Annotated in this window: 193 protein-coding genes, 6 tRNA genes, 1 other RNA gene, 1 pseudogene and 1 riboswitch (2 of these 202 running past the window's edge); of the genes and pseudogenes, 115 read left to right on the forward strand and 86 right to left on the reverse strand. The window is 73.0% G+C overall.

Features of this window, described 5'->3' with window-relative positions:
* Window positions 1-25, reverse strand: partial view of an FHA domain-containing protein gene (locus tag K7396_RS22690; protein WP_152105183.1) — the beginning only. It extends 3,536 nt beyond the left edge of the window; only the first 25 of its 3,561 coding nucleotides appear in the window; its start codon is at window positions 23-25; its stop codon lies beyond the left edge, outside the window.
* Window positions 26-514: 489 nt separating this feature from the next.
* Here K7396_RS22690 and K7396_RS22695 point away from each other — a divergent pair, with 489 nt between their 5' ends.
* From K7396_RS22695 to K7396_RS22710, 4 genes are all read left to right on the forward strand, one after another.
* On the forward strand, window positions 515-2,164 hold the full coding sequence (locus tag K7396_RS22695; RefSeq protein ID WP_152105173.1) for a serine/threonine-protein kinase: 1,650 nt from the start codon (window positions 515-517) through the stop codon (window positions 2,162-2,164).
* 337 nt (window positions 2,165-2,501) lie between these two features.
* Complete coding sequence (locus K7396_RS22700) at window positions 2,502-3,809, forward strand: serine/threonine-protein kinase (protein WP_086717348.1); 1,308 nt, start codon at window positions 2,502-2,504, stop codon at window positions 3,807-3,809.
* Window positions 3,810-3,921: 112 nt separating this feature from the next.
* Window positions 3,922-5,028 (forward strand): peptide chain release factor 2, encoded by a 1,107-nt coding sequence (prfB, locus tag K7396_RS22705; RefSeq protein WP_086717349.1) that lies wholly within the window; start codon window positions 3,922-3,924, stop codon window positions 5,026-5,028.
* A gap of 323 nt (window positions 5,029-5,351) precedes the next feature.
* On the forward strand, window positions 5,352-6,194 hold the full coding sequence (locus K7396_RS22710) for a hypothetical protein (RefSeq protein WP_086717350.1): 843 nt from the start codon (window positions 5,352-5,354) through the stop codon (window positions 6,192-6,194).
* Between the two features lie 102 nt (window positions 6,195-6,296).
* Here the strand turns inward: K7396_RS22710 and K7396_RS22715 are convergent, their stop codons facing one another.
* A complete protein-coding gene (locus K7396_RS22715; RefSeq protein WP_086717351.1) occupies window positions 6,297-6,491 on the reverse strand; it encodes a hypothetical protein in 195 nt (64 codons plus the stop codon).
* Window positions 6,492-6,742: 251 nt separating this feature from the next.
* Here K7396_RS22715 and ftsE point away from each other — a divergent pair, with 251 nt between their 5' ends.
* From ftsE to ssrA, 5 genes are all read left to right on the forward strand, one after another.
* Window positions 6,743-7,432: a cell division ATP-binding protein FtsE gene (gene ftsE / locus K7396_RS22720; protein WP_018091242.1), complete on the forward strand. Its 690-nt coding sequence runs from the start codon at window positions 6,743-6,745 to the stop codon at window positions 7,430-7,432.
* Window positions 7,433-7,464: 32 nt separating this feature from the next.
* On the forward strand, window positions 7,465-8,379 hold the full coding sequence (ftsX, locus tag K7396_RS22725; protein WP_086717352.1) for a permease-like cell division protein FtsX: 915 nt from the start codon (window positions 7,465-7,467) through the stop codon (window positions 8,377-8,379).
* A 68-nt stretch (window positions 8,380-8,447) separates the two neighbouring features.
* On the forward strand, window positions 8,448-9,665 hold the full coding sequence (locus K7396_RS22730) for a S41 family peptidase (RefSeq protein WP_086717353.1): 1,218 nt from the start codon (window positions 8,448-8,450) through the stop codon (window positions 9,663-9,665).
* Window positions 9,666-9,683: 18 nt separating this feature from the next.
* Entirely contained in the window at window positions 9,684-10,181 is a 498-nt protein-coding gene (smpB, locus tag K7396_RS22735; RefSeq protein WP_086717354.1) for an SsrA-binding protein SmpB, read from the forward strand.
* Between the two features lie 124 nt (window positions 10,182-10,305).
* Window positions 10,306-10,675, forward strand: a transfer-messenger RNA (tmRNA) gene (gene ssrA, locus K7396_RS22740).
* A 138-nt stretch (window positions 10,676-10,813) separates the two neighbouring features.
* Here ssrA and K7396_RS22745 read toward each other — a convergent pair.
* Window positions 10,814-12,100 (reverse strand): MFS transporter, encoded by a 1,287-nt coding sequence (locus K7396_RS22745; RefSeq protein WP_086717355.1) that lies wholly within the window; start codon window positions 12,098-12,100, stop codon window positions 10,814-10,816.
* A gap of 129 nt (window positions 12,101-12,229) precedes the next feature.
* On the opposite strand from K7396_RS22745, the gene K7396_RS22750 reads away from it, so the two are divergent.
* On the forward strand, window positions 12,230-13,204 hold the full coding sequence (locus K7396_RS22750; RefSeq protein WP_086717356.1) for a LysR family transcriptional regulator: 975 nt from the start codon (window positions 12,230-12,232) through the stop codon (window positions 13,202-13,204).
* 114 nt (window positions 13,205-13,318) lie between these two features.
* Complete coding sequence (locus K7396_RS22755) at window positions 13,319-13,858, forward strand: DUF4232 domain-containing protein (RefSeq protein WP_223660170.1); 540 nt, start codon at window positions 13,319-13,321, stop codon at window positions 13,856-13,858.
* Window positions 13,859-13,879: 21 nt separating this feature from the next.
* On the opposite strand, the gene K7396_RS22760 is transcribed toward K7396_RS22755, so the two are convergent.
* Window positions 13,880-14,200 (reverse strand): DUF397 domain-containing protein, encoded by a 321-nt coding sequence (locus K7396_RS22760; RefSeq protein WP_086717358.1) that lies wholly within the window; start codon window positions 14,198-14,200, stop codon window positions 13,880-13,882.
* On the reverse strand, window positions 14,197-14,982 hold the full coding sequence (locus tag K7396_RS22765; protein WP_086717359.1) for a helix-turn-helix domain-containing protein: 786 nt from the start codon (window positions 14,980-14,982) through the stop codon (window positions 14,197-14,199). The genes K7396_RS22760 and K7396_RS22765 overlap by 4 nt, the downstream gene beginning before the upstream one ends.
* 153 nt (window positions 14,983-15,135) lie before the next feature.
* Here K7396_RS22765 and K7396_RS22770 point away from each other — a divergent pair, with 153 nt between their 5' ends.
* The 3 genes from K7396_RS22770 to K7396_RS22780 all read left to right on the forward strand — a co-directional run bounded on the left by K7396_RS22770 (window position 15,136) and on the right by K7396_RS22780 (window position 18,494).
* On the forward strand, window positions 15,136-15,351 hold the full coding sequence (locus tag K7396_RS22770; RefSeq protein WP_086717360.1) for a hypothetical protein: 216 nt from the start codon (window positions 15,136-15,138) through the stop codon (window positions 15,349-15,351).
* A 173-nt stretch (window positions 15,352-15,524) separates the two neighbouring features.
* Window positions 15,525-16,994 (forward strand): nitrate/nitrite transporter, encoded by a 1,470-nt coding sequence (locus K7396_RS22775; RefSeq protein ID WP_152105172.1) that lies wholly within the window; start codon window positions 15,525-15,527, stop codon window positions 16,992-16,994.
* Between the two features lie 309 nt (window positions 16,995-17,303).
* Window positions 17,304-18,494: a uroporphyrinogen-III synthase gene (locus K7396_RS22780; protein WP_152105171.1), complete on the forward strand. Its 1,191-nt coding sequence runs from the start codon at window positions 17,304-17,306 to the stop codon at window positions 18,492-18,494.
* Between the two features lie 64 nt (window positions 18,495-18,558).
* Here the strand turns inward: K7396_RS22780 and K7396_RS22785 are convergent, their stop codons facing one another.
* Window positions 18,559-19,335: a class I SAM-dependent methyltransferase gene (locus tag K7396_RS22785; protein WP_086720647.1), complete on the reverse strand. Its 777-nt coding sequence runs from the start codon at window positions 19,333-19,335 to the stop codon at window positions 18,559-18,561.
* A 255-nt stretch (window positions 19,336-19,590) separates the two neighbouring features.
* Here K7396_RS22785 and K7396_RS22790 point away from each other — a divergent pair, with 255 nt between their 5' ends.
* The 6 genes from K7396_RS22790 to K7396_RS22815 all read left to right on the forward strand — a co-directional run bounded on the left by K7396_RS22790 (window position 19,591) and on the right by K7396_RS22815 (window position 26,809).
* Window positions 19,591-20,259 (forward strand): CGNR zinc finger domain-containing protein, encoded by a 669-nt coding sequence (locus K7396_RS22790; RefSeq protein WP_086720646.1) that lies wholly within the window; start codon window positions 19,591-19,593, stop codon window positions 20,257-20,259.
* A 101-nt stretch (window positions 20,260-20,360) separates the two neighbouring features.
* Entirely contained in the window at window positions 20,361-20,900 is a 540-nt protein-coding gene (locus tag K7396_RS22795; RefSeq protein WP_088797889.1) for a sigma-70 family RNA polymerase sigma factor, read from the forward strand.
* Window positions 20,897-21,640, forward strand: a complete 744-nt coding sequence (locus K7396_RS22800; protein ID WP_086720645.1) for an anti-sigma factor family protein — start codon at window positions 20,897-20,899, stop codon at window positions 21,638-21,640. The genes K7396_RS22795 and K7396_RS22800 overlap by 4 nt, the downstream gene beginning before the upstream one ends.
* A 221-nt stretch (window positions 21,641-21,861) precedes the next feature.
* Complete coding sequence (locus K7396_RS22805; protein WP_086720644.1) at window positions 21,862-24,354, forward strand: HelD family protein; 2,493 nt, start codon at window positions 21,862-21,864, stop codon at window positions 24,352-24,354.
* Between the two features lie 437 nt (window positions 24,355-24,791).
* Complete coding sequence (locus tag K7396_RS22810) at window positions 24,792-26,225, forward strand: NAD-dependent malic enzyme (protein ID WP_086720643.1); 1,434 nt, start codon at window positions 24,792-24,794, stop codon at window positions 26,223-26,225.
* A 302-nt stretch (window positions 26,226-26,527) separates the two neighbouring features.
* Complete coding sequence (locus K7396_RS22815; protein ID WP_006605312.1) at window positions 26,528-26,809, forward strand: HU family DNA-binding protein; 282 nt, start codon at window positions 26,528-26,530, stop codon at window positions 26,807-26,809.
* A gap of 606 nt (window positions 26,810-27,415) precedes the next feature.
* Here the strand turns inward: K7396_RS22815 and murA are convergent.
* On the reverse strand, window positions 27,416-28,762 hold the full coding sequence (gene murA / locus K7396_RS22820) for a UDP-N-acetylglucosamine 1-carboxyvinyltransferase (RefSeq protein ID WP_018091261.1): 1,347 nt from the start codon (window positions 28,760-28,762) through the stop codon (window positions 27,416-27,418).
* Window positions 28,763-29,057: 295 nt separating this feature from the next.
* Between murA and K7396_RS22825 the strand changes: the two genes are divergently transcribed.
* The 9 genes from K7396_RS22825 to K7396_RS22865 all read left to right on the forward strand — a co-directional run bounded on the left by K7396_RS22825 (window position 29,058) and on the right by K7396_RS22865 (window position 43,134).
* On the forward strand, window positions 29,058-29,729 hold the full coding sequence (locus K7396_RS22825) for a YqgE/AlgH family protein (protein ID WP_086721963.1): 672 nt from the start codon (window positions 29,058-29,060) through the stop codon (window positions 29,727-29,729).
* Window positions 29,730-29,904: 175 nt separating this feature from the next.
* On the forward strand, window positions 29,905-30,585 hold the full coding sequence (locus K7396_RS22830) for a hypothetical protein (protein WP_086721964.1): 681 nt from the start codon (window positions 29,905-29,907) through the stop codon (window positions 30,583-30,585).
* Window positions 30,586-30,708: 123 nt separating this feature from the next.
* Window positions 30,709-31,002, forward strand: a complete 294-nt coding sequence (locus K7396_RS22835; protein WP_078568732.1) for a DUF3039 domain-containing protein — start codon at window positions 30,709-30,711, stop codon at window positions 31,000-31,002.
* 263 nt (window positions 31,003-31,265) lie between these two features.
* Window positions 31,266-32,921, forward strand: coding sequence for a beta-N-acetylhexosaminidase (locus K7396_RS22840; RefSeq protein ID WP_152105170.1), 1,656 nt, complete (start codon window positions 31,266-31,268; stop codon window positions 32,919-32,921).
* 334 nt (window positions 32,922-33,255) lie between these two features.
* Window positions 33,256-34,152 carry an FAD binding domain-containing protein gene (locus K7396_RS22845; RefSeq protein WP_086721921.1) on the forward strand — a complete coding sequence of 299 codons (897 nt, stop codon included), beginning with the start codon at window positions 33,256-33,258 and terminating at the stop codon, window positions 34,150-34,152.
* Between the two features lie 100 nt (window positions 34,153-34,252).
* On the forward strand, window positions 34,253-36,574 hold the full coding sequence (locus K7396_RS22850; RefSeq protein ID WP_086721922.1) for a 2Fe-2S iron-sulfur cluster-binding protein: 2,322 nt from the start codon (window positions 34,253-34,255) through the stop codon (window positions 36,572-36,574).
* A 73-nt stretch (window positions 36,575-36,647) separates the two neighbouring features.
* Window positions 36,648-38,978: a xanthine dehydrogenase family protein molybdopterin-binding subunit gene (locus K7396_RS22855; RefSeq protein WP_086721923.1), complete on the forward strand. Its 2,331-nt coding sequence runs from the start codon at window positions 36,648-36,650 to the stop codon at window positions 38,976-38,978.
* A 545-nt stretch (window positions 38,979-39,523) separates the two neighbouring features.
* Entirely contained in the window at window positions 39,524-41,608 is a 2,085-nt protein-coding gene (locus K7396_RS22860) for a P-loop NTPase family protein (RefSeq protein WP_152105169.1), read from the forward strand.
* Window positions 41,599-43,134: an ABC transporter substrate-binding protein gene (locus K7396_RS22865; protein WP_223660171.1), complete on the forward strand. Its 1,536-nt coding sequence runs from the start codon at window positions 41,599-41,601 to the stop codon at window positions 43,132-43,134. Before K7396_RS22860 ends, K7396_RS22865 begins: the two co-directional genes overlap by 10 nt.
* A gap of 44 nt (window positions 43,135-43,178) precedes the next feature.
* Here the strand turns inward: K7396_RS22865 and K7396_RS22870 are convergent.
* Window positions 43,179-43,250, reverse strand: a tRNA-Cys gene (locus K7396_RS22870).
* A gap of 157 nt (window positions 43,251-43,407) precedes the next feature.
* A complete protein-coding gene (locus K7396_RS22875; protein WP_086720579.1) occupies window positions 43,408-44,271 on the reverse strand; it encodes an alpha/beta fold hydrolase in 864 nt (287 codons plus the stop codon).
* 171 nt (window positions 44,272-44,442) lie between these two features.
* On the opposite strand from K7396_RS22875, the gene K7396_RS22880 reads away from it, so the two are divergent.
* From K7396_RS22880 to K7396_RS22895, 4 genes are all read left to right on the forward strand, one after another.
* A complete protein-coding gene (locus K7396_RS22880) occupies window positions 44,443-45,993 on the forward strand; it encodes an MFS transporter (protein WP_152105168.1) in 1,551 nt (516 codons plus the stop codon).
* Between the two features lie 635 nt (window positions 45,994-46,628).
* Window positions 46,629-48,425, forward strand: coding sequence for a DEAD/DEAH box helicase (locus K7396_RS22885; protein ID WP_086715649.1), 1,797 nt, complete (start codon window positions 46,629-46,631; stop codon window positions 48,423-48,425).
* 385 nt (window positions 48,426-48,810) lie between these two features.
* The gene (locus tag K7396_RS22890; protein WP_086715648.1) at window positions 48,811-49,452 is read left to right on the forward strand and encodes an IclR family transcriptional regulator; all 642 of its coding nucleotides are present in this window, start codon (window positions 48,811-48,813) and stop codon (window positions 49,450-49,452) included.
* A 98-nt stretch (window positions 49,453-49,550) separates the two neighbouring features.
* Window positions 49,551-50,330, forward strand: a complete 780-nt coding sequence (locus K7396_RS22895; protein ID WP_086715645.1) for a S16 family serine protease — start codon at window positions 49,551-49,553, stop codon at window positions 50,328-50,330.
* Window positions 50,331-50,427: 97 nt separating this feature from the next.
* On the opposite strand, the gene K7396_RS22900 is transcribed toward K7396_RS22895, so the two are convergent.
* The 5 genes from K7396_RS22900 to K7396_RS22920 are packed head-to-tail and all read right to left on the reverse strand — an operon-like array spanning window position 50,428 to window position 54,681.
* Window positions 50,428-51,441 (reverse strand): glycine betaine ABC transporter substrate-binding protein, encoded by a 1,014-nt coding sequence (locus K7396_RS22900; RefSeq protein WP_373866900.1) that lies wholly within the window; start codon window positions 51,439-51,441, stop codon window positions 50,428-50,430.
* Window positions 51,441-52,325, reverse strand: coding sequence for an ABC transporter permease (locus K7396_RS22905; protein WP_086715643.1), 885 nt, complete (start codon window positions 52,323-52,325; stop codon window positions 51,441-51,443). Before K7396_RS22905 ends, K7396_RS22900 begins: the two co-directional genes overlap by 1 nt.
* Window positions 52,322-53,560 (reverse strand): ABC transporter ATP-binding protein, encoded by a 1,239-nt coding sequence (locus K7396_RS22910; RefSeq protein WP_086715641.1) that lies wholly within the window; start codon window positions 53,558-53,560, stop codon window positions 52,322-52,324. The genes K7396_RS22905 and K7396_RS22910 overlap by 4 nt, the downstream gene beginning before the upstream one ends.
* Window positions 53,553-54,200, reverse strand: a complete 648-nt coding sequence (locus K7396_RS22915; protein ID WP_086715637.1) for an ABC transporter permease — start codon at window positions 54,198-54,200, stop codon at window positions 53,553-53,555. Before K7396_RS22915 ends, K7396_RS22910 begins: the two co-directional genes overlap by 8 nt.
* A 13-nt stretch (window positions 54,201-54,213) precedes the next feature.
* Window positions 54,214-54,681, reverse strand: a complete 468-nt coding sequence (locus tag K7396_RS22920) for an Lrp/AsnC family transcriptional regulator (RefSeq protein ID WP_086715635.1) — start codon at window positions 54,679-54,681, stop codon at window positions 54,214-54,216.
* A gap of 129 nt (window positions 54,682-54,810) precedes the next feature.
* Here K7396_RS22920 and hppD point away from each other — a divergent pair, with 129 nt between their 5' ends.
* The 7 genes from hppD to K7396_RS22955 all read left to right on the forward strand — a co-directional run bounded on the left by hppD (window position 54,811) and on the right by K7396_RS22955 (window position 64,153).
* Window positions 54,811-55,965 (forward strand): 4-hydroxyphenylpyruvate dioxygenase, encoded by a 1,155-nt coding sequence (gene hppD, locus K7396_RS22925; protein WP_373866897.1) that lies wholly within the window; start codon window positions 54,811-54,813, stop codon window positions 55,963-55,965.
* Window positions 55,966-56,088: 123 nt separating this feature from the next.
* Window positions 56,089-57,453, forward strand: a complete 1,365-nt coding sequence (locus K7396_RS22930; protein ID WP_086715632.1) for an FAD-binding oxidoreductase — start codon at window positions 56,089-56,091, stop codon at window positions 57,451-57,453.
* A gap of 260 nt (window positions 57,454-57,713) precedes the next feature.
* Window positions 57,714-58,541 (forward strand): FAD binding domain-containing protein, encoded by an 828-nt coding sequence (locus K7396_RS22935; RefSeq protein ID WP_086715630.1) that lies wholly within the window; start codon window positions 57,714-57,716, stop codon window positions 58,539-58,541.
* Entirely contained in the window at window positions 58,538-61,267 is a 2,730-nt protein-coding gene (locus K7396_RS22940; protein ID WP_086715628.1) for a molybdopterin-dependent oxidoreductase, read from the forward strand. Before K7396_RS22935 ends, K7396_RS22940 begins: the two co-directional genes overlap by 4 nt.
* On the forward strand, window positions 61,264-62,253 hold the full coding sequence (locus K7396_RS22945) for an antibiotic biosynthesis monooxygenase (protein ID WP_086715652.1): 990 nt from the start codon (window positions 61,264-61,266) through the stop codon (window positions 62,251-62,253). Before K7396_RS22940 ends, K7396_RS22945 begins: the two co-directional genes overlap by 4 nt.
* A gap of 88 nt (window positions 62,254-62,341) precedes the next feature.
* Window positions 62,342-62,635, forward strand: coding sequence for a ribosomal protein L7/L12 (locus K7396_RS22950; protein ID WP_086715625.1), 294 nt, complete (start codon window positions 62,342-62,344; stop codon window positions 62,633-62,635).
* Between the two features lie 72 nt (window positions 62,636-62,707).
* Complete coding sequence (locus K7396_RS22955; RefSeq protein WP_086715623.1) at window positions 62,708-64,153, forward strand: dihydrolipoyl dehydrogenase family protein; 1,446 nt, start codon at window positions 62,708-62,710, stop codon at window positions 64,151-64,153.
* A 64-nt stretch (window positions 64,154-64,217) separates the two neighbouring features.
* On the opposite strand, the gene K7396_RS22960 is transcribed toward K7396_RS22955, so the two are convergent.
* Both K7396_RS22960 and K7396_RS22965 read right to left on the reverse strand, forming a co-directional pair.
* Window positions 64,218-64,643, reverse strand: coding sequence for a tetratricopeptide repeat protein (locus tag K7396_RS22960; protein WP_086715620.1), 426 nt, complete (start codon window positions 64,641-64,643; stop codon window positions 64,218-64,220).
* Between the two features lie 117 nt (window positions 64,644-64,760).
* Window positions 64,761-65,237 (reverse strand): SsgA family sporulation/cell division regulator, encoded by a 477-nt coding sequence (locus tag K7396_RS22965; protein ID WP_086715618.1) that lies wholly within the window; start codon window positions 65,235-65,237, stop codon window positions 64,761-64,763.
* 236 nt (window positions 65,238-65,473) lie between these two features.
* Between K7396_RS22965 and K7396_RS22970 the strand changes: the two genes are divergently transcribed.
* Together K7396_RS22970 and K7396_RS22975 are read left to right on the forward strand one after the other, a co-directional pair.
* Window positions 65,474-67,051, forward strand: a complete 1,578-nt coding sequence (locus K7396_RS22970; protein ID WP_152104461.1) for an RDD family protein — start codon at window positions 65,474-65,476, stop codon at window positions 67,049-67,051.
* A gap of 88 nt (window positions 67,052-67,139) precedes the next feature.
* Window positions 67,140-67,985, forward strand: a complete 846-nt coding sequence (locus tag K7396_RS22975) for an RDD family protein (RefSeq protein ID WP_174886877.1) — start codon at window positions 67,140-67,142, stop codon at window positions 67,983-67,985.
* Between the two features lie 15 nt (window positions 67,986-68,000).
* Here the strand turns inward: K7396_RS22975 and K7396_RS22980 are convergent, their stop codons facing one another.
* Window positions 68,001-68,357, reverse strand: coding sequence for a hypothetical protein (locus tag K7396_RS22980; RefSeq protein ID WP_086720641.1), 357 nt, complete (start codon window positions 68,355-68,357; stop codon window positions 68,001-68,003).
* Window positions 68,358-68,756: 399 nt separating this feature from the next.
* Between K7396_RS22980 and K7396_RS22985 the strand changes: the two genes are divergently transcribed.
* Both K7396_RS22985 and K7396_RS22990 read left to right on the forward strand, forming a co-directional pair.
* Entirely contained in the window at window positions 68,757-71,147 is a 2,391-nt protein-coding gene (locus K7396_RS22985) for an immune inhibitor A domain-containing protein (protein WP_086720640.1), read from the forward strand.
* Between the two features lie 123 nt (window positions 71,148-71,270).
* Window positions 71,271-71,660 (forward strand): hypothetical protein, encoded by a 390-nt coding sequence (locus K7396_RS22990; RefSeq protein WP_167392822.1) that lies wholly within the window; start codon window positions 71,271-71,273, stop codon window positions 71,658-71,660.
* Between the two features lie 17 nt (window positions 71,661-71,677).
* On the opposite strand, the gene K7396_RS22995 is transcribed toward K7396_RS22990, so the two are convergent.
* Both K7396_RS22995 and K7396_RS23000 read right to left on the reverse strand, forming a co-directional pair.
* Window positions 71,678-72,274 carry an isochorismatase family protein gene (locus tag K7396_RS22995; RefSeq protein WP_086720638.1) on the reverse strand — a complete coding sequence of 199 codons (597 nt, stop codon included), beginning with the start codon at window positions 72,272-72,274 and terminating at the stop codon, window positions 71,678-71,680.
* Window positions 72,275-72,489: 215 nt separating this feature from the next.
* Entirely contained in the window at window positions 72,490-73,818 is a 1,329-nt protein-coding gene (locus tag K7396_RS23000) for a nicotinate phosphoribosyltransferase (protein WP_086720637.1), read from the reverse strand.
* Window positions 73,819-73,970: 152 nt separating this feature from the next.
* Between K7396_RS23000 and clpS the strand changes: the two genes are divergently transcribed.
* The 8 genes from clpS to K7396_RS23040 all read left to right on the forward strand — a co-directional run bounded on the left by clpS (window position 73,971) and on the right by K7396_RS23040 (window position 80,089).
* Window positions 73,971-74,324, forward strand: a complete 354-nt coding sequence (gene clpS, locus K7396_RS23005) for an ATP-dependent Clp protease adapter ClpS (RefSeq protein ID WP_086720636.1) — start codon at window positions 73,971-73,973, stop codon at window positions 74,322-74,324.
* Window positions 74,321-74,914, forward strand: coding sequence for a DUF2017 domain-containing protein (locus tag K7396_RS23010; protein ID WP_086720635.1), 594 nt, complete (start codon window positions 74,321-74,323; stop codon window positions 74,912-74,914). Before clpS ends, K7396_RS23010 begins: the two co-directional genes overlap by 4 nt.
* Before the next feature lie 321 nt (window positions 74,915-75,235).
* Window positions 75,236-76,699, forward strand: coding sequence for an amino acid permease (locus K7396_RS23015; protein WP_086720634.1), 1,464 nt, complete (start codon window positions 75,236-75,238; stop codon window positions 76,697-76,699).
* Between the two features lie 107 nt (window positions 76,700-76,806).
* Window positions 76,807-77,232 carry a Mov34/MPN/PAD-1 family protein gene (locus K7396_RS23020; protein WP_086720633.1) on the forward strand — a complete coding sequence of 142 codons (426 nt, stop codon included), beginning with the start codon at window positions 76,807-76,809 and terminating at the stop codon, window positions 77,230-77,232.
* An 84-nt stretch (window positions 77,233-77,316) separates the two neighbouring features.
* Window positions 77,317-77,496 (forward strand): putative leader peptide, encoded by a 180-nt coding sequence (locus K7396_RS23025; RefSeq protein ID WP_086720632.1) that lies wholly within the window; start codon window positions 77,317-77,319, stop codon window positions 77,494-77,496.
* 139 nt (window positions 77,497-77,635) lie between these two features.
* The gene (locus tag K7396_RS23030; RefSeq protein WP_086720631.1) at window positions 77,636-77,968 is read left to right on the forward strand and encodes a MoaD/ThiS family protein; all 333 of its coding nucleotides are present in this window, start codon (window positions 77,636-77,638) and stop codon (window positions 77,966-77,968) included.
* Window position 77,969: 1 nt separating this feature from the next.
* Window positions 77,970-78,920: a PLP-dependent cysteine synthase family protein gene (locus tag K7396_RS23035; protein WP_086720630.1), complete on the forward strand. Its 951-nt coding sequence runs from the start codon at window positions 77,970-77,972 to the stop codon at window positions 78,918-78,920.
* Window positions 78,921-79,336: 416 nt separating this feature from the next.
* The gene (locus tag K7396_RS23040) at window positions 79,337-80,089 is read left to right on the forward strand and encodes an MBL fold metallo-hydrolase (RefSeq protein WP_086720629.1); all 753 of its coding nucleotides are present in this window, start codon (window positions 79,337-79,339) and stop codon (window positions 80,087-80,089) included.
* A gap of 103 nt (window positions 80,090-80,192) precedes the next feature.
* On the opposite strand, the gene K7396_RS23045 is transcribed toward K7396_RS23040, so the two are convergent.
* Both K7396_RS23045 and K7396_RS23050 read right to left on the reverse strand, forming a co-directional pair.
* Window positions 80,193-81,446: a PTS transporter subunit EIIC gene (locus K7396_RS23045; protein ID WP_152104460.1), complete on the reverse strand. Its 1,254-nt coding sequence runs from the start codon at window positions 81,444-81,446 to the stop codon at window positions 80,193-80,195.
* Between the two features lie 227 nt (window positions 81,447-81,673).
* Window positions 81,674-82,987: a PTS transporter subunit EIIC gene (locus K7396_RS23050; RefSeq protein ID WP_152104459.1), complete on the reverse strand. Its 1,314-nt coding sequence runs from the start codon at window positions 82,985-82,987 to the stop codon at window positions 81,674-81,676.
* Window positions 82,988-83,202: 215 nt separating this feature from the next.
* On the opposite strand from K7396_RS23050, the gene K7396_RS23055 reads away from it, so the two are divergent.
* The 5 genes from K7396_RS23055 (at window position 83,203) to rdgB (ending at window position 85,859) form a co-directional block, all read left to right on the forward strand.
* Entirely contained in the window at window positions 83,203-83,442 is a 240-nt protein-coding gene (locus K7396_RS23055) for a glucose PTS transporter subunit EIIB (protein ID WP_208683897.1), read from the forward strand.
* A gap of 100 nt (window positions 83,443-83,542) precedes the next feature.
* Complete coding sequence (gene rph / locus K7396_RS23060; RefSeq protein ID WP_086721023.1) at window positions 83,543-84,274, forward strand: ribonuclease PH; 732 nt, start codon at window positions 83,543-83,545, stop codon at window positions 84,272-84,274.
* A 131-nt stretch (window positions 84,275-84,405) separates the two neighbouring features.
* Window positions 84,406-84,549: an SCO1431 family membrane protein gene (locus K7396_RS23065; RefSeq protein ID WP_107421253.1), complete on the forward strand. Its 144-nt coding sequence runs from the start codon at window positions 84,406-84,408 to the stop codon at window positions 84,547-84,549.
* A gap of 263 nt (window positions 84,550-84,812) precedes the next feature.
* Window positions 84,813-85,214, forward strand: a complete 402-nt coding sequence (locus K7396_RS23070; protein ID WP_086721022.1) for a hypothetical protein — start codon at window positions 84,813-84,815, stop codon at window positions 85,212-85,214.
* 9 nt (window positions 85,215-85,223) lie between these two features.
* Window positions 85,224-85,859, forward strand: a complete 636-nt coding sequence (rdgB, locus tag K7396_RS23075; protein WP_086721021.1) for an RdgB/HAM1 family non-canonical purine NTP pyrophosphatase — start codon at window positions 85,224-85,226, stop codon at window positions 85,857-85,859.
* Between the two features lie 71 nt (window positions 85,860-85,930).
* Here rdgB and K7396_RS23080 read toward each other — a convergent pair.
* The 4 genes from K7396_RS23080 to K7396_RS23095 form a co-directional block, all read right to left on the reverse strand.
* Window positions 85,931-86,014, reverse strand: a tRNA-Leu gene (locus tag K7396_RS23080).
* Window positions 86,015-86,056: 42 nt separating this feature from the next.
* Complete coding sequence (locus tag K7396_RS23085) at window positions 86,057-86,716, reverse strand: HNH endonuclease signature motif containing protein (protein ID WP_086721020.1); 660 nt, start codon at window positions 86,714-86,716, stop codon at window positions 86,057-86,059.
* Window positions 86,713-87,375, reverse strand: a complete 663-nt coding sequence (locus tag K7396_RS23090; protein WP_086721019.1) for an HNH endonuclease signature motif containing protein — start codon at window positions 87,373-87,375, stop codon at window positions 86,713-86,715. Before K7396_RS23090 ends, K7396_RS23085 begins: the two co-directional genes overlap by 4 nt.
* 167 nt (window positions 87,376-87,542) lie before the next feature.
* Complete coding sequence (locus tag K7396_RS23095) at window positions 87,543-89,081, reverse strand: MFS transporter (RefSeq protein ID WP_152104458.1); 1,539 nt, start codon at window positions 89,079-89,081, stop codon at window positions 87,543-87,545.
* A 345-nt stretch (window positions 89,082-89,426) separates the two neighbouring features.
* On the opposite strand from K7396_RS23095, the gene K7396_RS23100 reads away from it, so the two are divergent.
* Together K7396_RS23100 and K7396_RS23105 are read left to right on the forward strand one after the other, a co-directional pair.
* Window positions 89,427-89,933, forward strand: coding sequence for a hypothetical protein (locus K7396_RS23100; RefSeq protein WP_086719492.1), 507 nt, complete (start codon window positions 89,427-89,429; stop codon window positions 89,931-89,933).
* Window positions 89,933-91,213 carry a sensor histidine kinase gene (locus K7396_RS23105; RefSeq protein WP_086719491.1) on the forward strand — a complete coding sequence of 427 codons (1,281 nt, stop codon included), beginning with the start codon at window positions 89,933-89,935 and terminating at the stop codon, window positions 91,211-91,213. Before K7396_RS23100 ends, K7396_RS23105 begins: the two co-directional genes overlap by 1 nt.
* Here the strand turns inward: K7396_RS23105 and bcp are convergent.
* Complete coding sequence (bcp, locus tag K7396_RS23110) at window positions 91,194-91,661, reverse strand: thioredoxin-dependent thiol peroxidase (RefSeq protein ID WP_086719490.1); 468 nt, start codon at window positions 91,659-91,661, stop codon at window positions 91,194-91,196. The genes K7396_RS23105 and bcp overlap by 20 nt on opposite strands.
* 226 nt (window positions 91,662-91,887) lie before the next feature.
* On the opposite strand from bcp, the gene K7396_RS23115 reads away from it, so the two are divergent.
* The 3 genes from K7396_RS23115 (at window position 91,888) to K7396_RS23125 (ending at window position 93,227) form a co-directional block, all read left to right on the forward strand.
* Window positions 91,888-92,205 carry a DUF3618 domain-containing protein gene (locus K7396_RS23115; protein WP_086719489.1) on the forward strand — a complete coding sequence of 106 codons (318 nt, stop codon included), beginning with the start codon at window positions 91,888-91,890 and terminating at the stop codon, window positions 92,203-92,205.
* 153 nt (window positions 92,206-92,358) lie between these two features.
* Window positions 92,359-92,661 (forward strand): GroES family chaperonin, encoded by a 303-nt coding sequence (locus K7396_RS23120; protein ID WP_048828920.1) that lies wholly within the window; start codon window positions 92,359-92,361, stop codon window positions 92,659-92,661.
* Between the two features lie 154 nt (window positions 92,662-92,815).
* Window positions 92,816-92,876, forward strand: a riboswitch (guanidine-III (ykkC-III) riboswitch).
* A gap of 30 nt (window positions 92,877-92,906) precedes the next feature.
* Window positions 92,907-93,227, forward strand: a complete 321-nt coding sequence (locus tag K7396_RS23125) for a DMT family transporter (protein WP_152104457.1) — start codon at window positions 92,907-92,909, stop codon at window positions 93,225-93,227.
* Window positions 93,228-93,320: 93 nt separating this feature from the next.
* Here K7396_RS23125 and K7396_RS23130 read toward each other — a convergent pair whose 3' ends face one another.
* A complete protein-coding gene (locus tag K7396_RS23130; RefSeq protein WP_152104456.1) occupies window positions 93,321-95,525 on the reverse strand; it encodes a transglycosylase domain-containing protein in 2,205 nt (734 codons plus the stop codon).
* A gap of 299 nt (window positions 95,526-95,824) precedes the next feature.
* Between K7396_RS23130 and K7396_RS23135 the strand changes: the two genes are divergently transcribed.
* From K7396_RS23135 to K7396_RS23150, 4 genes are all read left to right on the forward strand, one after another.
* Window positions 95,825-96,619 (forward strand): ABC transporter permease, encoded by a 795-nt coding sequence (locus tag K7396_RS23135; RefSeq protein ID WP_086716647.1) that lies wholly within the window; start codon window positions 95,825-95,827, stop codon window positions 96,617-96,619.
* A gap of 64 nt (window positions 96,620-96,683) precedes the next feature.
* On the forward strand, window positions 96,684-97,448 hold the full coding sequence (locus K7396_RS23140) for an ABC transporter permease (RefSeq protein ID WP_086716646.1): 765 nt from the start codon (window positions 96,684-96,686) through the stop codon (window positions 97,446-97,448).
* A 67-nt stretch (window positions 97,449-97,515) separates the two neighbouring features.
* Window positions 97,516-98,616 carry an ABC transporter ATP-binding protein gene (locus K7396_RS23145; RefSeq protein ID WP_086716630.1) on the forward strand — a complete coding sequence of 367 codons (1,101 nt, stop codon included), beginning with the start codon at window positions 97,516-97,518 and terminating at the stop codon, window positions 98,614-98,616.
* Window positions 98,617-98,625: 9 nt separating this feature from the next.
* Complete coding sequence (locus K7396_RS23150; RefSeq protein ID WP_086716631.1) at window positions 98,626-99,330, forward strand: DUF1707 SHOCT-like domain-containing protein; 705 nt, start codon at window positions 98,626-98,628, stop codon at window positions 99,328-99,330.
* Between the two features lie 24 nt (window positions 99,331-99,354).
* Here the strand turns inward: K7396_RS23150 and K7396_RS23155 are convergent, their stop codons facing one another.
* On the reverse strand, window positions 99,355-100,665 hold the full coding sequence (locus K7396_RS23155) for an SGNH/GDSL hydrolase family protein (RefSeq protein WP_086716632.1): 1,311 nt from the start codon (window positions 100,663-100,665) through the stop codon (window positions 99,355-99,357).
* 283 nt (window positions 100,666-100,948) lie between these two features.
* On the opposite strand from K7396_RS23155, the gene K7396_RS23160 reads away from it, so the two are divergent.
* The 4 genes from K7396_RS23160 to K7396_RS23175 all read left to right on the forward strand — a co-directional run bounded on the left by K7396_RS23160 (window position 100,949) and on the right by K7396_RS23175 (window position 104,994).
* Window positions 100,949-102,301, forward strand: coding sequence for a DUF445 domain-containing protein (locus K7396_RS23160; RefSeq protein WP_086716633.1), 1,353 nt, complete (start codon window positions 100,949-100,951; stop codon window positions 102,299-102,301).
* A 67-nt stretch (window positions 102,302-102,368) separates the two neighbouring features.
* Window positions 102,369-103,154, forward strand: coding sequence for a class E sortase (locus K7396_RS23165; protein WP_143589054.1), 786 nt, complete (start codon window positions 102,369-102,371; stop codon window positions 103,152-103,154).
* A 32-nt stretch (window positions 103,155-103,186) separates the two neighbouring features.
* A complete protein-coding gene (locus K7396_RS23170; RefSeq protein WP_086716635.1) occupies window positions 103,187-103,420 on the forward strand; it encodes a DUF3311 domain-containing protein in 234 nt (77 codons plus the stop codon).
* A complete protein-coding gene (locus tag K7396_RS23175) occupies window positions 103,417-104,994 on the forward strand; it encodes a sodium:solute symporter family protein (RefSeq protein WP_152104455.1) in 1,578 nt (525 codons plus the stop codon). The genes K7396_RS23170 and K7396_RS23175 overlap by 4 nt, the downstream gene beginning before the upstream one ends.
* Here K7396_RS23175 and K7396_RS23180 read toward each other — a convergent pair.
* The 3 genes from K7396_RS23180 to K7396_RS23190 all read right to left on the reverse strand — a co-directional run bounded on the left by K7396_RS23180 (window position 104,978) and on the right by K7396_RS23190 (window position 108,279).
* The gene (locus K7396_RS23180; RefSeq protein ID WP_086716637.1) at window positions 104,978-105,937 is read right to left on the reverse strand and encodes an SCO0930 family lipoprotein; all 960 of its coding nucleotides are present in this window, start codon (window positions 105,935-105,937) and stop codon (window positions 104,978-104,980) included. The two genes, K7396_RS23175 and K7396_RS23180, sit on opposite strands and share 17 nt — an antisense overlap.
* A gap of 183 nt (window positions 105,938-106,120) precedes the next feature.
* The gene (locus K7396_RS23185; RefSeq protein WP_086716638.1) at window positions 106,121-107,671 is read right to left on the reverse strand and encodes an NADH-quinone oxidoreductase subunit NuoF family protein; all 1,551 of its coding nucleotides are present in this window, start codon (window positions 107,669-107,671) and stop codon (window positions 106,121-106,123) included.
* Window positions 107,668-108,279 (reverse strand): hypothetical protein, encoded by a 612-nt coding sequence (locus tag K7396_RS23190; protein ID WP_167392721.1) that lies wholly within the window; start codon window positions 108,277-108,279, stop codon window positions 107,668-107,670. The genes K7396_RS23185 and K7396_RS23190 overlap by 4 nt, the downstream gene beginning before the upstream one ends.
* Before the next feature lie 703 nt (window positions 108,280-108,982).
* Here K7396_RS23190 and K7396_RS23195 point away from each other — a divergent pair.
* Entirely contained in the window at window positions 108,983-109,795 is an 813-nt protein-coding gene (locus tag K7396_RS23195) for a PucR family transcriptional regulator (protein WP_223660172.1), read from the forward strand.
* Between the two features lie 200 nt (window positions 109,796-109,995).
* Here K7396_RS23195 and K7396_RS23200 read toward each other — a convergent pair whose 3' ends face one another.
* The 3 genes from K7396_RS23200 to K7396_RS23210 all read right to left on the reverse strand — a co-directional run bounded on the left by K7396_RS23200 (window position 109,996) and on the right by K7396_RS23210 (window position 114,379).
* Window positions 109,996-111,474 (reverse strand): DUF1996 domain-containing protein, encoded by a 1,479-nt coding sequence (locus K7396_RS23200; RefSeq protein WP_086716640.1) that lies wholly within the window; start codon window positions 111,472-111,474, stop codon window positions 109,996-109,998.
* A gap of 150 nt (window positions 111,475-111,624) precedes the next feature.
* Window positions 111,625-112,272, reverse strand: a complete 648-nt coding sequence (locus K7396_RS23205) for a DUF4142 domain-containing protein (RefSeq protein ID WP_086716641.1) — start codon at window positions 112,270-112,272, stop codon at window positions 111,625-111,627.
* A gap of 211 nt (window positions 112,273-112,483) precedes the next feature.
* Complete coding sequence (locus K7396_RS23210) at window positions 112,484-114,379, reverse strand: AMP-dependent synthetase/ligase (RefSeq protein ID WP_086716642.1); 1,896 nt, start codon at window positions 114,377-114,379, stop codon at window positions 112,484-112,486.
* Between the two features lie 161 nt (window positions 114,380-114,540).
* On the opposite strand from K7396_RS23210, the gene K7396_RS23215 reads away from it, so the two are divergent.
* The 3 genes from K7396_RS23215 to K7396_RS23225 all read left to right on the forward strand — a co-directional run bounded on the left by K7396_RS23215 (window position 114,541) and on the right by K7396_RS23225 (window position 117,000).
* Window positions 114,541-114,846, forward strand: coding sequence for a DUF6412 domain-containing protein (locus K7396_RS23215; RefSeq protein ID WP_086716643.1), 306 nt, complete (start codon window positions 114,541-114,543; stop codon window positions 114,844-114,846).
* A gap of 98 nt (window positions 114,847-114,944) precedes the next feature.
* A complete protein-coding gene (locus K7396_RS23220) occupies window positions 114,945-116,003 on the forward strand; it encodes a YidC/Oxa1 family membrane protein insertase (protein ID WP_086716644.1) in 1,059 nt (352 codons plus the stop codon).
* Between the two features lie 139 nt (window positions 116,004-116,142).
* On the forward strand, window positions 116,143-117,000 hold the full coding sequence (locus K7396_RS23225; protein WP_086716645.1) for a fumarylacetoacetate hydrolase family protein: 858 nt from the start codon (window positions 116,143-116,145) through the stop codon (window positions 116,998-117,000).
* 437 nt (window positions 117,001-117,437) lie between these two features.
* Here K7396_RS23225 and K7396_RS23230 read toward each other — a convergent pair whose 3' ends face one another.
* Entirely contained in the window at window positions 117,438-118,553 is a 1,116-nt protein-coding gene (locus K7396_RS23230) for a Gfo/Idh/MocA family oxidoreductase (RefSeq protein ID WP_086720803.1), read from the reverse strand.
* Window positions 118,554-118,609: 56 nt separating this feature from the next.
* Between K7396_RS23230 and K7396_RS23235 the strand changes: the two genes are divergently transcribed.
* Window positions 118,610-119,746, forward strand: coding sequence for an ROK family transcriptional regulator (locus K7396_RS23235; protein WP_086720804.1), 1,137 nt, complete (start codon window positions 118,610-118,612; stop codon window positions 119,744-119,746).
* Here K7396_RS23235 and K7396_RS23240 read toward each other — a convergent pair.
* Window positions 119,733-119,899 (reverse strand): annotated as a pseudogene (locus K7396_RS23240) (GntR family transcriptional regulator); the annotation flags it as partial. The gene K7396_RS23235 and the pseudogene K7396_RS23240 sit on opposite strands and share 14 nt — an antisense overlap.
* Between K7396_RS23240 and K7396_RS23245 the strand changes: the two are divergent.
* The 5 genes from K7396_RS23245 to K7396_RS23265 all read left to right on the forward strand — a co-directional run bounded on the left by K7396_RS23245 (window position 119,892) and on the right by K7396_RS23265 (window position 124,010).
* Window positions 119,892-120,137 (forward strand): hypothetical protein, encoded by a 246-nt coding sequence (locus K7396_RS23245; RefSeq protein WP_167392826.1) that lies wholly within the window; start codon window positions 119,892-119,894, stop codon window positions 120,135-120,137. The pseudogene K7396_RS23240 and the gene K7396_RS23245 sit on opposite strands and share 8 nt — an antisense overlap.
* A 141-nt stretch (window positions 120,138-120,278) precedes the next feature.
* Window positions 120,279-121,058: an HAD-IIA family hydrolase gene (locus K7396_RS23250; RefSeq protein ID WP_086720805.1), complete on the forward strand. Its 780-nt coding sequence runs from the start codon at window positions 120,279-120,281 to the stop codon at window positions 121,056-121,058.
* A gap of 499 nt (window positions 121,059-121,557) precedes the next feature.
* Window positions 121,558-121,860, forward strand: coding sequence for a hypothetical protein (locus K7396_RS23255; protein ID WP_170314264.1), 303 nt, complete (start codon window positions 121,558-121,560; stop codon window positions 121,858-121,860).
* The gene (locus K7396_RS23260; protein WP_174886875.1) at window positions 121,850-122,788 is read left to right on the forward strand and encodes a sortase domain-containing protein; all 939 of its coding nucleotides are present in this window, start codon (window positions 121,850-121,852) and stop codon (window positions 122,786-122,788) included. The genes K7396_RS23255 and K7396_RS23260 overlap by 11 nt, the downstream gene beginning before the upstream one ends.
* 142 nt (window positions 122,789-122,930) lie before the next feature.
* A complete protein-coding gene (locus tag K7396_RS23265; RefSeq protein ID WP_086720437.1) occupies window positions 122,931-124,010 on the forward strand; it encodes a glycoside hydrolase family 6 protein in 1,080 nt (359 codons plus the stop codon).
* 168 nt (window positions 124,011-124,178) lie between these two features.
* Here the strand turns inward: K7396_RS23265 and glxA are convergent, their stop codons facing one another.
* From glxA to K7396_RS23280, 3 genes are all read right to left on the reverse strand, one after another.
* Window positions 124,179-126,131, reverse strand: a complete 1,953-nt coding sequence (gene glxA / locus K7396_RS23270; protein WP_086720436.1) for a radical copper oxidase GlxA — start codon at window positions 126,129-126,131, stop codon at window positions 124,179-124,181.
* Window positions 126,128-128,128: a glycosyltransferase family 2 protein gene (locus K7396_RS23275; protein WP_086720435.1), complete on the reverse strand. Its 2,001-nt coding sequence runs from the start codon at window positions 128,126-128,128 to the stop codon at window positions 126,128-126,130. Before K7396_RS23275 ends, glxA begins: the two co-directional genes overlap by 4 nt.
* Window positions 128,129-129,417: 1,289 nt before the next feature.
* A tRNA-Lys gene (locus K7396_RS23280) sits at window positions 129,418-129,491 on the reverse strand.
* Between the two features lie 458 nt (window positions 129,492-129,949).
* Here K7396_RS23280 and K7396_RS23285 point away from each other — a divergent pair.
* The 4 genes from K7396_RS23285 to K7396_RS23300 all read left to right on the forward strand — a co-directional run bounded on the left by K7396_RS23285 (window position 129,950) and on the right by K7396_RS23300 (window position 134,651).
* Complete coding sequence (locus tag K7396_RS23285; RefSeq protein ID WP_223660173.1) at window positions 129,950-130,369, forward strand: SsgA family sporulation/cell division regulator; 420 nt, start codon at window positions 129,950-129,952, stop codon at window positions 130,367-130,369.
* 17 nt (window positions 130,370-130,386) lie between these two features.
* Entirely contained in the window at window positions 130,387-131,790 is a 1,404-nt protein-coding gene (locus K7396_RS23290; protein WP_223660174.1) for a hypothetical protein, read from the forward strand.
* Between the two features lie 297 nt (window positions 131,791-132,087).
* Window positions 132,088-132,681 (forward strand): lytic polysaccharide monooxygenase auxiliary activity family 9 protein, encoded by a 594-nt coding sequence (locus tag K7396_RS23295; protein ID WP_086720921.1) that lies wholly within the window; start codon window positions 132,088-132,090, stop codon window positions 132,679-132,681.
* A gap of 185 nt (window positions 132,682-132,866) precedes the next feature.
* Window positions 132,867-134,651, forward strand: a complete 1,785-nt coding sequence (locus K7396_RS23300) for an AMP-binding protein (protein ID WP_152104453.1) — start codon at window positions 132,867-132,869, stop codon at window positions 134,649-134,651.
* A gap of 128 nt (window positions 134,652-134,779) precedes the next feature.
* Here K7396_RS23300 and K7396_RS23305 read toward each other — a convergent pair.
* The 6 genes from K7396_RS23305 to ehuB all read right to left on the reverse strand — a co-directional run bounded on the left by K7396_RS23305 (window position 134,780) and on the right by ehuB (window position 139,298).
* Window positions 134,780-134,853: transfer RNA gene (locus tag K7396_RS23305), tRNA-Lys, on the reverse strand.
* A 177-nt stretch (window positions 134,854-135,030) separates the two neighbouring features.
* Window positions 135,031-135,789: an IclR family transcriptional regulator gene (locus K7396_RS23310; RefSeq protein ID WP_086721293.1), complete on the reverse strand. Its 759-nt coding sequence runs from the start codon at window positions 135,787-135,789 to the stop codon at window positions 135,031-135,033.
* A 393-nt stretch (window positions 135,790-136,182) separates the two neighbouring features.
* On the reverse strand, window positions 136,183-137,019 hold the full coding sequence (ehuA, locus tag K7396_RS23315) for an ectoine/hydroxyectoine ABC transporter ATP-binding protein EhuA (protein WP_373866896.1): 837 nt from the start codon (window positions 137,017-137,019) through the stop codon (window positions 136,183-136,185).
* A complete protein-coding gene (ehuD, locus tag K7396_RS23320) occupies window positions 137,009-137,626 on the reverse strand; it encodes an ectoine/hydroxyectoine ABC transporter permease subunit EhuD (RefSeq protein ID WP_233476786.1) in 618 nt (205 codons plus the stop codon). Before ehuD ends, ehuA begins: the two co-directional genes overlap by 11 nt.
* A 32-nt stretch (window positions 137,627-137,658) precedes the next feature.
* On the reverse strand, window positions 137,659-138,390 hold the full coding sequence (ehuC, locus tag K7396_RS23325; protein WP_086721291.1) for an ectoine/hydroxyectoine ABC transporter permease subunit EhuC: 732 nt from the start codon (window positions 138,388-138,390) through the stop codon (window positions 137,659-137,661).
* Window positions 138,387-139,298, reverse strand: coding sequence for an ectoine/hydroxyectoine ABC transporter substrate-binding protein EhuB (gene ehuB / locus K7396_RS23330; protein ID WP_174886874.1), 912 nt, complete (start codon window positions 139,296-139,298; stop codon window positions 138,387-138,389). The genes ehuC and ehuB overlap by 4 nt, the downstream gene beginning before the upstream one ends.
* A 138-nt stretch (window positions 139,299-139,436) precedes the next feature.
* On the opposite strand from ehuB, the gene K7396_RS23335 reads away from it, so the two are divergent.
* Window positions 139,437-139,937: a DUF3830 family protein gene (locus tag K7396_RS23335; protein WP_152104450.1), complete on the forward strand. Its 501-nt coding sequence runs from the start codon at window positions 139,437-139,439 to the stop codon at window positions 139,935-139,937.
* A 73-nt stretch (window positions 139,938-140,010) separates the two neighbouring features.
* Here K7396_RS23335 and K7396_RS23340 read toward each other — a convergent pair whose 3' ends face one another.
* Together K7396_RS23340 and K7396_RS23345 are read right to left on the reverse strand one after the other, a co-directional pair.
* Window positions 140,011-141,432: an amidase gene (locus K7396_RS23340; protein WP_086721862.1), complete on the reverse strand. Its 1,422-nt coding sequence runs from the start codon at window positions 141,430-141,432 to the stop codon at window positions 140,011-140,013.
* Window positions 141,433-141,515: 83 nt separating this feature from the next.
* Window positions 141,516-142,481: a D-2-hydroxyacid dehydrogenase gene (locus tag K7396_RS23345; RefSeq protein ID WP_086721863.1), complete on the reverse strand. Its 966-nt coding sequence runs from the start codon at window positions 142,479-142,481 to the stop codon at window positions 141,516-141,518.
* A gap of 207 nt (window positions 142,482-142,688) precedes the next feature.
* Between K7396_RS23345 and K7396_RS23350 the strand changes: the two genes are divergently transcribed.
* The 3 genes from K7396_RS23350 (at window position 142,689) to K7396_RS23360 (ending at window position 145,768) form a co-directional block, all read left to right on the forward strand.
* The gene (locus K7396_RS23350) at window positions 142,689-143,600 is read left to right on the forward strand and encodes a maleate cis-trans isomerase family protein (RefSeq protein WP_152104449.1); all 912 of its coding nucleotides are present in this window, start codon (window positions 142,689-142,691) and stop codon (window positions 143,598-143,600) included.
* A gap of 145 nt (window positions 143,601-143,745) precedes the next feature.
* Complete coding sequence (locus K7396_RS23355) at window positions 143,746-144,471, forward strand: maleate cis-trans isomerase family protein (protein ID WP_086719267.1); 726 nt, start codon at window positions 143,746-143,748, stop codon at window positions 144,469-144,471.
* A 169-nt stretch (window positions 144,472-144,640) separates the two neighbouring features.
* Window positions 144,641-145,768, forward strand: coding sequence for an LLM class flavin-dependent oxidoreductase (locus K7396_RS23360; RefSeq protein WP_086719268.1), 1,128 nt, complete (start codon window positions 144,641-144,643; stop codon window positions 145,766-145,768).
* Window positions 145,769-145,854: 86 nt separating this feature from the next.
* Here K7396_RS23360 and K7396_RS23365 read toward each other — a convergent pair whose 3' ends face one another.
* A complete protein-coding gene (locus K7396_RS23365; protein ID WP_086719269.1) occupies window positions 145,855-147,669 on the reverse strand; it encodes a putative bifunctional diguanylate cyclase/phosphodiesterase in 1,815 nt (604 codons plus the stop codon).
* Between the two features lie 361 nt (window positions 147,670-148,030).
* Between K7396_RS23365 and K7396_RS23370 the strand changes: the two genes are divergently transcribed.
* Window positions 148,031-149,272: a M6 family metalloprotease domain-containing protein gene (locus tag K7396_RS23370; RefSeq protein ID WP_223660414.1), complete on the forward strand. Its 1,242-nt coding sequence runs from the start codon at window positions 148,031-148,033 to the stop codon at window positions 149,270-149,272.
* A gap of 93 nt (window positions 149,273-149,365) precedes the next feature.
* Here the strand turns inward: K7396_RS23370 and K7396_RS23375 are convergent.
* The 6 genes from K7396_RS23375 to K7396_RS23400 form a co-directional block, all read right to left on the reverse strand.
* Window positions 149,366-149,439, reverse strand: a tRNA-Lys gene (locus tag K7396_RS23375).
* A 56-nt stretch (window positions 149,440-149,495) separates the two neighbouring features.
* Window positions 149,496-150,134, reverse strand: a complete 639-nt coding sequence (locus K7396_RS23380; protein WP_086719271.1) for a bifunctional DNA primase/polymerase — start codon at window positions 150,132-150,134, stop codon at window positions 149,496-149,498.
* Between the two features lie 186 nt (window positions 150,135-150,320).
* Window positions 150,321-150,704, reverse strand: coding sequence for a hypothetical protein (locus K7396_RS23385; RefSeq protein ID WP_174886873.1), 384 nt, complete (start codon window positions 150,702-150,704; stop codon window positions 150,321-150,323).
* 132 nt (window positions 150,705-150,836) lie between these two features.
* On the reverse strand, window positions 150,837-152,222 hold the full coding sequence (locus K7396_RS23390; RefSeq protein ID WP_086719273.1) for an AAA domain-containing protein: 1,386 nt from the start codon (window positions 152,220-152,222) through the stop codon (window positions 150,837-150,839).
* A 40-nt stretch (window positions 152,223-152,262) separates the two neighbouring features.
* Window positions 152,263-153,813, reverse strand: coding sequence for a hypothetical protein (locus K7396_RS23395; protein ID WP_086719274.1), 1,551 nt, complete (start codon window positions 153,811-153,813; stop codon window positions 152,263-152,265).
* Window positions 153,804-155,111, reverse strand: coding sequence for a hypothetical protein (locus K7396_RS23400; RefSeq protein WP_373866895.1), 1,308 nt, complete (start codon window positions 155,109-155,111; stop codon window positions 153,804-153,806). Before K7396_RS23400 ends, K7396_RS23395 begins: the two co-directional genes overlap by 10 nt.
* A gap of 232 nt (window positions 155,112-155,343) precedes the next feature.
* Here K7396_RS23400 and K7396_RS23405 point away from each other — a divergent pair, with 232 nt between their 5' ends.
* Window positions 155,344-155,937, forward strand: coding sequence for a histidine phosphatase family protein (locus K7396_RS23405; RefSeq protein WP_086719276.1), 594 nt, complete (start codon window positions 155,344-155,346; stop codon window positions 155,935-155,937).
* Window positions 155,938-156,022: 85 nt separating this feature from the next.
* Here K7396_RS23405 and K7396_RS23410 read toward each other — a convergent pair whose 3' ends face one another.
* Window positions 156,023-157,492, reverse strand: a complete 1,470-nt coding sequence (locus K7396_RS23410) for a transcriptional regulator (protein WP_086719277.1) — start codon at window positions 157,490-157,492, stop codon at window positions 156,023-156,025.
* A gap of 224 nt (window positions 157,493-157,716) precedes the next feature.
* Between K7396_RS23410 and K7396_RS23415 the strand changes: the two genes are divergently transcribed.
* Window positions 157,717-158,184 carry a hypothetical protein gene (locus K7396_RS23415; RefSeq protein ID WP_223660175.1) on the forward strand — a complete coding sequence of 156 codons (468 nt, stop codon included), beginning with the start codon at window positions 157,717-157,719 and terminating at the stop codon, window positions 158,182-158,184.
* A gap of 64 nt (window positions 158,185-158,248) precedes the next feature.
* Here the strand turns inward: K7396_RS23415 and K7396_RS23420 are convergent, their stop codons facing one another.
* From K7396_RS23420 to K7396_RS23440, 5 genes are all read right to left on the reverse strand, one after another.
* Entirely contained in the window at window positions 158,249-159,490 is a 1,242-nt protein-coding gene (locus tag K7396_RS23420) for an NAD(P)-binding domain-containing protein (RefSeq protein ID WP_086719279.1), read from the reverse strand.
* A 119-nt stretch (window positions 159,491-159,609) separates the two neighbouring features.
* Entirely contained in the window at window positions 159,610-160,914 is a 1,305-nt protein-coding gene (locus tag K7396_RS23425) for a glycosyltransferase (protein WP_086719280.1), read from the reverse strand.
* Window positions 160,915-161,005: 91 nt separating this feature from the next.
* Entirely contained in the window at window positions 161,006-162,493 is a 1,488-nt protein-coding gene (locus K7396_RS23430; RefSeq protein WP_152104448.1) for a sugar transferase, read from the reverse strand.
* Window positions 162,490-163,722 (reverse strand): glycosyltransferase family 4 protein, encoded by a 1,233-nt coding sequence (locus tag K7396_RS23435; protein WP_223660176.1) that lies wholly within the window; start codon window positions 163,720-163,722, stop codon window positions 162,490-162,492. Before K7396_RS23435 ends, K7396_RS23430 begins: the two co-directional genes overlap by 4 nt.
* A 60-nt stretch (window positions 163,723-163,782) precedes the next feature.
* Window positions 163,783-164,733: a hypothetical protein gene (locus K7396_RS23440; RefSeq protein ID WP_223660177.1), complete on the reverse strand. Its 951-nt coding sequence runs from the start codon at window positions 164,731-164,733 to the stop codon at window positions 163,783-163,785.
* Between the two features lie 385 nt (window positions 164,734-165,118).
* Between K7396_RS23440 and K7396_RS23445 the strand changes: the two genes are divergently transcribed.
* Window positions 165,119-165,430: a chaplin gene (locus K7396_RS23445; protein ID WP_086717871.1), complete on the forward strand. Its 312-nt coding sequence runs from the start codon at window positions 165,119-165,121 to the stop codon at window positions 165,428-165,430.
* Between the two features lie 187 nt (window positions 165,431-165,617).
* On the forward strand, window positions 165,618-166,478 hold the full coding sequence (locus K7396_RS23450; RefSeq protein WP_152104447.1) for a spermidine synthase: 861 nt from the start codon (window positions 165,618-165,620) through the stop codon (window positions 166,476-166,478).
* Window positions 166,479-166,564: 86 nt separating this feature from the next.
* Here K7396_RS23450 and K7396_RS23455 read toward each other — a convergent pair whose 3' ends face one another.
* Window positions 166,565-167,146 (reverse strand): RAD23 family protein, encoded by a 582-nt coding sequence (locus K7396_RS23455; protein ID WP_174886872.1) that lies wholly within the window; start codon window positions 167,144-167,146, stop codon window positions 166,565-166,567.
* Window positions 167,147-167,255: 109 nt separating this feature from the next.
* On the opposite strand from K7396_RS23455, the gene K7396_RS23460 reads away from it, so the two are divergent.
* From K7396_RS23460 to K7396_RS23470, 3 genes are all read left to right on the forward strand, one after another.
* Window positions 167,256-167,948 (forward strand): response regulator transcription factor, encoded by a 693-nt coding sequence (locus tag K7396_RS23460; RefSeq protein ID WP_086717062.1) that lies wholly within the window; start codon window positions 167,256-167,258, stop codon window positions 167,946-167,948.
* Window positions 167,945-169,345 carry a sensor histidine kinase gene (locus K7396_RS23465; protein ID WP_086717061.1) on the forward strand — a complete coding sequence of 467 codons (1,401 nt, stop codon included), beginning with the start codon at window positions 167,945-167,947 and terminating at the stop codon, window positions 169,343-169,345. Before K7396_RS23460 ends, K7396_RS23465 begins: the two co-directional genes overlap by 4 nt.
* 228 nt (window positions 169,346-169,573) lie before the next feature.
* Complete coding sequence (locus tag K7396_RS23470; RefSeq protein WP_086717060.1) at window positions 169,574-170,629, forward strand: chitinase; 1,056 nt, start codon at window positions 169,574-169,576, stop codon at window positions 170,627-170,629.
* A 427-nt stretch (window positions 170,630-171,056) separates the two neighbouring features.
* On the opposite strand, the gene K7396_RS23475 is transcribed toward K7396_RS23470, so the two are convergent.
* From K7396_RS23475 to K7396_RS23485, 3 genes are all read right to left on the reverse strand, one after another.
* Window positions 171,057-171,132, reverse strand: a tRNA-His gene (locus tag K7396_RS23475).
* A 162-nt stretch (window positions 171,133-171,294) separates the two neighbouring features.
* Complete coding sequence (gene orn, locus K7396_RS23480; RefSeq protein WP_086716511.1) at window positions 171,295-171,912, reverse strand: oligoribonuclease; 618 nt, start codon at window positions 171,910-171,912, stop codon at window positions 171,295-171,297.
* Window positions 171,913-171,917: 5 nt separating this feature from the next.
* Window positions 171,918-173,204 (reverse strand): helix-turn-helix domain-containing protein, encoded by a 1,287-nt coding sequence (locus K7396_RS23485; protein WP_086716510.1) that lies wholly within the window; start codon window positions 173,202-173,204, stop codon window positions 171,918-171,920.
* Window positions 173,205-174,224: 1,020 nt separating this feature from the next.
* Here K7396_RS23485 and K7396_RS23490 point away from each other — a divergent pair.
* Window positions 174,225-174,746: a universal stress protein gene (locus K7396_RS23490; protein ID WP_018093093.1), complete on the forward strand. Its 522-nt coding sequence runs from the start codon at window positions 174,225-174,227 to the stop codon at window positions 174,744-174,746.
* A 392-nt stretch (window positions 174,747-175,138) separates the two neighbouring features.
* Here the strand turns inward: K7396_RS23490 and glmS are convergent, their stop codons facing one another.
* On the reverse strand, window positions 175,139-176,968 hold the full coding sequence (gene glmS / locus K7396_RS23495; RefSeq protein ID WP_086716508.1) for a glutamine--fructose-6-phosphate transaminase (isomerizing): 1,830 nt from the start codon (window positions 176,966-176,968) through the stop codon (window positions 175,139-175,141).
* A gap of 74 nt (window positions 176,969-177,042) precedes the next feature.
* The gene (locus K7396_RS23500) at window positions 177,043-177,333 is read right to left on the reverse strand and encodes a hypothetical protein (protein ID WP_086716507.1); all 291 of its coding nucleotides are present in this window, start codon (window positions 177,331-177,333) and stop codon (window positions 177,043-177,045) included.
* Between the two features lie 189 nt (window positions 177,334-177,522).
* Here K7396_RS23500 and K7396_RS23505 point away from each other — a divergent pair, with 189 nt between their 5' ends.
* Complete coding sequence (locus tag K7396_RS23505) at window positions 177,523-179,127, forward strand: beta-N-acetylhexosaminidase (protein WP_086716506.1); 1,605 nt, start codon at window positions 177,523-177,525, stop codon at window positions 179,125-179,127.
* A 117-nt stretch (window positions 179,128-179,244) separates the two neighbouring features.
* Here the strand turns inward: K7396_RS23505 and K7396_RS23510 are convergent, their stop codons facing one another.
* The 4 genes from K7396_RS23510 to K7396_RS23525 are packed head-to-tail and all read right to left on the reverse strand — an operon-like array spanning window position 179,245 to window position 185,004.
* Window positions 179,245-180,405: an acyl-CoA dehydrogenase family protein gene (locus K7396_RS23510; RefSeq protein WP_086716505.1), complete on the reverse strand. Its 1,161-nt coding sequence runs from the start codon at window positions 180,403-180,405 to the stop codon at window positions 179,245-179,247.
* Window positions 180,406-180,410: 5 nt separating this feature from the next.
* Window positions 180,411-181,352, reverse strand: a complete 942-nt coding sequence (locus tag K7396_RS23515) for a hydroxymethylglutaryl-CoA lyase (RefSeq protein ID WP_086716504.1) — start codon at window positions 181,350-181,352, stop codon at window positions 180,411-180,413.
* Window positions 181,349-183,355 carry an acetyl-CoA carboxylase biotin carboxylase subunit gene (locus K7396_RS23520; RefSeq protein WP_086716503.1) on the reverse strand — a complete coding sequence of 669 codons (2,007 nt, stop codon included), beginning with the start codon at window positions 183,353-183,355 and terminating at the stop codon, window positions 181,349-181,351. The genes K7396_RS23515 and K7396_RS23520 overlap by 4 nt, the downstream gene beginning before the upstream one ends.
* 17 nt (window positions 183,356-183,372) lie before the next feature.
* Window positions 183,373-185,004, reverse strand: a complete 1,632-nt coding sequence (locus K7396_RS23525; protein ID WP_086716502.1) for a carboxyl transferase domain-containing protein — start codon at window positions 185,002-185,004, stop codon at window positions 183,373-183,375.
* A 135-nt stretch (window positions 185,005-185,139) separates the two neighbouring features.
* Between K7396_RS23525 and K7396_RS23530 the strand changes: the two genes are divergently transcribed.
* The 3 genes from K7396_RS23530 (at window position 185,140) to K7396_RS23540 (ending at window position 188,073) form a co-directional block, all read left to right on the forward strand.
* A complete protein-coding gene (locus K7396_RS23530) occupies window positions 185,140-185,796 on the forward strand; it encodes an SACE_7040 family transcriptional regulator (RefSeq protein ID WP_086716501.1) in 657 nt (218 codons plus the stop codon).
* A gap of 172 nt (window positions 185,797-185,968) precedes the next feature.
* Window positions 185,969-187,126, forward strand: coding sequence for an acyl-CoA dehydrogenase family protein (locus K7396_RS23535; protein ID WP_086716500.1), 1,158 nt, complete (start codon window positions 185,969-185,971; stop codon window positions 187,124-187,126).
* A gap of 20 nt (window positions 187,127-187,146) precedes the next feature.
* A complete protein-coding gene (locus K7396_RS23540) occupies window positions 187,147-188,073 on the forward strand; it encodes an acyl-CoA thioesterase (RefSeq protein ID WP_086716499.1) in 927 nt (308 codons plus the stop codon).
* Window positions 188,074-188,179: 106 nt separating this feature from the next.
* Here K7396_RS23540 and K7396_RS23545 read toward each other — a convergent pair whose 3' ends face one another.
* The 6 genes from K7396_RS23545 to K7396_RS23570 form a co-directional block, all read right to left on the reverse strand.
* Complete coding sequence (locus K7396_RS23545) at window positions 188,180-188,656, reverse strand: GNAT family N-acetyltransferase (RefSeq protein WP_158101097.1); 477 nt, start codon at window positions 188,654-188,656, stop codon at window positions 188,180-188,182.
* A complete protein-coding gene (locus K7396_RS23550; RefSeq protein WP_086716498.1) occupies window positions 188,653-189,513 on the reverse strand; it encodes a serine/threonine-protein kinase in 861 nt (286 codons plus the stop codon). The genes K7396_RS23545 and K7396_RS23550 overlap by 4 nt, the downstream gene beginning before the upstream one ends.
* Window positions 189,438-190,124 (reverse strand): hypothetical protein, encoded by a 687-nt coding sequence (locus tag K7396_RS23555; RefSeq protein WP_308686895.1) that lies wholly within the window; start codon window positions 190,122-190,124, stop codon window positions 189,438-189,440. The genes K7396_RS23550 and K7396_RS23555 overlap by 76 nt, the downstream gene beginning before the upstream one ends.
* Entirely contained in the window at window positions 190,121-190,534 is a 414-nt protein-coding gene (locus K7396_RS23560; RefSeq protein WP_086716497.1) for a hypothetical protein, read from the reverse strand. Before K7396_RS23560 ends, K7396_RS23555 begins: the two co-directional genes overlap by 4 nt.
* Window positions 190,535-190,690: 156 nt before the next feature.
* Window positions 190,691-190,888 (reverse strand): hypothetical protein, encoded by a 198-nt coding sequence (locus tag K7396_RS23565; RefSeq protein ID WP_086716496.1) that lies wholly within the window; start codon window positions 190,886-190,888, stop codon window positions 190,691-190,693.
* Window positions 190,885-191,079 (reverse strand): hypothetical protein, encoded by a 195-nt coding sequence (locus K7396_RS23570; protein ID WP_086716495.1) that lies wholly within the window; start codon window positions 191,077-191,079, stop codon window positions 190,885-190,887. The genes K7396_RS23565 and K7396_RS23570 overlap by 4 nt, the downstream gene beginning before the upstream one ends.
* Window positions 191,080-191,423: 344 nt before the next feature.
* Here K7396_RS23570 and K7396_RS23575 point away from each other — a divergent pair, with 344 nt between their 5' ends.
* A complete protein-coding gene (locus tag K7396_RS23575; RefSeq protein ID WP_086716494.1) occupies window positions 191,424-192,707 on the forward strand; it encodes a Tat pathway signal sequence domain protein in 1,284 nt (427 codons plus the stop codon).
* On the forward strand, window positions 192,704-193,237 hold the full coding sequence (locus K7396_RS23580) for a GNAT family N-acetyltransferase (protein ID WP_373866894.1): 534 nt from the start codon (window positions 192,704-192,706) through the stop codon (window positions 193,235-193,237). The genes K7396_RS23575 and K7396_RS23580 overlap by 4 nt, the downstream gene beginning before the upstream one ends.
* A 45-nt stretch (window positions 193,238-193,282) precedes the next feature.
* Here the strand turns inward: K7396_RS23580 and K7396_RS23585 are convergent, their stop codons facing one another.
* A complete protein-coding gene (locus tag K7396_RS23585; RefSeq protein ID WP_086716492.1) occupies window positions 193,283-194,080 on the reverse strand; it encodes a phosphatase in 798 nt (265 codons plus the stop codon).
* Between the two features lie 249 nt (window positions 194,081-194,329).
* Between K7396_RS23585 and speB the strand changes: the two genes are divergently transcribed.
* A complete protein-coding gene (gene speB / locus K7396_RS23590; RefSeq protein WP_152104446.1) occupies window positions 194,330-195,316 on the forward strand; it encodes an agmatinase in 987 nt (328 codons plus the stop codon).
* Between the two features lie 116 nt (window positions 195,317-195,432).
* On the opposite strand, the gene K7396_RS23595 is transcribed toward speB, so the two are convergent.
* Window positions 195,433-197,073, reverse strand: a complete 1,641-nt coding sequence (locus K7396_RS23595; RefSeq protein ID WP_152104445.1) for a helix-turn-helix domain-containing protein — start codon at window positions 197,071-197,073, stop codon at window positions 195,433-195,435.
* A gap of 211 nt (window positions 197,074-197,284) precedes the next feature.
* Here K7396_RS23595 and K7396_RS23600 point away from each other — a divergent pair, with 211 nt between their 5' ends.
* Complete coding sequence (locus K7396_RS23600; RefSeq protein WP_152104444.1) at window positions 197,285-198,931, forward strand: sodium:solute symporter; 1,647 nt, start codon at window positions 197,285-197,287, stop codon at window positions 198,929-198,931.
* 102 nt (window positions 198,932-199,033) lie between these two features.
* A complete protein-coding gene (locus tag K7396_RS23605; protein WP_086720091.1) occupies window positions 199,034-200,770 on the forward strand; it encodes a thiamine pyrophosphate-binding protein in 1,737 nt (578 codons plus the stop codon).
* Window positions 200,771-200,792: 22 nt separating this feature from the next.
* On the opposite strand, the gene K7396_RS23610 is transcribed toward K7396_RS23605, so the two are convergent.
* From K7396_RS23610 to K7396_RS23620, 3 genes are read right to left on the reverse strand one after another with little or no spacing between them, the layout of a single operon-like run.
* Window positions 200,793-201,473 carry a TetR/AcrR family transcriptional regulator gene (locus tag K7396_RS23610; protein ID WP_086720093.1) on the reverse strand — a complete coding sequence of 227 codons (681 nt, stop codon included), beginning with the start codon at window positions 201,471-201,473 and terminating at the stop codon, window positions 200,793-200,795.
* Window positions 201,470-203,590 (reverse strand): YhgE/Pip family protein, encoded by a 2,121-nt coding sequence (locus K7396_RS23615; RefSeq protein WP_086720095.1) that lies wholly within the window; start codon window positions 203,588-203,590, stop codon window positions 201,470-201,472. The genes K7396_RS23610 and K7396_RS23615 overlap by 4 nt, the downstream gene beginning before the upstream one ends.
* Window positions 203,562-204,413 (reverse strand): ATP-binding cassette domain-containing protein, encoded by an 852-nt coding sequence (locus tag K7396_RS23620; protein WP_174886871.1) that lies wholly within the window; start codon window positions 204,411-204,413, stop codon window positions 203,562-203,564. Before K7396_RS23620 ends, K7396_RS23615 begins: the two co-directional genes overlap by 29 nt.
* A gap of 255 nt (window positions 204,414-204,668) precedes the next feature.
* Here K7396_RS23620 and K7396_RS23625 point away from each other — a divergent pair, with 255 nt between their 5' ends.
* The 3 genes from K7396_RS23625 to K7396_RS23635 all read left to right on the forward strand — a co-directional run bounded on the left by K7396_RS23625 (window position 204,669) and on the right by K7396_RS23635 (window position 213,299).
* Window positions 204,669-207,581, forward strand: coding sequence for a discoidin domain-containing protein (locus K7396_RS23625; protein ID WP_086720099.1), 2,913 nt, complete (start codon window positions 204,669-204,671; stop codon window positions 207,579-207,581).
* A gap of 201 nt (window positions 207,582-207,782) precedes the next feature.
* On the forward strand, window positions 207,783-211,727 hold the full coding sequence (locus K7396_RS23630) for an ABC transporter ATP-binding protein (RefSeq protein WP_086720101.1): 3,945 nt from the start codon (window positions 207,783-207,785) through the stop codon (window positions 211,725-211,727).
* A gap of 153 nt (window positions 211,728-211,880) precedes the next feature.
* Window positions 211,881-213,299: a S28 family serine protease gene (locus tag K7396_RS23635; RefSeq protein WP_086720103.1), complete on the forward strand. Its 1,419-nt coding sequence runs from the start codon at window positions 211,881-211,883 to the stop codon at window positions 213,297-213,299.
* Between the two features lie 177 nt (window positions 213,300-213,476).
* On the opposite strand, the gene K7396_RS23640 is transcribed toward K7396_RS23635, so the two are convergent.
* From K7396_RS23640 to K7396_RS23650, 3 genes are all read right to left on the reverse strand, one after another.
* Window positions 213,477-215,312, reverse strand: a complete 1,836-nt coding sequence (locus K7396_RS23640) for a glycoside hydrolase family 3 protein (protein WP_152104443.1) — start codon at window positions 215,310-215,312, stop codon at window positions 213,477-213,479.
* Window positions 215,313-215,474: 162 nt separating this feature from the next.
* Window positions 215,475-216,377, reverse strand: coding sequence for a sugar phosphate isomerase/epimerase family protein (locus K7396_RS23645; protein ID WP_167392856.1), 903 nt, complete (start codon window positions 216,375-216,377; stop codon window positions 215,475-215,477).
* Between the two features lie 281 nt (window positions 216,378-216,658).
* A complete protein-coding gene (locus K7396_RS23650; RefSeq protein WP_086721884.1) occupies window positions 216,659-217,699 on the reverse strand; it encodes a bifunctional helix-turn-helix transcriptional regulator/GNAT family N-acetyltransferase in 1,041 nt (346 codons plus the stop codon).
* 229 nt (window positions 217,700-217,928) lie between these two features.
* Between K7396_RS23650 and K7396_RS23655 the strand changes: the two genes are divergently transcribed.
* The 5 genes from K7396_RS23655 (at window position 217,929) to K7396_RS23675 (ending at window position 225,129) form a co-directional block, all read left to right on the forward strand.
* The gene (locus K7396_RS23655; protein WP_086721883.1) at window positions 217,929-219,080 is read left to right on the forward strand and encodes a Gfo/Idh/MocA family protein; all 1,152 of its coding nucleotides are present in this window, start codon (window positions 217,929-217,931) and stop codon (window positions 219,078-219,080) included.
* Entirely contained in the window at window positions 219,077-220,273 is a 1,197-nt protein-coding gene (locus K7396_RS23660) for a dihydrodipicolinate synthase family protein (protein WP_152104442.1), read from the forward strand. The genes K7396_RS23655 and K7396_RS23660 overlap by 4 nt, the downstream gene beginning before the upstream one ends.
* Window positions 220,270-221,127: a sugar phosphate isomerase/epimerase family protein gene (locus K7396_RS23665; protein ID WP_086721533.1), complete on the forward strand. Its 858-nt coding sequence runs from the start codon at window positions 220,270-220,272 to the stop codon at window positions 221,125-221,127. The genes K7396_RS23660 and K7396_RS23665 overlap by 4 nt, the downstream gene beginning before the upstream one ends.
* A gap of 320 nt (window positions 221,128-221,447) precedes the next feature.
* Complete coding sequence (recD2, locus tag K7396_RS23670) at window positions 221,448-223,661, forward strand: SF1B family DNA helicase RecD2 (protein ID WP_086721534.1); 2,214 nt, start codon at window positions 221,448-221,450, stop codon at window positions 223,659-223,661.
* 178 nt (window positions 223,662-223,839) lie between these two features.
* Entirely contained in the window at window positions 223,840-225,129 is a 1,290-nt protein-coding gene (locus K7396_RS23675) for a citrate synthase (RefSeq protein WP_086721535.1), read from the forward strand.
* Window positions 225,130-225,611: 482 nt separating this feature from the next.
* On the opposite strand, the gene K7396_RS23680 is transcribed toward K7396_RS23675, so the two are convergent.
* Window positions 225,612-225,899 carry a heavy-metal-associated domain-containing protein gene (locus K7396_RS23680; protein WP_086721536.1) on the reverse strand — a complete coding sequence of 96 codons (288 nt, stop codon included), beginning with the start codon at window positions 225,897-225,899 and terminating at the stop codon, window positions 225,612-225,614.
* A gap of 230 nt (window positions 225,900-226,129) precedes the next feature.
* Here K7396_RS23680 and K7396_RS23685 point away from each other — a divergent pair, with 230 nt between their 5' ends.
* The gene (locus tag K7396_RS23685) at window positions 226,130-226,864 is read left to right on the forward strand and encodes a DedA family protein (protein ID WP_152104441.1); all 735 of its coding nucleotides are present in this window, start codon (window positions 226,130-226,132) and stop codon (window positions 226,862-226,864) included.
* Between the two features lie 233 nt (window positions 226,865-227,097).
* Here K7396_RS23685 and K7396_RS23690 read toward each other — a convergent pair whose 3' ends face one another.
* Window positions 227,098-227,879: the 3' portion of a Gfo/Idh/MocA family protein gene (locus tag K7396_RS23690; RefSeq protein WP_086721242.1), read on the reverse strand. 250 nt of this gene lie beyond the right edge of the window; 782 of the gene's 1,032 nt are visible here — the last part of the coding sequence; the start codon falls outside the window, past its right edge — the gene reads right to left on this strand; the stop codon is at window positions 227,098-227,100.

Raw genomic sequence — 227,879 nt, forward strand, 5'->3', positions numbered from 1 at the left:
CGAGGACGGTCAGCCGGATCTGCATCGCCGTCAACGGTCCCTTCTGCCGGGGTCCGGTAGGGGCCCGCACAACTCCCCCCACCGCACCCGGGCACGTCGGCACGTACAAGTCCCAAGTGCACGTCACGGCAAGGGCCGCGCCTCCACCGCATCGTGCTGGGTGCATCCTCGCACCTGCCACTGACAACACGCCCGCCGACCGCCATTCAGTGATCTTGATTGGTCTTCTAAGGGCGAAAAAGTGCCTGCTTGCGTGCCGTGCCCGGCCGGTTTCCGACTGCCGTGGTCAGCTCGGAGCGGTCCGCGGCAGGATGGCCGGCCGGCCCCGGCGGCGGTCGGGCGCGGCAGGCAACCATCCGTTCCGGAAGTGCGTCTTCCCCATAAGCCCGTCCCGGGCCGCCGGACCGAAAAGTTTGTACGACGGCACTACAGTGGGTCGGACGGTCCGCGCGGAGTCGATCAGCCGACCCGGCGGGCCGGGCAAGGGAACCATCACGACCAGGGAGCGCATGACGTGCGGCCGGTAGGCAGCAAGTACCTGCTCGAGGAGCCGCTGGGACGCGGCGCCACGGGCACCGTCTGGCGTGCCCGCCAGCGGGAGACGGCGGGCGCCGAGGCCGCCGTGGCAGGAGAGCCCGGTGAGACGGTCGCGATCAAGGTCCTCAAGGAGGAGCTGGCGCACGACCCGGACGTGGTGATGCGCTTCCTGCGGGAGCGCTCCGTCCTGCTGCGCCTGACCCACCCCAACATCGTCCGCACCCGCGACCTGGTCGTCGAGGGCGATCTGCTCGCCCTGGTGATGGACCTGGTCGACGGCCCCGACCTGCACCGCTACCTGCGGGACAACGGCGCCCTCAGCCCGGTGGCGGCCTCGCTGCTCACCGCCCAGATCGCCGACGCGCTGGCGGCCAGCCACGCCGACGGCGTGGTGCACCGCGACCTCAAGCCCGCCAACGTCCTGCTCGCCGGGTCGGACGGCAGCGGCGAGATGCACCCGATGCTGACCGACTTCGGCATCGCCCGCCTCGCCGACTCCCCGGGCCTGACCCGCACCCACGAGTTCGTCGGCACCCCCGCCTATGTGGCGCCGGAGTCCGCCGAGGGCCGCCCGCAGACCTCCGCCGTGGACGTCTACGGCGCCGGCATCCTGCTGTACGAGCTGGTCACGGGCCGTCCGCCGTTCGCCGGGTCGACCGCGCTGGAGGTGCTGCACCGCCACCTCAGCGAGGAGCCGCGCCGCCCCAGTACCCTCCCCGAGCCGCTGTGGACGGTCATCGAGCGCTGTCTGCGCAAGCGTCCCGAGGAGCGGCCCAGTGCCGAGAACCTCGCCCGCGCGCTGCGCACCGTGGCCTCCGGCGTCGGGGTGCACGCCACCCCGGCCGCGGCCGAGGCCGCGCTCGGTGTCGCCGCGCTGCTCGCCCCCGACCCGGCGCCCGCGACCGTCCCCGGGACGGGCGCCGACGGTGCCCAGGCCGTCGGCGGCGACGCCGACCCCACCCAGGTGCTGCCGTCCGGCGCCGGGTCCTACGACCCCGCCGCGGCCACCAGCGTGCTGCCGTCCACGGGCGGCCCGGGTGGTCCGGGCGGCCCCGGGGGCGCCGACCCGACCCGCGCGATGCCGCCGATGCCCATGGGCGCACCGTCCGGCGGGCCGCAGGACGGTGACGGCCTCCATCCCTGGCAGTCGCAGATGCGGGCCGCGCGCGACCGCAACGAGCAGACCCAGGTGCAGTATCTGGATCCCTCCGAGGACCCGCTGCGCCGCCGTCCCCAGCGCCAGGCCGCTCCCCAGCAGCCGCCGCAGCGTCCGCAGCAGCCGCAGTACCGCCAGCCCGCTCCGCCGCCGTACGCGCAGCAGCAGCCGCAGGCCCCCCAGCGCCGTCAGGAGCCGCCGCCGCAGCGCTACGAGCCGCAGCGCCCGCCCGCCCCGGAGCCCCGGCCCCGGCGCGAGCCCCGTCAGCGCAGCGCCAACCCCATGAAGATCCCGGGGCTGGGCTGCCTGAAGGGCTGCCTGTTCACGCTGATCCTGCTGTTCGTGGCGGCGTGGCTGGTGTGGGAACTGACCCCGCTCCAGGAGTGGATCGGCACGACGCGGGGCTTCTTCTCGCAGGTCGGGCACGTCTTCCACAGCGTGCAGCGCTTTGTGGAGAAACTCGGCGGCTGACCCGCCCGCCCGGGGGCCCGCCGTGGTCCGCGGGCGCCCGTGAATCTGTGCGCGCGCCGCTCCGGGCCCGTGCCGCCTGTCCGCAGGCCGGCCGGGCCCGCGGCGTTTCCGGGCTCCGGGGTACCGGTGCCGTCAGGCCCCGGCGCCTCACGCCGCCGGCGCGCCGGACCGCTCCGCGAAGCGACTCAGTTGATTTGTCGACTTCCGGCGGACAATTTCGCTCACAGAAGTGAAGGTTGCCACGTTCCGGGGCACGGAACCCCCTGGCACCCGCGTAGCTTTGACGCCAACCTCAGCCCCCGCAGGACGCTCGGGGGCCCGACACGTCGGAGCAGTCTTGGCACGGAAGATCGGCAGCCGGTACACCGCCCACCAGATCCTGGGGCGCGGCAGTGCCGGCACGGTATGGCTGGGCGAGGGTCCCGAAGGGGCCGTGGCCATCAAGCTGTTGCGTGAGGATCTCGCCTCCGACCAGGAGCTCGTCGGCCGCTTCGTGCAGGAGCGGGCGGCGCTGCTGAGCCTGGCGGACCCGCATGTCGTCGGCGTCCGTGACCTGGTCGTCGACGGCAACGACCTGGCGCTGGTCATGGACCTCGTACGGGGCACCGACCTGCGCACCCGGCTGGAGCGCGAACGCCGGCTGGCCCCGGAGGCCGCCGTGGCGATCGCCGCCGATGTCGCCGACGGGCTGGCCGCGGCGCACGCCGCGCGGATCGTGCACCGTGACGTGAAGCCGGAGAACGTCCTGCTGGACATGCAGGGGCCGCTGGGCCCCGGCGGCGCGCACCCCGCCCTGCTCACCGACTTCGGCATCGCCCGGCTCGTCGACTCGCCGCGCCGCACCCTCCAGCCCGCGGCGGGGGGCAGCTCCGGCGCGCTCCGCTCGGCCAAGGTCATCGGCACCCCCGACTACCTCGCCCCGGAGATCATCGAGGGCCTTCCGCCGCGCGCCTCCGTGGACGTCTACGCGCTGGCGACCGTCCTGTACGAGCTGCTCGCCGGGTTCACGCCGTTCGGCGGCGGCCACCCCGGGGCGGTGCTGCGCCGCCATGTGACCGAGAGCGTGGCGCCGCTGCCCGGCATCCCGGACGAGCTGTGGCAGCTGCTGCTGCAGTGCCTGGCCAAGGCGCCGGCCTCCCGGCTGCGCGCCCCGGAGCTCGCCGCCCGGCTGCGCGAGCTGCTGCCCGGCCTGGTGGGCATGCCGCCGCTGGACATCGACGAGCCGGAGGACGAGCAGGCCGAGGACGAGCCGGAGAGCGCCGCCGCGTCCCGCGAGGAGCCGTACTACCCGGCGGCGCCCGCGGCGGACGCCACCCCGCCGCGCGGCGCGGTCCCGCTGGTCCAGGGCGCGGCCCCCGACTCCAACCGGGAGACGCACACCAGCATGCGGGTGCCGGGCCCGGACGAGCTGGCGGGCGGCGCCCACGGCACCGCCCGTGCCCCGCGCGCCGCCGGTGAGCGCCGGGCGGGCTCGGCCCGGCACCGCTCGTCGCCGGACGCGGTGCGCCGCCGCCGGATCCGGCTCGGCGCGGCCGCCGCCGCGGTGGTCGTGGCGGCCGGCCTGGGCGGCTGGCTGGCCTCGGGCGACGACTCGGCCGGCGACGCCACACCGGGCGTCCACCAGCCGGAACCCGACACTCCGTGAGGGCCCGCCGCGCGCCGGCCGGGCCCCGCAGGCGCGGCTGTCCGCGGTGACCGGCGGGCCCGGTCTGCCGGGGCCGGGTCACGCTGACGGTGGCAGCCGTTAGGCTGGGTGCGTGGCAGTCGTCGATGTATCCGAAGAGCTGAAGTCCCTCTCCTCGACCATGGGGTCGATCGAGGCCGTCCTGGACCTCGACAAGATGAGGGCCGATGTCGCCGTGCTCGAGGAGCAGGCCGCGGCGCCGTCCCTGTGGGACGACCCGGAGAACGCACAGAAGATCACCAGCCGGCTGTCCTACCTCCAGGGCCAGCTGCGCAAGGCCGAGGACCTGCGCGGCCGGGTCGACGACGTCGAGGTGCTCTTCGAGCTCGCCGACGCCGAGGGCGACGAGGACGCGCGGGCCGAGGCCGAGGCCGAGCTGACCGCCGTCCGCAAGGCGGTCGACGAGCTGGAGGTCCGCACCCTCCTGTCCGGCGAGTACGACTCCCGTGAGGCGGTCGTCAACATCCGCGCCGAGGCCGGTGGCGTGGACGCCGCCGACTTCGCCGAGAAGCTGCAGCGGATGTACCTGCGCTGGGCCGAGCGGCACGGCTACAAGACCGAGCTCTACGAGACCTCGTACGCGGAAGAGGCCGGCATCAAGTCGACCACCTTCGCCGTCCAGGTCCCGTACGCCTACGGCACGCTCTCCGTCGAGCAGGGCACGCACCGCCTGGTGCGCATCTCGCCGTTCGACAACCAGGGCCGCCGCCAGACGTCGTTCGCCGGTGTCGAGGTGCTGCCCGTCGTCGAGCAGACCGACCACATCGAGATCGACGAGTCCGAGCTGCGGGTCGACGTCTACCGTTCGTCCGGCCCCGGCGGCCAGGGCGTCAACACCACCGACTCCGCGGTCCGGCTGACGCACATCCCCACCGGCATCGTCGTCTCCTGCCAGAACGAGCGCTCGCAGATCCAGAACAAGGCGACCGCGATGAACGTCCTCCAGGCCAAGCTCCTCGAGCGCCGCCGCCAGGAGGAGCAGGCGAAGATGGACGCGCTCAAGGGCGACGGCGGCAACTCCTGGGGCAACCAGATGCGTTCGTACGTCCTGCACCCGTACCAGATGGTCAAGGACCTGCGGACCGAGTTCGAGGTCGGCAACCCCACCGCGGTGCTCGACGGCGACATCGACGGCTTCCTGGAGGCCGGTATCCGCTGGCGCAAGCAGCAGGAGAAGTAGCGGATCCGCGCGCTCCGTACGTGAAACAACTGCCTCCTTCGGGGAGGCAGTTGTTTTTGCTGTGGCGGTTTGGTCACAGTCGTATGTCCATGTACCGCCCACCGCTTGGCAATTCGGGCATCGGGACTTTATTCGGCCTTGACGATGATGGCCGAACTGGGAAGGCTGAGCGCGGCATGCGTATGTCTGGGGCGCGTGTGAGAACGGGGACTGGAGTGGCCCGCCTGTAGAGGCGGAGCCGAGGCTCGTGCACCCCGACATCGGCTCGTCGCCCCGTGCAACGGTGCTCCCATGACGAGTTCAGCTACTGGGGGTAGCAGTACATGACGAAGAAGACGCGGCTGCGCGTAGCGCGCATTGCGGCCGGTGCGGTGATTGCGGCGGGTGCGTCGCTCACCGCTGCCGGCGCCGCTTCCGCCGCCAGCCCGGGTGAGGCCCCGGGCCAGGACGGCGGGATCATCGGCGGCATCATCGGCGGGATCATCGGCGGCGGCGACTCCGGCGGTGACTCCTCGACCGGTGGTGACACCTCGACCGGTGGCGACGACAGCACCGGCGGCACCGGCGGCGAGATCGGCGGCAGCGTCGGCGGCGACGAGACCATCGGTGGCACCGCCACCGGTGGCGACGAGACCACCGGCGGCTCGACCACGGGCGGCGACGAGACCACGGGTGGTTCCACCACCGGTGGCGACGAGACCACCGGCGGTTCCACCACGGGCGGCGACGAGACCACGGGTGGCTCGACCACCGGTGGCGACGAGACCACCGGCGGTTCCACCACGGGCGGCGACGAGACCACGGGTGGCTCGACCACCGGCGGTCACGACACCACCGGCGGGTCCACCACCGGCGGTCACGACACCACGGGTGGCTCGACCACCGGCGGCACCGGCGGCGACGAGACCGGTGGCAGCAGCACCGGCACCGGTACCGACAACGAGGGCACCAAGCCGATCGAGCAGCCCGGCCAGGGCAAGGAGCAGATCGCTGACACGCCCGGCCAGGCGAAGCAGCAGGCCAAGGGCGGTGAGCTGGCGGAGACCGGTTCCTCCGGTACCACCTTCCTGCTCATCGGCGCTGCCACGATGATCGCGGGCGGTGTGGGCTTCCGCATGCTGCCCCGCCTGATCAACAAGAACGGCGGCGGCGCCGCGGCGGCCTGACGCCGACGCGCCACACGCGGGAGGGGCCCGGGACGCACCGCGTCCCGGGCCCCTCTGCGTCGCCAGCGGTCGTACGTGGCCGAAAAGGGCCGCGGACGGGTGTCAGACGGCCTGGTGGAGCAGTACGGACACCGCGATCAGCACGATCATCAGTGCCACCAGCATCGCCGGGCTGAGCTGGGCGAAGATGCCGCCCGCCTGCTGCTGAAGTCGTTCCCTGCTCGCCCGGCACACGGGGCAGCGGCCCTCGCTCACAGGGGCCGCGCAATTGGCGCACACCAGCCGGTCGTACGTCATGCGACCTCCTTCTCCACTGCACCAACGCACCGGGGGGCGCATTGGTTCCCTCTTCCACTGTGCCAGCACATCGCCGGAACGGCGCGCCCCGCGGGATTGTGCGCCCTTTTGTCCCGTAGGTGCCGTGAACAAACGCACCAACCCCCTACGCCGAACTGGGCCCCCGCGCGAGGTTCGCGTATGGTCACGCACACCGACGGGAGCCGCAACTCGGCAACCGTGCCCCTATTCAGGTCGACCGTGGTGCATCAGTGATCCGATTCGACAACGTCTCCAAGACTTACCCGAAGCAGAACCGCCCTGCACTCAGGGACGTCTCGCTCGAAATCGAGCGCGGCGAGTTCGTCTTCCTGGTGGGGTCCTCGGGCTCCGGTAAGTCCACCTTCCTGAGGCTGCTGCTGCGCGAGGAGCGCGCCAGCCACGGCCATGTGCATGTGCTGGGCAAGGACCTCGGGAAGCTCTCCAACTGGAAGGTCCCGCAGATGCGGCGCCAGGTGGGCACGGTCTTCCAGGACTTCCGGCTGCTCCCCAACAAGACCGTCGGGGAGAACGTCGCCTTCGCCCTCGAAGTGATCGGCAAGCCGCGCGGCCAGATCCGCAAGACGGTTCCCGAGGTCCTCGAACTCGTCGGTCTCGGCGGCAAGGAGGACCGGATGCCCGGTGAGCTCTCCGGTGGTGAGCAGCAGCGCGTCGCCATCGCCCGGGCCTTCGTCAACCGGCCCATGCTGCTCATCGCGGACGAGCCCACCGGCAACCTCGACCCGCAGACCTCGGTCGGCATCATGAAGCTGCTGGACCGGATCAACCGGACCGGTACGACGGTGGTCATGGCCACCCACGACCAGCAGATCGTCGACCAGATGCGCAAGCGGGTCATGGAACTCGAAAAGGGCCGGCTCGTACGCGACCAGTCGCGCGGCGTGTACGGCTACCAGCACTAAGCGTGTACGGCCCCCAGCACTGAAAGGACGCCATGCGCGCCCAGTTCGTCCTGTCGGAGATCGGCGTCGGTCTCCGCCGAAACCTCACGATGACCTTCGCCGTCATCGTCTCCGTAGCCCTCTCGCTCGGCCTGTTCGGCGCCTCGCTGCTGATGCGCGACCAGGTCAGCACGATGAAGGGCTACTGGTACGACAAGGTCAACGTCTCCATCTTCTTCTGCAACAAGAACGACGCCGACACCGGCGCCAACTGCGCCAAGGGCGCCGCCACCCAGCAGCAGAAGAACGACATCAAGGCCGAGCTCGACCGGCTGCCGATCGTGCAGAAGCCGGTGGTCTACGAGTCCAGCGACCAGGCGTACAAGCACTACAAGGAGCAGTTCGGCGACACCCCCGTGGCCGGGCTGGTCACGCCCGACCAGCTTCCGGAGTCCTTCCGCGTCAAGCTCAAGGACCCGACGAAGTACGCCGTCATCAAGTCGGCGTTCTCCGAGCGGCCCGGTGTCCAGGAGGTGCAGGACCAACGGGACACCGTCGAGCCGCTGTTCAACCTCCTCAACGGCATGAACATCGCCGCGCTGGTCGTGATGGGGCTGATGCTGGTCGTTGCGCTGATGCTGATCGTCAACACCGTGCGGGTGTCGGCGTTCAGCCGGCGGCGGGAGACCGGGATCATGCGGCTGGTGGGAGCGTCCAGCTTCTACATCCAGATGCCGTTCATCCTGGAGGCCGCCATCGCGGGCCTGCTGGGCGCCGCCTTCGCCTGCGTGCTGATCGTCGGCGGCAAGTACGTCCTGGTCAACAACTGGCTGGCGAAGAAGATCCAGGTGATCAACTTCATCGGCTGGGACTCGGTGGCGGCGGTCCTCCCGCTGGTCCTCCTGATCGGGCTGCTGATGCCCGCGCTCGCCGCGTTCTTCGCGTTGCGCAAGTACCTCAAGGTGTGAGCTTTGCCAAGGGGCGCCGTACGGTCAACGTGCCGTACGGCGCCCTTTTGTCCCCTAGACTCACCGGCATGTCGGGCCCGTGTTCGTACGACCGGCCCCGCCGCATTCGCCGCGGGGCGGCCCTGACGTTGTTCCTCGCGAGCGTGCTCGCCACCGGCGCCGCGACCGGCACCTGGAGCCAGGGCCCGCAGGGCCCGGCCCGGCGGCCCGCCCCGGAGGGCAGGGCCCTCGCCGCTCACACACCCCGCTCCGCCACCGCGGACCGCGCGGCCGTCGAACGGGCCGCCGCCGAGGCCGTCGCGGACGGCAAGTCCGGTGCCCAGGCCGCCGCCGACGTCGTCAGCCGCAGCGGAGACCGCTGGTCGACGATCTACAGTCCCGGCGAGTTCAAGGACTTCCAGGCGCAGTTGGACGGCGGCTACGTCGGCGTCGGGCTCTGGGTGCGGCAGGCCCGGCACGGCCGGATCGAGGTGTCGCGGGTGCAGCCCGGCGGCCCCGCGGCGCGGGCCGGTGTCGCCGTGGGCGACCGGCTGCGCGCGGTGGACGGCCGGGCCTCCCGGGGCGCGCCGGTCACCGAGGTCGTCGCCCGGCTGCGCGGCGCCGCCGTCGGCGCGAGCCGCGGTCCGGCCGCGGTCGGCAGCCCGGTGACGCTGGACCTGCAGCGCGGCACCCGCCACTGGTCGGCCACCTTGCACCGCGCGCGGCTCAGATCCCGCAACGTCGTCGTCGACCGCCCGGCCGGGGCGCACGGCCCGACCCGCGTCAAGATCGCCGCGTTCGCCAAGGGCACCGGCGCCGCGGTCCGCCGGGCGGTGCGCGACGCCTCCCCGGAGGGCGGCATGCTGCTCGACCTGCGCGGCAACACCGGCGGCCTGGTCACCGAGGCCGTGGCGGCCGCGTCCGCCTTCCTCGACGGCGGGCTGGTCGCGACGTACGACGTCCGCGGCAGCCAGCGCGCGCTGTACGCCCACCGCGGCGGCGACACCCGTCTCCCGCTGGTCGTCCTCGTGGACGGCGGCACGATGAGCGCCGCCGAGCTGCTGTCCGGCGCGCTCCAGGACCGGGGGCGGGCGCTCGTGGTGGGGTCGCGGACCTTCGGCAAGGGCTCGGTGCAGATGCCCAGCACGCTGCCGGACGGTTCGGTCGCCGAGCTGACCGTCGGCCACTACCGCACCCCGGCCGGCCGGAATGTCGACGGCGACGGACTCACCCCGGACGTCGTCGTGGGCAGCGGCGCGGAGAAACGGGCCCGCACAGTATTGAGTGGCCTCGGGGGCGGGGCGTAGTGCGAAAATGGCCGCACTATGGCTAAGGACAAGGGCAAGGATAAGACCCCCGGGCGCAAGCTCGTGGCGCAGCACAAGAAGGCGCGGCACGACTACCTCATCCTGGACACCTACGAGTGCGGCCTGGTGCTGACCGGCACCGAGGTGAAGTCGCTGCGGCAGGGCCGGGCGTCGCTGGTGGACGGTTTCATCCAGATCGACCGGGGCGAGGCGTGGCTGCACAACGTGCACATCCCCGAATACGCCCAGGGCACCTGGACGAACCACAGCGCGCGGCGCAAGCGGAAGCTGCTGATGCACCGCGCCGAGATCGACAAGCTGGAGTCCAAGAGCCAGGAGTCGGGGCACACGATCGTGCCGCTGGCCCTCTATTTCAAGGACGGCCGGGCCAAGGTCGAGATCGCCCTGGCCAAGGGCAAGAAGGAGTACGACAAGCGGCAGACGCTCCGCGAGCAGCAGGACCGTCGGGAGACGGACCGCGCGATCTCGGCGGCGCGGCGGCGGCAGCGGGCCTGACCGGCCCGCCGGCGGCCCGCTGCGGCCGGTCGCGGCGGAATACGCTGGCAAGGGCGCGCCTTGTTCCCGTACGATGGCATCGCACCCCACGAGGGGTGTGGGTACCACCTTGATAAATCAACATGGGGATGATCGGTTTCGACAGCGGATGTCGAAGCAGGGGAAGCGAGTCGAGGAAGCGGCAATGATCTCGTTAACCATATGTCGCAACCAATAATCGCCAACACCAAGCGCGATTCCTTCGCCCTCGCTGCCTAAGTAGCGACTTGCGAAGTGTCAGCCCGGGGCTGTTCCCGACCCGGATCCTGGCATCAGCTAGGGAACTAAACTTCTAGACCCGGTCACGGGGTTTAGGAGGAAATCAAACAGTGGCTGAGCCCGTCGGAGACTTGTCCGCGTGATCTCCGGGGCCGAGAAAATCGCAGCGGACTGCACTCGGAGAAGCCCTGATTCCGCACCGTTGGACGCGGGTTCGATTCCCGCCATCTCCACTCATCCCATGTGAGGCCCAGGCCCCGTCTGTCCGGCAGGACAGCGGGGCCTGAGTCGTTTCCGCCCCCGGATTCCGCCGGGGGCCACTCTGTGCGCGGCCGAGCACGCCTGGCGGGCGGAGCGGCGGCAGGCGGTCCTGCTCACCCGGCCGGCACCGACGGGCGCCCCGCGTGACGGCCCGCCGCGACCAGGGCGACGCCCGCGGCGAGGGCGGCCGCCGCCGCGGGCACCCCGTAGGCCGCGCCCGCCCCGCCCAGGTGCTCGACCGCCCAGCCGCCGCCCGCCGACCCGGCCGCGATGCCGCCCAGCAGCGCGGTCACGGCGAGCGTCATGCCCTCGTGCCGCTGACCGGGCGGCGTCAGCGACTGGACGAGTCCCATGCCGGTGACCATGGTCGGCGCGGTCGCCATACCGGCCAGGAGGAGCGCGACGGCGAGCGCCGCCGGGCTCCCCGTCGCGGCCGCGGCCGGCGGCAGCAGCATCAGGGCCGCCATCGCCGCGGTGCAGACGGGGAAGCGCCGCCCGGCCGGGCCCGTCGGGCGGCGCAGGCCGTAGAGCAGGCCCGCCGCGCAGGAGCCCGCCGCCTGCAGGGCCAGCATGCCGCCCGCCGCCGCCCGGATGCCGTGCCCGTCGGCGAAGGCGATCGTCACGACCTCCAGGGAGCCGAAGACCGCGCCGGTGGCGAGGAAGGTGACCAGGAGGGGTGGCAGCCCCGGCAGGCGCAGCGGCGAGCGGGTCCGTCCTGCGGCCGGTGCCGCCACCGGGGGTTCGGTGCGGCGCTGGGCCGCGAAGAGCAGCACCCCGGTCAGCAGCAGCGCCGCGGCCACCGCCGTGCCCGCCTCCGGGACGAGGGTGGTGCACAGCAGCGTGGCGAGCACCGGACCGAGCAGGAAACACAGCTCGTCCGCGGCCTGTTCGAAGGAGTCGGCGGTGTGCCGGGCGGCCGGGTCGTCGCGGAAGAGGTGCGCCCAGCGGGCACGGGACATCCCGCCGGTGTTGGGCGTGGTGGCGGTGGCGGCGTAGGAGGCGAAGAGCGTCCAGTCGGGCGCGCCGTGGTGGACGCACAGGAGGAGCGACAGCGAGCCGAGGACGGCGAGCGCGGTGGCCGGGACGGCGACCCGGGCCTGCCCGTGGCGGTCGATCATCCGGGCGGTCCACGGGCCGACCAGCGCCGTTGCCGCCAGCCCGGTCGCGGTGACCGCCCCGGCCAGCGCGTACGAGCCGCGCGCACCGGCGATCATCAGCACCGCGCTGACGCTGAGCATCCCCATGGGAAGCCGGGCCACCAGGTTGGCGGCCGTGAAGGCGCGGGCCCCAGGGACGGCGAAGATCCGGCGGTAGGGGGCGAGGAAGCGGAAGCGGGCGCGGCGCGGGGCGGGGCGTACGGGCGGGGCCGTGACCGGCCGGGCGGCGAGGAAGAGGATCATGCCTCTACGGTCGCGGCCGCGGCCGCCGCCCGTCCAACACCTGATCAGCGCCCATTCACGCACCTGAGGTGTCAATACGCGCGAGCCTCGGGGCACGCCGGGGGAGTGGGCTGCTGCCAGGATGACCCGATGCCGTATGACACCGATCCGCGTCTGCTGCGGGCCTTCCTCGCCGTCGCCGAGGAGCTGCACTTCACCCGGGCCGCCGCCCGGCTGTACGTCGCCCAGCAGGCGCTGAGCCGCGACATCCGGCGCCTGGAGCGGGAGTGGGGCGCCGCGCTGTTCCTGCGCACCACCCGCCGGGTCGCCCTGACGGCCGACGGGACGCGGCTCCTGCCGTACGCGCGACGGGTGGTGGCCGCCCACGACGAGCTGGCCGACGCGTTCCGGGCCGCCCCCGAGCGGCCGCTGCTGGTCGATGTGGGCGTCCCGATCGGCACCGCCCACGGGGTGCTGGAGGCGGCCAGGGACCGGGTGCCGGACAGCTGCGAGCTGGTCGCCCGCTTCCACAGCGGGCTGACCGGGGCGACGGCGGAGATCACGGACGGCCGGCTCGACGTCTCCTTCGGCCGGATCGCGGCGCTGCCGCCCGGGGTCCGGACCGGCCTCGACCACCAGCCCGTCCGGCTGGAGCCGATGGCGGTCCTGCTGCGCGCGGACCATCCGCTGGCCGCCCGGCCCGCCGTCCCCCTCGCCGAGCTGGCCGGCGAGACGCTCTACGCGGCCGCCGGCAACCCGCAGACCGCGGAGTGGACGGACCTGGCCGAGCGGCTCTTCGCCGGGCGCGGCATCGCCGCCGCCGCGCCGTTCCCGGAGATCGAGGGCTCGCAGGAGTTCGTGCGGGTGGTGCGCAAGCGGGGCTGGTCGGTGCTGGCGAGCGTGGAGTTCATCGAGGTGCCGGGGATGGTGCTGCGGCCGCTCGTCGATCCCGTGCCGCTCTCGCCGGTGTCCCTGGTGTGGCGGCGCGGACTGCGGCATCCGGGCCTGGACGCGCTGCGGGCGGCCGCCCGCGAACTGGCCCGGGAACGGGGGTGGTTGACGCCGCCCGGGAGCGCGTGGTGGCTCCCGGAGGAGGACGCCCGGGTGATGGGCGTACGCCGGTGACGGCCGGGCGTGCGGGGCGGCGCGCGCAAGAATGTCCGGCGCCGAGGCAACCATGGACGCGCGAAATGTTTCCTTAACGGCAGGTAATTCTCTGCGGAACGAACAGGGGGAGCCGTGCGACGGCGTTCACTTCTCGCGGCGGTGGCGGCCGCGCTGACCTTGACCGTGGCGGCGGGCGCGGCCCTGACCGGCTGCGGCTCGGCGCGGATGGCGGCGCTGCACGCCAACTGCACGACCAAGGGCCTGCGCTGGAAGCTCACCGTGCTGAAGAAGAAGCCGCACAGCGCGCAGCGCGAGGCCCGGCTCTCCATCGCCAACAAGGGCGCGGGCCCCTGTGTGTTCCACGGCTTCCCGGCCTTCGAGGTCCACCTCGGCAAGGGCCCCGAGTCGGACGCCCGGGGGCACGGCAAGGCCCTGCCGATAGACCTGGGGCGCGGCGGCACGGTCACCGCCGCGCTGCGCTACCGGGACTGCCCCACGGGCACCCCGCCCGACCCCCTCATGGTCACCAACGACCTGGCCGTGGTGTCCGCGCCGCGCGACTACCCCGGCCGGCAGGCGGTCGTGGCACGCGACGAGAAGGGCAAGCGCCTGCGGATGACCGTCTGCGCGGACCGGATATGGATGGACCCGCCCCGCGAGACGGCCGAGTAGCCCCCGGTGGCGTAGCCCCGGTTACGGGGCTGTCGTGGAGGCAGCGTTACCTGCTGCGTACGAGGTGAACGAGGCCCAGGCCCCCGGCGAGAAGTCGAGGTGCGGGCCCTGGGGGGCCTTGGAGTCACGGACGTGGATGGTGGTGGGGTGGGCGGCGACCTCTAGGCAGTTGCCGCCTTGTTCGCTGCTGTGGCTGGACTTGTGCCAGGTGTAGGCGACTTCGAGGCAGTTGCCGCCTTCGCTGCCGCTGTAGCTGGACTTGTGCCATGCATAAGCCACTTCGAGGCAGTTGCCGCCTTCGTCGCCGCTGTAGCTGGACTTGAACCACGTCAGATGGGTCATCGTTCTCCTAGCAGCCGGTCCAGCAGACCCACGGTTTCCTCTGCGTTGAGAGCCTGCATTCGCAGCATTCCATATTTCTGAGCGAGGATGCTGAACTCATCAGGGTCCGAGGTCAGCTCGCTGCTGCGTTGCGCCTCGGTATAGGCGAGGTGTTGATGGTCAGCGGTTTCCAGAAGCACGAATGGCCCGTCGAGCCCCGCATGATGCTTTCGTTTCAACGGCAGGATCTGAATGGAGACCCCGGTGAGTTCCGCGCACTGACGCAGGTGGGAAATCTGGCCCCGCATGACTTCCCGGCCCCCGATGTTGCCCAGTACGACGGCCTCGGAGATGACAAAGCTGGCGGTGACGGGGATCTGCTTGTGCAGGACCTGCTGACGATCGAGCCGGTCCGTGATGCTCTGCTCGACCTTCTCCTCGCTGAGGTGCGGGGTTTTGCTGCGGAAGGTGGCGCCTGCGTAGCCCTCGGTCTGGAGCAGTCCAGGGACGACGCCGTTCTCGTAGCCGCTGAGCGAGATCGCCTCCTGCTCGTAGCCGATGAACTCCTCCGCCCAGATCGGATACTTGTCCTTCGGCGGGAGTTTCTCCACGCCCGTTGCCAGGGCCCCGCCCGTCTTCAGTAGCTGGTCGAACTCGGTCGCCAGGTGTGGCATCAGGGCGCGCCTGCCCTGTTCGATGGAGCCGATGGTTTCCTCGGAGGCGGTGGAGCGTTCGGCGAGCTCGCGCTGGGTGAGACCGGTGTTGATGCGGTACATCGCCAGTTGGGCGCCGATGACTTCCATGGCTGCGGAGTGTCGCTTCTTGGGCTTGTTTCGCGGCTTCATGGCGTTCCACTCCCCGTACTTCGACGCCGGTGACCGTGTGCGCACCCGTACTCACCGTGAGTACGGGTGCACGCGCTGTGCAGCATAGTTACTCAGTGCGACCGTGGTCGTATGAACGGAGAGATTCAACTCACCTGTCCACGCGAGCGGTTCTACCGGCGGGAGCGGCGATCGGTGCCGCTCGCGCGGGAGTTCGTGCGGGTGGCGCTCAAGGACTGGGGGGTCGGGGAGCGGGCGGACGCGGTGTTGCTGTGCGTGAGCGAGCTGGCGGACAAGTGGGGGGAGCGGCGGCCCGGCAAGATCGTCTGGTGTGAGTTCGCCGTGTGAGGCCGCCGGGTGAGGGCGGCCCGTACGGGCCGCCCGTCCGCAGCGGGCCCCGGCCTCACCCGCCCCCGCCGTACCCGGTGAGCGCAAGGTTTCGTACGTGTCACCGGGCGGCACGGTACGGAAACCCGGCCTCCCTAGCGTCATGGCGCAGGACCCGACCCCTGGGAGGCGCGATGACGGCCGCGGCAGCAGAGAACCGTAGCGACACACCCGACGGCACCCCGGCCGGCGGCCGGACCGGGGGCCGGGTGAGGCGGGGCGGCCGGTGGATCGAGCGCTGGGACCCGGAGGACGAGGGCTTCTGGCGGGAGACGGGGGAGCGGGTCGCGCGGCGGAACCTCGTGCTGTCCGTGTTCTCCGAGCACATCGGGTTCTCCGTCTGGAGCCTGTGGTCGGTGATGGTGCTGTTCATGGGGCCCGAGTACGGGATCGACCCGGCCGGGAAGTTCTTCCTGGTGGCGATGCCGACGCTGGTGGGCGGGGTGCTGCGGGTGCCGTACACCTTCGCGGTGGCGCGGTTCGGGGGCCGCAACTGGACGGTGATCAGCGCCGTGACGCTGCTGGTGCCGACCGCGGTGGCGGCGGTGGTGCTGGAGCCGGGCACCTCGTACACGACGTTCCTGCTGGTCGCGGCGCTGGCGGGGGTCGGCGGCGGGAACTTCGCCTCGTCGATGACCAACATCAACGCGTTCTATCCGCTGCGGAAGAAGGGGTGGGCGCTGGGGCTGAACGCCGGCGGCGGCAACATCGGGGTGCCGGTGGTGCAGTTGCTGGGGCTGCTGGTGATCGGGACGGCGGGGGCCGCGCATCCGCGGATCGTGCTGGCCGTCTATGTGCCGCTGATCGTCCTGGCGGCGGTGCTCGCGGCGCTGTTCATGGACAACCTCGCCCCGGTGACGAACGACACCGGGGCGGCCCGCGACGCCGCGCGGGAGCCGCACACCTGGGTGATGTCGCTGCTGTACATCGGCACGTTCGGGTCGTTCATCGGCTACAGCTTCGCCTTCGGGCTGGTGCTGCAGAACCAGTTCGCGCGCACGCCCCTCCAGGCGGCGTCGCTGACGTTCATCGGGCCGCTGCTGGGGTCGCTGGTGCGGCCGGTCGGCGGGCGGCTGGCGGACCGGTTCGGCGGCGCGCGGATCACCCTGGTCACCTTCGCGGCGATGGGCCTGGCCACCGGGGTGGTGATCCACGCGTCGGGCGTGCGGTCGCTGCCGGTGTTCCTCGTCGGGTTCATCGCGCTGTTCGTGCTGTCGGGGCTCGGCAACGGCTCCACGTACAAGATGATCCCGGGCATCTTCCAGGCCCAGGCGCTGCGGCGGGGGCTCACGGGGGAGGCGGCCGCGGTATACGGACGACGGCTGTCGGGGGCGGCGATGGGGCTGATCGGGGCGGTGGGGGCGCTCGGCGGGCTGGCCATCAACCTGGCCTTCCGCCAGTCGTTCCTGGTGGCCGGGTCGGGCACGCCGGCCTTCGTGTCGTTCCTGGTCTGCTACGTGGTGTGCGGCGTGGTGACCTGGGGCGTCTATCTGCGCCCGGCGGTGCGCGGGCGGCGTGCGGCGCAGGTGGCGGAGGGGGCGGACGAGGCCGGTGCGGGGGCGGCGGTGGACGGGGAGCGGGGGCCGGTGTACGCGGAGGTGTGAGCGGCGCGCGGGCGGTGCGCGGGCGGCGGGGCGGCGGGTCCGGGCGCGGTGCCCGCCCGTGCCCGGTGGCCGTGTCCGGCGGCCGCCCGTGCCCGGCGGCCGTGGGCGTACCGCCCGTACGGGGCGGGCGGCGGCGCGCCGTCGTAACCGCGGGGAAATACTGGAGGACCGGGGCCGTCACGTGCCGTTGGCACCCTGGCCCCCGGACACCTGGTGCCCGGTGCCGCCCGAGCCGCGGCGGCACGGGGCGGGACACCAGCGGTACGCAGGCACACGGCAGCACACCACTCTGGGCGGAGCGGGACGACCATGCGCGAGCAGCAGCAGGAGCACGACGAGCGGGAGCCGGCGGCGGGGGAGACGGCGCCGGCCGTCCGGCCGCTGGACGGGTTCACCGTCGGGGTGACCGCGGCCCGGCGGGCGGAGGAGCTGGGCGCGCTGCTGGAGCGGCGCGGCGCCCAGGTGACGCACGCGCCGGCGCTGCGGATCGTCCCGCTGCCGGACGACACCGAACTGCTCGACGTCACCCGGGACCTCATCGACCGGGTGCCGGACGTCGTCGTGGCCACCACCGCCATCGGCTTCCGCGGCTGGGTCGAGGCCGCGGAGGGCTGGGGCCTGGGCGAGGCGCTGCTGGAGCGGCTGGCCGGGGTGGAGCTGCTGGCGCGCGGGCCCAAGGTGCGCGGCGCGATCCGGGCCGCCGGGCTGACCGAGAAGTGGTCGCCGGCCTCCGAGTCGATGGCCGAGGTGCTCGACCGGCTGCTGGAGGAGGGGGTGTCCGGGCGCCGGGTCGCCGTCCAGTTGCACGGGGAGCCGCTGCCGGGGTTCGTCGAGTCGTTGCGGGCCGGGGGCGCGGAGGTGGTCGGCGTCCCGGTGTACCGGTGGATGCCGCCGGAGGACATCGGCCCGGTCGACCGGCTGCTGGACGCGGTGCTGGCGCGGTCCGTGGACGCGGTGACGTTCACCAGCGCGCCCGCCGCCGCGTCGCTGCTGCGCCGGGCCCAGGAGCGCGGGATCCGCGCGGAGGTGCTGGCGGCGCTGCGGCAGGAGGTGCTGCCGGTGTGCGTGGGGCCGGTGACCGCGCTGCCGCTCCAGGCGGAGGACGTCCCCACCCTCCAGCCGGAGCGCTTCCGGCTCGGGCCGCTGGTGCAGCTGCTGTGCCGGGAACTCCCTGGACGGGTGCGGCCGTTGCCGGTGGCCGGGCGGCGGCTGGAGATCCGCGGGCACGCCGTCGTGGTGGACGGCGCGCTGCGGCCGGTGCCGCCGGCCGGAATGGCGCTGCTGCGCGCGCTGGCCCGGCGCCCAGGCTGGGTGGTCTCCCGCGCCGACCTGCTGCGCGCGCTGCCCGGGGCGGGCCGCGACGAGCACGCGGTGGAGACCGCGATGGCCCGGCTGCGGGGAGCGCTGGGCACCCCCAAGCTGATCCAGACGGTCGTCAAGCGCGGCTACCGGCTGTCGCTCGACCCGCATGCGGACACGGACAAGTACGGCGGGGAGTAGCACCGAGACGTACGGCCGGGAGCGGCAGCGGGAGCGGATGCGGGAGCGGCGGGGGAGGTGCCCGCTACGCCGGGTTGTTCACCCGGATCTTGGACTGGCCGTGCGGCCGCTTCTCCCAGTCGTCCATGAAGCGCGCCTCCAGGCCGTGCCTGCGGGCCAGGCCGAGCAGGGTCTCGGTCCGGTAGTAGAAGTCCTCCCGCAGCACCTGGTGTTCGGCACCCTCGGTGCGGTCGAAGGTGAAGTCGAAGAAGCCGCCGGGCGCCAGGATGCGGCCGACATGGGCGAGGCATTCGTCGATGACGCCGAGCGGTGAGTGCGAGAAGACGCTGTGCGCGTGGACGACGTCGAAGTGGGCGGACGGCAGGAAGTCCAGGGTCAGGTTCTGGGTGATCGTCAGGTGCGGCAGCTTGTCCTGGAGTTCGTAGGTGGTCAGGGTCTGCTTGGCGGAGATCAGGATGTCCGGCGAGATGTCGATGCCGTAGTAGTTGCCGGCGTCCAGGTGGGCGATGAAGCGCCAGCCGGCGCGCAGATTGCCGCAGCCGATGTCCAGCATCCGGTGGCCGGGCCGCAGACCGTGTTCGGCCAGGTAGCCGAACTGCATCTCGCCCAGCGCCAGCCAGCGTTCATGGCTGCGGCTGCCGACCGCGGCCTCCGGATTGCGGCCGGTGTCGGAGGCCATCACCGCCCGGTAGTACGCGACATGGTCGGGGTGCTTGAGGCGGAGCCAGGTGTCGCGGGCGGTGCGCTTGACGTACGGGGTGATCCTGGCCGGGTGGCGGACCGCGTAGCCGATCTTGTGGGTCAGGCTGGCGCGGTTCGTGAGCAGGGAGGTGCGCGACATGGAGACCTTCCTCCTGGAGGGCGAGGAGCGCTACGGCACGTGCCGTGGCAGGCGCTACGGCATGCGGCGGCCGGGGCGCGCGGCCCGCGAACCGCCGCGCCGCGAACTATACATAAGGCGTATACACCTAGCGTCTACACGGGGTGTCCATGTGCCGTGCCGGTGTGGAGCGGCCGCCTCCGGAGGGTTCCGGCGGGCCAGGGGGCCGGGGCACTCTGGGAGCACACACGTTTGGCCCTAAGGAGTGACAGGCACATGGCGGCGCCTTGCGACCTGCGGTTCGACTGCGGGCGGATCTGCCTGGACCTCGCGGCCACGTCCGGCGCCCCCGCCGAACGGCTCACCGGCGACGGGACCACCGGTGAACGGCTCACCGGCCCCGAGCAGTTGCGGGCCTGGCTGGTCGGCGCGGGCCTGGTGCCCCGCGGCACCCCGCTGGACGGCGTCGACGGCAGCTGGGTCGGCCGCTTCCGCGCCCTGCGCGACCTGCTGCGCCGCGTGGTGCACGCAGAGCTGCGGGGCCGGGCGGCCGACGCCGACCTGGCGCTGCTGAACTCCGCGGCCGCCGCCGGGCAGCCGCCCGCCCCGTGCGCGGTCCGCACCGCCGACGGCGCGCTGGCCGCCGCCCTGCCCGGCCCGCCCGACTGTGCCGGGCTGCTGGCCGCGGTGGCCCGGGACGCCATCTGCCTGCTGACCGACCCGGTCTCGCGCGCACAGCTGCGGCAGTGCGCCGGCGAGAGCTGCACGCTGGTGTATCTGGACACCTCGCGCGGCCGGCGCCGCCGCTGGTGCTCCAGCGAGGTGTGCGGCAACCGCGAGCGGGTGGCCCGGCACCGGCGGCGGACGACGGTGCGCAGAGGTCAGGACGGAAGCGCTGGTCAGGGCGTCGTGACCGGCGCGGAAAAATTTTCCGCCGAACTCTGAGTAACCCGCCCGGCCCGTCCGTACTCCTCACCGCAAGTCCGATTCATGGCAGGGTCCCCCGGCGATCTTGGGCGATCTGGGCTATCGACCCGGGAGTTGGAGTGCGTAAGGATGCCGTCGTGGCAGACAGGACGACACCTGACGAGGAGCTCATGCGAGCCCTCTATGACGATCACGCGGGGCCGCTTCTCGCCTTCGTCCTGCGCTTGGTGGCGGGCGACCGGCACCGCGCGGAGGACGTGGTGCAGGAGACGCTGGTGCGTGCCTGGCGCAACGCCGACCAGTTGCAGCGCGCGACCGGCTCGATACGACCCTGGCTGGTGACCGTCGCACGGCGGATCGTGATCGACGGGCACCGCAGTCGCAAGGCGCGGCCCCAAGAGGTCGATCCGACCCCTCTGGAGACGATGCCGGCCGCCGATGTCATCGACCGGGCGCTGCGCATGATGACCATCTCGGAGGCGCTGAGCGACCTGAGCCAGGCCCATCGGGAGGCCCTCGTCGAGACGTACTTCAAGGAACGTACGGTCAACGAGGCAGCGGAGGTGCTGCGCGTACCGGCCGGGACCGTGCGGTCCCGGGTCTTCTACGCGCTGCGCTCCCTGAGACTCTCGCTAGAGGAACGAGGAGTGACGGAGTGAACCCGCCCGCGCAGCCGGACCGGCACACCGACGTCGGCGCCTACGCGCTGGGCGTTCTGGACGGTGCCGACGCCGACCGGTTCGAGGCGCATCTCGTCGGCTGCCACCGGTGTGCGGCCGAACTGGAAGAACTCATGGGCCTGTCGCCGGTACTGGCCGAGTTCAAACAGACCGCGCCCACCCCGCAGACGATCACGGCCGTCCCCGGCCCGGGGCTGCTGGACGGGCTGATGGACGAGGTCGCCGCCACCCGGCGCGGCCGTGCCCGCAGGCGGCTGTTCCTGGTCGCCGCGGCCGCCGTGCTGATCGTCGGCGGGCCGCTCGCCGCGCTCCGGCTGGCGCCCCAGGCGCCCGAGGAGAAGGCGGCGCCGCCGCTGGCGAACGCGGTGCGGGCCCAGTACGCGGCGGGCGAGAAGGCGAGCTCCGTCGACCCGGAGACCAAGGTCTCCGCGGGCGTCTCCATGGCGGCCCGCCCCTGGGGCACCCAGGTCGTCCTGGAACTCGCCAACGTCAAGGGCCCGCTCACCTGCGGCCTGGTCGCCGTCGGCAAGGACGGCAAGCGGCAGACCGTCACCACCTGGGCGGTCCCCAAGGGCGGCTACGGCATCCCGGGCGGCGCCGCGAAGTGGAACCGCGAGCCCCTCTACGCGGCGGGCGGCGCGGGCTTCAACCGCGGCGACATCGACCACTTCGAGGTCACCACCACGGACGGCAAGCGGCTGGCGAAGGTGAACGTCTGAGCGGCGCGGACGGGCGCCCCGGCCGGGTACGGCACGGCGGCGCCCGTCAAGCACCGCCATGCCGCCGATCGGCGATCCCCTCGACCGGGCCACGCCCGACGTAGCGGCCCTCGTCGACATCCGACCGAACTCGCCCGTTTTTGTCCCTTTCTCCAGGTGCGCGCGGTGCCTGGTTCGCGTACGGTTGACGGCTGCCCTACGCACAGCAGAAGGGGGCCTGGGTGGCCGCGCACAACGCCACGCACGCACCGGACCACGCTTCGGATTCCGTTCGCGACCGCGAGATCGAAGCCGAGCAGACGCATCTGGACCGCGTCTACCGGCGCCTCGAGGAGAAGATCCACGAGGCCGAGTTCCTGATGGACGACGCCGCCAAGCGCGGCCAGGTCGGCACGCCCGGCGCGCTCGCCGAGCGCGACGCCCAGGTCTTCCAGGCCGGCGTCCATCTCCACCGCCTGAATTCGGAGTACGAGGACTTCCTCTTCGGCCGGATCGACCTGCTCCTCGGCAAGGACGGCAAGAAGGGCCCGGACGGCGCCTTCACCTCCGTCGAGCCCGCCGACGGCGCGATCGAGAACAACCGCGCCGCGATCGCCGAGACCCTGCACATCGGCCGCCTCGGCGTCCTCGACGCGGACTACTCCCCGCTGGTCATCGACTGGCGGGCGCCGGCCGCCGCGCCCTTCTACCGGGCCACGCCGGTCGCCCCCGGGCGGGTCGTGCGCCGGCGGGTGATCCGCTCCAAGGGCCGCAGGGTCCTCGGCGTGGAGGACGACCTGATGCGCCCGGAGGTCACCGCGACGCTGGACGGCGAGGAGCTGCCGGCGATCGGCGACGGCGCGCTGATGGCCGCCCTGGGCCGGGCCCGCAGCCACACCATGCGGGACATCGTCGCCTCCATCCAGGCCGAGCAGGACATGGTGATCCGCGCCCCCGCCGCCTCGGTCACCGAGGTCGAGGGCGGCCCCGGTACCGGCAAGACCGCCGTCGCGCTGCACCGCGCCGCCTACCTCCTCTACCAGGACCGGCGCCGCTACGCGGGCGGCATCCTGATCGTCTCCCCCACGCCGCTGCTGGTCGCCTACACCGAGGGCGTGCTGCCCTCCCTCGGCGAGGAGGGCCAGGTCGCCATCCGGGCCCTCGGCTCGCTGGTGGACGGCGCCGAGGCGACCGCCTACGACCCGCCCGCCGTGGCCCGCGTCAAGGGCTCCGCGCGGATGCAGAAGCTGCTGCGCAAGGCCGCCCGCGGGGCGCTGGAGCTGGCCGGACCCGCGCCCGCCGCGCCCGAGGACGGCGCCGCGGACGAGGGCGCCCAGCTCTCCCTGGACGACCTCGTCGCCGCGCCCGCCAAGAACGGCGACGGGGAGGGCACGGGCCGCCGCCGCTCCAGACCCTCCCGACCCGCCTCCACCGCACCCACCCGGCTGCGGGTCGTCGCCTTCGGCGGCCGGCTGGAGCTGGACGCCGACGAACTGCACGCCATCCGGCAGTCCGCGCTCGGCGGCACCGCCCCGGTCAACCTGCTGCGCCCGCGCGCCCGCCGGCTGATCCTGGACGCCCTGTGGGCCAAGTCCGGCGCCGCCCGCCGCTACACGGACCCCGAACTCGCCGCCGAGGCCCGCGAGGGCTTCGACGAGGACATCACCACCGAGCCCGGCTTCCAGGAGTTCCTGGACGCCTGGTGGCCCGAGCTGACCCCGCGCGGGGTGCTCGCCGCGATGGCCGACGAGCGCCTCCTCGGCCGCTGGGCGCGCCGCGTCCTCAACCCGCGCGAGGTGCGCCAACTGGCCCGCTCCCTGCGCCGGTTGGACGGCACCGGGCACGGCCCCCTGTCGGTGCACGACGTCGCGCTCCTGGACGAGCTGCAGACCGTCCTCGGCGCCCCGATGCGCCCGCCCCGCCCGCGCGAGGCCGACCCGCTGGACCACCTGACCGGCCTGGAGGAGCTGACGACCTACACCGAGCGCAACGGCGGCGGCCGCGGCCGGCGCGAACGGCTGGAGGAGGAGCGCACCGACTACGCCCACGTCATCGTCGACGAGGCGCAGGACCTGACGCCGATGCAGTGGCGGATGGTCGGCCGCCGCGGCCGGCACGCCACCTGGACCGTCGTCGGCGACCCCGCGCAGTCCTCGTGGTCCGACCCGGACGAGGCCGCCGCCGCCCGCGACGAGGCGCTCGGCACCCGCCCGCGCCGCCGCTTCACGCTCACCGTGAACTACCGCAACCCCGCGGAGATCGCCGAACTGGCCGCCCGGGTGCTGGCGCTGGCGATGCCCGGCATGCAGTCGCCGAAGGCGGTCCGCTCCACGGGCCTCCAGCCGCGCTTCGCGCTCGTCGTGGACGACGGCGGGGCGGCCCCGGCGGGCGGCGACGCGGCGCTGGAGCGGTCCACGGTGGCCGAGGCCGGGCGGCTGCTGGGCGAGGTGGACGGCACGGTCGGCGTCGTGGTGGCCATGAACCGCCGCGCGCAGGCCCGCCGTTGGCTGGCCCCGCTCGGCGACCGGGTGGTGGCGCTGGGCTCCCTGGAGGCCAAGGGCCTGGAGTACGACGCCACCCTGGTCGTCTCCCCGGCCGAGATCGCCGACGAGTCCCCGGCCGGCCTGCGGGTGCTGTACGTGGCGCTGACCCGCGCCACCCGGCAGCTGACCGTCCTGTCGGCCGAACGGGACGAGCCGGACGCGGCCGGCGTCCCCGACCTGCTGCGGGACTGACGGGCCCGCGAAGCACCCGTACGGCGGGCGCGGCCGGGCGCCGCGCGCCGCCGTCCGAGGGGTTGTGAAATCGGGCCCGCGGGACGGGATTCGCTTCCGGGCATGGTTTGTTAGCCTGGGTGACGGCACCGGCTCGATCCAAGCCCCCGGGCCCAACCATCGTCGCTACGAGCGACCACTTGCCGCGAGGCGAGCATGGCGGGCCGGTGTCTTTGCTCTGAGAGGCCCACGTCACCCCGTGACGTGGGCCTCTTTGCGCGACCCCTCAACTCTCGTATGGTGGAATATATTTTCCGAAGTTGCACTGGATGGTGAACACAACGTTCGCAATCCGCCGCGGCTACCGCGTACTCAGGGGTAGGTGCGACGATCGGACAGCACAACGCTGTGACCCGCAGCGAAACACAGCGACACGGTGAAAGCAGAGGAAGTCGGCCATGGCAACGGCGCCCAGCGTCTCCTACTCGATGACGGTCCGGCTGGAGGTGCCCGCGAGCGGAACCGCGGTCTCCCAGCTCACCACGGCCGTCGAGTCCCACGGAGGCTCGGTCACCGGCCTCGACGTGACCGCGTCCGGCCACGAGAAGCTCCGGATCGACGTCACCATCGCGGCGACCTCCACCGCGCACGCCGACGAGATCGTCTCCCAGCTGCGCACCATCGACGGCGTCTCGCTGGGCAAGGTCTCCGACCGTACGTTCCTGATGCACCTCGGCGGCAAGATCGAGATGTCGTCGAAGCACCCCATCCGCAACCGCGACGACCTCTCGATGATCTACACCCCCGGTGTCGCCCGCGTCTGCCAGGCCATCGCCGACAACCCCGAGGACGCCCGCCGGCTGACCATCAAGCGCAACAGCGTCGCGGTCGTCACCGACGGCTCCGCCGTCCTCGGCCTCGGCAACATCGGCCCCAAGGCCGCCCTGCCCGTCATGGAGGGCAAGGCGGCCCTCTTCAAGCGCTTCGCCGGCATCGACGCCTGGCCGCTGTGCCTGGACACCCAGGACACCGACGCCATCGTGGAGATCGTCAAGGCCATCGCCCCCGGCTTCGCGGGCATCAACCTGGAGGACATCTCCGCCCCCCGCTGCTTCGAGATCGAGGCGCGGCTGCGCGAGGCCCTGGACATCCCCGTCTTCCACGACGACCAGCACGGCACCGCCATCGTGGTGCTCGCCGCGCTCACCAACGCGCTGCGCGTCGTCGGCAAGAAGATCGAGGACGTCCGGGTCGTGATGTCCGGCGCCGGCGCGGCCGGCACCGCCATCCTCAAGCTGCTGCTCGCCGCCGGCGTCCAGCACGCCGTCGTCGCCGACATCCACGGCGTCGTCCACGCCGGCCGCACGGACCTGGTCGACGCCGACCCGGACTCGCCGCTGCGCTGGATCGCCGACAACACCAACCCCGAGGGCGTCACCGGCACCCTCAAGGAGGCCGTGGTCGGCGCGGACGTCTTCATCGGCGTCTCCGCCCCCAACGTCCTGGACGGCGACGACGTCTCGAAGATGGCCGAGGGCGCGATCGTGTTCGCCCTCGCCAACCCCGACCCGGAGGTCGACCCGGCCGTCGCCCGGCAGACCGCCGCCGTCGTGGCCACCGGCCGCTCCGACTTCCCGAACCAGATCAACAACGTCCTGGTGTTCCCCGGAGTCTTCCGCGGCCTGCTGGACGCCCACTCCCGTACGGTGAACACCGAGATGATGCTGGCCGCGGCCGGCGCCCTCGCGGACGTCGTCCTGGAGGACGAGGTCAACCCGAACTACATCATCCCCAGCGTCTTCAACGAGAAGGTCGCGGGCGCGGTCGCCGGAGCCGTCCGGGAGGCGGCCAAGAGCGGCGACGCGGCTGTGACGGCCACCACGGCGGTCTGAGTACGGCGCGTCGCTGGACACGCCGTCGTTGGGGCCCCCATAGGGTGGCGGGAAGCGACCGCCGCCCTGTGGGGCCGGCCCGGAGCGGGAATGACACGGAGCGTCACCACGACGAGGCAGTGGCGCTTTTCGTGTGACCCTCCTGGGTGCCGGATTGGCTTTACCGCCGCAGGTGGGGGCAGGATGCGTAATCGGGCGCGAGGGTCTGGCACCAGACCCGGGTCCGGGGACTGTCCGAGGGCCCTGGCAGCATCGGCTTCGATCTCACGCCTCATTGGCAAGAAGAACACGGGAGTACAAACATGAACCGCAGTGAGCTGGTGGCCGCTCTGGCCGATCGTGCCGAGGTGACCCGCAAGGACGCCGACGCCGTTCTGGCCGCCCTCGCCGAGGTGACCGGCGAGGTCGTCGCCAAGGGCGACGAGAAGGTCACCATCCCCGGCTTCCTGACCTTCGAGCGCACCCACCGTGCCGCTCGCACCGCGCGCAACCCGCAGACCGGCGACCCGATCCAGATCCCGGCCGGCTACAGCGTGAAGGTCTCCGCGGGCTCCAAGCTCAAGGAAGCCGCCAAGGGTAAGTAACACCCCTGAGCACGGCATAAAAGGCGGTCATCCCTTCCAGGGGTGGCCGCCTTTTCGTGTCCCCCGGGGCGCGGGGCGGGTGGAGGACGCGGGCTGGAAAGGGCTGTCCGGGGCCGCCCGGGGGGCTCTACGCGCCGGGAGGGGGCGGGGCGGCCGGAACGGGAGGCCGCGGCGTCCACGGCGGGCAGAGGGGCCGCCAGGGGCGTGCGGGGGCGGGTGGCGCGGTGGGGGTGGTGCGCGCGGTGCGGGCGGCGACGCGAGGTGCGGCGGCCGGCCGTCACCCTGGCGGTGACGTCCCGGCCCGGCAGGGCCGCCGTACGGGTGACGTCGCAGGACACCCGGGGGAGAGGGGCGGGCGGGGCGCGGCTGAGGCCGTGAGCAACCCACCAGGGCGAACGCGCCTGCCCCGCGACGGAGTTGCCGGACCGGTCGGGCTCCTCGGTCGCGAGGGCCACTCGCGGCACCGGCCCTCTCGGTACCGGGCCGCCTTCTCCCCGCACGGCAAGGGGGGCGGCAGAAAGCCGCCCCCCACCGCTCAGTTGGCGCTCGGCGGGGCATGAGCCGGTGCCCCGCCGGGGCACGCGGCCGACCGCCCGGCCGGGGTGCTCAGTTGGGCAGTGCCCCGTTCGGCAGCTCGACGTCGGCGCCGAGTTCCACGAGCTTCTCCATGAAGTTCTCGTAGCCGCGGTTGATCAGGTCGATGCCGTGCACCCGGGAGGTGCCCTGCGCCGCCAGCGCCGCGATCAGGTACGAGAAGCCGCCGCGCAGGTCGGGGATGACCAGGTCGGAGCCCTGCAGCTTGGTCGGGCCCGAGACGACCGCGGAGTGCAGGAAGTTGCGCTGACCGAAGCGGCAGGCGGAGCCGCCCAGGCACTCGCGGTAGAGCTGGATGTGCGCGCCCATCTGGTTGAGCGCGGAGGTGAAGCCGAGGCGGGACTCGTAGACCGTCTCGTGCACGATCGACAGGCCCGACGCCTGGGTCAGCGCGACGACCAGCGGCTGCTGCCAGTCGGTCTGGAAACCGGGGTGGACGTCGGTCTCCAGGGCGATGGCGTTGAGCAGGCCGCCCGGGTGCCAGAAGCGGATGCCCTCGTCCTCGATCTCGAAGGCGCCGCCGACCTTGCGGAAGGTGTTGAGGAAGGTCATCATCGACCGCTGCTGCGCGCCGCGGACGTAGATGTTGCCCTCGGTGGCCAGCGCCGCGGACGCCCAGGAGGCCGCCTCCAGGCGGTCCGGGAGGGCGCGGTGGGTGTAGCCGTCGAGCTTGTCGACACCGGTGATCCGGATGGTCCGGTCGGTGTCCATGGAGATGATCGCGCCCATCTTCTGCAGCACGCAGATGAGGTCCTCGATCTCCGGCTCCACGGCGGCGTTCGACAGCTCGGTGACGCCCTCGGCCAGGACGGCCGTCAGCAGCACCTGCTCGGTCGAGCCGACCGACGGGTACGGCAGCCGGATCTTGGTGCCGCGCAGCCGCTGCGGCGCCTCCAGGTACTGCCCGTCGGCGCGCTTCTCGATCGTCGCGCCGAACTGGCGCAGCACGTCGAAGTGGAAGTCGACCGGCCGGCCGCCGATGTCGCAGCCGCCGAGGCCGGGGATGAAGGCGTGGCCGAGGCGGTGCAGCAGCGGGCCGCAGAACAGGATCGGGATCCGTGAGGAGCCCGCGTGCGCATCGATGTCGGCGACGTTGGCGCTCTCCACGTGGGAGGGGTCGAGGACCAGTTCGCCCGGCTCGTCGCCGGGGCGCACCGTGACGCCGTGCAGCTGCAGCAGCCCGCGCACCACGCGTACGTCACGGATATCGGGCACGTTGCGCAGTCGGCTGGGGCCGCTGCCGAGGAGGGCGGCGACCATGGCCTTGGGCACAAGGTTCTTCGCGCCGCGAACCCGGATCTCGCCCTCGAGCGGGGTGCCGCCGTGGACAAGCAGTACGTCGTCAGTAGAGACGGTCATGGATCTCGCGTTCCTGGAGACGGGCAGGGCCAAGCTGAAATGGTAAGGGCGGGCGGGGGTGAGTCCGTAGGCCCGTGCACGGTCTGAGCATGTAATGGCTTTGCCACAACACGCTCCGCTACGATCCGCCTTTGATCTGTAATCGACCTTTGGCTGGAATTGCCGGGTAATGTCTTGAATGGCCTATTCGGTGCCGGCGATGTGCGCCGGTGCTGCCGCCGTACGCCTGCCCTGCTCTGGGGCGGGTACGGGCGTTGACTCCCCGCTCCGGGCAGAAGTGCGGGATCATGTGGCCATGACCGAGGTGTCCTCGCTCACAGGGCGGCTTCTTGTCGCGACGCCCGCGCTCGCCGATCCGAATTTCGACCGCGCGGTGGTGCTGCTCCTCGACCACGACGAGGAGGGCTCCCTCGGCGTGGTCCTCAACCGCCCCACGCCGGTCGGTGTCGCGGACATCCTCGCGCCCTGGGCCGCACTGGCCGGCGAGCCGGGCGTGGTCTTCCAGGGCGGCCCGGTCTCGCTGGACTCGGCGCTCGGGGTGGCCGTGGTGCCCGGCGGGCTGTCCGGCGAGGGCGGCATCCCGTCGGTGGACAGCGGCGCCCTGGCGGGCGGCGAGGGCGCGGAGCCGGCCGGCGCACCGGCCGCGGACCGGGCGGGCGTGCAGTCGGGTGACGAGCCGCTGGGCTGGCGCAGGGTGCACGGCGCCATCGGCCTGGTCGATCTGGAGGCCCCTCCGGAACTCCTCGCGGCGGTCCTCGGCAGTCTGCGGATCTTCGCCGGGTACGCGGGCTGGGGGCCGGGCCAGCTGGAGGACGAACTGGTCGAGGGCGCCTGGTACGTCGTCGAGTCCGAGCCGGGTGATGTCTCCTCGCCCGACCCGGAGCAGCTGTGGCGCGCGGTGCTGCGCCGGCAGCGCAACGAGCTGGCTATGGTGGCGACGTACCCGGACGACCCGTCGCTGAACTGACCGCCGCCGGGCGGCGGACGGCGGTTCCGCGGTGGCCCGGATTTTGTTGACGACTTGATTATTGTGACGGCCTCGTCATGGGGAATTGTCGGACCCCGTCGCTAGGGTGCGAGACGACAGGGGACGGTGCGCGGTCACGTCGGCGGGACCGCGCTGGACGAGCGGGGGAGTCGCCATGCACAGGCCGAGCGTGCCCGAGGACCTGGACCACCCGGAGCGCCTGTGGGCGCGCGCCGCGACGCTGGCGGTGGTGGCGGCGGCCGTGGACGACTGGGACGAATTCTCCTGGGGCGGCCAGGGCTTGCAGTGCTGGAACGACGGCGGAAGCTACTGGTGGCGGCTGAAAATGTTCGAGGACGGCCGGGCCCTGCTCTGCGGCCAGGACTCCGACGGCAGCCATACGCACAGCGGCGGCCGCCAGATCGACTTCCTGGCCGGCGGCCCCGCGTGGCTGCCCTGGGAGCGGCTGCGCGAGGACGCCGAAGGCAATCTCTTCGGGTTCGTCTACTGGTGGCAGGACGGCGCCTGGGCCCGCGCCCCGTACCCCGAGAAGTTGCCGGACGACGGCCTGGAGATGTCCATGAGCTGGGTCGCCCCCGGCGACGACGCGGCCCGGCACATCGCCGAGGTTCTCGTGGCGCGCACGGAGACGGAGGTCGACGCCCTGGCGGCGGTCCGCGCCTTCCTGGCCGCCGCGGAGGCCCGCACGGTCGCCGCCCAGGACATCACCGCCCTGCTGGACACGGTCCGCGGCCAGGACTGCTGGTACGAGGTCCGGCCGGCCGCCGCGCTGGCCTTCGCCGCGCGGCTGGGCCTGACGGCCGGCTCCCGGGGCGGGGTGGCCGTGGCGTCCTAGGAGGGCCGGCGCCGTCCGCGCGCGCCCGCGTGCCGCCGGGGTGGCGGAGGGTGGGGCGCGCGCTCCCTCGGGCGGCGGACCGACGCTCCCGGGTTGCTCCGGGCGTGAGTACCCTTGGCTGTTATGAGCACTGTTGAGCCCGAGCGCGGGGCAGGTACGGGGACCCTCGTAGAGCCGACGCCGCAGGTGTCGCACGGCGACGGCGACCACGAGCGCTTCGCCCACTACGTCCAGAAGGACAAGATCATGGCGAGCGCGCTCGACGGCACCCCCGTCGTGGCGCTGTGCGGCAAGGTCTGGGTCCCGGGTCGCGACCCGAAGAAGTACCCGGTCTGCCCCATGTGCAAGGAGATCTTCGAGTCCATGGGCGCCGGTGGCGACAAGGACAAGGGCGGCAAGGACGGCGGCAAGAAGTAGCCGACCGCCGCGGCACCCGGCCGGCCACGGCCGGGTGCCCGCGCGTGTAAGGGGCCGGGCGCCGTCCCGCACCGGGCGAGCGCAACCGGCCCCGCACCCCTCCTCACCCCCCTCCTCACCCTCGCGCCCCCCGGCAACTGCCCCACGCGAGCGGCCCGACCGCTTCACCGGTACGCCGGACGGGACCGGCCGGGGCGCGGTCACGGCGGCCCGGACCGTGGCAGCATCGGCCGGGACGGCGGGCGCGGTGAAGGGCGGACGGCATGCCGGACACGGACAGCATCCCCTCGGCGCCCGGCGGCGGACTCGTTCCGCTGCCGCTGAGCGTCGACGGGCCCGGCCGCGGCACGGTCCGCCTCGGCCGGGACACCGCGCTGGCGGCAGCCCCCGGCACCGAGGACACCGCGCACTGGCTGCGCGCCACCCTCGGCGCGGCCTTCGGCCTGCCCCTGCCGCCCGGCCCCGGCGAGGCCGCGGACACCGTGGCGCTCGCCCTGGACCCCGTCCTCCCCGCGGAGGGCTACCGGCTGGCGGCGGATCCGCGGTGGGGCGTACGGATCACCGGCGGCGGCCCGGCCGGGGTCTTCTGGGGAGCGCAGACGCTGCGTCAGCTCCTCGGCCCGCACGCCTTCCGCCGGGCGCCGCTCGCACCCGGGCAGGCGGCCGTCCTGGCGCCGCAGACCATCGAGGACGGCCCCCGCTTCGCCTGGCGCGGCATGCTGCTGGACGTCGCCCGGCACTTCCTGCCCAAGGACGGGGTGCTGCGCTGCCTCGACCTGCTCGCCGCCCACAAGCTCAACGTCCTGCACCTCCACCTCACCGACGACCAGGGCTGGCGGATCGAGATCGAGCGCCACCCGAAGCTGACCGGCATCGGCGCCTGGCGGGAGCGCACCAAGACCGGTCACCGGGCCTCGCCCCTCTGGGACGAGCGCCCGCACGGCGGCTACTACACCCAGGACGACATCCGCGAGATCGTCGCCTACGCCGCCCGGCGGCACATCACCGTCGTCCCCGAGATCGACATCCCTGGGCACTCGCAGGCCGCCATCGCCGCGTACCCGGAACTCGGCAACGCCGACGTCATCGACACCACCGCCCTGAAGGTCTGGGACACCTGGGGCGTCAACCCCAACGTCCTGGCGCCCACCGACACCACCCTGCGCTTCTACGAGCAGGTGCTCGACGAGGTCCTCGCGCTCTTCCCCTCGCCGTTCGTGCACATCGGCGGCGACGAGTGCCCCAAGGACCAGTGGAAGGCGTCGGCCGCCGCCCAGGCGCGGATCGCCGAACTGTCGCTGGCCGGCGAGGACGAGCTGCAGAGCTGGTTCATCCGGCACTTCGACCGCTGGCTCGCCGACCGCGGCCGGCGGCTGATCGGCTGGGACGAGATCCTCGAAGGCGGCCTGGCCGAGGGCGCCGCCGTCTCCTCCTGGCGCGGCTACGCGGGCGGTGTCGCCGCGGCGAAATCCGGCCATGACGTCGTGATGTGCCCCGAGCAGCAGGTGTACTTGGACCACCGGCAGCACGCGTCCCCCGACGAGCCGGTGCCGATCGGCTTCGTACGGACCCTGGAGGACGTCTACCGCTTCGAGCCGGTGCCGCCGGAACTGACCGCCGACCAGGCCGCGCACATCCTGGGCACCCAGGCCAACGCCTGGACCGAGGTCATGGACAGTCAACAGCGCCTCGACTACCAGGTCTTTCCCCGGCTGGCCGCCTTCGCCGAGGTCGCCTGGTCGCGGCTGCCCGCGCCGGCCGACCGCGACTACCAGGACTTCACCCGGCGGATGACTGTCCACTACGCCCGGCTCGACGCCCTCGGCGTCGACTACCGCCCGCCCGGCGGCCCCCACCCCTGGCAGAAACGTCCCGGCGTGCTCGGACGCCCGATCGACGGGGCGCCCCCAAACGTGTGAGCCCCCGCCCAAGGAGGGCGCTCGTGCGGCCGGACCCTGGGACGGTGGTGCGGTACGGCGGTCGCCCCGCACCGAGGCACTGCCGTACCGGGCACCGCCGTACGGCTCGGTGTGCGCCGCGCCGGACGCCGTCGCCGGTGCGCCGCACCGCAGTTCCCGCACGGCCGGCGGCGGACGAAACCGGACCAGCACCCTGTTCGGGGACGGATCGCCGGTTCGCGGACCCTCGCGCCGGGGGCCCGGGAAGATGTGCCAGAGTTGCCACGTCCGGGCTGTGAGCACGTACCGTACGGCGGAGCGGAACTGCCGGGACACCGGGGAAGGGGCAGCTGGCTTGACCACGCACGCACCGCACGCGTCGCACACGGTGACGTTGCCGGCCTCGCTCGACGAGGCGGTGGCGGCGCTCACCGCCATGCCCGCCGCCGTCCCGGTCGCGGGCGGCACCGATCTCATGGCGGCGGTCAACGCCGGACTCCTCAGACCCGCGGCCCTGGTGGGCCTCGGCCGGATCAGCGAGATCCGCGGCTGGCAGTACCTCGACGGCCACGCGCTGCTCGGCGCCGGCCTCACCCTTGCCCGGATGGGGCGCCCCGACTTCGCGGCGCTGATCCCGGGGCTCGCCGCCGCCGCCCGCGCCGCCGGCCCGCCGCAGGTCCGCAACGCCGGCACCCTCGGCGGCAACATCGTGACCTCCGCGCCCACCGGCGACACCCTCCCGGTGCTCGCCGCCCTGGAGGCCACGGTGATCATCGCCGGCCCCGGGGGCGCACGGCGCGAGATCCCGGTCAGCCACCTCCTGGCCGGCCGCGAGATGCTGAGCCCCGGTGAACTCGTGGGCTTCGTAAGGGTGCCGCTGCTGCACGCCCCGCAGACCTTCCTCAAGGCCACCGCCCGCACCGGCCCCGGCCGGGCCACCGCCTCCGTCTCGCTCGTCCTGGACCCGGCCCGGCGTGGCGTGCGCTGCGCGGTGGGCGCCGTGGCCGCGATGCCGCTGCGCCCGCTGGAGGCCGAGCAGTGGGTGGCCTCCCTCATCGACTGGGACGGCGAACGCGGCCTGGTTCCCGAGGCGCTGACGGCTTTCGGCGACTATGTCGCGGCCGCCTGCATCCCGGACCCGGCACCGCCGGAGGACGGTTCGGAGCCGGCCGCCCTGCCGCCCGCCGCGCTCCACCTGCGCCGTACGGTGGCGGCCCTGGCCCGCCGCGCACTGGGAAGGGCACTGTCATGAGCCGGCGCCGTACGGGGCCCCGCCCGGCCCAGGACCAGGGGAACGTCATCAGGAGGTGCGCGCCTCGCGAATGCGGGGCCGAGCGAAGCGAGGGCTCGGCATGAGCGACGCAGACAACCGCCATCCGTACCAGCCGCACCCCGAACAGGGCTGGCAACCGCTGCCGCAGGGCGGCGAGTACGAGTCGGAGGCGACCGCCTTCGTGCAGCTCCCGGAGGGCTTCACCACCGGGGTCTACGGCGGCGGATCGCCCCGGTACGGCACCCCGGGCGCCGAGCCGCTCGCCGCGCCCGGCCACGGCTACACCCCGCCGTCCTCGTTCGCCCCGCACGACCCCGCGGACCCCGGCGCCGACCCGGCGTCCACCGGCCAGTGGACGATGCCCTTCGCTGACCCCTCGGCCGGGTACGCCGACCCGTCCGCCGGCTACCCGGCCCACGCGGAGTACGCGGCCCACCACGGCGCCGCCGAGGGCTACCACGGCGACGCCCCCGAGGCGGCCCGGTCGTGGCACGCCGACCCGGTGGACTGGCCGGTCGCGGGCAGCCCGGAGGCGGGCGGCCACGCCACCTGGACGGTCCCCGCGGCCGCCGACGACGGCCTGGAGGAGTCCGGCGAATACCTGCTGGGCGACGACGGGCTGACGGGGTATCCGGCACAAACCGGTGGTCACCCGGTCCACCCGGGCCATCACGACCCTTCCGACCGGACCGGCCACACGGGCCACCCCGGTCATTCCGAACACCCCGGGCACGCCGGTCACACGGGGGCCGGTGGCGCCGAGGGCTACCAGGGCGGCGGCTACCCGGGCGCGGGCGCGTACGACGGCGCCGGGCACACGCCCGGCCCCGGCGAGGCCGCCCACACCGGGCACTGGAACTTCACCGCCGGGACGGCCGCCGCGCACGGGGCCGGCACGGCCCCTGCCGCGCCGCAGGACGTCCCGCACGGCGGGGCGGCGCACGAGCCCTTCGGCGGCGCCTCCGACGACCCGTACGCGCACGAGCACGGCCTCCCGGAGCACGGCGCCGGGCCGGACGCCGAACTGCCCGGAGGCGGCGGCGCGTCGGGCGGCGACCCGTACGGGCCGGGCGCGGGTGCCCACGGCGGCGGGGCGACCGGGCACTGGTCGCTGCCGGCCGACGCGCTGGCCCAGTGGCCGCCCGCCCCGGAGCCGGCACCGCAGCAGCAGCCGCACGACGAGGCGGCGGCGCGGCAGCACGGGACGCCGCAGCCGCACGAGGCCACGGACCGGCCCGACGGAGCGGCCGACACCCCCGATGCGGGCGCCTGGGCGGTCCCGGGCGCCGAGGGCGAACGGCCCGGTGACTCCGGGGAGTTCGCGCTCAGCGACGCGACCGGACCCGCGCCGTCCGCCGCGCCGCACCCCGACGGCGGCCCGGACGCGCGGCCGGAGCACGGCGGGCACGACGACCGCACGGCCTCCGACGGACACACGGCCCCCGAGGGACGTACGGCCGCCGACGGCCTCGCGGACCCGATGGGCGCCGGGACGGGCGAGCGGGCCGACGAGGACGGCACCGGCAGCGGCAGCGCCGGTGACCTGCGGTCCGCCGACGGCGACGGCACCACCGGCGGCGGGATTCCCGTCCAGGGACCCGAGGGCGCTGTCGGCCCCGAGGGCGTCGCCGCCCACGAGGGCACGACGGGCCCCGAGGCCCCCGCGGAGTCCGCACCCGACGCCACGCCCGCCCCGTCCGCCGCCGCTCCGGCACCCGCCGCGAGCCCGGAAGACGACCCCCCCGCCGCGGACGACCCCGGCGCCGAGCCCTTCGACGAACACCCCGCCGCGTCCTACGTCCTGCGGGTGAACGGCATCGACCGGCCGGTCACCGACGCCTGGATCGGCGAGTCGCTGCTCTACGTGCTGCGCGAGCGGCTCGGGCTGGCCGGCGCCAAGGACGGCTGCTCGCAGGGCGAGTGCGGGGCCTGCTCGGTCCAGGTGGACGGGCGGCTCGTGGCGTCCTGCCTGGTGCCCGCGGCCACCACGGCGGGCAGCGAGGTGCGGACGGTCGAGGGCCTCGCGGAGAACGGGGTGCCCTCCGACGTGCAGCGCGCGCTGACCGCGTCCGGCGCGGTGCAGTGCGGCTTCTGCGTACCGGGGATGGCGATGACCGTCCACGACCTCCTGGAGGGCAACCACGCCCCCAGCGAGCTGGAGACCCGCAAGGCGCTGTGCGGCAACCTCTGCCGCTGCTCCGGCTACCGGGGCGTGCTGGACGCCGTCGGCGAGGTCGTCAAGGCACGCGCGGAGGCCGCGGAGGCCGCCTACGGCCCGGCCGACGACCCCGAGGGGGCGGCGCCGGCGGACACCGCCCGCATCCCGCACCAGGCGGGCCCCGCCGACCCCACGGGCCACACCCCGCACGACCAGGATCCGCACACGGGAGGCTCCGCATGAGCGAGCGCAGCGAGCGATTCGGGGAGCGGCGTGCGCTGAGCGAAGACGAGGCCGGGCGAAGCGAGGTTGCGGCATGAGTGGCACGTCCGACGGCGCGACCGCCGTCTCCGCGACGCCGGCGGCGGGCACCCCGGTCCCCGCCGAGGAGCCGGCGCACGGCCTGGGCGTGTCCCTGCCGTCCGCCGACGCACCGGCCAAGGCCGAGGGCACCTTCCCGTACGCCGCCGACCTGTGGGCCGAGGGGCTGCTGTGGGCCGCGGTGCTGCGCTCGCCGCACCCGCGGGCCCGCATCCTGTCGATCGACACCAAGCACGCCGAGGAGATGCCGGGCGTACGCGTCGTCGTCACGCACCAGGACGTCCCCGGCGACGCGGGGCACGGCCGGGGCACCGCCGACCGCCCGGTGTTCGCCAAGGACGAGGTCCGCCACCACGGCGAGCCGATCGCCGCGGTCGCCGCCGAACACCCCGACACGGCACGGCTGGCCGCCGCCGCCATCGCCGTCGAGTACGAGATCCAGGACCCGGTCACCGACCCCCAACTGGCCTTCGAAGCGGAGCCGTTGCATCCGGACGGCAACCTCATCCGGCACATCCCGCTCCGCTTCGGCGACCCCGATGTCGTCGGCGAGGTGATGGTCGAGGGGCTCTACCGGATCGGCCGCCAGGACCCGGCGCCCATCGGGGCCGAGGCCGGGCTCGCGGTGCCGCGCCCCGACGGCGGCGTGGAGATCTACACCGCCTCCACGGACCCGCACACCGACCGCGATCTCGCCGCCGCGTCCTTCGGGCTCGCACCGGACCAGGTCAAGGTCGTGGTGACCGGGGTGCCCGGCGCCACCGCCGACCGCGAGGACCCCGGCGTCCAGCTCCCGCTGGGCCTGCTGGCCCTGCGCACGGGCTGCCCCGTCAAGCTCGCCGCGACCCGCGAGGAGTCCTTCCTCGCGCACGCCCACCGCCACCCCACGCTGCTGCGCTACCGCCACCACGCGGACGCCGACGGCAGGCTGGTCAAGGTGGAGGCCCAGATCCTGATGGACGCCGGCGCCTACGCGGACACCTCCGCCGACGCGCTGGCCGCCGCGGTCTCCTTCTCCTGCGGCCCGTACGTCGTCCCGCACGCCGTCGTCGACGGCTGGGCGGTGCGCACCAACAACCCGCCGTCCGGCCACGTCCGCGGCGAGGGCGCGCTGCAGGTCTGCGCCGCCTACGAGGGCCAGATGGACAAGCTGGCCGCCCGGCTGGGCCTGGAGCCCGACGAGATCCGGCTGCGCAACGTCATGGCCACCGGTGACCTGCTGCCCACCGGGCAGACGGTGACCTGCCCGGCGCCGGTCGCCGAACTCCTGCACGCCGTCAAGGAAGCGCCGCTGCCCGAACTGCCCAAGGACGCCCCCGAAGCGGAGTGGCTGCTGCCGGGCGGCCCCGAGGGGGCGGGCGAACCGGGCGCGGTGCGCCGGGGCGTCGGCTACGCGCTGGGCATGGTGCACATGCTCGGCGCGGAGGGCACCGACGAGGTCTCCACCGCCACCGTCAAGGTCAGCGGCTCGGTCGCCACCGTCATCTGCGCCGCCGTCGAGACCGGGTCGGGGTTCTCCACCCTGGCGCGGCAGATCGTGCAGGAGACGCTCGGCGTCGACGAGGTGCACGTCGCGGGCGCCGACACCGACCAGCCGCCGGCCGGACCGGCCTGCCACGGCCGGCACACCTGGGTCTCCGGCGGCGCCGTCGAGCGCGCCGCCAAGATGGTCCGTACGCAGCTGCTGCAGCCGCTGGCCCACAAGTTCGGGATGTCCACCGAGCTGCTGCAGATCAACGACGGCAAGATCACCTCCTACGACGGGGTGCTCAGCACCACCGTCGCCGAGGCGCTCGACGGCAAGGAACTGTGGGCCACCGCCCAGTGCCGGCCGCATCCGACGGAACCGCTGGACGAGTACGGCCAGGGCGACGCGTTCGTCGGCCTCGCCTTCTGCGCGATCCGCTGCGTCGCCGACGTCGACATCGAACTCGGCACCATCCGGGTCGTGGAGATGGCCGTCGCCCAGGACGTGGGCCGGGTGCTCAACCCGCGCCAGCTGCGGGCCCGTATCGAGGCCGGTGTCACCCAGGGCCTGGGCGCGGCGCTGATGGAGAACCTGCGCACCACCCGTGGCCAGGTCCGCCACCCCGACCTGACCGGCTACAACCTGCCGACCGCCCTCGACGCCCCCGACATCCGCATCGTCAAGCTCGTCGAGGAACGGGACGTGATCGCCTCCTTCGGTGCCAAGCCCGCCAGCGCCGTCCCGGTCGTCACCTCACCCGCCGCCGTCGCCTCCGCCGTCCGCGCCGCCACCGGCCGCCCCATCGGCCGCCTCCCGATCCGCCCCCAGGCGGCGGTGGCGCAGGTGGTGCAGCAGTAGAGTCGCGGCCCTTACCCGGGTATTTCCCCGCCGCCCACCCCCCTTCGGGGGGTGGGCGGGTGTATGTGTGCCGGTTTCGGGTGGGGCGGGGCCGGGCGGGGCCGGGGCCTGAGAGGCAGCGGCCCGGAGCCGGCCGGGGGCCGAGAGCCGGTTCGGCGCGGCCGAGTCCGGCTGCCGGGTGCGGTCCGGCCGGGTCCTGGTACGCGGGCGCGGCGTGGGACGGCCGAACCCGCACGTGACGTGTTCGGCGTGGGCGAGCGTCCTGGGACCGGGCGGCAGGGGCGCGTTTCCGCGCCCGTCGCGGCGCGGTGCCCGCGCGGAAGCGGTCGCCGACCGGCATTTTCACGGTCCGTCACGGAAATTGTCAGTGGGGTCGCTTAGAGTGATTTCCGGTGTGCGGGACGGCGTCGAACGACCGGAGGGAAGCGGCCAGAGGAGTCCAAAGTGCTTGCGGCGCACCGGAATTGGAGGATCCTGGGGCGGCCGGAGTGAGCGCCGACCGGCCAGGGGGATCGCGGGGAACGCGAGGCCGAGGGGGAGAGCGGATGCCACGGGAGTGGGCGGGGGAGTCCGGGCGGGACCGGGCCGTGGAGCGGTACGTCCAGGAGCTGTTGGTGCGCAGGCCGCGCAGCCGGCCCGAGTCGCCCGCCACGCTGCTGCTGGGGCCGCGCGGCAGCGGAAAGACGACCGTGCTGCGGCATCTGGCGGACTGGGCCCGGCGGGCACCGGTGGCCCGTCTCGACCTGGCGGCGCTGGGGCAGGAGGGCCGCAAGCCGATCGATGTGCTGGCCGCTCTGGTCTTCCAGCTCAACGAGCGGAAGAAGGACTTCGCCCGGCTGCGGTTCCCGGCGTTCGGACTGTTGACGATCGCCGTCGCGGCACAGGTGGAGGCGGCCGACCGGGACGCCGCGGTACGGCGGATGGAGGAGGCACTGGTCGGCCCTCCGGGCAGCCGCTCGGAGGTGATCAATCAGCTCGCCGCCTACGCCGCGACGGTCCTCGGCGCCCCGACAGCGGTGACCGCCGCGCTGCCGCTGCTGCCGGAGTGGCGCCGTCACTGGGCGCGCCTGCGGGTGCGCTGGCAACTGGCGCGTATCCGGCGCCGCAGCCGGGGCGCCGGCTCCGTCGACGGGTTCCTGATCGACCTCAACCAGCGCTACGGGGACAGGGAGGAGGCAGAGCGGCAGCGGGCCGAGGCGGTGCTCTTCGACGCCTTCCTGGACGATCTGCGCCGCGCGTACGCCTCGCGCGGTGGTGATAAACGGCGGACGACACAGTGCCTGGTGCTGCTGGACAACGTCGACAGCCCGCTGGGCAACGACTTCCTCAAAGCGTTGTTGGACGCCCGGCGCAAGGCGGGGGCGCCCGACCCGCTGCTGGTGCTCGCCACCGCGGGCAGCTATCCGGCGGCGCTGGAGGGCTTCGCGTTCGGCGGACCGCGTCGGGCCGGTGCGCTGCCCGGCCGGTGGCCCGCGGAGGAGGAGAAGTTCGTTCCGGAGCGGGTCGTGAAGGGGCTGGTGGTGGGCCGGCTGCGCGATCTGGCGCGCCACGAGGTCGAGCAGCAGGCCGAAGAGGTCCTGCGGTCGGCCGGCCGCCGGGTGCCGTTGCCCGCTGCCGACAACGGTGTGCAATGGCTGGGCTGGGTGGTGCACGAACTCACCCGCGGCCATCCGGCGGGCACCGCGCAGCTGCTCCAGGCCCTGCTCGAATGCCCTGCGGAGACCGGTTGGGAGGCGCGGCTGCGGCAGGTCCTGCAGCCCTCCTCGGGCCTCGTCGACACCCTGCTGGAGCGGCTGTTGCCGATCGACGCGAGCGGTGAGCTGGCGCAGGCACTGACCCGTGCCGCGGCCGCCGTCGATCTGGCCCAGACGCAGGCGGGCCTGGCGCTGTGGGACGAGTCGAGCGCCCGGGTCCAGGAGGAGTTCAACGACTTCTGTACGGACGTGCTGCGCACCATGCACCTCGACAGCGGTGACGAGGCGGCCGACGGCCCTACGGAAACCCCTCATCCGCTGCTGCGCCTCCTGCTGCTCTGCCGGCTCGCCGCGGCCCCGGATCCCGCCATGGGGACGGGAAGGGACGCCGGGGCCCTCGACGGGGCGTCCGGCCTGCGCAGGTGGCGTGCCGTCCATGCCGCCCTGAGGGACCGGGCCGCAGCCTCGGGGGAGCAGTCCACCGCGGCCTATCACGCGCTGGCGGGTGGTGATCTCGCCGCGGCAGCCGCCCATCTGGACGACGCTTTCGACCGGCTCGCCCCCGAGGAGTGGTGTGCGGAGCTGTGCCGGCTGCGGCGCGCCCCGCTCCCCGAGGCGGACGGGGCCCTGGGCCAGCCGCTGTGGGAGCGCTACGAGCGGCTGGTGGACCATCTCGGCGACGGTGCGGTGGATCAACGGTTGCGGACCATCACCCGGCTGCTCGCGGCGGTCTGGATCAGTCCCGAGCCGCCGGACGACCCCCGGACGGACCGGGTCGGCGACCCGTATCGCGACCCGCTCGGCGATCCCGCCGCGGAGCTGTACGGCGAGATCCAGGCCCGCTTCCACACCCTCGCGGTGCACGCCGACAGCGTGCTCTGGACCTCGGCGCTGCTGCGGAAGGCGAAGCAGTACGGAAAGGAGCCGTGGCTGTGAGCACCCGGATCTTCGAACCGCCCCGGCCGCCGCGGCGCTGGGGCCTGTGGATCGCTTCGGCTCTGGTGGTGGCGGCGGTCGCGGTCGCCGCCGTGGTGCAGATCGTCGACCGGGCCGGCCGCTGCGGCGACGGCGTCCGCGAGGTGGCCGGCGGCGAGTGCGTGGGCGTCACGGACGGCGCGTACGCCTTCGGGAACATGCAGCAGCTGAGCGCCAGGATCCGCGACGAGAACCAGAAGGTCGCGACGTCCGGGCAGCGGTCGGTGGCCATCGCCTATGTCGAGGCCATGGCGGGCGGATCCGCCGACCGCGGGCCGGAGGCCACCCGGCAGGCCGTCAGCGGCGCCTATCTCGCCCAGCGCGCGCTGAACGCCGAGCGTGCGACCCTCCCCAAGGTCCGGCTGCTGCTCGCCAACACCGGCAGCGGCGACCGCCATTGGAAACAGGTCGTCGACCAGCTCATCGCGATGAAGGGCAAGGAGAACCTCGTCGCCGTGGCAGGCTTCGGACAGAGCAACGACCGGACGATGAGCGCCGTGAAGCGGCTGCGGGCCGCCGGGCTGCCGATGGTCGGCGCGACCGTGGCGGCCGACGGACTCAGTTCCCGCACGGCCGGGTTCTACCGGGTCTCCTTCCCCAACCGCGACCAGACCGCGGCCGCCGCCGGCTACCTCGAGCAGCAGCAGCGAAAGCACCCCGGCTACCGCGTCCAGGTGATCCGTGACGGCAACGAGAAGGACGACTACAACACTTCCCTCTACGAGGACTTCTCCGCGGCGGCCCGGCGGACGGGGCTGAAGGTGGACGACGAGGTCGTCCCGTTCCGCTCCGGGGAGGGCGAGGAGGCGACGGCGGGCAATGCGCTGTCCCTGGTCGCCGACAAGGTCTGCGGTGCCCCGAAGCCACCGGACGTGGTGTATTTCGCCGGCCGGGGACGTGAGCTGCGCCGGTTCATCGAGGCCGCGGGGGAGGGAGGCCGGCACTGTCCCACGACCGTGCTCTCCGGCTCCAGCGCGCTGGGCGTCTACTTCGACACCGGCGGCGACCGGCACCGCGCCGAGCTCGCCACCCTCGCCGAACGCTGGAAGCACAGCCGGCTGACCGTCTACTACACCGCCTTCACCCACCCCCGGATATCCGAGGAGGTCTACGGCGCCGCCGGGAACGGCCCGTTCGCGGACTTCGCGCGTGCCTACCGCGACGAGGTCGGCGGCCCGCCCGCCGCCCTCGCCAGCGGCCAGGCGATGCTCGGCCATGACGCCGTGTACACCATCGGCAAGGCGGCCCGGAGCGCCGTCGGCGTCTACGGCACCCGCCGGGTCACCGCCCGGATGGTCCTCGCCATGCTGGAGCAGACCAACGGCAGATCCCGGGTCCGTGGCATCAGCGGCTACATAGCCTTCGACCCGGACACGGGCGAGCCGGTGGACCGCCCCCTGGCGCTGGTGGAGCTGCGCCGCCCGACGGACGCGGGCGAGGCCGGGGACACCTACCGGTTCGTGGCCGCGCTGCACGCCGACGGGTGAGGCGCGCGGCACCGGCACGGCGCACCGGGACACGCGGTGCATCGAGGCCGTGGCGGGAATCGAACCCGCGTAACTCGCTTTGCAGGCGAGTCCCTGAACCACTCGGGCACACGGCCGTGTTGCTGTGCTGATCACGACTGTAGGCCGCGTGGCGGGGGGCCCGGCAAGGGTGCGGGGCGGGGTGCCATGGGGCTGTCATGCGGGGCAACGGGGGGCAACGCGGGGCAATGTGGTGTTCATGAAGGGGGGCTGCGGGCGCCGGTTCGGTGGGGCTCAGGCCGTGTGCAGGAAGTCCTCGATCGTCTGGCCGAAGAGTCCCGGGGCGTCCACCCAGGGGTAGTGGCCCACCTCGTGCAGGGTCCGTACCCGGGCGTCCGGGAAGGACTCGGCGACCAGCTCGCCCGCGCGCATGCCCGTCACCCCGTCCCGGTCGCCGGTCACCACCAGCACCGGGCAGGCCGCGTCGCGCAGGCTGGCCAGCAGGGCCAGCCGCAGGTGTTCGTCCACGCCCTGCCAGAAGCCGGCGCGCGGTACCGGCCCCAGCTGCTCGCCCTCCGTGGCGGCGTGCGCCTGCTGCGGCTCCTCCCACCGTCCGTAGGCGAGCGGTGCCGCGGCGAACAGCAGCTCCCGCACCTCGCTCAGGTCGGACGCCTCGGCCAGTTGCTGCACCGCCGCCGACGCCGTGGGCCACCACTCCTCGTGCGCCCGTGCGGCGAAGATCTCCTGTGCGTCGTCGGGGAGTTCGCCCTGCAGCCGGGAGCCGGGGCAGACCAGGACCAGGCGGGTCAGCCGCTGGGGGTACCCCGCCGCGTACGCCTGCGCGACCGCGGCCCCCGCGTCGTGGGCGAGCAGCGCGAACCGCTCCAGGCCCAGGTGCGCGCGGAGCGCCTCGACGTCCTCGGCGAGCTGGGGGAAGGCGTAGCGGGCGGGGTCGGCGGCGGCCGGGGAGTCGCCGGTGCCGCGGCTGTCCGGGAGGATCAGCTGCCGGTCCTCCGCCATCCCGCCGAGATCGCCCAGGTACGCGGCGTCCCGCCCGGGGCCGCCGGCCAGGCACACCAGGGGCGGCCGGGGCGAGTCGGCCGGGCCGAGTACGCGGTAGTGGAGCTCGGTGTCGTCGTAGGTGCGGAAGTGCGGCATACGGACAGCTTGCCCGAAACGCGGGGAGGGAGACGTGCGGGGAGGGGCGGGAGGAGAGGAGCCGGGGAGGTCCGGGGAGGTGAGGGGCCGGGGCGTCGTAGGACCGGAGGACGAGGCGATCCCCGTCCTCCGACAGGGGCGCCGGGCTCGTATGGCCCTTACGCTGGCCCGATGAGCGCTGACCGTCCCCGCGGCACCGACCCCCACACCGACCCGGTCCCCGCCATCGGGGCCACCGGGACCACCGGGCCCGCCGGGGCCGCCACCGCCTCCGCGGCGCCCGCCCCGCCTGCCGCCACCACCCGGGCCGCCCCGCCCGACGACCCCCGCCCCGCCGGCGGCATCCTCGGCCGGGAGTACCGGGCGCTCACCTTCGGGATCATTTCCGTGGTGTCGGTCGTCGCGTTCGAGGCGAGTGCGGTGAACACCGCGATGCCGGTTGCCGCCCGGGCCCTGGACGGCATCGGGCTGTACGCCTTCGGGTTCTCCGCGTACTTCACGGCGAGCCTGTTCGCGATGGCGCTGTCGGGGGAGTGGAGCGACCGGCACGGGCCGCTCGCGCCGCTGTTCGGCGGGATCGCCGCGTTCGGGGCGGGCCTGCTGGTCGCGGGCGGGGCGCAGAGCATGGGGATGTTCGTCGCGGGCCGCGGCGTGCAGGGCATCGGCGGCGGGCTTGTGGTGGTCGCGCTGTACGTGGTCGTCGGCCGGGCCTACCCGGAGCGGCTGCGGCCGTCGATCATGGCGTCGTTCTCGGCGGCCTGGGTGGTGCCGGTGATCGTCGGCCCGCTGGTCGCCGGAACCGTCACCGAACAGCTCGGCTGGCGCTGGGTCTTCCTCGCCATCCCCGTGCTGATACTCCTGCCGCTCGCGGTGATGCTGCCCGCGCTGCGCAAGCTGCCCGCTGCGCCGGGCCCGCGCGGCGGCGTGCGGCAGGTGCTGGGCAACCGGCGCTGCCTGCTCGCGCTGGCCGTCGCCGTGGGGGCCTGTCTGCTGCAGTACGCGGGGCAGCGGCCGGACTGGTGGGCGCTGCTGCCCGCGGCCGCCGGGCTGGCCCTGCTGGCGCCGGGCATCGTGCGGCTGCTGCCCCGCGGCACGTTCCGCGCCGGCCGCGGCCTGCCGAGCGTGGTGCTGATGCGCGGCCTGGCCGCGGGGGCGCTGGTCGCCGCCGAGAGCTTCATCCCGCTGATGCTGGTCACCCAGCGCGGACTGTCCCCGACCCTCGCCGGCCTCTCCCTCACCGGCGGCGGCCTGACCTGGGCGCTGGGCTCGTACGTGCAGAGCCGGCCGCGCCTGGAGCCGCACCGGGAGCGGCTGATGGGCCTGGGCATGGTGCTGCTGGCGGCGGCCATCGTGACGGTGCCGCTGGCGCTGCTCGACGGGGTGCCCGTCGCGATCGTGGCCGTGGCCTGGGCGGTCGGCGGGTTCGGGATGGGCCTGAACATCTCCAGCGGCGGCGTCCTGCTCCTGAAGCTCTCCCGCCCCGAGGAGGCGGGCACCAACTCCGCGTCCCTGCAGATGTCGGACGCGCTGGGAAACGTCACGTTCGTCGGCCTCAGCGGGGCCCTGTTCGTGGCCTTCGGCGGAGGCGCGATCGTCACCCACGCCCCCACCCTCACCGCCGCGCCCGGCCCGGCGAGCCACCCCGCGGCGTTCGTCGCCGTCTTCGCGACGATGACCTTCGTCGCACTCGCGGGGGCGGCCGTGACGAGGCGCCTCCGTTAGCGTTCCGCTGTGCTTTGCTGCCGGCCCACGTGGCTGGCTTTCCCGCCGTTGCTCCCCCACTGCCTTAAGGGCGTGGGAGGTACCCCCACGCGGCGGGCGGGGTCCGCTGCGCGGGGCTGTGGGTGCGGTGACGGACCTCCGGGGCCTGGTGTGTGGACTGCTTCGCTTTACGTCCACACACCAGGCCCCTCCGGCCCGTCCCCTCCCGTGGGTGAGTGAAGTGATCGTGGGTGGGGGCGGGCGTCGATCACAGCCAATTCCCTGCGCCGCAGCCATTTCCCTATGCCCACGGCCGTTTCCCCACGCCCACAACGCGCACCGGACCACCGAGGTCCACCCCCACCGGCCTTCTTTCCACCCCCCTCAACGGGAGGGGACGGGCCGGAGCGGGTGGGGTGCCGGACGTAAAGCGAAGCAGTCCGGCACCCCACCCGCGCAGGCCCGTCACCGCACCCCGACAGCCCCGCGCAGCGGACCCCGCCCGCCGCCAGGCGCCACGCCGGGCGCACCCGCGCAGCGGGGCGAAACACGGCGAGCCCCCAGCACGGCGGGAAAGCCGACACCGTGGGACCCCGGCCAAGCGCAGCGGATAGGCTGACGCGGTTGCCGATCGCCGACCCCAGCCGACGGAGACCGTGACTACCACCACCAGCGCCACCAATAACCACCACCTGTCCCCGGCTTTTCCGGGGCGGGCCCCTTGGGGTACCGCGAACAAGCTGCGTGCCTGGCAGCAGGCGGCCATGGACCGCTACATCCAGACGCAGCCCAGAGACTTCCTCGCCGTCGCGACGCCGGGCGCCGGCAAGACGACCTTCGCGCTCACGCTCGCCTCGTGGCTGCTGCACCATCACGTCGTGCAGCAGGTGACGGTCGTCGCGCCGACCGAGCACCTGAAGAAGCAGTGGGCGGAGGCGGCGGCCCGGATAGGGATCAAGCTCGACCCGGAGTACAGCGCCGGGCCGCTGGGCCGCGAGTACCACGGTGTCGCGGTCACCTACGCGGGTGTGGGCGTCCGGCCCATGCTGCACCGCAACCGCATCGAGCAGCGCAAGACGCTGGTGATCCTCGACGAGATCCACCACGCCGGCGACTCGAAGTCGTGGGGCGAGGCGTGTCTGGAGGCGTTCGAGCCCGCGACGCGCCGGCTGGCGCTGACCGGTACGCCCTTCCGCTCCGACACCAACCCGATCCCGTTCGTGACCTACGAGGAGGGCAACGACGGCATCCGGCGCTCCTCGGCCGACTACACCTACGGCTACGGCAACGCGCTGGGCGACGGCGTGGTCCGGCCGGTCATCTTCCTCTCGTACAGCGGCAACATGCGCTGGCGGACGAAGGCGGGCGACGAGATCGCGGCCCGGCTAGGCGAGCCGATGACCAAGGACGCGGTGTCGCAGGCGTGGCGTACCGCGTTGGATCCGCGCGGCGAGTGGATGCCGAACGTGCTGCGCGCCGCCGACCAGCGGCTGAGCGAGGTCCGCAAGTCCATCCCGGACGCCGGGGCGCTGGTGATCGCCTCAGACCAGGAGCAGGCGCGGGCGTACGCCAAGCTGATCCGGGAGATCACCGGGGAGGGCGCCACGCTGGTGCTGTCCGACGACTCCGGGGCCTCGCAGCGCATCGACGACTTCGCGCACTCCCAGGACCGCTGGATGGTCGCGGTCCGGATGGTGTCCGAGGGGGTCGACGTGCCGCGGCTGGCGGTCGGGGTGTACGCCACCACGATCTCGACGCCGCTGTTCTTCGCCCAGGCCGTGGGGCGTTTCGTGCGTTCCCGTAAGCGCGGCGAGACCGCCTCGGTGTTCCTGCCCACCGTCCCGATGCTGCTCGGCTTCGCCAACGAGATGGAGGTCGAGCGCGACCACGTCCTGGACAAGCCGAAGAAGGACGGGGAGGAGGACCCGTACGCCGAATCCGAGAAGGAGATGGAGGAGGCGAACAAGGAGCAGGACGAGGACACCGGCGAGCAGGAGCAGTTCTCGTTCGAGGCGCTGGAGTCGGAGGCGGTCTTCGACCGGGTGCTCTACGACGGTGCCGAGTTCGGGATGCAGGCCCACGCGGGCAGCGAGGAGGAGCAGGACTACCTCGGCATCCCCGGGCTGCTGGAGCCGGACCAGGTGCAGATGCTGCTGCAGAAGCGGCAGGCCCGGCAGATCGCGCACAGCAAGAAGCGGCCGGACGAGGAGGCCGACCTGCTGGAGCTGCCGGCCGAGCGGCGCCCGGTGGTCACGCACAAGGAGCTGCTGGAGCTCAGGAAACAGCTGAACACGCTGGTGGGGGCGTATGTCCACCAGAGCGGGAAGCCGCACGGCGTGATCCACACCGAGCTGCGGCGGGTGTGCGGCGGGCCGCCGAGCGCGGAGGCCACCGCCGGGCAGCTGAACGAGCGGATCAAGAAGGTACGGGAGTGGGCCACGCGGATGCGGTGAGCCGCCCGTGGCCCGTGGGGGCGGTGCGCCGGTGGGACGGCGCGCCGCCCCCGCTGTCGTTCCCGGTGCGCGGACCCCGTCGTCGTCCGGCCGCGGGCCCGGCGCCCTCGCCCAAATCGCCCGCACCATCCTGTAGCCCTACCTGAAACACAACGGGACCTTCTGGACGGACCTACGGGGATATTCCGGGCGGGGGAGCCCGGATTCTGGACGGACTCTTCCGCTCACCGGACCGGCTCGCTACTGTCCCGGTCACGCACACGCCCCGTGGCAGCGCCGCCGCGGAGCGCAGCCGGTTGCCATGCGGCCGGCGGCCTCTAGCGCGCGCTGCTCCGGGACCCGCAGCGCGTCGCGTCCGAGGGCCGCCACTCACCCAGGAGGCGTCGTGACCGCAGAGACCTCCCAGACACTCGACAGAGGGCTGCGTGTCCTCAAACTGCTCGCGGACACCGACCACGGGCTGACCGTCACCGAGCTGTCCCACAAGCTCGGCGTCAACCGCACCGTGGTCTACCGCCTGCTGGCCACACTGGAGCAGCACGCCCTGGTGCGCCGCGACATAGGCGGCCGGGCCCGGGTCGGGCTGGGCGTGCTGCGCCTGGGCCGCCAGGTCCATCCGCTGGTCAGGGAGGCCGCACTGCCCGCGCTGCGCTCGCTCGCCGAGGACGTGGGGGCCACCGCGCACCTCACCCTCGTCGACGGCACGGAAGCGCTGGCCGTCGCCGTGGTGGAGCCGACCTGGACCGACTACCACGTGGCCTACCGGGCCGGGTTCCGTCACCCGCTGGACCGGGGGGCGGCCGGCCGGGCGATCCTCAAGGCCCGGCAGGGGCGCCTCCAGGACGCCGGACTCGCCCTGACGCACGGGGAGTTGGAGGCCGGTGCGAGCGGCGCGGCGGCGCCGCTGCTCGGGGTGAGCGGCATCGAGGGGAGCGTGGGCGTGGTGATGCTCACGGACAGCGTCTCCGAGCGGATCGGACCGCGGGTGGTCGACGCGGCCCGGGAGGTGTCGGAAGCGCTGCGCTGAGGCCCCGGGGGCCACGGGGTGTGAAGGGGCGGTGGCCGTGTGGTGAGGCGGCAGCGCCGTGCGGCCCTGGTGGGGCGGGGGTCAATTAGGCTGGCTGAGTGTCCTCACGCACCCGTGCCCTGGCGGTCTGCTCCGCCCTCGTCCTGGCCCTCGTTCTCACGGCGCTCCTCGCCCCGCTGCCGTTCGCTGTCGCCTATCCGGGCATGACGGCGAACGTCCTCGGCGACGACAAGGGCAAACCGGTGATCACCATCACCGGCGCCGGGACCCGCAAGACGAGCGGGCAGCTGCGGATGACCTCGATCGTCGCCACCGGCCCGGACGCCTCCGTCCACCTGCCGGACCTCATCGAGGGCTGGTTCCGCACGGACGAGGCCGTGATGCCGCGCGAGGCCGTCTACCCGGTGGGCAACAACACCGAGGAGATCGCCGAGCACAACGCGAAGCAGATGGCCCAGTCCCAGGACACCGCCACCAGCGCCGCGCTCGGGCAGCTCGGCAGGTCCACCAAGGACATCAAGGTCAAGCTGAGCCTCGCGGACGTCGGCGGCCCGAGCGCCGGCCTGATGTTCGCCCTGGGCATCGTCGACAAGCTGGACGGCGACGGCGCGGGCCACGACCTGACCGGCGGGCGCACCGTCGCCGGCACGGGGACCATCACCGCGGACGGCAAGGTCGGCGCGGTGGGCGGGGTCCCGCTGAAGACGCAGGCCGCGCACCGCGACGGCGCCTCGGTCTTCCTGGTCCCGCGCAAGGAGTGCACCGACGCGCGGGCGGAGCTGCCGAAGGGGATGCGGCTGGTCCCGGTCACGACGCTCGACAGCGCGGTGGACGCGCTGAAGGCGCTGCGGACCGGGGGGCCGGTTCCGCACTGCTGAATCCGTACGGCCGACTGCTGCTCCCGTACGGCCGCTCCCACCGGGGAGCGGGCCGCTGCCGGGGCCGGAGCCCCGCGCGCGTCCGGCCCGCCCGGCCTCAGCCCTCCTTGATGAAGCCCTCCTGGATCAGCCAGTTCTTCGCGACCTCGTGCGGGTCCTCGCCGTCCACGTCGACCTTGCGGTTGAGCTCCTGGGCGACGGTGTTGTCGAGGGCCTTGGTCACCGGGGCCAGGACCTCGGCCATCGCCGGGTACTTCTTCAGGGCCTCGGCGTTGATCTCGGGGGCGACGTTGTAGTTGGGGAAGAAGTGCTTGTCGTCGGCGAGGACGTGCAGGTGCATCGCCTTGATCCGGCCGTCGGTGGTGAAGACCTCGCCGAACGCGCAGGTGCCCTTCTCCGTCTCGGTGTAGACGACGCCGCCGGTCATCTTGCGGATGTTGGCCGACGGCACGTTCATGCCGTACGCCCGCGCCATGCCCGGCAGGCCGTCGTTGCGGGTGGCGAACTCGTTCTCCACGCACATCGTGACGGCGCCGGGGTTCTTGTGCGACAGCGCCGCGACGTCCGAGAGGTCGCGCACCGCCAGCTTCTTGTAGTTCGCGGAGTTCAGCGCCAGCGCGTAGGTGTTGTTCAGCCGGGAGGCCGGGAGCCAGACGATGCCGTTCTTCCGGTCCTCGGCACGGACCGCCTCCCACTGCTTGCGCGGATCCACGATCGGCTTGGTGTGGCCGAGGTAGGTGATCCAGCCGGTGCCGGTGTACTCGTACGCGGCGTCCGCCGTACCGGACTTGACGGCCTCCCGGGCGCCGATCGAGCCCTGGATGCTGGTCTTGTCGATGACCTTGGCGCCCGCCGCCTCGAAGACGATGCCCATCATCTGGCCGAGGACGATCTGCTCGGTGAACTCCTTGGAGGTCACGGTCAGCTGCGCCCCGGTGAGCGGCCTGCCCTGGTAGCCGGCCTTCGGCCCCGGCAGCACGGTGTCGCTCATCGCGCTGCCGCTGACCAGGCCGCAGGCGCTGAGCAGGGTGGCGAACAGGACGAGCAGGAGGCGGGAGCCCCGGCGTCTTTCGGGGCGGCGGCGCGGGGCCGGACACGGGTGGTTCCTCATCATGCCGTCGCCTCCAGTCCGCGCGGCCGCAGCAGGAGTTCGGCCAGCGACGCCAGCCACTCGACCAGCAGGGCGAGCGCCACGGTCAGCACCGAACCGAGGATCAGGACGGGCATGCGCTGGGTGACGATGCCCGCCGAGATCAGGTCGCCGAGGCCGCCGCCCCCGCCGAAGGTGGCCAGCGTCGCGGTGCCGACGTTCAGCACCAGCGCGGTGCGGACGCCGGCCAGGATCAGCGGTACGGCCAGCGGGAGTTCGACCTTGGTCAGCACCCCCGTGGGGGACATCCCGATGCCGCGGGCCGCCTCGGTCAGCGTCGGCTCGATGCCGCGCAGCCCGGCGATGGTGTTGGCGAGGACCGGCAGCACGGCGTAGATGACCATGCCGACGATCGCCGAACGGGGCCCGATGCCCAGCCAGATGACCAGCAGGATCAGCAGACCCAGGGCCGGGACGGCCTGCCCGAGGTTGGCGAAGGCCATGGCGACGGGGGTGGCCCGGCGCAGCTTGGACCGGGTCAGCGCGATGCCCAGCGGAATCGCGATGATCAGCACGAAGAAGGTGGAGACGGCGGTGAGATAGATGTGCTGCCGCAGAGCCAGCCACACCTTGCCGTTGTCGACCGCCTGGTGGGCGATCGAGTCCAGGCGGGCGCCGCGGAACCACAGCCAGGTGGCGAGCAGCGCGAGCACCAGGAAGGCCGGCATGAAGGTCCACTTCTGCCAGCTGATCCGGCGCGCTCCCCGGGCGGCGGAGGGGACGGGCGCCTCACCGGCCGCGTCCTCCCGCTCCGCCATCTCGACGTCGTCGCGGACTGCGAAGCCCTCGTGGTCGCTGGGCGGCCGCCCCCCGCGGTGCGGGCTGCTCCCGTCGCGGGGGCTCATGCCTCCATGCCTTCCTGTTCCAGCTGCGTCTGGCGGGCGCGCTGTTCCCGGAGCTGGTGCTGGTGCTCCAGGGCCTCCATCCGGTCCGCCTCCAGCAGTTCCTGGACGTTGTTCATCAGCGTCTCCATGTCGACCACGCCGATGTACTCGCCGCGCCGCCCGGTGACCGAGACCCGGCCGGCGCTGTCGGTGAGCACCGCCTCCAGCGCGTCGCGCAGGGTCGCGTCCCGGGTCACGGTGTGCTGGACCGGGGTCCCGGCCCGCGCCAGCGACTCCTTGGCCAGGGCCAGGTCGCCGCGGCGCAGCCACTTGTACGGGCGGCGGTTGGGGTCCAGCAGCAGCAGTTCGTTGTGGGAGCCGGAGCGCAGCCGGTCGAAGATGGACTCCAGCGGGTCGTCGATCCGGGCGGTGGGGAAGTCGACCACGCCCACGTCCCGTACCCGGGTGAGGTTGAGCCGTTTGAGCGCCGCCCCCGCACCGACGAAGCCCGAGACGAAGTCGTCGGACGGGTTGGTGAGGATGGCCTCGGGGGTGTCGAACTGGGCGATGTGCGAGCGCTCGCGGAGCACCGCGATCCGGTCGCCGATCTTGATCGCCTCGTCGAAGTCGTGGGTGACGAAGCAGATGGTCTTGTGCAGCTCGTGCTGGAGCCGGATCAGCTCGTCCTGGAGGTGGTCGCGGGTGATCGGGTCGACGGCGCCGAACGGCTCGTCCATCAGCAGGACGGGCGGGTCGGCGGCGAGGGCGCGGGCCACCCCGACGCGCTGCTGCTGGCCGCCGGAGAGCTGGCGCGGATAGCGGCCGTGGAACTCGCCCGGGTCCAGGCCGACCAGGTCGAGCATCTCCTCGACCCGGTTCCTGGTCTTCGCGGCGGACCAGCCGATCATCTTCGGGACCAGGGCGATGTTCTGGGCGACCGTCATGTGCGGGAAGAGGCCGGACGCCTGGATGGCGTAGCCGATCTTGCGGCGCAGCTTGACCGGGTCCATGTCGGTGACGTCCTCGTCGCCGATCCGGATCCGTCCGGAGGACGGCTCGATCAGACGGTTGATCATCTTCAGGGTGGTGGACTTGCCGCACCCCGAGGGCCCCACGAGGATCACGATCTCGCCGGCCTTGATCTCCATGTTGACGTTGTCCACCGCGGGGACGGGGTTGCCCGGGTAGACCTTCGTCAGGTTCTCCAGATGGATCCTCGCCCCGGTGGTGGCGGCGTTCTCGGGCGTCTCAGGCACGGATCCCCCTGGAGATGGTCAGGCGTCCGATCAGGACGTAGGCGGCGTCGAAGAGGAGGGCGAGGATGGCGATCCCGAGGGTGCCGGAGAGCACCTGGTTGAGGGAGTTGGCGCTGCCCAGCGAGGCGATCCCGCGGAAGATCTCGTTGCCCAGGCCCGGACCGGAGGCGAAGGCGGCGATGGCGGCGATGCCCATCAGCATCTGGGTGGCGACCCGGATGCCGGTGAGGATGGGCGGCCAGGCCAGCGGCAGTTCGACGCGGAAGAGCCGGGCGGTGCGGGACATCCCGATGCCGGTGGCCGCGTCGACCAGGTCCGGGTCCACCCCGCGCAGCCCGACGATGGCGTTGCGGACCACCGGCAGCAGCCCGTACAGGGTCAGCGCGATGACCGTCGGGGGGACGCCCAGGCCGACGATCGGGATCAGCAGACCGATCAGGGCCAGGGAGGGGATGGTCAGGATGGTGGCGGTCGAGGTGGTGGCGAGGTTGCCCGCCCATTCGCTGCGGTAGGTCACCACGGCGATGAAGACGCCCAGCAGGGTGGCCAGCACCATGCACTGGAAGACGGCGCTGGCGTGCTGATACGTATCCGTCAGCAGCTGGGCGTGCCGGGTGCCGACGTACTCCCAGAAGCTCACTCGGTCTCCTCGGTCAGTCTGCCGATGCCTGTTTCACCAGCGGGACGATCCGCAACGGAACCGGATTTTCCATGACAATCGCCGTGGAAGCCCGCACGATCCCATCAAAGCCCACAACCCGGTCGATCACCCGCTGTAGATCGGCGTTGGACCGGGCGACGAGCCTGCAGAGCATGTCCCCGTGTCCCGTCGTTGTATGCAGCTCCAGCACCTCGGGAACGGTCGTCAAGTGGGCGCGTACGTCATTGCCTTGGCCCTGTTTGATCTCCAGCGTGGCAAAAGCGGTCACCGGATAGCCGAGCGCAGCCGGGTCCACGTCCGGCCCGAAGCCCCGGATCACTCCATTCGACTGAAGGCGGTCGAGCCGGGCCTGGACCGTCCCGCGCGCCACCCCCAGCCGCCGGGACGCCTCCAGCACCCCGATCCGCGGCTCCTCGGCGAGCAGCTCCAGCAGCGCCCCGTCCAGATGATCGATCGCCATTGTCCGTACCGTCCCTTTCGATGGTCATCATGTACAGATAGCCCGGCGGTTTCGCCTTTTCGCTATGCATAATGCCCAGAATATTCGCGAACTATTGCGCACCTTGTGGATCGGAGGGACTCTGCGACCATGGCAGACACCACGATGCACACCCAGCCCACCACCCCTGACACGGCTCGGCAGGCGGACCCCTTCCCGGTCAAGGGGATGGACGCGGTCGTCTTCGCCGTCGGCAACGCCAAGCAGGCCGCGCACTACTACTCGACCGCCTTCGGCATGAAGCGCGTCGCCTACTCCGGCCCGGAGAACGGCAGCCGCGAGACCGCGAGTTACGTGCTCGAATCCGGCGGCGCCCGGTTCGTGTTCACCTCCGTCATCAAGCCCACGACGGAATGGGGCCGCTTCCTCGCCGACCACGTCGCGGCCCACGGCGACGGGGTCGTCGACCTCGCCATCGAGGTCCCGGACGCCCGCGCCGCCTACGAGCACGCCGTCGCCCAGGGCGCCACCGGGCTGGAGAAGCCCTACGAGCTCACGGACGAGCACGGGACCGTCGTCCTGGCGGCCATCGCCACGTACGGCAAAACCCGGCACACCCTCGTTGAGCGCTCCGGCTACGACGGGCCCTACCTGCCCGGCTACGTCGCCGCCCAGCCGCTGGTGGAGACCGGCCCGCGCCGCTTCCAGGCCATCGACCACTGCGTCGGCAACGTCGAACTCGGCAAGATGAACGAGTGGGTGGCCTTCTACAACAAGGTCATGGGCTTCACCAACATGAAGGAGTTCGTGGGCGACGACATCGCCACCGAATACAGCGCGCTGATGTCGAAGGTCGTCGCCGACGGCACGCTCAAGGTGAAGTTCCCGATCAACGAGCCCGCGATCGCGAAGAAGAAGTCGCAGATCGACGAGTACCTGGAGTTCTTCGGCGGGCCCGGCGTCCAGCACATCGCGCTGGCCACCAACGACATCGTCGCCAGCGTGCGGGCGATGCGGGCGTCCGGTGTGGAGTTCCTGGACACCCCCGACTCCTACTACGACACCCTCGGCGAGTGGGCCGGCGAGACCCGGGTGCCCGTGGAGACGCTCCGTGAGCTGAAGATCCTCGTGGACCGTGACGAGGACGGCTACCTGCTGCAGATCTTCACCAAGCCGGTCCAGGACCGGCCGACGGTGTTCTTCGAGATGATCGAGCGGCACGGCTCCATGGGCTTCGGCAAGGGCAACTTCAAGGCGCTCTTCGAGGCGATCGAGCGGGAGCAGGAGCGGCGCGGGAATCTCTGAGCGGATGCGGCGGGGCCGGGGCGGTGCGCCTACCGCTTGGGCGCGCCCCGGTGGGCGGCTGTCCGTACGTTCGGGTTCCTGGGTGATCTTCCGTGTACGGCCCATGGATGCGAGGCTGAGGGTATGGACCTCATCGCACGTCTGCGTGCCGGGCTGCCGGGGGAAGCGGTGCTCACCGACCCCGATGTGACCGGCTCCTACGCCAACGACATGGCGAGCTTCTGTGAGGCGGGGACGCCCGCCGTGGTCGTGCTGCCGCGTACCGTCGAGCAGGTCCAGCACGTCATGCGGACGGCCTCCGAGCTGCGGGTCCCGGTCGTGCCGCAGGGGGCGCGCACGGGGCTGTCGGGCGCCGCCAACGCCTCCGACGGCTGCATCGTGCTCTCGCTGGTCAAGATGGACCGGATCATCGAGATCAATCCCGTCGACCGGATCGCGGTGGTCGAACCGGGTGTCGTCAACGCCGTGCTGTCGCGCGCGGTGAACGAGCACGGGCTCTACTACCCGCCCGATCCCTCCAGTTGGGAGGAGTGTTCGATCGGCGGCAACATCGGCACCGCCTCCGGGGGACTGTGCTGCGTCAAGTACGGGGTCACCGCCGAGTACGTCCTCGGCCTGGACGTGGTGCTCGCCGACGGGCGGCTGCTGACGACCGGGCGGCGCACCGCCAAGGGCGTCGCGGGCTACGACCTCACCCGGCTGTTCGTGGGCTCCGAGGGCAGCCTGGGCATCGTCGTCCGCGCCGTGCTCGCGCTCAAGCCGGAGCCGCCCGGTCAGCTCGCGCTGGCCGCCGAGTTCCCGTCCACCGCCGCCGCCTGCGAGGCGGTCTGCGAGATCATGGCGCGCGGCCACGCCCCGTCGCTGCTGGAGCTGATGGACCGTACGAGCATCCGCGCGGTCAACGACATGGCGCGGATGGGCCTCCCGGACAGCACCGAGGCGCTGCTGCTGGCCGCCTTCGACACCCCCGAGCCGGCCGCCGACCTCGCGGCCGTCGCGGAGCTGTGCACGGCGGCGGGCGCCACCGAGGTCGTGCCGGCCGAGACCGCCGCCGAGTCCGATCTGCTGCTGCAGGCCCGCCGGCTGACCCTGACCGCGCTGGAGCGGGTCAAGTCCGCGACCATGATCGACGATGTCTGCGTGCCGCGGTCCCGGCTCGCCGAGATGCTCGACGGCACCGCCGCCATCGCGGAGAAGTACGGCCTGACCATCGGCGTCTGCGCCCACGCGGGCGACGGCAACACCCACCCGACCGTCTGCTTCGACGCGGCCGACCCCGACGAGTCCCGCCGGGCCCGCGAGTCCTTCGACGACATCATGGCGCTCGGCCTGCAACTGGGCGGCACCATCACCGGTGAGCACGGGGTGGGCGTGCTGAAGAAGGAGTGGCTGGCGCGCGAACTGGGGCCGGTGGGGCTGGAGTTGCAGCGGGGCATCAAGGATGTCTTCGACCCGCTGGGCATTCTCAATCCGGGAAAGCTGTTCTGAGAAACCCGGTTCCCGGATTTCCGCTTACGGTTCTTTCCGTGGTGGTCGCGTATTTTACCGGTGGTTCCGGGGGTGTGCAGAAAGGCGTTATCCGGCTGGGATTCCGGCGTGGCGGGGGCGGACTGTTCTGCCTATCCTGAACACGAATTATCTGCGTCCGCCGGTCCTTTTGTGAGCAGTTCCGACCGCGTCGGCCCCAGGGACGCCGCCCTTGAGGCCGCGCCGTTCCCCGCGCCTTTCGCCGTGAGGGAGGTCGTCCCATGGACCTCAACACCGTCACCGACGTCGTCCGGCGACCGTCCGACCGGCCAGGCGCCGACTGGCGCCCCGGGGACGCCTGGCTCGCCGGGGGGACCTGGCTGTTCTCCGTGGAGCAGCCGGACCTGCGCCGCCTGGTCGACCTGACGGCGCTGGGCTGGGAATCCCTCGTCCCCGGCGAAGCGGGCCTCGGGATCGGCGCCACCTGCGCCATCCGCGAGCTGTACGGCCATGAGCTGCCGGAGGAGTGGAGCGCGGGAAGCCTTTTCCGTCCGAGCTGCGAGGCGTTCCTGTCTTCGTTCAAGGTCTGGAGCGCGGCGACCGTCGGCGGCAACATCTGCCTGTCCCTGCCGGCCGGCCCGATGATCACGCTGACGGTGGCCCTGGAGGCGCGCTACGAACTGTGGGCCCCCGACGGGTCCGTACGCACCGTCGACGCCCTCGACTTCGTGACCGGCGACCACCGGAACATCCTGCAGCCCGGGGAAATCCTGCGGCGTATCGACATTCCGGCGCACGCCCTGCGGAAACGCGCCGCGCACCGCCGTTTCTCGCTGACCCGCCTCGGCCGTTCGACGGTGTTCCTCATCGGCACGCGGACGCCGGGCGCGAGCGATCTGCTGCTCACCGTCACCGCCGGCACCACCCGGCCGGTGCGCCTGGCCTTCGACGCCCTGCCCGACGCCCGAACGCTGTGGCGGCGCATCGACGCCCTGCCCGCCGGCCTCTGGTTCGCCGACCCCAACGGCACCCCCGACCACCGCCGCCATCTGACCCACCACTTCGCCGAAGAGATCCGCCGCGAACTCATGGCTGGGGGCCCGGCATGACCTACCTCGTGAACGGCAGGCGCTTCGACGACGCACCCGGGCCCGGCCAGTGCCTGCGCACCTTCCTCCGGGAGCTCGGCCACCACGGCGTCAAGAAGGGCTGCGACGCGGGCGACTGCGGCGCCTGCACGGTGTGGCTGGACGGCAGCCCGGTGCACAGCTGCATCACCCCCGCCTTCCGCGCGGACGGCCGGGAGGTGACGACGATCGAGGGGCTCGGGGCGCCCGGGAGCCCGCACCCCGTGCAGCGGCGGTTCCGTGACGCCCCGGGGTTCCAGTGCGGCTTCTGCACCGCCGGGATGATCATGACGTCGGCGACGTTCACCGAGGCCCAGAAGGCGGACCTGCCGCGGGCGTTGAAGGGCAACCTCTGCCGCTGCACCGGCTACCGGGCGATCGAGGACGCCGTGCACGGCGTCGCGGGCGTGGCCGAGGCGGCGCCGGGAAAGGCCGTCGGGACGAGCGTCGCGGCGCCCGCGGCCGAGGACGTGGTGACCGGCCGGGCCGCGTTCACGATGGACACCCGCCTTGACGGCATGCTGCACCTCAAGGTGCTGCACTCGCCCCACGCGCACGCCCGGATCGTCTCGATCGACAAGACCGCCGCCCTCGCCGTCCCCGGCGTGCACCGCGTCTACACCTGGCAGGACGTGCCGCGCCGGCGCTTCACCACGGCGATCCACACCGACCACCTCGTGGACCCCGACGACACCCGCATCCTCGACGACACCGTCCGCTTCGCCGGCCAGCGCGTCGCCGCGGTCCTGGCCGACACCGTCGGGGCGGCGGAGGAGGGCTGCCGGCGGATCGCCGTGGAGTACGAGGTGCTGCCCGCGGTGTTCGACCCCGAAGCGGCGATGGCCGAGGGCGCGCCCCAACTGCACGGCCCGGTGGACCCGTTCGTCCTCGACCCCGTCCACAACATCCTGGTGGAGATCCACTCGGAGATCGGCGACATCGAGGCGGGGTTCGCCGAGGCCGATGTGATCCACGAGGGCACCTACTTCTCCCCGCGGGTGCAGCACGCCCACCTGGAGACCCACGGCTCGATCGCCTGGACGGAGGACGGCCGCCTGCACGTCCGCACCAGTTCGCAGTCGCCGTCCATCGCGAAGGACAAGCTGGCCCACCTGTTCGCGCTGCGCCCCGACCGGCTGCGGGTGTTCTGCGCCCGGGTGGGCGGCGGCTTCGGCGGCAAGCAGGAAGTGATCTCGGAGGACCTGGCCGCGCTCGCCGCCCTGGACACCGGGCGGCCGGTCTCCTTCGAGTACACCCGGGAGGAGGAGTTCACCACCGCCTCGCCACGGCACCCGATGACGCTGACGGTCACGCTCGGCGCCAAGGCCGACGGCACCCTCACCGCGCTCCGGGTCCGCAACGTGTCCAACACCGGCGCCTACGGCAACCACGCCGGCGAGACGCTGTTCGCGGGCGGCGCCGCCGTCATGCTCTACCGCTGCCGCAACAAGAAGTACGACGCGTACTCCGTCTACACCAACACCGTGCCGAGCGGGGCGCTGCGCGGCTACGGCATGACGCAGCCGGCGTTCGCCGTGGAGTCGGCGATGGACGAACTCGCCCGCGCCCTGCACCTGGACCCGTTCGCCCTGCGGCGGCGCAACATCGTGCGGCCGGGCGAGCCGCTGCTCGCCATGGCGGAGGGCCCCGACGACGTGGTGTTCACCGAGGACGGCCTCGGCACCTGCCTCGACCTGGTGGAACGGGCCATGGCCCGGCACGCCGGCGAGCCGCCGCCGTCCGGCGCCGCCTGGCTCGTCGGGTCCGGTGTCGCCGGCTCCCTGCACGAGACCGCGCCGCCGACCGAGCACCTTTCCGAGGCGTGGGTGACGCTGGGCGACGACCTCGTCTACGAACTGGCCGTCGGCACCGTCGAGTTCGGCGAGGGGACGTCGACCGCGCACGTCCAGATCGCCGCCCACCAGCTGGGCACGACGCCGTCGCGGATCCGCCTGGTGCAGTCCGACACCGACCGCACGGGGTTCGACACCGGCGCCTTCGCCAGCGCCGGCCTCTTCGTCGCCGGGAACGCGGTGCTCCGCGCGGCCGATGCCGTGCGCGACCGCATCCTGGAGTTCGCCGCCGCGTACACGGGCGAGCACCTCGTGATGTGCGCGATGGACGACGACAGCGTCCGCTGCGGCGAGCGGCGGGTGCCGCTGGCGGAGCTGGTCGCCGCGGCGCGGGCGCGCGGCATCCGCTTCGCCGCCGCCCGCACTGCCCACGGCTCGCCCCGCAGCATCACCTCCAATACCCAGGGTTTCCGCATCGCCGTCCACCGGGTGACGGGGGAGATCCGCATCCTCTACAGCGTCCAGGCGACCGACGCCGCCGTCATCATCAACCCCGCGCAGGTCCGGGGCCAGGTGGAGGGCGGTGTCGCCCAGGGCATCGGCTTCGCGCTGACCGAGCACCACCACCTCGACGCGCACGGCGTGATGGCCAACCCGAACTTCCGCAACTACCGCATCCCCGCCTACGCCGACATCCCCCGCACCGAGGTGCTGCTGGTGGACTCGGCGGACTCCGTCGGGCCCCTGCGGTCGAAGGGCATCGCGGAGTGCTGCATCAACCCGGTCGCGCCCGCGCTGGCCAATGCCCTGCACGACGCCACGGGCGTCCGCTGCCGCGCGCTGCCCCTGACACCGGAACGCCTCTACCGGCGGCTGTGCGCGGGCGCGTCGGCGGTGACGGGAGCGGACCGGTGACCGGCGGGACGCCGGCGGGCGCCGGGGAGCCGGCCGGCGCGGAGGCGACCGTCATCATCGGCCAGAAGGTCAGGACCGGACGGGAGCGGGAGTTCGCGGCGTGGCAGGAGGAACTCAACGCCGCCGCCGCCGAGTACGCCGGGTTCCTCGGCGCCGAGGTCTCCCGGCCCACGGACCTCCAGCCCGAATGGCTGGTCGTCTACCGCTTCGACTCGATCGCCCACCTCCAGGCATGGATCAACAGCGCCACCCGGCAGCGCTTCCTCGACCGGGGCGCCGCCTACGCGGACGGCCCGGCGACCCAGCAGGTCGTCAGCGGCGGCATCCGGCCACCGGACCCGCTGGTGACCGTCGTGGTCACCCACCGCGTCCGCCCTGATCACATCGACGCCTTCCTCGACTGGCAGCGCCGGATGACCGAGCAGGAGGGAGCCTTCGAGGGCTTCCGCGGCACCGAGCTCTTCCGGCCGGTCGAGGGGCTCCAGGACGAATGGACGACGCTGTACCGCTTCGACAGCGCCGCCCACCTGGAGACCTGGCTGACGTCGGCCGAGCGGAGGGAACTCCTCGCCGAGGGCGAGAGGTTCCACGACTTCCACCTGCGCACCCTCGACAACTCCTTCGGCAGCTGGTTCGCCTTCGAGGAGAACGGCAGGCAGGCGCCGCCGCCCTCGGAGACCAGGACCTCCGTCGCCGTCTGGGTCGGCCTCTACCCGACGGTGGTGCTGCTGACCCTCGCCCTGTCCCCGCTGAAGATGCCGCTGTGGCTCGGGCTGTTGGTGGGCAACCTGCTGTCGAGCTTCATCATGAGCTTCGTGACCATGCCCTTCTATGTGAACCCGCTGCTCAGGCGGTGGCTACGGCCGCGCCCCGGCGCCCCGAGGGCACGAACCCACCTCGTCGGACTCGGCACCGTCGCCGCGGTGATGGTGTTCTGGGCCGCCGTCTTCTGCCTCGTGACGACCCGTATCTGGCATCTGCCCTGACCCGGCGCGCCGCCGTTCCACGACCGGGTGCACCCCGCGGCGTCTGCCGTGTGCATGGCAGGCGCCGGGGTCTCATAGAGTCTGCGCCATGGAATACGCCACCCTCATCGCCCTCGTGCTGCTGCTGTGCGCCGGCTACCCGCTCGCCCAGGCCGGTGACCGCCGGGCCAAGCGGACGGACCTGCGGCTCCGGCGGCTGGAGCGCAAGGTGGACCTGCTGCTCGCGCACGCCGGCATCGCCGAGCCGGAGGACCCCAGGATGGCCGAGATCGACCAGCTGCTCACGGAGGGCAAGAAGATCCAGGCGATCAAGGTGCACCGCGAGGTGACCGGTTCCGGGCTCGTCGAGGCCAAGGAAGAGGTGGAACGCCGGATGCGCTGACGGCCCGTTGGGCAGAGGATGTCCGGGAAGGATCCGCCGGGCCCCTCACGCCCCCGCAGGAAGCGAGCGCCGATGGCAGCGACCGAAGCGACCCGAGCCGCCGACGAGGCGTACGACGTCATCGTGCTGGGGGCCGGGCCGACCGGCGAGAACGTCGCCGACCGGGCACACGCCGCCGGGCTGAGCGCGGTGGTCGTGGAGAGCGAACTGGTCGGCGGCGAATGCTCCTACTGGGCGTGCATGCCCAGCAAGGCGCTGCTGCGCCCGGTATCCGCCCGCGCCGAGGCCCGCCGGGTCCCCGGCCTCAAGGACGCCGCCGACGTCCCCCTGGACGTGCCGGCGGTGCTCGCCCACCGCGACGAGTTCACCTCCTACTGGAAGGACGACGGACAGGTCCGCTGGCTGGACTCCTCCGGCATCGACCTGGTCCGCGGCCACGGCCGGCTGGCCGGGCCCCGGCGGGTGGTCGTGGACGGCGCGCGGGTGCTCACCGCCCGGCACGCGGTCGCGGTGTGCACCGGCAGCCGCGCGGTGCTGCCGCCCGTCCCGGGCCTGGCCGAGGCCCGGCCCTGGACCAGCCGCGAGGCCACCAGCGCCAAGGCCGTACCGGGCCGCCTGGTGGTGGTCGGCGGCGGTGTGGTGGGCGTGGAGATGGCCACCGCCTGGCGCGCCCTGGGCTCCTCCGTGACGCTGCTGGTGCGCGGCGACGGGCTGCTGCCCCGTATGGAACCGTTCGCCGGCCACCTGGTCGCCGAATCGCTCGCCGAGGCCGGGGTCTTCCTGCGGACCGGCGTCGAGGTGCGCGAGGTGCGCCGGGAGGCCCCGGGCGGCCCGGTCACCGTCCTCCTGGATTCCGGCGACGAGATCGTCGCCGACGAGCTGCTGATCGCCACCGGCCGCTCCCCGCGCACCGAGGACATCGGCCTGGACACGGTCGGCCTGACCCCCGGCTCCTGGCTGGACGTCGACGACAGCCTCCGGGTGACGGGCGTGACCGGCGGCTGGCTCTACGGCGTCGGCGACGTCAACCACCGCGCGCTCCTGACCCACCAGGGCAAGTACCAGGCCAGGATCGCCGGTGCCGCGATCTCCGCGCGCGCCCGGGGCGTCCCGATCCTGGAGTCCGACCGCTGGGGCGCGCACGCCGCCACCGCCGACCGGCTCGCCGTCCCGCAGGTCGTCTTCACCGACCCCGAGGCCGCCTCGGTGGGCCTGACCGCCGCCGCGGCCGAACAGGCCGGCTACCGCACCCGGGTCGTCGACCAGGACCTGTCGGCCGTCGCCGGGGCCTCCCTGTACGCGGACGGCTACCGCGGCCGGGCCCGGATGGTCGTCGACCTGGACCGCGAGGTGCTGCTCGGCGCCACCTTCGTCGGCTCCGGGGTCGCGGAGCTGCTGCACTCCGCGACGGTCGCGGTGGCCGGCGAGGTCCCCCTGGAGCGGCTGTGGCACGCGGTGCCCTCCTACCCGACGATCAGCGAGGTGTGGCTGCGGCTGCTGGAGGCGTACCGCGGCTGAGCCGCCCGGCCGGCCGGACGCCGCTCCGCCCCTGCCGGTCGGACGCCGCCCCGCGCCCGGCCGGTCAGGCGCCGTCCGCGCCCAGCGCCGCGGCGATCCGCAGCTGCCCGGCGCCCTCGTCGGCCCGCCCCTGGCGCTCCAGGGTGCGGCCCAGCATCAGGCGGGCGTACGACTCGACCGGGTCGCGCTCCAGCACGGCCCGCAACTCGGCTTCGGCGCGCTCCAGCCGGGCGGAGTGGTAGTAGGCGCGGGCCAGCAGCAGCCGGGGCGCGACCTGCCCGGGGTCCTCGTCCACCAGGCCGCGCAGGATGTGGGCCGCGGCCGTGAAGTCCTTCGCCTCGAAGAACAGCCGCGCCCGCGCCCAGCGCTCGGCGGCGGTGCCGTGCCCGTAGTAGTCCGCGTCCCGGTCCTGGCCGTACGCCACCGCGCCGGTGCCGTACGCCGTGGCAGCGGTGTCCTGACCCGTCCGTGCGCGGAAGCTCTCGTTCATACCGCGCCCAACAGCGCGGCCCGGCGGAACATTCCACCGCACGGGCCGCGGCGGAGAGGCCGGCGCCGCACCGGCCCCTCCGCCGCGGCCCGTCCCCGCAGGCCGGTCCGCCACCCCCTACGCCCCGGGCTCGGGGGTCTCGTCCGCGGGCCGGGGGACGCCCGGCAGCAGATCGTCCGTCGGCGCCATGGCGAGCAGGTCGCTCAGCCCTTTGTCGAGGCCCAGGTGCCCCTGCTCGGAGCCCGGCGGGACCACCCGCAGGGTGCGCTCCAGCCAGGCGGAGACCGCGGCGGCCGGGGCCTCCAGCAGCGCCCGGCCGTCCGGCGATTCCAGCTCCACGCAGACCAGGCTGCGGCCGCCGGACTTGGTCGGCCACACCCGTACATCGCCGTCGCCGCACGTCCGGAAGACGCCCTCGACGAGCAGTTCGCGGGCGAAGGTCCACCGCACGGGAGAGGGGGAACCGATGTGGAAGGTGACATGGACGGCGTACGGGTCGTCCGTCCGGTAGGTCAGCCGGGCCGGCACCGGAACGCTCCGCTCCGGCGACAGGACCAGGCCCAGCTCCAGCTCTCGCTCCACCACGGTGTGCATGACGTCCGCCTTTCCTCGCTCCCCGCGGACCCCCGGTACGGGCCCGCGCAGAGAGAAGAGGCGCCGGGCGCCGAACCATTACACGACTTCGTACAACTTTTTTCCCGCGCCTCTTCCAGGTGGTCGTGGGCGGGCACGGGCCTGGCGTGACCCGGGGTCTGATAGATGTGGACGCCGCGTTGCGGCAGACTGCACCCCACACCCACCAGGCCGAGTACAGATACGGGACTTCGGACATGAGCGCCCCTACCTCAGGATCCGCCGGCGGCAGCCCCACGCCAGGCTTCTACCCGGACCCGTCCATCCCCGGCTACATCCGGTACTGGAACGGTGCCGCGTGGGTGCCGGGCACCAGCCGGCCCGCCCCCGCCGAGGGGGAGGCCATGCCCGCGCCGCCGCCCGGTGCCGCCCCGCCCGCCGTCGAGGAGACCGGCCCGGTCTTCTTCGACGAGGAGGAGGCCGCCGGCAACTCCGCGCTCCCGGCCGTCCGCCGCGGCGGCGAGGTCGAGCCCCGGCCCGCCACCGGCTGGGACGACCCGGCCCGGCTGCACGGCACCGGCCCCGAACCGGCCGCCTCCTGGCAGGCCGACGCCTCCCGGCAGGGCGGCTACGGCGGCGAGAACGACCGCCGCATCTCCTGGGGTTCACCGGACCAGGCGCCCGTCGGCACGCCGTCGGGCGGCGCCGCCTGGGGCGCGGTGCCGCCGCAGCGCGAGGAGGGCGACGGGGCACCGCCCGGCGAGGCCGCCGCGCGCCCGGAGGCCCCCACCGACGGGACGGTCGCCATCCGCGCCGTCAACCCGGCCGCGCGCCGCGGCGCGTCCTCCGGCGACCAGGGCACCACCGCCATCCGCGCGGTACGGCCCGACGCCGGCAAGCCCGCCAAGGGCGGCGAGACGATGGCGATCCGCGTCACGGGCGGCGGCCGCGCCCCGTCCGCCGCGCCCGACGGCGCCGCCCCGCAGTCGCTGCCGTCCGTCGGCGCCCCGCAGCAGGCCCGCCCGGCGCCCCAGCAGACCCCGGCGCCGCAGCCGACCCCGAGCCCGGCCCCGCAGCAGCAGGCCCCGAGCCCGGCCCCGCAGCAGCAGGCCCCGAGCCCGGCCCCGCAGAAGGCGGCCCCCCAGCAGCAGGCCGCCCCGCCGCGCCAGACGCCCCCGGGCCCCGCGCAGCAGACCCCCGGTCCGCAGGCGTCCGCGCCCTCCACCGGCTTCCCGCCGCAGGGCGGTGCCGCGCCGGCCGCGTCCGGCGCGCAGGACTCCGACGCCGACGGCGTCATCCCCTGGAAGCCGCCGGCCGCCGACGCCTTCTTCGCCGCCGCCCAGGCCGCGCAGGGCCACCCGGCGGGCCTCGGCCGCAGGCTGGCGGCCCGGCTGATCGACACGCTGGTGCTGGGCGGGCTCACCGCAGCGGTGGCCGTGCCCATGTGGAGCACCGTCACCGACCACCTCGACGCCAAGGTCGAGGCGGCCAAGCAGTCCGGGCGCCAGGTCACCGTCTATCTGATCGACGGCACCACCATCCCGGTCTTCGCCACGATCCTGGCCGTCCTGCTGCTCGGCGGTGCGCTCTACGAGGTGCTGCCGACCCTCAAGTGGGGCCGCACCCTGGGCAAGAAGATGTGCGGCGTACGGGTCCTCGACATCGAGAGCCATGACACCCCGCCCCTCGGCGCGGCGCTCCGGCGCTGGTTCGTCTACAGCGTGCTGGGCGTGCTCGTCGTCGGCGTGGTGAACGTCCTGTGGTGCCTGTTCGACCGGCCGTGGCGCCAGTGCTGGCACGACAAGGCCGCGCGGACGTTCGTCGCCGCCGGCTGACGCACCCCCTCGCGGGGACGGCGGACGGCCGTCCCCCGAACGGACTTCGCCGGATGCGGCGGGCCGCGACAAAGGGTCGACTCGGGCCATGAGTACCGACCAGCCCCGTCCCGGTCCCGGTGAGCCGCCGGAGGACGAACCGTTCCTGAAGAAGCCGCAGGAGCCCCCGGCGGACGGCGCGGTGCGCAACAGCGCGCCCCGCGAGAACGGTGCCCCCCGCAACCACGCTCCGCGCGGCAACGGCACGGGCGGCAACGGCACGGGCGGCGGTACGGGCGCCGGTGAAGGCGGGACACCCCCTCCCGGCGGGCCGCCCCCGGGCGGAACTCCGCCGCCGCCGGGCGGCACCCCACCGCCGCCCGGTGGCACCCCGCCGCCCTACGCGGGGACCCCGTACGGCAGCGGCCCGTACGCCGGCGACCCCTACGGCGGGCAGCCCGGTCCGGCCGATCCGCTGGCCGGGATGCCGCCGCTGGCGAACCGCGGCCGACGGCTCGTGGCGCGGATCATCGACGCGATCATCATCGGGGTGCCGGTCTCGGTGATCATGACGCTGATCGTCGGCGGGGTGGACTACTTCAGCACCGACAGCGTGGAGGCCGGCCGGCAGTCGACGGTCTCGGGCGTGACCATGCTGGTGTACCTCGTCTACGAGGGGCTGATGATCTCCAGCCGCGGCCAGACCCTCGGCAAGATGGCGATGAAGATCCGGGTGGCGATGCTCTCCAACGGCTCGATCCCCACGGCCCAGGCGTCCTGGATCCGGGCGGCGGTCTACACGCTCCCGGAGATCGTGCCGTGCTGCGGCTTCATCTTCTGGCTGGTCAACGTCCTGTGGTGTACCTGGGACCAGCCGTACCACCAGTGTCTGCACGACAAGGCGGCGAAGACCGTGGTGGTGTCCACACAGACGGGTGACGCGCCCGCGGCGTGAGGCCCGCGGGCCGGCTCAGCGCGAGTGCTCGCCGATCCGGGCGTCCGGGGCGGCGGCCGGCCCGGTGAGGCCGCCCCAGCGGGCGCGGGCGGGCCCCGCCACGGGGCGGACGCGCTCGGCCGGCGTGGGGACGGCCCGCAGCGGCGTGGCCGCGGCGGGCGCCTCGGCATGTGCCGGACGACGGCGGACCACTCGCGGCACCCCGGGCATCGGGGCCGTCATGGCGACCAGCAGCCCGAGCCCGAGCCCGGCGATGGCGATGACCGCGACCCCCACCCCGGTCTGCGTCTGCGAGAGCAGCAGCATCGCGAGGGTGGAGAGAAAGACGGTGGCCGAACCGTAGACGAGCTGTGCGGCGGTCGGACGAGGCATGGCGGAATCCGTCCTCGGAGGGTCGGCAGAGGGGCTCGGTCAAGGTCGCGCCGGCACACGAGCCTACGGTCGTTACTGCCCGGACGGAACGCCAGGTAAGCGTGACCTAACCCACGGTTCCGAAGCACAGGGGGCGCACGATGCCGCCCCCTCTTCGCGCGCCCGCCGCCGTCATGGCTGCTGGGGGCAGGGGCGCATGCCCGGCGGGCATATACGCCGGACCTCTGCCCGGCGCGGTGGCGCCCGGAGCGGGGCTGCCGCGCGGCGTCCGATACCCGTAACTCGCGGACCGAGAAACGTACTTCGCTGACGTGCCCAAGTCAAGATCTGTCTTTTTCCCCGTACTTCCGGTCGAATGCCGTCGAACAGTGACCGGTTCGAAGGGGAGGACAGCGCCAAGTGAGAGACAACAGAACGGTGTTCAGATCGGCCGCCCTGGCCACGGCGATTGCCGCGATCGGGGCGGCCGCTTTGTCTTCGGGGGTGGCCGCGGCCGACGCGCAGGGACCGTCGCCCGTCGCCAGGCGCCATGACCCGGCCCCCGAGCGGACCGTGGACCACGACCTCAAGGGCCCGTTCAGCGACCGGCAGGCCGCTCAGCGCAAGGAAGCCCTCCAGCAGGTCATCTCCGGCGACGCCAAGGCGACCGTGCGGGGCGGCTCCAAGGTCGTCAAGCTCGGCAAGAGCAAGTACGTCGAGCTCGCCCGGCAGAAGACCGACAAGATCTTCACCATCCTCGTGGACTTCGGCGACAAGGTCGACGACACCACGATGTACGACCCGGACGGCGACGGCCCCAAGCCGCCCGTGAAGAAGTACGGCGGCGACCCCGGCCCGGCGCACAACAAGATAGCCAAGCCGGACCGTGCCACGGACAACAGCACGGCCTGGCAGAAGGACTTCAACCAGAAGCACTTCCAGGACCTCTACTTCTCGCACGACAAGAAGAAGCAGTCGCTGGCCAAGTACTACGAGAAGCAGTCCTCGGGCCGTTACTCGGTCCAGGGCGAGGTCTCCGACTGGGTCAAGGTCGACTGGAACGAGGCCCGTTACGGCTCCAACTACTGCGGCCAGACCAACTGCGCCAGCGCCTGGGACCTGATCCGCGACGGCGTCAACCAGTGGGCCAAGGACCAGAAGGCCAAGGGCCGCACGGACGCGCAGATCAAGGCCGACCTCGCCAAGTACGACCAGTGGGACCGCTACGACCACGACGGCGACGGCAACTTCAACGAGCCCGACGGCTACATCGACCACTTCCAGATCGTGCACGCCGGCGAGGACGAGTCCGCGGGCGGCGGTGTCCAGAAGACCAACGCGATCTGGGCGCACCGCTGGTACGCGTACGGCACCGACGCCGGCAAGACCGGCCCCACCGCCAACAAGGCCGGCGGCACCCAGATCGGCGACACCGGCATCTGGGTCGGCGACTACACCATGCAGCCGGAGAACGGCGGCCTCGGCGTCTTCGCCCACGAGTACGGCCACGACCTGGGCCTGCCGGACGAGTACGACACCAGCGGCACCGGCGAGTCCTCGGTGGACTTCTGGTCGCTGATGTCGGGCGGCTCCTGGCTCGGCACCGGCAAGGACTCCATCGGCGACCTGCCCGGCGACATGAGCGCCTGGGACAAGCTGCAGCTGGGCTGGCTCAACTACGGCAAGGCGAAGGCCGCGAAGAAGTCCACCCACAAGCTGGGCGTCGCCGAGTACAACACCAAGAACAAGCAGGCCGTGGTCGTCGAACTGCCCGCCAAGGCGGTCAAGACCGAGATCGTGCAGCCCGCGGAAGGCTCCCACCAGTGGTGGAGCGGCATGGGCGACGACCTCAAGAACACCCTGACCCGGCCGGTGGACCTCACCGGCAAGTCCAAGGCGTCGCTGGCGCTCAAGGGCTGGTGGGACATCGAGAAGGACTACGACTACCTCTACGCCGAGGTCTCCACCGACGGCGGCAGCAACTGGACGGCCCTCGACGGCACCGCGGGCGGCAAGGCCATCCCGCGTGACGGCAGCGACAAGCCCGCCCTGACCGGCACCGTGGCCGCCTACCAGGACCTCGTCTACCCGCTGGACGCCTACGCGGGCAAGAAGATCGACCTCCGCTTCCGCTACCAGACCGACGGCGGCGCGGCGCAGAAGGGCTTCGCGGCCGACAGCATCGGCGTCACCGCCGACGGCCAGGCGCTGTTCAGCGACAACGCCGAGGGCGGCGACAACGGCTGGACCAGCAAGGGCTTCTCGCGCATCGGCGGGTCCTTCACCAAGGACTACCCGCAGTACTACCTCGCCGAGAACCGTCAGTACGTGTCGTACGACAAGACCCTCAAGGCCGGCCCGTACAACTTCGGCTGGACCACCGCCAAGCCGAACTGGGTGGAGCACTTCCCGTACCAGAACGGCGTGCTGATCTGGCTGTGGGACACCTCGCAGGCGGACAACAACGTCGGCCTGCACCCGGGCCACGGGCAGATCCTGCCGGTCGACGCGCACCCGAAGGCCGAGCGGTGGACCGACGGCAAGCTGATGCGCAACCGCTTCCAGTCCTACGACTCGACCTTCACGCGGGCCCGGACGGACGCGCTGACCCTCCACAAGGACGGCAAGACGGTCAAGATCAAGTCGAAGCCGGGCGTGACCCTCTTCGACGACCGGCACGGCGTCTACTACGACACCGCGAACCCGACCGGCGGTGTGATCGTTCCTGACACTGGCACCCAGATCAAGATCACCAAGGAGGCCCGGGACGGCTCCACGGTGACGCTCCGAGTGGGCAGCGCCGGTAAGTAAAACGTAAAATCGCAGGTCAGAGGCTATTCGGCCGTCGCCCCCTAGCGGGCGGCGGCCGATTAGCGTTTAGATGCGTTCTACAGTTCCTTGTTGACGCGAAGTCTCACGGGGGGAGATATGAGAATGTCCGGCGGCGGTTTCACCAGGCTTCCCGGCGGAAGCGTGGTGGTCGCCCTCTCGCTGCCCAGACCGCCCCACGGGGCGCGGGGCGGCCTGTACGACTGCGGTTGCCGGGTGCGGGTCCTGGTCCACGCCGTGAACCGCCAGCGCGCCCTGACCAGGCTGCGCAACCTCGGGCTGCGGGCCGTCTACCTGCGCGGCAACACCGAGCCGCCCACGCCCGACGAGATCACGGCCGTACTGCACCACCCCGACGGCCTGGTCTGGCGCCAGACCCCGGAGGACGACACCGAGTCCTGGCACCCGATACGCGCGCTGCTGCGCGATCCGGCGTTCCCGGTCGGCGGGCAGGGCCCGGACGGGGACGACGAGCGCCCCGCGTCGGCCGCCTGACGGCCCCCGCGGGCGGCTCAGGCGCCGAGCACCACCGGCTTGCCGGTCAGCTCGGCGCCGGCCGCCCGCAGCTCCTCCAGCGCCCGCTCGGTGGTGTGCGCGGCCACCCCGGCGGTCAGGTCCAGCAGGACACGGGTGCGCAGCCCGGCGCGGACCGCGTCCAGGGCGGTGGCGCGCACGCAGTGGTCGGTGGCGATGCCGACCACGTCGACCTCGCCGACGTGGTGGGCGCGCAGCCAGTCGGCGAGCGGGACGCCGTTCTCGTCCGTGCCCTCGAAGCCGCTGTAGGCGCCGGTGTGGGAGCCCTTGTCGAAGACCGCGTCGATGGCGCCGGAGGCGAGCGCCGGGGCGAAATTGGGGTGGAAGCCGCTGCCCTCCGTGCCGGCCACGCAGTGCACCGGCCAGGAGTGCTCGTAGTCCGGGGTGGCGGAGAAGTGGTCGCCGGGGTCGATGTGGTGGTCGCGGGTGGCGACGACGTGGCGGTAGCAGCCGCCGGCCGCCTGGCCGATCAGATCGGTGATGGCCGCCGCGACATCCGCGCCTCCCGCCACCGCGAGGCTGCCGCCCTCGCAGAAGTCGTTCTGCACGTCGACGACGATCAAAGCCCGGTGCATGGTGCGTGCCTTCCGGCTGGGAATCGGGGGAGGGGCGCGGAGAGCGGTGATGTGACCGAGGGTAGCCACTGGCGGGGGATTGCGGGAGTGGTCCGGAGCCCCGCGGCACGGCGGATGCCGGGCCCGGCGCACCCCGGCCGGGGTCCGGCGCCGCCGCCCGCGCCCGGCGGCCCGGCGGCCCGCCGTCCGGCCGGGCGCCGGGCCGGGGCGCCGGGTCAGACGTACTCGGTCGCCAGGACGGGCTCGCCGCGGGAGAGCTGGGTCGCCGACAGCGGCAGCCGGGCGCGGGCGGCGATGTGCCGGGCGCGGGCGGCGTCCAGCGGCTCGCGGGCCACCACCTCGCCGGCGCTCACCAGCGGCACCGACAGCTGCTGGTCGGCCAGCTCCGCCGGGACCGGGCCGGTGCCGATGACCTCGGCCACGGCCACCCCGTCCTCGTCGAGCCGGCGCGCGGCCCACTTGCGGCCGCCGAGCGAGGTCTTGGCGCCCATCGACTTCTTCGCCACCGGCCGCAGCGGCGTCCCGGGCTCCTCGCTGTCGGCGCGGGCGACGAGCTTGTAGACCATCGAGCAGGTCGGGTGCCCGCTGCCGGTCACCAGCTGGGTGCCGACGCCGTACGCGTCCACCGGCGCGGCGGCCAGCGAGGCGATGGCGTACTCGTCCAGATCGCTGGTGACCACGATCCTGGTCTTGGTGGCGCCCAGCTCGTCCAGCTGCTGGCGCACCCGGTGGGCGATCAGCAGCAGGTCGCCGGAGTCGATCCGGACGGCGCCCAGGCCGGGCCCGGCCACCTCCACGGCGGTGCGCACCGCCTCGGTGACGTCGAAGGTGTCCACGAGCAGGGTGGTGCCGCTGCCGAGGCTGTCGACCTGCGCGGTGAAGGCGTCCCGCTCGGTGTCGTGGAGCAGGGTGAAGGCGTGGGCGCTGGTTCCGACGGTGGGGATGTGGTAGCGGAAGCCGGCCGCCAGGTCGGACGTGGTGTGGAAGCCGCCGACGTAGGCGGCGCGGGACGCGGCCACCGCGGAGAGCTCGTGGGTGCGCCGGGCGCCCATCTCCATCAGCGGGCGGTCGCCGGCCGCCACCGACATCCGGGAGGCGGCCGCCGCCACCGCGGAGTCGTGGTTGAGGATCGAGAGGATCACCGTCTCCAGGAGGACCGCCTCGGCGAAGGTGCCCTCGACCCGCATGATCGGGGAGCCGGGGAAGTAGACCTCGCCCTCCGGGTAGCCCCAGATGTCGCCGCGGAAGCGGAAGTCCGCCAGCCACCGCAGCGTCGGCTCGTCGAGGATGGCGCGCTCGCGCAGGAAGCCGAGGATCGTCTCGTCGAAGCGGAAGTTCTCCACCGCGTCCAGCACCCGGCCGGTGCCGGCCACCACGCCGTAGCGGCGGCCCTCGGGGAGCCGGCGGGTGAAGACCTCGAAGACCGAGCGCCGTTCCGCGGTGCCGGACCGCAACGCGGCCTGCAGCATGGTGAGTTCGTACTGGTCGGTGAAGAGCGCAGTCGACGGCACGGCCACCGGCAGCCCCAGGTCTGCTGTGTTCATGGGGACGATGCTACCCCCATTACTCGTCACTTTGACGATAGTGCTCCGGGGGCGACAAAAGACCGCCCGCGGGCCCCGTGGGCGGCTCGCCGACGCGGCCCGCGCGAGGGGCATTTGTGCGTCGCACGCCCCCGGGTGGCAGCATGGGGCCTGTGAGCGCCCACCCGTCACCCACGATCACGCTCCGGCCGCATCGCTGCACCCTCAGTGTCCCGGTCGAGACCGAGCGCCCCGAGTCGAGCGAGGCCCCCTTCGAGGCCCTCGAACCCGACGTCCCGTGGGTCACGATCGTCCACAACGACCCGGTCAACCTCATGAGCTACGTCTCGTACGTGTTCCAGTCGTACTTCGGCTACTCCAAGGACAAGGCGCACCAGTTGATGCTCGACGTCCATCACAAGGGACGCGCGGTGGTCTCCAGCGGTAGCCGCGAGGAGATGGAACGCGACGTGCAGGCCATGCACGGCTACGGCCTGTGGGCGACCCTCCAGCAGGACCGCCGATGACCGGGCACTTCGAGCCGCAGCCCGGCGGCGGCGCCGCCGTCCCCCTCGACGAGGTCGAGATCTCCATCCTGCGCAGCCTCGCCGTCCAGCTGATGGAGCTGATCGGTCCGGGCGAGGAGACCGGCGGGCGCGAGGGTGACGACCTGCTGGCGTCGGTCTTCAACGACGGTCCCAGCGAGCCGCCCGCCGACCCGGTGCTGGCCCGCCTCTTCCCCGACGCCTACGGCGGGCCCGACCTCGTCCCGGACGACGACGTGCGCGCCGCCGCCGCGGAATTCCGCCGCTACACCGAGAACGACCTGCGGGCCCGCAAGCGCGAGGACGCCCTCGCGCTGATCCGCGCGCTGGACACCCTGGCGCCCGCCGGCGACAGCGCGACGCTCCGCCTCGACGCCCGTGAGTGCCGGCAGTGGCTGGGAGCTCTCAACGACCTCAGGCTGGCCATCGGAACGCGGCTTGAAGTGACCGATGAAGAGGACGGCGGCGAGCTGCTGAGGCTCCCGGACAGCGATCCGCGCAAGCCGATGGTGATGGCGTATCTGTGGCTCGGGGGTCTCCAGGAGACTCTCGTCGAGTCCCTGATGGGCTGAAATCCGGGCGTAGTACCCCCGATGTTTCCGGGGTGTTCGCTCAGCGGAGGCTCAAATCCGGATAACGATCGCATCACCGCCGCCATGTGAATTGCGGCACTTCGAGGGCCTTGTCCTCTTTTTCTCGTGGTTTGATTTGCGCCATCCCTAGGCGATCTCAGAGACGCCGTGATACATGTTCACGACCTGCCGTGAGCGACGCCACCCCTGTCGCCGCGGGAGCGCTGTGCCGGCCGACCGTCGGCGTGCAGGAACTCCATCCGGGGGGATCGGGACCCGATCCGGACAGACCGGGTCGGAATGGAGAAAGGCGCACCACACATGACCTCTGTGCAGGTCGACAAGCAACACGACGGCAGTGAGGCAGCTGAGAAGGCCCCCGAAGAGGGCTATCAGCGGGGTCTGGGAAACCGTCAGATCCAGATGATCGCCATTGGTGGCGCCATCGGTACCGGTCTCTTTCTCGGAGCCGGCAAGGCGATCTCGATGGCCGGGCCGAGCATCATCCTCGCCTACGCCATCGTCGGTCTCGTCATCTTCTTCATCATGCGGGCCCTGGGCGAGCTGCTCATGTACCGGCCCGTCTCGGGATCTTTCTCGGAGTACGGCCGCGAATTCCTCGGCCCCTTCATCGGCTTCGTGACCGGCTGGACGTACTGGCTGTTCTGGGTCGTCACCGGCATCACCGAAGTGACCGCCGCGGCCACGTATGTGCAGTACTGGAACAAGGGCATACCCCAATGGGCGGCGGCGCTGGTCTTCACCGTCGCGCTCTTCGGTATCAACCTGATCTCCGTGAAGATCTTCGGTGAGCTGGAATTCTGGTTCTCGATGGTCAAGGTCACCGCGATCATCGGCATGATCCTGATCGGCCTCGGCGTGATCACGCTCGGCTTCTCCGACGCCGGCGACACCGCCTCCTTCGCCAACCTGTGGTCCCACGGCGGCTTCTTCCCCAAGGGCATCGGCGGCACGCTGATGACGCTGCAGATCGTGATGTTCGCCTTCCTCGCCGTCGAACTCGTCGGCGTCACCGCGGGCGAGGCGACCAACCCGAAGAAGGTCCTGCCCAAGGCGATCAACACCGTGCCGTGGCGGATCGGCCTCTTCTACATCGGTGCGCTGATCATCATCCTGTCCGTCGTCAGCTGGACGGTCTTCAAGCCGGGCGTCAGCCCCTTCGTCGCCGCCTTCCAGCAGATCGGCCTGCCCGCCGGCGCCGGCATCGTCAACTTCGTCGTGCTGACCGCCGCGCTCTCCTCGGCCAACTCCGGCATGTACTCCACCGGCCGGATGCTGCGCGACCTCGCGCTCAACGGTCAGGGCCCGAAGTTCTTCACCAGGCTCAGCAAGAACGGCCTGCCCACCTGGGGCACCGGCGTCTCGGTCGCGATGATGCTCTTCGGCGTCTACATCAACTACCAGTGGCCCGGCGAGGCGTTCAACTACGTCGTCTCCTTCGCCACCATCTCCGGTATGTGGGCGTGGATCGTCATCCTGGCCTCGCAGCTGCGCTACCGCGCCAAGGCGAACCGCGGCGAGCTGCCGCAGTCCGAGTTCAAGGCTCCCGGCAGCCCCTACACCTCGGTCTTCGCGCTGGCGTTCATCGCCATGGTGATCGTGATGATGGGCGTCGACCCCGACGCGCGGATCTCGCTCTACGCGGCTCCCGTGTGGGCGCTCATCCTGGGCGTCGGCTACCTCTGCATCAAGCGGCGGGACGCGGCGAACGGCCTGACGGCCGGTACGGCGCAGGACGCTCCCGCCAAGAGCACCGAGGGCTGACCGGCACCTCTCGGGCGGAACCGGGGCGAAACCCCCGTCCGTCCAGCATGCGGGCCCGTACGTACCACGCTTCGGTACGTACGGGCCCGCTGTCTATTCTTGGCGCCATGCTGACCCTCACCAAGGCGCTCTTCGACCAGATCGTCGAGCACGCCCGCCAGGACCACCCCGACGAGGCCTGCGGCGTGATCGCGGGCCCGGCGGGCAGTGGCCGCCCCGAGCGGTTCATCCCGATGCTGAACGCCGCCCGGTCGCCCACGTTCTACGAATTCGACTCCGCCGACCTGCTCAGGCTCTACCGCGAGATGGACGACCGGGACGAGGAACCCGTGATCATCTACCACTCGCACACCGCCACCGAGGCCTACCCCTCGCGCACCGACCTCTCCTACGCCAACGAGCCGGGCGCCCACTATGTCCTGGTATCGACCGCCGACGCCGATGACGCCGGGCCCTTCCAGTTCCGCTCCTACCGGATCGTCGACGGCGAGGTCACCGAGGAAGAGGTCGAGGTCGTGGCGGCCTACTCCTGAGTCCGTCCCACCTGGTGTACGCCAATCGTCCGCATCATGGGACACGGTTCCAATACCCGGACCGGGAATCGATACGATGACCGCATGGTTGACCACGTCGTGAGCGAGAAGCAGAAGGAGCCGGGCAAGCTGCTGCTCGCTCCGCTCGCCACGCGTCGCTCCGCATCGGCACTGCTCGGCGCGTTCGGCTGCGGAGCCGCCCGGCTGCACGTCGATCTGTGCCGCCTGTCCAGCGCCATCTGTCCGCGCTGCGCCGCCGCCTGACCCGGCCCGTACGGGCGCGCGGCACGCGCCCCGCACCGCCCGCACCTCCCGGCGTCACCCGACGCCCTCCCGGCACGCCGTAGCGCCGTGCACCCGGGACGCACCGCCCCCGCCACCGCACTCCGACAGGAGCACTCTCATGGCCATCGAGGTCCGAATCCCCACCATCCTGCGCACCTACACCGACGGCCAGAAGGCCGTCGAGGGCAGCGGAGACACCCTCGCCGACCTCTTCACCGACCTGGAGAGCCGGCACGCCGGCATCCGCGAGCGCCTTGTCGACGGCGAGCAGCTGCGCCGCTTCGTGAACGTCTACCTCAACGACGAGGACGTCCGCTTCCTGGAAGGCATCTCCACCAAGCTCGCCGACGGCGACAGCGTGACGATCCTCCCGGCGGTGGCGGGTGGATCTGCCGCGGCGAAGCCGCGTCCGGCCGGGGTGGCGGTCGGGCGACGGGCTGGGCTGGTCTGACGTGCGGTACGACTCCCCGCTGGCGGCGGTCGGGAACACCCCTCTCGTCCGCCTCCCGCGCCTGTCCCCCTCCGAGGACGTCCGCATCTGGGCGAAGCTGGAGGACCGCAACCCCACGGGCTCGGTCAAGGACCGCCCCGCGCTGCACATGATCGAACAGGCCGAGAAGGACGGCCGGCTCACCCCCGGCTGCACCATCCTGGAGCCGACCAGCGGAAACACCGGCATCTCGCTCGCCATGGCGGCCAAGCTCAAGGGCTACCGCATCGTGTGCGTCATGCCGGAGAACACCTCCTCCGAGCGGCGCGAGCTGCTCGCCATGTGGGGCGCCGAGATCATCTCCTCGCCCGCCGCGGGCGGCTCCAACACCGCCGTCCGGGTGGCCAAGGAGCTGTCCGCCGAGCACCCCGACTGGGTGATGCTCTACCAGTACGGCAACCCCGACAACGCCGGTGCGCACTACGCCACCACCGGCCCCGAGATCCTCGCCGACCTGCCCTCCGTGACCCACTTCGTGGCCGGTCTGGGCACCACCGGCACGCTCATGGGCGTCGGGCGCTACCTGCGCGAGAAGGTGCCCGGCGTGCAGATCGTCGCCGCCGAGCCGCGCTACGACGACGTCGTCTACGGCCTGCGCAACCTCGACGAGGGCTTCATCCCCGAGCTCTACGACGAGTCCGTGCTCACCACGCGGTTCTCGGTGGGCTCACACGACGCGGTGCGCCGCACCCGTGAACTCCTCGCCGAGGAGGGCATCTTCGCGGGCATCTCCACCGGCGCGGCGCTGCACGCCGCGATCGGCGTCGGCCAGAAGGCCGTCAAGGCGGGCCGCGGCGCCGACATCGTCTTCGTCGTCGCCGACGGAGGCTGGAAGTACCTCTCCACCGGCGTGTACACCGCCGAGACCACGGAAGCGGCGATCGAAACGCTGCACGGCCAGCTCTGGGCGTAGGACTCCGCCCGGCGGCGGGGCGTCGTTCATCCGGGGGTGCACCGGCGGGGGCCGGGGCACCCCCGCGGCGTCTTCTCCGCGCCGCCGGCCGGCCCCCGCGGCGAGGGGCCGGGGCACAGCCGGCGACGCATCCGGCGGTACCGCCACCGCGAGCGCTCACGGGCGTACGGGCGCACGGGCGTACGGGGCGACAGCCCAGACTGGTGATTCCGCCCACAGCTCGCCCCGCCGGAGGAGTCACAGCCCCCTTTGCGCCTTACGCTCGGGGGCACCGCACCGACCGCCAAGGACCCGGCACCACCCGGCAAGGCCCCGCCGGGAAGCCCCGCATGGAGCCTTCCCCGCGCTCTCCACTGCGTCCGAGCAGGGGGGAGGCCCCCGTCCGCCGCCCCCGCCCACGGAGGTTCACGCCCGCTATGAAGCTCACCGTCGTCGGATGCTCGGGGTCGTTCCCTTCGATGGAATCGGCCTGTTCGAGCTACCTCCTGGAGGCCGACGGCTTCAGGCTGCTCCTCGACATGGGCAACGGCGCCCTGGGCGAGCTGCAGCGCCACATCGGCCTCTACGACCTGGACGCCGTACTCCTGTCGCACCTGCACGCCGACCACTGCATCGACCTGTGCGGCTACTTCGTGGTGCGCTACTACCGCCCGGACGGCGGACGGTGCGCCCCGATGCCGGTCCACGGGCCGGCCGGCACCGAGCGCAGGCTGACCGTCGCGCACGCCGACCTGCCCTACGACGGTGCCATGAGCGAGGTCTTCGACTTCCGCACCCTGACGCCGGGCACCTTCACCATCGGGCCGTTCACGATCCGCACCGAGCGGGTCAGCCACCCCGTGGAGTCCTTCGCCTTCCGCATCGAACACGGCGGCAGGTCCCTGACGTACTCCGGCGACACCGGTCCCTGCGACGCGCTGGAGCGCCTCGCCGCGGGCAGCGACTTCTTCCTGTGCGAGGCGTCCTTCACCTACGGCAAGGAAGACATCCCCGACCTGCACCTCAACGGCCGGGAGGCCGGCGAGGTCGCCACGAAGGCCGGCGTGGGGCGGCTGGTGCTGACCCACATCCCGCCGTGGACCGACCCGGCCATCAGCGTCCGCGACGCCCAGAAGGTCTACGACGGACCGGTCGAGGTCGCCGAGGCGGGCGCGGTCTACGAGGTCTGAGCCGGGGCGCGCGGCGCGCGGCGACCGCACGCGGCGGACGACGGCGAAGGGCCCCGGAACCGAGTGGTTCCGGGGCCCTCGTGCCGCGCGGGGCCTGCGGGGCTCACGCCTTCGTCAGGTCCTCGACCTCCTCCTCGGGCTCCCGGCCCGGGGTGGTGAGGTTGAACTTGGTGATCGCGAAGCGGAACAGCAGGTAGTAGACGGCGGCGAAGACCAGGCCGATCGGAATGATCATCCAGGGCTTGGTGGCCAGGTTCCAGTTCAGCGCGTAGTCGATGAAGCCGGCGGAGAAGGTGAACCCGTCGTGCACGCCGAGCGCCCAGGTCAGGGCCATGGAGACGGCGGTCAGCACGGCGTGGATGCCGTAGAGCACCGGGGCGATGAACATGAACGAGAACTCGATCGGCTCGGTGATGCCGCAGACGAACGAGGTCAGCGCGAGCGAGATCATCATGCCCAGGACGGCCTTGCGGCGCTCGGGGCGGGCGCAGTGCGCGATGGCGAGGGCGGCGGCCGGCAGGCCGAACATCATGATCGGGAAGAAGCCGGACATGAACTGCCCGGCGGTGGGGTCGCCGGCGAAGAAGCGGCCGATGTCGCCGTGCGCGACCTTGCCGGCGGCGTCGGTGAAGTCACCGAGCTGGAACCACGAGACGGTGTTGACGAACTGGTGCATGCCGATCGGCAGCAGCGCGCGGTTGATCAGACCGAACAGGCCGGCCCCGCCCGCGCCCAGGCCCGTCATCCACTCGCCGAAGCTGGAGATGGCGCTGCCGATGGGCTCCCAGATCAGCAGGAAGAGCACGCCGACGGCGGTGCCCACGAACGCCATGATGATCGGGACGAGCCGGCGGCCGTTGAAGAAGCCCAGCCAGTCCACCAGCTTCTTGCGGTGGTAGCGCTGCCACAGGACCGCGGCGAGCAGGCCCATGATGATGCCGCCGAGGACGCCGGGGTTGTTGAGGACCGGCTCGACCCACTTGCCCTTCTCGATATGGCCTTCCGTGACCGGGAACGCCTTGAGGACATTGCTGTAGACCAGGAAGCCGACCAGCGCGGCGAGCGCCGTGGAGCCATCGGCCTTCTTCGCGAAGCCGATGGCCACGCCTATGCAGAACAGCATCGGGAGGTTGTCGAAGACCGCGCCGCCGGCCGCCGCGAAGACCTTGCTGACGGCGATCCAGCCGAGGCCCTTCTCGCCGAAGACGTCCGGCTGGCCGAGGCGGTTGAGGATGCCCGCGGCGGGCAGGACGGCGATCGGCAGCTGGAGGCTGCGGCCGATCTTCTGCAGGCCCTGGAACAGGCCGGATCCCCGCTTCTTCGCGGGAGCCGCCTTGGTGGCGGTGGCCGTACTCATCGGATTCCTCCTGGTGAGGCGGGCACTCGAAGGGGGGACGGCCCGCACTTGGTCTACACCTTGGTCTACACCACTAGTGGTTTAGACCATTCTTAGCACGTAGACCCGACATAAAGGAATCCATTCTTCCAAGTGGTGTGGACCACACGACAACCGGCCCCCGGGGAGGAGATCCCGGGGGCCGGCGGAGGGGGTGCGGGGGCGGCGCGGGGGGCCTTGCCGCCCCGCTACTTCACGTTCTCCCGCTCCATCGCGTCGCCCACCTCGTCCGGCTCGCGGCCGGGCGTCGGCAGGCGGAACTTCGTGATCACGAAACGGAAGAGGGTGTAGTAGACCACCGCGAAGCACAGCCCGATGGGGATGATCAGCCAGGGCTTGGTGGCCAGGCCCCAGTTGATGACGTAGTCGATCAGGCCCGCCGAGAAGCTGAAGCTGTCGTGCACCCCCAGCGCCCAGCTCACCCCCATCGACACCCCCGTCAGCACGGCATGGATCACGTACAGCGCGGGCGCCACGAACAGGAACGAGTACTCGATCGGCTCGGTCACCCCCGTCACGAACGACGTCAGGCCGACCGACAGCATCATCCCCGCGATCTCCTTGCGGCGATGCGGCTTGGCGCAGTGGGCGATCGCCAGCGCCGCGGCCGGCAGCGCGAACATCATGATCGGGAAGAACCCGGTGGTGAACTGCCCCGCATGCGGGTCGCCCGCCAGGAACCGGTTGATGTCACCGTGCACGACCGTGCCGTCCGGCTTGGTGAAGCTGCCGAACTGGAACCAGACGAACGTGTTCAGGAACTGGTGCAGGCCGATCACCAGCAGCGCGCGGTTGGCGACGCCGAAGATCCCCGCGCCCCACGCCCCCAGCCCCGACAACCACTCGCTGAAGCTCGTCAGCGCGTCACCGACCGGCTGCCAGACGAACAGGCACAGCACCGCGAACACCAGGCCCACGAAGGCCATGATGATCGGCACCAGCCGGCGGCCGTTGAAGAAGCCCAGCCAGTCCACCAGCTTCACCCGGTGGAAGCGCTGCCAGAGCCAGGCGGACAGGAACCCCATGACGATCCCGCCGAACACCCCCGGGTTCTGGAAGGACGCCTGGGTCACCGTCAGCGTCCTGTCCACGCACACCCCGCTCCACAGGCCCGCCTGGGTGTACGACTGGCCCGCCGCGCAGCCCGCCGGGAACGCGTGCATGACCGAGAAGTAGACGAGGAAGCCGGTCACCGCGGCCAGCGCCGTCGACCCGTCCGCCTTCTTGGCCATCCCGATCGCCACACCGATGCAGAACAGCAGCGGCAGCCCGAGCCCCGAATCCAGCAGCGCACCGCCCGCGGCCGCGAAGACCTTGCCGACGGCGTCCCACCCCAGCCCGTCCGCGCCGAACACATCCGGCTGGCCGAGGCGGTTGAGAATCCCCGCAGCGGGCAGGACGGCAATCGGCAGCTGCAGACTGCGCCCCATCTTCTGCAGAGTCTGGAAGAGATGTGCCCCCCAGTTCCGCCACGGTGCCGCCGGCGCTGCGTCCGAACTCATCCGTGTCCTCCCGGCAGTCGGCCCGTCGGCAACCGGCCTCGCGCTTGCCGCATACTGGTGGTGTAGACCACTCGTGGTGCACGTCGTCCCGGTGTGCACTCCGGTGATCGCCATCCTTCGTCAGACGGCGGACAAACGCCCACGTAGTTGGGCTGAACGTGCGTTACGGTGTGAAAACCGCACGGCGGAACCGCCGGCGGCCGAGACAAGCAGGAGTGGACATGGCCAGCAAGGCTGAGAAGATCGTCGCCGGGCTCGGCGGACTCGACAACATCGAGGAGGTCGAGGGCTGCATCACCCGCCTCCGCACCGAGGTCGTCGACTCCTCCCTCGTCGACGAGGCCGCCCTCAAGGCCGCCGGCGCCCACGGCGTCGTCAAGATGGGCACCGCGATCCAGGTCGTCATCGGCACCGACGCGGACCCCATCGCCGCCGAGATCGAAGACATGATGTGAGCTGACGAGCCGGCCGCCAGGCCGCCGCTCCCGAAGGCCCCGCCCCGGACGTCCACCGCCCCGGAGTGGGGCCCTCGCCGTTCCCGATAGGGTCTGTGCCATGTCTCGCATCGACGGCCGCACCCCCGAACAACTCCGCCCGGTCACCATCGAACGCGGCTGGAGCAAGCACGCCGAAGGCTCCGTCCTCATCTCCTTCGGCGACACCAAAGTCTTCTGCACCGCCTCCGTCACCGAAGGCGTCCCGCGCTGGCGCAAGGGCACCGGCGAGGGCTGGGTCACCGCCGAGTACTCGATGCTGCCCCGCTCCACCAACACCCGCGGCGACCGCGAATCCGTCCGCGGCAAGATCGGCGGCCGCACCCACGAGATCAGCCGCCTCATCGGCCGCTCCCTGCGCGCCGTCATCGACTACAAGGCCCTCGGCGAGAACACCATCGTCCTGGACTGCGACGTCCTCCAGGCCGACGGCGGCACCCGCACCGCCGCCATCACCGGCGCCTATGTCGCCCTCGCCGACGCCGTCGCATGGGCCCAGGGCAAGAAGCTCATCAAGCACGGCCGCAAGCCGCTGACCGGCACCGTCTCCGCCGTCAGCGTCGGCATCGTCGGCGGCACCCCCCTCCTCGACCTCTGCTACGAGGAGGACGTCCGCGCCGAGACCGACATGAACGTCGTCTGCACCGGCGACGGCCGCTTCGTCGAGGTCCAGGGCACCGCCGAGGCCGAGCCCTTCGCCCGCGAGGAACTCAACGCCCTCCTCGACCTCGCCGTCGCCGGCTGCGCCGACCTCACCGAGGCCCAGCGCGCGGCACTGGCCCGCACCCTCTGAGACACCCGCCGCCGCACGTCCGCGCCACAGGGGGAGGAGCCCGAAACCTCCCCCTGTGACCTCCTGTGACCCTTTTCTCAATAGGGCCCGCGCCCCTGGAAAAGCCCCCGCGGGCGGCGCATGGTGGCCCCATGCCCACAACTGCCGTGACCGCGCCCCGCGTCCGCGCCCGCACCGGCGGGCCCCAGGACGACTCCCGGCTCCTGGAACACCTCCTCGGCTGGACCCTCGTCGTCGTCCTCGCCATGCTGCTCACCCAGACCGGCCTGATCTGAGCGGCGGGGGCGGGCACCGTTTCGTGTGGCCGCGGGGGCGGACTCTCCTTCGCGTGACCGGCGGGGGCGGGCTCTGCCTCGCCTGGCCGGGGCGGCGGGCTCTGCTCCGTCTGACAGGCGGGAGCGGTTCCGCTTCCGGGCCCCGAGCCTCGCCGTCCCCGGATGTCCGATCCTCGACCCCGCACCGGCGGCCGGGCAACCAAACCACCCGGGCCCGCGTTTCTTCCTTTGCCCGAGCATGACCCGAAGGAAGGAACCGCACCATGGCCCCGCGCCCGCACCGCCGCCCCGCCGTCACCGCGCTCGCCGCGTTAACCGCCGCCACCCTGGCGATACCGCTGCTCTCCGCCTGCGGAGCGGTCAACAAGGCCATGGACTGCGCCCACGCCGCCACCTCCGCCGTCAACGCCGTCGACAAGCTCCAGCAGGCCGCGGACAACGCCCTCACCGACCCGCAGAAGACCGAACAGGCCCTCGACAACATCGACAGCAACCTGAAGAAGCTCAGCAAGGACGCGGACGACCCCGCCCTGGCCAAGGCCGTCGACAAGACCAACGACGGCATCAAGGCCGCCCGTCAGGCCCTCGACCACAACAAGGCCCCCGACATCCAGCCCATCGTCGACGGGACCAGCGAGATGACCAAGATCTGCACACCGGGATAATCACGTCCCATGCAGCCTCACACCGGTGGACGCCCCGAAAGCCCCCGTCGCCTCATCCTCGCCACCCGCAACGCCGGCAAGGTCACCGAACTCCGGGCCATCCTGGAAGCCGCCGACCTCGACGTCGACCTCGTCGGCGCCGACGCCTACCCCGACGTCCCCGACGTCAGGGAAACCGGCGTGACCTTCGCCGAGAACGCCCTCCTCAAGGCCCACGCCCTCGCCCGAGCCACCGGCCACCCGGCCGTCGCCGACGACTCCGGCCTCTGCGTCGACGTCCTCGGCGGCGCGCCCGGCATCTTCTCCGCCCGCTGGGCCGGCCGGCACGGCGACGATCAGGCCAACCTCGACCTGCTCCTCGCCCAGCTCTCCGACATCGCCGACGAACACCGCGCCGCCCACTTCGCCTGCGCCGCGGCCCTCGCCCTCCCCGACGGCACCGAGCGCGTCGTCGAGGGCCGCCTCGAAGGCACCCTCCGCCACACCCCCGCCGGCACCGGCGGCTTCGGCTACGACCCCGTCCTCCAGCCCCTCGGCGACACCCGCACCTGCGCCGAACTGACCCCCGCCGAGAAGAACGCCATCAGCCACCGCGGCCACGCCTTCCGGGCGCTGGCACCGGTGGTGCGGGAGTTGTTGGGCTGAGGCGGCCCGGATACGAATGGCGAAGGCCCGGCCCCGCGCTTCGGCGGGGCCGGGCCTTCGAATCCAAGGTGTGCGGCCGGAGGGATTCGAACCCTCACGGGTGTTACCCCACTGGCACCTAAAGCCAGCATGACTGCCAATTCCATCACGGCCGCTTGCCACGGCCATAGTACTTGTTGGCCGGCGCAGCGGGAGGGCTACCGCCGGCGCCGACCGCCCCGGCACCAAGTGTCGGTGACGGCATGACAGTTGGGGCAGAGAAAGCGCAGATTCTCCTGACGGTCGTCATGCCAGTCGCCGTTGATGTGGTCGATCTCCAGAGTCATGGGGTTCCCACGCCACTCGGGGCCCGTGCCGCATTCGGTGCAGCGCTCGGGCACGCCGATCTGCCGCAGGGCGCGTCTCAGCATCACGCTTCTTGTCCGACGCTCACCACCGTGCTTGACGAGTATCTGCTCTGGTCCCTTGACCGGCGTGGTCCCCGGTTTCCCGCGCATATGTGCCTGTCCCAGGAAGTGGCTCGTGTCGATGCCGTGGGCGGATGCCCACCGACGGAACAGCGCGCGACCGCGAGAGGTGTTGGGCCTCGCCAGAAACCGCAGGGCAGCGGCGATGGAAGAAGAGGCGCTGACGGCTTCTTGGAGGTCGCCTCTGCCGGGGGGAGCATGAGTGGCGCGCCGCGCGACGGGCTGGAAGTGCGACACGTCGATTCCGAAGTGCTCGAAGCGCCTGAACAGATGCCGCCGCAGTTGGTGATAGGAGTGGCTGCCGCAGAACGCGATGACTTCGTCGATGTTCGTGCAACGCCGTGCGGCTTCGGTCAACAGCTCCCGGGTGTAGCGGATGCTGCCGCTCATCGCGGTGCTCCTGAGTCGGGCGTGCGGACGCCCTTGTTGCGCCCCCGGTAGGTGTCCGTGGCCGAGTGGCAATTGGGGCACAGAAACCGCAGATTCTTCCGGCAGTTGTTACGCCAGTTTCCGTCGATGTGATCGACCTCCAGCGGCAGTGGGCGATCGCGCCAGACCGGCCCGGTGCGGCAGAGGGCGCAACGCTCGTCCGTCCCGAGCGCGAGCATGGCGGCTTTGAGCCGGTTGCTCGGCGTTCGTCGACCGGCGTTTTCCGCGTGTACGAGCAGTTCCTCGGGGCTGCACCGCCGACGGGCCCTGGTTTTCCTCCGGCCGACCGGAGAAAAGTGCGACGTGTCGATCCCCAGGTTCCGGATGCGCCGGCTGATGTGGGTGTGCTGGCCGCCTACGGGGTCGAGACCGAGTCGCCGTAAGACCTCGCACATGTTCGTCGACAGTGCCACCGCCTCCTCGAGGCGCTCCTTGGTCCAGCGTGTCCCTTCGCGCTCGAAGTGCGAGGTGTCCACGCCCAATGACCTCATCCGGTCGTGGAGGTACCGCCGCGACGCCCCTTTCGGATGCACCCCGAGTTTCCGTAACGCCTCCGACAGCGTGCGCGACGAGGCGGCCGCTTCCTCCAACCGCTCCCGGGTGTACGGACTGACCGGCATGGCTCCCCCTCGTCCCGTGCGCCGGGCCCACCCCCGCGCACCCCCTCGAACACATCAACGATCGAACGTGGAGCCGGTTACGGCCGTAAGGGCGAGCGGGAGCGGAAAAGGCCGCGGGCCTCGGGGAGGGGGAGTCCCGAGGCCCGCGGAGGGGGTGTGGTGGGGGGTCAGAAGCGGGGGTCGGGGGTTTGGGACTCGATGAGTTCGACGGCTTCTTCCTTGGTGGCGACGGAGGGCGGGGAGCCCTCCAGGGGCTGCTGGGCGGTTTCCTTCATGCAGGCCACGGCGATGACGCCGACGAGGGCGGCGCCCATCGTGTAGTAGGCGGGGACCATGACGTTCTGGTGGAAGCCGTCCATGAGGGCGGTGATGACCAGGGGGGTGGTGCCGCCGAAGAGGGAGACGGCCAGGTTGTAGCCGATGGAGAGGGAGCCGTAGCGGACGTTGGTGGGGAAGAGGGCGGGGAGGGCGGCGGACATGGTGCCCAGCAGGCAGACCAGGGAGAGGCCGAGGAGGGCCATGCCGGCGATGACCGCGCCCAGGCTGCCCTGGTTGACCAGGAGGAAGGCCGGGATGGCGGTGACGAAGAAGCCGAGCATGCCGGCCATCAGGAGCGGCTTGCGGCCGTAGCGGTCGTTCAGCTTGCCGACGGTGCTGAGGACGCACATCAGGGCGATCATGGTGCCCAGGAGGATCAGCAGGCCGTGGGTCTCCTCGTAGTGGAGGGTGTCCGTCAGGTAGGTCGGCATGTACGACAGCAGCATGTAGTCGGCGATGTTGTAGGCGCCGACCAGGGCGATGCAGAGGATGAGGGTGGGCCACTGCTGGGCGAAGATCTCGCCGATCTTCTTCTTCGGGGCGTTCTCGGAGAGGTGGGAGAACTCGGCCTCGGCCTCGACGACGGAGCCGGTGGCGCTGTGCGTCTGGGCGGCCTCGAACTTCTGGAAGGCGGGGGTCTCGTCGAGCTTGACCCGCAGGTAGAGGCCCACCAGGCCGAGCGGGCCGGCGATCAGGAACGGCAGGCGCCAGCCCCAGCTGTTCATCGCGGCGTCGCCGACGGTGGTGTTGAGCAGCAGCACGATGCCGGCGGCGCCGGTGTAGCCGATGAGGGTGCCCATCTCCAGGAAGCTGCCGTAGAAACCGCGCTTCTTGTCGGGGGCGTACTCGGCGATGAAGGTGGAGGCGCCGCCGTACTCGCCGCCGGTGGAGAAGCCCTGGACCAGGCGGAAGAGGATGAGCAGGGCCGGGGACCAGAAGCCGATGGCGGCGTAGGAGGGGATCAGGCCGATGCAGAAGGTGCCCAGCGCCATCATGATCATGGTGAGGGCGAGGACCTTCTTGCGGCCGATCCGGTCGCCGAGGGGGCCGAAGTAGGCGCCGCCGAGGGGGCGTACGAGGAAGGCCACGGCGAAGGTCGCGAAGGACGACAGCAGGCTGGTGGTGTCGCTGCCGCCGGGGAAGAAGACCTTGCCGATGGTGACCGCGAGGTAACTGTAGATCCCGAAGTCGAACCATTCCATGGCGTTGCCGAGTGCCGCGGCCTTGACGGCCCGCTTGACGACGCGTTCGTCGGTCACGGTGATGTCGGTGCGCCGCAGTTTGGGGTTCTTGCGCCGGGCGACGGCACGGAAGAGCACCCGGTGGCGCTTGAGCGCTTCCCGGTCCTGGTCGGGAGTGGGTTCTGCTTCGGTGCTGCCGGTCGGCACGAGGCGGTCCTCTCGGTCTGAACAGCGCATGGTGCGCGATGGGGAGATACGACTGGTGCGCCTGCGCAGTGGAGCGAGGATCCAAACCACTCTGGGGCGAGGAATCGGGATACGTCACATGCGGCTGGGCCGTCCGGCCCACCGGGGCGGGTTTCGGCGGGGTCGGGGCGGGGCCGGCGCCAGGGGTGTGACGGGGCTTGTTACAGGACTGGTACACAGCCGAGCGTTCACCGCAGCGTTCGGGCAATCACCCTGTGTCGGGGGTCCGGGAGAGTGGGGCCCCGGGCGCGGCATTCATGGGTGCTGGGCGGGGGTACGGGGCGTGGTCCCCGGAAGGAGATCGTGATGACCGACCGCGAAAGGTCCCGCTGGGTCCGGGGGCGTACCGCGCTGGCGGCCTTTGTCGTGGTGACGGCGCTGGCGGCGGGCGGGGTGTGGTTCGGCCAGGCGTCGGACCGTGCCTCGGCGGTGGACGCCGCGCCGAAGACGTCGGCGGTGCAGGACGTGAAGGAGGACGCCAAGGAGCCGGGAGGGCTGCCGGGCGTCCGGGACTGCGGGATCGGCAAGCGGGCGGTCAAGCCGCATGTGATCAGATTGACCTGCGCGGATGCGGGGATGGTGGCGACCGCGATCCAGTGGAAGGAATACGGGCCGCGCGAGGCGTACGGGGCGGGTGTGGTGCAGGTGGAGAAGACCGCCGCGGGGGCGGGCGGGGACGCGGGTTTCCCGGCGACCTTCCGGCTCTACGGGCCGAAGCCGGTGGACGGCACGCTGCTGTTCACCGGTCTCGAGGTGAGGTACGAGGGGTCGACGCCGCTCGGTGACACGACGGAGATGTACAACCTCGCGTGATGGGCATTCGAGGCCGGATCGCCCTGGCCATTTCCTGTATGACGGCGCTGGCCGTGGTGGTGCTGGGCTTCGCGGTGCACCACATAGCGGATGCGGAGCGCGAGCGGTCGGCTCGGGCGTATCAGGACGACCGGCTGAGTTCGGCGCTGCAGATCTACGAGCGGGACGGCACGCTCGCGCTGGGCGCGCAGTTGGACGACGCGACGCTGCCGTCGCCGTTGCGCGACGCGGTGTTCAAGAACCGGTCGGGGACGTATGTCAGCGGTGGTGAGGACCCGCGGGTGTGGGCGGCGACGGGGGTCGGCAACGACGCGGACAGCGCCCCGACGCGGTCGTTGTCGGTGTCGGCGCCGTATCCGGACGACGATCCGGCGGGGCGGGCGCTGAGCCGGGCGCTGCTGGTCGCGGGGTGCGGCACGGTCGTGCTGATGGCGGTGGTGTCGTGGTTCGTGGCGCAGCGGCTGTCGCGGCGGCTGCGGCTGAGTGCGGCGGCGGCGCGGCGGATCGCGGCGGGGGAGGCGCCGGACGCGGACGCGCTGGCGAGCAACGGCCGCGACGAGGTGGCCGAGTTGGGCCGCAGTGTGCACCACATGGCGATGTCGCTGGCGGCCCAGGCGCAGGCGGAGCGGGAGTTCACCGCGGATGTGGCGCACGAGCTGCGGACGCCGGTGGCCGGGCTGGTGGCGGCCGCGGAGCTGCTGCCGCAGCCGCGGGCGGTGGAGCTGGTGCGCGACCGGGCGCAGGCGATGCGGCGGCTGGTGGAGGACCTGTTGGAGGTCTCGCGGCTGGACGCGGGGGTGGAGCGGGCGGATCTGGACGCCTGTGAGCTGCCGTCGCTGGTGCGCGGGATCGTGAAGCGGGCGGCGCGCCAGCGCGGGGTGGACGAGGTGTCGGTGACCGTGGAGGGGGAGCCGCGGATCGTGGAGACGGACCGGCGGCGGGTGGAGCGGGTGCTGGTGAACCTGCTGGCGAACGCGGCCAAGCACGGCCGGCCGCCGATCGAGGTGGTGGTCGCGGGCTCGCGGATCGTGGTGCGCGATCACGGTCCGGGCTATCCGGCGGAGCTGTGCGCGGAGGGGCCGCGGCGGTTCCGTACGGCGGCACCGGAGCGGGGGACCGGGCACGGCCTGGGGCTGACGATCGCGGCCGGCCAGGCGGATGTGCTGGGCGCCCGGCTGGACTTCGGCACCGCCGCGGAGGGCGGCGCCGAAGCCGTGCTGGAGTTGCCGGACCATACGACGGCGGTTCCGGAGACCTCGGCTACAGCCCCAGGTCCTTGATGATCTTGGCGACGTGGCCGGTGGCCTTGACGTTGTAGAGGGCGCGTTCGACCTTGCCCTCCTCGTCGACGATGACGGTGGAGCGGATGACGCCGGTGACGGTCTTGCCGTAGAGCTTCTTCTCGCCGAAGGCGCCGTACGCCTCCAGGACCGTCTTGTCGGGGTCGCCGAGGAGGGTGACCTTGAGTTCTTCCTTCTCGCGGAACGTGGCGAGCTTCTCCGGCTTGTCGGGGGAGATGCCGATGACGTCGTAGCCGTGTCCGGCGAGGAAGTCGAGGTTGTCGGTGAAGTCGCACGCCTGCTTGGTGCAGCCGGGGGTCAGGGCGGCCGGGTAGAAGTAGACGATGACCTTGCGGCCCTGGTGGTCGGCGAGCGAGACCTGCTTGCCGTCCGCGTCGGGCAGGGTGAAGGCGGGGGCGGTGTCGCCGGGCTGCAGTCGCTCGCTCATGGCTCTCCTTGGTGTGGGTCCGTACGCCCCCGACATTAGCCAGCCGGCGCGGGGAACGGTGCCGGGGGCGCCTCGGCGGGCGAAACGGGGGTGCTGTGGGGCGCAGGGGGGCGTGAGCTGACAGACTGTCCATCACGAATCGGCAGTCAGCCAGGTGGGCCGGTTCCGTACGGGGCCTCGTGCCCGGCCCTCGTACGCATCGGCGCGAGACGACGGAGGCAGCGCGGTGGCGGAAGCCAGGACCCCGGCGCAGATCGAGGCGGACATCATCCGCAGGCGGCAGGAGCTCGCCGTCACGCTCGACGAGATCGGTGTGCGGCTGCACCCGAAAACGATCATGGATGACGCCAAGGCCAGGGCGGCGGCGGCCGTGGACCGTACGGCGGGGCGGGCGTATGTGGCCGCCAACCGCGCGGTCTCGGACGTGCGGGCCCAGCTGGTGTCGGAGGACGGGGCGCCGCGGCTGGAGCGGATCGTTCCGGTGGCGCTGGTCGGCGTGGCCGTGGTCGGTCTGCTGACGCTGCGCTCCCGGCGCCGCCGCTGAGTCCGGTCCGCCGGATGGCGCACCGGCCCCGGCGGACCGCCGGGGGCCGGGCCCGGGGCGGCCCGCGGTGCCTCCGGGGCGCCGCCGGGCAGGTACGGTCATGCCGTGAGCCCGAATAACGCCAAGGACACCCACGACAAGCTGCCGATCCGGATGCTGCACGACCGCGTGCTGGTCCGGACGGACATCCCCGAGGGCGAGCGTCGCTCGTCGGGGGGCATCGTCATTCCCGCGACCGCGGCGGTCGGCCGCCGCCTGGCCTGGGCCGAGGTGGTGGCGGTCGGGCAGAACGTGCGGACCGTCGAGGTGGGGGACCGGGTGCTGTACGACCCGGAGGACCGGGCCGAGGTCGAGGTGCGCGGGGTGGCGTACGTGCTGATGCGCGAGCGTGATCTGCACGCGGTGGCCGCGGAGCGCCTGGAGGGCGCGGAGGACGCGACCGGGCTGTACCTGTAGGCGCCTGTAGGTACCGGTAGATATCGGTAGGTATCGGTAGTTCTGAAGGCCGCGGGGCCGCGCCATGGTGGTGCGGGCCCGCGGCTCCCTTCTGCGGGCGGGCCCCGGGGTCCGTCGGGCGGTGACCGGGGTCACCGCCCGTTTCGCCGCCCTTTGCTAGCCTCGGGACCACCCGACGAGACGCGCCGTACCGGGTCAGGACAAGACGACGCACCCCTGTTGAAGCTCTTTCACGGAGGTGCCCCATGGCATGGATCCTGCTCCTGGTCGCCGGGCTGCTGGAGGTCGGCTGGTCGGTCGGGATGACGTACACCGACGGCTTCACCCGGCTGTGGCCCAGCGTGTTCACCGGCGCGGGCATCGTCGCCAGCATGCTGCTGCTCTCGTACGCGGCCCGGACCCTGCCGATCGGCACCGCCTACGGCGTGTGGGTCGGCATCGGGGCGGCCGGCGCGGCGGTGCTCGGCATGACGGTGCTGGGCGAGCCGGCCACCGCGGCCCGGATCTTCTTCATCTGCCTGCTGCTGGTGGCGGTGGTCGGCCTCAAGGCGACGTCGGGGCACTGAGGGGCACTGACAGGGCGCGGCGAGGGCGGGGCGCGGTGCGGGCGGGCCGCCCCGGCCCGCCCGCCGTGCGGCCGGGGCGGCTTCCCCGGCCGGCTAGCCCCCGCCGCCCCACCGCCACCGCAGCCGCTGTTCCAGGTCGTCGCTCTGCGGCTCGAACGTCGGGACGTCGTTGGTGGGCTCGGCGGTCGGCGTGGGCTCGGCCGGGGAGGTGGGGGCGGTCGGTCCGCCGGTCGGGCGGGTCGGGCCGCCGGGGGTCGGCGTGGGGGCGCCGGGGGAGTCGCTCGGGCCGGCGGACGGGGAGCCGGACTCGTCGGGCGAGGCCGAGTCGCTGCCGGACGGCGAGGGCGAGGCGGACTCGGCGCCCTCCTCCAGGCGCAGGCTGAAGTCGCGGACCGGGCGGCCCTTCAGCGCGGCCGCGGTGTAGTCGGCCCAGATCTGGGCGGGGTAGTCGCCGCCGTTGACGCGCGCCAGGCCCCCGGCTCCGTACAGGGGCTCCTGCGCGGCGCTCTCGGGGTTCTGGCCGAGTACCGCGACGACGGTGGCGAGGTCGGGGGTGTAGCCGGCGAACCAGGCGGCCTTGTCGTCCTCGGCGGTGCCGGTCTTGCCGGCCGCGGGCCGACCGGCGCCCTGGGCGGCGGTGCCGGTGCCGCCGTCGACGACGCTGCGCAGGATCGAGGTGGTGGTGTCGGCGGCGGTCCGCGGGACGGCGGTGGTCTCCTCGCGTTCGGGCAGCTCGACGGCCTCCTCGTTCCTGGTGACCTTGTCGACCAGGGAGTACGGGCGGTGGGTGCCGTGGTGGGCGAGGGTGGCGTAGACCTGGGTCATGTCCAGGACGCTGGGGGTGGCGGTGCCCAGCGAGATCGCGCCCTGGGAGGAGGCGAGGCTGGGGGTGTCGGCGGGGATGCCCAGGTCGACGGCGGTGGCCTTGACCTTGGCGGGGCCGACGTCGATGCCCATCTGGGCGTACACGGCGTTGACGGACTTGTCGGTGGCCTCGCTGACGGTGATCGGGCCGTAGGAGCGGTCGTCCTCGTTGGCGGGCGCGAAGCCGGTGCGGGTGCCGTGGTTGACCGTCATCCGCTTGTTGGTGCCGTCGTAGACGGTGTTGGGGGTGATCCGCTCGCCGTTCTGGGTGGTGGCGTCGTTCTGCACGGCGGAGGCGAAGACGATCGGCTTGAAGGTGGAGCCGACCTGGTAGTCCCGGCGGGTGGCGCTGTTGACGAACTGTCTGGCGTAGTCGATGCCGCCGTAGAGGGCGACGACCCGGCCGCTGGCGGGGTCGATGGAGGCGCCGCCGGCCCGGACGCAGCGGTCCACCTTCCGGGAGTCGTCGAGGCGGTCCATCAGGCGGGTGTTGACCGCTTTGACGAGGGCGTTCTGGCGCTTCTTGCCGATGGTGGTGGTGATGCGGTAGCCGCCGGCCCGCAGGGTGTCCTCGTCGAGGATCCGGTGGTCGACGAGGTAGTCCTTGACCGCCTCGACGAGGTAGCCGCGCTGGCCGGACAGGCCCGCCGAGGGCTTGGCGGGCCGGGGCATGGGGAACTCCAGCGCGGCCCGGTCGGCCTGGCTGAGCCACTTCTGCTTGACCATGCCGTCCAGGACGTAGTTCCAGCGCGCCAGCACCCGTGCGCGGTTCGCGGGGCGGGCGGTGATGTCGTAGGCGCTGGGGGCGTTGAGGAGGGTGGCGAGGTAGGCGCCCTGGGCGGTGGTCAGCTGCTCGGCGTTGCGGCCGTAGTAGGACTGGGCGGCGGCCTGGATGCCGTAGGCGTTGCGGCCGTAGTAGCTGGAGTTGAGGTAGCCCTCCAGGATGTTGTCCTTGCTCACCTCGCGGTCCAGCTTGATGGCGATGAAGAACTCCTTGGCCTTGCGGGTGACGGTCTGTTCCTGGCCGAGGTAGTAGTTCTTCACGTACTGCTGGGTGATGGTGGAGCCGGACTGCTTGCCCTTGCCGGTCACGGTGTTCCAGGCGGCGCGGAGCATCGCGGCGGGGTCGACCGCGGACTCGGCGTAGAAGTCGCGGTCCTCGGCGGCGAGCACCGCCTGCTGGACGGATTTCGGGACGTGGCCGAGGGTGACGTTCTGCCGGTTGACCTCGCCGTCGCGGGCCAGCTCCGAGCCGTCGGAGTAGAGGTAGACGGTGCTCTGGGCCTTGGCGGCGCTGTTGGCCGGCGGGATCCCGACGAGCAGATAGCCGGTGACCAGCCCGCCGATGATGAGCAGCAGGAAGAGCAGCACGGTGCCCAGCACCGTGCGCCAGGTGGGGAGGACACGGCGCCAGCCTGTGCGTTGTCCGCTCATATGGGTCAGGACTCCTGGGCCGCCGCCGGAGGTTGTACCGCGACGGTCGTGTCGTGTCGGGGGATTCGCGCGGTGCGCCGCAAGAGCAACTGCCGCCCGCCCGGAAACTCTCGCATCCCGGTCCCCGGTCAGGCGGGGTGGCGCGCACCGAAGTCCGCGAGCCGACCGGCCGAACGGCGCCCATGGCTCACCCGAAGCGGTGATAAAGCGATGGCGGGTCGCCGTGCTCCGGGCCTAGGCTCCGGTGCTTTGGCCGTCCGACGACAACGGGGCGGACAACGAGGCCGGGGGTGAGCGTCGTGTGGTACCTCGCGGTGGCGGCCGGCAGCTTCCGGCGGTACGCCACCTACCGCGTCGCCACCGTGGCGGGGGTGTTCACCAACACCGTCTTCGGCTTCATCGTGGCGTTCACCTACCTCGCGCTGTGGCACGAGCGGCCGCATCTGGGCGGCTACGACCAGGCGCAGGCGCTGGCCTTCGTATGGACCGGGCAGGCGCTGCTGGCCTCGACGGGGCTGATGGGCGGCGGGCTGGACGAGCTGCAGGAGCGCATCCGCAGCGGCGACATCGCGGTGGACCTCTACCGGCCCGCGGACCTGCAGCTGTGGTGGCTCGCCGCGGATCTGGGGCGGGCCGGGCTGCAGCTGATCGGCCGCGGGGTGGCGCCGATGGTGGTGGGGGCGCTGGCCTTTCCGCTCGCGCTGCCCGGCGATCCGCTGACCTGGGGCGGGTTCCTGCTGTCGGTGCTGCTCGGGGTGGTGGTCGGGTTCGCGCTGCGCTACCTGGTCGCGCTGGCGTCGTTCTGGCTCCTCGACGGCGCGGGGCTGGCCCTGATCAGCGGCCTGGCCTGCATGTTCTTCTCGGGGATGGTGCTGCCGCTGCGGGTCTTCCCCGGTGCGCTGGGCGAGGTCGCCCAGCTGCTGCCGTGGGCGGCGGTCCTCCAGGTGCCGGCCGATGTGCTGGTGGGGGCGCGCAGCGGCGGCGCGGTGCTGCGGGGGCTGGTGTTCCAGGCCGCGTGGGGCGGGGCGCTGCTGGCGCTGGGGCGGCTGGTGCAGGCGGCGGCGACCCGCAAGGTGGTGGTGCACGGTGGCTAGGAAGGCGGGCGACGGCGGGGGACGGGTCGCGCAGGGGCTCCTGGCGTACCGGCTGATCGTGCGGATGTGGGTGCGCTCGGCCCTCGCCTACCGGGCGTCGTTCCTGATGATGGCGTTCGGCAACTTCGCGGCCAACGCCCTGGACTTCGTCGCGATCATGCTGATGTTCTCGCGGATCGACGCCCTCGGCGGCTTCTCGCTGCCCGAAGTGGCGTTCCTGTACGGGACGTCCGGGGTGTCGCTGGGCCTGACGGACCTGCTGCTGGGCAGCATCGAGGGGCTGGGCCGGCGGGTGCGGGACGGCACCCTCGACGTCCTGCTGCTGCGGCCCGCGCCGGTCTTCGCGCAGGTCGCGGCGGACCGTTTCGCGCTGCGCAGGCTGGGCCGGCTCACCCAGGCGGTGCTGGTGCTCGGCTGGTCGCTGCCCCGTATCCCGGTGGACTGGACGGTGGGCCGGGCACTGATGGTGCCGCTGATGGCGGTGTGCGGGGCGGCCATCTTCGCGGCGGTCTTCACGGCGGGCGCCGCCTTCCAGTTCTGGGCGCAGGACGCGGCCGAGGTGCAGAACTCCTTCACCTACGGCGGCAACGCGATGCTGCAGTACCCGCCGACGGTGTTCGCCAGGGAGCTGGTGCGCGGGGTCACCTTCCTCGTCCCGCTGGCGTTCGTGAACTGGCTGCCCGCCCTGCGGCTGCTGGGCCGCCCCGATCCGCTGGGGCTGCCGGGCTGGGTGGACTTCCTGGGGCCGGTGGTGGCGGCGCTGATGTGCGCGGGGGCGGGGCTGGCGTGGCGGCTGGGGCTGCGGTCCTACCGCAGCACCGGCAGTTGACAGGGCATCGGCGGCGTCGGCGGCACGGCGCGCCGGGGCCGCGGCAGGGGACGGCGAAGGAGGACGGGTGACGGACGAGAGGGCCGGGGCGGAGCCGCTGATCGAGGTGGACGGCCTGGAGAAGGTGTTCTCGGTGCGGCGCAGGGCCGGCCGGCTGCGGCGGGTGCGGCAGGAGGTCCGGGCCGTGGACGGCATCTCCTTCCGGGTACCGCGCGGCGAGATGGTCGGCTACATCGGCCCGAACGGCGCCGGGAAGTCCACCACGATCAAGATGCTGACGGGCATCCTGGTGCCCAGCGGCGGCCGGCTGCGGATCGCGGGCATCGATCCGTCCCCGGGCGCCGGGCGCCGCCCCCGCGGCCGTGCCGCCGCGGCCCCCGGGCTCCTGCGCAGGGGGTACCCCGACCGCGAGCGGACCCGGCTCGCCCGCCGGATCGGGGTGGTCTTCGGGCAGCGCACCACCCTGTGGTGGGACCTGCCGCTGAAGGACTCCTACGAGCTGGTGCGGCGGATGTACCGGGTCCCGGACGCCGTCTACCGCGCCAACCTGGAGCGCTGTGTCGAACTGCTGGACCTGGCGCCGCTGCTGGCCGTACCGGTGCGGCAGCTGTCGCTGGGGCAGCGGATGCGCGGCGACCTCGCGGCGGCGCTGCTGCACGACCCCGAGGTGCTCTACCTCGACGAGCCGACCATCGGCCTCGACGTGGTCAGCAAGGCGAAGGTGCGCGGGTTCCTGCGCGAGGTGAACGCCGAGCGGGGCACCACGGTCCTGCTGACCACGCACGACCTGACCGACATCGAGCAGCTGTGCCGCCGGGTGATGGTCATCGACCACGGCCGGCTGGTCTACGACGGGGGTCTCGACGGGCTGCGGGCGGCCGGCGGCGGCGAGCGGACGCTGGTGGTGGACCTGGAGCGGCAACTGCCCCCGATCGAGGGCGTGCCGGGCGCCCGGACGGTCCGGGTGGACGGGCCCCGGCAGTGGCTGGCGTTCCCGGCAGCGCAGAGCGCGGCGCCGCTGGTGGCCGCGGTCGCCGCGCGCTACCCGCTGGTGGATCTGTCGGTGCGGGAGCCGGACATCGAGACCCTGATCGCCGAGCTGTACGCGAGGGGCCGGAAGGGGGCGGATACCGGGCGGAGCGGGGGCAAGGAGGGCCACGCCCTCTAATGTGTCCGTATGACTGAAGAACTCCCGGAACTGCGCGCCGCCGACGCCGACCGCGAGCGGGTCGCGGAGATCCTGCGGGACGCCGTCGCGGAAGGGCGGCTGGCGATGGAGGAGTTCGACGAGCGGCTCGACGCGGCCTACCGGGCGCGCACCTACCGGGAGTTGGAGCCGCTCACCGCCGACCTGCCGGTGGCCGCCGCGGCGCCGGCCCCGCTGTCGCTGCGCAAGGAGAGCGCGGCGCCGGCGCCGTGGGCGGAGCGGATCGCCGCGGAGGGGACGCGGGGGTCCACGGCCGGCGTCGCCGTGATGGGCGGCTTCCAGCGCAAGGGCCGGTGGACGATCGGGCGCCGCTTCACCGCGTTCTGCCTGATGGGCGGCGGCGAGATCGATCTGCGCGAGGCGGACTTCGCCGGGCCCGAGATCGTCATCAGCTGCTGGGCCGTCATGGGCGGGGTGAGCATCGTGGTGCCGCCGGGCGTGGATGTCGAGGTGCGCGGCCTGGGCATCATGGGCGGCTTCGACTCGCGCGAGGACGGGGTGCCGGGCGAGCCCGGCGCGCCGCGGGTGATCGTGGGCGGGCTGGCGCTGCTGGGCGGCGTCGGCGTCGAGCGCAAGCTGCCCAGGGCGGAGAAGCGGCGGCTGAAGGACGAGCAGCGGCGCCTGAAGCAGGAGCGCCGCCGCCTCGGGGACCACCCGCGCGGGGAGTTGGACTGAGGCGGCGGCGTCGCTCCGTTCGGGTCAGAGCGCGGCGGGCGCGGCCAGCTTGAGGTGGGCGAGGTTCACCGTGTTGGCCATCGCCCGGAAGCCCTCGTCGTTCGGGTGGAGATGGTCGCCGGAGTCGTAGGCGGGCCGCAGCCGCCCCGGCGCCGCCGGGTCGCGCAGCGCCTTGTCGAAGTCGACGACCTCGTCGTAGACGGTGCCGGAGCGGATGATGCGGTTGACCCGTTCGCGCGTCGAGTTCAGCACGGCGGAGTACCCGCGGTGCCCCCCGAACGGGCTAAGGGTGCTGCCGGTGACGCGCAGGCCGCGGGCGTGCGCCTGGCGGACGATCTCCCGCATCCCCGCGACGATCTTCTCCGGGTCGAGCTGGCGCGGCGTCTTGAACAGGTCGTTCAGCCCGATCTCGACGATCACCGCCTTCACGCCGGTGCGCGAGAGCGCGTCGCGCTCCAGGCGGGACAGCACGCTGGGCCCGTTGTTCGGGGAGAAGCGTGAGCCGTTGACCAGCAGCCGGTTCCCGCTGATGCCCTGGTTGAGGACGCCGTAGCGGGGCGCGCCGGGCTCGTTGCGCAGCCGGGCCGCGAGGAAGTCCGTCCAGCGGTGGTTGGCGCCGGCGGTGGAGGTGATGCCGTCGGTGATGGAGTCGCCGATCGCCACGACCGAGCCGCGGGCCTGGGTGCTCCACACGTCCACACCGGTCAGGTAGCGCCAGTACGGGCTCTGCTCGGTGTAGGCCGCGCCGGTGGCGTCCTCCGCCCGGTCGCCGCGCGCGAGGTAGGAGGTCTGCCGGGCGTAGGGGTGGTAGGTGGCGGGCCCCGACGGGGACGGGGAGTAGGTGGTGACCAGCAGGTCGGCGTCGCCGGGCACCTTCAGCCGGGTCGGGTCGCTGGTGACCGCGCCGCCCGCCGGGATGGTCACCGCGGGCTTGCCGTTGAAGGACAGCCGCCGCATGGTGCCGCTCGCGGCGGTGGGGTTGCTGGGGGCCGCGGCCAGCGCCAGGGTGGCATGGCTGACCACCAGCGGGCGGGTGCCGTAGAGGTTGGAGAGCTGGATACGGACGCCCGAGCCGCCGACGCTGGTGTGCACGACGTTGCGTATCGACGTTCCCGAGTAGCCGTTGAGGGTGCCGGGCTCGGCCGCCGCCGCGGCCGCCGACCAGGTGCCGACCCACTGCCCGGAGACCGCCGGCGCGGCCGGGTCGCGGGGCTTGTGCGAGGCGTCGCCCGAGCCGCCGTTTTCGCCGCCGAAGCCGACGAATATCGCGGTCGAGATCAGCACCACCACTGCTGCCAGACCGGCGAGCAGGGAGTAACCCACACTTTTCTTCATGCGGGAGGGGTCTCCTGGGTAAAGCGGAGCAGCACGCTCCGGGCGGGCAAGGGCAGCGGATGATCAGCGGCACCGTTGCGGTCCGATCGGTCCCCCATGATCCCACGGACCTCCGGCGCGCCGCCCGGCGCCCCGCTCGATGCCTCCCTGGCTTGGACGCGGGGAACTCGTGGTTCGTTCCAGGAGTAGGTCACAGTGGGGTATACGGCCGAACCGGTGGCCGGTGCGCGGAACCGGACGGTCCGGAGGGATGGCGGGGGGCACGGTGGGAACGGTGGAACGGATGGAACGCACATCTGCGGACAGGACGCCGCATGCGGGACGGGCCCCGGCGCCGGGCGCGCCGCGGGGCGGCCGGTCCGCACCGGCCGGCGGCTTGGCGTACGGCGCCGCCGACGAGGAGCGGCGGCGCGCCGTACGCCGGATGAAGGCGCTGGCCACGGGGCTGCTGCTGGCCGTCGCGCTGGTCTACGCCCTGGCGAAGTGGGCCGGGGCCGCCGGGGCGGGCGGCTGGACCGGGTTCGTCGCGGCGGCCGCGGAGGCCGGCATGGTGGGCGCGCTGGCCGACTGGTTCGCGGTCACCGCGCTGTTCAAGCGGCCGATGGGGCTGCCGATCCCGCATACCGCGATCATTCCTACCAAAAAGGACCAACTGGGGCAGAGTCTGGGTGATTTCGTCGGCGAGAACTTCCTCTCCGGCGAGGTCGTCCGCCGGCGGCTGCGCTCCGTCGGCATCGGCCGCCGGGTCGGCGGCTGGCTCGCCGAGCCCGGCAACGCCGACCGGGTCACCGCCGAGCTGTCCACGGCGCTGCGCGGCGCGCTGACCGTGCTGCGCGACTCCGATGTGCAGGCGGTGGTCGGCGAGGCCATCACCCGCCGCGCCGACGCCCAGGAGATCGCGCCCGGGATCGGCACGATGCTGGAGAAGGTCGTCGCCGAGGGCGGCCACCGGCGGGTGGTGGACCTGCTGGTCTCCCGTGTCCACGACTGGCTGGTCGAGCACGGCGACTCCGTGATGAGCGCGGTCTCCGGCGGCGCGCCCGGATGGACCCCGCGGTTCGTCGACCGCAAGGTGGGCGACCGCGTCTACAAGGAGCTGCTGCGCTTCGTCACGGAGATGCGGGACATGCCCGAGCACCCGGCGCGCGGGGCGATCGACCGCTTCCTGCGGGACTTCGCGGACGACCTGCAGTCCGACCCCGGGACCCGGGCCAAGGTCGAGCGGCTGAAGTCCGAGGTGCTGGGCCGCGGCGAGGTGCAGGACCTGATCGCCTCGGCGTGGGGCTCGGTGCGGGCGATGATCGTCGCCGCGGCCGAGGACGAGCGCAGCGAACTGCGGATGCGGGTGCGGGCCGCGCTGCTGTCCCTGGGCCGGCGGCTGGCCGGCGAGGAGCGGCTCCAGGGGAAGGTGGACGGCTGGCTGGAGGGCGCGGCCGTCTATGTGGTGACGCGGTATCAGAGCGAGATCACGGCGCTGATCACCGACACCGTCGCCGGCTGGGACGCCGAGCACACCTCGAAGAAGATCGAGGCGCACATCGGCCGGGACCTGCAGTTCATCCGGATCAACGGCACCGTCGTCGGCGCCCTGGCCGGCCTCGCCATCTACGCCGTCTCGCGGGCCTTCGGCGGCTGACCCCGGCCGCGGACACCGGGGCGCGCCGCCTCTGGTGGCTTCGGCCCGCAGGGCTTACGGTGCCCGCGTGCGGGAGCGGATACCGGTAGTCGTACAGGGGCGGCGCACCCGTCGCTCCCGTGCCGCGCGGGCGCTGTGGACGGGTGCGGAGCTGGCCGTGACGCTCGGCGCGGTGCTCCTGCTGCTCGTCGTCCACCAGCTGTGGTGGACCAACCGTCAGGCGCAGCGCGCGGCGCACGACCAGGTGGACCGGCTGGAGCGGCAGTGGGAGGCCAGGACCGCCGCACCGGCCGCGCCCCCGCGGCCCGGTGACGACGGCTCGGCCGAACAGGCCGCGCGCGGCGGCCCGCCGTCCGGCGCGTCCGGCCGCCGGGCCGCGGGCCGGCCCCCGGCGCCGCCGCGGAACCCGGCGTACGCCGTCCTGCGCATCCCCCGGATCGGCCTGACCGCCCCCGTCGCCGAGGGCGTCGGCAAGGCCGCGGTCCTCAACAAGGGCTACGTCGGCCACTATCCGCACAGCGCCCGGCCCGGCGAGCGGGGCAACGTCGCGCTGGCCGGGCACCGCAACACCCACGGCGAGCCGTTCCGCCGCCTGGACCTGCTGCGCACCGGCGACACGGTCCTGATCGACACCGCGGCGGCCCGCTACACCTACGTCGTGCGGCGCACCCTGGCGCGCACCACCCCCGCCGACGGCACGGTCCTCGCCGCCGTCCCGTACAGCGGCGTGCACCCCGCCGCCCGCTTCACGGCGCCCGGCGCCTATCTGACCCTGACGACCTGTACGCCCGAGTACACCTCCACCTACCGGCTGGTGGTCTGGGGCGTGTTGCGGTCGACACAGTCCCGGTGAGGGCGGGCGCGGGTCGCCTAGGCTCTTCCCCCGTGCGAAACGAGACCACCGGCGGGCGATCCCCGGGTTCGAGAAGGCGCCCCGCGCTGCTGTGGCTGCTGCTGCCGTACGTGCTGTTCCTGGCGGTGCTGCCGCTGGTGAACCGGGCGACGCCGACGGTGCTCGGCCTGCCGTTCCTGTTCTTCTGGATGCTGGTGGCGACGCTGGCGACCCCGCTGTCGGTGGGGCTGGCGCGGCGCGCCGACCGCAAGCGGGGCCGGGTATGAACGCCGCGGTCGCCACCGCCGTCTTCGGCGCCTTCATGGTCCTCACCGTCGTCCTCGGCCTGCTCGCGGTGCGCGGCCGCGGCTCCGGCGGGGGGCTCGCCGAGTGGTCGGTGGGCGGCCGGAGCCTGGGGACGGTCTTCATCTGGGTGCTGATGGCCGGCGAGAGCTACACGAGCTTCAGCTACCTCGGCGCGGCCGGCTGGGGCTACCGGTTCGGCGCCCCGGTGCTCTACGTCCTGGCCTACATGTCCTGCGGCTATGCGCTCGGCTACGTCGTCGGGCCGATGCTGTGGTCCTACGCCCGCCGGCACCAGCTGGTCGGCATCACCGACATGGTCGCGCACCGCTACCGGGCGCCCTGGCTCGGCGCCGTCGTCGCCCTGCTGGCCACCGTCTGCCTGCTGCCGTACATCCAGCTGCAGATCACCGGCATGGGCGTGGTCGTCTCGACCATCTCCTACGGTGCCATCAGCCTCAACTGGGCCTGTTTCATAGCCTTCGCCGTCACCACCGGCTTCGTCGTGATCAGCGGGCTGCGCGGCAGTGCCTGGGTGTCGGTGCTCAAGGACGTCCTGGTCATCGCGACCCTCGGCTTCCTCGCGGTCTATGTGCCGCTGCACTACTTCGACGGCTACGGGCCCTTCCTGCACCGGATCGTCGCCGAGCGCCCGCAGTGGCTGACCTTCCCGGGCCACGCGTCGGGCGGACTGGGCCCGGTCTGGTTCGTCACCACCACGGTCGTCAACTCCCTGACGGTGGTCGTCTTCCCGACGACCGTGGCGGGCTATCTGGGGGCCCGCAACGCCGAGGTGCTGCGCCGCAACGCCCTCTACCTCCCGTTCTACAACGTGCTGTTGTTCGTGCCGATGCTGCTGGGAATGGCCGCGCTGTTCGTGGTGCCCGGCCTGGTGGGCGCGGGCTCCGATCTCGCGCTCTTCAAGATGGTGGTGGACTCCCTTCCGGCCTGGGCCGTGGGGCTGATCGGGGTGGCCGCCGCCCTCTCCTCCATCGTGCCGATGGCCGTCTTCATGCTGGTCATCGGCACGATGTGGGGGAGGAGCGTGCTGGGGGCGCGCTCGGGGGCCGGCGGCGGGGCGGCCGGGGAGGCTTCCGGGGACGGTGGTCGGCGGACGGTCGGCGGACGGCAGAAGCTGTGGTCGCAGCTGGTCGTGGTGGGGGCCGGGGCGCTGGCGCTGGCGCTGACCTACACCGCCCCCGACACCCTCGTCCGGCTGTCCTTGATCTCGTACGAGGGCATGGCGCAGCTCGTGCCGATGCTGCTGCTGGGGCTGGTGTGGCGGCGGTTGACGCTTCGCGCCGCGGTGAGCGGCCTGATGGCGGGCTTCGCGCTCGTCTGTGTCCTGGTCTTCGGGGGACACGACCCGGTGTGGGGGATGAACGCGGGACTCGTCGGGCTCGCCGTGAACGTGGCGGTGGCGCTCGGGGTCACCTGGCTGGGGCCGCGCGACACGGACGACAGGCCGGACGCCGAGGTGCTGGCGCTGGACGACGAGTTCCCCCGGGACGGCGCGGTGGCGCCGGGCGGGGCGGTCGGCCCTACGGCGTCGTCGTGATCTTCTTGCCCTCCTTGGAGACCGCGAACCACAGGCCCATCTTGCCCTGGCCGTTGATGTCACCGGGCTGCTTGTCGCCGGTGAACCAGTAGACCGGCCAGCAGTCGACGGCCAGCTGGCGGGTGCCGTCGGGGCGGGTGACGGTGGAGATGAGCTTGGGGGCGATGCCGTTGAGCTTGGAGCGGTCGGCCGGCTTGGCGGGCTTCCAGGTGTCCAGGCAGGCGTCGTTGCAGCCGAACTTCATCGGCCAGGCGCTGTCCTTGTTGAAGCGGTAGAGCGTGCGGCCCTCGCCGTCGACCAGGATCGAGCCGAGCTGCGGGTGGTTGAACACCGAGACGTCGCCGGGCTTTTCGGCGCCGGCCTTCTTGCCGTCGGCGGCCAGCGCGTTCCAGGTGCCGCCCACGCCCTGGCCCTTGGTGTCGCCGGGCTTGGTGTCCTTGACGTAGCGGTAGGCGGGCCAGCCGCCGATGGTGAGCTGCTTGGTGCCGTCGGCGCGGGTGACCGAGCCCAGCTTGCTCTTGTCGATGCCGGCCGGGGCGCTGGCGCCGTCGGCGGGGACCACCGGCCAGGTGGTGGCGCAGGAGCCGGAGCAGTTGGACTTGGACGGGTCCGCGGTGTCCTTGTCGAAGCGGTAAAGGGTCATGCCCTTGGAGTCGGTGACGACCGGGCCGAGTTCGCTGTCCTGGTGCAGGGCCAGCGTGCCGGCGCTGGGCGCGGCCTGCGGGGCCTTGCCGCCGTTGTCGCCGCCGGCCTGGCCGCCGTAGCCGTCCGTGCCGGAGGCCGACCCGGAGGAGCCGTAGTCGCTGGTGCCCTGCCCGGCGGGCTGGACGTTGTCGGCGGTGGGGGTGCCGGCGCTCTGGTTGTCGCTGCTGCCGCAGGCGGCGGTCAGGGCCAGGGTGGCGACCGCCATGGCCGCGAGACCCGCACGACGTCGAGTGCTCATGTTGTCTCCTTGGTCGGTGTGTTCCGTCGCTTGCTGAGGTGAGGGCCGAAGCGGTGGCCCGGCCCTGTGGTGGCCCGGAGCCCCCGGCGGGGTGCCGTCGCCGGGGGAATACGCGCTACGGGGGGCCGGGCGTTCAACGCGGCCGGAGAATTTTCCCCGCGCGCAAAAACCGTGCCCCGTAGGTCAGTTGCCGCCCTGCACGCGCAGCGCGAGCGCCGGACAGCGGCGCACCGCCAGCTGCGCGCGGCGCCGCATCCGGGCCGGCAGCGGCATGCTCGCCTTCTCCGGGTAGCCGTCCGGGCCGAGCTTGATGATGCCGGGCACCACGTCCGCGCACAGGCCGTGGCCGCGGCACAGCGTCCAGTCGACCAGCAGCCGCTCCTGCGGCGGCGCGGCCGGCCGGGAGGGCGCGGGCACCGGCTGCGGCACGGTGGACGGCAGCGGCCGGCTCCCGGTGACCGGCAGCGCCCCGGTCACCGGGCGGCCGCATCCGAACCCCTGCGCATGCCGCTCGAACTCCTCGGGGAAGGCGGCGAGGGCCGAGGCGACGAAGCGCGCGGTGCCGTCCGGATGGCTGCAGGCGCCCCGCTTCTCGACCGCCCGCATCCGCGCCTGGACGGCCTCCAGGGCGGCCGAACCGCCGCCCCGTACGGCGCGGTCGAGCTGCTCGGCGAGCGCGGGCAGGCCCAGCACACAGGGGCCGCACTGGCCGGCCGACTCGGCGCCCATCCACTGCGCGACGCGTACCGTCTCGCCCGCGGGGCAGGTGTCGTAGGGCAGCGGCAGCACCGCGCCGGCCCCGAGCACCGCGTTGTACTCCGCCAGCGACTCCTTCGAGAGGTTCGCGGTCAGCGCGTCGGTGGGCGACACGAAGGTGCCGTGGTAGCCGCCGATCAGCACGCCCTGCCCCTGGTCCATGCCGCACAGCGCCAGGACGCGGGCCAGCGAGACGCCGTAGGGCACCTCCACCACGCGGCTGCCGGCGACCGTCAGCAGCAGCGTGCCGGGCTCCGTGGGCAGGCCCACCGTGCGGTAGCCGAGCGCGCCGAGCCGGGCGGCCACGGCGAGCTGGGCGTAGGTCTCGGTGTTGGACAGCAGCGTCGGCACACCGTTGAGACCGCGCTCGCTGGAGCGGATCTTGCGGCCCGAGGGGAGGCCGGGGCCGCCGCCCAGCCCGTTCGTCATCGCGGAGCCCTCGCCGGTGACGAACCGTTCGGTGAGCAGGGTGACCCGTAACGTCGGCCGCACCGGTCCGCGCTCGTCGATGGCGCTCTGGACGGACCTCAGCACGTCCATGCGGGTCACCCCGAGCGCGACCTCCTGGGCGCCCAGGGCGTCGGCGGCCAGCAGGGCGCCGTCGAGCACCAGGTGCGGGGCGTGCAGCAGCATCGCGGTGTCCTTGAGGCAACTGGGCTCGCCCTCGCTGCCGTTGACGACCACCGCGCCCTTGCCGTCGGCCTTGCGCATCCCGTCCATGACGGCGGTGAGCTTGCGGGCGAAGGGGAAGCCCGCACCTCCCCGGCCGCGCAGGTCGATGTCCTCGGCCAGCGCCACCAGCTCCGTGGAGGTGAGCTGCGGCAGGCTGCCGTGCCGGGACAGGTGTGCCACCCGGTCCATGCGCGGCAACTCGTCGAGGCCCGCCAGCAGGCGCGGCGGGCCGAAGGATGCCAGCGTCGGTACGGGCTCCGGGTCGGGGACGGCCGGGAGCGGACGGGTGGGAGCGGGGGCGGTCATGGGAGTTCTCCTGTGTTCCTGCGTGAATCGCGCATCCGGAGCGCGAGCCGTACGGCCACCGCGACGAGGCAGATGGCATAGCCGACGAGGGCGTAGCCGGCCGCGGGGCGGCCCGCCCTGAGGCCGTGCACCAGGGCCAGCCCCCAGGCGGCGTACGCGCTCATGTGCAGGCCCCGCCACCACCGGGAGGCGGTGATGCCGGTGAAGGCGCCGCGCACCGCGCCGGTCACCGCGACGGCGACGAACACGTAGGCGGCCAGGGTGCCGAGGCCGATGAGGCCGGGACGGGCGCCGTCGGTGAAGGGCACCGCGGCGGCCATCGCGTCGGTGTGGCCCTGGACGACCTTGGCCCAGATGTGCAGGCCGAGGAAGCCGAGGCCGGCGACGCCGGTGCCGCGGTGCACGGCCTGGGCGAGCAGCCGGTGGCCGGACTTCAGCACCATCCGGTCGGTGGCGGCCAGGCCCCACAGCACGGTGACCGACAGGGAGACCAGCGCGAGCACCCCGGCGCCGAAGTCGAGGAAGCTCAGCAGGGCGTCCATCGCGCCGGAGTGCAGCACGACGGCGAGGAAGAGCAGCAGTGCGGCCGGAAGCGCCGGGCGGAGCATGGCAGTTCCGGCGAAGCCGCCGGCCGGTCGGCGGGCCGGCGGCCCGGGTTCGTTCGGGGGACGCCGGGGGCGGGGCACGAAGGGCGACGACCGGGCTCGGTGCGTGGCGCGGCGGCTCTGCATACGCGGTGCGGACATCGGACCTCCCGGTGTCGGGGCGCGGGTGCGGGATGCGAATTTCGATGAAATCTCCCGGGGGCGTAATTTGCCCGGGGCTTTTGTTCGGGTGACCCCCGGTAACACTAAACATTCTGTAACCGGTCGGATACGCAGGGCCGTAATCCGGATGTGTAAAAGCATCTCCGAACGCGTTCAAGCTTTCGTAAGGTTTATCGCGCTGTGACAAATTCCTGCACTGGCATCGCGGTCGCGCGGGGTGACTCCGGATGATGCCGACTCAGGCGCCCGGGGGGCGCCAATCCCCAGTAACAGCCGCATCCCCGCCAGGATCGAGGTAGCGATGTGTGATCTCCTGAACCGCATCTGGTCGCGTCCCCGAGGTGAGTGGAACCGGGTAGTCAGAAATGAACTTCCGGATCTCGCCGACAAGTTGGTCGCGGAGTTGCAACGCGGATTTCCCGCATTGTCCGCACTTCTCGGGGATACTCCCGTAGAAGAGGCACAATGGGCGCTTGAACAGGCCTTGCTGACAGTTCTTGGGTACCAAAAAGAGTCGGAGAGTAAACCTAGGGCGGTACCGTCCGTGGTCACTCCGATGCCGGTGGCCCGGGCCCGCCAGGACCTGTTCGACGTGCTCGCCGGGCAGCGGGAGCTGCCGGAGGAGGGACTGAACGAGCTGGCCCGCGCGGCCGGCTGGCCGGTCCCCGAGACCCTCCAGGCCGTGGTCCTCGCCACCCCCGTCGAGGCCGCCCAGCTCGCCGCCGCGCTCGGCCACGCCCTCATCGGCTCCGTCGACGGGTACACCTGCCTGTTCGTCCCCGACCCGGCCACCCAGACCCGGGCCCGCCTGGAGGCGGCGCTCAAGGGCCGGCCGGCCGCGGTGGGACACGTCGTACCGGCCACCGACACCGCCTCCTCGCTGCGTTGGGCCCGGTACCTGCTGACGCTGGCCCCGGGCCGGGTCGGCCCCGAGTCGCGGCCCGCGTTCGTCGACGACCACCTCTCCGCGCTGCTGCTGCTCCAGGACGAGTCGCTGGCCGACGCGCTGACGTCCCGCTGGCTCGGCCCGCTGGAGGAGCTGACGCCCCGGCAGAGCGAGCGCCTCGAAGTCACCCTGCTGGCGTGGCTGGAGGGCGGCGGCGCCCCCGAGGCGGCCAAGCTGCTGCATGTGCACCCCCAGACGGTCCGCTACCGCCTGCGTCAGATCGAGAAGCTCTTCGGCCCGGTGCTGCGCGACCCGCGGACCCGCTTCGAGCTGGAGATGGCGCTGCGCAGCCGCCGGCTGATGGCGCACGTCCGCAGCTACCGCGCACGCGCCGGCCGCCGCGCACGGGCCGTCGCCTCGTCCATACGCCCGCTGGGCATGGCCCGCGAGGCCCGCGTCAACGGTCTTTGAGGACCGACGGTTGACGCACCGCGCCCGTTGAACTGACGGCCCGCCGGTACGGCACGAGCCCTCCGGTACGGCGAGCGAAGACCGGCGCAGAGCGGCGGCCCCGACCCCCGGGAATCCGGGTCGGGGCCGTCGCTCTGTCACGGCCCGGTGCCCGTGAAGGAGCCCCTCGGGGAGATCTCCCCGAGGGGCTCACGGTGTCCTCAGTCGCACTTGCGGCCGCTGTTGATGCACTCGACGGCCTTGCTCATCAGGTCGTCCTGCATCACGTTGATGAAGTCACCGTGGTCCGTGACGGGTTTGTGCAGCTGCTCGGGGAAGCTGTCCACCGCGAAGCTGGCGCCCTGCGGGACGTCGTAGGTGACCCGTTCCACGAGCTGCGGCACCGCCTTGAAGCCGTTGGGGCAGGTCCCGTTCTGGTCCGAGAACGCCATGTGGTCGCGGTGGTTGGCGCTGTCGGTCTGCCGCCCGTCCCAGCAGTTCTGGAAGGCGAAGGTGCGCACGACCTGGGAGCCGTTCGGGCAGAGCGGGTACTTGTCCTTCAGCTGACGGTCCTCGAATCCGGTGCAGCTCCAGGACGCGTTGGCGTTCTTGGTGCCGTTGGTGAACGCCTTGGCGTCGCCGGTGATGATGCGCAGGAAGCGGGGCATCGCCTCGACCTGTCCCGCCTGGCTTCCGCGGTAGGTGAGGGTCACCGTGGCCGGGGTCAGCACCGATCCGACGTTGGCGTCCTGTGCGGCGCCCGGCTTCTGCTCGGCGTTCCCGTCCAGCTTGCGCAGCACCGGCCAGTAATAGGTCGACTGGTCGCCGTTGGTGCAGGTCGTGTCCGAGGCGGCCAGGGACTGGTCGGTGGAGTTGCCGTCGGTGGTCTTGTTGCCGACGTAGTCGTGGGTGTGGTGGGCGCCGTTGCTGACGCCCGGGGTGACGATGACGTTGTCGGAGTTGAAGTGGCCCTCCTCGTTGCGGCCGCACTCCGTGGTGAAGGTGCCGGTCGAGGCGTTGCCGCCCTGGGGGGCGGCGAACGGCGGCTGGTCCGCGTTCGGCTGGACGTTGTTGATGTCGACGAAGTCGTCGGGGGAGGGGCCGCCGGCCTGGCCTTGCTGGCCGCCGTTCTGGTTCTGGCCCTGGCCGCCCTGCTGGTTCGGGTCCTGGGTCTGCTGGCCCTGCTGGTCCTGGCCCTGCTGCTGCCCCTGCTGGTCCTGGGTCGGGTTCTGCCCCTGGTACCAGCCGTCCTGCACGGACTTCGTGGAGTCGCTGCCGCCGGCTCCGGCGCCCTCGTTCACGGGCTTCATGGTGCAGCCGCTCATCTTCAGGAGATAGCCCGGCCGCTTGCTGTGCTTGGCGATCGCGGTGACCATCATCTTGATGGTCCGCTCCCGCTGCGTCTTGAGCGGGGAGAGGACCGCGCTGCTGCCGCTGCCGCTGCTGCCGCCCATCATCTTGTGGTACGCGTCGTGCACCTGCCGGTCGAGCGTGGACAGCCCCTTGGAGACCGGGAGCTGGGCGCTGCGCGGGACGGAGCGCAGCCGCTCGCCCACATCGGGGCAGGAGATGGTGAAGGCGGCGGACGCGGTGTGCTGGTGGCCCGTCGTGCCCGGGGTGTTGTTGCCCGCCAGCGCCGTGGTGGCGTAGGCCGCCAGCCCGCCGCCGCCCAGCAGGAGGGCGGTGGCGCCGATGAGCATTCTGTTCGTCAAACGCGAGCGTTTATGGGCCTGTTGCCGTTGCCTCATGAGATCACTTCGCTTCGTCCGATGTGAGGGGTGTCGTCCTGGTCGGTTGCACAGGGGTCACAGGGGTGGTGGGCGGATCCGCGGAACCGGGAGGGCGCGCGGTCAGCTGGTGTGCAGGGTGTTGAAGTCGACGTTCCCGGTCTTCTCCAGGACCGTGATGTGGTCCAGCACGACGCTGTTGGCGCGGTCCGCCAGGGCCCGCACCACCGTGTTCTTGGTCTGATCGCGGACCAGGGCGATCAGCCCGAAGACCTTGCCGTGGGCCCGGCGCAGCAGCTCGGCCATCGTCGCGTCGAACTCCTTGCCCTGGGCGGCCTTGATCTGCCCGAGCCAGCCCTGCTGGGCGGCGTTGGGCTCGGTGGGCAGGGCGATGCCCAGCGCCTGGCCGGCCTCGTTCGACCGCCGGTCCAGCTCGGTGTGTCCCGCCACCAGATGGTTGCCGGCCGTGCGGACCGCGGCGGTCGTCCCGCGCTGCTGGGCCATCCGGCCCGAGGGCAGCTCCCACAGCCCGGCCAGCTTGACCTTGCGCACGAAGTCGCGGTCCATCGCGGTGAGCGGGCCGTAGCGGGTCTCGACCGTGCCGCCGCCGTCGTCGTCGTACGTGAGCGTGGTGGTGGCCGCGGCCGCGGACTCGCCGAAGAGCTGGACGGGCAGCAGCAGCGCCGCGAGCGTGGCCACGAGCGCGGCTACCACCAGTCCGGTGGCGATGGTCCGCCCGGATGTTGCGGAATTGCTGAGGATGGACCGCACACGGCCTCCCGGTTCGTCACTACTGGAATCCCACCGGACGCTAAGTGCCGTACCGGCCCCGCGGGCCGGGGTCCTCACCCCTGGACAAATAACGGCCGGGCCCGCCGCGGCACTGCTACGGTGCCGCGTGCGGGCCCGGCCGGGGGAACGGGTGACGTGCGCCGGCTTTCCGTATGCCCGGCCGGGCCCGTCCAGCCCGTGCGCGCCGCGTTCAGCGCGCGTACAGCCCCGCCGCGGCCCATCTGCGGCGGTCGCGCCGGGTACCGGGCTCCTCGCGCTTGCCCTCCGCGTACAGGGCGTCGATCTCCGCCGCGTACGTCCGCACGATCGCCGCCCGCCGCAGTTTGAGCGACGGCGTCATCAGCCCGGACTCCTGGCTGAACTCCTCGGGCAGCACCCGGAAGGCGCGGATCGACTCGGACCGCGACACCGACGCGTTCGCGCGGGCCACCGCCCGCCGGACCTCCGCCTGCAGCTGCTCCTCCGGCGACGGCGCGGTGCTGCCCGGTCCCGGCTCGTCGCGCAGCCCCCGCCAGTGCGACAGCGCCTCGGGGTCCAGCGTGATCAGCGCGGTGACGTAGGGCCGGTTGTCGCCGACCACCACGCACTGCGAGATCAGCGGATGGGCGCACAGCCGCTGCTCCAGGCCCTGCGGGGCCACGCTCTTGCCGTTGCTGGTGATGATGACGTCCTTCTTGCGGCCGGTGATGACGAGGTAGCCGTCCTCGTCCAGGTGGCCCAGGTCGCCGGTCGGCAGCCAGCCGTCGTACAGCCCGCTGCCCGGCGCGCCGTCCTCGTCGAGGTACCCGGCGAACACCACCGGGCCGCGCACCCACACCTCGCCGTCCAGCGCCAGGTGCACCGCGCTGCCCGGCAGCGGACGGCCCACCGTCCCGAACCGCACCCTGCCGGGCGGCTGCACGGTGATCGCGCCGCTGGTCTCCGTCAGGCCGTAGCCGTCGTAGACGGTGATGCCGATCCCGGCGAAGAGCAGGCCCAGTTCGCGGAAGAGCGGCGAGCCGCCGGAGACCGCGGTCCGCACCCGGCCGCCCAGCGTCTCGCGGATGCGCGCGTACACCAGCCGGTCGTAGAGCGCGTGCCGGGCCCGCAGGAACGGGTCGGGCCCGCGCCCGCCCCGCCCCTCCTCGGCGAGCGCCTCCGCGTAGCGCACCGCCACCGTCATCGCCGCGTCGAACGTCCGCAGCCGGCCCGCGGCTTCGGCGGCCAGCCGGGCGCGGGTGCAGATCTTCTCGAAGACGTACGGCACCGCGAACAGGAAGGTCGGACGGAACGACGCGAGGGCCGGCAGCAGCTCCTGCGAGGCCGCGTCGGGCTGGTGGGCGAGCTTCACCCCGCCGCGCAGACAGGCGACTTGCACCATCAGCCCGTAGATGTGCGCGAACGGCAGGAAGGCCAGCAGCGAGGGGCGCTCGCCGGGCGGGGCCAGCAGCCCGCCCCAGCCCGCGTACAGGGTGTCGCACTCGGCGGCGAGATTGGCATGGGTGATCACACAGCCGCGCGGGCGCCCGGTGGTCCCCGAGGTGTACACGATGGCCGCGACGCCGTCCGGGGAGACCGCGTGCCGCAGCCGGTGCACGTCCGCCTCCGGCAGCCGGGTGCCCTCCTCCGCCAGCCGCCGGACGCAGTCCAGGTCCAGCTGCCACAGCCGGCGCAGCGCGGCCTCCTCGTCGCAGGCCTCGGCCACGGTCATGGCCTGCGCCTCGTTCTCCACCACGATCGCGGTGACCCTCGCCCCGACCAGGATGCAGCGCAGCTGCTCGGCCGAGGCGGTCGGATAGACCGGTACCAGCTGTCCGCCGATCGCCCACAGCGCATAACTGAACAGCGTCCACTCGTAGCGCGTACGGGACATCAGCGCGACGCGGGTGCCCGGCCGCACCCCGTCCGCCAGCAGCCCCCTGGCCAGGGCCATCACTTCGTCCCGGAACTCCGCCGCGGACACCTCCTGCCAGCCGCCGGGTGTCCGGTCGTCGCGGCGTGCGAGCTGAGCGAAATCCGGCTGGTGGGTCGCGGTGTCGAATACGGAGTCGGCGAGACCGCCGGTCCGCAGTGGAGCCGCCACGGCCGGAACGCTGATGTCGCGCACAGCACCTCCTAGGTGTTCCCCCTTGGTCCCCCTGGTCCTGCCGACGTCCCGACGGCAGGGGGGCAAGTTATCGGCCGGTCTCCCCGCTGCCCAGATCTGTGGCTACTCTTGAGCGGAAGCCGATAAGTCTTGACGACCGGACAACCCGAGGAGGGCGCCGGATGTACCGCATCGTCCAGGCATGGCGCCTGTACACCTCGGCGCTCCTGTTCGTCCTGGCCGGGTTCCTGCTCACGCAGACCGGGCTCACCACCGCGCTGACCGCCGCCGCGACCACCGGCGCGCTGCTGCTGCTGTGCCGCGCCTTCCTGATCGCGGCCCTCGCCCGGCCCGTACCACCCGGCCGGATCCGAACGGCCCTGCGCGACCGCGAGCGGCGCACGGCCTTCCTGCCGCAACGCGATCCCGACGCCGCCGGCCGCCCGCGCCCCCGAGCCCCGGGCCGTCCCCTCCCGACGGCCGCGTAGGCGCACGCTCCGGTCACCGCACCGCACCCCGCGTCCGCGCGACTCGTCACGCCGCATTCCTGTCTCCCGGCACGACGAGACCCGTGGAGGGCTCACCCATGTCCATGTTCGGCTTTCTCGGCGAGGCGCTGGCGCACGGCGCCGAGGCGATCGCCCCGCTCTTCGGCACCGCGGCCATGGCCGCCGCCATCGTCCTGTGCACCCTCGGCGTCCGCGCCGCCCTGCATCCGCTCGCCCGCGCCGCGGCCCGCGGCGAACAGGCCCGCTCGGCGCTCGCGCCGCGGATGGCCGAGCTGCAGCGCAAGCACAAGGGCAACCCCGAGCGGCTGCAGAAGGCGGTGTCCGAGCTGTACGCCGAGACCGGCTCCTCGCCGCTGGCCGGCTGCCTGCCGACCCTGCTGCAACTGCCCGTCTTCTTCGTGATGTACCACCTGTTCTCCACGGGGGGCGGCGGCCTCCAGGACCACACGCTGCTGGGGGCGCCGCTGGGCGGCCACTGGAGCCGGGCGCTGGCGGACGGCGGGGTGTTCGGGCCGCAGGGGCGGGTCTACCTCGCGCTGTTCGCGCTGATCGCGGCCGTCGCCACCTGGAACTTCCGGCGGGCCAGGGCCGCGGCGGCCGCGGCCCCGCAGCCGGCCGCGGGCGGCGCGGCGCTGCCCGGGATGTCCTCCCTGGCCAAGGTGATGCCGCTGCTGTCCTTCGCCACGCTGATCACCCTGGCCGTGGTGCCGCTGGCCGCCGGGCTCTACGTCGTCACCACGACGACCTGGACGGCGTGCGAGCGGGCGCTGCTGCAGCGGAACCGGGGGCGCGGCGAGCCGGCGGCGGCCGCCGCGAAGGCGCCCGCGGGCAAGCCGTCCCGCACCGCGGCGCGGGCCGCCGCCCCGTCCGGGGAGCGGACCCCCGCACCGGCTGACGGCACGTCGGGCGCCCGGGTCCCGCAGCAGCGCCCGGCGCCGCGCCGCACGGACGGGAAGGGCGGGCCGAAGACCCGCGCGGCCCGCCGGGCCGCGGCCCGCGCCCGGGCCAACTCCCGTGCGGGCTCCCGCACCGGGACCCCGGCCGACGGGGCGAAGCCGCAGGCGAAGGGCGCGGGCCGCGGCCGTACGGACGGTACGGACGCGGCTTCCGCGGCGATCGCCACCACCCCTCGGTAGCGGTCCAGTCCGTGAACGGGGTCTTGCGGACTGGACCCCGTTCTCGGAGGATCAACCAAATCGCTCGATGGCCGTCCCCCATCGGCCGGCCCGGGAAATCCCTTTCCGGGCCGACCCTTCGACCACGGGAGTGGAACCGATGAAGCTGCTGCGTGTCGGCACGGTGGGGGCGGAACGCCCGGCGCTGCTCGACGAAGCGGGGGTCCTGCGGGACCTGTCCGGCCTGGTGGGGGACATCGACCCGGCGCTGCTCGCGGACGACGCGGCACTGGCGCGCCTGCGCGCCGCCGCCGCCTCCGGCGAGCTGCCCGAACTCGACGCGGCCGGGCTGCGCACCGGCCCGCCGCTGACCGGGATCGGCAAGATCGTGTGCATCGGGCTGAACTACCACGACCACGCCAGGGAGACGGGGGCCGCGCCCCCCGAGGAGCCCATCCTCTTCATGAAAGCCCCGGACACCGTCGTCGGCCCCGAGGACACCGTGCTGGTCCCGCGGGGCAGCGCGAAGACCGACTGGGAGGTGGAGCTGGCGGTCGTCATCGGCCGCCGGGCCCGCTACCTGGAGAGCGACGAACAGGCGCTGGCGGCGGTGGCCGGCTACGCGGTCGCGCACGACGTCTCCGAGCGCGCCTTCCAGATCGAGCGCGGCGGCCAGTGGGACAAGGGCAAGAACTGCGAGACGTTCAACCCCCTTGGCCCGTGGCTGGTGACCGCCGACGAGGTCCCCGACCCGCAGGCCCTCGGCCTGCGCCTGTGGGTCAACGGCGAGCTGAAGCAGGACGGCACCACCGCCGAGCAGATCTTCCCGGTGGCCGAAGTCGTCCGCTACGTCAGCCAGTTCATGACCCTGCACCCCGGCGACGTCATCAACACCGGCACCCCGGCCGGCGTCGCCATGGGCCACCCGGACCCCAAGCCGTATCTTCGGGCCGGCGACGTGGTGGAGCTGGAGATCGACGGGCTGGGGCGACAGCGGCAGGCCCTCCGAGGGGCCTAGGTTTTTCCCACGTTTTTGGCTTTCCCGCCGTGGGGGTTTGTCGCCGTGGCGCCTGCGGCGGGCGGGTGGTTGGTGGGTGCGGTGACGGGCCTCCGGGGCCGGCCCGTCCCCTCCCGTTGGGGGAGTTGTTCAGGTGAGTGGGGGCGGGCGTCCGTAGGGCAGGTCAGTTGGGCTTCGCGAGGTGCAGTGGACCACCGACGGCCACCCCCACCAACCGTTTTTCCCACCCACCCACGGGAGGGGACGGGCCGGAGCGGGTGGGGGTGTCCGGACGTAAAGCGAAGCAGTCCGGACACCCCCACCCGCGCAGGCCCGTCACCGCACCCCGACAGCCCCGCGCAGCGGACCCGGCCCGCCGCCAGGCGCAACGGCGGGACAGCCAAAAGCGGGGCAGAGGCAAAGCGCAGCGGAACGTCGGGAAGACGAAAACGCGGGATTCAGCCCACGACCCGGACCGTGCAGCCTTCCGCGGCCGAGCGCCTCGCGGCCTCCAGGACACGCAAGGCGGCCGCGGCCTCGGTGGCGGTCACCGGAGGGCGGCCGCCCTCCCGCAGGGCCCGCGCGATCGCGGCGTAGTAGGCGGGATAGTCGCCCGGCAGCGTCGGCACCGGCTCGCCGCCGCCGGTCTGGGGGGACGAGCCGGCGCCGAGCCGGCCCCGGCGGGACTCCGGTTCCACGCCCCATTCGTCCTGCGCGTCGCCGGGCCGGCGGCCCTCGCGCAGGGCGGCCTCCTGCGGGTCCAGGCCGTGCTTCACGTAGCCGGCCCGGTTGCCCAGCACCCGGAAGCGCGGGCCGAGCATGGGGGTGGTGGCGCTCATCCACAGGTGGGAGCGGACGCCGTTGGCGTGGGTGAGGGCGAGGAAGGTGTCGTCGTCGGCCTCGGCCCCCGGGCGGCGGACGTCGGACTCCGCGTACACGGAGACGACCGGGCCGAAGAGGACCAGCGCCTGGTCGACGAGGTGGCTGCCGAGGTCGTAGAGCAGGCCGCCGATCTCGGCCGGGTCGCCGGACTCGCGCCAGCCGCCCTTGGGCCGCGGCCGCCAGCGCTCGAAGCGGGACTCGAAGCGGTGGACGTCGCCGAGCGCGCCGTCGTCGATCAGCTTGCGGACGGTGCGGAAGTCGTTGTCCCAGCGGCGGTTCTGGAAGACCGAGAGCAGCAGTCCGCGGTCCTCGGCGAGCGCGGCGAGCTTCTCGGCCTCGGCGGCGGTCGCGGCCAGCGGCTTGTCGACGACCACCGGCAGGCCGGCCTCCAGGGCGGCGGTGGCGAGCGGCACATGCGTCTTGTTGGGCGTCGCCAGCACGATCAGATCGAGGTCCGGGGCGCGGTCGAGCACCGCCTCGGGGGTGTCGACCGTACGGACCCCCGGGTGCTCGGCGCGGGCCTGCGCCTGCCGCTCGGGGCTGGCGGTGGAGACGGTGTCGAGCTGCAGGCCCTCGGTGGCCGCGATCAGCGGGGCGTGGAAGACCGAGCCCGCCAGGCCGTAGCCGATGAGGCCGGTGCGGAGCGGGCGGTGGGGGGCGGCGGTGCCGGTGGAGTCGCTCATCTCGCTCATGGGGCCCACTTAAGCAACGGTGTTGCCAAAGTGCAAGCGATGCGGACAATGGGTGGGTGAGCAGCGACGACCTCCCCCACGACGGCACCGCGGGCCCCCCGGGCGCGGGCCTGCCCGCCCTGCGCGGCCACAACGCCGCGCTGCTGCTCGGGCTGCTGCGCACGGCCGGCGGAGCGGGGGTCAGCCGCCGCGAGCTCGCCGACCGCACCGGCCTGACCCCGCAGGCCGTCAGCAAGATCACCGCCCGGCTGCGGGCCGACGGCCTGGCCGCCGAGGCGGGCCGCCGCGCCTCCACGGGCGGCAAGCCCGCCACCGTCCTGCGGCTGGTCCCCGACGCCCGGCATGCCGTCGGACTGCACCTGGACCGCGACGAGCTCACCGCCGTCCTGGCCGACCTCACGGGCGCGGCGGTCGCCGTCCGCCGCGCCCCGCTGGACTTCGCGGCGGGCGCCGGTCAGGTGCTCGCCACCGCCGGGCGCGAGGTCGCCGCGCTGCGCGCGCAGGCCGGCGGGCCGCCGGTGCTGGGCGCCGGGGTGGCCTGTCCCGGCCCGCTGGACCACACCACCGGCGTCCTGCACCGGGTCACCGGCGCGCCCCGGTGGGACGGCTTCCCGCTGCGCGAGGCGCTCGCCGAACGGCTCGGCCTGCCCGTCGTCCTCGACAAGGACACCAACGCGGCGGCCCTGGGCCTCGCCCAGGGGATACCGTCCGGCGCCGGCTCGTTCGGCTACCTCCATCTGGGCACCGGCCTGGGCGCCGGGCTCGTCCTGGACGGCGGCCTCTACCGCGGCCCGCGCACCGGCGCCGGCGAGTTCGGCCACCAGACCGTGCAGTGGGACGGGCCGCGCTGCGGCTGCGGACGGCGCGGCTGTATCGAGGCGCTGTGCCTGGCCGCGGTGGCCGACGGTGATCTGCCGCGCGCGGCACGGGCGTTGGGCGTGGGCGCCGCCAACCTCGTCGAGCTGCTGGACATCGACCGGGTGCTGCTCGGCGGCCGCACCGTACTGGCCCACCCCGACGGGTTCCGCATTGGCGTGGCCGAGGCCCTGGCGGCCCAGGCCCGCGCCCGCGGCAGGACCCCGGTGCCGGTGGAACTCGCCCGCGGCGGAGCCCGGGTGGTCGCCGACGGGGCGGCGGAACTGGTCCTGGCGCCGCTCTTCGGCCGCCGGCCGGGCGCCCTCACCCCGCCGTGAACTCGTACCGCAGCTCGTAGAGATGGCCCGCCTTGACCATCACCGCGTGGCCTCGATGGGCCGCTCGTCGTCGCTGCGGACGACGCGGAGCGTGCGCAGCACGGGCAGGTCGCCGGGCAGCCGCAGCGCGGTGAACCGCTCCTGGGTGGGCACGAACCGCTCCTTCCGCTCAACTGTGCTGCCTTTCCCGACAAGCAGCAAGATTGCCCATGCCCCTGCGGGCCTCCTTGTCCCTCTGCCGGGCCGTTTCCTGGCGATGCTCGACGAGCGGCAGGTGCCGGACGGTGAACTGCGCTTCCTCGCGGAGCGGCTGGTCGAGGCGTTGCGGGATGTGCTGCGGATCGCCGAGAGCCGGGGCGCCGGGTGTGGCGCGGCGGAAGATCCGGGGTGAGCGCGGGGGTCAGGGGTCCTGCCTGCTGACTTAGGGTGGGGGCGTCGGCCGTACGTACGACGGGTGGGCACTCGCGTGGGCCACGACGCGTGCGGGAGTCGGCCGGCGCCCCTGGTCATCACGTACGGCAGGAGTCCGGCAGTGGCAGAGCGCAAGCCGATCGAGTCATGGCTCACCGACATGGACGGCGTCCTGATGCACGAGGGCGTTCCGGTCCCCGGGGCGGACGCCTTCATCAAGCGGCTGCGCGAGTCGGGCAAGCCCTTCCTCGTGCTGACCAACAACTCCATCTACACCCCGCGTGACCTGCACGCCCGCCTGAACCGCATCGGGCTGGACGTGCCGTGGGAGTCGATCTGGACGTCCGCGCTGGCCACCGCCCAGTTCCTGGACGACCAGCGGCCCGGCGGCACCGCGTACGTCATCGGGGAGGCGGGCCTGACCACCGCCCTGCACGACATCGGCTACGTCCTGACCGACCACTCCCCGGACTACGTCGTCCTCGGCGAGACCCGCACCTACAGCTTCGAGGCGCTGACGAAGGCGATCCGGCTGATCAACGAAGGCGCCCGGTTCATCGCCACCAACCCCGACGAGACGGGCCCCTCCCCGCAGGGCGCGCTGCCCGCGACCGGCTCGGTGGCCGCGCTGATCACCAAGGCGACGGGCGTCGACCCGTACTTCGTCGGCAAGCCCAACCCGCTGATGATGCGGCACGGCCTCAACGTCATCGGCGCCCACTCCGAGACCTCGGCGATGATCGGCGACCGGATGGACACCGATGTGCTGGCCGGTCTGGAGGCGGGCATGGAGACCTTCCTCGTCCTGACCGGACTGACCCGCCCCGAGGAGGTCGACCGGCACCCGTTCCGGCCCTCCCGTGTCGTGGACTCGATCGCGGATCTGATCGACCTGGTGTGAGCGGGGGAGTGGGGGTGAGGGACGAGCGCTGGGAGGGGTGCGGGGTTAGCGGTGTGAGCGGGCCCGGCGGCGTCGTGGGCGGGTGAGGGGGAGGGGCGGGGTCCGGAGTGCCCGGCCTCTCGGTCCCTGAGGCCGTGGGCGCCCCCGACTGGCCCCGATGCCCCGGGCACCCACCCGAACGGCGCAGCCTCGGACCGCACCGGATGCGGCCGGGCTCGCGCGGGCGGACCTTCGGAGTTATCGGAGGTTCACCATGCGCTCTCGGCAACTTGCTCTCTGTGCCGCGGTCGCGGCTTGCGCGGTGACGACGCCGCCCGCGTACGGCGCTGACGCACGCGCCACCGGGACCGGAACGGTCTCCGTCAGCCCTGCCCCGGCCGCCCCCGGCACCCACCCGCACCGCGCCGTCCGGCAGGACGGTACGCGCCGCACGGTCTTCCTGGCGGGGGGCCCGGCGGGAAGGGCGGGGGCGGTGGGGACTGCGGGGGCGGCAGGAACGGTGGCAACGGTGGTGGAGGTCGGTGCCTCCGCCGCGGCTGCCGGCCCCGCGCCGGCGCCGGCCCTTCGCCCCGCTTCGGCCGTCGGCCCCGTTCGGGCCGTCCGTCCCGCTCAGGCCGTCCGACTCACCCCGGCCGTCCGTCCCGACGGGCCCGCCGAGGCGGCGCCGCGGCGGGAGCTGAGCAGTACGTCGGCGGTCGGCCTGGTGCTGGCCGGTGGCGCCGTCCTGGTCATCGCGGGGCAACTGCTCCGGCTCCGGCTGCGACTGCGCCGCGAGCGGCACGGGGACGCCGATGAGCACTGAGGAACAGGAGCGGGCCGGGACACCGGTCGGGGTGCCACCCCTGTCACCCCTGCCCGGCACCCACGTCGGCCACAGCGCTCACGGCATCCTCACCCCTCCTGCCGTCCCACCCGGCCCCCGCCCCCAAGCGAACCCCCAAGCCCAGCCCCAGCCCCATCACCACACCCACCACTACGCCCCCGCCTCCACCCCCAGTCGCGGCCCCGGCTCCACCACCGGAAAGCTCTTCGCCGGGGTGGCCTGGGCCGTGCTGTTGCTGGGGCTGTGGTTGTGGGGGCGCGACGTGGCGGACGGGATGGCCGCGCGGCTCGCCACCACCGGTGATGTCGCCGCCGTGGGGCGCCCGTTGGGCCGCCAGGCGCCTCCGCACGCGCACGCCCCGGTGCCCGCCGCCGCGAACGCGGCGCCCGTGAGCCTCACCATCGACGCACTCGGCATACAGGAGGGCGGCATCGCCGCACGCGGCCTCGACGAGGACGGCCTCCTCACCCCGCCCCCGGACGCCTCCCCGGACCTCGTCGGCTGGTACGCCGGAGGGCCGCGGCCGGGCGAGGCGGGCGCGGCGCTGCTCGCGGGCCGGGCCGGCGCCGACCGCGACCCGGGCGCCCGGCGGGGCGTCGTCCACCGGCTGACCGCCCTCACGCCGGGCGAGCGGGTGGACATCCGGCGTTCCGACGGCAGCACCGCGCGCTTCGCCGTCGAGGACGTCCAGCTCTACGACCGTGACCGGTTCGACGCCCGCAAGGTCTACGCCGCACGCGGCCGGGGCCGTTCCGAACTCCGCCTGATCGTGGACGGCGGCAGCGGCGGCAGCGGCGGCAGCGGTGCCCGTGCCGGCGGGGGAGCGCGCGGCGGCGGGTCCTCGAACGTCGTCGTGGTGTCGGCCTACTTGACGTCCCTTCAGAAGGCGGACGCGGCGGGCCGCTGAATCATCACGAACCCCGTTCGTCAAGCGTCTTAGCAGCCTGTGGACAGCCCCTCCACAGGCCGGCCCCGGGCAAAGGGCCGTGTGCCACGATGGTCGGGCCGGCGGTCCCCGCCGGCGGTGCCCGATGTGCGAGGGGGAGTGGATGTACGGCGATCTGCGACGGATGGCCGGGGTCGGTCCGCCGGGCGGACCCCGCGACGGCCGGCGGCGCACCGTGCGTGCCGGGGCGGCATCGACGACGGCAGCCGTGGGCGCACTGGCGCTGCTGCTGCTCGCCGGATGCTCCTCGCCGGGCGACGGCGACGGCAGCGTGCCGGCCAAGCCGGGCCAACGCCCCAAGTCCGTCGCGCCGTTCTGGGTCAACCCGGACAGCAAGGCGGCCCGCCAGGTCTCCGACTACGGCGACGAGGGCAGGACAGCGGACGCCCGCCTGGCCAACAAGATCGCGTCGCAGCCGGTCGCGGAGTGGATAGGCGTCGACGACCCGGAGGGCGAGGCGCGGGGCTTCACCCAGGCCGCCGCCAAGGCCGACCGCGAGGCGCTGCTCGTGCTCTACAACATCCCGCACCGCGACTGCGGCCGCTACTCCCAGGGCGGCGCCGCCGACGGCAACGCGTACCGGTCCTGGCTGGACGGCGTGCTCAAGGGCATCGGCGACCGCGCCACCACCGTCATCCTGGAGCCCGACGCGCTCCCGCACATCGCGGACAAGTGCACCCCGCAGCAGTTCCACGAGGAGCGCTACGCCCTGCTGACGGAGGCGGTCGGCAAGCTGAAGGCGCTGCCGCACACCAAGGTCTATCTGGACGCCGGCAATCCGCACTGGATCAAGGACCCGGGCCAGATGGTCGAACCCCTCAAGCGGGCGGGCATCGACCGCGCCGACGGCTTCGCGCTGAACATCTCCAACTACCAGACCACCGCGGAGAACACGAAGTACGGCAAACGGCTGTCGGCCATGGTCGGCGGCAAGCCCTTCGTCATCGACACCAGCCGCAACGGCAACGGCCCGGCTCCCGGCGGCGACGACCCGGAGAACTGGTGCAACCCGCCCGGCCGCGCCCTGGGTACCCCGCCGACCACCAAGACCGGCGACCCGCTGATAGCCGCCTACCTGTGGATCAAGCGCCCCGGCGAGTCGGACGGCACCTGCAAGGGCGGCCCCAAGGCCGGTGCCTGGTGGCCCAAGTACGCCCTGGGGCTGGCCCGCAGCGCGGAGTAGCGCCGGATCGTCCGCGCGGCCCGGCGGCCATGCTCCCGCGTCGGGGCCCGGGCCGTCGCGCCCACACCGACCGCCGGCGGTTTGCCTTCACGCACGGCGGGAGGGCTCACCCGAGGCAAGCCCTCCCGCTCCCGGCCCCTCCCGGCCCGCTGTGGCGTGCGGCGGCGCCTACGCGCGCCCCGCCGTGACCTTCACCCACACCGCCTTCGACGGGGTGCCGTGCCCGTCGACCGCGTTCAGCATGTACCACCCGGGCGGCACCAGCGACGGGTCCTTGGGCAGGGTGACCGTCACCCCGTTTCCGTCCTTGGCCACCGTGAAGTCCAGGGCGATCGAACGCTGTTCGACGTTGGTGACATGGGTGAACGAGCCGGGGCGCATCAGCCGCATCTTCTTGATGCCGGCCGCGTGCGGGGCGGCGTAGGCCGTGCTGCTGCCGAGCGAGAGCGTCTTCGGGCCCTTGTCCGTCAGCTCGGGACGCGACTTCCGGTAGAGGTAGGGCGGGGTGTAGAGGTCGATCTGCTGCTGGAAGACGCCCGGCTTGGTGTTGTCCTTGTCGGCGTAGAGCGAGTCGGAGCCGAAGGTCATCACCCGGCCGTCGGGCAGCAGCAGCGCACCGGAGTGGTAGTTGCGGCCCACCAGCGGATCGGCCACCTCGCGGGCGGAGTTGGTGGACGGGTCGTACAGCTCCGCCTTGAGGACGTTGGAGGCGCTGCGGCCGCGGTAGTCACCGGAGCCGTTCGTGGTCAGCACGGTGTCGTCCGGCATGATCACGCTGCTCGGGTAGCGGGCCTTCGCGTACAGCGGCGGCCCGTCCTTGAAGCGCGGCGACGGGGCGTGCAGGTCCACGATGCGGGTCTTGTCCGTGGACTTCGGGTCCTCGCCGACACCGCCCCCGCCCAGCACCATGTACCGCTGTTCCTGGGCCGGCGGCAGCAGCACCGACATCGATGTCTCCAGGATCTTCGGGTCGCTCATCCCGGGCACGACCTGGAACTTGTTGGACTTCAGGTCCCAGATGCCGGGGGTGCGGCCGACGTTGTCCGGGCCGTAGCCGGCGTTGGAGCCGGTGTAGAAGATCCGGCCCTGGTCGGTGAGGAAGAGCGCCGGGTAGGTCGGGAAGAAGCGCCGCTTGGGCAGGTAGGTCCACTTCTTCGTCTTCGGGTCGTAGATCTCCTGCTTGCCGGGGACGACCTGCCCGATCTCGTCCAGCCCGGAGACGGAGAGGACCTTGCCGTCCTGCAGGGTGGTCAGCGTCGGATACCAGCGGGCCTCGTTCATCGGGTCCACGGGGATGTAGCGCTCGGCCACCGGGTCGAACTCGAAGGAGTCCTTGATCCCCTGGAAGTCCTTCTTGTCGAACGACAACTTCTGCGCGATGCCGTAGAAGTTGTGGGCGTCCGCGCCGGTCAGGCCGTGGATGCGGTAGTTGTCCTGGGAACCGGTGGAGTGCGAGCGGCCGTCCTTGAGGGCCTCGACGTAGACCCGGGCCTCGCTGTGCACCACGGTGACCTTGCCGGTCGCCGGGTCGGTCCTCTTCTTCGCGCGGGGCACCACGACCGGGTCCTTGGAGGCGAAGGTCTTGCCGTTCTTCTTGCCGGTGAACAGCGTGCCGGCCGGGAACGTCTTCGGGCCGTCCGGGTCCTCGTTGTAGACGATCATCAGGCCGCCGGCCTTCTTCACGTCGCCGTTGAGCTTCTCGTAGCGCTGGGTGCCGCCGGCCACCAGCAGCTTGCCGTCCGGGAGCTGGGTGTGCCCGGAGCAGAAGAGGTCCTTGGGCGTGGGGATGTTCTTGAAGGTGTTCTTCTCCGGATCCCACAGGACCGTACGGAACGACTTGGCCCTGAAGTTCGCCGCGTTGTTGCCGGAGCCCGCGACCAGCAGCACCTTGCCGGTGTGCAGCAGGGCCGCGTGGATGGTGTTGATGCGGTACTTGTCCGGCACGTCGACGGCGTCCCAGTGGCCGTTCGCCGCCTTGTACTCGGGCTTGTTGATCTCGTACTGGTGGTACTGCGCGGAGGCGAAGCTGTAGAGGGCCGGCCCGTTCATCGCGGCCAGCGCGAGCACCACGGCCGTCGCTATCGTCACTCTGCGGGTGCGACGGCTCGGACGGTACTTCATGTGTGACGTCCCCCAAGGGCGATCTGCAGGGTCTGTTCGGCGGGAAGGGCCGGGTCGGCGGGGCGGCCGGCCGCCTGGTCGGTGGCCTGGCCATGGGCCTGGTCGCGAGCCTGGTCAGAGCCCACGGGCGGGTCGGCGGACGGATCGGCCGGCTGGCCCCCCGCCTGCCCGGCGGCGGTTCCCGCCCCGCCGGCCGCCTCCCTCCGCTTGCGTTCCTCGCGCCGTACGGACACCCGCCAGGCGATGATCGGCGCGGCGGTGATCAGCATCGCGAGCGTGGCCCAGGTGACCATTGCCGGATGGCTGTGCCCCAGCACGAACGACGCGACCAGCGAGCCGCCGAAGACGAGCAGGAAGAACAGGTGCACCCGGAACGTCCCGAAGAGGGTGTCCGGGCTGGAGGAGTCGCCCTTCGGCGTGACCACGAACTTGCTCTTGCGGCGCAGCACCGTGTCGAACAGCGACCGGGCGTAGATCGGCGCGGACAGCGCGGACATCACCATGCCGGCGACCCCGCCGGAGCCCTCCGGCTCGTGCGGCGAGACGTTGTGCCGGCGGTTCCAGATGTACAGGCCGATCTGCAGCGCCGAGGCATTGCCGTAGAGCATCATCCACACCGCCGGGTCGATCTCCACGCCCGACGCCCCCAGCCCCAGGAACAGCGCGCAACTGAGCGCCGCCAGGATCCAGTTCAGCGCGGACATCGGGTAGAAGATCACCATCATGGTGTAGTTGAAGAGCCGGCCCGCCGGCAGGCTGAACGGCGCCTTCCAGAACTGCTTGAGGATCGTCTCGTACGTCCCGCGCGACCAGCGCAGCTGCTGGGTGAAGAAGTCGGTCCAGGCCGTGGGCCCCTCGCCGACCGCCAGCACGTCCGGGGTGTAGACCGAGCGCCACTTCCTGCCGGTCCGCGGGTTGCGGTGCCGGTGGATCTCGAAGCCGGTCGCCATGTCCTCGGTGATGGAGTCGTACAGCCCGCCGATCTGCTTCAGCGCGCTGATGCGTACGGCGTTGGAGGTGCCGACGAACATCGGCGCGCCGTAGCGGTTGCCGGCCCGCTGGATCAGCGCGTGGAAGAGGAACTGCTGGGACTCGGCGGCCTTGGTGACGAAGGTGTCGTAGTTGCCGTACACCTGCGGGCCGATGACGAAGCCGACGTCCGGGTCGCGGAAGAAGCCCAGCATCCGTTCCAGGTAGTTGGGCAGCGGGACGTGGTCGGTGTCGACGGAGGCGAAGTAGTCGTAGGCGTCGCCGTGCGCCTGCAGCCAGGCGTTGTAGTTGCCGTGCTTGGTCTTGGCGCGGTGCGGGCCCTTGGGCTGGTTCCACTCCGGGACGCCCTTGCGGCTGAAGTGGTGGACGCCCAGGCGCCGGCAGACCTCCTTGACCTCGGGGTCGTCGCCCTCGTCCAGCAGCCAGACGTGCAGCAGGCCGCGGTGCCGGATCTTGACCGCCGCCTCCAGCGTCTTCGTCACCATGGCGAGGGGTTCCTTGCCCGGCACGAACGAGGTCAGGAAGGCGACGCGGGTGCCGCTCTCGGGAATGACCGGCACGGGGTCGCGGGCGACGAGGGTGGCATGGGCGTTGGACAGCACGTTCATGCACCGGAAGAGCTCGATCAGACCGATCGAGACCAGCATGACGACGTCCAGCGCCGGGAGGAAGTCGTAGGCGGGGTAGTCGCGTTCGGTCCAGTGACTCGGCTGCATCAGCCAGACCAGCAGCCCGAACGAGACCAGCGGCGCGGCGCCGAGCAGCAGGGCCGCCCGTATGCGGTGCGGCTCGTCCGCGAGCAGCGAGCGGTAGCGGACCTGATAGGGCTTGTCCGGGTCGGGCCGGGTGAGCGGACCGGCCAGCCGGCTGTAGTGCTCGTAGTCGTAGCGCGGCAGCGGCTTGCGCTGGAGGCGCCGCTGCCAGTGCTGGCGCGGCACGCGCAGGCGCGTTGTGGCCGACGGGTCGTACGGGCGCTGCGGCCGGGAGCCGTCAGGCGGCGACGTCATGAGTCCATCCCCCCGCACGCAGCACCTGCTGCGTGCCGTCTGTGCTGATGGCCCGAGTCCGCGGTCCCCCGCGACCGACTCGGGCGCTTTGCTGTCGGCCGCCTGCACCGTCGGACGGTTGGCGGCCGTCCTCCGGTTGCGTATGCAACGCTGCCGCGATCCTGCCAAGCGGCGATTTCCCCGTGTTCACATCACGCCATCCGGCGTGCCCGGCTGTTCCCACTCGGCTGGATGCGGTCCTCATTTCGCCGAGTTACCAGGTCAGGGTCCCTAACGACCGTCCTGATGGCAAGAGTTGTCCAGGGAATTGTGTACGAGAGTGCGCAAGACGGGGCCGCGGGTGGCGCTGGGCACATCGCTTTGATACGGAACTACCGTCAATTTTCCCGCCGTCAGCGGATATCGGGGCAATGATTGCGGTGTCCTGGCTCTGGGTGTCCGGAGCAATCCGGCGCGTAAAGGGGGCCGTCCCGTAGGGGTATTGCCCGCACCGATCGACCGTCAACCGGCAAAGTCGGGCACCCCTTCGCGGGGGTGCGGACCGGCGCCTGGAGGAGGGTGCGGCTGCCGCTGCGACCCGAACGAACAGGCAGGTCAAGGCACTTGAGGGCGGCGCGGGTGCGACGCGGACCGGCGCCCGCGGGAATTCGCCGACGGGGCGGGGGAGCGGCTGATCCGTGGCGAGTCCGCCTCGTTTGCCGACTCCGGTGAAGTTACCCCCGCGTACGCCGATTTGGCCGAAGGTGTGGCTATTCCCCTGGGTAATCCCCGCGGTTTCGTCTCGGATGGCGGTGACCGACGGGGGAGTGCCGGGGTGCTTCTTCTGCGGGCCTCGCCGCCGGCATTTCGATGCCCCTGCGTGACGGCGCGGTCACCGGTTTGGTGGTGGGGGCGGCGGTCGCCGGCCGCGGTCCGGTCCGGGCGGGCCCGGAATAGAGGGAGGGGCGGGGCGATGGAACAGCGGGGCTTCGGGGTGGGGGTTCGCGGGAAAGGAAGAGGGGCTCGTCCACCTCATCGGTGCGCGATCGGGCAATTACCGTTTGTGATCGCAAGGAAAGCGGCCGGATGGGCCGCCGCCGAGCGGGCGATGGGGTGGGAGGAGTGGGGGCCTGAGCGGCCGAGGTGAGGGGGTGCCGTAAGGGGCGAGATCGGCGGGGGCGGGGTGCGTTGGTTGGTCATCCGTCCGGACGACCGCGTGCCTGGGCCGCGTGACCGGACCACGTGACGCGGCCGCGCGCCCCGACCACACGACTGAGGCCCCCCGCATGGCGAGGGGCCTCAGTCCTACGTGCGCCGCCAGGGACTCGAACCCCGGACCCGCTGATTAAGAGTCAGCTGCTCTAACCAACTGAGCTAGCGGCGCGCGCTGACCTGGAGAACTTTACACGAATTCCAGGGGTGCTCCGTACCGCCGCCCGCGCCGCCCCGCGCGCCCGGCCCGCGTGACCCACGCCACCCACCGCGACGTCCGTCCGGCCCGGCATACCGCACGAAAGGTTCACCCCATATGAGGCAAAAGTCCCTGCGTCCGGGGACCTTCGACTGGCGGCCGGCCCGCCGTGATCTGTGAGGATCGATTTCATGGCGTCCATGTCGGTAGATCACCAGTTGCCCCGTCAACATGCGATATGCCCTGCCGGTTGAGAGGCTGGGGCGAACGTCGGGACGGAAGAACGGAACACGCCCGGGGGTGCCGGGCCATGGCGTCCGTCACTCCTCCTCGCCCTCTTGCAACCCCACCCTCCACAGCAACGTCTGCCAGGACGCGCGCCCCGGACCGGGTCCCCGGGACTCGCCCCTCCGTCGGAAAGGTTGATCGTCATGGTGTCGACAGCCAAGCGCACCCTTGAGATGCAGCTCCTCCTCGGGCCGGACGAAGCAGTTCCGGTGGCCGGCCGGTTCAGCTATCGCAGTGACCGCCCGTACGAGGTCGAGGTCGCGTTCATCAGTCGTGGCCAGAAGGTGGCCACCTGGCTGTTCGCCCGTGATCTGCTGCTGGCGGGGCTGCACGACGAAGCAGGTGAGGGGGACGTGCGGGTGTGGCCCTTCCGCCGACCGGGGGCATCGCGCCGCGTGCACATCGAGCTGTCCACCGACGACAGCGTGTGCGAGCTGTCGGTGCGCGCGATCGAGCTGACTGCCTGGCTGGAGCAGACCACGGCGATTGTCCCGCCCGGCCATGAGGACCGCTATCTCGACATGGACACCCACCTGGCCCGGCTGTTCGCCGGGAAGTGCTGATGGGGGACAGGGCGATCATGACCACGACCACAAGCGCAAGCACGACGACGACCGGCACGATGACCACGCCCACGGGTGCGACCACGCCCATGGGTGCGACGCCGGACCCGAGCGCGGCGACGCACCCGGCCGCGGCCGCGCCGGGGACCGCGCCCGCCGCCAGGAGGGTGACCGGTGGCGCGGCCGGACCCGCGGAGGTGCCCGCGGCCAGGCGCGCGACGGCGGGCGGGGCAGTACCGGCGACGGGACCGGCCAGTGCGACCGGGCCGGCGAGCGCGACCGCGCCCACGGAGGAGCCGGCGACCGCTCCGGGCACCGGTATATCCGCCGACGCGCCCGGCATGCCGTCGGCCACCCCGGCCACCCCGGCCACCTCCGCCACCCCGCACGACCCCTGCACCCACGGCTTCCTGCCCGAGCGGCCGCCCGTCCGTTCCATGATCGGAACCTGGACCCGGCTGGACGCCATGGCGCGCGCGGCCGCCGTCGCGCCCGACCGGGAGACCGCCGTCGCGCTCGTCGAACGCGCCCATCGTGCCGAGGAGTTGTCCGCCCTGCGGCAGCGGGTCTCCCGCCTCTCCCTGCGCAACGCGGAGGCCGCCGCCATGCGGATCGCGGTGATCGCGGTCTCCTGCGGCTGGTGCGGCCTCGACCCGCAGGCGCCGGCCGCCCGCGAGGTCGCCGACGAGGCGTTCCTCGACCTGTGGGCGGCGATCGCGCACCGCATCGACCACGATCAGTTCGTCGCCCTGCCCACCCTCGCGCTCCACAACTGGGTCCCCGAACGCAAGCCCCGCCGCCACATCCCCATCGACCAACTGGCCCGCACCGAGGTGCTCGTGCCGATCGTCCGGTGGGCCCCGGAGGGGCAGCCGCTCAGCCGTCTGGACCGGCTCATGCTGGCCGCGACCCGCCTGGAGGCACACGGGATCTGGCTCTTCCGGCTCGCCGAAACCCTGGCGGGCCGGTCGCCCGACGACTCCTCCACCCCGACGGCGCTGCGCCGCCTGGTCCGCGTCCAGCACGCGCTGCGCGCCCAGCTCCTCGCCGAGGCGACGGATCTGACGGCCGCGCCCGCCACGCCGCAGCAGCGTGCGGTGCTCGGCGCGCTGGCCGAACAGGGCGCGCTGGAGCCGCCGGTCCTCCAGGCGGCCGAAGCGGTGCTCGGCATCGGCGGACGCCGGATGGGTGAGGGCAGGCGCCAGTTGCTGCGCCGCCATCTCCCGGCGCAGCACCGCGCCTGGCTCAGCGCGATGGACCGCCACTGCGCCCCCGTACGCACCCTCGCCCACCGCGGCGGCCCCGATGCTGCCGTCTACCGCGAGGCCCAGGAGTCCCTGATCGCCCTCCGCCGCACCTACACCGCGCTCGTACAGGCCGCCGCCCGGCCCGCCGCGCCCCCGCTCACCGCGGCGGCGTGACGCGCACCCGACCAGCCCCGGGCTGAGCCGCCGGCCCACCGGCCCACCGGCCCGACCCCCGGGGCAAGCCCGGCCTGCGACGTCCGGGGGCGTCAATCCAGCCATCCCCCGGCCTGTCGCCGCCTCCCAGGCCCCTCCCTACCCCCTCCCCACGCCGGTCACCAACCCCGAGCATTGGTATGGACATGTCCAATACCGCACCCTTACGCTGGGGCTTGGTCTAGACCGCAGGTTCGGCATCGCAGTGCACTGCATTTCTCCGGCACGGAACTCCCCCACGTTCTTCAGGAGCGAAGCATGCGCAAAAAAGTCAGTGCTGCCGTGATCGGTCTGGGCGTCGTCGGCGTCTCCCTGCTCTCGACGGGCAGCGCTTCCAGCCACGGCTACAGCGACGCACCCCCCAGCCGCCAGGCCCTCTGCGCCAAGGGCACCGTCAAGAACTGCGGCGCGATCCAGTACGAACCGCAGAGCGTCGAGGGCCCCAAGGGCTTCCCGGCCGCCGGCCCGGCGGACGGCAGGATCTGTTCCGGCGGGCAGCGGAACTTCGCCCAACTGGACGACCCGCGCGGCGGGAAGTGGCCCGGCACCAAGCTCTCCCCGGGGCAGGGCTACACCTTCACCTGGCGGCTGACGGCACGCCACGCGACCACGGACTTCGAGTACTTCATCACCAAGGACGGCTACGACCCGAGCAAGCCGCTCACCCGCGCCGACCTGGAACCCCAGCCGTTCATGACGGTCCCGATGGGCGGCACCCGGCCGGGCGAGACCGTTCAGCACCAGGGCACCGTCCCCACCCGGAAATCCGGCCGCCACCTCATCCTCGGCGTCTGGAACATCGCCGACACGGGCAACGCCTTCTACGCCTGCTCGGACGTCGACCTCTCCTGACGTCCCCCGGGGCGCCGCTCACGCCACACGCGCCCCCACCTCACCACCACCACTCACCACCACTCACCACCCCACGGGCCTCCCCGCTCCCCTCCGGGGAGGCCCCCTTTCCCGAGAAGCCCCCATCCCCGACGCCCCCGCCATCCCCTCCCCATCTGACGCAACGTCAGCTACCCTGCGGCGCCATGGCACCCAACGGCACCAGCGCGCGGGGCAGTTCCGGCGCTTCCACCGTCGCGGAACTCGTCCGGGCGCAGTGGGGCGATCACCGGGTGGGGGCGATGTACGGGGATCTCGTGCTCACCCACCACGAGCTGGCGGGCGGCGCCGCCGCGCGGGCCGCGCTGCTGGGGGAGCTGCTGCCGCGGGACGCGCCGCCGCACCTCGGGGTGCTGCTCGGCAACGTGCCGGAGTACCCGCTGTGGCTGAGCGCGGCGGCGCTCGCCGGGGCCGCGGTCGCCGGGATCAACCCCACCCGCCGCGGGCCGGAGCTCGCCCGCGACATCCGCCACACCGACTGCGCGCTGCTGGTCACCGAACGCGCCCAGCTCCCGCTGCTGGCCGGCCTCGGCCTCCCGCTCCCGCCCGAGCGGATCCTCGTCGTGGACGACCCGGCCCACCGGGAACTGCTCGCACCGTACGAGGGTGCGACGCCCGACGAGATCACGGCCGGCGGCCGCGGCGGCGCCGGCGCCCCGACACCGGCCTCCCGGATGCTGCTCTACTTCACCTCCGGCTCCACCGGCGCTCCCAAGGCCGCCGTCTGCACCCAGGGCCGGCTGGCCGCCGCCGGGCACTCGCTGGCCGGGTACCTCGGGGTGCGCCGGGACGACGTCCACTACCTCTGCATGCCGATGTTCCACGGCAACGCCGTCATCGCCGGCTGGGCCCCGGCGCTCGCCGGCGGCGCCGCCGTGGCGCTGCGCCGCCGCTTCTCGGCCTCCGCCTTCCTCCCCGACGTGCGCCGCTACGGGGCCACCTGCTTCACCTACGTCGGCCGGGCCGTGCAGTACCTGCTCGCCACCCCGCCCGCCCCCGGCGACCGGGACCACTCGCTGCGGTGCGGGTTCGGCACCGAGGCGGGCACCGTGGACGCCGCCCGCTTCGCCGAACGGTTCGGCGTCCGCCTGATCGAGGGGTACGGCTCCTCCGAGGGCGGCGCCGCGATCCAGCGCACACCGGACACCCCGCCCGGCGCCATCGGCCGGGACGCCCCCGGCGGCGATCTCGCCGTCGTCGACCCGGAGACCGGCGACGAGCTGCCGCGCGGCCGGCTCGACCCGGCCGGCCGGCTGCTGAACGGGGAGCGGGCGATAGGGGAGCTGGTCAACCGCGGCCGCAGCTCCTTCGAGGGCTACTGGCGCAACCCCGAGGCGACCGCCGCCCGCACCCGAGGCCGGGGCGAGGGCCGGGCCGGCGCGGGCTGGTACTGGACCGGTGACCTCTTCTTCCGGGACACCGAGGGCTTCTTCCACTTCGTGGGACGCACGGACGACCGGCTGCGGGTCGACAGCGAGAACCTCGCCGCCGCGATGATCGAGAACATCCTCGCCCGGTACGCCCCGGCCGCCGGCGTGGCGGTGTACGCGGTGCCCGACCCCGTCGCCGGGGACCAGGTCATGGCGGCCCTGGCGCTGCGGGACAGTGCCGCGTTCGATCCGGACGGCTTCGTGGCCTTCCTCGCCGCCCAGCCCGACCTCGGGACGAAGATGGCGCCCCGGTTCGTACGGACCATGGCCGCGCTGCCGGTGACCGCCACCCACAAGGTGCACCGGGTCGCGCTGCGACGGGCCGGGTTCCAGTGCCCGGACCCGGTCTGGTGGTCCCCGGTGGCCGCCGCGGACCCCGCCGCACCGGCCCGCTCCGCGGACCCCGCCGGCCGCGCCTACCGCCCGTTCACCACCGCGGACCGCACCGCCCTGCTGGCGCTGTACCGCGCCCACGACCGGACCGCTCTCCTGGGACGGTGATCCCGGCCCGGCGCGATGATCACCGAGCCCGGCGATCCCGCGGCGGCCGCCCGCCGGCCACGGCGGCACACCAGGCCGCAACAACGAAGTGGGCGTTCCCGGAGAACCGGAAACGCCCACTCGATACGTGCGCCGCCAGGGACTCGAACCCCGGACCCGCTGATTAAGAGTCAGCTGCTCTAACCAACTGAGCTAGCGGCGCGCGCTGACGAAAGAAATACTACCCGGTCGAGAGGGGTGCTCATGACCACGGCGGCGGCAGAGGGCGACGTGCGGCGCAGCACGGTCCCGGCCGCCCCCGCCCGGCCTGCCGGACGGACGGTTCCGGCCACATGGTCCGGACGCGAGGTCCGGGCCCGTGGGCGGCAGGGCGCCCCGCTCAGATCGCCAGCGACAGCAGTACCGGCGCGGCCTGGCGGTTGAGGGTGTCGGCGGCCTGGCGCAGGCGGTGGGCGTGCTCCAGCGGCATGGAGAGGGCGAGGCAGCCGACCGTCGATCCGGCGGTGATCGGTACGGCCGCGCAGACCGTGCCGACGGCGTACTCCTGCAGGTCGAGGACGGGGACCGTGGGCGGCTGGCTGTCGAGCTTGTGGAACAGGACCTTCTCGTTGGTGATCGTCCGGGAGGTGAGCCGGGCGGTCTTGTGGCGGGAGAGGTGGTCCTTGCGGCCGTCGTGGTCGAGCTGCGCCAGCAGGCACTTGCCGACCGCGCTGGCGTGTGCCGTCCGGTGGAATTCGGCCCACTCGTTGACCTTGGGGGCCAGCGGTCCGTCGGCGTAGTGGAGGATCTTCACCTCGCCGTCGATGTACCGGCTGATGTAGACCGCCGCGCCGACCGAGTCGCGCAGGTGGTCGAGGGTGAGCTGGAGCTTGTCGCGCAGGGCCTGGTCGCGGTCGCCGCCGGTGCCCAGCAGCAGGAGCGAGGCGCCGACGACGTACGCGCCGTCGGTGACCTGCTCGACATAGCCCTCGCGGCGGAGCATCGACAGCATGTGGGCGAGCTGGCCCGGGGGCAGGCCCGTTTCGCGGGCGATCTGCGCGTCGGTCACGCCGTCGGCGTGCCTGGAGATCGTTTCGAGCACGCGAAGGGCGTACTGCACCGAATGGAACGGCGCGGTCGGCTCGGGCTTCAGCGCCACGGTGTCCCCCTAGCAGGTTGTTACCGCTTGCGGCATGACGGTCGTCGGCGGTCGCGGCCGGCGCTTGCGCGGTCGGTCCCGACAACGGCGTGGGACTCACGATAGCGGTCAACCGCCCTTGGGGGAGGGGGTCTTGACTGAAAAGAGCCGTGCTTGGCGTTTCTGTACTGGGGCTTGCGTCTTTGGCATATGCCAAGGTCATGGGGCCCGGATGGCCGGGCGCTGTGCGCCCCACGGCGCCGAGGCATCCGGTGCGGCGGGGGAGAGGGGTCGCGGAGGGAGCGGAACCGGCCATATCCGTGGCCGGTTCCGCGAAAGGGGCGCGGGTGGTGCACCCTCTCGGGAGCGCACCACCCGAACCCCGTGCCCAACGGCCGCCGTTCACCGCACGGCTCACAGCACCGCGCTCAGGAACTCCCTGGTGCGCTCGTGCTCCGGCTCCGAGAAGATCTTTTCCGGGGCGCCGGATTCGATGACCCGGCCCGCGTCGAACATCAGGACGTCGTCGGAGATGTCCCGGGCGAAGTTCATCTCGTGGGTGACGCACAGCATGGTGATGTCCGTGGTGTGCGCGATGTCCCGCAGGACGTCGAGCACCCCGGCCACCAGCTCCGGGTCCAGCGCCGAGGTCACCTCGTCCAGCAGCAGCACCTGCGGGCGCATCGCCAGGGCGCGGGCGATGGCGACCCGCTGCTGCTGGCCGCCGGAGAGCTGGGTCGGGTACTTGTCGAGGTGCGCGGTCAGGCCCACCAGTTCGAGGAGTTCGCGGGCCCGCTCCTCGGCGGCGTCCTTTTCCATCCCCAGGACGTGCACCGGCGCCTCGGTGATGTTCCGCAGCACCTTCATGTTGGGGAAGAGGTTGAACTGCTGGAACACCATCCCGATGTTCTTGCGGACCTCGCGGATGTGCTTCTCCCCGGCGGGGACGAGCTTGCCGCCCTTCTCCTCGTGCGTCAGGTACGTGCCGCCGACCTTGATCGTGCCCTCGTCCGGCTTCAGCAGCGTCATCAGCAGCCGCAGGATCGTGGTCTTGCCGGAGCCGGAGGGGCCGATGAGGGTGACGTGCTTGCCGGAGGAGACGGTGAAGTCCAGGGAGTCCAGGACGGTGTGGGTCCCGAACCGCTTGGTGACGTGGTCGAAGCGGATCAGCTCGGTGCCTTCCGCGGACTTCGTCCGGGAGGTGTCCGCCGGGCCGGCCGTTTCTTCCGAGGGGGTGTGGTCAGCGGACAAGGCGACGCTCCAGGGCTCGCAGGAGGAGGGAGGTGGGGTAGGAGATGACCACGAAGAGGATGCCGACGACGGTGATCGGCTCCAGGTAGTCGAAGGTGGTGGCGCTGATGCTGTTCGCCTGGAAGAGCATGTCGGCGACGGTGATGCCGGCCAGCAGCGGTGTGTCCTTGAACATCGCGATCACGTAGTTGCCCAGCGCGGGCACCACCCGGCGGAAGGCCTGCGGCAGGATCACCGCGGTCCAGGTCCGCCGGCGCGGCAGGCTCAGCGCCGTGGCGGCCTCCCACTGGCCTTCCGGCACCCCGTCGATGCCGGCGCGGTAGACCTCGGAGGTGTACGTCGAGTAGTGCAGGCCCAGGCCGATGACGCCGGTGGTCAGCGGCGCGAAGGCCAGACCCCAGGTCGGCAGGACGAAGAACAGGAAGAACAGCTGCACCAGCAGAGGGGTGTTGCGGATGAACTCGACGAAGACGCTCACCGGCCAGGTCACCCAGCGGCTGCGCGAGCGCAGCGCCAGGGCCCACACCAGACCGAGCGCGAAGGACACCAGCGAGCCGTAGACGGTCGCCTGGACGGTGATCCAGAGGCCCTTGAGGATGTCGGGCATGATCTCGCCGACGTAGCTCCATGACCAGTTGTTCACGGCTTTCCTCCGGTGGCCAGCGCCTCGGGGCCCTGCTTCTCGACGGGCAGTTTGCGGGAGAACCAGCCCTCGCCCTTGGGCACCGCCCGGCCGACCGAGGCCTTGGCGCGGCGCTCCAGCACCCGCATGATCCGGGTCAGCACGAACGCCACCGCGAAGTACAGGACGAGGATGATGCCGTAGATCTGGGCGCTCTGGCCCGTCGACAGCCGGGCGAGCTTGGCCTGGAAGGTGAGCTCGCCGATGGACAGCAGCGACGCCAGCGCGGTGCCCTTGAGCAGCTCGATCAGCAGGTTGTTGAAGGGCGGCATCATCTCGGGGACGGCCTGCGGCAGTATCACCTTCCGCAGCCGCTGCCAGGGCGTGAAGCTCAGCGCGATGGCCGCCTCGCGCTGGGCGGGTGCCACCGACTGGACGGCGCCGCGGACGATCTCCGAGCCGTACGCGCCGTACGACAGGCCCAGCGCCAGGGTGCCCGCCCAGATGCCGACCAGCTGCCAGCCCAGCAGCGGCAGGGCGAAGAACAGCCAGAACATCAGCACCAGCGCCGAGGTGCCGCGGAAGAACTCCACGTAGACGCCGGACAGGAAACGGACGATCCAGAACCGCGAGGTGCGCGCCAGGCCGATGCTGAAGGCGACGACGGCGGCCAGGGCGGCGCTGTAGACCATCAACTGGACGGTGATCCAGAGACCTTCGAAGAAGAGTTCCCACAGGGCGCCGGTCACTTCTTACAGAGCTCCTTCGCCGTGAGGTCGGTCTGGAACTCCTTGGTGAAGCCGTACGGCCGGGCGATGCGCAGGAGTTCGCCGCTCTTCTTCATCTTCTGCAGCTCGCGGTTGAAGGCGTCGCGCAGCTTGGTCTCGCCGATCCGGAAGCCGTAGCCGCCGCCGTCGCGCTGGGGCTTGCCGTCGACCTCCGGCGTGAACGGCGCGGTCATCTCGACCTTGGGGTGGGCGCCGGTCTTCAGTGCCTCGATCATGGTCAGCGCGGTGCCGGCGAAGACGTCGATCCGGCCGGCCTCCAGGGCCTCCATACCGGCGATCTGGTCGCCGTAAGTCTGGATCGAATCCTTCTTGACGCCGTTGCCGACCGCGTAGTCGATCTCCGCGTAGCCGATACCGGAACCCATCCGGTAATGCCCCTTGGCGATATCCGCATAGGAGTGGATATTTTTCGGGTTGCCCTTGAGGACGAGGAAGGCGTCCTTGCTCTCGTAATCCGGGTCGGAGAAGAGGACGGCCGCGCAACGGGCCTTGTTGATGAACATTCCGGCGACGATCACGTCGTACTGGAAGGAATGCAGACCCGGCACCAATGCGCCGAATTCGACCGGTACCGGCTCGAAGTTCTTGATGCCCAGCCGGCGGAAGATGGTCTTGGCGACCGCGGGGGCCTCACCCGTGAGTTCGCCTTTGCTGTTGATGGAGGCATAGGGCGGTTCGCTGGCGATGCCCATCCGGACGGTGCCCTTTTTCCGCAGGTCCTCCAGTTGGTGTCCACCCCCGGTCGCCCCGGAGACGTCGACCCGGGAGCAGCCCGTGCCCGCCCCCATCGCACCCGCCGCGCCGAGCGCCGCCACCCCCGCGAGCAGCGTTCGCCGCCGGATACCAACGGCCGATCTTCTCTTGATCATTTGTGTGTTCTCCTGTGGTGGAGCCATGGGCGCGCGGCTACCCCGAACGCCAGGCATATATGCCGATCGTTTCCGGCCCTTGATGTAACCGCCTCAGACTTGTTCCGTACGCCGGTATTGCCCACCTACGATCGGCACATGACCGATCGCTTCATCGAAGTCTCCCTGGACAAGCGCGGCGTGAGCTGCACGGCCAAGTTGCTCGACGACCGCGCGCCGATCACCTGCAATGCCGTGTGGGACGCGCTCCCGCTCGGCGGCGACGTCTTTCACGCCAAATACGCCCGCAACGAGATCTACGCCCTGCTCGCGCCGTTCGCTCCCGAGGAACCGCCGCTGGAGAATCCGACGATCACTCCGATCCCCGGCGATCTGTGCTACTTCACCTTCACCGACACCCAACTGGGGACGAAGTCCTACGGTTACGAGGCGCAGGCCCAGCACCAGGGCCGCACCACCGTCGTCGACCTCGCGCTGTTCTACGAGCGCAACAACCTGCTGATCAACGGCGACGCGGGCTGGGTGCCGGGCATCGTGTGGGGCAGCGTCGTCGACGGCCTGGACCGGATGGCCGACGCCTGCCAGGACCTGTGGCGGGCCGGAGCCCTGGGGGAGACCCTCAGCTTCCGGCGGGCCTAGAGGCCCGGCCGAAAGCAGGGGCACCGTCCACGCCCCGCCGCCCGTCCCACGGACGGGCGGCGGAACGGCGCGGTCATCCCCCGAGGGCGGCGGGCGCGGGGATCTCCGCGGTGCCCGCTTCGTAGAGGGCGTGCGCGGCGCGCAGCACCAGGGCGTCCGCGTGCCGGGCGCCGACCAGCTGGACGCCGATCGGCATCCCGTCGCCGTCCACCCCGCACGGCACCGTCGCGGCCGGCTGCTGGGTGAGGTTGAACGGATAGGTGAACGGTGTCCAGCCCGTCCAGCGGGTGTGGCCGGACCCGGCCGGCACCTCGGCGCCCGCCTCGAAGGCGGTGATCGGCAGGGTCGGGGTCACCAGCAGGTCGTACGCGCTGTGGAAGCGGCCCATGGCCTGACCGAGCGCCATGCGGACGTCGACCGCGGCCAGATAGTCCAGCGCGCTGTACCGGGCGCCCCGCTCGCAGATCTCCGCCAGCCCCGGGTCGAGCAGCGCCCGCTCCGCGTCGTCGAGGTGCTGCACCACCCGGGCCGCGCCGCTGAACCACAGCGTGTGGAAGGCGTCCACCGGGTCCGTGATGCCCGGGTCGATCTCCTCGACGGACGCGCCGAGCCCGGCGAGCGTGCCGACGGCCCCGCGCACCGCCGCCGCCACCTCCGGCGCCACCGGCACGTCCCAGCCGAGCGACGGGCTGTAGGCCACCCGCAGCCCGGAGACCGGACCGGCCAGCGCCTCCCGGAACGAGCCGCCGACCGGACCGAGCTGCGACCAGTCGCGCCAGTCCGCGCCGCAGATCACCTCCATCATCAGCGCCGCGTCCGCCGCGTCCCGGGTCATCGGCCCGACGTGCGCCAGCGTCCCGAACGGGCTCGCCGGATACAGCGGCACCCGCCCGTAGGTCGCCTTGAGGGCGAAGATCCCGCAGAACGACGCGGGGATGCGGACCGACCCGCCGCCGTCCGTGCCCAGGCTCAGCGGCCCGGCGCCCAGCGCCACCGCCGCCCCGCTGCCGCCGCTGGAGCCGCCCGCGGTGCGCCCCGGGTCGTACGGATTGCCCGTCACCCCGTGCCGCGGACTGTCGGTGACGCCCTTCCAGCCGAACTCCGGGGTGGTCGTCTTGCCGACGACGACCGCCCCGGACTCCCGCAGCCGGGCGACCGACGGGGCGTCCTCCTCCCACGGCCCCTCGGCCCGCACCGTCCGCGAACCGCGCAGCGTCGGCGCGCCCCGGGTGAGGATCAGGTCCTTGACGGTGACCGGCACCCCGTCCACCGGCCCGGCAGGCGCACCGGCCCGCCAGCGCTCCTCCGATTCCTTCGCGGCCGACAGCGCCTCGTCCGCGTCGATCCGGGTGAAGCAGTTCGTCGCGGCCTGCGCGGCCTCGGCGCGCTCCAGCACCGCCCGGGCCGCCTCGACGGGGGAGAACTCGCCGGCCGCGTACCCGGCCGCGAGCCGGGTGGCGGTGAGGTCGGCGAGGTGGGTCGGTTCGGTGGTCATGCGTCCTCCGAGCATCGGCCGTCCCGCGCGGGACGGCGGTGGGGGGAGCACGGCTGCCGCGCCGGGGCCGGCAGCCGGCCCCGTCACTGCACCGGCACGTACCCGAGCCGTTTGTCGACGAGGTTGTCCAGCGGCTCGCCCGCCGACCACCGCTCGAAGTTGTCCTGGAACTGCTCGGCGAGGGCGTCGCGCCAGCCCAGGGTGTCGCCGCTCATGTGGGGCGAGACGATCAGGTGCGGGACGTCCCACAGCGGGCTGTCCGTGGCGAGCGGCTCCTGCTCGAAGACGTCCAGCGCCGCCGCCGCGATCCGCCGCTCGCGCAGCGCCGCGATCAGCGCGTCCTCGACGACCAGCGGCCCGCGGCCGACGTTGATGAACCGGCCCCCCGGGGACATCCGGGAGAACGCCGCCTTGCCGAACAGGCCGCGGGTGGCCTCGGTCAGGGGCGCCGCGCAGATCACCCAATCCGCGTGGGGCAGCAGACCGTTCAGCGCGTCGCTCGCGTGCACGCGGCCGAACCGCGGGTCGTCCGGGCGCTCCCGGCGGCCGACCAGATCGACCTTGACACCCAGTGCCAGGAGGGTGGTGCCGATGGCCCGGCCGATCGGTCCGGAGCCCACCACCACGGCCCGGCTGCCGGCCAGCCGCAGGGTCTCGCGGTGCTGCCAGCGCCGCTGCCGCTGCAGCTCCCAACTTCCGTAGAAGTCCTTGGCCATGGCGATCACCAGCCCGGCCACGTACTCCGCGATCGGCTGCTCGAAGACGCCCCGGGCGTTGGTCACCAGGGTGTCGTCGGCGACCAGCGCAGGGCACAGCAGCTGATCGACGCCCGCGCTCGCGGTGTGCACCCAGCGGGGCCTGGGGCCCGTCTCCGGCCAGGCTCTGCGGATCGCGTCGGAGGTGAAGTCCCAGGCCAACAGCACGTCGGCGGTGGGGAGTCGGTCGGCGAGCGAGTCCTCGTCGGTGAAGATCACCCGGGCCCGTCCGGCGAGCCGGTCGAGCTTCGGCGGCGGGTCGGAACCGAGGACGAGGACGGTGCTTTCGGACATAGCCAGAAACCGTTCTGAAACGTGAGCCCCCTTCAATGGAAAGGGGCGCCGACAGATGCCTGAGATGCGAGGATTGACCACGCTAAGAAGTCGTATCTACCGTGTCAACAACGGCTCTGTCCCGACGTCCCGGCTTGATCCGGCTGCACCTCATCCCCGGCCACTGGCCTGGCCATTCCAGCCCTTCGTTTTGTTCTAGGGGCCTTCATGGACGTCTCTTTTCTGGGTGGCCCACAGCCGCAGCTCGGCGTGGGTGTCGTCGCTCCCTTCGACTTCGCTCTCGACAGAGAGCTGTGGCGCTGGGTCCCCGACGACGTGTCCCTCCATCTCACCCGCACCCCTTTCGTGCCCGTCGAGGTCAGCCTCGATCTGGCCCGTCTGGTCAGCGAGCACGAAACGCTGCAGGCTGCCGTACAGGCGCTGTGTGCGGTATCACCGCAGGTCATCTCCTATGCCTGCACCTCCGGCAGCTTTGTCGCCGGGGTGGCGGGCGAGCGGGCCATGTGCGCCGCCATGGCCCAGGCGGGGGAGGTTGTCTCCCTCACGACATCGGGCGCACTGATCGAAGCGCTGCGCGAGATCGGCGCACGGCGCATCGCCGTGGTCACGCCCTACACGAAATCGGTCACCGACTCCTTGGAGGACTACCTCGGTGAAGCGGGCATCACGGTCACCGGCCGGGCCTACCTCGGGCTGACCCGGCACATCTGGAAGGTGCCCTACCGCGACGTCGTCGACATGGCCCGCGCGGCCGTGGTCGGCGCCGCCGACGCCCTCTTCATCAGCTGTACGAACCTGCCGACCTACGACGTCATCCCGCAGCTGGAGGCCGAGCTGCGGATGCCGGTGCTGTCCGCCAACCAGGTCACGATGTGGTCCGCGCTGCGTGCCATCGGCGTCCAGGCGGTGGGCCCGTACCAGGCACTGCTCGATCCGGTGGCGCGCCGCGGCCCGGCCGCGATGACCGGATCGGAGCAGGAGGAACCGGGCGCGGGGCTGTCACGGGCGACCCCCGAGGCCGCCTTCGCCGGCTCCGCGCCACCGGACGGGGAGGCCCTCGACGGCCTGGAACCCCCGCCCTACCCGCCCGAGGACACGGGGGGCCTGCCCCCGGTGTGAGGCCGGCCGGCCTCACACCCGCCCTCGCCCCGGACGCTGCCGGCGTCGTCCCGTTCGCCGGCAGCGCCCCTTCCGCACCACCCGCGAACCCCCACGCACCCACGAACGCCCCGCACCCGCAGCCGTACACGCAAGGGAGAACTGCATGGCATCGGTCGGCTTCCTCTACCCCGGCTACTCCGCGGAGGACGACTACCCGCGGCTCGAATCGCTCCTGGGCGGCTCGGTCAGCCTGCCGCTCGTCCACACCGACATCGGCGAGGACGCCCACCGGGTCGACGCGCTGCTGGAGATGGGCTCCGCCGCGCGGCTGGCGGCCGGCGTCGACGACCTCAAGGAGCGCGGTGCCGAGGCGGTCGTCTGGGCCTGTACGAGCGCCAGCTTCGTGTTCGGCTGGGAGGGCGCCCACGAACAGGTCAGGGAACTGTCCGCCACCGCCGGCCTGCCCGCCTCCAGCACGTCCTTCGCCTTCGCGCACGCCGTGCAGGCCCTCGGCGCCCGGCGGGTGGCGATCGCGGCCACCTACCCCGACGACGTGGCCGAGCGCTTCCACGCGTTCTTGAAGTCCGCCGGTACGGAGGTCGTCTCGACCCGCGCCAGCGGCATCATCACCGCCGCCGAGGTCGGCACCTGGGGCCTGGAGGAGGTGCTGGCTCTCGCCCGGGCCGGTGACCACCCCGACGCCGAGGTGGTGCTGCTGCCCGACACCGCGCTGCACACCGCCGAGCACCTGCCGGCCCTCGAAGCGGAGCTGCGCAAGCCGGTCCTCACCGCCAATCAGGTGACGGCCTGGGAGGGGCTGCGGCTGCTCGACCGCACCCTCTCCTGCCCGGTGCTCGGCACCCTCTTCTCGCGGACGGCGCAGATCTAGGGGTGCCGCCGGAGCGGCCGGGGCCCCGACGGCCCCGGCCGTAGCGCGGCGGGGCTCGCGGACGGCGCACGCCCGGGCCCCGCCGGTACCGCCCTGAACCCCCGGGAATAAGTGGAGAACCTCTCCGGTTGTCCTCCGCGCAGATCACCGACGCGAGGAGGACCGCACCGTGAGCGGCGAGAGTGACCACACCCGGGGCAGCGACGAGACGCCCGGCGAGGGCGGCGACGGGATCCGCGGCGCGGCCGCGGGCAGCGCGCCGGTGCCGCTGTCGGTGCTCGACCTGGTGACCGTCGGCGCCGGGTACACCGCCTCCGACGCGGTCCGCACGGCCGTCGGCATCGCCCGTACGGCCGAACGCCGCGGCTTTCACCGCTACTGGGTCGCCGAGCACCACTCCATGCCCGGCGTCGCCTCCTCCTCGCCCGCGGTGCTGCTCGCCCACGTCGCCGCCCACACCGAGCGCATCCGCCTCGGCTCCGGCGGTGTGATGCTCCCCAACCACGCCCCGCTGGTGATCGCCGAGCAGTTCGGCACCCTGGAGGCGATGGCCCCGGGCCGGGTCGACCTGGGCCTGGGCCGCGCACCGGGCACGGACGGCGCCACCGCCGCCGCGCTGCGGCGCACCGACCGTCTCCATGAGGGCGCGGAGGATTTCCCCCAGCAGCTGGCCGAGTTGACCCGCTTCCTCGACGACTCCTTCCCCGACGGCCACCCCTACGCCACGATCCACGCGGTCCCCGGCCCGGTCCAGGCCACCTCGCCCGGCGGCGTCCAGTCCCGGCACCGGCCGCCCCTGTGGCTGCTCGGCTCCTCGGGCTTCAGCGCCCGGCTCGCCGGCTCCCTCGGCCTGCCGTTCGCCTTCGCGCACCACTTCTCCGCGGCCAACACCCTCCCCGCGCTGGACCTCTACCGCGCGTCCTTCCGCCCCTCCGCGGTGCTCTCCGAGCCGTACGCCCTGATCGGGGTCGCGGCGCTGGCCGCCGACGAGGAGCGGGAGGCCCGCCGCCAGGTGATGACCGGCGCGCTCTCCATGCTCCGGCTGCGCACCGGCCGCCCCGGGCTGGTCCCCAGCCCCGAGGAGGCCGAGGCGTACCGCTTCGGCGAGCTGGAGCGCGACTTCGTCGACAACTGGCTGGGCAACGTCGTCCACGGCACCCCGGACGCCGTCCGCCAGGGCCTGGACGACCTCGCCAAGCGCACCGGCGCCGACGAGCTGATGATCACCGCCAACGCCCACGGCGGCGCGGCCCGGCTCCGCTCGTACGAGCTGATCGCGGACGCGTACGGGATGTAGGGCGCCGGACGTCGTGGCCGGGGCCGGCGGGGATCGCCGGTCCCTCGGTGAGGGGGCCGAGCCCGGTTCCGTCCGCGCGGAGCGCCTCAGGCGCCCGTGTGGCGGCCCGCGTCGAGGAGGGCCTCGACGCGGTCGGGGGCGACGGGGCGGGAGTAGAGCCAGCCCTGGCCGGTGTCGCAGCCGATCCGGCGGAGCCGCTCGGCCTGCTCGGCGCTCTCCACGCACTCGGCGGTGACCGTGAGGCCCAGCCGGTGCGCCAGCGCCACCAGCGCCTCCACGATCATCTCGTCCGCCGGGTTCGGATGCTCCTGCGAGCGGAAGCCGCGGACGAAGGAACCGTCCAGCTTCAGGACGGACACCGGGAGGCGGCTGAGGTAGGCGAGGTTGGAGTAGCCGGTGCCGAAGTCGTCGATGGCGATCCGTACGCCCATGTCGCTGAGCGCCTGCAGGGCCTGCAGCGGCCGGCCGGCCGAGCCCATCACCGCCGACTCGGTCAGCTCCAGCTGCAGCAGCCGCGGCGGCAGCCCGGTCTCCGCGAGGATCCCGGCGACGTCCGCGACCAGGTCGGAGTCCCACACCTGACGTACGGCCACATTGACGCTGACGAACAGCGGCTGGCCGGGGTGCGCCAGCTGCCAGGCCCGCGCCTGGTGGCAGGCCCGCTCCAGGACCCAGCGGCCCAGCTCGACGATCGCGCCGTTCTCCTCCGCCAGGGCGATGAACCGATTCGGCGACAGCGTCCCGAACTGCGGATGCCGCCAGCGCACCAGCGCCTCCACGCCCTCGGCCCGGCCGTCGCCCAGACCGACCAGCGGCTGGTACTCCAGGGTGAACTCGCCGCGGTCCACCGCCGGGCGCAGGGTGCTGGAGAGCGCCTGCCGGGTCATCCGGTGGGCGTTGCGCTCCGGGTCGAAGAGGGTCCAGCGGGCCTTGCCGTCCTCCTTCGCCCAGTACAGCGTGGTGTCCGCGGCCTGCATCAGGCCGGTCGCCGTGGTGCCGTTGGCGGTCCGCTCCACGACGCCGATGCTCGCCGACACCGACAGCCGCTGCCCGGCCAGGTCGAACGGCCGCTGCAGCGCGTCCAGCACGCACTGGGCCAGCTCGGCCAGCTGGTCGGTGCCGGTGGAGTCCTCCACCAAAAGAGCGAACTCGTCGCCGCCCAGTCGTGCGACGAGGTGGCCGGTGCGGCCCGGTCCGCGTTCCGCCGCGCTCTCCGCGCAGCGCGTCAGGCGCTGGGCGACCGCGCTCAGCAGCCGGTCGCCGACGCGGTGCCCCAGGGTGTCGTTGACGGCCTTGAAGCCGTCCAGGTCGAGGTAGCACAGCCCGATCCGGCCGGTCCCGGACGGCTCGAAGGAGGCGGTCTCCAGCGCGGCGGAGAGCCGTTCGAAGAACAGCGCCCGGTTGGGCAGCCGGGTCACCGGGTCGTGCATCTGCAGATGCCGCAGCCGGGCCAGCAGATCGTGCCGGTCGCTGATGTCCGCCACCGACAGCAGCATCCGCTCCTCGCCGCTGAGCGGTTCCGGCGTCAGCGGCTCGACGGTCACCTCCACCCAGACGGAGTGCCCCTCGGTGTGTTTGAGGCGGCGGGTGCAGCGCAGCCGGTCGCTGCGGCCGCACAGCACCTCGCGGTAGGCGGTCCACACCCGCGGGTCGGCCCCGAGGTCGGTGAGGTCCGCCGCGGTGGCGGCGACCAGGTCGGCCGGGTCGGTGCCGACCAGTTCGCCGAAGGCGGGGTTGGCGGCGAGGACCAGGCCGTCGCGGTTGAGCACGGCCATTGCCAGACGCGCGGCGTGGAAGGTGGCGCGGTAGTCGCCGAGCGAGGCCGCGGTGTCGTCGCAGCGGCCTGCGGGGGCGGGCCGGGCGTCGGCCGACCCTTTGGTCGTACCGTTACGCTCCGTCACTGAGGGAAGCGTCGCTCCCGGCGTGCGGCCCGGACTGTCGGGGTGTCCGCTCACTGCTCGCTCCCGCATGGCGCTTGTCTCGTGAGGAAGGGGGGATCTCGCGCTGGAAAGTGTGGCGATCATAGAGGCTGGTGCAACGGCCGAGCCAGCGACGCAGCCGTGATCATCCGCCCGCGTGACGGAACTTCAGCCATTTCTGCTCGGGTCTGTTCGTGCAGAATGCCCCTTTGGCTGTTTGTGACTTTCCGTTACGAGAGGGCTAAGGCGCGCCGATCACTCTTCCGGATCCGCAAAACAGGACGAATAGCATTAAATCGCCACAGGGTAGATGAGGTCTCCGAATCCGTCCCTGGAGGTATATGTGCCGCGCGCCCGGACACCCGACGGGGTGGATCGCCGCCGTCTGCGGCGCGTCGCGGCCGTCGCCACCTCCCTGAGTGCGCTCATCGCCACCTCGATCGTCGCCGGACCCGCCACCGCCTCCGAGGCGGCCCTCTCCTGCGCCCTGGGACGCACCGACGCGCACCACTCCGAGGGGCTCGACAGCTGGAACGGCGCCTACCCGCGCCCGGACCGCCCGCTCAACGCCGTCATGATCTTCCTGTCCTTCCCGGACGCCCGGCCGACCGCCGTCCCGCGGGAGCTCTCCCGCGACTACTTCCCGGCCACCTCGGGCTTCTTCGACCGAGCCTCGTACGGAAAGTTCCGGTTGCGTCCGCACATCCACCAGCGCTGGGTCCGGATGCCGCGCTCCTCCGTCTCCTACGGGATACGGCGCGACTGGGACGCCGGACGGCGCTCGGACTACCTGCGCGACGCGGTCGCCGCCGCCGACCCCGCCATCGACTTCGGCCGCTACGACGTCGTCTACTTCGTCGCCGACCCCGACGCCCCCGGCGTCGACTCGGACGCCACCAAGGTCGTCAACCTCGAACACCCGATGCACGCCGACGACCGCGATCTGCGCCGGTTCGTCACCGTCTTCGAGCAGAGCCCGCCGGACCGCAACGTCCTCGCCCACGAGACCGGGCACGTCTTCGACCTGCCGGACCTCTACCACCGGCCGCAGAGCGGCAAGGGCGACTGGGACACCTACGTCGGCGACTGGGACCTCATGGGCAGCCAGTTCGGCCTGGCGCCCGACCCCTTCGCCTGGCACAAGTGGAAGCTCGGCTGGATCGCCGACAGCCAGGTCGACTGCGTCGACCTCACCAGCCCCGCCCTGCACTCGCTGCGCACGCTCTCCGCCCCCGAGGAGCCCCGGGCCCAGCGCCGGCCGCGCCTCCTGGTGGTCCGTACCGGGACCGACAGCGCGCTGGCCATCGAGGCACGCGGTGCCATGGGCAACGACCGCGCCCTGTGTGCCGAGGGCGTCCTGGTCTACCGCGTGCGCAGCCGGACGCCCTCCGGGGCGGGGCCGGTGCAGGTCCTCGACGGGCACCCGGGCACCTCGGCCTGCGGGGGCACCTCCGTCTACCCGCCGCTGGCGGACGCGCCGCTGGGCGTGGGGGAGAGCATGGACGACACCGCGGACGGCGTGCGCATCCAGGTCGAGGGGCGGACGGCCGACGGGGACTGGGCGGTCAAGGTCGGGCGCGGCTGACGCCGGCGGCCCGGGGCGCACGGGCGGCGAGGGCGCGGGGACCTCGCGCATACGACGAAGGCCCCCACCGAGGTGAGGGCCTTCGACTGTCTGTGCGCCGCCAGGGACTCGAACCCCGGACCCGCTGATTAAGAGTCAGCTGCTCTAACCAACTGAGCTAGCGGCGCCTGCTGACGGGGAAAACATTAGCATCCTGGTCGGGGAGGACAAAAATCGGTTTGTCTCAGCCCCGGGTCAGCGCCGGAACCGGGTGCTGAGCTGCGGATTCCCGCCCGGGCCCGGCCAGTGAGCGGGCGGCGCGCACACAGGCCCACAGCAGGACGTCCGGACCGGGCAGCCAGGGGTCGCCGACGTCCGGCGCCACCAGCCAGCGGGAGGCGGACACGGCGGACGGGTCGTCGGCGGGCGGGAACAGCGAGCCGTCGCGGGGCGCGTCCTCGGCGGCGCGGCAGCGGGGGTGCAGCGGCGGGACGGTCACCGCGTCGCCGCTGCCGTGGCACAGCAGCGGGGGGACGGCGGCGGCCCACTCCTCCCAGACCAGCAGCGCGGGCAGCCGCTGGGCCGTGCCCGGGGCGGCGAACAGCAGGATCCGTCCGCGGTGCGCCGCCACCGGCCCCGAGCCGGGGCCGGCGGACCATAAGCGGTCGACCATGCGCCGCCCGAAGAGCGCCGGGGCGTTGATCACGTCGAAGGCGGTGCCGCACGGCAGCACGCTGGGGGCGGACGGGCGGGTGGCCCACAGGGCGTGCATCTCGTCCGGGTGGGGGCTGGCGGAGGCGAGCCAGTCGGCGCCCGCGAGGGTGACGTACGCCGCGGTGGGAAAGGCCAGGGTGCGGGGGGTCTCAGGCAGCCAGTCGCTCATGGGGACAGGTCTACCCAGGTGGCGCACGGACACTGAGCCGATCGGCGGAAAACGGGACGGGGCGGCGCGGGAGGCGGTATCTTGCGCCTCTCGCATATGCCAGCGGCTCATGATCATGGACCATGAGCCGCTGTGTGGTCTGGGGGACGGAGGAGGCCGGCGGGACGCTCGGCGGGCCGGGGCGCGTCAGTCCGTGTCGCCCGGCAGCACGCTGCCGCTGCGCATCAGGCTGCGGCCGAACTCGATCATCTTCTGCGCGTAGTCCTCGGTCCACTCGGCCTGCTCGGCGAGCGCGGCCGGCGGCACCCGGTCGAACCGGCTGGGGTCGGCGAGCTGGGCCGCGGCCAGCGCCTGGAACTCCGTGGCGCGGTCCGCCGCGGCGCGGAAGGCGAGGGCCAGTTCCGTGGCGCGGCCGAGCAGCTCGCGCGGGTCCTCCATCGACTCCAGGCCGAAGAAGTGCTCGGGGTCGGCGACGGCCTCGGGCGGCTCGAAGAGCAACTGCGCGGGCTTCATCCGCCGTGGCTCCGGCGCCGTACCGCGCGGGTCGGGGGCCGGTCGCGGCTCGGACATGTACTACCTCCAGATCGTGTGCCGCATTCCATTGTCCCGCCCCGCGCAAGGGGGCCGTGGTGAGGGCCGCCGCGGCGCCCTGGCGCGGAACCGTCCGCGGTCGCGTCCGGCGGCGCCGGGCGGCCCGGCGCGCTACGGGCGCCAGGCCACCCGGTGTTCCGCCAGATGGGCGAGGACGGCGTGGTTGGCCTCCCAGCCGTCCGGGAACTTGACCGTGACGCCGAGGCGCACCGGCTCGGTCGAGGGGTGCTCGTCCAGCAGGTCGGCGACGCCCGCCCGGCAGACCACGATGCAGGCGTGCCGGTGGCGGGAGGCGAGCACGCACAGCCGGCCGGTCTCCAGATGGAAGGCGGTCGCGTCGGGGCGGCCAGAGAGCGGGTGCAGCACGACCGTGACGTCGAACTCGCGGCCCTGGAGGCGGTTGGCGGTGTCCACCGCGACCCCGGAAACCCCCAGCTCGGCGAGCGCGGCGCGGACGGCCGCCGCCTGGTCGCGGTGGGCCGTGCCGACCGCGATCCGGGCCGCGGTGAGCGGCGCGGGGACGGCGGGCCCGCCGCCCGGGTCCCGCTGGGCCTCGCTGGTCGCGGCGCCCCCGCGGTCCAGGAGCCGGCGCACGACCCGCGCCACCGCGCGGACCGCCTCCGGGTCCGTGCGCGGCGTACGGCGGGCGGGGAGTTCCAGCAGGCCCCAGCCGGACTCGGCGGCCTCGTCCAGGACCCGGTCCACCCCCGAGCCGTCGCCCGGCACCCCGAAGGCCAGCCGGCGGTCGCCGTGGCCGGTGCCGCTGCGGAACGGGGTGTACGGATAGAACGCGGCGGAGACCAGCGGCGCCGCCGAGGCGGGCAGCCGCCAGGACACCGGCAGCCGGTGCTGCGGCAGATCGGGGTTGTGGGCCAGGAGGGTGGACACCGCGCTCGCGGACGGGTCGTACGCCAGCCCCGCCCACTGCTCGGCGCCGACCACGCTGAACGGGTCCAGCTGGCCGGGGTCGCCGACGAACAGCGCCCGTTCGAAGAGCCCGGCGACGCTCAGCAGCGCGTCGGACCGCATCTGGTACGCCTCGTCCACGATGGCGTGCCGCCAGGGTTCGTCGACCTTGGTGTACGCCCATTTCGCGGCCGTCGACACGACGACGTCCATCCCCGCCAGGTCGGCCGCCTTCGCGGACGTGCGGACCGCGGGCAGCTCGGCCAGCGCCGGGTCGAACGCGCCGGGCTCGCTGCTGTGCAGCCGGCCCACCGGCAGCTGCGGGTCCTTCTCGGCGAGCCGCAGCACCAGGTCGTCGACCTGGGCGTTGGTCTGCGCGACCACCATCAGCGGGCGCCCGGCGGCGGCGAGTTCCCGGGCCGCCCGCACCACGAGGGTGGACTTGCCGGCACCGGGCGGGGAGTCGACGACCACCCCGCGCCGGGAGCCGTGCAGGGTGTCGTGCAGGATCGCGTCGGTCGCCGCGGCGGCCGCGGCGGCCGGGTCGAAGTCCTTCGCCGCGGGGGCGGGCTGGTCCTGAGGGTCCGTCATACGGCCATGCTCTCCGGGACGGCCGGCTGCCGGGTGCGGATCACAGGAAGTCCTCCGTGGTCACGGGGTCGGGGGCGGTGTGCGGCGCGTCCCCGGGCCCTGGCGGCGGGCCGCCGTGGGTCCACGGGGTGTCCTCGGGGTCGGGGAGTTCCGGGCCGCCGCGCGGGGCGTGCTCGAACAGCGTCCAGCACACCGTCTCGCCCGGCTCCGGCACCGAACCGGGCTCGGGCGTCTTCCCGCGCCCCATCCCGCCGGTCAGCCGCACCACCAGCACCCCCGGCTCCCCGGCCGCGGGCGCCACGCACTCCCCGGTCTGGGTCCTGCCGTCGGCCAGGGCGCGGTAGAGCTTGCCGCCCTCGGACAGCTGCGGCCGGTCTGCGGTGTGCAGGGTGACCAGCGGGCGCGGCATCGGCCTTCTGCCCTCGGAGAATGACTCCTCGACGGCGGTGACCGTGCCCTGGAACGCCTCACCCGCCAGCCGGCGTCCCGCCATCACCAGCGGGTCGTCCAGGGCCTCCTGGGCGTCGAGCTGGGCCTGGGCGGTCTCCCGGGCGGCGAGCTTCTGCGCGGCGGTGACCGCGTCGTCCTGCCGGGGCTGCGGGGGCTCCCCGGCGCGCACCCGGTCGCGGTGCGCCGTGTACGACCAGCGGTCCCGCTTCCAGCGGTCGGGGACCCGGGCGCCCTCGGGCAGCTCCCGCAGCAGGTCGAGGCCGTGCCACACGGCGTCCCAGGTCGGCCGTGACTGCCCCTCGACCAGGGCGCGCAGCGCGTCCTCGGCGCCCGGCAGCCCGGCGTCGTAGCGGGCCATCGCGGGGGCCAGCAGCCGGTTGTCGAACGCCGGGTCGGTGGCCGGGCCGGCCGGCGGGCACAGCAACTGCCCGTCCGCGTCCCGCGCCGACTCCGCGCGCTCGGCCGCCTCCCGGCCCGACAGCCCCGCCGGCGGGTCGATCCAGGCGAGCAGCGCGCCCAGGTGCTGGTCCTCCAGTGCGCTCTGGCCGCTCGCCCAGTGGCGGGTCAGCAGGTCCGTCATGGACAGCAGCAGGCTCGCGCCCGGCACCCGAGCCCGCTCCCCGAAGTGGGTCAGCCAGCGGCCCAGCAGCGGGACGTGCGGTGGCGCGGGGTGGGGCGCCTCCGGCTCCTGCTCGGCCGTGCGCCGGAACCGCATCGAGCGGCCCAGGAGCCGGACGAAGTCGATGCCCGCGGCACTCGGCACGATCAACTGGGGCGCGTCCGAGCACAGTTCGACCTGCACCGGGACCTTCTTGCCGGTCTCCGGGTCGGTCTCCTTGCGCTCCTCCCACCCGATGGCGTCCGCGAAGCCGTCCACGTACGGCAGTACGGTCTCCGCCAGCTCGGCGAGGAACGCGAACCGCAGATCGCGGTCGCGCGGCTGCGGGACGGCCAGCAGCGCCGGCTTCTCGCGGTCCGTGCCGACCAGCGCGCCCAGCGGGGCGCCGGCCTCGCCCGCGGTCGTCAACGGGACCAGGACCATGGGACGTTCGGACAGATGGCGGTGCCGGACCGTGCACCGCGGCCGCGCCCGGCCCGCGGCGACCGCCTCCATCCGGGCCAGCGTCTCGATCAGCGACATCCCGGCTCCTTTGCTCGCGGGGCCGGCACGGCGGCACCGGCCAGTGCCTCGGCGCGCAGCGCGGCCGCCCGGCGCAGCGCCGCCACCGCCGGGTCCCGCTCCGCCTCCGGGTCCGCGGGATCCTCGCCGGCGCCGGCCGCCGCCAGCACCTCCTCGACGGTGCGCAGCGAGCCCAACTCGCCCCGGACGCCGCGCCCCAGCGCCTCCACCGCCCCGTCCTCGCGGGAGCGCCCACGGCAGTGGAAGGCCAGCTCGCAGGCGGCCAGGCACTCCGGGACGTAGGCCGCGCCGACCGCTTCGACGGCCTGCGCCAGCTCCTCGGGCGGGCGGGTCGCCGTCCGGCCGTCGTCGGCGAGCCGGAGGTCGAAGGTGGTCTCCGGGGGGAGCGCCTCGGCGATCTCCTCGACCCGGGTGAGGCGGGCCAGCTGCCGCCGGGTCGTGGCCAGTTGCTTGCGGACGTCGACGGCGGCGGCCGTGGGGAGGTTGGAGAAGTCCTTCGGGCACACCAGCAGCGCCCGGTCGCGGACGTGGACCGGGCGGCCGGTGCGCGCGGCGGTGTGCCGGGCCACCGGCTCCAGGGCGAGGACGTACACCGCCGCCTGCCGGGCCGCGGCGCCCACCTTGGCGGCGTCCGCCGAACCGTCGATCATCGGGAAGGACTTGATCTCGACGACCGTCCAGCTGCCGTCCGGATGCACCACCACCGCGTCCGGCTCCACATAGGCGGGCGAGCCGGCCACCTCGACGGCCAGCATCGGATGGTCGAGCAGCGCCCAGCCGCCGGCCGCGGTCGCCTCGCGCAGCGCCAGCGCCGTACGCGCCGTACGGCCCTCGGGACCGGCCGCGGACAGATCGGGGGTGGCGACCTCCTCCGGGGCGGGCGGCGGGGTGCCGGGCGCCAGCCGCTCGTGCAGCAGCCGCAGCAGGTCCGTGCCGCCGTCGGACTTCACCCGTGCCTCGAAGGCGTTGCCGCGGACGATCGCGAACTGGGACCGGCCGTACGCCGCGGGCGAGCCCAGCGCCTGGGCCAGCGCGCCCTTGTCGACGCCCGCGCCGTCCAGCAGCGCGCGGCGGCGGCAGCCGGGGTTGGCGGCCAGCGCGGCGAGCGCACGGGCGTCGAGGGGGCGGGGACGGACACCGGGGCCGCGCAGCTCGGCGAGCCTGGCCCGGCTCACGCGGGGGGACTCCCCCGGCCGCGGGCCCGGTGCCGCCGGCGGCACCGGCGAGGGGGCGGCCGACGCGGGTCGACCGTCGCGGAAAACGTTCACCCGCCGAAGTCTCGCATCCGCCGCCGACATGCGGGGCGACCGCCCGCGGACCGGCCGCCCGCGCGGACCGCTCCCCGACGGCGCCCGTACGCCGTACGACAGCCCCGCCGGGCCGCCCCGGACCGCCGGATCCGCTGGTCACCGGCGCGACGGCCGCCCCGGCCGGGGACAAATCGACCCGGTGCGCGATGATGGAAATCCCGCGGTCGACGCCGCCCGCACCGAGCAACGACAAGCCGAGAAGTCGGCGAGAGGTACGACCATGGCACCGCGCATCTTCCTGGCCAGACACGGGCAGACCGAGTGGTCCCGCTCCGGCAGGCACACCGGCCGTACGGACATCCCGCTGCTGGACGAGGGCCGGCGCGGCGCCGAGCTGCTGGGCGAGCGGCTGCACCGCGCCCCCTGGGACGGCCTGCCGGGCGTCGAGGTCCGCACCAGCCCCCTGGTGCGCGCGAAGGAGACCTGCGAGCTGGCCGGCTTCGGCGACCGGGCCGAGCCCTGGGACGCGCTGATGGAGTTCGACTACGGCGCGTACGAGGGCCTGACGCCGGCCGAGATCAAGTCGGCGCGGCCCAACTGGCTGATCTGGCGCGACGGTGTGCCGGAGGGCGAGAAGCTCGCCGAGGTCGCCGCGCGGGCCGACGAGGTCGTCGGCTGGGCGCGGTCGGCCGACCGCGATGTGCTGGTCTTCGCACACGGCCACATCCTGCGTGCCCTGGGCGCCCGCTGGCTGGGCCTGGACATCTCCTTCGCCGCCCGCATCCGGCTGGAGCCGACCTCCCTGTCGGTGCTCGGCTGGGCCTACGGCGAACCGGCGATCGAGCGGTGGAACGACACGGGGCACCTGGGGTGAGGGACGCGGCCGGCTCCCGGGCCCGTGCCGTGCGGGCCGCCTGACCGCCCGTCGGATCCGGCCGGGGCCGACGGGCCGGGCGCCGTCAGCGGGCGGCGTCCGGGGCCCGGCCCCCTTCCCCGTCTCCGTCCCCTTCCCCGTCCCCGGACCGGGCCGAGGCCGCGTGCCGCTCCAGGAAGCCGGCCACCGCCCCGCAGTCGCGGTGCGCGCGCAGGGTGCGGGCGGTGCCGTCGAGCATCGCGCGGATCCGCGCCGAGCGGACCCGGGTCAGCAGCGTCAGCACCCGGTCCCCGGCCGCGGCGGCCTCCTCGGGGGCGCCGCTGTCCGCGAGGTCGCCCGCGAGCTCCGCGGTGAACAGGGCGATATTGCGGCTGAAATGGGGGTCCTGCAGCGCCACCGCCCGGCGCGCGTGCTCCACCGCGCGCCCCGCCTCACCCAAGGCCGCCCAGCACTGCGCCTCCAGGCCGGCCAGTTCGGCCTCGCCGTAGAACGTCATCCACTCCGGGTCGCCGTCCCGCGGCCCGCCCGCGAACAGCCGCTGCGCCCGCGCCAGCGCCTGCTCGCAGCCCGAGCGGTCCGCCAGCCCGGCCCAGCCGCCCGCCTCGCGCAGCGCCAGCAGCGACAACAGCCGCGGCGAGGCCAGGTGCTTGGCGGCCTGCTGCGCGGCCTGCGCGGCGCGCACCGCCTCGCGCGGGCGCCCGGCGTCGCGGGCGAGGAAGGCCGTGTTGCAGAACGCGTGCGCCTCCAGGGCGGCGTCGCCGCAGACCCGGGCGGTGGCCAGCGCCTCGGCGTAGTGGGATCTGGCGTCGTCGAAGCGCCCCGAGTCGTGCGCCAGCCAGCCGACGGTGATGGCGAGTTCACCCGCCCCCGCGTGCAGCCGGTCGGACACCGCTCTGCGCTGCACGCCCGCGTCCAGCAGCTCGTAGGCGGCGCGCAGCGGGTGGGTGGCGCGGCGGTAGATGCCCTCCGCGCCGTGCCGGTCGTCCAGCAGCCGGATCTGCCGGACCGCCTCCTCGACGGCGGTGGCCTCGGCGGCGCCGACGCGGCCGCCGGACGCCGCGCGCGGGCCCGGCACGGGGGCGGAGACGGCGGCAGCGGCCTCGATGGGGTGCAGGGCGGCGAAGCCCAGGGCTGCTGCCGGGCCGCCGGTGATGAACGCGCGACGCAGCACGTCGCTCTCCTCGAAGATCTGGATACGGGTATCGCGGTGGTCGGGGTCGGTTGCCAGGGGCACGGCGCTGACCGCCGCCGTACGCGCCCCCCGTCCGCGTACCGCCTCGCGCGGCGCGAAGCCCATGTCGGGCAGCGTCAACCCCGGGAACATGTGCCGGAACACCCGCTCGTAGGCGTAGTTCGGACACCGGATCTCCCCGGACTCGACGCGCCCCACATAGCGGGCGTCGCACGAGACCTGCTCGCCGATCTCACGGGCGGACCGTCGGACCGCCGCCGCGAACTCGCCCGGTGACAGCCGGCCGCGCAGCTGTCGGAAAGCGAGGTTCGGGCGGGCGGGTACGGTGCGGGACGACGCTGAACTTGCTGCTGGCGACGCCATGGCGGACCCTCTCCGTGCCCTCTCCGTGCCATCAGGTGGCGTTGCCGCCTCCTGGCGGTGCGGCGGGTTGACCGTACCGGCTGTGATGGCTCCGATACGGAGAGTTTGGCCACAAATCGGATATCTCGCGCGCGATCTGCCATGAACTGCCATCCTTTGCAGCGTTACGCCGCCGTAGCTGTTGACACGCCTGACCGTTGGAGACGGTGTAAAGGGTCGGGTGCGTGCAGGAGGAGGGGTTCTCCGTGTGGGAGACCGGCGTGAGCAGGGGCGGCAACGGGTCCGCGGGCCAGGCCGTCGCGGACGGGGCACCGGACGTTCCGGCGCAGTCGTGCGACCTCGTGACGGTGCCCGCCCGGCAGGGGCTGGAGGCCGTCGACATCCTCCGGCTGCGGGACGGCGTCGGCCCCGTCCTGCACGACGGCGCCTGCGACACCCTCGGCTTCCTGGTGCCCGCGGGCACCGCGGCGGGCTGGGACGTGCCGGGCAGCGCGTGTACCCAGACCTCCGGGCGGGGCCTCGCGCTGGGCGCGCTGTGCGGTGAAGGGGCCGGGGCGGAGCCGCCGGTGACCGGCACCGGCTGGCTGGTGCCCCCGGAGGGCGCGGGCGCCGCCGCCACCGACCCGGCCGTGCTGCGCGCGGCGCTCGGCGAGGCGGCCCGCACCATCGAGGCCGTCGACCGCTGTCAGTGAGCAGCGGCGCGGGGTTCCGCCCGGCCGGTGCCGGACGGCCCCCGCGGGCCCTCTCGCCCGTGCCCTACGTCCCGTGCGGGGCCGATGCGCCGTCCCGGGCCGGGCGGGGGATGGTGGTGGCGCCGCGCCGGTCGCCGAGCCGGCGCTGTACGCCGCGCAGGAGCCGGGGCGCGGTGAAGTCCGCGCCGTGCACGAAGCGCATCGCCGGGCCGAACGACGCGGCGGTCAGCGGCCCCGCGAAGAACAGTCCGGGCCAGGACGACTCGAACCCGGCGCTCAGTTCCGGCAGCCGGCTGCCGCCCACCGTCCGCAGCGCGCTGCGCACCTGGGGGACGAGCAGCCGCAGCCGCCCGAGGTCGGGGCGGTATCCGGTGGCCGCCACCACGTGCTCGGTGTCCAGGGTGTCCGTCCGGCCGTCCGTATGGGCGAGGTGGAGCCGCACCCCGTCGCCCCGCGGGGCCGCCGCCCGGATCCGGTGGTTCAGCAGCACCGGCACCGCCTGCTCGAACCGCTCCCGCAGCCACCAGGCGCCGGCCGGGCCCGGCGCGGTCTCGGCGAGGCGCACCCGGGCCGCCGGGGGCAGGTGGCGCACCGCCCACGGCGCCCGCCACCACAGCCGGCCCAGCCGGCCGGTGCCCGGCCCGGCGGGCGGGTCGCCGCGCTCCGGCGGCTGCGGCGGGGAGGTCCAGCGCAGCCGGTCGGCGCGGGCCACGAGGCGGGGCCGGGCGCCCTGTTCGGCGAGCAGGACCGCGGTCTCCAGCGCGGACTGACCGGAACCGATCACGGTGACCCGCCGGCCGGAGAAGCGGCGCGGTTCGCGGTGGTCGCTGCTGTGCGAGGCGAGGTGCGGGGGCAGTTCGAGCAGCGGACCGGGGCGGTTGACGAACGGCATCGCGCCGACGGCGAGCGCCACCGTCCGGGTCGTGATCCGCTCCCCGGTGTCCGTCTCGACGCGGAAGCCGTCGCCGTCCGGGCGCACGGCGGTGACGGTGACCTCCTCGGCCTGCGGCACCGCCCGTTCGCCGAACCATCTGCCGTACGCGATGAACGTGGCGAGGGGGAGCGGGGCGCCGGGCCCGGCGGCCGGGTCGTGGGCGGCGCGGAAGTCGGCCAGGGTGTGGCCGCCGTCCGGGGCGGAGAGGCCGGAGGAGCGGGGCCCGGAGGTGAGGAGCATGCCGTCGGGCATGTGGTCGCGCCACGTGGCCATCGGCCGGCCCAGGACCCGCAGCCGCAGCCCGGCCGCCGCCGCGTGGGCGGCGACCGAGAGTCCGTAGGGGCCGGCGCCCACCACCACGAGGTCGTACATGGAAGGTTCCTGCTCTTTCTGTTCGTGCGGGGCGGAGGGCGGTCGGGGGCCGGTGCGCCGGACCGCGGGCCCCGAAGGCGCCGGCCGGGCTCCGCGGAGCCCGGCGGCCGCGGCCGTGCCTACCTGTTCGGGAGCGGGGTCGGGTCGGGGGACCGGGACGGGTCCGGCAGGGAGACCGCCGCCGCGGGGAACGCGGCGGCCCGGCCCTGCTGCGGGGGCGCCGCCACGGGGATCCGGCGCCGGGCGGGGGCGCCGGCCAGCGCCTGTGCGTACACGGCCGTCAGGGCCTCGGCGCTGCGGGCGATGTCGTAGCGCCGCACCACCGGCGGAACCGGCAGCCGGCCCGGCCCCTCGCGCCGCAACTCCCGCAGGGCGGTGCCGAGTTCGTGGACCCCGAGGCTGAAGCGGCGGGCGCCGGGGGCCTGGTCGGCGGGCAGTTCGTCGACCGCCGGGCAGCTGCCGTAGAGCACGGGCAGCCCGGACCCGAGCGCCTCCAGGACGGCCAGCCCGAACGCCTCGTCCGGGGAGGGTGAGACGAAGACGTCGATGGCCGAGAGCAGGCCGGGGATGTCGGGGCCGTCGGCCGCCTGTCCCTCCGCCGCCTGCCCGCCGGGTCCCCAGGCGCCGGGGCTCCGCCCGTCGAACGCCGCGTCGACCGCGCCGTCGCGCTCGCCCAGCAGATGGATCCGGTCGCCCGAGCCGAACTGCTCCGCCATCCGCCGCAGCGTCTCCCGCTCCGGCCCCGCCCCCGCCAGCAGCAGGTGCACGCCCGGCAGTTGGGTCACCGCGCGGACCAGGACGTCGAACCGCTTGCCGGGCACCAGCCGCCCCGCACCACCGATCACGAACGCGTCCAGCGGCAGCCCCAGCCGGGTCCGGACCAGGGCACGGACCGCCGGATCGAATGCAAAACGGTGCGCCTCGATGCCGTTGGGCACCACGTGGATGCGCTGCTCCGGCACGCCCCAGCGGCGCAGCCGGGCGGCGACGGTGTCCGAGACGGCGACCGTCGCCGTCCCCAGCCGTTCGGTGGCCCGGTAGAGCGCGCGGACGCCACGGGTCAGCCGGCGTCCCTCGATGACCGCGTCGCCCAGCGAGTGCTCGGTGGCCACCACGGCCCGTACGCCGGCCATCCGGGCGGCGATCCGGCCGTAGACGCAGGCCCGGTAGAGGTGGGTGTGGACCAGGTCGTAGCCGCCGCCGCGGATCAGTCCGGCGAGGCGGGGGAGCGCGGTCAGGTCCCGGTCGCCGGTCATGCCGAGGTGGGTGACGGGGGTGCCGTCGGCCTCGATGCCCGCGGCGACCGGGCCCGGACGGGTCAGGGTGACGACCTCGCAGTGGGCGGGCAGCCGGCGCAGCAGCAACCGCAGCTGCTGCTCGGCGCCGCCCACGTCGAGGTCCGTGATGACGTGCAGTACCTTCACCGGATGCCTCCTGAAGTAGCGGCCGGGGTCGTGGTCTGGTCCGCGGGCAGCGCCCGCGCGAACGGCGGCACGCGGGCCGGTGCGCCCGCGCTCATCCGCGTCCCCTCCGCGCCCGGGGGACCGCGGCGCGCAGCAGGATCCTGACGTCCTGCCACAGCGACCAGCTGTCGATGTAGAGGTCGTCGAGGCGGGCCCGGTCCTCGACGGCGGTGCCGCCGCCGAACCCGTGCACCTGCGCGAGTCCGGTGAGGCCGGGGCGCATCCGGTGCCGGGTGCCGTACTCCGGGTGGGCCCGGGTGTGCCGCTCGACGGCGGCGGGGCGCTCCGGGCACGGCCCGACCAGGCTCATCTCACCGCGCAGCACGTTCCACAGCCGGGGCAGCCCGGCCGGCGCGGCGCGCCGGAGCAGCCTGCCGGCCCGGCCCGTGCGGCCGTCGTCCGCCGCGCCCGACGGCGTCGCCGCCCCGTGCGCGCCGCGCGGCGGCAGGGTCCGGAGCGTCAGCAGGGTGAAGGGGCGCCCGCCGCGGCCGGTGCGTTCCTCGCGGACGAGTACGCCGGGCCCGTCGGCGAGCCGCAGCGCCAGCGCCCAGCCGAGCAGCAGCGGGGCGGCGAGCACCAGGGCCGGGCCGGCCAGCGCCAGGTCCAGCGCCCGTTTGGCCGGGCCGCCGTGCCGCGGCGGGGAGGTGTCCAGACGCCGGCAGGGGAAGCCGCCCAGCCGGTCGGTGCCGGCGTACGGGGCGCGGCCCTCGCGGGCGGCCGCCGGGCCGGCCAGCCAGATCGCCGAGCCCTGGTCGATGAAGCGGCGCAGCAGCGCGGTCGTGTGCGGATCGGCGTACGGCGGCAGGGTGAACACGGCGTCGCGCACGGTGTGCCGGATGACGGCGCGGGTGATGTCCTGCGCGGTGGTGAGCCGCGGCGGACCGCCGCGGGCCGGGGGCAGCGCATCGGGTCCGCCGGGCGGCGCCGGGGTGACGATGCCGACCGGGCGCATGCCGTACTCGGGGTGGGCGTGCAGCACGGCGGCCAGCCGCCGCGCGGCCGGGTCGGTGCCGACGACCAGGGCGGCGCGCGGGCCGCGGCGGGCGGCGTTGCGGCGCGCCCGGTGGACGGTGGCCCGGCCGGCGCAGACCAGCAGGGTGTGTGCCGCCACCGCGCCCGCCAGGACGGCCGGCGGCAGCGCCCGCCCGGGGTGGAGCGCGGCGAGCACCGCGGCCACCGCGCACCAGCAGACGGCGGACCGGCCCAGCAGCGCCGGCAGGTCGGTCGGCACGCGCGGGGCGGGGCCGGGACGGTAGAGACCGGCGCGGGCGTGGAGCAGCAGGACCAGCAGCACGGCGGCGGTCGCGGCCGGCGCCGTCCCGGTGCCGGGGACGAGCAGCGCGGTGCCGGTGGTGGCCAGGCAGTCGGCGGCCAGCAGCGGGGCGACGGTCCGCCGCCGGGCGCCGCGGCCGGGCCGGGGCGGGGGCAGGGTGGCGCGGCCCGGCCCGCGGGGCTGCCGGACGGCGGCGGCCGGCCGGGGCAGGGCCGGCGGCGGGAGGGCCCCGGCCGCAGGCGGCGCGTCCGCGCGCTCCGTCGTCATCGGCCGACCCGCTCCCTGGTCTCCGGGCGGGCCGCGGGCTCCGGGACGGCGGGGATCGCCGGGGCCGCCGGGACGGGCGGGGCGAGCAGTTCGCGGTACAGCCCGAGGACGGCGGCCGCGGTGTCCCGTACGTCGTAGCCCGCCCGCATGTGCTCCAGCGCCCGCTGGCCCAGCGTCGCGCGCAGCCCGGGGCGGGTCAGCAGGCCGCGGACGGCCCGGGCCAGCGCCGCCGGGTCCGTGGGTGGCACCAGGCAGTGCGCCGCCGCGCCGGGCGGCAGGCACTCCCCGGCCCCGCCGACGTCGGTGACCACCACGGGCCGGCCGCAGGCCATCGCCTCCAGAGGGGCCAGCGCCGCGCCCTCCCCGCGGGACGGGAGGACGACCAGATCCGCCGCCCGGTACCAGGGGACGGCGTCCCGCGCCGCGCCCGCGAACCGCACTCCGGGCGGCGCGGCGGCGTGCAGCAGCTCCCGGTCAGGGCCGTCGCCGACCAGCACCAGCCGGGCGCCGGGGACGGCGGCGGCGACCGCGGGCCACGCCCGCAGCAGCGACAGCTGGCCCTTGCGCGGGCACAGCCGTCCCACGCACACCACCAGGGGCGCGTCCGGCGGCAGATCACCGAGGGCGGGCAGGTCCCGGCGGAGCGCACGCCGCACCGCGTCCTCGCGGTGGGCGGGCGCGCAGCGGTCCAGGTCCACCCCGTTGGGGATCACCGCCCACCGGGCCGGCACCCCCGCCCCGGACCCCCGCAGCCGCTCCGCCTCGCTCGCGCACAGCACCCGGTCCGCCCGGCGCGCGGCGTACCGCTCCCCGCCGAGCGCCGCCCGCGCCGTCGCCCCTCCGGCCGTCTCGAAGGCCCAGGCGTGCGGCTGATGGACCGTCGGGACACGGCCCCGGACGGCCAGGCGGACGGCGCACCCGGCCCGGCCGCCGTGGCTGTGGACGAGGTGCGGGCCGACCGCGCGGATCAGCCGGGCCAGCCGCCAGGTCTCGGCGGCGAGCGCCGGGCCGGGGGACGGGCGGACCGGCCAGGGGACCACGTCGGCGCCCGCCGCCGCGGCGTCCCGGTGCAGCGTGCCACCGGGCGGCGCGGCGACCACGGACCGCACGCCCGCCGCCGTGTGGCACCGCACCAGGTCGGTGACGACCCGGGCGACCTTGCCGTCGACGGGCCGGGAGACATGGAGCACCGTCGGCCGCTCCGGGCCCTGCGGGTCTTGTCGCAGCACGTACTGCTCCCCTGATGACCGGGCGGACAGAACTCTGCGGGAATTGCCGGGGCGCGCCGGTCAGTGCCTGGTATCGGTCTGCAGGAAGAGCGCGCCGAGCAGATATCCCGGATTGCTGGTGGTGAAGCGGAAGGTGAGCCGGTCGCCGCCGGGCCGCAGCGCGGGCGTGATGTCGAATACGTCGGAGTCGAATCCGAGGGTGTTGCGGTGGGCGGGCAGCCGCTTCGTCTGCCGGCCGAATTCGGTGATCGTCGAGTTCATCACGTGGCGCGCCGGATTCGCCGCGTCGTGCACCCTGTGCGCCGGGTGCCGGCCCGCCCGCACGGAGAGCGCGCCCTTTCCGCAGCCGCGGTCGGCGTCGTATGCCACGACACCGGCCCGGCCATGCGAATGCGCCGGGATATTCAATCCGTTCAGCCGAACCGAAAAACTGCGATGGCCGCTTCCGAGCGGCTGGAAGCCATCCCACAGGACGATTCTGCGCAGCGGCTTTCTGCTGTTCTCGTACGCGGCCACCAGCGTCCAGCCGCCCCAGGTGCCGGCCGGGGAATCGCCTTTGGCGACATTGATCCGGCCGACGGTGTAGGTGCCGGCGCCGCTTTTCCGCACCAGTTCGGTGACGTCGGCCGACGCCTGGAAGCCGTCGGCCGACGCGGTGGTGCGGCGGCCGGTCAGGGTGTCGGCGAGCACCTGCTTGTAGTGGCCGCCGGGCCCGGCGAACAGCACCCGCCCGTTGTCACCGGCCCGCTTGTGCGCGCTGCCCCGCAGGTTGCCGCCCCAGTACAGCCGGGCGTAGCTCACCCGGGAGCCGGCCGGCAGGCGCAGTCGCGCGCTGCTGGAGTTGCTGGTGCGGGCGTCGGAGTCGACGTCGGCGAACGCCGTCCGGTAGGCGCTCCGGTGGCCGGCGCCGCTCTGCTGGGCGGCCGGGCACGGCCGGGCCGCGCGGTGTCGCGCGGTGGTGCGGGCGATCGCGGAGTTGGCCGCCCGGGCGATACCGCCGTGCTGGGTCACGTGATAGCGCTCGGTGAAAGGAATTCGTGTGGATTCACCGGTGGCCGGTGCGGCCGACGCCGAAGACAGGGCGGCAGACAATGCCAAGGAGGCCACTGCGCATACGACGCCGCGCGCGGTGCGGTCCATCGACTTCGGCATGTCTTCCTCTCCGACTTCTATCAGTCAAACTGGAGAACACTCTGACAGAAATCATGTTGGAATCCGCGACAGGCACGCCGGATCCCCCCGGGGATTGGGTGCAATGGAATACCGGCCCCGCCGGCGCCACCGGAGTTTCTGCCAGAAGGGCTAACTTCTTCCCGGACGAGGGAATGCCCGCACCTCTGACTCATTTCGCTCGTTGTGACCGGTTGCCCCATTCACACACTGAAAGGAGAATGGGATGAATCGGTTCGCCAAGACCGCCGCAACGGCCGCGGTCGGCTGCGCCATCGTGCTAAGTGGCGCAGGCGTCGCCTCGGCCAGCGGGGACGGTCACCACGGCCGTAACGGTCATTACCGTAGCGACCATCGCAATCTCTTCGCCCACCGGAGCGGTGCCAACGCGGCGGGCTTCGCCGCGGGCTCCCCGGGCATCCTCAGCGGCAACAACATCCAGATCCCGATCAACATCCCGATCAACGTGTGCGGCAACAGCCTGCCTGTCGCCTCCCTGTTGAACCCGGCTTTCGGGAACATCTGCATCAACCGATGACCCGGCGCCGGTCCGCCAGGGATGTCGGGCCGGCATGGGTCGCACAGTGGAGTCGGCGGATCGCCCCGGCCTCGGTCGCGGGTGGTCCGCCACTCTGGCGCCCGGCGCCCACCCGCCCCGCCGCCGGCCGCGCGTACCCCGCTGACCAGCGGATACGGCCTGCCGGACAGGGGCCATACTGGGGTGCATGGCGAAGAGCAGACGCGGGCGCGGCGGACCGGAACCCGTCACCGAGACGGTGGACGGCGGGCTCGCCGAGCTGCGGCCCGACCGCGACCGGCCGCGCGGCTGGACGCTGCTGATCGACGGTGCCCCGCAGTCCCATGTGGACCTCGACGAGCCCTCGTACCTCGACTTCTCCTACCAGCGGCGGCTGGGGCACATCGCCGACCTCGCGGGCCCCCCGGGCAAACCGCTGCGCGTCGTCCATCTCGGGGGCGGCGCCCTGACCCTGGCCCGCTATGTCGCGGCCACCCGCCCGCGGTCCACCCAGCAGGTGGTGGAGATCGACGCCCCGCTCGTCCACCTCGTGCGCCGGCGGCTGCCGTGGGACAGCGGCTGGCGGATACGGGTGCGCGGCGGCGACGCCCGGGCCGGCCTGGCGAAGGTCCCGGACGGCTGGGCGGACCTGATCATCGCCGATGTCTTCGGCGGCGCGCGCACGCCCGCGCACCTGACCAGCACCGAGTTCCTGACGGAGGCGCACCGGGCGCTGCGGCCCGGCGGGTTCTACGCGGCGAACCTCGCGGACGGGCCGCCGCTGCGGTTCCTGCGCGGCCAGATCGCCACCGCCCGTACGGTCTTTCCCGAGCTGTGCCTGACCGCCGACCCCGCCGTCCTGCGCGGCAAGCGCTTCGGCAACGCCGTGCTGCTCGCCGCCGAGGGGCCGCTGCCGGTCGCCGAACTCACCCGGCGGGCGGCCACCGATCCGCAGGCCGGACGGGTCGAACACGGCCGGGCGCTGCTGGACTTCACCGGCGGCGCGGCCCCGGTCACCGACCTCACGGCCCTCGCCTCGCCCGCCCCGCCGGCCGCGGTCTTCGACTGACGCCGGGACGCCCGGGACGCCGGGCCGTCGTGCTGCCGCCAGCCAGCCAGCCAGCCCGTCCGCCCGCCTGCGCGGCGCGGGCCGCGCTACGCCCCGTTGCCCGTGGTCTCCACCGTCGGCGAATGCCCGTTCCAGGTGCAGAACACGGACGTGTGGCCGGCGCCGCCGGAGAAGTCGACCCGGATCCACCCGTCCTGCTTCCACACCTGCATCTCCCAGCCCGAGTTCGGCGTCGCCGACACCAACTCGGCCGACCGGCTGCCCATGTCGAAGACCACCCGCCCGCCCGCCGTGGCGTAGCTCTTGACCCGGCCGTCGGCGGCCGGCGCGGAGCCGCCCGGCGAGGAGCTGCCGGGGTAGCGCGACCGGGGCGCGCCGCTGTGGGACGGGGTGGCGGGGTGCGACGGCGTGCCCTTGTCGGGCGTCGGGCCGCGGTCGGGCGACGGGGACGGCCTGGGGCGGTGGGTGGAGGAGACGCGCGGCGTCGCGGCGTCGTCCTTCTCGGTCGCCGAGGACGCCATCCGGCCGGTGAGCGGCAGGGCGCGCGGCGCGTCGTACGCCGTGCCGGACAGCACGGTGTGCACCCCGAACCACGACAGGGTGACCGCGGCGCCGGTCGCCAGTGTCCAGGCCGCCGCATGAACCAGTCCTCGTTGCATCCGGCTCATACTGCACCACCCGCCCGCCCTGTTGCAGCCCGTCACGTACGCCGGAGTGCGCCGCCCGCTCGTCAACCTCGGGCGGGGAACCCCGCCCGAATGGCGTACGGTGCCGCCCATGGCACGTGTGCTCGTCGTCGAGGACGACCAGTTCGTACGCTCGGCTCTGATCCGGCATCTGACCGAGGCCGCCCACACGGTACGCAGCGTAGGTACCGCGCTGGAGGCGCTCCGCGAGGTGGCGCACGTCGGCTTCGACGTCGTCATCCTCGACCTCGGCCTGCCCGACCTGGACGGGGGCGAGGCGCTGAAGATGCTCCGCGGCATCACCGACGTCCCTGTGATCATCGCCACGGCCCGGGACGACGAGGCGGAAATCGTCCGGCTGTTGAACGACGGCGCGGACGACTACCTCACCAAGCCGTTCTCCGTCGAGCACCTCTCGGCCCGGATGTCGGCCGTACTGCGCCGCTCGCGGGCCACCGCGGCCGGCGCGAAGCCGCCCTCACGAGTGATACGGGTCGGCGGTCTGTCCATCGACCCGCTGCGCCGGCAGGCCGAACTCGACGGCACCGCACTGGATCTGACCCGCCGGGAGTTCGATCTGCTGGCCTTCCTCGCCGGCCGCCCCGGCGAGGTCGTCCCGCGCCGGGAACTCCTCGCCGAGGTCTGGCAGCAGTCCTACGGCGACGACCAGACCATCGACGTCCACCTGTCCTGGCTGCGCCGCAAACTGGGCGAGACCGCCGCGCGGCCCCGCTACCTGCACACCCTGCGGGGCGTCGGTGTGAAGCTGGAGCCGCCACAGTGAGGTGGGCTCTGGTCAAGGTGGCGTTGGCCGTCACCACCATGGTCGTGGTCGCCTTCGCCGTCCCGCTCGGACTGGTCGTCAAGGAGCTGGCCCGCGACCGCGCCTACCAGAGCGCCGAGCGGCAGGCCGCCACCATCGGCCCGGTCCTCGCCATCACCACCGACCGCACCCAGCTGGAGCGCGCCGTCGCCAGCGCCGAGACCGGCCCCGGCGGCCGGATCGGCGTCCACGTCCCGGCGGGCGGCAAGAACGGCAGGCCCGCCGAGATCGGATCCCGGCGCGCGGCGCAGCGCGACGTCGCGGCGGCCGCGAAGCTCGGGCGGGCCTCCATCTCCCCGGTGCGCGGCGGCTCCTCGCTCCTCCAGCCGACCGCCGTCGCCTCCGGCATCGCCGTCGTCGAGGTCTTCGTCCCCGACGCGGCGCTCACCAACGGCGTCGCCACCTCCTGGGTGGTGCTCGCCGGCGTCGGCCTCGCGCTGGTCATCGGCTCGGTGGCGATCGCCGACCGGCTCGGCACCCGGATGGTGCGGCCCGCCGAGCGGCTGGCCGGCGCCGCCCACGACCTGGGCACGGGCAAGCTCGGCGTCCGCGTCCCGGAGGACGGCCCCAAGGAACTGCGCTCCGCCGCCAGCGCCTTCAACTCCATGGCCGACCAGGTCGTCCAACTGCTGGCCAACGAACGGGAAATGGCCGCCGACCTCTCGCACCGGCTGCGCACCCCGCTGACCGTGCTCCGGCTCAACGCGGCCTCCCTCGGGGACACTCCGGCCGCCGAGCAGACCCGCGCCGCGGTCGCGCAACTGGAGCGCGAGGTCGACCAGATCATCCGCACCGCCCGCGAGCAGAAGGCCCAGTCCCGGCAGGCGGCCGCCGCGGCCGGCTGCGACGCCGCGGAGGTGATCCGCGAGCGGATGGGCTTCTGGTCGGCGCTCGCCGAGGACGAGGGCCGCACCGTGCGCACCGCCGGCGCGGACCGCCCCGTACGCGTCCCGGTCGCCCGGCCCGACCTCGCCGCCGCCCTGGACGCGATGCTCGGCAACGTCTTCCGCCACACCCCCGAGGGCACCGCCTTCGCGGTCGACGTCCACAACGCGGAGGACGCGGTGATCGTGCTGGTCTCGGACGCCGGCGGCGGCATCGCCGACCCGGACGCGGCGCTGCGCCGCGGGCACGGCGGCGGCGGGGACGGCTCCACCGGCCTCGGGCTGGACATCGTGCGACGGCTGGCCGAGTCCACCGGCGGCGATGTGCGCATCGGCCGCTCCGTCCTCGGCGGCACCGAGGTACGGGTCTGGCTGGCGCTGGACGGCCGGCGCGCCCCCGGCGCCCGCCGCGGCCACCGGCTGCGCCGCACGCTCGGCGGCCGGCGCCGGCGGACCGCGTCCACCGGCTCCTGAACCGGCCGCCCGCCGGCTCCTGAACCCGTCCCCCGCCGTCCCTCACCTCCTCCGCCGACCGGGCATGTGCCCCTGGCTCTTAACCACCCCCTTCCGCTTCCTTAAGGCGTTCATAAGTCCACCAACCTCCGCACCGTTCCCGGCATTTGTCCGTTTCCCTGTCGCTAGCGTGCGGGACGCACCACGGTGCACCCCCGCCCCCCCCATGTGACGACAGGCAGGCACGAGATGAGTTCCTCGGCACACCGCCGGCGCAAGAGCCGCACCACCAAGCTGATCGTGAGCGGCGCGGCCGCCGTGGTCGCGACCGGCGGCGCCTTCGCCGTCGCCGGATCCGCCCTGGCCGCCAAGGCGCCGCGCACCGGCACCCAGCAGACCGCCCCCAAAGCCGCCGCCGGCTTCGCCCCGTACGTCGACACCTCGCTCGCCCCCGCCCACGACCTGGCCGGCACCGCCCGCAAGACCGGGGTGAAGAACTTCAACCTCGCGTTCGTCACCTCCGGCGGCGGCTGCACCCCCAAGTGGGGCGGCGCCGGCGAACTCGGCAGCGACCCGGTGGCCCAGCAGATACCCGCCCTGCGCAAGGCCGGCGGCGACGTCCGGGTCTCCTTCGGCGGCGCCACCGGCTCCGAGCTCGGCGTGGCCTGCGGCTCCGCGGGCGAGCTGGCCGCCGCGTACGGCAAGGTCATCGACCGGTTCAAGCTCACCAAGGTCGACTTCGACATCGAGGGCGGCGCCCTGCCCGACACCGCCGCCAACACCCGCCGCGCCCAGGCCATCACCCAGCTCCAGAAGAAGCACCCCGGCCTGAACGTCTCCTTCACCCTGCCGGTCATGCCCGAGGGCCTGACCCAGGACGGGGTGAACCTGGTCGCCGACGCCAAGAAGAACGGCGTCAAGATCTCCGCCGTCAACATCATGGCGATGGACTACGGCTCCTCCTACAGCGGCGACATGGGCACCTACGCCGTCCAGGCCGCCACCGCCACCCACGGCCAGCTGAAGAAGGCCCTCGGCCTGAGCGACACGGCCGCCTGGAAGACCGTGGCCGTGACCCCGATGATCGGCGTCAACGACGTCCAGAACGAGGTCTTCAAGACCGACGACGCCACCCAGCTGGTGAAGTTCGCCAAGGACAAGCACCTGGCCTGGCTGTCGATGTGGTCCGCCACCCGCGACCAGGCATGCCCGGGCGGCGCGGCCACCTCCGCGCAGCCGACCTGCAGCTCCATCGAGCAGCGCCCGCTCGCCTTCACCAAGGCCCTCGGCGCCTACACCGGCTGACCCCCACCGACGGCCGGCCCCCAGCCGAGCCGTCCGCCCCTGGCGGGGCGCAGCGGCCCCCCCACCGCTGCGCCCCGCCGTCGCCGTCTGTCGCCGGCCGCGCTCCGTCCGGCACCGGCCCCCACGCCACCCGCGGCTCTCCCACCGGCCTCCCGGCGCGGCAGCCGCCGACGCCCTACGAGGCCCTCGCCCGGCCCCGGGGCCATGGCGGCCGTCCGCCACCCACGGAGATCAGCACCGCGCGGAGATCAGCACCGCGCGGAGATCAGCACCGCGCGAAGATCACCCCACCCACGAAGATCACCACGGGCTTCCGGACGCCCCCGAGCCGGACGCAGACGGCCTCCCGGAAGCCCCGCCGCTCCCCGCCCCCGCGACGCCCCGCAGAAACGCCAAGGCCCCCGACCTGAGGTCGGGGGCCTTGATGTGGGGTGAGTAACGGGACTTGAACCCGCGACATCCTGGACCACAACCAGGTGCTCTACCAGCTGAGCTATACCCACCATGACCGGTGCTGTGTGGTTCTTTTTCCCCACCGGCTGAGAAAAAGTGTACAGGGTCCGAAGGGGTGCTCGCGCCCAGGTTTCGTGTCCCGGGACCGAGGGCGTGTCGTGCGCGCCGCGGCGGACCCGCCGGGACGTGCACGACACGCGCCCTGTGCCCTGCTACGGCGCGGACTGCGGCTCAGCGGGAAGGACGTGCTTGGCGGCGATGGTCTTCGCGGTGTCCGAGTCGGGGCCGGGCTGCGGCACGAAGACCGCCTCCCGGTAGTAGCGCAGTTCCGCGATGGATTCGCGGATGTCCGCCAGCGCCCGGTGGTTGCCGTTCTTGTCCGGGCTGTTGAAGTAGGCCCGCGGATACCAGCGCCGGGCCAGCTCCTTCACGGACGAGACATCGACGATCCGGTAGTGGAGGTAGTCCTCCAGCGTCGGCATGTCCCGCAGCAGGAAGCCGCGGTCGGTGCCGACGGAGTTGCCGCACAGCGGCGCCTTCCGCGGCTCCGGCACATGCTGCTTGATGTACGCAAGCACCTGTGCCTCGGCCGCCTCCAGCGTCGTCCCCCCGTCCAGCTCCGCCAGCAGGCCGGAGGCGGTGTGCATCTGGCGCACCACCTCGGGCATGGTGCCGAGCGCCTCGGCCGGGGGGCGGATCACCACATCCACCCCGTCGCCCAGCACATTCAGCTCCGAGTCGGTGACCAGCGCGGCCACCTCGATGAGCGCGTCGTTCGCCAGCGAGAGGCCGGTCATCTCGCAGTCGATCCACACCATGCGATCGTTCATACATCTCACCCTACGGGGCGTTCGCGCTGTCCGGGCAGCACGGGCCGGACAGCTCCCCTCCCCACCGGGGATTCGGGCAGCCGGGCGGCGTAGACGTCCGACTGCGGTTTGCCCGCTTCGCCCGCTTCGGCGGACCCCAGGCCGTGGCCGGCCAGCGCGGCGGCGGAGAACCGGTCCGCTCCCGCGCCCAGGGCCGCCCGCTCGCGCTCCGGCCGGTCCGCGCGCTCGGCACGCTCCGGTCTGAGCACGGGCTCGGCCGACCCGTTCTGCGGCCGCCGTGCGCGGTAGGCCGCCCGGTAGGCGGCGGGCGAGGCGCCCAGCTGCCTGCGGAAGTGGCCGCGCAGGGCGACCGGCGAACGGAAGCCGCAGCGCCCCGCGACCTCGTCCACCGAGTAGTCGGAGGTCTCCAGCAGCCGCTGGGCCTGCAGCACCCGCTGGGTGATCAGCCACTGCAGCGGCGCGCTCCCCGTCAGGGACCGGAAGCGCCGGTCGAAGGTGCGCCGGCTCATATAGGCACGCGCGGCGAGCGTCTCCACGTCGAACTGCTCGTGGAGGTGCTCCAGCGCCCAGGCGACGACCTCGGCCAGCGGGTCGGCGCCGATCTCTTCAGGTAATGACCTGTCGAGGTAGCGCTGGTGTCCCATGTCCGAGGCGGTGCGCCGGGGCGGCACGACGAGCCGGCGGGCCAGCGCGTTCGCGGCGTCCGCGCCGTGGTCGGTGCGCACGATGTGCAGGCACAGGTCGATGCCGGCCGCCGTTCCCGCGGACGTGAGCACGTCGCCGTCGTCGACGAAGAGCTCGCGGGGATCCACATGGACGGACGGATAACGCTTGGCGAGCGTCGGCGCGTACATCCAATGGGTCGTGGCCGGGCGGCCGTCGAGCAGTCCGGCCGCGGCGAGGACGAACGCCCCCGTGCACAGCCCGACGATTCTGGCCCCCTCTTCATGCGCGCGGCGCAGCGCGTCGAGCGCCGCGGGCGGCGGCGCCTGGGTGATGGAGCGCCAGGCCGGCACGACGACCGTCCCGGCACGGGAGATCGCCTCCAGCCCGTAGGGGGCGGACAGTTCGAGCCCCCCGGTCGTGCGCAAAGGCGCATCTTCGCCCGCGCACACAAGCAGCCGGTACCGCGGGACGCCTGCGTCCTGTCGGTCGATGCCGAAGACCGAGAGCGGAATGGAGCTCTCGAAAATGGGGCCGCCGCTGAAGAGGAGCACCGCGACTATTTCGCGGCGTCGTCGGGCGGCGAGCTTGCGTGCGGCATCTGGTACGGCAGCGGAGTCCTGGCTCATGGCACTTAAGCCCCCCTCGGTCGTCTCGCCCTCTCGGTCCTGCACAGTTCCCCCGCCGTTACTACCAAGATCGAATCTACTGTGTTCCGTGAGGATGGAGTGCCAAGTTCACCACCCGCTGGTATGTCGATATGGCAACTTGGCGCGAAGCATTCGATCACGAAGCGTTCCACTCGTCGGGCCTACATGGGAAGTACGCGTCTCGGCTCTGCCCGTTCGCAGTAGGGCACAACCATGCCCAGCGGTCCTTTCCTCCCTGCTCACGCCAGGGTTGAGGGGTACTCAAGGCAAGGTGCGGAGCTCGGCCGGAAGTTGGCTGAAAACGGTCGCGCGCAGACTTGCAAGCGCCTCAATCGACCGGCGTACGCCTTTCGGAGTGCCGACCGCCCCCGTGCGCCGTCGGGACCGGACGGGCGCTTCTGTCCCGGTGTCGTCCGGTTTCGCGCACCCGGATCCGGGCCGCGGTCCGTTCGGATTGCCGCAACAACGCCCGGCAGGCGCAGGTCACCGCGGCCAGACCGGCGGCGGTGCCGGCCGCTCCGGCCCAGGAGACCCCGCTGATGATCAGTACGAGGGGCACCAGGGCGCAACTGAAGGCGCCCCAGCGCATGACGTCGCTCACTGGGTCGGGTGATCTGTCGGACGGCATCGGCACCATGTGCTCCCCTCGGACGGGCTGCTACTACAACGCCACCGACGATCATGGGTCACCGTGAGGGGTACGTACGGGGGCAGGCCGGGGCATTGCCATCCGCGCCACGCTCCGGCATGCTCCGGGGAACGTTCGAGGCCCCACCCACCTCGCGCGGGCGCTCCGCGTCCGCGGCGGGCTCTGGGCAGCGGGGGAGTGGCGCCGTACTCTTGGGGTATCGGGTTGGGAAGATGATTCCCAGTCGTATCGTTCCTCTTTGAACTATGGCTCCCGCGCCTCGATCGAGCCAGCTCAGTCAACTGCCGGATCAAGTCAATCGCCGTTCCCCGTTCGCCCCTCCGCAAGAGGACGCCCTCGCCGAGACACCAATGGCCGGTCACGAAATTCCCGAACCCGCGGACCGCAAGCAGGTCGCCGATCCGATGGCGGACCTCGAAGCGGCGGAAAAGACGCGCCATTCCTGCGACCCCGCGTTCCGGCACGGCGTCGTGGTCGGCTTCGACGGCTCCATGTCGAGCGAACGCGCGTTGGCGTATGCAATCGGTATGGCCCGGCGCCTCGGCTCCGGGTTGATCATCGTCCATGTGGCCAACCGGCTGCCGACGACCGTCTGGGCGGGCTGCGAGCCGCCGGTCTTCGTGGACGTGCCCGATCACCGCACCGAAGTGCTCGGACTGGAGCTGGCCTGCGCCGATCACCTCACCGAGGTCCCCTGGATCCTGGTCGAGCGCGGCGGCGACATCTGCCACGAGCTGGAGGAGGTCGGCCGGGAGTACGAGGCCGACGCGATCGTGGTCGGCTCCACCCACGGCATCGTCGGCCGGATCTTCGGCTCGGTGGCCGGCCGGCTGGCCCGCCGGGCGCAGCGCCCGGTGATCGTGATTCCCTGACGCGCCCGTCGCGCGCCGCCGCCCCGCCCCGTCGTGCGCCGTCCCGGCATGCGCCGCGTCCGCGCATCCCCCCGCGCCGCCCCGGGTGATCGATTCTCCGCGTCCTGCGCACAGTTGAGGGGGCGTCATGTGGATTGTGCGCAGCCGCATTTCTCTCCGCGGACGCAGGTGAATTGTGCGCCGGCGAGGGGTAGAAAACGGTCACGTGAGCGCGCCGCGGCACGGGCCCGGCGGCCGCGCACACGGCAACTTCGTGCTGCCGGCCGGGAAGTGACGGTTCCCGGGGCGGCGGCATCCCGCCGGCGTATTGGGCGACGCCGGCAAAGGGGAGGCGGCGGCTCCGCGGCGCGCATGGTGGCACGCCCGCGGAGCCGCGGCCCACTCCCGGATGCTTATTCCACGGTCACGGACTTGGCGAGGTTGCGGGGCTTGTCGATGTCCCGGCCCAGGGCCAACGCCGTGTGGTAGGCGAGCAGTTGCAGCGGGATGCCCATCAGGATCGGGTCCAGCTCGGGCTCGTTCTTCGGCACGACGATGGTGTGGTCGGCCTTCTCCTGCTCCTGGTGCGCGACGGCGAGGATGCGGCCGCTGCGGGCCTTGATCTCCTCCAGGGCGGCGCGGTTCTTCTCCAGCAGGTCGTCGTCCGGGACGATCGCCACGGTCGGCATCGCGGGCTCGATCAGGGCCAGCGGGCCGTGCTTGAGCTCGGAGGCCGGGTACGCCTCGGCGTGGATGTAGGAGACCTCCTTGAGCTTCAGCGAGGCCTCGCGCGCCACCGGGTAGCCGCGCACCCGGCCGATGAACATCATCGACTTGGCGTCCGCGTACTGCGCCGAGAGCTGCTTGATCTGCTCCTCGCCCTTGAGGATCTCGTCGATCTGGCCGGGCAGCTTGCGCAGGCCCTCGATGATCCGCTTGCCGTCCGCGACGGACAGGTCGCGGATCCGGCCGAGGTGCAGGGCGAGCAGGGCGAAGGAGACCACCATGTTGGTGAAGCACTTGGTGGAGACCACGCAGACCTCGGGGCCGGCGTGGACGTAGATGCCGCCGTCGGTCTCCCGGGCGATCGCCGAGCCGACCACGTTGACCAGGCCCAGCACCCGGGCGCCCTTGCGCTTGAGCTCCTGGACGGCCGCCAGCACGTCGTAGGTCTCGCCGGACTGGGAGACGGCCACGTAGAGGGTGTCGGGGTCCACGACCGGGTCGCGGTAGCGGAACTCGGAAGCCGGCTCGGCGTCCGAGGGGATCCGGGCCAGCTCCTCGATCATCTGGGCGCCGATCTGACCCGCGTGGTACGAGGTGCCGCAGCCGAGGATCTTCACCCGGCGCACCCCGCGCGCCTCGCGGGCGTCGAGGTTGAGGCCGCCGAGGTGCACGGTGGAGAAGCGGTCGTCGATCCGGCCGCGCAGGGCGCGGTCCACCGCGTCCGCCTGCTCGGAGATCTCCTTGTGCATGTACGTGTCGTGGCCGCCCAGGTCGTAGGACTCGGCCGCGTACTCGACGGTCTCCGGGGCGGACGTGGTCCGCGAGCCCTCGGTGGTGTACGTGCGGTAGTCGTCGGCCTTGAGGGTGGCCATCTCGCCGTCGTCGAGGGTGACGACCTGGCGGGTGTGCGAGACCAGCGCGGCGACGTCCGAGGAGACGAACATCTCGTGCTCGCCGATGCCCAGGACGACCGGGGAGCCGTTGCGGGCGACGACGATGCGGTCGGGGAAGTCGGCGTGCAGCACGGCGATGCCGTAGGTGCCCTCGACGTGGCGCAGCGCCTCGCGGACGCGCTCCTCCAGCTTCTCGGCGGTGGAGCGGCCGATGAGGTGGGCGAGCACCTCGGTGTCCGTCTCCGAGGCGAAGACGACGCCCTCGGCGGTCAGGCGGGTGCGCAGGTCCGCGGCGTTGTCGATGATGCCGTTGTGGACGACGGCGACCTTGCCCTCGGTGTCCTGGTGCGGGTGGGCGTTCTCGTCGGTGGGCGCGCCGTGGGTGGCCCAGCGGGTGTGCGCGATGCCGGTGGTGCCGGCGAAGCGCTTCGGCAGGCGGGACTCCAGCTCACGGACCCGGCCCTTGGCCTTGGCGGTCTTCAGGCCGCCCGCGGCCTTGCCGGTGCCCTTGGCGTGGATGGCGATGCCCGCGGAGTCGTAGCCCCGGTACTCCAGCCGCTGCAGGCCCTCCAGCAGCAGCGGAGCAACATCGCGTTTGCCGATATAGCCGACGATCCCGCACATAAAGTGACCCTCCGAGAAGAACGTTGTGGCAGTGGTGGCAATGTCCGTGCCGCCCGGCGTCCCGGGCGTGGCCGTCAGCCGTAGACGAGGCGGCGCAGCTGGCGGGCCGAGAGATCGGGCGGGGCCACGGCGCGGTGCGGCATCTCGTGGCGGATCCGTTCGAAGATCTCCTCGTTGCGCAGTCCCTGGGACTGCAGCTCCCGGTGACGCCGGCGGACGAACTCCTCCGTCGTCTCGTCGAAGTACGACAGCACATCGAGCACCACCCGGGTGGCCTCACCGCGCTGCAGCGGCGTGCTGCGCACCAGGTGGTCCACCAGGTCTTCGTGCGGCGCCTCAGCGCTGCGGTTACGGCGTTCGAGCACCCGTCGATATTGCGGGGCGCGGAGCGGAATCGCAAGAAATCTGCCCGCTATCGGGCACGTCCCCGATTTGGCGGCCGGAAAGTGGTCGGAACCTTGACCGGAATCGAGGCTCGCGGTACGCATGGTCACCGTTCGGTCGCTCCATGCCATGCACGACGTCCTGTACGAGGTTCGCCGAAGGGAGCGTCGATGAGACGCCGCAGACTGCTGTTGTCGCTGCTGCTGGTCGCGGCGGCGGGGCTGGGAACCGCCGCCGTGACGCCACCGGGGGCCGCCGGCGCCGCCTCCCGGGCCGTCACCCCACTGGACCGGGTGATCCCCGCGCCCGCGTCCGTACGCGGCACGGGAGACGCGTACACCCTCGGCGAGGGCACCCGCATCCGGGTGCCGGGCGGCTCCGCCGAGGCCCGGGGCGTCGCCGGCTACCTGGCGGGGCTGCTGCGGCCCGCCACCGGCTTCCGCCTCCCCGTGACCACCGAGGACGGCCGGGACGGCATCGTCCTGCGCCTCGGCGGCAGCGGCACCGACGGCCTGGGCCGCGAGGGCTACCGGCTGACCTCCGGCGGCCGCGGGGTCACCCTCAGCGCCGCCCGCCCGGCCGGCCTCTTCCACGGCGTCCAGACCCTGCGCCAGCTGCTGCCGGCCGAGGTGGAGCGCGGGCGCGCCGTACGCGGGCCCTGGCGGATCGCCGGGGGCACCATCACCGACGCCCCGCGCTACGCCTACCGCGGGGCGATGCTGGACGTCTCGCGGCACTTCTTCACCGTCGCGCAGGTCAAGCGGTACATCGACCAGCTCGCCCTGTACAAGATCAACAAGCTGCATCTGCACCTCTCCGACGACCAGGGCTGGCGGATCGCCATCGCGTCCTGGCCGCGGCTCGCGACCTACGGGGGCTCCACCCAGGTCGGCGGCGGCCCCGGCGGCCACTACACCAAGGACGACTACCGCGAGATCGTCCGCTACGCCGCCGCCCGCTACCTGACCGTCGTGCCCGAGATCGACATGCCGGGCCACACCAACGCCGCGCTGGCCTCGTACGCCCCGCTCAACTGCAACGGCCAGGCGCCGCCGCTCTACACCGGCACCCACGTCGGCTTCAGCTCGCTGTGCGTCCCCAAGAAGGAGACGTACGAGTTCGTGGACGACGTCCTGCGCGAGCTGGCGGCGATGACCCCCGGCAGGGCGCTGCACATCGGCGGCGACGAGGCGCACTCCACCGGCCACGACGACTACGTGGCCTTCATGGACAAGGTGCAGCCGGTGGTCGCGAAGTACGGCAAGAGCGTGATCGGCTGGCACCAGCTGACCGGCGCGCACCCGGCGAAGGGCGCCGTCGCCCAGTACTGGGGCTACGACAAGACCGGCACGGCGGAGCGCACCCAGGTCGCCGACGCCGCCCGGAACGGCACCCGGCTGATCCTCTCGCCCGCCGACCGCGCCTACCTCGACATGAAGTACGACAGGAACACACCGCTGGGCCTGAACTGGGCCGGCTACGTCGGCGTCCGGCGGTCCTACGACTGGGACCCGGGCCGCTACCTCGACGGGGCGCCCGCGGACTCCGTCCTGGGCGTCGAGGCGCCCCTGTGGTCGGAGACACTGAGCACCTCCGCCCACATCGAGTACATGGCCTTCCCGCGGCTGCCCGGCATCGCGGAGCTGGGCTGGTCCCCGGCCCGCACCCACGACTGGGACGACTACAGGGCGCGGCTGGCCGCCCAGGGACCGCGCTGGGACGCGCTGGGCATGAACTACTACCGCTCCCCGGAGGTGCCCTGGCCCGCCGGGTGACGTGCCGGGCCGGCCGGGCGTCCGAGGGCGCCCGGCCGGCCTCGCGGGAAGCGGGCGGCGCTCACCGGCGCCCCGGCCGGCCCCGCGCGGGCAGGGGCCGGCCGGAGGGCGTCCGGGTCAGGCGCCGACGCCCAGCTCCCGGGCGATCAGCATCCGCTGGACCTCGCTGGTGCCCTCGCCGATCTCCAGGATCTTGGCGTCCCGCCACATCCGGGCCACCGGGTACTCGTTCATGAAGCCGTACCCGCCGTGGATCTGGGTGGCCTCGCGGGCGTTGTCGACCGCGATCTCGGAGGAGTAGAGCTTGGCGAGCGCGGCCTCCTTCTTGAAGGGCTCGCCGTGCACCAGCCGGGACGCGGCATCGCGCCAGGCCAGCCGGGAGGTGTGGGCGCGCATCTCCATGTCGGCGATCTTGAACTGGATGGCCTGGTTGGTGCCGATGGCGCGGCCGAAGGCGTGCCGCTCCTTGGCGTAGCGCACCGACTCGTCCACACAGCCCTGCGCCAGGCCGGTGGCCAGCGCCGCGATGGCGATCCGGCCCTCGTCGAGGATCCGCAGGAACTGGGCGTAGCCGCGGCCCTCCTCGCCCAGGAGGTTGCCGACCGGGACCCGGACGTCGGAGAAGGACAGCTCGCGGGTGTCGGAGGCGCTCCAGCCGACCTTGGAGTACGGGGCGCCGACCGTGAAGCCGGGGGTGCCGGACGGCACGATGACCGAGGAGATCAGCGGGCTGCCGTCGTCCTTGCGGCCGGTGACGGCGGTGACCGTGACCAGACCGGTGATGTCCGTACCGGAGTTGGTGATGAAGCACTTGCTGCCGTTGATCACCCAGTCGTCGCCGTCCCGCACCGCGGTGGTGCGGGTCGCGCCGGCGTCCGAGCCGCCGTCCGGCTCGGTCAGGCCGAAGGCGCCGAGCACCTCACCGCTGCACAGCTTGGGCAGCCACTCGCGCTTCTGCTCCTCGGTGCCGAAGTGGTAGAGCGGCATGGCGCCCAGTGAGACGCCGGCCTCCAGGGTGATGGCCACCGAGGAGTCGACCCGGGCCAGCTCCTCCAGGGCGATGCCGAGCGCGAGGTAGTCGCCGCCCATCCCGCCGTACTCCTCGGCGAACGGCAGGCCGAACAGGCCCATCCGGCCCATCTCCTGCACGATCTCGTACGGGAACGCGTGCTGCTCGTAGTACTCGCCGATCTTCGGGGCGACGACGTCGTGCGCGAACGCCTCGACGGTGCGCCGGAGTTCTTCCAGCTCGGCGGGCAGACGGTGGTCCAGGGACATGAGGGTCACTCCTTGTGGGAGAGGGCGCGAAGGGTGCGGGAGGGGCTCGGCCGGCCCAGGACGTCCGCCATCCACACGCTGGTGGCGGCCAGTCGGTCCAGGTCGACCCCGGTCTCGATGCCGAGACCGTGCAGCATCCACACGAGGTCCTCGGTGGCGAGGTTGCCGGTGGCGCTCTTGGCGTAGGGGCAGCCGCCGAGGCCGCCCGCCGAGGCGTCGATGGTGGTGACGCCGTGCTGCAGCGCGGCGAAGGTGTTGGCGAGGGCCTGCCCGTAGGTGTCGTGGAAGTGCACACCGATCCGGGAGGTGGCCACGCCGGCCTCGTTGAGACAGGCCAGCAGGGTCTGCACATGACCCGGGGTGGCCACGCCGATGGTGTCGCCCAGGCTCAGCTCGTCACAGCCCAGGTCGAGCAGCGCCCGGCAGACCCGGACGGTCTGCGCGACCGGCACCGGGCCCTCCCAGGGGTCGCCGAAACACATCGAGAGGTAGCCGCGGACGTGCACCCCGGCGTCCTTGGCGCGCGCCACGACCGGCGCGAACATCGCCAGCGCCTCGTCGACCGTGCGGTTGAGGTTGGCCTTGGCGAAGGACTCGGTGGCGCTGCCGAACACCGCGATCCGGCGGGCGCCCAGGGCGAGCGCGCGGTCCAGGCCGCGTTCGTTGGGCACCAGCACCGGGAGGCGGTGCGGATCGATGCCGTTGAGCTGCGGGAACAGCTGCTCGGCGTCGGCGAGCTGGGGCACCCACTTGGGGTGGACGAAGCTGGTGGCCTCGACGGTGGGCAGGCCGGCGCCGGCGAGCCGGCGGATGAACTCCGCCTTGATCTCCGTGGGGACGACCGCCTGTTCGTTCTGCAGGCCGTCGCGCGCGCCGACCTCGTGGATCCGTACGCGGGTGGGCAGTCCCTCCGCGGGGACCTCCATCGGCAGTCCGGGCGCGGTCATCGGGCGCTCCCCTCCTCGTCCTCCGGCGCCGTCGCGGCCCCGTCGGGCTCCGCGTGCGGGGCGATCACGGCCAGGATCTGGTCCATGGCGACGGTCGAGCCCGCGGTGACGTCCAGTTCGGTGACGGTGCCGGCGTGCGGCGCGGAGATGACGTGCTCCATCTTCATCGCCTCCACCACCAGCAGGCCCTGGCCGGCGGCCACCTCGTCGCCGACGGCGACCTTGACGACGGTGACGGTGCCCGGCATCGGGGCGGCCAGGGTGTCCGCGCCGTGGGCCCCCGCGGCCCCGCGCAGCGCGGCGGCCACCGGGTCGTGGGAGGTCACCTGCCAGGAGTCGCCGTCCCGGCCGAGCCAGTCGCCGCTGCGGCGGAAGGTGTGCAGCACCCCGTCGACGGTGACCCGGACGTGGTCCGGTGTGACCTGCCGGGACGCTTCCGGGCCCGGCCGTACGTCGTGCGCGACCGGGTCGTGGCCGGGGACGCGCAGCCAGTGGCGGACCGGGGCGGGCTCGCCGCCGAGGCGGAAGCCGTTCGGCGCGGCGAACGGGTCGCGCCAGCCGCCCGCGTCCACCGCCGGCTCCAGGGCGGCCTGCCGCACCGCCGCGGCCGCCGCGTACACCTCGTCCGGGACCGCGCCGTCGACCAGCCCGGCCGCCTCGCGCTCCACCAGGCCGGTGTCCAGCTCGCCGGAGACCACGTCCGGGTGGGCCAGCAGCCGCCGCAGGAAACCGGCGTTGGTGGTCACCCCGAGGGTGACCGTCTGCGCCAGCGCGGCCCGCAGCCGGCGCAGCGCGCTCGCCCGGTCCGGGCCGTGGGCGATGACCTTGGACAGCATCGGGTCGTACCGGCTGCCGACCTCCACGCCCTGGGACAGGCCGGAGTCCGTGCGCAGCCCGTCGCCCTGCACCTCGTGCAGCGCCAGGACCGTGCCGCCGGTCGGCAGGAAGTCGCGGGCCGGGTCCTCGGCGCAGATCCGGGCCTCGATGGCGCGCCCGGTGAGGGTGATGTCCTCCTGGGCGTGGCGCAGGTGTTCGCCGGCCGCGACCCGCAGCTGCCACTCGACCAGGTCGATGCCGGTGACGAGCTCGGTGACCGGGTGCTCGACCTGGAGGCGGGTGTTCATCTCCATGAAGTAGTAGGAGGCCGGGTCCTTGCCCGGGACGATGAACTCGACGGTGCCGGCGCCGCGGTAGCCGCAGGAGCGGGCCGCCTGCACGGCAGCCTCGCCCATCGCGGCGCGGGTCGCCTCGTCCAGCAGGACCGAGGGGGCCTCCTCGATGACCTTCTGGTGACGGCGCTGGAGGGAGCACTCGCGCTCGCCGAGGTGGATGACGTTGCCGTGGCCGTCCGCCAGCACCTGGATCTCGATGTGCCGGGGCCGGTCGATCCAGCGCTCGACGAGGAGGGTGTCGTCGCCGAACGAGGAGCGGGCCTCGCGGCGGGCGGAGGCGATCTCGTCGGCCAGCAGCGCCTCCTCGCGCACCAGCCGCATGCCCTTGCCGCCGCCGCCCGCGGACGGCTTGAGCAGCACCGGCATGCCGATCTCCCGGGCCGCGGCGGCCAGTTGGCCGTCGTCCAGGCCGCTGCCGGAGGAGCCGGGGACGACCGGGACGCCGGCCTCGCGCACCGTCTCCTTGGCCCGGATCTTGTCGCCCATCAGCTCGATGGCGTCGGCGGACGGGCCGATGAAGACCAGCCCGGCGTCCGCGCAGGCGCGGGCGAAGGCGGCGTTCTCGGCGAGGAAGCCGTAGCCGGGGTGGACCGCCTGGGCGCCGGTCCGGGCGGCCGCGTCCAGCAGCCGCTCCACGGACAGGTAGCTCTCGGCGGCCGGGGCCGGGCCGATGCGGACGGCGGTGTCGGCCTCGCGGACATGGCGGGCGTCGGCGTCCGCGTCGCTGTAGACCGCGACCGAGCGGATGCCGAGGGCGCGCAGGGTGCGGATGACGCGGACCGCGATCTCGCCGCGGTTGGCGATCAGTACGGTGTCGAAGTTGGTGGCCATTGCCGGGGACATCCCTCTCACATCCGGAAGACGCCGTAGCCGGGCGCGGTGCGGTCCTTCTCGGGCAGCGGGGCGTTGGCGCAGGCGGTCAGCGCCAGGCCCAGCACCTGCCGGGTCTCCAGCGGGTCGATCACGCCGTCGTCCCACAGCCGCGCGCTCGCGTAGTAGGCGTTGCCCTGGGTCTCGTACTGCTCGCGGACCGGCGCCTTGAACGCGGCCTCCTCCTCGGCGCTCCACTCCTCGCCGCGCGCCTCCAGCTGGTCGCGCTTGACGGTGGCGAGGACGGAGGCGGCCTGTTCGCCGCCCATCACCGAGATCTTGGCGTTCGGCCACATCCACAGGAAGCGGGGCGAGTAGGCCCGGCCGCACATGGAGTAGTTGCCCGCCCCGTAGGAGCCGCCGATGACGACCGTCAGCTTGGGCACGCGGGTGCAGGCCACCGCCGTCACCATCTTCGCGCCGTGCTTGGCGATGCCGCCGGCCTCGTAGGAGCGCCCCACCATGAAGCCGGAGATGTTCTGCAGGAACAGCAGCGGGATGCCGCGCTGGTCGCACAGCTCGATGAAGTGGGCGCCCTTCTGGGCGGATTCGGAGAACAGGATGCCGTTGTTGGCGACGATGCCGACCGGGTGGCCGTGGATATGGGCGAAGCCGGTGACCAGCGTCGTGCCGTACTCCGCCTTGAACTCGGCGAAGCGGGAGCCGTCCACCAGCCGGGCGATCACCTCGCGGACGTCGTAGGGCGTCCGGGAGTCGGCGGGCACCACGCCGTAGAGCCCGGCCGGGTCGGCCTTGGGCTCCTCGACGGTCCGCACGGTCCACGGGAGCGGCTCGCGCTCGCCGAGGGTGCCGACGATGGTGCGCACCAGGCGCAGGGCGTGCGCGTCGTCCTCGGCGAGGTGGTCGGTGACGCCGGAGGTCTTGGCGTGCACCTCGCCGCCGCCCAGCTCCTCGGCGGTGACGACCTCGCCGGTGGCGGCCTTCACCAGCGGCGGGCCGCCCAGGAAGATCGTGCCCTGATCGCGGACGATCACGGCCTCGTCGCTCATCGCCGGGACGTACGCGCCGCCCGCCGTGCAGGAGCCGAGGACCGCGGCGATCTGCGGAATCCCCGCACCCGACATCCGCGCCTGGTTGTAGAAGATCCGCCCGAAGTGCTCCCGGTCGGGGAAGACCTCGTCCTGCATCGGCAGGAAGGCGCCGCCGGAGTCCACGAGATACAGGCAGGGCAGCCGGTTCTCCAGGGCGATCTCCTGCGCCCGCAGGTGCTTCTTGACCGTCATCGGGTAGTAGGTGCCGCCCTTGACCGTGGCGTCATTGGCGACGATCACCGTCTCGCGGCCGGAGACCCGGCCGATGCCGGCGATCACGCCCGCGGCCGGTGCGGCCCCGCCGTACATCCCGTCCGCGGCCAGCGGCGCCAGCTCCAGGAACGGCGAGCCCGGGTCCAGCAGGGCGTCCACCCGGTCGCGCGGCAGCAGCTTGCCGCGCGCGGTGTGCCGCGCCCTGGCCTTCTCGCCGCCGCCCAGCCGGGCCGCGGCGAGCTTCTCGCGCAGCTCGGCGGCCAGCTCGCGGTGCGCGGCCTCATTGGCCCGCCAGGAGTCGGACGCCGGATCGGCGGTACTCCCCAGCACCGGTGCCTGCTCCATCAGTACGAGCCCCCTTGCTCGGTCGACTGTCCCGGTGCCGCGGTCGGCGGCCGCCGGGCCATCCGGGTTAATGGGCGTTAACCACATATGGCTTCAGGTTAACGAGCACTAACCCGGCTGTCTACAATCGACGGCATGAGTAATGCGCAGGCCCCCGCCCCGACCAGCCGCCGCGAGCAGATCCTCAAGGAGGCCGCCCGGCTCTTCGCGGAGCGCGGTTTCCACGGCGTCGGCGTGGACGAGATAGGGGCGGCCGTGGGCATCTCGGGCCCGGGCCTCTACCGGCACTTCGCCGGCAAGGACGCGATGCTCGCCGAGCTGCTCGTCGGCATCAGCGAGCGGCTGCTGGAGGGCGGCCGGATGCGGGTCGCGGAGGGCGGCGAGAGCCCCGCGGCGGTGCTGGACGCGCTGATCGACGGCCATATCGACTTCGCGCTCGACGACCGGCCGCTGATCACCCTGCACGACCGGGAGCTGGACCGGCTGCGGGAGGCCGACCGCAAGCGGGTCCGCCAGCTCCAGCGGCAGTACGTCGAGCTGTGGGTGGAGGTGGTCCGCCGGGTCCACCCGGTCCCGTCCGAGTCCCGGGCCCGCGCCGCGGTGCACGCCGTCTTCGGCCTGCTCAACTCCACCCCGCACCTCGGCCGCCCCGGCGCCCTGCCGGGCCGTACGGAGATGGCGCAGCTGCTGCACCGGCTGGCGCTGGGGGCCTTCGGCGCGGTGGCCGGGGAGCCGTCGGGCGGCGAGCCGGCGGCGGGGGAGTCCGTCGCGGTGGGCGTGCCGGGGGCGTAGTGCGCGCCGGTCGGGGCGCGGCATGCGCGGGAGTGCGCACGGGGCGGGTGTGGCGTCGCCCACCGGGCACCGTTCTCCTCTGGACAGCTTTAGTGACTGGCGGGTAGCTTTCGCTTCGGAGAGAAGCTGAGCAAGCGCTTAGCCAGACGCGGCGGTCTAAGGAGGCCATGGCATGCGCCGTACGGTGTTCAACGAGGATCACGAGGCGTTCCGGGAGACCCTGCGGGCCTTCATCGAGGCCGAGGTCGTGCCGGTGTACGACGAGTGGTTCGCCGCCGGCCAGGCGCCGCGCGACTTCTACTACAAGCTCGCCGAGCTGGGCATATTCGGTATCCGCGTGGACGAGGAGTTCGGCGGCGCGGGCATCGACTCGTACAAGTTCGAGGCCGTGATGTACGAGGAGACCGCCCGCGCGGGCGTCACCTTCGGCGGCTCCGGCGTGCACGTGCTGCTCGGCCTGCCGTACATCAAGATGCTCGCCACCGACGAGCAGAAGAAGCGCTTCCTGCCGAAGTTCGTCTCCGGTGAGGAGATGTGGGCCCTCGCGATGACCGAGCCGGGCACCGGCTCCGACCTCGCGGGCATGAAGACCACCGCGAAGCTCTCCGAGGACGGCACGCACTACGTCCTCAACGGCGCCAAGACCTTCATCACCGGCGGTGTGCACGCCGACCGCGTGATCGTCTGCGCCCGTACCGCCGCGCCGAAGCAGGACGACCGCCGGTTCGGCATCTCCCTCTTCGCCGTCGACACCAAGGCCGAGGGCTACTCCGTCGGCCGCAAGCTGGACAAGCTCGGCCTGAAGACCTCCGACACCGCCGAGCTGGCCTTCGTCGACGTCAAGGTCCCCGTCGAGGACCTGCTGGGCGAGGAGAACAAGGGCTTCTCCTACCTGGGCCTGAACCTCGCCTCGGAGCGCTGGGGCATCGCCTTCGGCGCCTACGCGCAGGCCGCGGCGGCCGTCCGGTTCGCCAAGGAGTACGTGCAGGACCGCACGATCTTCGGCAAGACCGTCGCCTCCTTCCAGAACACCAAGTTCGAGCTGGCCGCCTGCCAGGCCGAGGTGGACGCCGCGCAGGCCGTCGCCGACCGCACCCTGGAGGCCCTGGACGCGGGCGAGCTGTCCCCGGCCGAGGCCGCGAGCGCCAAGCTGTTCTGCACCGAGGTCGCGCACCGCGTGATCGACCGGTGCCTCCAGCTGCACGGCGGCTACGGCTACATGAACGAGTACCCGATCGCCCGCCTGTACGCCGACAACCGCGTCAACCGCATCTACGGCGGCACCAGCGAGGTCATGAAGTCCATCATCGCCAAGTCCATGGGCCTCTAGGCCACAAGGGCACCGTGCACGTGAACGACGCACTGAGGTCCCTGCTCGATCTGCTCGCCCTGGAGCGGATCGAGCAGGACATCTTCCGCGGCGAGAGCCGCGCCTCGGTCGTGCCCCGGGTCTTCGGCGGCCAGGTCGCCGCCCAGGCCCTGGTCGCGGCCGGCCGCACGGTCCCCGAGGACCGGCCGCCGCACTCCCTGCACGCGTACTTCCTGCGCCCCGGCGACCCCGGCGCGCCCATCGTCTACACCGTCGACCGGATCCGCGACGGCCGGTCCTTCACCACCCGCCGGGTCGTCGCCGTCCAGCACGGCCAGCCGATCTTCCACCTCTCGGCCTCCTTCCAGACCCACGAGGAGGGCCTGGAGCACCAGGAGCCGATGCCGCCGGCACCGGACCCGCTGACCCTGCCCAGCCCCGCCGAGATCCTGCCGCGGCACGCCGGCCGGTACCTCACCCCGGCCGTCGCCGACCGGCTGCTGGAGGCCCGCGCCGCGATCGACCTGCGCTACGTCGACGAGCCGCCCTACGCCACCGTCGGCGAGGCGCGCGAGCCCCGCTCCCAGGTCTGGTTCCGCACCAACGGCGACCTGGACAAAACCCTCGCCGACGGCGCCGGCTGCGGCGACACCGTCACCCGCCCCCTGCTCGACATCTGCCTGGTCACCTACGTCTCCGACATGACCCTGCTGGACTCGATCCTGCTCGCGCACGGCCGCGGCGGCTGGGCGGTCGGCGACGTCGTCGGCGCCAGCCTGGACCACGCCATGTGGTTCCACCGCCCCCTGCGCGCCGACGACTGGCTCCTCTACGACCAGGAATCCCCCACCGCCCAGTCCGGCCGCGGCCTCGGCAAGGGCCGCATCTTCACGGCGGACGGGCGGTTGGCGGTGTCGGTGATCCAGGAGGGGGTTATCCGGGTGCCGCGGACACCGGCCGCCGGGTGAGGACATGACGGGGGAGGGCCGTCCCGGGCCGTTGCTCTGCGGCGGTCCTGGGGCGCCTGCCGAGGCATGGCGCCCCGCCACCCACCCCCGCCGGCAGAGGCGGTGCTCATCGGGAGCTGCTGTCGGGCTTGTGGAGTTCGTACAGCGGCCAGCCGTCACGGGTGCCCCGATGGACGAACCGGTTCTTCCGCAGGACCCGGGCGGAGGCGGTGTTCTCGGGGTGATGCCGAGCCCCGACGCTCGTGATCCCCGTGGTGGTGAACGCGTGGCGCAGCATGCCGGCGACTGCCTGGGTGGCGTACCCCCGGCCCCATGAGTCCTCGCGCAGGAGGTAACTGACGGTGGCGTGCCGCTCGGTGCGGCAGCGCAGCCGCACCATCCCGAGCAGCTCGTCGTCGGCCACGATGCCGAACGCCCATCGGCCGGGTCGCTCGGCGCGGGCACAGGCGAGAGAGTCCGCCACCAGGCCGACGGCCTCGCCGATGCTGAGTTCCCCGCGCTCGATGTACGCCAGGGACGCCCCGCGGTAGACCCGTTGGAGAGCGGGAGCGTCGGCCAGGGAGAGTTCCCGCAGCTCGATCACGTGATCACCCTTGTCAGGGCGTCGGCCAGTTCGGCGGCTGTCGGCCGGTCGTCCGCCCTGCCCAGGAGGACCGGCCGCAGGATGTCCTGGAACGCCGGCCAGGGGGCCGCGGTGTCGAGGGGGATGCGGCCCGCGGCGATACGGGCGCGGAGTTCCTCCGGGGTCAGCGGGACGGGGTCGATCCCCGCCGCGGCGTAGTCCAGTGGCCAGCGGCCGGTGACGCAGGTCCACAGGGAGCCGGCGAGGGCGTACACATCGGTGGCGGTACCGGGAGTGACCGGCCGGGTGCCGAGGTTGATGGACGCGGCCAGCTCCGGCGCCACGAGATGGGTGAGGCCCCCGCGGAATCCGTCGGCCGGTTCCGCGCCGTGGCACCAGGACCAGGAGCAGTCGATCAGCCGTACGCCGTGATCGGTGTGGATCCCGTGGGAGGGCTGGAGGTCGGAGTGGACCCACCCGGAGGCGTGGAGGTCCGCCACGGCCCGGCACAGGTCCACCGAGGCTGACAGGGCATCGGCCCGCCCGTCCTGGCCGGACCGTACGGGCGCGCACGCATGCCAGGTCGAAGGCCCCCTGAACCAGCGGGTCACCAACCAGGCCACGCCGTCGTCCTCGTCCTCGCCGGAGTCCACCAGGTAGTCGGGCCAGCCGATTGCCCCGAGGACCGCTGCCTCCCGCCGGGTGACCGCCGCCCCCTTGCCGCTGCCGGCCTTGATCGCCACTGCGCCATCCGGTCCGGCCGCCTTCCACACCGCCGCTCCACGCCGGTGGGAGATCTCCGTCAGCTCGACCGGAATGCCGCAGGCCGATTCGGCGGTGGCGACGGCGGCTGCGGGGAGAGGAGGGAACTCGCCCATGTCTTCACTGCCTTCCACTCGTACGGAAGCCCCTGGAACACCTCGCGTCCGTCGTCCACGGCTGTGGAGAGCGACCGGGCGAGGTCTGGGGTATCTGCCAGGAACCGGGGGTCTACGGGCCGGACGGCGCAGCGCACGGTGAGGAACGAGAAGGGCGGTGGGGGAATGCGACGTCCCTGCCGGTCGGTTCCTTCCTCACCCGTCCAGAACTTGCCGAACATCAGCCCCACCGGTCCGTAGAGGTGCTTCAGCGCCCAGTGCGGCCACGCCATCAGCTCACGATGGTCTGCGGCGGCGCCTCCCAGAAGCACGATGTTCTCGCACGCGAGCCGCCCGTGCCGCCGACTCGTCAACGGCCTTATCCACTCAGCGGCCCGTACGCCCGCGTGGAACAGCTCGGCCTCGGCGGATTCGGCGGCTCCGACGATCTCGTACACCGTCCACCCCGTCAGGCCATGTGCCGCCGACGGCATGAGAAAAGGGCAGTGGGACGCCACCGCGCGAATGTAGTCGTTGACGCGCACCGCCTGTGGTGCGCTGGTGCGGCTCTCGACGAGGCGGAGCGCCCCGGCACCGGGCCGGGGCGCGCCACCCATGCGCGTGGTGATCACCGGGTGGTGACCTTCTTCCGCTTCGGAGCGGTTTCGGGGTCTCCCGGTGCGGGCGAGCAGTTCCACTCGGCCCACACCTCGCCGGTCGCCCGGTAGCGGCCCATGGCCTCCCGGTCGACCGTGCCGTCTGCGTCCGTGAACCAGGTGTCGGGCAACGGCCCGAACATGTCCTCGTAGGTGGGGATCCAGGAAATCCGGCCCCTCCCGTAGTTGCCCTCGTGCCGGACGACCTGCCCGGCGTGCTGACTGCTGAACGCGGCGTATTCGGGAGTGCCGAGCAGCCGGTGCCATTCGGCGTCGACCGCTCCGGAGAACATCTCCAAAGCGGTCTGGCCTGCTTCGGCCTCCCGGGCGCTGACCTCGAAGAACTTTCCCAGCTCTAGCCGCTCCGGGGTCTGTGTGGAACTCATGAGGTGCTCCTCTCGGTGGGACGGTGGTGCGGTGTGGTGCAGCCCCTGTGCGGGCCGGGCCGCTCCCGTTGGGCGGGAGCGCTCGCCTGCGGCAGGGGAGTAGGGGGGGCGGTCGGCAAGTCGGCGCCGACGGGCGGACCTTGGAGATCCCCGGCCTCAGCGGAAGTCGCCGGCCGCGATCCGCTCGGCCCGGGTCCGCCGGACCGCCAACGTGGCCGGGTCGCGCACCGGCCACTCCTTGATCCCTGGATTCCGCAGGTAGGGGATGCCCTTGCGGATGTCGGTCACGATGGCCAGTCGCCCCGGGGCGTACTCGACCTCGTCGCCGACCTCCGGCAGTTTCCGGGGGCTCATGGCGCGGCCTCCGATCCCCTCGGGACACCGAGCAGGACGGTGCAGGGGCGGCATGTGTGCCGGCCGTCCGGACCGGCGACCTTCTCCCGCGCCAGGCTGTAGGTGAGGTGGCAGCACGGACATGCCTGGCCCGTGATCTCGTGGACCGTCCAGGTCCGGAGAGCGGGGACGGCGTCCCATCCCGTGGTCATGACGCTCCTTCGAGGCCGGGGCGGGCTGCCTGTTCGCCGGAGTCTCCGCCTAAGGGGCCGCGATGCCGTCGAGGGAACGCGTGGGCTTCGAGCGGCAGGCGTTTTGTCTCGGTCGATTCGGAAGGTGCCGATCGGAGGCGCCGGGCGGTACCGGCAGGGGCACGGCGGGCGGTCGATGCAGTCGGCATCCTGGTCAGTCCTCCAGTTCGTTGCTCATGCCCAGCTAACGCGGTGCAGGGGCAAGGCGATTAGGGAGATCGGACGGCCTCTTCTCCACACTCCCTAGGGCGATTTGGCCGTCCCTTTGGCTGACGACGCGGTGAGAGCGGGACTACCTTCCGTACATGGCCACCTTGCGGAATGCGACGCTCGAAGCGTGGATGAAGGAGCACGGTCACAGCTCTAATTCGCTTGCCGAAGCGGTGAATTCGGCAGTCGGTGATCTCACCGGGAGAGTCGGAGGACTGGACGGTTCGTCGGTCCGGGACTGGAAAGCGGGCCGGGTGCGGTGGCCGAAATCGGCGACGCGGGTCGCGTTGGAGAAAGTCACCGGGCTGCCCGCCACCGCCTTAGGGTTCGTACCGCGGGGCCGGGCCCTGTCGTCCGACGTCGCAGCATTGCAGGAGGACCCAGTGGAACGCCGTCGCTTCCTCGCCTCCGGGTCGGCCTTGGCCGCAGTTACGGCCGCTCCGGCAGCCGGCTCCGGCCGCCGGATCGGGACAAGCGATGTGGTCCGGCTCCAACGCCGATTCACCGAGATCATCGCGAGCGATCACCGCCACGGTGGCCGGCTCGGTATCGAGCAGAAGGCCGCGGCCCTCGCCGACGAAGCCCTGGCCCTGCAGAATTCCGGGAGTGCCAGTCAGCGAGTGCGTGCCCGCGTGTACGCATGCGCGGCGGCATTCCGGTCCTCGGCGATGTGGGCCTCCATCGACGGGCGGCGTTACGACGACGCGATGGTCCATATGCGGGAAGCGCAGGCGCTCGCCGAATTAGCGGCCGACCCGGCCATCAAATTCCGCATCTGGTCACATGCCGGGACGCTGTACCGGCACCTGGGGCGGCCGGGTGAAGCAATGGCGGCGAATGACGTTGCCCGAAGCCTCTGCATCACGCGCCGGGATCCTCTGTTCGCATCCCTCGGTCTTGCCAGGCAGGCAGCCATTCACGGCGTCGCCGGAAACCTCACTGCTGCCCGGCGTGGCTTCTCCCAGGCCCAGGACGCGATGGACCGTGCCGATCCGGGAGCCGACCGCCCCGTGTGGATGACCTCGTTCTACGACCAGGCGGAGTTGGATTCCCTCGCGCTCACCGGATATCTCGCACTCGGTGACCATGAGACGGCCGAAGCGCACGCCCACCGGTGCCTGGCGGCGCTCCGGCCCCACATGCAACGGTCGAAGGCCATCGCCACTACTCGGCTGGCGTGTGCTCAACTCGGCCAGGGGGATGTGGGGCCTGCCGTCGCCACCGCGATGGCGGTGCCCGCCGATGCTGCCGTACATCACCCGCGGGTCGCCCGAATGCTCCGCAACTTCCACATCAAGGTCCATGCGATGGCACCGAACAGCCCGACCACCCGCATGTGGAATGAGTACGCACACACCACCTGGAAGGAATCGGTATGACGCCCAGCATCGATCTGCGCACGTTCCACTCGCTCCCACCGGCCCGGCAACATCTCCTGGACGTGTACGCCGATGTCCGCGCAGACCTCTTGCACCTTCCGAACTATGCGGTCACCGCCTTCGCCGAGCGCCTCGACCGTCATTTCAAGGAGCCAGGGTGGGTGGCGGTCCTTGCCTATGAGCAGGACGAGCCCATCGGCTATGCGTACGCCAATACTGTTGATTCCGAGGACCGTTGGTGGAAGCGCGTCACACCCGCTCCACCGACCGAATACACCGACCGGCATGTCGTGGCCCTCAAGGAAATCGGCGTGCGCATTCCCTGGCGCGGTACCGGCATTGCCCGGAAAATCCACGACACCCTCCTGGCCGACCGCGGCGAGCCGTACGTCACGCTCATGGTCAACCCGCTCGCCGGAGACGGAAAGGTGCACCGCCTCTACGAATCCTGGGGATACGAAGACCTCGGCCGGAGCCAGCCCTCGCCCGCCTCTCCGGTCCTGACGGCGATGATCAGGGCCGTTCGCTGAGTCCTGGGCTGTCGGGGCTGGCATCGCCTCTCGCGGTGACGTTCCTCAGCGCAACCCCGCCGCATCCAGCAGATAAGCCGTCAGGGGGTCGTAGTGGCGGGGGCTCAGGACGTGGTCGTCGAGGGGGATGGTGACCTGGAGGGTGCCTTCGGACTCGGCGAGGAAGAGGGCCGGGTCGTTGCAGTCGGCGAAGCCCACGGCGTCGATGCCGCGCTGGCCGGCGCAGCCCGCCCAGCCGTGGTCGGCCATCACCAGGTCCGGCAGCGGGCGGCTCTCCCGCTCCAGGCCGTCGAGGACCGCGGCCATCGGCTCGGGGGAGTGGGTGTGCCACAGCGTCGCGCCGCGCTCCAGCATCGCCACGTCGCCGAACTGGAAGACCATGCCGTCGTCCGCGCGCAGCCCGTCCGGGATGACGACGATCTCGCAGCCCGCCGCGCGCAGCGCCTCGGCCGTCGCCCGGTGCACGTCGAGCAGCCCGCCCGGGTGGCCGGTCGCGAACAGCACCCGCTGCCCGTCGGCGGCCGCCTTGCGCAGTACCGCGGCCGCCCGGTCCAGCGCCCCCACCGTCAGCTCGGGGTCGATGGTGTCCTGCCCCTGCCGGTGGTGCGGGTCGTCGTTCACGCCGCAGCGCTCCGCCATCACGGCCAGCACGTCCTGCTCGTCCGTCCAGCGCTCGCCGAACTCCAGGCCGAACCAGTAGTGGCGCTCGCCGTTGGCGAGTCTGCGGTAGTGGGAGAGGTTGTTCTCGCGGGGAGTGGCGACCTCACCGGCGATCCGGGTCCGTACGAGGTGGTCGACGAGTTCGGCGCGGGAAGGGGCGGCGGCTGCGGAGGCTATCGGCATAGCGCCCATTGTGCCCGTACGCCTCTTGCGGGGCGGTGGAGTCCCGCAGCCCGGACACCGGGGTGCGGATGCCGGAGCGGGGGCACCGCGTTGCGGACGGTGGGGTGGGGAGGGAAAGCCCTGGTGTCGGGGGGCCGCTCCGGCCTCTCCCGCCTCCGGGCGGGGCGCTGGCCGAATTGTCGAACGGGGCGGGCGGCGTCTCCGGAAATGTCCATGTGCCGCGGGCGTCGTCCTCCCTACGCTCGCCTCATGACCACCGCAGCCAGCGCATCCAACGAGCCCGTGGGCCCCGTCGACTCCTCCCGCATCCCGCGGTACGCCGGGCCCGCGACCTTCGCCCGACTGCCCCGCCTCGACGAGGTCGGCGGCCGGGCCGACGTGGCCGTCGTCGGTGTCCCCTTCGACACCGGTGTCTCCTACCGCCCCGGCGCCCGCTTCGGCGGCAACGCCATCCGTGAGGCGTCCCGCCTCCTGCGCCCCTACAACCCGGCCCAGGACGCGTCCCCCTTCGCGCTGGCGCAGGTCGCCGACGCCGGTGACATCGCCGCCAACCCGTTCAACATCAACGAGGCCGTGGAGACGGTCGAGGCCGCGGCCGACGACCTGCTGGCCTCCGGCGCCCGCATGATGACCCTGGGCGGCGACCACACCATCGCCCTCCCGCTCCTCCGCTCGGTCGCCAAGAAGCACGGCCCGGTCGCGCTGCTGCACTTCGACGCCCACCTGGACACCTGGGACACCTACTTCGGCGCCGAGTACACCCACGGCACCCCGTTCCGCCGCGCCGTCGAGGAGGGCATCCTCGACACCTCCGCGCTGTCCCACGTCGGCACCCGCGGCCCGCTCTACGGCAAGAAGGACCTGGACGAGGACGAGAAGATGGGCTTCGGCATCGTCACGTCCGCGGACGTCATGCGCCGCGGTGTCGACGAGGTCGCCGACCAGCTGCGCCAGCGCATCGGCGACCGCCCGCTGTACATCTCCATCGACATCGACGTGCTGGACCCGGCGCACGCCCCCGGCACCGGCACCCCCGAGGCCGGCGGCCTCACCTCCCGTGAGCTGCTGGAGATCGTGCGCGGGCTGTCGTCCTGCAACCTGGTCTCGGCCGACGTCGTCGAGGTCGCCCCGGCGTACGACCACGCGGAGATCACCTGCGTGGCCGCCTCCCACACGGCGTACGAGCTGACGACGATCATGTCGCGGCAGATCGCGGCGGCCCGGCAGGGGGAGTAGGACGCGGTTGTCGTCCGCAGCCGGTCCCGCGGGGCCGGATGGAGTCGGGAACGCCCGGTTCGCCACGGAAGGTGGCGGGCCGGGCGTTCGTCTTGTGTCTCAGCTCGTCCTGTGCCTCAGCCCGGTGCCGCGCCGCGGTCCAGGGAGCGGAGGGCGAACCACAGCTCCATGCGGACGTCGGGGTCGTCCACGTCGGTGTCGAGGAGGCCGGCGATACGGGTGACGCGCTGGCGGACGGTGTTGCGGTGGATGCCGAGTGCGGTCGCGGTGCGGTCCCAACTGCCGTGCAGGGAAAGCCAGTGGTGGAGGGTGGTGAGGAGGGCGGGGGAGTCGGCCAGCGGGGCCAGCAGGGCCTGGGCGTGCTGGTGGGCGTCCGTGGGGGCGACGAGGGAGGTGATGCTGTGGGGGCCGGGGGCGCGGTGGCGTACCAGGGCGGCGTGGCCCGCGAGGGCGCGGCGCAGGGCGGAGGCGGCGTGGCGGTCGGCGGCCGGCAGCTCCGCGACCGGGGCGGGCTCGCTGACGCCCAGCGTCCAGCCGGGGTGCGCGGTGACCTCCTGGCCTGCCGGGACCAGGGCGCGCAGGGTGGGGGCGGGGCCGGCCCCTGTGGCTGGGCCGGGAGGCGGTTCGGCGTCGGAGGACTTCTTCGTGTCCGGCAGGGGTGTCTTGTCGGCGGCGCGCGTCCCGGCGGCCGTGCCGGGCCCGGGTCCGGTGTTCGGTGCGACGAGCGGGGTGCCCAGGGCGGCGGCCAGTGAGGCCGTCGACTGGGTGGTGTCGCGGCGGCGTTCGGCGTGGACGACGGTCCAGAGGGGGGTGCCGAGGAGCGGGGCGACCTCGGCCGGGCGGGCGCCGAGGAGGAGCCGGACCAGCGCCGCGGCGTGCCCGGCGGCGACCGGGCCCGGTTCGGCGGACGGGCCGGTGATCAGCGAGAGGAGCACGGCGGCGACGCCCGCGATGGTGTGCGCGGGCGGGTCGTGCGGGTCGGCGGCGACCACCAGGGCGCGTGCCCGGCTGCCGCGGGCGCGTCCCGTCAGGGCGTAGGCGGACAGGGAGGCGCCGGGCAGGGTGTCGGTCGCCGAGGACGGGCCGCCCGCGCCGACGACCCGCGCGAGGCGGCCTGCCGCGGCCCGGACGGCGGGGTCGGGGCGGGGGCCGGCGGAGCCGTGTTCCGCGCCGTCCGGGGCGAGCAGCGCGGTCCAGCCGTGCACATGGCGGGCCAGGGCGCGCAGCACGGCGGTGGCCGGGTCGGGGCGGGCGGCGGCCGCGGCCAGCGCCCGCTGGGCCTCGCTGAGGCGGGTCAGCTCGCGGTGCCGGGCCTCCGTGACCGCTTGCCACACGGCGCTCTCGACGGCGGTGAACGGGGTGCCCGCGGGGACCTCGACGAGCGGCAGGCCGTGCCGGTCGCAGGCCGCCACCAGGGCGCGGGGGACGGTGTCGTGCACCGGCGCGATGCCGAAGCCGAGGGCGGCGGCACCGGCGGCGACGGTGCGGGCGGCGTAGCCGTCGAGGTAGCCGTCGAGGGCGGCGGCGGCCTCCTGGCCCGCGCCCCTCCCCACTTCGGCGAGGTGCACCCCCGCCGTCAGCAGCATCTCGCCGCCCAGGAGGTACGGGACCGGGTCGGCCATCTCGGAGGTGTGCACCCAGTGGATCGCGACGCCCTCGCGGGGGCCGGCGAGCTGGCGCAGGCCCAGGTCCGTACGGGCGAGGAGGGTCGCGAGCGGCACCGGCGGGGTGGACGGCGGCGGCAGAGGGGGCGGCATGTGCGGACCATCCACATCGGGGAGTGGTGAATGGAGGAAACGTACACTTCAGCGTCGCCTTCGCGCCTCCTAGGGTCAACCCCCGAGGCGCGGCGCCCGGACGGGACCCCCGCTCGCCGGGCGCCCGCCGCCTCACCCCCGCACACCCACACCCCGCACCCCCCACATCCCCTCGCTTTTCCCCCCTCGGCGCAGTTGGAAGGGATGGCCCATGGCTGTCGACTATGCGGTGATCGTGCTCTATTTGGCCGGAATGCTCGCCATGGGCTGGTGGGGGATGCGGCGCGCGAAATCCAAGAGCGACTTCCTGGTCGCGGGCCGCCGCCTCGGCCCCGTCATGTACTCGGGCACCATGGCCGCGATCGTCCTCGGCGGCGCCTCCACCATCGGCGGCGTGGGGCTCGGCTACCAGTACGGCCTGTCCGGCGCCTGGATGGTCTTCACCATCGGCCTGGGGCTGCTGGCGCTGAGCGTCTTCTTCTCGGCGCGGATCGCCCGGCTGAAGGTCTACACGGTCTCCGAGATGCTGGACCTGCGCTACGGCGGCTCCGCCGGGCTCATCTCCGGCGTGGTGATGTGGGCGTACACGCTGATGCTGGCGGTGACCTCGACCATCGCCTACGCGACCATCTTCGATGTGCTCTTCGGCATGGACCGCACGCTGTCGATCGTCCTCGGCGGGGCGATCGTCGTCGCGTACTCCACGCTCGGCGGGATGTGGTCGATCACCCTCACCGACATGGTCCAGTTCGTCGTCAAGACGATCGGTGTGCTGCTGCTCCTGCTGCCCATCGCCGTCGTCAAGGCGGGCGGCTTCGCCGAGATGAAGGCGCGGCTGCCGCACGACTACTTCGCGCCGCTCGGCATCGGCGGGCAGACGGTCTTCACCTACGTCCTGATCTACTCCTTCGGCATGCTGATCGGGCAGGACATCTGGCAGCGGGTGTTCACCGCGCGCGGCGACAGGGTGGCGCGCCTCGGCGGCACCGCGGCCGGTACGTACTGCCTGGCCTACGCGCTGGCCGGCGCGGTCATCGGCACCGCCGCCAAGGTGCTCTACCCGCACCTGGGCAGCCCGGACGACGCCTTCGCGACGATCGTCAAGGACGCGCTGCCGGTGGGCGTGCGCGGGCTGGTGCTGGCGGCGGCGCTGTCCGCGGTGATGTCCACGTCCTCGGGCGCGCTGATCGCCTGTGCCACGGTCGCCAACAACGACATCTGGGCCCGGGTGAAGGGCGCCGTGGCGTCGCGGCGGCGCACGGCCGCGGGCGGGGCCGGCGACGGCGGTGCGGAGCCCGGCACGGAGCGGGCCGGGGACGGCGCCGGAGACGGTGAGGGGGCCGGGGCACACGACGAGGTGCGTGGCAATCGCGTCTTCATCCTCCTCATGGGCCTCGCGGTCATCGTCATCGCGATCGCGCTCAACAATGTCGTCGAGGCGCTCACCCTCGCCTACAACGTCCTGGTCGGCGGCCTGTTGGTGCCCATCCTCGGCGGGCTGCTGTGGAAGCGGGGCACCGCGGCCGGCGCGCTCGCCTCGGTCGCGGTCGGCGGACTGACCGTCGTCGCCCTGATGGTCTCGCTCGGCGTCCTCGCCAACGAGCCGATCTACTACGGGCTGATCACCTCGCTCGTGGCGTATGTGGTGGTCAGCCTGTGCACCAGGCCCACGGACCCGGCGGTGCTGGACGCCTGGCGGGCGCGGATCGCCGGCCGCGCGGACGGCGGCCGAGCCTCCGCGTCGTCCGCCGCCGCGGAAGCCGGGCCGGAGGCCGAGGCGGACGACGAGCCGGAGGGGGACACGGCCGGAGCGGTGGCGATGGAGCTGAAGCCCCCGTTCGCCGTCCGGCGGGCCTGACCCTCCCCAGGCCGACGGAGCCTGTCCCTCCCCGTTCGCCCGCCAACCCGTACCTCCTACGCACCCGCCCCGTCCGTCCGGCAAGGAAGGCAGTACGCATCCATGAGCACCACCACCCCCACGCCCCCGCAGCACCGGCGCAACGGCGGCGACCTGGTCGTCGAGTCGCTGGCCGCGCTCGGTGCCGGGACCGTCTTCGGGCTGCCGGGGCAGCATGCGCTCGGGGTGTTCGACGCGCTGCGCCGCTCGACGCTGCGCTACGTCGGGCTGCGGGTGGAGAACAACGCGGGCTTCGCCGCCGACGCGTACGCCAGGACCACGCACGGGGTCGCGCCGCTGCTGGTCTCCACCGGCCCCGGCGCCCTGATGACGCTGGCCGCGCTGCAGGAGGCGGCGGCCGGCTCGGCGGCCGTACTGGCCATCGGCAGTCAGGTCCCGCTCGCCGGGATGGGCGGCGGACGCCACGGCTACCTCCACGAACTCACCGACCAGAGCGCCTCGTTCCGGGACGTGGTCAAGTCCGTGCACACCGCGCGCACGGCCTCGCAGATCCCCTCGGCGGTGGCCGCCGCCTGGGAGTCGGCGCTGAGCTGCCCGCACGGGCCGGTGTGGCTGGAGATCCCGCAGGACGTGCTGCTGGCCGAGGCCGATGTGCCGCCGGTGTCCGAACTGGCGGTCCGGCCGAAGGAGCTGTCGCCGCGGCCCGAGCTGATCGCGGCGGCGGCGACCCGGCTGACCGAGGCCCGGCGGCCGGTCATCCTGGCGGGCGGCGGGGTCGTACGGGCCGGGGCCGAGGCGGAACTGCTGGCGCTGGCCGAGCGGTTGGGGGCGCCGGTGGCCACCACCTTCGGCGGCAAGGGCGCGTTCCCCTGGGAGCACCCGCTGTCCCTCCAGTCCTGGCTGGAGGACCGCTGCACCACGACCTTCCTGGAGGACGCCGACACCCTCCTGGTCGTCGGCTCCGGGCTGGGGGAACTCTCCTCGAACTACCACACGTTCCGGCCGCTGGGCCGGGTCGTCCAGATCGAGGCGGACCTCGGCAAGCTGGAGTCGAACCACGCCGCGCTGGGCATCCACGCGGACGCGCGGGCGGCGCTGGCCGCGTTGGTCAAGGAGGTGGAGGAGCGGGAGCCCCGGGACGCCGACCGGACCGGGGACGGCGGTGACCCCGGGGGTGCCGGCCCGACCGGGGACGGCGGCCGCACCGGGTACGCGGGCGCGCCCACGCCCGAGGCGGCGGTGTCCGACCTCCTGGCGCGGGTCCGCGACCGGATCGCCGGGCAGCACCTCGACCTGGAGCAGCGGGTGCTGGCCTCGGTGCGGGAGGCGCTGCCCGACGGCGCGGTCAGCTGCTGGGACATGACGATCCTCGCCTACTGGGCGTGGTCCGCGTTCGACCCGCGGCGCACCAACGCGCTGCATTCGGCGCAGGGCGCCGGCGGGCTGGGCTACGGCTTCCCGGCGGCGCTGGGCGCGGCCGTCGCCGACCCGGAGCGGCCGGTGCTCGCGGTGTCCGGCGACGGCGGCGCCATGTACTCGATCGCCGAACTGGCCACCGCCCGGCAGTACGACCTGCCGGTGACCTGGCTCATCGTGGACGACGGCGGCTACGGCATCCTGCGCGAGTACATGACCGACGCGTTCGGCGCGGCCACCGCCACCGAGCTGGCCCGGCCGGACTTCGTGGCGCTGGCCGAGTCGTTCGGCGTCCCCGCGGTCCGTACGGACCCGGAGCGGCTCCGTACGGACCTGGCGGCGGCGCTGGCGACGCCGGGGCCCTCGGTCGTCGTGCTCCCGGCCCGGCTGCGGATGTTCGCGCCCACGCACCTGGACTCCTGAGGCGCGGGCGGCCGAAGTGCCGTCAGGCGGGCGGGTCCTGGCTCCCGCCCGCGCCGACCCGTCCCTGCAGCAGCCGGGACAGGGCGGCGTGCACCTCCTCGACCGAGCGGTCCGGCTGGAAGGACTGCCAGTCGAGGGCGGCGACCAGGACCATGCCCAGGAGGGCGGAGGCGGTGAGCGGGATGTCGAGCTCGCCGGAGAGCTCACCGGCCTCCACGGCCTCCCGCAGGACGGCCTCGACGACGGACTGGGCGCGGCCGCGCACCGAGGTGAGGGTGGCGCGCCAGGTGCGGTTGGTGCGCCACAGCTCGGCGACGTAGAGCTGGATGAGCGCGGGGGAGCAGGCGATGAAGTCCAGGCCCGCGCGGATCATGGCGTCCAGCGCGTCGACCCGGGTGCCGCCGCGGGCCGCGGTGGCGTCGGCGGCCCGGCGCAGCGAGTCGGCGAGCAGGTCGATGCCGTCCCGCAGCAGCTCCTCGTAGAGGACGTTCTTGCTGGCGAAGTTGTAGTAGACGGTGCCCTTGGCGACACCGGCCCGGTCGGCGATCTCGTCGACGGTGGTGGCGGAGAAGCCCTGTTCCGCGATGAGGGTGACGGCCGCGTCGAAGAGCCGGCGGCGCGTCGAGGTGCGGCGGGTGACGGGGGAGGCCCCCGGGGCGGTGCCGTCGCCGGCACCGCCCCGGGAGACCTGGGGAACGCTCACAGGCTGAGTTCCGGATGCAGGTCCTTCATCCGGACGACCTGCCGGCTGCGCGCCGCGAGGGCGGTCAGGGCCAGCGCGGCGAGGGTGAAGGCCACGAGGACCCCGCAGCCCTGCTGGACGATGGCCAGGTCGCCGCCGGTGATCAGCCGGCGCAGGCCGTCGACCACGTAACTCATCGGCAGGAACGGGTGGATGGCACCGAAGAACCCGGGGCTGGTCTGCACCGGGTAGGTGCCGCCCGCCGAGGTCAGCTGGAGCATCAGCACGACCAGGGTCAGCACCCGGCCGGCCGGGCCGAAGAACGCGCCCAGCAGCTGGATGATGGCGGTGAAGCAGGCCGTGGCCAGCAGCAGGAAGCCGACGGTCCCGGCCGTGCGGGCCATCTCCAGGCCGAGGCCCCAGTGGAGGACGGCCATCAGGGCCAGCACCTGCACCACGCCGATGGCGTAGGCCGGCAGCCAGGAGCCGAGGGCGATCCGCCAGCCCGGGGCGCCGGCGGCCAGCGCGCGCTTGCCCAGCGCCGGGAGCAGCATGAAGGCGACCATCGCGCCGACCCACAAGGAGAGCGGGATGAAGTACGGCGCCAGGCCGGTGCCGTAGTTGGGCGCCTTGTGCATCGACTTGGCGGCCAGCTCGACCGGGTCGGACATCACCTCGGTGCGGGCGTCGCGGTCCTTCTTGTTGTAGTCCGGGATCTTGGCGACGCCGTCGTGCAGGCCGTCGGCCAGCTGGTTGGTGCCGTCCTTGAGCTTGAAGAGACCACCGGTGAGCTTGACGGCGCCGTCCTCGGCGCTGCCGACGCCGCTGTGGACCTGGCCGGCCCCGTCGGCGACCTTGCCCGCGCCGTCGGCGAGGCTGCCGATGCCGTTCACGAACAGGCCCGCGCCCTCGGAGACCTTGTGGGCCCCGGCGTTGAGCGCGTTGATCTGACGGATCGCGGTGTCGGCGCGCTGCCCGATGCCCGGTGCCTGCTCGGCGACCATCTCCGCGCCCTGGTGGATCTCGCGCAGCTTGCCGCGCATCTTCCCGAAGTCCGCCCCGGCGATGGCGTCGTTGACCTTCTCCGCGGCGTCGGCGGCCACCTTGGTGCCGTCCGCGACGACCTTCAGGTCGTCGCACTTCGCGTCGGTGTCCAGCAGTCCGCCGCAGCGGTCCTGGTAGACCTCCGCGGCCTTGTCGGCGCTCTTGCGGGCCTGGGAGGCGGCCTTGGCGGAGTCGTTCGGCAGGGTGTCGAGGACGTCACCGATGGTCTCGGTGGCGTCGGCGACGAACTGCGCGCCCCGGCCGATCTCCTTGCCGTGCTCGCGCAGGAAGGGCAGGTCCTTCTTGGCGAGGCCGTGGACCTTGTCGGCGAGCTGCTGGGTGCCGTCGGCGACCCGGCCCGCACCGTCGCGCAGCTCCCGGGCCTTGGCGACGGCCGTGGCGGCGCCCTTGCTCAGGTCACCGGCGCCCTTGCTGACCTTGCCGGCGCCGTCGTGGAGCTTGCCGAGGCCGTCGGCGAGGTCCCCGGAGCCCTTCTTGGCCTTGCCGACGCCGTCGTCGACCTTCCCCGCCCCGTCCGCCGCCTCGGCGGTCTTGTCGTGCAGGTCGGAGAACGAGATGAAGATCTTGTCGAGCATGGCCCGCGCGGAGGTCGCCGAGGTCTTGGCGCGCACCTCGGAGAAGACCGTCTTGGAGATCGAGCCGACGACGTAGTTGTTGGCGTCGTTCGTCCGGACCTTGAGCGCGCCCGTCTGCGGGGTCTTCCCGGCGCTGGAGACGATCCGCTTGCTGAAGTCCTCGGGGACGGTCAGCGAGAGGTAGTACGTGCCGTTCTCGACGCCCTTGGCGGCGTCCGCGGAGCTGACGTCCTCCCAGTGGAACTTCTTGCTGTCCTTGAGGTTCTCGGCCAGGTCGTCGCCCGCGTGGATCTTCTTCCCGCCGGAGGTGGCGCCCCGGTCGTCGTTGACGAGGGCCACCGGGATCTTGTCCAGGCGGCTGTAGGGGTCCCAGAAGGAGCACAGGTACAGCGCCCCGTAGAGCAGCGGGATCAGCATCAGGGCGACGAGGCCCAGACGGGGAAGCTTTCCTCTGCCGAAACGCCTGAGCTCAAGCGCGGCCAGTCTTGGCGAACGCATGCGCCGCTTCCTCCTCGGTGGTGTGGGGCTCGTCCTGCCCGGTGGCGGACTCGTCCTCGGCGGGGGTGGCCTCGTCCGCGGTGGCGGTGGACTCGCCCTCGGCGGCGGCGGGGGCCGCTGCCTGGGTGTCCTTCCGCGCGGTGCTGACGAGCAGGGCGTCCGCGGGGGCGTCGCTGCCGGCCGCGACGACCGTGGTGCCCTCCCGGGTGATCTCCCGCAGCATCTGCCAGGCCGCGGCGCGCTCGGCCTCGGAGAGCTTGAGGTCCACGTCGTCGACGGCCAGCAGCTGCGGGCCGTGCATCATCCCGAGCGCGACGGAGAGGCGCAGCGCCTCGATCCGCTCCAGGTCGCGCACGGCCGTCCGCAGTCCCTTGGGCAGGGTGTCCGGGTCGAGCCGGACGGTGGCGAGCGCGGCGTCGATCCGGGCCCGGGTGGCCTCCTTGTGGCGCCTGCTCCAGGGGAGCGAGGCGCCGAGGCCCTGGAAACGGTGGAGCAGGGCCTGTTCCCGGAGGTGTTCGCCGACCGTGAGGGCCGGTTCGAGGTCGACGACGCCCGGGACGTGGGCGATGGCGGTGCGGCTGCGCACCGTGCCCATCCGCTGGGGCAGCGGGAGTCCGGCGACCGTCGCCGTGCCCTCGGTGATCCGCATCCGGCCGGTGAGGGCCAGCAGCAGACAGGTGCGGCCGGAGCCGGAGGATCCCCGCACCGCGATCAGGGTGCCCGGTTCGGCGGAGATGTCGATGCCCTGGAAGGCCCACCCTCTCGGGCCCTCCACTCCGATCCCCCTGGCGTCGACCGCCGCCCCCTGGCGGGTGGTGTTCACAAACACCCCTCCCCTTTTGATCTGACTGGTCAGTCTAAAAGTGTGCCGCATGCGGGGCCTTCTTGACCAATCGGGGGCCCCGGAGAACGCGTTCGGGGAAACCGGAGAACGCGTTCGGGAAAAGATGTGCCGATCGGCCCGTGACCCGGACGGGGGAATCGGCCTAGGGTGCCGTGCAGGCGGGGGCCTGATGATGTTCACAGTGATGCCCGTGCCGCGTCATGCGGCACGGGCGCGCACATATGACGGAGAACCATGGAACCTTCGGCACAGCACCCCGCAGGCCCGCCCCCGCGGCAGCCGGCCGAGCACGCCGCCGGGGCCGGGCGGCCCGCCGGCCCGGTGGCGCGCCGCTCCCGCAAACTGGCCGCCCCGCTGCTCGCCACGGCCCTGGTCGCGGTCCTCGCGCCGGTATCGGCCTCGGCCGCCGTACCGCGGCCCGCGCCGCAGCCGGCCGGCCGCGCCCAGGGTCCCTGCCTGCCGGGCGACGACAGCGACGGCTGGACCGCCACCAGCACGAAGATCGACCCCAAGGACAGCCACCATGCCTTCGTCGGCAACGGCTACCTCGGCCAGCGGGTGCCGCCCAACGGCACCGGCTACGCCGCCCCCGGCGGCACGACCGGCTGGCCGCTGAAGACCCCGGAGTACGACGGTTCCTTCGTCTCCGGCCTGTACGCCAAGGGGCCCAAGGACGTGAAGGGCCGGCAGGCCATCGCCGCCCTCCCCACCTGGAGCACCCTGGACGTCGCCACCGGCGGCGCGCACCCCGAGACCTTCTCCTCCGCCACCGCGCCCGGCCGGATCTCGCACTACCGCCAGACCCTGTCGCTGCGCTGCGGCTTCGTCCGCACTTCGCTGACCTGGACGGCCGCCGACGGCCGCGCCACCGACCTGGTCTACGACGTGCTCGCCGACCGCGACGACGCCCACACCGGCGCCGTACGCCTGCGGATGACGCCCCACTGGAGCGGCTCGGCCACCGTCACCGACCGCCTCGACGGCCGCGGCGCCCGCCGGATGGCACCGTCCGGCAGCGGCGGCGGCAGCGCGTCCGCCCCCGGCGGCACGGACAGCGGCGGCAAGGAGGCCCAGAGCAAGGAAGCCCGCGGCAAGGAGTCCGGCGGCGGGGAGTCCGGCCGCACCATGGACGTCGGGTTCCGCACCGACGGGACGAAGACCGAGGGCGCTCTCGCCTCGACCCTGCGCACCGGGCCCGGGGTGCGCGCGGGCCGTCCAGGGCCCGCGCCGCGGGCGGACGGGCTCAGCAACCGGCAGCGGGTGTCCTTCCCGGTCCGCGGCGGCCGCTCGTACGAGCTGACCAAGTACGTCGGCGTGGACACCGCCCTCACCTCCCGCTCCCCGCGCGCCTCGGCCGACGCCGCCTCGCGCCGGGCCGCCGACCGCGGCTGGGACGCCCTCTTCGCCCGGCACGCCGCCGCCTGGCAGCGGCTGTGGCGCAGCGACATCGAGGTCAAGGGCCGGCGCGATCTGCAGTCCTGGGTGCGCTCGGCGCAGTACGGACTGCTGTCCTCCACCCGCGCCGGCAGCGACAACAGCATCGGCCCCACCGGCCTGACCAGCGACAACTACGCCGGTGAGGTCTTCTGGGACGCCGAGACCTGGATGTACCCGGGCCTGCTCGCCGCCCACCCCGACCTCGCCAAGTCGATCGTCGACTACCGCTACAAGACCCGGGACGGGGCCCGCGCCAACGCCAGGAAGCTGGGCTACAAGGGGCTGTTCTACCCCTGGACCAGCGGCAGCAAGGGCGACCTGTGGAACGAGTGCCACAGCTGGGACCCGCCGCACTGCAAGACCCAGAACCACCTCATGGGCGACATCTCCCTCGCCACCTGGCAGTACTACCTCGCCACCAAGGACACCGCCTGGCTGAAGTCCCGCGGCTGGCCGGTCCTCAAGGGCATCGCCGAATTCTGGGCCTCCCGGGCCACCCACAACGCCGACGGCAGCTACTCCGTCAAGAACGTCGCCGGCCCGGACGAGTACAGCAACGGCGTCGACGACGGTGTCTTCACCAACGCCGGCGCGGCCACCGCGCTGCGGCACGCCACCCGCGTCGCCGCGATCCTCGGCCAGAAGGCCCCGGCCTCCTGGAACACCATCGCCGACAAGCTGCGCATCCCCTACGACAGCAAGAAGAAGATCTTCGAGCAGTACGCCGGGTACAAGGGCACCACCATCAAGCAGGCCGACACCGTGCTGCTGATGTACCCGCTGGAATGGCCCATGTCGCAGACCCGGGCGGCCCGCACGCTGGACTTCTACGCCGGGCACACCGACCCGGACGGCCCGGCCATGACGGACTCGGTGCACGCCATCGACGCGGCCGGGATCGGCGAGCCCGGCTGCTCGACGTACACCTACCTGATGCGGTCCATCCAGCCGTTCGTCCGCGGGCCCTTCGACCAGTTCTCCGAGGCGCGCGGCGACAAGGCCGGCGCCTCGGACCCGCACGCCGGCAAGCCCGCACAGGACTTCCTCACCGGCAAGGGCGGCTTCCTGCAGACCTTCACCCACGGGCTGACCGGGCTGCGGCTGCGGGAGAACGCGGTACGCCTCGACCCGATGCTGCCGCCGCAGCTGTCCCGGGGCGTCACCCTGCGCGGCCTGCACTGGCAGGGCCGGACCTACGACATCGCGATCGGCGCGCACCAGACCACCGTGCGGCTGACCGCCGGTGCGCCGATGCGGATCGAGACACCGGAGGGCGACAAGATCGTCAGCCGGGGGGTGCCGGCCGTCCTGAAGACCCGCCGCCCGGACCTCGCGGCGACCTCGAACGCGGCCCGCTGCACCTCGGCCGAGGCCACCTCCGAGGAGCCCGGCCTGTACGCGGGCGCCGCCGTGGACGGCAACGCCACCACCGCCTGGGTGCCGAACGCCGCGGACGGCACCCTCACCGTCGACCTCGGCCGGACCACCCGCGTCGGCCAGATCACCCCGCACTGGAACGCGACCGAGCCGAAGTCCTCCAACGTGCAGGTCTCCCGGGACGGAAAGCACTGGTCGGGGACCGGATACGCGGGAAAGACGCCGGCCCGGTACGTACGGGTCGTGGTGCACGGTGACCGGGCCAAGGGCAAGGACGGCAAGCCGAAGCCGCATCCGGGGATCTCGGAGCTGACGGTGGAGCGGGTGAAGTAGCCCGCCCGGAACACCGGCGCGGACGGCCCCGTCCGGACCGCACGGACGGCCCCCTTCCGGACCACCCGGGAGGGGGCCGTCCCACGTGCGGACACCGGGCGGGGAGCACCGCCCCGGCCGGTGGATTGTTGCGGCGGGATGAAATCCGGCCCCCGCGGTGTTGGTGCCAGGCGTCAAGTGTCGAGGCGCGGGAGGCACCGGGTGGCGGGGACGGAAAGCAAGCGAGTGGGCTGGGCGAGGCGGCTGGTCCGCGACTGCTGGCAGTACCGGAAGGACGTGCTGCTCGCCCTCGGGTCCTCGCTCGCCGGGATGGCCGTGCTGGCCCTGGTGCCCCTCGTACCGAAGCTGATCATCGACGACGTCATCGTCAGGCACGAGCGCGCCCTCGCCCCCTGGGCCGCCCTGCTGGTCGTCGCCGCGGTCGCGGTCTACGTCCTCACCTACATCCGCCGCTTCTACGGCGGCCGGCTCGCCCTGGACGCCCAGCACGACCTGCGGACGAGGATGTTCGGCGCGATCTCCCGGCTCGACGGGCGGCGCCAGGACGAGCTGAGCACCGGCCAGGTCGTCGGCCGCGCCACCAGCGACCTCCAGCTGATCCAGGGCCTGCTGTTCATGCTCCCGATGATGATCGGGAACGTCCTGCTGTTCGTGATCTCGCTGGTCGTGATGGCGGTGCTCTCGCCGATGCTCACCGTCATCGCGCTGGCCGTCGCCCCCGCCCTGTGGTTCATCGCCCAGCGCAGCCGTGCCCGGCTCTTCCCCGCCACCTGGTACGCCCAGGGGCAGGCCGCCGCCGTCGCCGGGGTGGTGGACGGCGCGGTCTCCGGCGTCCGGGTCGTCAAGGGCTTCGGGCAGGAGGAACAGGAGACCGGCAAGCTGCGCGAGGTCAGCCGCCGGCTGTTCGCCGGCCGGCTGCGCACGGTCCGGCTCAACGCCCGCTACACCCCCGCGCTGCAGGCCGTACCGGCCCTCGGCCAGGTCGCGATGCTGGCCCTCGGCGGCTGGATGGCCACCCAGGGACAGGTCACCCTCGGCACCTTCGTCGCCTTCTCCACCTACCTCGCGCAGCTGGTCGGCCCGGTGCGGATGCTGGCGATGATGCTGACCGTCGGCCAGCAGGCGCGGGCCGGTGTGGAGCGGGTCTACGAGCTGATCGACACCGAGCCGTCCATCACGGAGCGGCCGGACGCGCACGAGCTGCCCGCCGACGCCCCGGCCACGGTCGTCTTCGACCGGGTGACCTTCGGCTACGCGCCGCTGCACGACGGCGACGGCGCCGGCCGCGGTGACGGGCCCGACGGGGACGCCCCGGCCACCGACGGGCCCGCGGCGGCCGCGACCGGCGACCGTCCCGGCCGCCCCCTCCGCCCCGTCCTCGACGACTTCTCGCTGCGCATCGAGGCCGGTGAGACGGTCGCCGTGGTCGGCACCTCCGGCAGCGGCAAGTCCACCGTCTCGCTGCTGCTGCCCCGCTTCTACGACGTCTCCGCGGGCCGGGTGCTGGTCGGCGGCCACGACGTGCGCGACCTGACCCTTCCCTCGCTGCGGGCCGCCATCGGCCTGGTGCCCGAGGCCAGCTTCCTGTTCTCCGACTCCGTGCGCGACAACATCGCCTACGGCAACCCGGACGCCACCGACGAGCAGGTGCGCGCCGCGGCCCGCGCCGCCCAGGCCGACGGCTTCATATCCGAGCTGCCCCAGGGCTACGACACCAAGGTCGGCGAGCAGGGGCTGACCCTGTCCGGCGGCCAGCGGCAGCGCGTCGCCCTGGCCCGCGCCATCCTCACCGACCCCCGCCTGCTGGTCCTGGACGACGCGACCTCCGCGGTCGACGCCCGGGTCGAGCACGAGATCCACGAGGCGCTGCGCGGCGTCATGGCCGGCCGCACCACCCTGCTCATCGCCCACCGCGCCTCCACCCTCGCCCTCGCCGACCGGGTCGCCGTCCTCGACGGCGGGCGGCTGGTCGACATCGGCACCCAGGAGGAGCTGGCCGACCGCTGTCCCCTCTACCGCAGGCTGCTGACCGACCCGGAGGAGCTGGGCGGCGTCGAGCGCGACCCGGCGGGCGAGCTGGCCGGGCTCCTCGACGGCGAGTTCGCGGCCGAGGTGCTGGAGGAGGACGCGGCAGCGGACGGCGACGGACCCGGGGACGGGGCCGACGGCGCGGCGGGCCGCTCCCGGCCGGGCGGCACCGTCACCCCCGAGCTGTGGGTCCGCCGGGAGCAGGAGGCCGAGGCGGGCGGGGCCGGGATGGCGGCCCGCGCGGCCGTCGCGGCCGGGCCCGGCATCGGCGCCGCCATGGCCGGCCTCCCCGCCACCCCCGAACTCCTCGCCCAGGTCGCCGCCCTGCCGCCCGCGACGGACACCCCGGACGTCGACGAGGAGCAGGCCGTGCGCCCCGAGCGCTCCTACGGACTGCGCCGGCTGCTGCACGGCTTCGGCGGCCCGCTGGCCTTCGCGCTGGCGCTGGTCGCCCTGGACGCGCTGGCCGGACTGCTGCTGCCGGTCCTGATCCGGCAGGGCATCGACGAGGGCGTCCGGCGCGGCGCGCTGATCGGCGTCTGGACCGCCGCCGGGATCGCCCTGGTCGTCGTGCTGGCGCAGTGGGCCGCGCAGATCGGCGGCAACCGCATGACCGGACGCATCGGCGAGCGGGTCCTCTACTCCCTCCGCCTCAAGATCTTCGCGCAGCTCCAGCGCCTCGGCCTCGACTACTACGAGCGCGAGCTGACCGGCAAGATCATGACCAGGATGACCACCGACGTGGACGCCCTGTCGACGTTCCTGCAGACCGGCCTGGTCACCGCCCTGGTCTCGATGCTCACCTTCTTCGGCATACTCGTCGCCCTGCTGGCCATCGACCTCCAGCTGGCCCTGGTCGTCTTCGCCACCCTCCCGCCGCTGATCATCGGCACCTACTTCTTCCGCAAGCAGAGCGTGAAGGCGTACGAGCTGGCCCGCGAGCGGATCAGCGTGGTCAACGGCGACCTCCAGGAGAGCGTCGCCGGGCTGCGGATCGTCCAGGCGTTCCGGCGCGAGGGCCGCGGCACCGAGCGGTTCGCCGCCCGCAGCGACGCCTACCGCCGGGCCCGGGTGCGCGGCCAGTTCCTGATCTCCGTCTACTTCCCGTTCGTCCAGCTGCTGTCGTCGGTGGCCGCGGCGCTGGTGCTGATCGTCGGCGCCGACCGGGTCGGTTCGCACACCCTCACCGCCGGCGCGCTGGTCGCCTACCTGCTCTACATCGACCTGTTCTTCGCCCCCGTCCAGCAGCTCTCCCAGGTCTTCGACGGCTACCAGCAGGCGTCCGTCTCCCTCGGCCGCATCCAGGAGCTGCTGCGCGAGCCGACCACCACCCCGGAGGCCGACCGGCCCCGCGAGGTGCCCGCGCTGCGCGGCGACATCACCTTCGACGGGGTGCACTTCCACTACGGCGGGGGCGACGAGCCGGCCCTGGCCGACGTCGACCTGACCATCCCGGCCGGCCAGACCGTGGCCTTCGTCGGCGAGACCGGCGCCGGCAAGTCCACCCTGGTCAAGCTGGTCGCCCGGTTCTACGACCCGTCGGCGGGCGCCGTCCGCGTCGACGGCACCGACCTGCGCGAGCTGGACCTGACCGCCTACCGCCGCCGCATCGGCGTGGTCCCCCAGGAGTCCTACCTCTTCGCCGGCACCGTCCGCGACGCCATCGCCTACGGCCGCCCGGACGCCACCGACGCCGAGGTGGAGGCCGCCGCGCGCGCCGTCGGCGCCCACGCGATGATCGCCACCCTCGACGGCGGCTACCTCCACGAGATCGCCGAGCGCGGCCGCAACCTCTCGGCCGGCCAGCGCCAGCTGCTGGCGCTCGCCCGCGCCGAACTCGTCGACCCGGACGTGCTGTTGCTCGACGAGGCCACCGCCGCCCTGGACCTGGCCACCGAAGCGGTCGTCAACCAGGCCACCGACCGCCTCGTCGGACGCCGCACCACCCTCGTCGTCGCCCACCGCCTGACCACCGCGGCCCGCGCGGACCGCGTGGTGGTGCTCGACCGCGGCCGGATCGCCGAGGACGGCAGCCACGCCCAACTGCTGGCCCGCGACGGCCGCTACGCGGAGCTGTGGCGCACGTTCACCGGCGAGGAGGAGGAACTCGCGGCCTGAGGCACCGGCCCGTGCCGTGCGGGGCCCGTCCGGCGGTACCGCAGTGCCGCCGGGCGGCGCCCCGCCGACCCGCCGAAGCGTGCCGGGGTCTGGTGGCGCCCTCCCCGCGCCGATAGGTTCAGCCCGACCTTTGCTATCCCAAGGGGAGGGTGCATGCGCAAGGCCACCAGATGGCTGCTGTCGCTCGCGGTGCTCATAGGCACGGCGGGAGCCGGCAGCGCGCCGGCGGGGGCGGCCACCGCCGCCGAGCCGAAGACCGGGGACATCAAGGACCGGATCCTGTCGATCCGGGGCATGAGCCTCATCGAGGAGAAGCCGGTCGACGGCTACCGCTTCTTCGTCCTGAACTACACCCAGCCGATCGACCACCGGCACCCGTCGAAGGGGACCTTCCAGCAGCGGCTGACCCTGCTGCACAAGTCGGTCGACCGCCCGACGGTGTTCTTCACCTCCGGCTACAACGTCAACACCACGCCGTCCCGCAGCGAACCCACCAAGATCATCGACGGCAACCAGGTGTCCCTGGAGTACCGCTACTTCACCCCGTCGCGGCCCTCGCCCACCGACTGGAAGAAGCTGGACATCCGGCAGGCCGCCGACGACCAGCACCGCCTCTTCACCGCGCTGCACCGGATCTACGACAAGAACTGGATCGACACCGGCGGCAGCAAGGGCGGCATGACGGCGACGTACTACCGCCGCTTCCACCCGCACGACATGAACGGCACCGTCGCCTACGTCGCGCCCAACGACGTGCGCAACGACGAGGACTCGGCGTACGACCGGTTCTTCAAGACCGTCGGCACCGCCCAGTGCCGCGCCGACCTCGCCGCCATCGAGCGCGAGGCGCTGGTGCGCCGCAAGGAGATGGTCGCCCGCTTCCAGGCATGGGCCGACAAGGAGAAGCAGACCTTCAAGACCGTCGGCAGCGCCGACCGGGCCTATGAGGTCATGGTCACGGACCTGGTGTTCGGGTTCTGGCAGTACCAGCCGGCCGAGACGGCATGCGCCGAGGTGCCCAAGCCGAGCGTCTCCACCGACGACCTGTGGAAGTGGATGGACAAGGTCGGCGGCTTCGACAGCTACACCGACCAGGGCATGGAGCCGTACACGCCGTACTACTACCAGGCGGGCACCCAGCTCGGCGAGCCCGGCTACCGCTACCCGCAGCTGGCCGGCCTGCTGAAGTACCCCGGGATCAACAACTCCCGGTCGTTCGTGCCGAAGGACATCCCGATGCGCTTCGACAAGCGCGCCATGCCCGACATCGACCACTGGGTGCGCCACCACGCCCACCGGATGATGTTCGTCAACGGCCAGTGGGACCCGTGGAGTTCGGAGCACTTCGAGGTCGGCAGGGGCGCCCGGGACTCGTATGTCTTCACCGTGCCCGGCGGCAACCACGGCTCGAACATCGCGAAGCTGCCGGAGGCCGACCGCACCAAGGCCACCGCCGAACTCCTGGACTGGGCCGGCGTCCAGGCCCCCGGCGGCCGGGCCACGTCGCCGGCGCCGTACGACAAGCAGCTGGACAAGCAGGAGGTCCGGCGGATGCCGATGCTGAGGCCGTGAGGCCGTGAGGCCGTGAGGCCGTGAGGCCGTGAGGCCGTGAGGCCGTGAGGCCGTGAAGTGGTGAAGGCGCGAGGCCGTGCGTCGACGCCGGGCCCAAGTGCCGGGCGGTCGTGGTGCGGTGATGCGGAACGGCGCGCTCCCCGGGGACAGGGGGAGCGCGCCGGGTCCGTCCGCCGGTCAGTACGTCAGGCCGTGGCCGATCCGGTAGAGCTCCTGTGCCGGGGCGTCGGCGCGCGGTATCGCGACGGGCAGCCGGCCCGCCGGGTCGCGCCGGCCGGCGATCACCCGGGCCGCCGCCCGCAGCTCGACATCCGTCCACGAGTAGCTCGCCAGGGCCGCCTTGACGCCGTCCAACTGGGCGATGTCGTACGGGTTGCGGACCGCCAGCTGCACCACCGGCTTGCCCGTGGCCAGCAGCGCGGCGACCAGCGCCCGCTGCCGCGAGTCCGCGGTCACGTTGTACGTCGCCACCACCGCCGCGTCCCGCTCGCCGAGCGCCGCCACCGCCTCGTCGATCGCCCGCTGGGACGGCGCCGTGCCCGTGGAGAGCGCGGTGGCCGTGAAGCCCAGTGCGGTGAGGGTCCTCGCCAGGACGGTGGTGGGCGGTCCGCCGGTCCCGGACGGCGCGGCCGCGTCGACGCCCGCCACCAGCACCCGGCGCTCCCGCCGCCGGGACAGCGGCAGGATCCCGCCGTCGTTGCGCAGCAGCGTGGTGGTGCGGTCCGCGATCCGGTCCGCGGCGTCGAGGTGACCGCGGACGCCGACGACCCGGTCCACCGCGCGGTGGGTGGTGTACGGGTCCGTGAACAGCCCGCGTCTCTCCTTGAGCAGCAGGATGCGCATGAGCTTGGCGTCGATCTCCCGCTCGGTCAGCTCGCCGTCCCGCAGCGCGGTGAGGACCGCGGCGTGCGCCACGGCGAGGTTCGGCGGGTTCAGCAGCTGGTCGACACCGGCCTTGAGGGCGAGCACCGGCACCCGGGCGTCGCCGTACTTCTTCCGGACGCCCTCCATGCCGAGGGAGTCGGTCACCACCACGCCGTCGTAGCCGAGGCGTTCGCGCAGGATGCCGGTGAGGATCGGCCGGGAGAGGGTGGCCGGGTCCTCGCTCGGGTCGAAGGCCGGCACCACGATGTGCGCCGTCATGATCGAATCGATCCCGGCGGCGATCGCGGCCTTGAAGGGCGGCGCGTCCAGCCGCTCCCACTCCTCGACGCTGTGGTGGATGTACGGCAGCCCGACGTGGCTGTCGGTGTCGGTGTCGCCGTGCCCGGGGAAGTGCTTGGCGCAGGAGGCGATCCCGGCGCCCTGATAGCCCTTCACCTCGGCGGCGACCATACGGGCCACGGCCTGCGGGTCCGCGCCGAAGGACCGGACGCCGATGACCGGGTTGGCGGGGTTGACGTTGACATCGGCGTCCGGCGCGTAGTCCTGCCGGATGCCCATCGCGTACAGCTCCTGACCGGCGAGGGCGGCGGCCGTGCGGGCGTCGTCGCGGGAGCCGCCCGCGCCGAGTGCCATCGCCCCGGGGAAGAGCGTCGCGGGCGCGCCGACCCGGGCCACTATGCCGTGTTCCTGGTCCGTGGAGATCAGCAGCGGGACGGGGACGCGCTGGGCGGCGGCGGCCTTCTGGATGCCGTTGGACAGGTCGGCGATCTGGTGCGGGTCCTGGGTGTTGTGCGCCCAGCCGAAGTAGATGATGCCGCCGACGTGGTATTTGGCGATCAGTTCGGCGGCGTTGGCGACGCCGATCTCCTGCTGGTTGGCGGCGGCATCGGCCGGGTCGGGGTCGGTGGCGGAGTGCCCGTAGATCCGCATGACGAAGAGCTGGCCCGCCTTTTCCTCCGGCGACATACGGGAGATGAGGCGGCGCAGCCGGGCCCGGGTCGCGGCGGAGGGGGCGGGGGAGCCGGCGGGGGAGGGCTGGGCGCCGACGGCGGGCGCGGCTGCGGTGCCCGCGGCGGCGGCAGCAGCGGCGGCGGCGGTGGTGGTCAGGAGGGTACGTCGGGAGGGCATGTGCGCTCCTTCCGGAGGGCTTCCTCGACTCGGTGAAGGAAACTTCCAAGGAGACACGGATAGCCGGAAAACTATTGTCGGTCAATGACTCCGTGCGCGGTGGCGCCCAGGTATTGCGCGGCGGGCGGGGATATGTGATGGGGCGTCGGGCGCGCCCCGGGATCAGGAGGCGGCGGCCCGGCCGAGGAGCTGCTGGAGGTGGGCGCGGCCCGGGGCCAGGAGGGCGGGGAGGTCGGCCGCCTCCGGGTACCAGCGCTTCTCGTACTCCCAGCACAGCCAGCCCCCCGATCCCTGGTCGTAGGTGCCCTCGGGGGCGGGCACCGGGCCGTGGGCGTCCGCGGGCTCCCGGCCGAGGGTGCCCAGGGCGGCCGCCAGCGGGAGGGTGCCGGCACCGAGCGGCAGGGGGGTGCGGTCCTCGGCCGAGGCGACGTCCTTGACCTGCACATAGCCCAGATGCGGGGCGAGCGCGGCATGGGTGTCGACGGGCTCCTCGCCGCCGAGCCAGCTGTGCAGCACGTCCCACAGCGCCCCGACCCGGCGGTGGCCCACCAGGCCGAGCACCCGGGCGGCGGCCGCGCCGGTGCGGTGCGAGTCATGGGTCTCCAGCAGGACCCGGACGCCCCGTCCGGCCGCCCGCGGCGCCACCGCCGCGAGCCGGCGGGCGGCGTCCGCGTCGGCCTCCGCCGCCGGGCGCTCCCCGCCGCCGGGGAACACCCGGACGTACGGCGCCCCCAGGTCCGCGGCGAGGTCCACCAGCCCGGCCAGCTCCCGCGCCAGCTCCTCCTCGCCCGCCGCGTCCCGGGCGGCCGCGACCTGCGTGTATCCGGCGACGGCGAGGATCTCCACCCCGGCGTCCGCGAACTGCCGCCGCACCGCGGCCCGTTCCCCCGCCCCGAGCAGCGGATGCACGGGCTCCTCCGGATGCGCCCGCAGCTCCACCCCCTGATACCCGGTGTCCGCGGCCAGCCGCAGCACCTCGGCCACCGGCATCCCCGGCACCCCGAGGGTCGAGAACGCGAAGCGCGTCGCGGGGGACCTGTCGTCCGTGCGGTCCGTGGTGGCCATGCCTGCGCTCCTTCGTGTCGCCCGTACGGCTACGTCGTAGCTGTCCTTCCGGTCCTTCCCGGTCTGTTCGTTTTCATCGCCTTCCCGGCCCCACCGTCACCCGGCCCTTCGCGGCGTCGGCCGACTCCGCACGGCGTCAGCCGCCTCTTCTGCAGCGTCCGCCCTGTCACGGCGTCAGCCTCCGTCGCAGGGGCACCCGCCCCGTCACGGCGCCGGCCCTCGTCACGGCGTCAGCCGCTTCTCGCAGCGCCACCCGCCCCGTCGCAGCGCCGGCTGCCCCGTCACAGCGTCCGCCGCCAGTCCTGGCCGATCAGGTCCTGTCCGAAGCTGTGGTGCGGCGACTCGGAGACCAGCTCGAAGCCGGCCCGCTGGTAGAGGGCGCGGGCCGCGCCGAGGACGGAGTTGGTCCACAGCACCATCTCGCCGTAGCCGGCCTCCCGCGCGAACTCCACGCAGGTGTCGACGAGCCGGCGGCCGGCGCCGTGGCCGCGGGCGGCCGGCTCCACCAGCAGCAGCCGCAGCCGGGCGACCCCCGGCCTGCCGTCCCGTACGCACATCACCGCGCCCACGCGCTCGCCGCCCAGCTCGGCTATCCAGGTGCGGTCCCAGCGCGGGTCGAAGTCCTCGGCGTACTCCGCGACGATCCGGGCCACCAGCGCCTCGTAGCTGAGGTCGAAGCCGTACTCGGCGGCGTAGAGGGCGGCGTTGCGCTCCACCATCCAGCCGAGGTCCCCGGGCCCGGACGTGCGCAGCGAGAGCTCCGGCGCGCGGTCCCCGGGCGGCCGCCTCGCCCCCTCTCCGGGCTGTGGCCCGTCCTCGCCGAGCAGGACGCGGATGGTGCGCATCGCGTCCACCAGGCGGGCGCGGTCGGCGGCCGGCAGCGGCCGCAGCAGCGACCCCGCGGCGTCCTGGGAACGCTCCTCCAGCAGCCCGGCCGCCTCCCGGCCGCCCTCGGTCAGGGTGATGCGCTGCCGCCGGGGATCCTGCTCGGACCGGCCGCGGGTGATCAGCTCGCGGTCCTCGAACCGGCCGAGCAGCCGGCTGAGGTACCCGGCGTCCAGCGACAGCGAGGCGCGCAGGTCGGCGGCGTCCACCCGTGACTGGTGGGCGACCTCGTAGAGCACCCGGGCCTCGGTGAGGGTGAACGGGGTGTACAGATGCCGCCCGTAGTCGAGGGCACCGATCAGGTTCGTATAGAAGCGGTTGAATCTGCGCAGCTCACGGACGTCCTCCGGGGCGCCGGGCGGTGCCGCGCGCGGGCCGTCGGGCGGTGTGGCGGATGGCGTGTCGGATGGTGCATCGGATGGCGTCCTGGCGGTCATGGCCGACCCCTCACCTTTGACTGAGTCAAGAGTAAGCCCGCCGGCCCGCTCCGCACATCCCTCTTTCGTGCCATCCGCGCCTCCCCCTCCCGCGCCGGCACCCGTCCCCTTGCCCGCCGCCGCGCCCGCCCCTGTGTTCGTGTCCCGCCACGCGGTCTGGCGCCCGCCGCCCGGAAGGCGCTTACTGGAGCGGGACTGCCACCTGCTGTGCGCGAGAGGGGCCGGGGCCGTGACACGCACGACCGTACGCATCGCCATGAACGGCGTGACCGGGCGCATGGGACAGCGACAGCACCTGGTCCGCTCCCTCCTCGCCCTGCGGGAACAGGGCGGTCTCGCCCTGGCCGACGGCACGGTGATCTGGCCCGAACCGGTGCTCGTCGGCCGCAGCGCGCCCAAGCTGCGGGCCCTGGCCGAACGGCACGGCCTGGAGCACTGGAGCCGCGACCTCGACGCCGTCCTGGGCGACGACACCATCGGCGTCTACTTCGACGCCCAGATCACCGCCGCCCGCGAGGAGGCCGTGAAGAAGGCCATCGCCGCCGGAAAGCACCTCTACGTCGAGAAGCCCACCGCGAGCAGCCTCGCGGGCGCGCTGGAGCTGGCCCGGCTGGCCCGGGAGGCGGGCGTCAAGAACGGCGTCGTCCAGGACAAGCTCTTCCTGCCCGGCCTGCGCAAGCTCCGCCGCCTCGTCGAGGGCGGCTTCTTCGGCCGCGTCCTGTCCGTACGGGGCGAGTTCGGCTACTGGGTCTTCGAGGGCGACTGGCAGGAGGCGCAGCGCCCCTCCTGGAACTACCGCGCCGAGGACGGCGGCGGCATCGCGGCCGACATGTTCCCGCACTGGGAGTACGTCCTGCACGAGCTGTTCGGGCCGGTCGAGTCCGTCCAGGCGCACCTGGCCACCCACCTCCCGCGCCGCTGGGACGAGTCGGGCACCCCGTACGCGGCCACCGCCGACGACGCCGCCTACGGCATCTTCGGACTGGCCGGCGGCATCGTCGCGCAGATCAACTCCTCCTGGGCGGTCCGGGTGCACCGCGACGAACTCGTCGAGTTCCAGGTCGACGGCACCGAGGGCTCGGCCGTCGCGGGCCCGCGCCACTGCCGCGTCCAGCACCGCGCCCACACCCCCAAACCGGTCTGGAACCCCGACCTGCCGGCCTCCGAGCCGTTCCGCGCGCAGTGGCACGAGGTCCCCGACAACGCCGTCTTCGACAACGCGTTCAAGGTGCAGTGGGAGCTGTTCCTGCGGCACGTCGTCCGCGACGAGCCCTGGCGCTGGGACCTGGCGGCGGGCGCCCGGGGCGTGCGCCTCGCCGAACTGGCCCGCCGGTCCTCGGCGGAGGGCCGCCGCCTGGCCGTACCGGAGCCGGGCCGGTGACCGCGCCCCAGGACCCCGCGGCGGACCCCTCGGCCCCCGGGACGCCTCCCGCGGCAGCCCGCACCGCCCCCTCCGCGCCGGACGCCGCCCCCGGCGCCCGCCCGGTCCCCGCACACCCCCCGTCGCGCTCCCGTACGGTCCTCGCCGCCGCCCATGTGGTCGCCGACCCCCACACCACCACCCCGGACGGCCCGGCCGCCGTCGACTGGGACGCCACCCTCGCCTTCCGGCACCACCTGTGGGCGCACGGCCTGGGCGTGGCCGAGGCGATGGACACCGCGCAGCGCGGCGCGGGCCTGGACTGGCCCGCCGCGGCCGAGCTGATCCGGCGCTCCGCCGCCGAGGCCAGGACCGTCGGCGGCCTGCTCGCCTGCGGCGCCGGAACCGACCAACTGGCGCCGCACGAAACCTCCTTGGACCGCATCCGCGGCGCCTACGAGGAGCAGCTCGGGCTCGTCGAGGACGCCGGTGCCCGTCCCGTCCTGATGGCGTCCCGTCAGCTCGCCGCGGCCGCCACCGGCCCGGAGGACTACCGCGCCCTCTACTGCCACCTCCTGCGCCAGGCCGCCCGGCCGGTGATCCTGCACTGGCTGGGGCCGGTGTTCGACCCGGCGCTGGCGGGCTACTGGGGCAGCGTCGACCCGGACGCCGCCACCGAGACCCTCCTCGCGATCGTCGCCGACCACCCCGGAAAGGTGGACGGCGTCAAGGTCTCCCTGCTGGACCCCGCCCGGGAGGTGGCACTGCGCCGCCGGCTGCCGCCGGCCGTGCGCTGCTACACCGGCGACGACTTCCACTACCCGGAGCTGATCGCCGGCGACGAGCACGGCGCCAGCCACGCCCTGCTGGGCGTCTTCGACCCGCTCGCCCCCCTCGCCGCCGCTGCCGTGCGCCTCCTGGACGGCGGGGACACCGCGGGGTTCCGGGCCGCCCTGGACCCCACCGTCGCGCTCGCCCGGCACCTCTTCGAGGCACCCACCCGCCACTACAGGACCGGCATCGTCCTGCTGGCCTGGCTGGCGGGCCACCAGTCCCACTTCGCCATGGTCGGCGGCCTGCAGTCGGCCCGCTCCCTGCCCCACCTGCGGCGCGCCCACCAACTCGCCGACCGGCTCGGCCTGTTCCCCGACCCGGAACTCGCCGCCCACCGGATGCGCCGGCTGCTCGCCGGCCACGGGGCGGGGGACGCGTGAACGACGCCGCCCCGGGCCTCCTCGACCGGCTCAGCCTCAACCAGCAGACCGTCCGGCAGTGGTCGCTGCCCGAACTGGCCGACGGCTGCGCCCGGGCCGGTGTACGGGGCGTGGGCCTGTGGCGCGCCCCGGTGCGGGAGTACGGGGTGGCCGCGGCCGCCCGGCTCCTGCGGGACGCCGGGCTGCGGGTCACCAGCCTGTGCCGGGGCGGCTTCCTCACCGCTCCGGACCCGGCCGGGCGGGCGGCCGCCCTGGACGACAACCGGGCGGCCGTCGACGAGGCGGCCGCCCTCGGGACCGACACCCTGGTCCTGGTCGCCGGCGGCCTGCCGCCCGGCAGCCGGGACCTCACGGGCGCCCGGGAGCGGGTCGCCGAGGCACTGGCCGTACTGGGCCCCTACGCCGGGCAGCGGGGCGTCCGGCTGGCCCTGGAACCCCTGCACCCCATGTACGCCGCGGACCGCTGCGTGGTCTCCACCCTCGCCCAGGCCCTCGACCTCGCCGAGCGGTTCCCCGCCGGACAGGTGGGCGTGGTCGTCGACACCTACCACCTGTGGTGGGACGACACCGTCGGCACCCAGATCGCCCGCGCCGGCGGCACAGGCGGGGCCGGGTCCCGGATCGCCGCCTTCCAGCTCGCCGACTGGATCACCCCGCTGCCCGAGGGCGCCCTGCTGGGGCGCGGGCAGTTGGGGGACGGCGCGGTGGACCTGCGGTGGTTCCGCGAACGCGTCGAGGCGGCCGGCTACCGGGGGCCGGTCGAGGTCGAGATCTTCCACCCGGCGCTGTGGGCCCGCGACGGCGCGGACGTGCTGGCCGAGGTCGTGGACCGCTTCCGCACCCACGTCGCCTGACGGGACGGGGCGCGGCCCGCACCCGCACGACGAGTCGCGGGGCGCCCGACGGGACGCGGCCCGCGGCGCACGGCGGGACGCCGTGCACAGCCCGTGCCGGAGAAACAACTCAGCGGATGCGCGCAACCGTTGGCCCTCCACAAAGGTCATAGCTGACGCCGGTCCCGAAGGGGAGGGGCCCGGGGGGGACCCGGGACCGGCGTGGAGGGGGAATCGAGGGGCCCGACCATCGGACGGGCCCCTCGAGGGGAGCTCGGGCCGACGGCATCCGGAGCCCGGCCTCCCGGCGCGTTGTCGGACCCCGGCGGTACGGTCGTTCCATGGTCAACGCAGCCGTGGTCGAAGGGGTCCTGGAGCGGATCACCTACGCCAACGAGGAGAACGGCTACACCGTCGCACGGGTCGACACCGGCCGCGGCGCGGGCGACCTGCTGACCGTCGTCGGCGCGCTGCTCGGGGCGCAGCCGGGCGAATCGCTGCGCATGGAGGGCCGCTGGGGCTCCCACCCCCAGTACGGCAAGCAGTTCACCGTCGAGAACTACACCACCGTCCTGCCCGCCACCATCCAGGGCATCCGCCGCTATCTGGGCTCCGGCCTGATCAAGGGCATCGGCCCGCGGATCGCCGACCGCATCGTCGAACACTTCGGCACGGACACCCTCGACATCATCGAGACCACCCCCGCACGTCTGGTGGAGGTGCCGGGCCTGGGCCCCAAGCGCACGAAGATGATCGGCGCCGCCTGGGAGGAACAGAAGGCCATCAAGGAGGTCATGGTCTTCCTCCAGGGCGTCGGTGTCTCCACCTCCATCGCCGTGCGGATCTACAAGAAGTACGGCGACGCCTCCATCTCCGTCGTCCGCAATCAGCCCTACCGCCTGGCCGCCGACGTCTGGGGCATCGGCTTCCTGACCGCCGACCGCATCGCGCAGTCGGTGGGCATCCCGCACGACAGCCCCGACCGCGTCAAGGCGGGCCTGCAGTACGCGCTGTCGCAGTCCACGGACCAGGGCCACTGCTTCCTGCCCGAGGAGCAACTGATCGCCGACGCGGTGAAGTTGCTCCAGGTGGACACCGGCCTGGTCATCGACTGTCTGGGCGAGCTGGCCGCCGACCCGGAGGGCGTGGTGCGCGAGCAGGTGCCCGGCGACGCGGAGGGCGCGCCGCCGGTCACCGCCGTCTACCTGGTGCCCTTCCACCGCGCCGAGATCTCCCTGGCCGGCCGGCTGACCCGGCTGCTGCGCACCGGCGAAGACCGGATGCCGGCCTTCCAGGACGTCGACTGGGACCGGGCGCTGGCCTGGCTGGCGCGGCGCACGGGCGCCGAGCTGGCCCCCGAGCAGCAGCAGGCGGTGCGGCTGGCGCTGACCGAGAAGGTCGCGGTGCTCACCGGCGGGCCGGGCTGCGGCAAGTCCTTCACCGTCCGGTCCGTCGTCGAACTGGCCCGCGCCAAGAAGGCCACGGTGGCGCTGGCGGCGCCCACGGGCCGGGCGGCCAAGCGGCTCTCGGAGCTGACCGGCGCCGAGGCGTCCACGGTCCACCGCCTCCTGGAACTCAAGCCCGGCGGGGACGCCGCCTACGACGCCGACCGGCCGCTGGACGCCGATCTGGTGGTCGTCGACGAGGCCTCGATGCTGGACCTGCTGCTCGCCAACAAGCTGGTCAAGGCGGTGCCGCCGGGCGCCCACCTGCTGCTCGTCGGGGACGTCGACCAGCTGCCGTCGGTCGGCGCGGGCGAGGTGCTGCGCGATCTGCTCGACGGCTCCGGCCCGGTGCCGGCGGTCCGGCTGACCCGGATCTTCCGGCAGGCCCAGCAGTCCGGGGTGGTCACCAACGCCCACCGCATCAACTCCGGCGTCCCGCCGCTGACGACCGGGCTGTCGGACTTCTTCCTGTTCGCCGAGGAGGACGCCGAGGAGGCCGGACGGCTGGCGGTGGACGTCGCGGCCCGCCGGATCCCCGCGAAGTTCGGCCTCGACCCGCGCCGGGACGTCCAGGTCCTCACCCCGATGCACCGCGGCCCGGCCGGTGCGGGCGCCCTGAACGGCCTGCTCCAGCAGGCCGTCACCCCCGCCCGCCCCGATCTTCCCGAGCGCCGCTTCGGCGGCCGGGTCTTCCGCGTCGGCGACAAGGTCACGCAGATCAGGAACAACTACGAAAAAGGCCGCAACGGCGTCTTCAACGGCACGGTCGGCGTGGTCACCGCCCTGGACTCCGACGAGCAGCGGCTGACCGTGCGCACCGACGAGGACGAGGAGGTCCCCTACGACTTCGACGAACTCGACGAACTCGCCCACGCCTATGCCGTGACGATCCACCGCTCGCAGGGTAGTGAGTACCCAGCGGTGGTGATTCCGGTCACCACCAGTGCCTGGATGATGCTGCAGCGCAATTTGCTGTATACCGCAGTGACCCGGGCAAAGCGCTTGGTGGTGCTGGTCGGCTCCCGCAAGGCGTTGGGGCAGGCCGTCCGCACGGTATCCGCCGGTCGGCGGTGTACGGCGCTCGATCACCGGCTCGCCGGTGCGATGTGAGAGGTCACCCCTCTTTCCCATTCGGGGCGAAGGGGGGCAGGATGGGCACTCAGGCGGCACTGAGTGCCGCAGACAGGCCCTATGGCCGACCCCGAGTGCACAACCAAGGCCCAAATGGGGGAAGGTATAGGCAGTCAGGGCACCTCGAAGAAGAGGCACAACGTCGGTGAGGGATGACGTGAGCGACAACTCTGTAGTACTGCGTTACGGGGACGGCGAATACAGCTACCCGGTCGTCGACAGCACTGTTGGCGACAAGGGCTTCGATATCTCGAAGCTGCGCGCCCAGACCGGTCTGGTGACCCTGGATTCCGGTTACGGCAACACCGCGGCGTACAAATCCGCGATCACCTATCTCGACGGTGAGAACGGGATTCTTCGTTACCGCGGGTACCCGATCGAGCAGCTCGCAGAGCGCAGCACGTTCGTCGAGACCGCGTACCTCCTCATCAACGGTGAGCTGCCCACCGTCGATGAGCTGGCGAACTTCAAGCAGGACATCACGTACCACACCCTGCTCCACGAGGACGTCAAGCGCTTCTACGACGGCTTCCCCCGGGACGCCCACCCGATGGCGATGCTGTCCTCGGTCGTCAGCGCGCTGTCGACCTTCTACCAGGACAGCCACAACCCGTTCGACGAGCAGCAGCGCCACATCTCCACGATCCGGCTGCTGGCCAAGCTCCCGACGATCGCGGCCTACGCGTACAAGAAGTCGGTCGGCCACCCGGTCGTCTACCCGAGCAACGACCTCGGGTACGTCGAGAACTTCCTGCGCATGACCTTCTCGGTGCCCGCGGCGGACTACGACCTCGACCCGGTGGTGGTCAGCGCCCTCGACAAGCTGCTGATCCTGCACGCCGACCACGAGCAGAACTGCTCCACCTCCACGGTCCGCCTGGTCGGGTCCTCGCAGGCGAACCTCTTCGCCTCGATCTCGGCCGGCATCAACGCCCTGTGGGGCCCCCTGCACGGCGGCGCCAACCAGTCCGTGCTGGAGATGCTGGAGGGCATCCAGGCCAGCGGCGGCGACGTCGACTCCTTCATCCGCAAGGTGAAGAACAAGGAAGACGGCGTGAAGCTCATGGGCTTCGGGCACCGCGTCTACAAGAACTTCGACCCCCGGGCGAAGATCATCAAGGCGGCGGCGCACGACGTCCTCTCCGCGCTCGGCAAGTCCGACGAGCTGCTGGACATCGCCCTCAAGCTGGAGGAGCACGCGCTCTCCGACGACTACTTCGTCGAGCGCAAGCTCTACCCGAACGTCGACTTCTACACCGGCCTGATCTACCGGGCCATGGGCTTCCCGACCGAGATGTTCACCGTGCTCTTCGCGCTCGGCCGGCTGCCCGGCTGGATCGCCCAGTGGCACGAGATGATCAAGGAGCCCGGTTCCCGCATCGGCCGCCCGCGGCAGATCTACACCGGCGTCGTCGAGCGCGACTTCGTGCCGGTCGAGGAGCGCTGACCCCTTCCGAGGGCAGCCTCCCGCAGAAACGAGAAAGCGCCCCGCCTCCGGATCCCCCCACGGGTCCAGAGCGCGGGGCGCTTCCCCTTGTCCCGGTTGGATTCCCCCCACGGGATCCGTCCGGGCGTTCCGGGTTGCACCGCGATCTGCCGGGACGCGCACATTCGGGAGGGCCGCTCAAAGCTCCCCGGGCGCGTCGCCCCGGCCACGCGTAGCCGGGCACGATCCCCCAAGATCTGCACGGCTGTTGCAGTGCAAGCCCCGCCGGGGTGCCTGCACTGCCCGGTTAGACTCACGACCCCCCTCAATGGTTACGTTCCCATGAGTGTGATCTGGGTCTCTTGCCATATAGGGGCGAATGCGGTCAAGGGCCCCGATTTGCAGATCGAGGCCCCCGGGTATGGGTGTTGTGTCAGTTGTAAGGGCCGTGTGAAATTTTTCGAGCACGGGCCGCGTGCAACTGCCGGGCCGGGGTCCGCGCCTCAGGCCGCCTGCCCCACGAGCTCGTAACCGGCCTCGTCGACGGCCGCCCGCACCGCGTCCTCGTCCAGCGGCGCCTTGGACGTGACGGTCACCAGGCCGGTGGCCGCGACCGCCTGCACCGAACTCACCCCGGCGAGCTCGCCGATCTCGGACGACACCGCCCCCTCGCAGTGGCCGCAGGTCATGCCGGTGACCCGGTAGGTGGTGGTCACCTCGCCGACCTGGACGTCGGTGCCGCCGGAGTGGCAGGAGCCTTCGGGGGTGCAGCAGGAGCTGTTCTCGGCCATGGGGGATTCTCCTTGTGGTGCCGATGTGTTCCGTGTGGTGCCACGCGCCGGGGAGTCGCGGCGTGCCGTGAGTGCCTCCGGCGGCTGCCGCCGGCTCCCGACCCTCGGCACTCTATACCCCTAGGGGGTATCAATCCAGCATCCGGGGCGCGCCCACCACGTTGCCGCACGCCCCACCACGCGTCAGCCTGGGGATGACGGGCTCGGGGCGGATCCGAGGAGGCGGCCGTATGGACGTACTCGCCCTCTACGGCCTGCTGGTGCTCACCACGCTGCCACCACTGATCCCCAACTCCGCCCTCCTTGTCACGACCGGAGTACTCGCCTCCCGGGGTGAGGTGTTCCTCCCCCTCGTCCTCGTGGTCGTCGGGGGCAGCGCCCTGCTCGGGGACCTCCTCATGTACCTCGCCGCACGGCGCTTCGGCGGACCCGTACGCACCTGGATGCGCCGCAACCCCCGCCGCCGCGCCCTGCTGGCCTGGACCTCCCACCGCATCCAGCGCTACGGCCTGCCCTTCGTCATCGTCATACGGTTCCTGCCCAGCGGCCGCATCGTCGGCGCCCTGGCCTCCGGGGTCCTGCGCTACCCGCTGCGCAGATACGCGCTCGGCGCCGCCGTCGCCGAGGCGACCTGGGCCACCTACTCGGTCGGCCTCGGCTACCTGGGCGCCGCCACCACCGGCCGCCCCCTCTACGCCGTCGCCCTCGGCTTCGGCGTCTCCTGCGCGGTCGCCGCCGTCGGCACCGCGATCCAGTGGGCCACCCGCCGCCGCGCCCTGCACGACCCGCCGGAGGAGGACGGCGGGGGCGAGGGCAGCGGTACCGCCGGCGGGGGCGGTGGAGCCCGGGGCCAGGAGCCGCCGGGCGACGGGTGGGGCGAGGGGCGCGGCGGCCGGGCCTCGGCCATGGCGGCGGCGCCGGTGCCGGCGCGATTGCCAGTGGGCGGCCCTGCAGTGCGGACATGACGCCGGGGGCGTGCTGCCGGAGTTCCAGGGCCGGGGCATCGCCGTGGCGGCGGCGCGCCGGGTCATCGCGGCGGCCGGGGCCGGGGGCCGCTACCGCTCGCTGCACGCCTTCCCCTCGGCCGACCACGCCGCGCCCAACGCCGTCTGCCGCAACGCGGGCTCCCGGATCGGACGGCTCACCTGCGTGGGGCCGGGCTCCCGGCCCGGGGACGGCTCACCCGCCCGGGAACGGCTCACCCGCGCGGGGTCGGGCTCCCGGACGGGGCCCGGACGTCCGCGACGGCTACCGGCTCGCCGGTGCGCCGGGAACGCTCGCACGCCTCGGCGACGTAGAGCGCCTCCAGTGCCTCGGCGGGCGAGCACGGGCTCGGTGCCCGCCCCGCCGCGACCTCGGCGAAGACGCCCAGCTCGGTGACGTAGGCGTCGTGGAAGCGCTCCATGAACGTCGCGTACGGATCGGCGGCCCGCCGCCACGACAGCTTCGCCTCGGCGGACGGCAGCGGGGCCCGGTCGTCGAGCCCGACGAAGCGGGCGCCCTCGGAGCCGCACACCTCCAGCCGGACATCGTGGCCGGCCCCGTTGTAGCGGGTGGCCGTGACGGTGGCCAGGGTGTCGTCGTCGAAGCGCAGCAGCGCCGCGCAGGTGTCCACGTCGTCGCCGTCGGCGAAGAAGGGCGCGCCCCGGTTGGCGCCCTGTGCGAAGACCGAGACCACCTCGCGGCCGGTGAGCCAGCGCAGGATGTCGAAGTCGTGGATGCCGCAGTCCCGGAACAGCCCGCCGGAGGTGGGGATGTACGCCGCGGGCGGCGGCGTACGGTCGCTGGTGCAGGCGCGCAGGGTGTGCAGCCAGCCCAGCTCGCCGGAGCGCAGCGCCTCGCGGGCGGCGAGGTAGCCCGCGTCGAAGCGGCGCTGGAAACCGATCTGCACCGGCACCGACCCGGCCTGCGCCCGTTCCACCACGGCGACCGTGCCCGGGACGTCCAGCGCCACCGGCTTCTCGCAGAACACCGGCACCC

This window comes from Streptomyces angustmyceticus, from assembly GCF_019933235.1.
In the GTDB taxonomy this organism is placed as follows: domain Bacteria; phylum Actinomycetota; class Actinomycetes; order Streptomycetales; family Streptomycetaceae; genus Streptomyces; species Streptomyces angustmyceticus.

What these genes read in the sequence shown, in the direction of transcription:
- K7396_RS23635 (WP_086720103.1), top strand. Translation starts at nt 211,881, where the DNA reads ATGCGCAAGGCCACCAGATGGCTGCTGTCGCTCGCGGTGCTCATAGGC.
- K7396_RS23300 (WP_152104453.1), top strand. Translation starts at nt 132,867, where the DNA reads ATGGCACCCAACGGCACCAGCGCGCGGGGCAGTTCCGGCGCTTCCACC.
- K7396_RS23000 (WP_086720637.1), bottom strand. Translation starts at nt 73,818, where the DNA reads ATGAACACAGCAGACCTGGGGCTGCCGGTGGCCGTGCCGTCGACTGCG.
- K7396_RS22860 (WP_152105169.1), top strand. Translation starts at nt 39,524, where the DNA reads ATGCCACGGGAGTGGGCGGGGGAGTCCGGGCGGGACCGGGCCGTGGAG.
- smpB (WP_086717354.1), top strand. Translation starts at nt 9,684, where the DNA reads ATGGCTAAGGACAAGGGCAAGGATAAGACCCCCGGGCGCAAGCTCGTG.
- K7396_RS22835 (WP_078568732.1), top strand. Translation starts at nt 30,709, where the DNA reads ATGAGCACTGTTGAGCCCGAGCGCGGGGCAGGTACGGGGACCCTCGTA.
- K7396_RS23530 (WP_086716501.1), top strand. Translation starts at nt 185,140, where the DNA reads ATGAGTAATGCGCAGGCCCCCGCCCCGACCAGCCGCCGCGAGCAGATC.
- K7396_RS23460 (WP_086717062.1), top strand. Translation starts at nt 167,256, where the DNA reads ATGGCACGTGTGCTCGTCGTCGAGGACGACCAGTTCGTACGCTCGGCT.
- K7396_RS23065 (WP_107421253.1), top strand. Translation starts at nt 84,406, where the DNA reads ATGCCCACAACTGCCGTGACCGCGCCCCGCGTCCGCGCCCGCACCGGC.
- K7396_RS23335 (WP_152104450.1), top strand. Translation starts at nt 139,437, where the DNA reads ATGACCGATCGCTTCATCGAAGTCTCCCTGGACAAGCGCGGCGTGAGC.
- K7396_RS22770 (WP_086717360.1), top strand. Translation starts at nt 15,136, where the DNA reads ATGAACGGAGAGATTCAACTCACCTGTCCACGCGAGCGGTTCTACCGG.
- K7396_RS23595 (WP_152104445.1), bottom strand. Translation starts at nt 197,073, where the DNA reads ATGCCGCCCCCTCTGCCGCCGCCGTCCACCCCGCCGGTGCCGCTCGCG.
- K7396_RS23450 (WP_152104447.1), top strand. Translation starts at nt 165,618, where the DNA reads ATGGCGAAGAGCAGACGCGGGCGCGGCGGACCGGAACCCGTCACCGAG.
- K7396_RS23515 (WP_086716504.1), bottom strand. Translation starts at nt 181,352, where the DNA reads ATGACCGCGCCCGGACTGCCGATGGAGGTCCCCGCGGAGGGACTGCCC.
- K7396_RS23560 (WP_086716497.1), bottom strand. Translation starts at nt 190,534, where the DNA reads ATGAGTTCCACACAGACCCCGGAGCGGCTAGAGCTGGGAAAGTTCTTC.
- K7396_RS23600 (WP_152104444.1), top strand. Translation starts at nt 197,285, where the DNA reads ATGGCTGTCGACTATGCGGTGATCGTGCTCTATTTGGCCGGAATGCTC.
- murA (WP_018091261.1), bottom strand. Translation starts at nt 28,762, where the DNA reads ATGACCGTCTCTACTGACGACGTACTGCTTGTCCACGGCGGCACCCCG.
- K7396_RS23295 (WP_086720921.1), top strand. Translation starts at nt 132,088, where the DNA reads ATGCGCAAAAAAGTCAGTGCTGCCGTGATCGGTCTGGGCGTCGTCGGC.
- K7396_RS23180 (WP_086716637.1), bottom strand. Translation starts at nt 105,937, where the DNA reads ATGAGCACTCGACGTCGTGCGGGTCTCGCGGCCATGGCGGTCGCCACC.
- K7396_RS22935 (WP_086715630.1), top strand. Translation starts at nt 57,714, where the DNA reads ATGGACCTCAACACCGTCACCGACGTCGTCCGGCGACCGTCCGACCGG.
- K7396_RS23215 (WP_086716643.1), top strand. Translation starts at nt 114,541, where the DNA reads ATGTACCGCATCGTCCAGGCATGGCGCCTGTACACCTCGGCGCTCCTG.
- rph (WP_086721023.1), top strand. Translation starts at nt 83,543, where the DNA reads ATGTCTCGCATCGACGGCCGCACCCCCGAACAACTCCGCCCGGTCACC.
- K7396_RS23395 (WP_086719274.1), bottom strand. Translation starts at nt 153,813, where the DNA reads ATGTCGCTGATCGAGACGCTGGCCCGGATGGAGGCGGTCGCCGCGGGC.
- K7396_RS22965 (WP_086715618.1), bottom strand. Translation starts at nt 65,237, where the DNA reads ATGCACACCGTGGTGGAGCGAGAGCTGGAGCTGGGCCTGGTCCTGTCG.
- K7396_RS22940 (WP_086715628.1), top strand. Translation starts at nt 58,538, where the DNA reads ATGACCTACCTCGTGAACGGCAGGCGCTTCGACGACGCACCCGGGCCC.
- K7396_RS23650 (WP_086721884.1), bottom strand. Translation starts at nt 217,699, where the DNA reads ATGACCGCCAGGACGCCATCCGATGCACCATCCGACACGCCATCCGCC.
- K7396_RS22790 (WP_086720646.1), top strand. Translation starts at nt 19,591, where the DNA reads ATGGCGGCGCCTTGCGACCTGCGGTTCGACTGCGGGCGGATCTGCCTG.
- K7396_RS23120 (WP_048828920.1), top strand. Translation starts at nt 92,359, where the DNA reads ATGCTGCACGACCGCGTGCTGGTCCGGACGGACATCCCCGAGGGCGAG.
- K7396_RS22780 (WP_152105171.1), top strand. Translation starts at nt 17,304, where the DNA reads ATGCGCGAGCAGCAGCAGGAGCACGACGAGCGGGAGCCGGCGGCGGGG.
- K7396_RS23130 (WP_152104456.1), bottom strand. Translation starts at nt 95,525, where the DNA reads ATGAGCGGACAACGCACAGGCTGGCGCCGTGTCCTCCCCACCTGGCGC.
- ehuD (WP_233476786.1), bottom strand. Translation starts at nt 137,626, where the DNA reads ATGCCCGACATCCTCAAGGGCCTCTGGATCACCGTCCAGGCGACCGTC.
- K7396_RS23570 (WP_086716495.1), bottom strand. Translation starts at nt 191,079, where the DNA reads ATGACCACGGGATGGGACGCCGTCCCCGCTCTCCGGACCTGGACGGTC.
- K7396_RS22810 (WP_086720643.1), top strand. Translation starts at nt 24,792, where the DNA reads ATGGCAACGGCGCCCAGCGTCTCCTACTCGATGACGGTCCGGCTGGAG.
- K7396_RS22730 (WP_086717353.1), top strand. Translation starts at nt 8,448, where the DNA reads ATGTCGGGCCCGTGTTCGTACGACCGGCCCCGCCGCATTCGCCGCGGG.
- K7396_RS22920 (WP_086715635.1), bottom strand. Translation starts at nt 54,681, where the DNA reads ATGGCGATCGATCATCTGGACGGGGCGCTGCTGGAGCTGCTCGCCGAG.
- K7396_RS23265 (WP_086720437.1), top strand. Translation starts at nt 122,931, where the DNA reads ATGTACGGCGATCTGCGACGGATGGCCGGGGTCGGTCCGCCGGGCGGA.
- K7396_RS22775 (WP_152105172.1), top strand. Translation starts at nt 15,525, where the DNA reads ATGACGGCCGCGGCAGCAGAGAACCGTAGCGACACACCCGACGGCACC.
- K7396_RS22955 (WP_086715623.1), top strand. Translation starts at nt 62,708, where the DNA reads ATGGCAGCGACCGAAGCGACCCGAGCCGCCGACGAGGCGTACGACGTC.
- K7396_RS22855 (WP_086721923.1), top strand. Translation starts at nt 36,648, where the DNA reads ATGAGTGGCACGTCCGACGGCGCGACCGCCGTCTCCGCGACGCCGGCG.
- K7396_RS23640 (WP_152104443.1), bottom strand. Translation starts at nt 215,312, where the DNA reads ATGCCCTCCCGACGTACCCTCCTGACCACCACCGCCGCCGCCGCTGCT.
- K7396_RS23470 (WP_086717060.1), top strand. Translation starts at nt 169,574, where the DNA reads ATGAGTTCCTCGGCACACCGCCGGCGCAAGAGCCGCACCACCAAGCTG.
- K7396_RS23550 (WP_086716498.1), bottom strand. Translation starts at nt 189,513, where the DNA reads ATGGGCGAGTTCCCTCCTCTCCCCGCAGCCGCCGTCGCCACCGCCGAA.
- K7396_RS23185 (WP_086716638.1), bottom strand. Translation starts at nt 107,671, where the DNA reads ATGACCGCCCCCGCTCCCACCCGTCCGCTCCCGGCCGTCCCCGACCCG.
- K7396_RS23490 (WP_018093093.1), top strand. Translation starts at nt 174,225, where the DNA reads ATGGCCGGTCACGAAATTCCCGAACCCGCGGACCGCAAGCAGGTCGCC.
- K7396_RS22760 (WP_086717358.1), bottom strand. Translation starts at nt 14,200, where the DNA reads ATGACCCATCTGACGTGGTTCAAGTCCAGCTACAGCGGCGACGAAGGC.
- K7396_RS23105 (WP_086719491.1), top strand. Translation starts at nt 89,933, where the DNA reads ATGGGCATTCGAGGCCGGATCGCCCTGGCCATTTCCTGTATGACGGCG.
- K7396_RS23350 (WP_152104449.1), top strand. Translation starts at nt 142,689, where the DNA reads ATGGACGTCTCTTTTCTGGGTGGCCCACAGCCGCAGCTCGGCGTGGGT.
- K7396_RS22815 (WP_006605312.1), top strand. Translation starts at nt 26,528, where the DNA reads ATGAACCGCAGTGAGCTGGTGGCCGCTCTGGCCGATCGTGCCGAGGTG.
- K7396_RS23355 (WP_086719267.1), top strand. Translation starts at nt 143,746, where the DNA reads ATGGCATCGGTCGGCTTCCTCTACCCCGGCTACTCCGCGGAGGACGAC.
- speB (WP_152104446.1), top strand. Translation starts at nt 194,330, where the DNA reads ATGACCACCGCAGCCAGCGCATCCAACGAGCCCGTGGGCCCCGTCGAC.
- K7396_RS23260 (WP_174886875.1), top strand. Translation starts at nt 121,850, where the DNA reads ATGAGCACTGAGGAACAGGAGCGGGCCGGGACACCGGTCGGGGTGCCA.
- K7396_RS23645 (WP_167392856.1), bottom strand. Translation starts at nt 216,377, where the DNA reads ATGGCCACCACGGACCGCACGGACGACAGGTCCCCCGCGACGCGCTTC.
- K7396_RS22875 (WP_086720579.1), bottom strand. Translation starts at nt 44,271, where the DNA reads ATGCCGCACTTCCGCACCTACGACGACACCGAGCTCCACTACCGCGTA.
- K7396_RS22900 (WP_373866900.1), bottom strand. Translation starts at nt 51,441, where the DNA reads ATGAGGAACCACCCGTGTCCGGCCCCGCGCCGCCGCCCCGAAAGACGC.
- K7396_RS23015 (WP_086720634.1), top strand. Translation starts at nt 75,236, where the DNA reads ATGACCTCTGTGCAGGTCGACAAGCAACACGACGGCAGTGAGGCAGCT.
- K7396_RS23100 (WP_086719492.1), top strand. Translation starts at nt 89,427, where the DNA reads ATGACCGACCGCGAAAGGTCCCGCTGGGTCCGGGGGCGTACCGCGCTG.
- K7396_RS23275 (WP_086720435.1), bottom strand. Translation starts at nt 128,128, where the DNA reads ATGACGTCGCCGCCTGACGGCTCCCGGCCGCAGCGCCCGTACGACCCG.
- K7396_RS23345 (WP_086721863.1), bottom strand. Translation starts at nt 142,481, where the DNA reads ATGTCCGAAAGCACCGTCCTCGTCCTCGGTTCCGACCCGCCGCCGAAG.
- K7396_RS22825 (WP_086721963.1), top strand. Translation starts at nt 29,058, where the DNA reads ATGACCGAGGTGTCCTCGCTCACAGGGCGGCTTCTTGTCGCGACGCCC.
- K7396_RS23380 (WP_086719271.1), bottom strand. Translation starts at nt 150,134, where the DNA reads ATGAGCGACTGGCTGCCTGAGACCCCCCGCACCCTGGCCTTTCCCACC.
- K7396_RS23010 (WP_086720635.1), top strand. Translation starts at nt 74,321, where the DNA reads ATGACCGGGCACTTCGAGCCGCAGCCCGGCGGCGGCGCCGCCGTCCCC.
- K7396_RS23575 (WP_086716494.1), top strand. Translation starts at nt 191,424, where the DNA reads ATGGCCACCTTGCGGAATGCGACGCTCGAAGCGTGGATGAAGGAGCAC.
- K7396_RS23520 (WP_086716503.1), bottom strand. Translation starts at nt 183,355, where the DNA reads ATGGCCACCAACTTCGACACCGTACTGATCGCCAACCGCGGCGAGATC.
- K7396_RS23230 (WP_086720803.1), bottom strand. Translation starts at nt 118,553, where the DNA reads ATGAGCGAGATGAGCGACTCCACCGGCACCGCCGCCCCCCACCGCCCG.
- K7396_RS23430 (WP_152104448.1), bottom strand. Translation starts at nt 162,493, where the DNA reads ATGACGACGGAGCGCGCGGACGCGCCGCCTGCGGCCGGGGCCCTCCCG.
- K7396_RS22930 (WP_086715632.1), top strand. Translation starts at nt 56,089, where the DNA reads ATGGACCTCATCGCACGTCTGCGTGCCGGGCTGCCGGGGGAAGCGGTG.
- K7396_RS23220 (WP_086716644.1), top strand. Translation starts at nt 114,945, where the DNA reads ATGTCCATGTTCGGCTTTCTCGGCGAGGCGCTGGCGCACGGCGCCGAG.
- K7396_RS23200 (WP_086716640.1), bottom strand. Translation starts at nt 111,474, where the DNA reads ATGCTCATCGGCGCCACCGCCCTCCTGCTGGGCGGCGGCGGGCTGGCG.
- K7396_RS22950 (WP_086715625.1), top strand. Translation starts at nt 62,342, where the DNA reads ATGGAATACGCCACCCTCATCGCCCTCGTGCTGCTGCTGTGCGCCGGC.
- K7396_RS23125 (WP_152104457.1), top strand. Translation starts at nt 92,907, where the DNA reads ATGGCATGGATCCTGCTCCTGGTCGCCGGGCTGCTGGAGGTCGGCTGG.
- K7396_RS23625 (WP_086720099.1), top strand. Translation starts at nt 204,669, where the DNA reads ATGGAACCTTCGGCACAGCACCCCGCAGGCCCGCCCCCGCGGCAGCCG.
- K7396_RS23485 (WP_086716510.1), bottom strand. Translation starts at nt 173,204, where the DNA reads ATGAGCCAGGACTCCGCTGCCGTACCAGATGCCGCACGCAAGCTCGCC.
- K7396_RS23030 (WP_086720631.1), top strand. Translation starts at nt 77,636, where the DNA reads ATGGCCATCGAGGTCCGAATCCCCACCATCCTGCGCACCTACACCGAC.
- glxA (WP_086720436.1), bottom strand. Translation starts at nt 126,131, where the DNA reads ATGAAGTACCGTCCGAGCCGTCGCACCCGCAGAGTGACGATAGCGACG.
- K7396_RS23525 (WP_086716502.1), bottom strand. Translation starts at nt 185,004, where the DNA reads ATGGAGCAGGCACCGGTGCTGGGGAGTACCGCCGATCCGGCGTCCGAC.
- orn (WP_086716511.1), bottom strand. Translation starts at nt 171,912, where the DNA reads ATGAACGATCGCATGGTGTGGATCGACTGCGAGATGACCGGCCTCTCG.
- K7396_RS23505 (WP_086716506.1), top strand. Translation starts at nt 177,523, where the DNA reads ATGAGACGCCGCAGACTGCTGTTGTCGCTGCTGCTGGTCGCGGCGGCG.
- K7396_RS23040 (WP_086720629.1), top strand. Translation starts at nt 79,337, where the DNA reads ATGAAGCTCACCGTCGTCGGATGCTCGGGGTCGTTCCCTTCGATGGAA.
- K7396_RS22850 (WP_086721922.1), top strand. Translation starts at nt 34,253, where the DNA reads ATGAGCGACGCAGACAACCGCCATCCGTACCAGCCGCACCCCGAACAG.
- K7396_RS22980 (WP_086720641.1), bottom strand. Translation starts at nt 68,357, where the DNA reads ATGCCTCGTCCGACCGCCGCACAGCTCGTCTACGGTTCGGCCACCGTC.
- K7396_RS23405 (WP_086719276.1), top strand. Translation starts at nt 155,344, where the DNA reads ATGGCACCGCGCATCTTCCTGGCCAGACACGGGCAGACCGAGTGGTCC.
- K7396_RS22765 (WP_086717359.1), bottom strand. Translation starts at nt 14,982, where the DNA reads ATGGAAGTCATCGGCGCCCAACTGGCGATGTACCGCATCAACACCGGT.
- recD2 (WP_086721534.1), top strand. Translation starts at nt 221,448, where the DNA reads ATGGTCAACGCAGCCGTGGTCGAAGGGGTCCTGGAGCGGATCACCTAC.
- K7396_RS23580 (WP_373866894.1), top strand. Translation starts at nt 192,704, where the DNA reads ATGACGCCCAGCATCGATCTGCGCACGTTCCACTCGCTCCCACCGGCC.
- K7396_RS23025 (WP_086720632.1), top strand. Translation starts at nt 77,317, where the DNA reads ATGGTTGACCACGTCGTGAGCGAGAAGCAGAAGGAGCCGGGCAAGCTG.
- K7396_RS23455 (WP_174886872.1), bottom strand. Translation starts at nt 167,146, where the DNA reads ATGAGCCGGATGCAACGAGGACTGGTTCATGCGGCGGCCTGGACACTG.
- K7396_RS22840 (WP_152105170.1), top strand. Translation starts at nt 31,266, where the DNA reads ATGCCGGACACGGACAGCATCCCCTCGGCGCCCGGCGGCGGACTCGTT.
- K7396_RS23140 (WP_086716646.1), top strand. Translation starts at nt 96,684, where the DNA reads ATGTGGGTGCGCTCGGCCCTCGCCTACCGGGCGTCGTTCCTGATGATG.
- K7396_RS23190 (WP_167392721.1), bottom strand. Translation starts at nt 108,279, where the DNA reads ATGCTCCGCCCGGCGCTTCCGGCCGCACTGCTGCTCTTCCTCGCCGTC.
- K7396_RS22995 (WP_086720638.1), bottom strand. Translation starts at nt 72,274, where the DNA reads ATGCACCGGGCTTTGATCGTCGTCGACGTGCAGAACGACTTCTGCGAG.
- K7396_RS23225 (WP_086716645.1), top strand. Translation starts at nt 116,143, where the DNA reads ATGAAGCTGCTGCGTGTCGGCACGGTGGGGGCGGAACGCCCGGCGCTG.
- K7396_RS23510 (WP_086716505.1), bottom strand. Translation starts at nt 180,405, where the DNA reads ATGTCCCTGGACCACCGTCTGCCCGCCGAGCTGGAAGAACTCCGGCGC.
- K7396_RS23385 (WP_174886873.1), bottom strand. Translation starts at nt 150,704, where the DNA reads ATGTCCGAGCCGCGACCGGCCCCCGACCCGCGCGGTACGGCGCCGGAG.
- K7396_RS23070 (WP_086721022.1), top strand. Translation starts at nt 84,813, where the DNA reads ATGGCCCCGCGCCCGCACCGCCGCCCCGCCGTCACCGCGCTCGCCGCG.
- K7396_RS22710 (WP_086717350.1), top strand. Translation starts at nt 5,352, where the DNA reads ATGACGAAGAAGACGCGGCTGCGCGTAGCGCGCATTGCGGCCGGTGCG.
- K7396_RS23340 (WP_086721862.1), bottom strand. Translation starts at nt 141,432, where the DNA reads ATGACCACCGAACCGACCCACCTCGCCGACCTCACCGCCACCCGGCTC.
- K7396_RS23020 (WP_086720633.1), top strand. Translation starts at nt 76,807, where the DNA reads ATGCTGACCCTCACCAAGGCGCTCTTCGACCAGATCGTCGAGCACGCC.
- K7396_RS22990 (WP_167392822.1), top strand. Translation starts at nt 71,271, where the DNA reads ATGTCCGGCGGCGGTTTCACCAGGCTTCCCGGCGGAAGCGTGGTGGTC.
- K7396_RS23445 (WP_086717871.1), top strand. Translation starts at nt 165,119, where the DNA reads ATGAATCGGTTCGCCAAGACCGCCGCAACGGCCGCGGTCGGCTGCGCC.
- ftsX (WP_086717352.1), top strand. Translation starts at nt 7,465, where the DNA reads ATGCGCGCCCAGTTCGTCCTGTCGGAGATCGGCGTCGGTCTCCGCCGA.
- K7396_RS22715 (WP_086717351.1), bottom strand. Translation starts at nt 6,491, where the DNA reads ATGACGTACGACCGGCTGGTGTGCGCCAATTGCGCGGCCCCTGTGAGC.
- K7396_RS22970 (WP_152104461.1), top strand. Translation starts at nt 65,474, where the DNA reads ATGAGCGCCCCTACCTCAGGATCCGCCGGCGGCAGCCCCACGCCAGGC.
- K7396_RS23160 (WP_086716633.1), top strand. Translation starts at nt 100,949, where the DNA reads ATGGAACGCACATCTGCGGACAGGACGCCGCATGCGGGACGGGCCCCG.
- K7396_RS22905 (WP_086715643.1), bottom strand. Translation starts at nt 52,325, where the DNA reads ATGAGCCCCCGCGACGGGAGCAGCCCGCACCGCGGGGGGCGGCCGCCC.
- K7396_RS22750 (WP_086717356.1), top strand. Translation starts at nt 12,230, where the DNA reads ATGCCGTATGACACCGATCCGCGTCTGCTGCGGGCCTTCCTCGCCGTC.
- K7396_RS23615 (WP_086720095.1), bottom strand. Translation starts at nt 203,590, where the DNA reads ATGCGTTCGCCAAGACTGGCCGCGCTTGAGCTCAGGCGTTTCGGCAGA.
- K7396_RS23085 (WP_086721020.1), bottom strand. Translation starts at nt 86,716, where the DNA reads ATGAGCGGCAGCATCCGCTACACCCGGGAGCTGTTGACCGAAGCCGCA.
- K7396_RS23680 (WP_086721536.1), bottom strand. Translation starts at nt 225,899, where the DNA reads ATGGCCGAGAACAGCTCCTGCTGCACCCCCGAAGGCTCCTGCCACTCC.
- K7396_RS22830 (WP_086721964.1), top strand. Translation starts at nt 29,905, where the DNA reads ATGCACAGGCCGAGCGTGCCCGAGGACCTGGACCACCCGGAGCGCCTG.
- K7396_RS23420 (WP_086719279.1), bottom strand. Translation starts at nt 159,490, where the DNA reads ATGTACGACCTCGTGGTGGTGGGCGCCGGCCCCTACGGACTCTCGGTC.
- K7396_RS22975 (WP_174886877.1), top strand. Translation starts at nt 67,140, where the DNA reads ATGAGTACCGACCAGCCCCGTCCCGGTCCCGGTGAGCCGCCGGAGGAC.
- K7396_RS23285 (WP_223660173.1), top strand. Translation starts at nt 129,950, where the DNA reads ATGGTGTCGACAGCCAAGCGCACCCTTGAGATGCAGCTCCTCCTCGGG.
- K7396_RS23535 (WP_086716500.1), top strand. Translation starts at nt 185,969, where the DNA reads ATGCGCCGTACGGTGTTCAACGAGGATCACGAGGCGTTCCGGGAGACC.
- bcp (WP_086719490.1), bottom strand. Translation starts at nt 91,661, where the DNA reads ATGAGCGAGCGACTGCAGCCCGGCGACACCGCCCCCGCCTTCACCCTG.
- K7396_RS23410 (WP_086719277.1), bottom strand. Translation starts at nt 157,492, where the DNA reads ATGGCGTCGCCAGCAGCAAGTTCAGCGTCGTCCCGCACCGTACCCGCC.
- K7396_RS22745 (WP_086717355.1), bottom strand. Translation starts at nt 12,100, where the DNA reads ATGATCCTCTTCCTCGCCGCCCGGCCGGTCACGGCCCCGCCCGTACGC.
- K7396_RS23045 (WP_152104460.1), bottom strand. Translation starts at nt 81,446, where the DNA reads ATGAGTACGGCCACCGCCACCAAGGCGGCTCCCGCGAAGAAGCGGGGA.
- K7396_RS23565 (WP_086716496.1), bottom strand. Translation starts at nt 190,888, where the DNA reads ATGAGCCCCCGGAAACTGCCGGAGGTCGGCGACGAGGTCGAGTACGCC.
- K7396_RS23175 (WP_152104455.1), top strand. Translation starts at nt 103,417, where the DNA reads ATGAACGCCGCGGTCGCCACCGCCGTCTTCGGCGCCTTCATGGTCCTC.
- K7396_RS22960 (WP_086715620.1), bottom strand. Translation starts at nt 64,643, where the DNA reads ATGAACGAGAGCTTCCGCGCACGGACGGGTCAGGACACCGCTGCCACG.
- K7396_RS23400 (WP_373866895.1), bottom strand. Translation starts at nt 155,111, where the DNA reads ATGTCGGCGGCGGATGCGAGACTTCGGCGGGTGAACGTTTTCCGCGAC.
- K7396_RS22880 (WP_152105168.1), top strand. Translation starts at nt 44,443, where the DNA reads ATGAGCGCTGACCGTCCCCGCGGCACCGACCCCCACACCGACCCGGTC.
- K7396_RS23090 (WP_086721019.1), bottom strand. Translation starts at nt 87,375, where the DNA reads ATGCCGGTCAGTCCGTACACCCGGGAGCGGTTGGAGGAAGCGGCCGCC.
- K7396_RS23155 (WP_086716632.1), bottom strand. Translation starts at nt 100,665, where the DNA reads ATGAAGAAAAGTGTGGGTTACTCCCTGCTCGCCGGTCTGGCAGCAGTG.
- K7396_RS23050 (WP_152104459.1), bottom strand. Translation starts at nt 82,987, where the DNA reads ATGAGTTCGGACGCAGCGCCGGCGGCACCGTGGCGGAACTGGGGGGCA.
- K7396_RS22785 (WP_086720647.1), bottom strand. Translation starts at nt 19,335, where the DNA reads ATGTCGCGCACCTCCCTGCTCACGAACCGCGCCAGCCTGACCCACAAG.
- hppD (WP_373866897.1), top strand. Translation starts at nt 54,811, where the DNA reads ATGGCAGACACCACGATGCACACCCAGCCCACCACCCCTGACACGGCT.
- glmS (WP_086716508.1), bottom strand. Translation starts at nt 176,968, where the DNA reads ATGTGCGGGATCGTCGGCTATATCGGCAAACGCGATGTTGCTCCGCTG.
- K7396_RS23290 (WP_223660174.1), top strand. Translation starts at nt 130,387, where the DNA reads ATGACCACGACCACAAGCGCAAGCACGACGACGACCGGCACGATGACC.
- K7396_RS23685 (WP_152104441.1), top strand. Translation starts at nt 226,130, where the DNA reads ATGGACGTACTCGCCCTCTACGGCCTGCTGGTGCTCACCACGCTGCCA.
- K7396_RS23585 (WP_086716492.1), bottom strand. Translation starts at nt 194,080, where the DNA reads ATGCCGATAGCCTCCGCAGCCGCCGCCCCTTCCCGCGCCGAACTCGTC.
- ehuB (WP_174886874.1), bottom strand. Translation starts at nt 139,298, where the DNA reads ATGATCAAGAGAAGATCGGCCGTTGGTATCCGGCGGCGAACGCTGCTC.
- K7396_RS23150 (WP_086716631.1), top strand. Translation starts at nt 98,626, where the DNA reads ATGACTGAAGAACTCCCGGAACTGCGCGCCGCCGACGCCGACCGCGAG.
- K7396_RS23390 (WP_086719273.1), bottom strand. Translation starts at nt 152,222, where the DNA reads ATGACGGACCCTCAGGACCAGCCCGCCCCCGCGGCGAAGGACTTCGAC.
- K7396_RS23605 (WP_086720091.1), top strand. Translation starts at nt 199,034, where the DNA reads ATGAGCACCACCACCCCCACGCCCCCGCAGCACCGGCGCAACGGCGGC.
- rdgB (WP_086721021.1), top strand. Translation starts at nt 85,224, where the DNA reads ATGCAGCCTCACACCGGTGGACGCCCCGAAAGCCCCCGTCGCCTCATC.